This is a genomic window from Flavobacterium chryseum, assembly GCF_004362015.1.
Lineage (GTDB): Bacteria > Bacteroidota > Bacteroidia > Flavobacteriales > Flavobacteriaceae > Flavobacterium.
Genome location: NZ_SNWW01000002.1, coordinates 57,672 through 288,357, shown reverse-complemented (window position 1 = coordinate 288,357; position 230,686 = coordinate 57,672). Strand labels below are relative to the sequence as shown.

Below are 230,686 nucleotides of genomic sequence, written 5' to 3'. Positions count from 1 at the left end.
TACGCGGGCGACATTACAAAACAAGGAAGTAATGCAGAATATCAAATTATTGATGAACGAATTGTGGGCAAAAAACCAAAATCGTTAAGTATTGAAGAAGCAGCCGCAATTCCGTTGACTGCTTTAACAGCCTGGGAAACATTATTTGACCGTATTCGCATTAGTCCGGAAAAAGACAAAGGAAAAACTATTTTAATTATTGGCGGTGCGGGCGGAGTAGGTTCTATCGCAATTCAGTTGGCGAAAAAAATAGCAGGCTTGACGGTTATTGCAACGGCATCACGTCCAGAAACTATTGAATGGTGTAAAAAACAAGGAGCAGATTTTGTTGTAGATCATAAAAATCTGATTTCATCAGTACGTGAAGCAGGATTTGAACATGTAGATTTTATTTTAGACTTTGTAAATACCAATTTTTACTGGGATACAATGGTTGAACTCATCAAACCTCAAGGGAGTATTGCCTCCATTACCGGAAGCAGTGACCTGGTTGCACTCAACAAATTAAAAACTAAAAGTATCTCATTTTCATGGGAATCAATGTTTACTCGTTCGACATTTCAGACAGCTGATATGGAGGAACAAGGAATCATTTTAAACAAAGTAGCTGATTTGTTAGATGACGGAACACTGAAATCTACTTTAAAAGAAACCTTAATCGGACTTACAGCTGATAATCTTAAACACGCTCATCAGCTTTTAGAATCAGGAAAAACGATTGGAAAAATTGCTATAAAGTTTTAATTCAAAAAAAAATCAAACAAAAAAAGAGCTGATTCTAGAATCAGCTCTTTTTTTTGTCTTATCAAAATTTCTTATTTCAATGTATTTTTAATCACAACAGCAGCTTGCAAAATTGCAGTTTGCACGGCAGGAACATTTGAAATAGGATTTAAAAGTCCGTAATCGTGAATTAAACCATTGTATCTTGTTAATGTTACAGGAACTCCGGCTTCGTTTAGCTTTCTTGCATAAGCTTCACCTTCATCTCTTAAAACATCATTTTCAGCAGTTTGTACTAATGCAGGAGGTAAGTTTTTAAGTTGTTCTATACTTGCTTGTAACGGAGAAGCGTATATTTCTTTTCTTTTGTTAGTGTCTGGCAAATAATTATCCCAAAACCATTTCATCATATTTTTAGTTAAGAAATGTCCATTGGCAAATGCGTTATAAGATTCTGTTTCAAAATTAGCATCGGTTACCGGCCATAATAAAACTTGTAGTTTAATTTGCGGACCTTTTTTATCTTTTGCCATTAATGTAATTGCAGCAGTCATATTTCCACCAACGCTGTTTCCTACTACAGCAAGGTTTTTACCGTTTACACCAATTTCTTTTCCGTTTTCGGCTACCCATTGTGTGGCAGCATAAATTTCATTTATGGCTACAGGATATTGCGCTTCAGGAGAAGGTGTATAGTCAGGGAAAACGGCAACAGCACCACTTTCTACAACTAAATCACGAACCAGTCTTCTATGGGTTGGATAATCTCCTAAAACCCATCCACCGCCGTGAATAAAAATAAATACAGGTGCATTTGCTTTAGCGCCTTTTGGTTTTGTAATATGAATTTTTACTTTTAAACCGTTTTGAGAAATCACTTTTTCAGATTCTTCAATTCCTGAATAATCAACTTCAACCGATTTTTGAGCGCCAACCAAAACGCCACGTGCGTCTGCAACACTTAATTGTTCTAAAGGTTTTCCGTCACCTGAATTTAATGCTTTCAAAAAAGTACGGACTTCTGTAAAAACCTGAGGATCATTTTCTCCTTTAAATTGTCTTTCTTGTGCTATTGCAATTGTATTTGCGATTAACAATGCTGCAATAAATAAACCTTGTTGTAATACTTTACTAGTTTTCATATCTTTAATTTTTTATCAGTTATAATTTGATAGGACAAAGATATGGCGGTAGTAAAGCTCTAAAAATAGACAAAAGTCTATTCTAATTGTACATTTTTCCCTAGAAGGTACTTTTTCTTGAAATTAGACGGAGTGTCGCCAACTTTGTTCGTAAAAAGTCGGTTAAAATAAGCCGGATCTTCGTAACCAAGTTGGTAAGCTATTTCTTTTACGCTTAAAGTAGAATATCCCAAAAGCCTTTTTGCTTCGAGCATAATGCGGTCTTTGATGATATCGTTGGGCTGTGTAAGTTCTAACCGATTGAATTTGTTGGATAATGTTTTGGGAGCCACGCCAAGAATATCGGCATAATCGGCTACACTATGTTTGGTTCTGAAATGAATTTCAACCAATCGGCTAAAATCCCTGAAAAAATCCATTTCTTTAGAGGGTTCGTTATTTAAAACTCCTAATTGCTGTGTTTTCCAGATTCGGGTTGCTTTTATGATAAGCTGTTTCAAATAGGTTCTGATCATTTCTTCCTGAGAAGAATCGGGAGCATCAAACTCTCCCTGAATTTGTTCGTAAATGGCTTCTACAAATAAAACTTCCTTATTTGGCAGCGCCGTCATTGGCATTTCGAAAATATTATTAAACAATAATCCGTCGCAGGCAACCTCAGCATCGTGAATTTGTACGCAATAAAAATCGCGATTGTAATACATAAAATAACCTTGGCTTTTTCCTTCTTTATCTATTTGCAGGTATTGGTTGCTATTGATAAAAAACAGGGAAGGCGTTGTGGTTTTATATTGCTTAAAATCGATTGTAATCAAATAATCTTCGGGTAAATAAAGTACCTTGATATAAGGTTTGTAATATTCGCCATTAATTTCTTCAATAGAATCCTCATTCAACACCAGAAAGCCTAGTTTTTTATAGTTAGATTCAAAAAATTTATGAGTATTCATTATGCTGATTCCTGATCAATTATGTTTAGGATACTTTTCGGAATTTCCTCAAAAGCTTCAAAAGAATAAGGCTTTATAAGATAGGCTTTTACACCCATTAAATCGCACTTTTCTTTATAGGCAGGATTTATGCTGGTTGAATAAACAAAGCACGGAATTGACTTTAAATCATTAGTATTCAAAATTACTTGTAGTGCTTCAATGCCATCAATTATGGGCATATTGATATCGGTAAGTATTACGTCCGGGTTTTCATTAGATTCATCTTTTAAATAGCTCAAAAGTTCTTCAACATTTGCAACCAGACTTACTTTTCCAAAATTAGGATTGTTAGTAAACGTTTCGTAAATTACATCAGCGTCATCAGTATCATCTTCGGCAATAATAATATGTAAGTTTTGTAAGTGTGGCATTTAGATTGGGAAATAAAGATTAAATGTGGTACCTTCATTCGGATTACTTTCTACAGTTATATGTCCGGAATGATTTTCCATTATTTTTTTGCAGATAGCAAGTCCAATACCGTTTCCGGAATACTCACTTCTAGCATGTAAACGCTGAAATATGGTGAAAATTTTATTCAGATGGTTTTTCTCCATTCCAATACCATTGTCTTTTATCTGAATTTTTACAAACTGATTTATTTTATTGGCTATTTCAGATTCAAAATATTCTGTTTGAGAAATTTGAATTATTGGCGGAACATCTGTTCTGCTGTATTTAATTGCATTTGAAATAAGATTTGAAAAAAGCTGGCGCATTTGCACTCTCGAAGCTTGTATCAAAGGCAGTTGTCCTACCTGAATAGTGGCTTTTTTATCGGTAATTATAATTTCAAGGTCATCTATTACTTCTGAAATTATTTCCTCTAAATTAATTTCTGTACGTTCTTCCTGTGCAGTGTGCGACGAATATTGCACCAAATCATCAACAAGTGAATTTAATCGTAATGCAGCTGATTTCATAATACCTATTGATCGGGCATCTGTTTCATTAAGATAAGTACCGTCAATCTTGCCATTATGCATTACAATTTTTCTTAAGGGTTCTTTTAAATCATGCGATATGACATGAATGAATTCTTCAAGATTTTTGTTGGTTTTATTTAATTCGTGTATGTTTTCTTCGAGTTCTTTTTGATGGCGTATCAGTGCTTCCTCCTGTCTTTTCTTTTCTGTAAGATCTGTTACCACAATTCCAATCGCATCAACAGACGGTTCAAGATCTGTTAGTGCAATATGCGCGGGAAAAACTTTTATAAGACTGTTGGTTTCAAACTGTATTTCATGAGCCGTAATCCCAAATTTTAAAGCTTCAATAAGCGAAACAAAATTTTCGGGATTATGAAAATATTGATTTATATAAGTTCCGATTATTTTTTCGGAAGCTATACCTACCAATTTTGAAAAGTATTCATTGCAATATAATACTAGTCCGTTTCTTGAGATACTCAGCGCACCCTGTCCAAATTTCTCAATAAGCAATCTAAAAGTATAGTCGGCAGTTTCAAGCGAATAAAGTTGCGGAGTTCCTTTTGTTGTTACCACCAATGCATCAACATCTCCTTGCTTTATAGCATCAACAATACTATTAGATTCATAAAGTTGTTCTTTTAGTAAATCTATTTCGGCTTGTAGAGATTCGATATTTGTATTATTGTCCTTCAATTATTCGCGTATATTTAAGATTCTCAACACCTTTTCTTTATCTGACAAATCGCCCAATATTATTCTTCTTGGAGCAGGATTTGTTTTTATTAAAGTAGGTATTGCTACTATTTGATGTATAACTGCCTGATCTGTATCACGACTGATATCTATAATTTCTAGTTCGTAGTTATTTTCAAGATATTGATCACAAATACGACGCAGGTTTTCAATAGCATGCCCGGACTTAACAGACATACCAGAAACAAAAAGCATAAATTTATATCTATTTGCACTAGAGCCATCAGAGGAATCGTCCATTTTTCTATGAGTTTAATGGTTTAATATTAAGCCCCACAAGTACGCGTTCTTCATTCGAAAGATCACCAATGATCTTGCGAATGGGTTCCGGGAACTTTCTAACTAATGTTGGTACAGCGAAAATCTGGTCACCTTCGGCCAATTGAGGATTTTTAAGTAAATCTACTATCTCAATGCTGTAAATTCCTTTCAAATGCTCTTCGGCATATTTTTTAATATTTTCAAGTGCCGTAATCGATTTTGGCGTTTGCCCTGCGATATATAATCTTAATTGCCATTCGGCTACAACTTCTTCTTTCATCTTATTGTTGTTTTTTTTCAGAAGCCAGTTTTTCCTGCAATTCTTCTGTTGCTTTCAAAATACTTAATTCTTCCTCAGCAGATTCAAATTCATTTTTAAGAGCTTCTATATTAGCTTCAAGAACTTTGCGTTTACGCATAATTTCTCTGTCTTTTCTGCTAATTTCGTTTTGAAGCTTAATTTCCGTAATGGTTTTCTTAAAATGATTTGATTGTCTGGCGGTACCTGTAAGTATTCCTTCCGGACCTATTTCAACATCTAATAATTCTATTCCTTTTTGTGTAATTACAAACTCTCTAACCTGATTAGAATGTCCCATTCCACGTGCTTTTACAATGAATATTCCACGATTTCTTTCTCCTATTCCTTCCATATCGCGCACTGTAATCCAGGTGTCCACCAAAGAAGATACTGATTCTTCTGCAAGATCAGGTCTGACATTATCAGTTTGTTTGTTTAAAGAAGTAAAAAGAGCCGTAATATTATTTGCTTTTAGCATATCTATAAGCCTAACCAGCATAGAACGAACTTCATGTTCGCTTCCTACGGTTACCAAATTACTGATAGGATCAATAATTATGGTAGTAGGTTTAAATTCTCTGATTAGTTTTCTAAGGGTTAACAAATGCAGTTCAAGGCCATTAAGCGACGGACGTGAAGAATGGATTTGTAAATTGCCCTTTTTGATATGTTTATCAAGGTCAATACCTATCGATTTCATATTTCTAACCAATTGCTGCGGAGATTCTTCAAAAGCAAAATAAATGGTTTTTTCATTTTTTTCGCACTGTTCATTGGCAAAATAACAGGCAATAGTAGTTTTAGCTGTACCGGCAGTTCCTGATACTAGTATATTACTACCTCGATAAAAACCACCACCCTGAAACATGTCATTTAATCCGGGAACTCCGGTAGGAATAATGTCTGAAGAAACTTCATTATCTAGTCTTAGCGATGTAATAGGAAGAACCGAAATTCCTTCCTCATCAATAAGAAAAGGATATTCGTTTGTTCCGTGAGTTGACCCTCTATATTTTACAATTCTAAGCCTTCTGGTAGAAACCTGTTCCGTAACACGATGGTCTAAAACAATAACACAATCTGAAACGTATTCTTCTAATCCCTGACGCGTTAAAGTTGCTTCACCGCGTTCACCTGTTATAATCGCTGTTACGCCTTTGGTTTTAAGCCAATGAAATAATCTACGAAGCTCAGCTCTAAGAATAGCCTGATTATCAAGACCGGCGAATAAAGATTCGATAGTATCGAGAACAACACGCTTTGCATTTATCGAATCGATTGCATGTTCTAATCTAATAAATAATCCGTCGAGATCATATTCTCCAGCTTCTTCAATTTCGGATCTTTCAACCCTAACATGGTCAACTACGAGTTTTTTATCTGCTTTAAGTTGCTCAAGGTCAAAACCAAGAGACTTAACATTTAAAGTAAGGTCGAGGGAGGGTTCTTCAAAAGACATGAAAACTCCGGGCTCGTTATAGTCTGTAATTCCTTTAATAAGGAATTGCATCGATAACAATGTCTTTCCGCAGCCGGCGCCACCGCAGATTAGTGTAGGTCGTCCTTTCGGAAATCCACCATCAGTAATCTCATCTAGGCCGTCTACTCCTGTAGGAGTTTTGGGAAATATAAAACTATGTGATTTTTCTTTTTCTTGCACGCTAATAAATATTGTATTTACTCAAATATACGTTTTTCCAAAACATTTTCAAAAATTATTTATTAAGATTTAACAGATGTTTAATTAAAATAAATAGCATTTTAGAAATATTCGCGATAGAAAAATAAAAAAATTGAGAAAAATAAAAAAAATCTAAAAATGTCAACTTTATTAGCGAAGCTGCTGCATGTTTTTGCTTATAATATTTTTGTCAGAAGTTGTTTTGGCCAGGCCAATTGCGGTTTCAAAATGCTTTCTGGCTTTTTGGTTATCAAAATCCGTATATAAATTCCCTAGCAAAGAATAATAGAAATGATTGTCAGTTAGGTTCAGTTTTTCAGCTTCAACAATCGCTTCTTGCTTACTTGTTACTTTCGATAAAGCGTAAGTTCTGTTTAAGGCAACAATTGGAGAATATTCTAAAATGATCAGATTGTTGTATAATTCTAAAATATGCTGCCACTTTTCCGGCGTATCTTTTTTCTGTGTATGCCAATAGGCGATTCCAGCTTCAAGATGGTATTTTGAAAGCGTATTTCCAGATGAAGATTTACCCAGAAAATAAATTCCCTTATCAATTAATTCCTGGTTCCACAGCAATTCATCCTGATCCTGATATAAGATTATTTCGCCGCTTTCAGTAGTTCGGGCTTCAAATCGGGAAGAGTGAAAACACATTAACGCCATTAATGCATTGGTTGCAGGCAAATTGGTTGCTTTATTCTGAATTAGTAAAAAAGTAAGTCGCATCGCTTCAGAACAAAGGTCTTTACGTAAAGTCGTATTTTGCGAAGTAGAATAATAACCCTCAGAATAAAGTAGATAAATGGTTTTAAGAACCGTTTCTATTCGGTCGTTTACCTGTGTCTTGCTCGGATTTTGAATTTTGATGTTTTCTTCTTTGAGTTTTTCCTTCGCGCGATTGATTCTTTTATAAATCACTTCTTTATTAGAAAGAAAAGCATCTGCAATTTCACTTATTCCAAAACCGCACAATAAGTTTAAAGCAAGGGCAATCTGCGCTTCATCAGAATTACAAGGATTACAAACCGTAAATATCATAGCCAATTGACTATCAGCAATATTTTTTTCAGACAAATCAATTTCTGTTTCAGGATTGTTTAGCGGTGTGTTGTATTTTATTTCAGAAACAATTTTGTTTTCGAAAATAGCATTTCTCTTAAAGTAATTTTTGGTTTTGTTTTTAGCCACTGTATAAAGCCACGCTGTAGGATTTTCGGGAATTCCTTTTATTGCCCAGATTTCTGAAGCCGCCACAAAAGTATCGCTCACAATATCTTCCGCAATTTCAATATGATGAATTCCGAATAGATTACAAAGTACAGAAACGATTTTTTGATATTCGGTTCTGAATAAATTGGGTAGGAGTTCCTGGTTGTTCATGTAATGTTGTGTTGAAATCTTTGTCAAAGTATTGTGTCATCTCTACGGAGGAGACTCGAGCGATAGCGACAGACGAAGTAAATCACATCCTAATAATCCGCAATCAAACTCTTCAATCTTTATCGAGAATGGATTAAAATCCATCCCTATAATATGTTTTGTTCCTCCGGAACTTTCTTGATAGAATTGTTTTATAATCTTGCCGGAGGAGATATACTTCGTCTGTCGCTATCGCTCGAGTCTCATCCTTCGAAATGACACAACTTTGCGCAATTAAATCTAAATCTAAGAAGTCCAATATCGAATAATCTAAGAAGTCTAAAATCTAAACCGCCATTCGTATCTCAACATTCCCGCCTAAATTCAAAATCGGACAGTCTTGTGCAATTGCTGCCGCTTCGTCGTAATCTTTGGCTTTAATTATAATTAAACCGCCAATAGATTCTTTTATTTCAACAAAAGGCCCATCTGTAATGCCTTTGTTTTTATTTACGATTTTTCCTTCTCCATCCCAGCGTTGCAGCGGTCTTGCAAGTTTATCCTGCGCTGCCAAACCTCCAAACCAGTTTTGCCATTGCTGAAAGTGCTGTTGCATTTCTTCCGGAGAAGGCTGTATTTCTTTTGATAAAAAATCTCTTCTGAAAATTAATATGAACTCATTCATTGTTTTTGTTTTTTAATTTGTTTTGATTTTAAACACATAGAAATATCGATTTGATTAAAAATTGAGAATTAAAAATTAAAATTTTAGAATCTATGTTTCTATGTGTTTAATAATTGTACACAAAAGCTGCTTAGGAGACATAAATTTAATCTTTTACATCACATAAAAAACAGCCTCAGTTTATTTATCCAAATTGTCCCACTCTGTAAGTTCCCGGAGTATTAGGAAAAGCAAGGTTAAAACGGTTCCAGGTATTGATTGTCGTAATTACCAAAGTAAGATCAATCAATTCTTCATCAGAAAATTCACTTTTTGCAATTGCATATATTTCATCAGGAACGTGACAAGCCGTTACAGCTTCGGCGTAAGCCAATGCGGCTCTTTCTTTTGCAGTATAATACGGAGTTTCTCTCCAGGCACTTAAACCAAACAAACGTTGAGGCGTTTCTCCGGTTGCCAAAGCTTCTTTAGAGTGCATATCTAAACAATACGCACAGCTATTAATTTGAGATACTCTAAAATCTACTAAATCGATTAAAGATTTTTCAAGTCCTGATTTTTTTAAATAAGCGCTGATTCCAAATAAAGTACTTAACGCTTTTTGACCTTTTTCGAATGCATTAATTCTAGTTTCCATGTTGTATAATTTTTAAATGTTATACCCTAATGACAATCGAACTTTCAGGATTGGACAAATTTTTGAAAAAAAATATTTTATAACATGAATTTCAAATGAAAGCTTAAAAATTGAACGCGGATGACGCGGATTTACTTCGTAAAGACACGGATTGACAAGGATTTTTTTTAATCATAGAAGACAAAGTAGAAAATCAGTTTTATCCGTGTTTTCGCTTTAGCGAATCCGCGTCATCTGCGTTCTATTGCCTGCGTTTTATGTGTATACTGTATACCAAATGAGTAAAATTTATACACTTAAAAATTTATTGAAATCAGGTAAACCGCTCTATTACAGCGAAAAGTGATAATGGCATGTTGGTTGCTAACTGAGATAATGTGTTTCTGAAAAAGATTCACAACACAAAAATAATTTTTAAGTAAGAGCCATCAATAAAAAATAATAATAATACCCCAACATGGAAAGCGAAACAATCATCTCAAAACAATTTTACTCTTCAAGTGAAGCTATAAAAGCCGAAAATACATTAAACAATTCCATTTTCCGTATAGATAACGATAAACCAAACAATAATATTGCAAGAAAATCAAATCCGTTTGGTTCTTTTGTACTCGTTGGCACATTTGCATTAATGTTAATTGGTGCTTTTTTAGTGTATCAATTCCAACCCGATTTTGATCAATTTCAATTAGACAGAATAGATTCAACCTGGGGATATCCATTTCTTATTTTTACAATGGTGTTGTTCTTTTTTCAAACAGCATCATTTCTATATAATGCGTATTTATATCTTCGTTACAAACCAATCGAATCTGTTTCAGATGAATTATTGCCAACTTGTACCGTAATTGTTCCTGCATACAACGAAGGAAAATTAGTTTGGGATACTTTAATAAGTCTTGCGGCCAGTGACTTTCCGGAACAAAAAATGCAATTGCTTGCTATTGATGATGGAAGTAAAGATGATACATGGTATTGGATGCAACAGGCAAAAATAAGATTAGGCGATCGTTTAACCATTTTTCAACAACCGGAAAACAAAGGAAAACGTCACGCACTTCACCGTGGATTTGAACTTGGAACGGGAGATATTTTCGTTACTGTAGACAGTGATTCTATTGTAAAAAAAGATACTTTACGTAATTTAGTTAGTCCATTTGTAACGAACGAAAATTGTGGGGCAGTAGCAGGAAACGTTCAGGTTTTAAACAATAAAAAAGCAATACTTCCAAAAATGCTAAATGTAAGTTTCGTAATGAGTTTTGAATTCATGCGTTCTGCAGAAAGTATGTTAGGTTCTGTACTTTGTACTCCGGGCGCTGCGGCAGCTTATCGTAAAACAGCCGTTTTTGCATGTCTTGACGAATGGATCAACCAGACTTTTATGGGGCAGCCATCAGATATTGGTGAAGACCGCGCCATGACCAATATGATTTTAAAACAAGGACAGCATGTATTGTTTCAAAGAAACGCCTTGGTATTGACAAATGTTCCTGAAGAATATACAGGTTTGTATAAAATGTTTGTGAGATGGGCGAGAAGTAATGTTCGTGAAAACATAGCGATGTCTAAATTTGTTTTTACCAATTTTAGAGAAGGATCTAAATTTGGTTCAAGATTATTACTTATCAATCAATCGCTAAAAATGATAATGTCTTATCCGTTTTTGATATTCATGTTTATTTTTATAGCAACACACCCGTTATTGTTTTTTAGCTCAACGCTTGCAAGTATCTTAGTAATATCAACTTTCCCAGTTATATTTTATGCTAAAAGATATAATTTGAAAGACTCACTTTGGGCGTATTCGTATAGTGTTTTTTATACTTTCAGTTTATTCTGGATTACACCATACGCTATTGCAACAGCAAATAAAAGAGGTTGGTTAACCCGTGGTTTAGCCGAAACAAAATAAATAATTGTCATAAAATTTTTACTACTCTAAATTAGAATCTACTATTTGTTAGAAAGACTCCTGCCCATAAAGCAGGAGTTTTTTTTATGGTCCTGAATCATTGTGGCTAAACAAGTTATTAGTAAACTAAACAGGATTATGGTAAAAGCAACAACTAAATATCGATTAGAATATGTTCAATAAAAAATTTCGATGCAAAATTATAATAGATAGTTTGTAGTTATTATTAATAATTAAATTATTACATTTGATAGAAGGACCATATACTTTAGTGTTGATTTATAATTAATGTCGTATCGGCATCATAAAATTTTTACAGAGTGAGATCTAAAATTACAGCAAAAACAAAATAGGAGAAACTAAATTTGAAATCACATTTTTCAACTTTACATCCAAAAATATAATACCACAAATGACATATAAAAATTTTCTACAGATTGACGATGACTCGGACGATTGCGAATTATTTATGGAAGCCCTGAATGCAGTTTCTGCTTCACATTATACATCAATCAACGATCCTGTTGAAGCTTATCATAAGTTAATTAAACAAGAAGTAAAACCAGACGTTATTTTTCTGGATTTAAATATGCCAATCATGTCCGGTCTTGAACTTTTATCCGAAATAAAAAAGCAGGATATACTGCAACAAATCCCGGTTATTATTTTTTCGACTTCACGACTTGAAGATCTTATTAAAGAAGCCAAACTACTTGGGGCACACGATTATATTTCGAAACCCAATAACTTTAATGATTTGAAAAAAATATTAAGTCAATACGCTTATCAGGTTAATCATGTGTAATTTCCAGACAACTTTAAACCTTAGAGAATTTTGAGTTAGTTTTTTTTATATTTTTAGTAAAAAAATAAATGTGCGGTAATCTTATGTATGGTTAATTCTGGAAAATGAAGTTATCTACCCAAATTCTTTTAGCATTTACATTGATAATTTTGCTCTCTGTTGCAGACTCATATACCAATTATATGATGTCGAAAAAAGTGCAGCTCAACTCGCATTTTTTGGCCAGGTCAGAAGAAATAATCCGAAATTCAAACAAAACCCATAAAGCGATTATCGGTATGCAAAGCGCCTTTAGAGGTTATTTGCTTACCGATGATAAAGTTTTTTTAGATTCTTATTTTGAAGGTCTTAAAAATGTTCCGAATTTATTTCAAGTTCAAAAAAAACGAATTGGAGATCACAATACCCAGCGAACGATATTAGATTCTATCGAAATGCTTCACAACGATTGGCTTAAATATTCAGAACAACTGATTGAGTCCAGAAAAAAAGATGCAAATTCGTTACAGACAATTTTAATAAAACATGTTGGCAAAAAGATAAACGATGACATTTCTAAAAAGTTTACCAAGTTTGACCGAATAGAATATAAAAGAAGAAAACATCATAGCGTTATGCTGCTTACTTCGCTCAATTACACCCGAACATTCTCCCTTATCTTTCTTACGTTAACCATTATTGTTGGTGTAATCAGCACTTTTTACATCATGCGGATTACAACCAAACGAATTTCTTCGATGGTTCGTCTTGCCGAAAACATTTCAAAAGGAAAATTCACCAGTATAGAAGATACCAGAAATGACGAGTTAACAGCATTAGCCTCTTCATTAAATATCATGTCTAGTAAATTAGATAAAAATATCCGAGAGCTTAAAAACAGAAATGCTGAACTCAATAAATTTGCCTACGTGGTTTCTCACGATTTAAAAGCCCCTATACGCGGCATTCACAATGTGATTACCTGGATAGAAGAAGATCTTGACAATCAGCTTTCGCCGGAATTAAAAAGATACCTCAATATCATTCCTCAAAAAACCAAAAGAATGGAAGCTTTGATTAATGGTTTGCTGGACTACGCACGACTAAATATTAATGTTCCGCCAGAATTAATCAATACAAATACTTTAGTTAAGGAAATTGCAGATTCGATTGTTCCGAGAAATTTTACGCTTGAAATTTCAGATTTGCCCGAATTATTCACAGAAAGGATTAAATTAGAGCAAGTATTTGCAAATTTGATTAGTAATGCTGTGAAATATACACCACAAGAAAACGGAATTATTCAGATTAGCTGTAGAAAATTTTACAAGCATTATGAGTTTTCGGTAAAAGATAACGGAATTGGAATTGCAGGAGAATATCACAAGAAAATATTCGAAATATTTCAAACCCTTAGAGAACAAAATGAACAGGAAAGTACAGGAGTAGGACTCGCCATTGTAAAGAAAATTATCGATGACAAACAAGAAGATATTATTGTAATTTCGAAAGTGGGCGCGGGAGCCGAGTTTATTTTTACATGGAGAAATAGTTAAATTATGAAAAAACCAGCCATTTTACTAGTAGAAGATGATGAACTCGATATTATTAGTGTAGAGCGATCTTTAAAAAAATTAGAAATAGAATACGAACTTTATACGGCGTATAACGGAATCGAAGCCTTAAAAATGCTGAGAGATACAGAGATACAATTAAATCCAATGGTAATTCTGTTGGATATTAATATGCCCAGAATGAACGGAATTGAGTTTTTGAAAGTCCTTCGGGAAGATCCACAATTAAAAAATTTAAGGGTTTTTATAATGACAACATCTTCAGAAGGAAACGATAGGTTCGAGGCAGAAAAATTAGGGATTTCAGGGTATATAATTAAGCCTTTAAACTATAATGACAACACCAAAAGATCAGATTCTATGGATGCTTTTGTACAATTTCATTTAAGAAAAATTTTACTCGACGAGAACATATAAACGTAAAGATTAGTGTCATTTCATTTGAAAAATGACATAAAAAAAGATAAAATATTTTTAATTCACGCTATAAAGAATTATGAAAGCATCAAATGAAGTGTTAGAAGAATATGTTTTGACAGATGCGGAATTTTTGAAGATTTTAATAAAGGTCAAAAATGGGAATTTTACCCAGCGTTTTCCAACAGATCAAAGCGGAGTCAAACGCTCCATTTGCGATACTTTGAACGAAATTATTGATCTGAACGAGAGAATGGTTTTCGAATTTCAGAAGGTTGGAAAAAGCATTGGTAAACAAGGAAAACTAACCAATAGAGTTGCCTTAGATGGCGCAAGAGGTTCGTGGAGTTCCTGCGTTGATTCTGTAAATACATTGATTTCAGATCTGGTGCACCCAACAATTGAGATTGCACACGTAATTACATCCGTAGCAAAAGGAAATTTATCTCAGGAAATGCCGCTTTCTATTGAAGGAAACCCGCTTCAGGGAGAATTTCTTAGAATTGCAAAAGAGGTAAACGGAATGGTAAAACAGCTGAATTTATTCTCGATGGAGGTAACACGTGTGGCGCGTGAAGTTGGTACAGAAGGAAAACTGGGAGGTCAGGCAAAAGTAAGAGGTGTTGGTGGAGTTTGGAAAGATTTGACCGACTCTGTAAATAAAATGGCAAGTAACTTAACGGGTCAGGTACGTAATATCGCCGATGTAACAACCGCCGTAGCAAAAGGAGATTTATCTAAAAAGATTACCGTAGACGTAAAAGGAGAAATCCTGGAATTGAAAAACACCATTAATACGATGGTGGATCAGCTGAACTCATTTTCATCTGAGGTAACCCGTGTGGCGCGTGAGGTAGGAACCGAAGGAAAACTGGGCGGTCAGGCACAGGTAAAAGGAGTTGGAGGAACCTGGAAAGATTTAACAGACTCCGTTAACCAAATGGCATCGAACTTAACGGGTCAGGTACGTAATATCGCCGATGTAACAACCGCGGTAGCAAAGGGAGATTTATCTAAAAAAATTACCGTAGACGTAAAAGGAGAAATCCTGGAATTGAAAAACACCATTAATACGATGGTGGATCAGCTGAACTCGTTTTCATCTGAGGTAACCCGTGTGGCGGTAGAGGTGGGATCTGAAGGAAAACTGGGAGGTCAGGCAAAAGTACGAGGAGTTGGTGGAGTTTGGAAAGATTTGACCGATTCGGTAAACCAGATGGCGAGTAACTTAACGGGTCAGGTACGTAATATTGCAGAGGTAACAACAGCCGTAGCAAAAGGAGATTTATCTAAAAAGATTACAGTAAACGTTGCGGGAGAAATCCTGGAACTTAAAAATACAATTAACACGATGGTGGATCAGCTGAACTCCTTTGGTGCCGAGGTAACTCGTGTTGCACGTGAGGTAGGTTCAGAAGGAAAACTGGGAGGTCAGGCAAAAGTAAAAGGAGTTGGGGGAACCTGGAAAGATTTAACCGATTCGGTGAATCAGATGGCATCTAACTTAACCGGTCAGGTACGTAATATTGCAGAGGTAACGACCGCCGTAGCAAATGGCGATTTATCTAAAAAAATTACGGCTGTAGCCGAAGGAGAAATCCTGGAGTTGAAGAAAACCATTAATACGATGGTGGATCAGCTGAACTCATTCTCGTCTGAGGTAACCCGTGTGGCACTTGAGGTAGGAACCGAAGGAAAATTGGGAGGTCAGGCCAAAGTAAAAGGAGTTGGAGGAACCTGGAAAGATTTAACAGATTCCGTTAACCAAATGGCATCTAACTTAACGGGTCAGGTACGTAATATTGCTGAGGTAACTACAGCCGTAGCAAAAGGCGATTTATCACGTCAGATTACCGTAGATACAAAAGGAGAGATCCTTGAGCTTAAAAACACCATTAATACGATGGTGGGTCAGCTGAACTCATTTGCATCAGAGGTAACGCGCGTGGCGAGAGAGGTAGGAACCGAAGGAAAATTGGGAGGTCAAGCTCAGGTAGAAGGTGTAGGTGGAACCTGGAAAGATTTAACAGATTCGGTAAACCAAATGGCATCGAATCTTACCGGACAAGTACGTAACATTGCCGAGGTAACAACCGCCGTAGCAAAAGGAGATTTATCATTACAAATTACCGTAGACGTAAAAGGAGAAATCCTGGAACTTAAAAATACAATTAATACCATGGTGGATCAGCTTCGAGGCTTTGCTTCGGAGGTAACAAGGGTATCAAGAGAGGTAGGAACCGAAGGAAAACTGGGAGGACAAGCGAATGTACCGGGAGTTGCCGGAACCTGGAAAGATTTAACAGATTCCGTTAACCAAATGGCTGGTAACTTAACCGCTCAGGTACGTAATATTGCCGATGTGGCAATTGCCGTAGCAAACGGGGATATGTCCCGAAAAATTACCGTTGACGTTCGTGGTGAGATACTTCAGCTAAAAGAAACCCTGAATACGATGGTAGATCAGCTTCGTGAGTTTGCATCAGAGGTAACTCGTGTGGCGCGTGAGGTGGGTACCGAAGGAAAACTGGGAGGACAAGCGAATGTACCGGGAGTTGCGGGAACCTGGAAAGATTTAACAGATTCCGTTAACCAGATGGCGGGTAACTTAACCACGCAGGTACGTAATATTGCCGAGGTAACGATTGCCGTAGCAAACGGGGATATGTCCAAAAAAATTACAGCCGACGTTCGTGGAGAGATTCTTCAATTGAAAGAAACCGTAAATACGATGGTGGATCAGCTGCGTGCCTTCGCATCAGAGGTAACTCGTGTGGCGCGCGAGGTAGGTACCGACGGAAAACTGGGAGGACAAGCCTTCGTACCCGGAGTTGCAGGAACATGGAAGGATTTAACGGATTCCGTTAACCAAATGGCATCAAACTTAACCGGTCAGGTGCGTAACATTGCCGATGTAACAAAAGCGGTAGCAAATGGTGACCTTTCGAAACAAATTACCGTAGACGTAAAAGGAGAAATTCTGGACTTGAAAAACACCTTCAACACGATGGTAGAACAGCTGAATTCGTTTTCATCAGAGGTAACTCGTGTGGCGCGTGAAGTTGGTACCGAAGGAAAACTGGGAGGACAATCTGAAGTAAAAGGTGTTGCAGGAACCTGGAAAGATTTAACCGATTCGGTTAACTTGATGGCGTCGAATTTAACATCTCAGGTACGTGGAATTGCGAAGGTTGTAACATCTGTAGCAAAAGGAAATCTAAAACAAAAACTATCGATTGATGCCAAAGGAGAAGTTGCACAACTTACCGATACCATCAACGAAATGATTGATACACTGGCAACTTTCTCAGATCAGGTAACTACGGTTGCCCGTGAGGTTGGAGCAGAAGGAAAACTGGGAGGCCAGGCCAACGTACCGGGAGCTTCCGGAACCTGGAAAAACTTAACAGAAAACGTAAATCAGCTGGCAGCGAATCTTACTACGCAGGTACGTGCGATTTCTGAGGTGGCTTCTGCGGTAACACAAGGAGATTTAACACGAACGATTGGTGTTGAAGCTAAAGGTGAGGTTGAGGCATTAAAAGATACCATTAACCAGATGATTTCGAACCTGAAAGCGACAACATTACGTAATCAGGAACAAGACTGGCTGAAATCGAATTTAGCGAAATTTACCCAAATGCTTCAGGGGCAAAAAGAATTGAATTCGGTTACTAAAAAAATCCTTTCTGAGTTGGCGACGGTTGTAACCGCACAACACGGATTATTTTATATTCTGCATGAAGATGAAGAATTCATGGATTCTAAATTGAATCTGATTGCTTCATACGCTTACATCAAAAGAAAAAATTCGCCAACGCAATATGCAATGGGCGAAGGACTTATTGGTCAGGTTGCGGTAGAGAAAGAAAGAATTATTTTGAGTAATGTTCCAAAAGATTATATCAAAATAAATTCAGGATTGGGAGACGCCAAACCAAAAGACGTTATCATTTTACCGGTATTGTTTGAAGGACAATTGAAAGCCGTTATCGAATTGGCTTCGCTGGATACTTTTAGCGAAACACATCTCGATTTCTTGGAAGGATTAACAGAAAGTATTGGTATTGTATTAAATACGATCGAATCGAATTCAAGAACTGAAGAATTATTAGTGCAGTCACAATCGTTGGCCGGAGAGCTTAAAAGCCAACAGGAAGTATTGAAAAATACCAATGAGGAATTGGAAGAAAAAGCATTCTTATTAGCGAATCAAAAAGAAGAAGTAGAGCTTAAAAACCAAGAGGTTGAGGTTGCGAGAAAAGCATTAGAAGAAAAAGCCGATCAGTTAACGCTTACATCAAAATATAAATCAGAGTTTTTGGCGAATATGTCGCACGAGTTAAGAACGCCCCTAAACAGTTTGCAAATCTTAGCAAACGAATTAATTGCCAACCGTGACGGAAATTTATCTGAAAAACAAATTCAGTTTGCGAAAACCATTAACTCTTGTGGAGATGACCTTATTCAGCTGATTAATGACATTCTTGACTTGTCTAAAATTGAATCCGGATATATTTCTGTGGATTACAACCCGATTAGTTTTGATGAAATCAGCCGATTTGTAGCTTCTACTTTCAATCCGATTTCTGAAGCGAAACATCTTCGTTTTAATATCACAATGGATGAAAATCTTCCGGAATTAATGGAAACCGATTCACAACGATTAAATCAAATTTTGAAAAACTTACTTTCGAATTCGTTTAAATTTACCGAAAAAGGAGAAGTCAAACTTAAAATTTACAAAGCCAATAACAATTGGAAAACCAATAATATCAGTCTTGAAAATGCAGAAGCCGTTGTTGCTTTTGAGATTTCGGACACAGGAATTGGTATTTCTAAAGAAAAACAAAACATCATATTCGAAGCCTTTCAACAAGCCGAAGGTTCAACATCACGTAAATATGGCGGTACAGGTTTAGGATTATCGATCAGCCGTGGACTTTCTGATTTATTAGGCGGAAGTATCGAATTGGAGAGTGAAACGAATGTGGGAAGTAAATTTACTTTATTCCTTCCATTGAAATACGTTCATATTGCTGAAATAGAGAATGTAAATACAGAAGAAGAAACAGATCTAAAAGGCCGTATTAAATCATTGCCATCAGAAAAATTCAACAGATCTGATATTGATTTGTTCTTTGTTGATGAGGTTGGTGATGACAGAACAGACATTAAACCAAATGATAAAGTTTTATTAATTGCAGAAGACAATCTTACTTTTGCAAAAATAATGCTAGATCAGGCACATAATAATGGCATTAAAGCTATCGTTACTACAAAAGGAAATGATGTTATTGATTTCATTAATCAGTTTCATCCACACGCGATTACGATGGACCTTAACATGCCGGATACCAGCGGATGGAAGATTCTTGACCGACTAAAAACAGATTTCAATTTGCGTCATATTCCGGTTTATATCATTTCAGGTGAAGATGAACGAAACAAAGGTCTAAAACGTGGCGCAAGGAATTTCCTTCTTAAACCCGTAAAAAATGATTCGCTAACACATCTCTTTAATGACATTCATGATTTTAAAAACAAAAAAATCAAAAACCTGTTGGTCGTAGATGATAATGAAACAGATTTAAGCAGAATACTCGAAGCTGTAAGTGGGAAAGATATTGAGGTTTTAAGTGCAAAAACAGCTAAAGAAGCGGTAACTTTAATTCAGGAAAAATCATTTGATTGTATTATCTTAGATTTGGTTTTACCGGATGCAGATGGTTTAGATCTAATAAGTGATCTTGAAAATAATATTGCAGGACAGGAAACCGCCATTATTATACATTCGGCAGGAGATGTTACAAAACAACAAAGAGCAAAATTAAACCGATTTGCGCATAGTATTATTTTAAAAAGTTTTGATTCTCTGGATGAACTTGTAGACCAGACGGCCTTATTTATGCACCGTGTTCATAAAGAACTTCCGCAGGTAATGCGAGAAAGAATTGAATCTTTTTATTTGAAAGAAGATGTATTGCAAGGTAAAAAAGTGCTTTTAGTTGATGATGATGTTAGAAATTTATTTGCCCTGACAACTGCATTAGAGCGCTACGGACTTGATGTAATTAGTGCAGAAAGCGGACAGGAAGCGATAGATTTGCTAAATGAAGATAAAGCGATAGATATTGTCTTAATGGATATTATGATGCCGGAAATGGACGGTTACGAGACAATGAAAAGAATTAGAAAAGATCCTGAACACAAAGATCTTACTATTATTGCCGTAACGGCGAAAGCCATGAAAGGTGACAGACAGCGCTGTATAGAATCGGGCGCCTCAGATTATATGACAAAACCTGTAAATGTTGAACAATTATCCACGTTAATGCGTGTGTGGCTTAAATAATTAAAATACTCAATGAATAGTATAATTGCAGATCCAATCAAAATTTTGATTGTGGATGACAAGAAAGAAAATCTGCTTTCATTACAGGTTATTCTGGCCGACAGAGGATATAAATTTGTCGAGGCATCTTCCGGAAAAGATGCCTTGCGAATTCTCTTGAAGAATCAGGACTTTGCAATAATATTGATGGATGTACAAATGCCATTGATGGATGGTTTTGAAACGGCTGAGTTAATTCGTCAGAGCGAGAAACTCAAACATGTTCCGATCATCTTTCTGACTGCCAATATGAATACCACCGAATATATTTTTAAAGGATATCAGTCCGGAGCCGTAGATTATATGATTAAACCTTTGTCTCCTGAAATATTGCAGGCCAAAGTGATGGTATTTACCGAATTATTTAAGAAAAACCAGGAATTAAGAATAAGGGAAGAAGAAGCTACCAGATTAAATGAAATGATTTTAAAGGCTAACGCCAAGCTCGAAGCACAATATGCCGCTATAGAAAAACATGCCGAAGAACTGAAAAAGAAAAACATGGAACTTGATGCGTTTACCTACATTTCAAGTCATGATCTTCAGGAACCTTTACGAAAAATACAGACGTTTACCAATCTTATACTTTCGAACGAATCTGGGAATTTGTCTGAAGATGGAAAAGTAAAGTTTACCAGAATTCTTTATGCGACCAACAGAATGAGGGAACTTATTAATAGTTTACTTTCTTTTTCGCGCACCACCATTGTCGATCGCAGTTTCGAAAATGTCGACTTAAATACTATTATCGCAAATGTTCAGGAAGCATTGCATGAAAATATAGCAGAAAAAAATGCTGTAATTATTACGAATTTGCACGGTGTAGCCAATATTATTCCTTTTCAGTTTATACAATTGATGGAAAATTTGATTCATAATGCGATTAAATTTGCGAGAGAAGATGTTCCGTTACAAATCGAAATCACAAGCCGCATAGCTTTGGGATCAGAATTAGGAAATGATAAATTGTTACCAAACAACAATTATTGCCACATCTGTTTTGGCGATAACGGAATAGGATTTGATGCACAGCACAGTGAAAAAATCTTTGGTGTTTTCCAAAAGCTGCACAGCAAAGATGTTTATGAAGGAACCGGAATTGGACTTGCCATTGTAAAGAAAATTGTAGAAAACCATAACGGCTACATCTCAGCAACCGGCGAACCTAATAATGGAGCAAAATTCAATATTTACATTCCACATACTGCCGCATAAGTAATAATTACGATATAGTTGTATTTTAAAATCAGATACAATGATTAGTGTTTGATTAATAAAGGTTTTAATTGATGTAAGACCTTTTGACTTTATGACTTTTAAACTTTCGACTTACTTAAGTATTAAATTTTAGGATGAAATTTAGCGATATTAAAGTTTTTCGATTTAATAATTTTTCCGTTATCCTTAATCATAACGCAGCTGTATTCAGGATATTTGTTAATTAATTCCAGTCCGGCTTTTTTTCCTAAAACCATTATAGAAGTACTAAATCCGTTTGCCATTTCAGCATTCGGACCAAAAATACTAACACTGCAAAGTCCCGTTGAAGGATATCCTGTTGCAGGATTTATAATGTGAGAATAGCGTTTACCGTTTAAAACAACAAATTTTTCATAACTTCCTGATGTTGTTACAGCGCCGTTTTTTATCGGTACTATCGCAAAAAGTTTATTCGTATCAAAAGGATTTGTCATTCCTATATTCCAGTCTTTGCCATTAGGTTGCGTTCCCCAGGCCGTTAGGTCTCCCGAAGCATTTACAATTCCGGCTTTTATTCCTTTAGACAGCATTAAATCTTTGCATTTATTGGTGGCATAACCTTCGCCCAAAGCCCCAAAACCAATTTTCATTCCTTTTAATTTTAAAAAGATTGTAGATTGAACGCTATCAAGAATGATATTTTGATAACCCACTTTTGCAACCGATGCTTTGATAGCTTCAGGAGTTGGCATGGTTGTCATTGAACCATCAAATTTCCAGATTCTATCCATCGCGGCAAAGCTTACATCAAAACCGCCGTTGGTAATTTTCGAAAACTGAAGTGCTCTTTGCGTTAATTCAAAAACCTCACGATCTACTTTTACAGGACTAATTCCAGCGTTTCGATTTACTTCTGAAACCTGAGAACTTGGTTTCCAGTCTGATATCAGGTTTTCAATTCGTGTAATTTCGGCAATAACTTCATCAATAGAATTTTCTGCCTTTAAAGAATCATTTGCTACAATAGAAATATCAAAACGGCCACCCATCAGCATTGTCGTTCTTTTATGTAAAACTTGTGCATTCGACATAAAGCAACATCCCAATAAAAAAAGGGTTGTGAATGATTTTAAATATGTAGTGCATTTACTTTTCATAATTATTTGTTTTTCACGACACATATATAGAACGCGGATGATGCAGATTCGCTAAAGCGAAGACGCGGATTAAAGCGGGTTTTCTTATTTTAATATGAATAAAAAAACTAAAAAATCCGTTTTAATCCGTGTTTTTACGAAGTAAATCCGTGTCATCCGCGTTCATTTTAAACTATGTTAATACAACTATATGAAAAAAATAGGATCTATTAATAACAATCTGTAAGCAATTGTTTGTTTTTCTTATAATGAGAAAGTGTAGTATTATTTTCTAAACAAATCATTTCCAAAACTTTTTCTACATCTTGTTGCATCGCTAGCGAACCACAAATCATGATTTTTCCACCTTGTTGCAGCAAATTAGCAAAGAAATCAGCATCTTTTAGAATCAAATCCATCACATAACATTCATTTTGTTCTCTCGAAAAAGCAATATGAAAACTGTTTAGGTTTTTTTTATTGATTTGTTCTGTTGCAAATTGTTTGTATTTAATAATCGTCTCCGTTTCATTTCTGAAACCGCAATATAAATGACATTCAGTTCTGTTTTTGTTAGCTTCAATCATTCCTAAAAATGGAGCAATTCCCGTGCCGTTAGCAATCATCGCCACTAAAGGCGCTTTTTTAGGAAAATGAAATCCGGTATTCTCAATAGTTCTTGCTTTGATAACAGCTCCGGTTTCAAGTCGATTTAAATAACCTGAACCCAAACCGTTTTCGTGAAATTTCACCACCAATTGTATGTTTCCGTTGCTTTTGCTTATTGAATAAAAACGATCTCTTCCGTCGCCTGCGGGATAAATGGCCAACAAATCGCCAGAAGTGAATTTAGTTCGCATTCGCGGGCGTAAAGTCAGCATAAAAGTATGATCTGTTTCAGATAATTTTGTTTTTTCTAAAACCTTCATTTTTTGCAAACCTGTTGGTTTTTGCGCATAATAAGCGGGTGTAACATTCAGGTGAATTCCTGTTTTTGTACTCCAGTCTTTTACCCAATCTGTAAATTGTACAGGCGATTTATCATCGATAGTATGCAAATCTAAAAGCATATTACTCCAGGTTTGACTTGCTAAAACAGCATTAACTTCTTTTGCAAATCCACAAAAATCAGGATATGATTTCGAACCAAAACCAACTACAGATACATTGATCTTTTTATCTTGTTGAAATTGATTGAGAAGTGATAAAAATTTCCCTCCGTTTGAAGGTGCATCGCCCAAACCGTGTGTCGAAGAAAAAATGATAATATGTTCTGCTTCCGGAAATTGTTTGTAATGATTTAATCCTCCCAAATAAGAAGAAAATCCATTTTTAAGCAATTGTGTATGAATGGCATTAGCAAAACGAAATGTACTGCCGTTTTCTGATCCGGCCAATAAAATGAAACGGCTTTCCTTTGCTTTGTATTTGTTTTTGATTCGGGTTTCTTTACGTTTTAATGTCATCGTAAATCCCGAATAAATAAAGAACAGAATATTGGCAGATGCAATTGCTAAAAATATCGCCCAAAACATATTCGCACGCCCGGTATGAAGATCGAGACTTAAGTTTTCGAAAATTACCGTTGAAGGGTAGGGCATATCGCGTAAAATTTGTCCTGTAAACTGATTTACCTGCAATTCACGATCTGTAAGTTTTAGTATAAAAACCTCTTTCGGATCTTCAGTATCAAAGGGAAATTCTATTTTTTGTACGTCAGCAAGTTTGGTTTTTTTGAAAATTTCAAAATTGACAATATCTTGTTTTTTCGCTTTTGCATCAAATTTAATTTCCTTTGAATGGATTTTATCTTCGGTGAAAACCTTAAATCTTAAAAGCGAAAGATACGTTCCTGAAAGCGCAATTATGAAAATAGGAATAAACATAAGCCTTCCTAAAACAACATGGTAATATTGTGTAAAATTTTCTTTAACGATTTTAGAGAAGAATCGGCGAAAGCCTTTTTGTCTTTGTAACACCAATGCAATGCCGGAAATTGCTATTAAAAAAAGTAAAAAAGAGTTGACTCCAATAATAAAACGCCCCGTTTCATGCAAAAATAGCGAACGGTGAAGCGAAGTAACCCATTGTATAAACTCGCTTTTCTTTTCGGGTTTGCCCAAGACTTTTCCTGTTTCAGGATTTACATACGCATCAATATCGTTGCCATCTTCATCAAGGCCTTTAAGAGTTGTAAATTTATTGTGGTTGATGTTGATTTCACTGATTTCTAAGTAGTTCTTTTGCAATGCGGGAATTACTTGTGCAACCGTTAAATCATTAAAATTAGCAACGCTGTAAGGCTGTATTTTCTCCTGTGCAGCATCGATGGCAAGTACAATTCCTGTTACGGATGCCATGATAAGAAACAGAGAAGAAAATACAGCCAAAGTTAAATGCGCGTATCTCCAGACGGATAATGTCATGCGCCTTATATCTTGTTGATTTTTACATATCTGATGTAACCTTTTCCTTCTGCTTTTTCTGCCATTCCTTCTGTAGTCAAGAGTATTTCGGCATCAGTTACATGGTATTTCTGGTCTTCCACAGCAGTTTCAAAACGCAGTTTGTAACCTTTGTTAATTTTAGAAGATGCAATTTCAAATGTTGTTACACTGCGATCGCCTCCGGTTACAGAAGCGCCTGTTTTAGCGCTGATATCCGGTTTTTTAGAATAAAATTTATACCATTCTTTAATGCTTTTGTACCATTTTTTATCATCGCCCATAACAGACAATGTTTCTACATATTCTCCCTTAGCATCAATAAGCGAAACTACTATATAAGCACCTTCTCCCACGTAATTAGACATTTGCAAAAGGCATTTGTATTTGTCAGTTTGTGCTGATGCCTGAAACGAGAACAGACATGCAAATGCTGCCATTAAGCAGATTTTAGATAATGATTTCATGTATAATTATTTATTTTAAAAACTCAACCGATGTATTATTCTTTTTCAAAACTTCATTTTCTTTTGCAAGATCATAAGCGGTTTCATCAAATTCTGTTTTGATGTCTTTTTTAGCGCCCAATGCTATTAAATATTTTAAAATAGCATCATCTTTGGCTACCATTGCAGCTTTATGCAAGGCTGTTAATCCTTCTTTATTTTTAGCATTAACATCAACATTAAGCCCTTCCAGTTTTTTAAGCAGATTGATATTGTTCTTAATTACAGCAGTATGCAAAACGGTATTTCCATCTTTTTGAGGAGCTGCAAAATCAATTCCTTTGCTTTTTAAAACTGTCAATTTATCTGTAAAATCATCTTTTTGCGATGTTTCTCTCGCTCTAAAAGAATCTACAAGATAAAAAGCCAGATTATTTCCGTTATTATCTTTACTATTTATATCAGCTCCTTTAGTTAAAAGTAAGGATACAACTTCCGCAGAACCGCCTTTTACAGCTTGCGTTAATGCAGATTCTCCTTTAGTATTTACAGCATTTATGTTCTTAACTTTTGGCAATAAGGTTTGTAATAATTCAATGTCTTTTCCTTCTGATGCTAAAATGAAAGCTGTATTTCCTTCTTTATCAGCCTTATTTACGTCTACACCTTTATCGATAAAATATTTTACAATTTCAGTCTGTTTTTCCTTGCGTGCCAAAACATGAAGTACCGTTTGTCCGTTTGGAGAAGTTACCGTAGGTTTTAGTTTCAAATCCTCAATCAAATATTTATAAACTTCGATTGGGGCAGAGCTGCGGCGCATTCCCTGCGCAGCTATTAAAATAGCATTGTCCGTATATTTTACTCCTTTTGCTGCAAGTGATTTCAGTAAATCAATATTTCCTGATCTGGCTGCATAGTTAAAAGCCGTATTTCCATTGTTATCAACGTCTTTTAGCGATAAACCTTTTGACACAAGATAATTGGTAATAGTCAGGTCTTTATCATTAGGTATTGAAAGTAAAAGCAGGTTTGCTCCGTCGGCATACTTTTTTTTAGGATCGACTCCCGCTTTAAAAAGAGCGTCAAATGTTGCAGGATTAGCTACTCCTGAGCCGGCAGCAAATGCAATTGGAGTTGTTCCGTGACTGTCTTCTAAATTAATATCAGAACCTTTAGCAATAAAAAAATCAACTAGTTCAGTATTTCCTTTATAAGCTGCCCAATGCAAATAAATGCGGCCGTCATGTGTTGGTTTTTTAACGCCGTTGCCTGGAAGATCAGCTAAATACTTCACAACTTCGTTTGAAGCGCCATTATTGATCGCTAAAACTGTTGGATCGAACGCAAATGCGTTTGACTCTGCAGGATTATTTCCTTTAGCAATTTCAGATTTTACCGTCGTTAAATCTGGAGATGTTTTCCAGAAGTTTGCATCTAAAAGCTTGTTTTGTTGAGCGTTAACAAACACTGATGCCAAAAGTAATGCTGTAAAAAGTATTTTTTTCATAGTTTCGATTTAACGAATGGATATAGATTTAACGAAAATTTCCGCTACGGAATTTCGAAGCGGAAAGTTATTGCTTATTTAGAATATTTCCAAATAATAAATACCAGTTATGATTATTTTTTGCTTTTTAAGCTAGATATTACTTTAATGTGTTGATTGATAGATTTATAAATTGCCGTATAGCAATTGTATGGTATGAAAATCTAAACCTCCATCAAAATATTTATTGATTATTTCCTGAAAAACAGGTTCTGTATTTTGAATACTTGCGAACAACGTCATGCTTGATTTTAATTTTTCGGCATCACTTAATCCGAGAATTTCCAGAGCACTTCTTTCATTGGTATTATAGAGTTCCCTTGTAATTTCAATAAGATGTTTTCCCAGAATTGGATGTTCTAAATAAGCTATGGCCTCGTCAGCATTTTGAATTTCATAAAATTTAGAAGTATCGCTTGAACCCAATCCTTTTATTTGTGGAAATATGAACCACATCCAAGGCGATTCTTTTTTTCCTTTTTTAATTTCAGAAAGAGCAACTAAGTATAATTTATTTTGGGCGTCTAAAAAGCGAACCAAATTATTTGTATTGTAAGCCATTCTATTTTGGTATTTATCGGGGTAATTCGGTCGTAAAACTAATCAAAATATATTGTGATTTACATTACTAAACCGTTATAAATAGATTTTTTTTTGCTTATTTTAATGGTGTAAAAAAAATCCTATTTGTTTGCGTAATAGTGGTTAACTCTCAGATTCTTACAAAAACGTATATCGTTTTTGAAATAAAATCAGATTGGTATTAAATTTTAAGAATAACCTAATTTATACTTGTCGATTTTCTAAAAGCAGATGGAGTAGTGCCATGATGTTTTTTAAATATCTTATTGAGATGGCTTTCATCATTAAAACCCAATTCATTTGCGATTTCTCCAACACGCAAATCACTGTATAACAGTCTATTTTCGACCAATTTTATTCGGTATTTCGAAATATAATCCTGTAAAGTTTCATTAGCCTGTTTTTTAAAATAGCGACCAAGATATGTTTCAGAAATTCCAAATTTTTCGCTCATTATTGAAACGCTCAATTTTTCTGGTTCATAAATATTTGTTTGAATATATTCAAGAATCGTATGAGCCTTACCGTCAGATTGTTTGTTGATGTTTTCAGGAAGATATTCAGAAATATTTCTGGCAATAATAACAATCAAAGTATTAATTAATAATTGAATTAATTCTGTATTGTAAAGCGTAGGATTTTGATATTCATGTCGAATCGCTTCAATAACAGGATGAACCAGATTTTTATCTGTTACTCTTTTTAAGATACAACCCGGCTGATGATGCGCGTGCTGTAAGATATATTCTAATTTGTAAAGACTATTAGAAGTGAAAGGACCATTTTTAATATAAATATCCGTAAAACGCAACAGAAAAATAGTCGTAGGCGTTTTTATTTGTAACGAATGAGAATCGTGAGGTGTTACTAAAAAAAGATCTCCGGGCTTATAAACCAATCGATTATCATTGATCGTTTGTACGCCGGTTCCGGAAACAATATAAATCAATTCAAAGAAATTATTTCCCACTTCAGTGTGAAGTGATTCTTCGACTTCCTTAAAAATAATTTCATAAGGAAGATATAGATTATTCTTAGCCATAACAGAATATTACTAAATTAACGAATAATTTTACAATTTAAAAACAACTTAATCAGTATAATTTTGCTCAAAGTTAAATCAAATATTTTAATTATGGACAAAATTGTAAACAAAACAGCACAACAAGAATCTCAAATACAAAAGATTACGTTGCCAATTGCACCGGCATCTTTTTTTGCAATGACTTTGGGATTGGCAGAAACAGGAAACGCCTGGAGAAATGCAACTACTTTATGGAGTATGCCTTGGTATATTGGTGAAATTTTAGAGGCTTTAGCCGTACTTTCATTTGTTTGGTGGATTACACTTTACATCAACAAATGGATTCAGCACAGAAAATTGGCCGTAAATGAATTCAATGACCCGGTGCAATCTTCCTTTCTAGCTTTAATTCCTGAATCTATAATTTTGATGGCTTTGGCGTTGCATATTTACAGCGAATCAATTGCGATTTCTTTGTTTTGGATTGGTTCCATTTTAAATCTTATATATGGCGCGTACCGACTTTCAACATTGTGGACAAAAGAACGTTCGGCAGATCAAACAACGCCATCTTTATTTTTAACCTTTACTGCAAGTATTTTAGTGAATGCGCTGGTTGCCGGGATATTGACTTATAATCATTACGGATTTTTATTGCTCGGAATTGGAACTATTTCCTGGTTAATAATGGATTCTGTCATTACACAACAATTAACCGTTGGCGGACTGGGCGCTAAAACCAGAAACTTTATGGGAATTTATATGGCGCCGCCGGTAATTTTATTTGTAGCCTATCAAGTTTTGGCAGAAGATACTTTAAACATTCCAATTACTTATGGTTTAATGGGTTATGCGTTATTCATTTTCGTTGCTATAACCTTCGCGATAAAATGGCTAAAAGAACAGGCTTTTGCTCCGGGATATTGGGCGTATACTTTCGGGATTGCAACATTATCTCAAGGATTGTCAATATTTGCGTTAAAAACATCAGATGCAGCCGTTACCACAGTTGCTTTGATTGTATTTTGTCTTACCAATCTTTTGGTTTTAAGCGTTATAATTGGCTCTATAAAATTGATTCTAAAAGGAAATTATTTTCCAAAATAAATCTGTTTGTATATCGGTTGCTAAATCTTTGTCAAAGGTTTAAACTTTGACAAAGATTTGCCTAAGAATCATAATAACTTTAATTGAACTTTAGCCATTGACTTTAACCCATTTGAATGTACGCTACAGCTAGTTTTTAAAATAAAAGTTAAAATTCTTGTATAATTAGACCGATCGGTCTTATATTTGCGTCATAAAATTTGGAATCATGAATAAAGCAGAAAGAACCAGACAATTTATTATCGAAGCATCAGCTCCTATAATTAACAGAAAGGGAATGGCCGGGACTTCATTAACAGATATAATGCACGCTACTAAGTTGGCAAAAGGAGGTATTTACGGGAATTTTGAAAGTAAAGAAGAAATTTGCATAGCATCATTTTCTTATCTGAGATCTCAATTAGTAAACAAACTTGAAACAGCAGTTTCTCAAGGTAAAACGGCTAAAGAAAAGTTATATAACGTATTAGAAATTTACAGAAATGATAAAAATATGATAGATGGATGTCCTATTTTGAATTTTGGAGCAGAGGCTGACGATACAAATCCCGCGATTAAAGAACTTATAAAAAACGCAATTCAGTCAGCACAAAAAAGATTCTTCAATATAATAGCGTTTGGCATCACAAATAAAGAAGTATCGCCAGATATAAATCCGGAAGATTTTAGTATAAAAGTTTTTGCTATGATTGAAGGGTCCATTTTATGTAGAAAAGTATTAGAAAGTAATCACCAAATGGAAATTATTCTAAACAGCATCCAAAATGAATTTGAAAAATATGTCGTATAACATATTTTTTTTGAACAATTTAAGACCGATCGGTCTAATTATTTATTAATATTAATTTAAAAGAATGAGAAATTTAAAAGAAAATCATAAAGGCTTTAGTACTTTATTAGCGTTGTCCTTAATTCCGTTGTCCGGATTTGCAACAGATATTTATTTGCCATCGCTTCCGGCAATGGCAAAAGACCTCCACGTTTCGGCAGGAGCAATTCAGCTTTCGCTTGTGTTTTTTATGTTTAGTTTAGGCGTGAGCCAGATTTTTATAGGAAGTATATTAGACAGTTTCGGGCGTTTTAAAATCAACATTGCATCGCTTGCGGTGTTTTCAATTACCAGTTTTGTTATTGCTTTAGTTCCCGATATTTACGTTATATATGCTATGCGAATCATTCAGGGAATCGCCATTGCTTTTATTGTAATTGCAAAGCGAGCCTATTTTGTAGATTTATATTCCGGTGAAAAACTGAAAAGTTACATCAGTTTATTTTCCATTATTTGGGCTTGTGCACCAATTATGGCGCCATTTTTAGGAGGTTATTTAGAACATAGTTTTGGCTGGAGATCCAACTTTTATTTCCTTGGCGGATTATCATTGCTTTTCCTCATTCTGGAACTTTTATACAGTGGTGAATCTTTAAAATATTTTCATCCTTTTAAATTAAAAACCATTGTACAAACCTATTCAGGAATGCTAAAATCAGGAGATTTTACACTAGGCGTATTAATTTTGGGAATCTGTTTCGGTCTTGTTGTCGTTTATAGTTTATCAAGTCCGTTTATTGTAGAACGCGTATTGGGATATTCAGCGATCACAACAGGTTACAGTTCCTTATTATCTGGTTTATCCGTTATGGCGGGTGGGATTATTGCCAAATCGCTTATTCATGAACCTCTGGCTAAAAAAGTAACCATCGCAGTTTCTGTACAGGTTATTTTAGTATTGATTATGATTTCTACGGCTTCGATAACAAGTAATATTTACACTTTAGTTGGTTTCACAATGGGAATCAATGTTTGTGGAGGATTTATTTTTAATAATATTTATGGATATTGTTTAAGCCGTTTTTCTAAAAATGCCGGAGTAGCCAGCGGACTTACAGGCGGAGGAACATATATGGTAAGTTCAATTTTTAGCTACGGATTTGTAAATTTATACGCGGTAAAAAGCCAGTTATTATTAGGATTTGCAAACATTTCCCTAATTTTTATTATCGTTATTATTTTTATGGTTTTTAATAAATACAGAATAATGAATTTAAAACCTGAACCTATTAAATCATAAAGTTCAAATTTCAAATAAAAAATTCCAAATTTCAAAACTTATTGGAATTTGGAATTTTTTATGAATTGTTCTCATTTTATACGCTAAAAGGATTTACAAAAACTTAGCTTTTAATTCCGGTGTCGGTATCATGCAGCTTTCTTTTTTGCCATACCATTTGTATCGGTTTTTAGCAATATAATCGTAAATATAATTTCGAAGTTTTTCAGGAAGGATTTTAAAAACAGAAAGTAAACTGTAAATTCCACCCAATTCTTCTGCAATTTCAATAACTGCTGAAGATTTATAATAATAAGCAACACCAGGATTGTATAAAATAATGCTGTCAATTTTAGTTTGATCAACTCCAATATAATTGCAAATCTCAATTCCTATTTCCGATTGTAAAGCGACAAATCTGAATGTGTCTTTTTTATCATGTTTAATGATAAACTGAACCGCGCCATTACAAAGGTTGCAAATACCGTCGAAGAGGATTATTTTTTTATTCTCAACAGTCCTTGCGAGGAACGAAGCAATCTCACTATTTTTTTCCATTTGCGTTGTAATTATACTGTCATTATATCTTCAATTTCTTCAAATAAATCTTTCCAGGTTGGATTTATCGAACGAATCAAATCATTTTTTGCCTCTCTTGATCCTGCCTTTATTTGCTTTTCTCTTGTTATTGCATCTTCAATCCATTGAAATTGCTCATAATAGACTAAAATGTTTACATTATATCTGGCGGAAAATGATTTTGGATACTTCTTATCTTTATGCTCCAAAATTCTGTGACGAAGATTTGAAGTTACACCAGTGTAAACTACCGTTTGGTATTTATTGGTGATTATATAAACAAATCCGGGTTTCATTTTTAATTCTTATTTTTTTGTCTTTGCGAGGAACGAAGCAATCTCATTTTGCATATTTTTTAATTAGAAAACGTGCTTTTTGATAGTGTGGTTGCTTCGTTCCTCGCAATGACTTTGCGTACGTGAAAAGGTTCAGTAAAACTATAATCCTACTTCTTCCCAGCCTCAACAAACTCCAGTTCATCTAAACTTACTTTCGAAGTAAAAATTCCGTAATTTACAGTTGCTTTGTTTTTTTCTATAGAATCAATACTTCCCACAGATCTTCCGTCTTGCATTCTAACTCTGTCGCCAACTTTTAAAACGGGTTTTGGTTTTTCTATAACAGGTTTAAGTTTCTTCTCTTTTTTCTCTTGTCGGATTTCTTCAACCTGAACAGAAACTTCGGCAATAACTTCTTTTTTCTTTTCGATTATCGCTTTTGCTTCCTTTGGAGTCGCTTTTTTACGTTTTGAATTTTCAATTTCAATAATTTTCAAAAACTCTCCAATAAGATCCTTTTTATTTTTGTTGTTGAAATACTTTTCAGCAATATCTTCAATTTTCTGACCAATGTAAATCGTTTTCTGGTTGCTGTCGTATAATTCCTGATAGCTTTCCAGTTTCTGTTTGATTTTTACATTGATGTTTTCCATCTTTTTGCTTTCTTCACGCGCTCTCGTTTCTTCTTCTTTCAAATTGATAGAAGTTTTTTCAAGCTTAGAACGTTCTTTTTGAAGCGTTGCAATCGTTTTATCAAAACGAACTTTACCAACTTCAATTTTCTTTTTAGCACGATTTATCAATCCAAACGGAATACCATTTTTCAACGCCACTTCAAAAGTAAACGAACTTCCGGCCTGACCCAAAGCCAGTTTATACATAGGCTCTAATGATTTTTCATCAAACATCATATTTGCATTTGTAGCAAAAGGCAATTCGTTCGCTAAAATTTTCAAATTTGAATAGTGCGTTGTAATAATTCCGAAAGCTTCACGATGGTAAAATTCTTCCAGGAAAATTTCCGCCAAAGCACCACCCAATTCAGGATCAGAACCAGTTCCGAATTCGTCAATTAAAAACATGGTTTTCTTGTTGCATTTCTTCAGGAAATAATTCATGTTTTTTAATCGGTAACTATAAGTACTTAAATGATTTTCAATAGATTGATTATCTCCAATATCGGTTAGGATTCTATCAAACAAGAAAGTTTCACTGCGTTCGTGAACCGGAATCAACATACCAGATTGCAGCATCAATTGTAATAAACCAACGGTTTTAAGCGAAATTGTTTTTCCACCGGCATTTGGTCCGGAAATTACAATAATTCTATTATCTTGTTTTAATTCAATAGTTTGCGGATGCGTAATCTCGTTCTTTTGTTTGTTGTTCAAATACAAAATAGGATGATATGCTTCTCTAAAAAACAACCTTCTTTCATCTGTAATCGTTGGTAAAATTCCGTTGATTCTATTTGCGTATTTTGCTTTTCCGGCAACAACATCAATATCACTTAAAAACTCCTGATATTCAATTAATATGGGCAAAAACGGACGAATTGCGTTTGATAATTGCTTTAGAATTCTGGTGATTTCTTCTTTTTCCTCGTATTCTAAATTGCTTAGTTCACGAGAATATTGCAGCGTTGCTTCTGGTTCAATATAAGCGATGCTTCCTGTTTTAGAACTTCCTAAAATAGAGCCTTTTACCTTACGACGATACATAGCTAAAACGGCTAAAACACGACGATTTTGAACAAAACTTTCCTTAATATCATCTAAGTAACCCAGACTATTATTGTGAGTAAGAGCAACTCCAAAACTTTGGTTTACTTTACCTCGAACAATATTCATGTTCTGGCGAATACTTAAAAGGGCAGGCGAGGCGTTGTCTTTTATTTCTCCGTATTTGTCTACAATAGCGTCAATTAGCGTAACAATATCTTTAGTATATTCAACCCTTGAAGCTCTTGCATTTAGATTTGGATAATAATCATCGAATTTTTTAAGGAAATTCAATAAGAAATTAGCTGTTGATGAAAGTGTTGCAATTTTTCTAAAACTCCCCACTTCCAGGAAACTGTCTTCAATTGCCAGAAACTTTATTTCGTGCGTTATCGCGTCAAATCCGTGATTGGGAATGGCGTTATTATTTTCAAAAGATGAAACATATTCTGATGTCTGCATTAAAGCCTGCATCAAAGTTTCTTTATCTCTAAATGGAGTTATTTGTAAAGCTTTTTCTTTTCCAATATCTGTATTACAGCCAGCTGAAATGGTTTCGAGCACTGTTGGAAATTGTAAATCTTGTAATGTTTTTTCGGTAATACTGATCATTTAATCTCTTTAAGAAAGTACAAGCAAAAGTACGAAAATAGTAGCATTGAATTCCATAAAGTTAAAGCTAAATTTTATTGGCTGCTAAATATGATTTCAATAAAAAAATCCTGAAATTCGCATAAAAAAATTATGGACGTAAAAATGCATTCTTCGTGGAAACCGGTTTTGAATGATGAATTTGAGAAATCCTATTTCAAAGAATTAATCGAATTTGTAAAATCTGAATATACTACTAAAACCTGTTATCCTAAAGGAAGTCAAATTTTTTCAGCATTTGATCATTGCCATTTTGATCAGGTAAAGGTTGTAATAATAGGACAAGATCCATATCACGGGCCAAAGCAGGCAAATGGTTTGTGTTTTTCTGTAAATGATGGAATTCCGTTTCCTCCGTCGCTTCAAAATATTTTCAAAGAAATCGAAACTGATTTAAACAAGCCGTTGCCTAAAACAGGAAATTTAGAACGTTGGGCAGATCAGGGTGTTTTTCTTTTAAACGCAACTTTAACCGTTCGACAATCTGAAGCCGGAAGCCATCAGGGAAAAGGCTGGGAAAAATTTACAGATGCTGTAATTAAAAAAATTTCTGCTGAGAGTGAAAATGTTGTCTTTTTACTTTGGGGAGGTTTTGCCCAAAAAAAAGCAGCATTAATTGACGCTTCAAAACATCATATTTTAAAATCTGGTCATCCTTCTCCGTTAAGCGCCAATAGAGGATTTTGGTTTGGGAATAAACATTTTAGTCAGACTAATGCTTTTCTAAAATCTAAAGGGATGAAAGAGATTGAATGGTAGCGATTAATTTTGTCATTTCGAGGAACTAGAAATCACATCCAGAGAGCAACGAGCGTGAATCCTTTATGTGATTTCTGGTTCCTCGAAATGACACAAATGCTTTGACTATTTTTCGACAGGTTTTTTTACAATCTCGTCAAGAATAGCTTTGTTTTCGTAGTTCACTACTTTTAATATAATTTCTTGATCTTTAGAAGTTTTTCCTTCGATGATATATAATTTTCCTTTTTTGAACGGAACATTACTTTGGTCAAAATCTACATCTCCGTAAGTCAATGTTTTTCTAATGTCAGAAGTGTCAACCCATTTTTCGTTTAAAGTCTGAATTGCTTTATCAGAATATTGAAAAGGTTTAGTCCGTAAATTATTTAAAACTCGGGCATTAGGAAAATAGTTGCAACGGGTATCTTTTCCACTAAAAACAAGGGCTACAAAAAAGCATCCCATAATCAAACCAATCAAATAATAAGCAAAACGGTGTACGAACTTCATGAAGTAATTTTTTTGCAAAGGTACATTAAAGTTCCTTTAAAATACAAGTAAATTAATATCGTTGTCCGGCAAATCAAACCATTCGCCAATTGCCTTATTTGTTAGGATTCCGTGGTATAAATAAATTCCGTTTTTAAGTCCTTTGTTGCATCTTATAGAACTTTCTAAACCACCATCGTCGGCAATTTGAAGCAGGTAAGGAGTTAGTATGTTACTTATTGATAATGAGGCAGTTTTAGAATATCTTGATGGAATATTTGGCACACAATAATGCAAAACATTACTTTTTATGAAAGTTGGTTTTTCGTGCGTTGTAACTTCTGAAGTTTCAAAACAACCTCCGGTATCAATGCTTACATCTACGATTACAGCTCCTTTTTTCATGTGTTCCACCATCGTTTCTGTCACGATAATCGGGCAGCGTTCTTTACCGCGCATGGCTCCAATAGCAACATCACAACGACGCAGAGCTTTTAGTAATGCTTTTTGCTGTACTGTAGAAGTAAAAATTCGTTGGTTTAAATTATTTTGTAAACGACGTAATTTGGTAATCGAGTTGTCAAAAACTTTTACATTTGCGCCTAAACCAATGGCGGTTTTTGCTGCAAATTCGCCTACAGTTCCAGCACCTAAAATAACAACTTCGGTAGGAGGAACTCCGGTTATATTTCCAAATAAAAGTCCTTTTCCAAATTCATCCGTAATCATTAATTCTGAGGCAATAAGAATAGATGCAGTTCCTGCAATTTCACTAAGTGATTTTACCGCCGGATAAGATCCGTCTTCATCTTTAATATATTCAAATGCGAGTGCAGTGATCTTTTTTTGTGATAAAGCTTCAAAATAAGCTTTCTTTTTTGTTTTTAACTGAATGGCAGAAATGATTATAGTTTCAGGATTAATCATTTCAATTTCAGCCAATGTTGGTGGCTCAACCTTTAAAAGCATCGGGCAACCAAAAACCTTTTTAGTATCTTTTGTTACTTCTGCTCCGGCGTCACTATATTCTTTATCAGAATAACTTGAACTTTCTCCGGCACCCGATTCAATCATAACGCGATGTCCTTCGTAAGTCAAAGAATTTACGGCGTCAGGCGTCAGGCAAATACGACGTTCCTGATAACTTGTTTCTTTAGGAATTCCTATGAAAAGCTCTCTTTTGAATCGGCCAACTTCAAGTTTTTCTTCTTGTGGCAACAATTGTTGTTTCGTAAATGGAGTTAAGGTTATTGACATGGATTGTGCGAAAAATTAAGGGTACAAATTACGTAAAAAGTTTTAAAATTAGTGCAAAAATTCTGCTAATAGTATTTTAATAATCAAGTCATTATTTTTTCCATTTTAATATCGGCCCTTTCGTAAATTCCATCTTCTAATGGAACTTCAACAAAACCAAATTTTTCATATAAATGAATAGCAGGAAGTAATTTTCTGTTCGAATATAAAAACAGTTTTTCTATCTTGTTTTCTTTAGCTACAGCAAAACAATGTACCAGTAATTTATTTCCAATTCCCAAACCTTGTGCTTTATCTGAAACGGCCATTTTACTCAATTCGAAAGTTGTATCATCAAATTTTAATAAAGAAAACGTTCCGATAATTTCTCCGTTGTATTTAGCGTAAAAAATCATTCCGCCTTTATCAATAATTTCTTCCTGAGGATTTGAAAGCGTTAATTCATCTTTTTCTTCAATTCTAAAATACTTTTGAAGCCATTCTATGTTTAAAGTTTTGATTGGCTCTTTTAAATCTGGAGAAAATGGAATTATTTCTACTGTATTTTGAAGGTTCATTGTAAATGTATATTGTTTCACAGTGATTCACGAAGTTTCACCAGGGTTCTCTGTGAAATTAAATTAGTTCTAATTTTCTTTTCCCATCTGCCAGTAACTCAATATTGATTTTTGAAGTTTCTTCAGGAAGCAGATTTTCGATTTTTTCAGACCATTCAATAAAACACCAATTTCCGGAATACAAATAATCATCAACTCCCATGTCAAGCGCTTCAGTTTCTTTATTTAAGCGGTAAAAATCAAAATGATAAACGATTTCATTTTTATTGGTATAATATTCATTAACCAAAGAAAATGTTGGACTGCTTGTCGCATCTTCAACGCCTAAATTTTTGCATAATTGCTTGATTAAAGTAGTTTTTCCAACACCCATTTCTCCATTAAAAAGAATGATTTTTTTTGGATTGGATGCTATAATTTTTTCTGCTACTTCCTGAATTTGATCTAATGAAAAAACGATATTCATGTTCTATTTTTTTTGCCACGAATTTCGCTAATTTTCACGAATTAAATTTGTATTTCTAATAGATTATTAAAAATAAATTAGTGCAAATTCGTGAAATTCGTGGCGATATATTTTATTTTGGATTAAATACCAAAAACGGAATAATCATTTCTTCTAATGAAATACCACCGTGTTGATATGTATTTTTATAATAACTTACATAATGATTGTAGTTGTTTACATAGGCTAAAAACAAATCATTTTTAGCAAAAATAAACGAACTGCTCATGTTAATGGCAGGCAAACCGATTGTTTTAGGCTCTTTTACCACGTAAACATCTTTTTGCTCATAGGTTAAACTACGTCCTGTTTTGTAGCGTAAATTTAAACTTGTATTTTTATCTCCAACAACTTTAGACGGGTTTTTCACATTAATCGTTCCGTGATCTGTAGTCAGGATTAATTTGAAACCTAAAAGTTGGGCTTGTTGAATAATTTCCAGTAATGGCGAATTTTTAAACCAGCTTAATGTTAGCGAACGATATGCTTTATCGTCTGAGGCCAACTCTTTTACAACGTCCATTTCTGTTTTGGCGTGCGACAACATGTCTACAAAATTATATACAACGGTTACTAAATCATTGCCCTTTAAAGCTTTGAAGTTTTCAGCTAGTTTTTTACCTCCGGCATAGTTGGTAATTTTAAAATAATCTTCTTTAAGATTTAGACCTAAACGTTTTAATTGCGCTGATAGAAATTCAGCTTCATAAAGGTTTTTTCCCCCATCTTCAACATCGTTTTTCCAATATTGCGGAAATTGTTTTTCCATTTCAGTTGGCAATAAACCAGAGAAAATAGCATTTCTGGCGTATTGTGTAGCCGTTGGAAGAATCGAAAAGTAAGGAACTTCTTTTTCTAATTTATAATAATTGGCGACAACGGTTTCAAAAGATTTCCATTGATCGTAACGTAAATTATCAATCACAACAAATAAAACAGGTTTGTCTTTCTTTTTGATTTCCGGAACTACCAATTCCTTAAATAAATTGTGCGATTGAATAGGTTTATCTGCTTTTGGTGCAAACCAGTCTTCGTAATTTCTTTCGATATATTTTCCGAATTGCGAATTGGCTTCTACCTTTTGCGATTCGAGTATTTCAATCATTCCCTGATCATTGATATTTTCAAGTTCTAATTCCCAAAAAATCAATTTTTTATAGAGTTCCACCCAATCTTCATAGGAGTTGACCATTGCCATTTCCATCGAAATTTTGCGAAATTCCTTTTGGTAATCTAAAGTCGTTTTTTCAGAAATTAACCTCGAATGATCCAGATTTTTCTTTAAACTCAATAAAATCTGATTCGGATTTACCGGTTTTATCAAATAATCAGCGATTTTAGAACCAATGGCTTCTTCCATTATATATTCTTCCTCACTTTTGGTAATCATAATCATCGGAGTCGCTGATTTTTTCTCTTTCATGTCCGAAAGTGTTTCCAATCCGCTCATCCCGGGCATATTTTCATCCAGAAAAACAATATCAAAATTGTCTTCTTCAAATAATGTTATCGCATCTAAACCATTATTACAAGTCGTTACAGCGTAGTTTTTCTTTTCCAGAAATAATATATGGGGCTTTAAAAGGTCGATTTCATCATCAACCCAAAGTATTTTTATCTTATCCATAAAACAAATTTAATTTTAATGCAATTTAGAAGTATAGAACTTAAAAAGTATTAAAAATAGTATAAAATTCAGAATAAGAAATGGAGTTTTTATTTATAAAACAATTTTGACTGTATTATCTTTTAACATTTACTTCGTGTAAAATGCTAATATTAAAGTAAAAACTAAAATCTCTTTATAGTTATTTCCTTATATTTGTTGACCTAAAAAAGAACTCTATAGTGACCCATATAAATAAATTAAAAATATTTAACGATCCCATTTACGGGTTCATTTCCATCCCAAACGAGCTTATTTACGACTTAATTCAGCATCCGTATTTTCAGCGTTTGCGCCGTATTTCTCAAATGGGATTATCGTATTTGGTGTATCCGGGTGCGAATCATACGCGTTTTCATCATGCTTTAGGGTGTATGCATTTAATGCAAAAAGCTATCGAAACACTTCGTTTTAAGGGAGTTGCTATTTCGGCTAAAGAAGAAAATGCTTTATTAATAGCCATTTTACTGCATGATATTGGCCACGGACCTTTTTCGCATGCTATGGAAAAAAGTATTGTTGAAGATGTAAATCATGAAGCTATTTCATTGTTGTTTATGAACCAGTTAAATGATGAGTTTGATGGAAGACTGAGTTTGGCAATTCAGGTTTTTAAAGGTGATTATCATAGAAAATTCATGCTGCAATTGATTTCTAGTCAATTAGATATGGATAGAATGGATTACCTGAAACGAGATAGTTTTTATACCGGAGTTGCAGAAGGAAACGTCAATTCTGAACGATTAATTCAGATGATGAATGTGGTTGATGGTGTTTTGGTTATTGAAGAAAAAGGGATTTATTCTGTTGAAAAATTCCTGCTCTCAAGACGATTGATGTATTGGCAGGCCTATTTGCATAAAACCAGCTTGGTAGCCGAATTAATTTTGATGAAAGCTTTAAAAAGAGCCAAAGAATTAACCTTAAAAGGTGTGTCTTTGCCTTGCAGCGAACCTCTTTTGTTTTTTATGCAAAATAAAATAACATTAGAAAGTTTTGATGCCGAAAAACTCGATTTGTTTTCGCAATTAGATGATTTTGATATCATTAGCGCTTTAAAAGCATGGCAAAAACAAGATGATTTTATACTTTCTACATTGAGTAAAATGATCATTAACAGAGATTTATTGAAAATTAAGCTCAGTGCAGAAAAAATTCCGATGGAGGAATCGCAATTGTTAAAAGAACAATTTGCCAGCGAACACCATATCACGCAATTAGAAGCAGGATATTTTATTTTTAGAGGAAAAATTAAAAACCAGGCATACAGTAAAGAGGCTGAACCCATAAGAATTTTGAAAAAAGATAAAACAATTGAGGATGTTGTTGAAGCATCTGATCAACTGAATTTGAAATCGTTATCTAAATTGGTGACAAAATATTATATCTGTTTTCCAAAACAACTTATATAAAATTAACATTTAAAATCTATTTTTTATATTTTTGTCGCAATGAAATTTACAGCAGAACAAATAGCAGGGATTTTAGAAGGAGAAGTTGTTGGGAATCCCAATGCAGAAGTTTCTCGCTTATCTAAGATCGAAGAAGGTGAGGAAGGCTCACTTACTTTTTTGGCTAATCCGAAATATATCAACTACATATATAGCACAAAGGCAACAGTTACCATTGTTAATGACAGCTTTGTACCAGAAGCAGAAATCACTACAACTTTGATAAAAGTAGAAGATGCGTATGCATCTTTTTCTAAACTTTTACAGTTTTACAATCAGGTAAAATTAAATAAAAACGGAATAGAAGCACACTCTTTTATATCTGAAGGAACTAAATATGGAGAAAATTTATATTTGGGAAGCTTTAGTTATGTTGGACAAAATGTGATTTTAGGTAATAATGTAAAAATATATCCTAACACTTTTATTGGTGATAATGTTGTTATTGGCGATAATGTATATATTTTTGCAGGCGCTAAAATATATTCTGAAACCATAATAGGAAACAATTGCACTATTCATTCAGGAACTATTATAGGTGCAGATGGTTTTGGTTTTGTACCAAATGAAGAAGGAGTTTACAGTAAAGTACCACAAATAGGAAATGTAATCATTGAAGATAACGTCGATATTGGTGCAAATACGACAATAGACAGAGCAACTCTTGGTTCTACCATTATAAGAAAAGGAGTCAAATTAGACAATCAAATTCAGATAGCACATAATGTAGAAATTGGCAAAAACACTGTAATCGCTGCTCAATCAGGCGTTGCAGGTTCTACAAAAATTGGCGAAAACTGTATGATTGGCGGGCAGGTTGGTATCGCAGGCCATTTAGTTATAGGTAATAATGTTAGGCTTCAGGCACAGTCAGGAGTGGCAAGAAACATTAAAGATGATGAAATTTTACAAGGATCACCATCATTAGGATACAGTGATTTTAATAAATCATATGTTCATTTCAAAAACCTACCTAAAATTGTAGCCGAAGTGGAAGAATTAAAGAAACAAATAATAAACCCAAAAAATGGAAATAATGGTTAAACAGAAGACCATCAAAAATGAAATTTCACTAACAGGAGTTGGATTACACACTGGAAAAGAAGTTACAATGACTTTTAAACCTGCTCCAATAGATAATGGTTTCACTTTTGTTAGAGTTGATTTGCAAGGTCAGCCAGTGATTGAAGCTGATGCTAATTACGTCGTTAATACTCAGAGAGGAACTAATTTAGAAAAATTAGGTGTAAAAATACAAACTCCGGAACACGTTTTAGCTGCAGTTGTTGGTTGTGATTTGGATAATATTATTATTGAATTGAATGCCTCTGAACTTCCTATTATGGATGGTTCATCAAAATATTTTGTTGAAGCAATTGAAAAAGCCGGAATTGAAGAACAAGATGCAAACCGTAATGTTTATGTTGTAAAAGAAGTTATTTCGTTTACAGATGAAGCAACCGGAAGCGAAATTCTGGTAATGCCAAGCGATGATTATCAAGTAACTACAATGGTAGATTTTGGTACAAAAGTTTTAGGCACACAAAACGCTACCCTTAAAAGTATTTCTGATTTTAAAGCTGAAATTGCAAACTCGAGAACTTTTAGTTTTTTGCATGAACTGGAATCTTTACTAGAAAATGGATTAATTAAAGGTGGAGATTTAAATAATGCTATTGTTTATGTAGACAAAGAAATTTCTGAATCTACAATGGCTAATTTAAAGAAAGCTTTTGGTAAAGAAGAGATTTCTGTAAAACCAAATGGAGTTTTAGATAACCTTACTTTACATTACCCAAACGAAGCGGCAAGACACAAATTGCTTGATGTTATTGGAGATTTATCTCTCATTGGAGTTCGCATTCAAGGGAAAATCATTGCAAATAAACCAGGTCATTACGTAAATACTCAATTTGCAAAAAAACTGGCAAAAATCATTAAAATAGAACAAAGAAATCATGTTCCGGTTTACGATTTGAATCAGGAACCATTGATGGATATTCATAAAATCATGGCAATGCTGCCACACAGACCTCCATTTTTATTGATTGACAGAATCATTGAAATGTCTGATCGTCATGTTGTTGGTTTGAAAAATGTAACGATGAATGAGAATTTCTTCGTAGGACATTTTCCTGAAGCTCCTGTAATGCCGGGTGTTTTAATTGTTGAAGCAATGGCACAAACAGGTGGAATTTTGGTTTTAAGCACAGTTCCGGATCCTGAAAATTATTTAACTTACTTTATGAAAATAGATAATGTTAAATTTAAACATAAAGTATTGCCGGGTGACACATTAATTTTCAAATGCGAATTGATTTCTCCTATCAGACGAGGAATTTGTCATATGCAGGCAAATGCATACGCAAATGGTAAATTAGTTACCGAGGCAGAATTAATGGCTCAAATTGTTAGAAAACAATAATTTTAATCAAATTTATTGTTTACGTTTGTTGCCCAAATTAGACTATTTTAATTTAAAATATAAAACTTACAGATGAATCAACCATTAGCATATGTTCATCCTGGCGCCAAAATCGCTAAAAATGTTGTAATTGAACCTTTTACAACAATTCACAATAATGTTGTTATTGGTGATGGTACTTGGATTGGTTCAAATGTAACCATTATGGAAGGCGCCCGAATTGGCAAAAATTGCAATATTTTTCCGGGAGCTGTTATTTCAGCCGTTCCACAAGATTTAAAATTTGGAGGAGAAGATTCTCTTGCTATAATTGGAGACAATTGTACGATTAGAGAATGTGTTACTATAAATAGAGGTACAGTTGCTTCCGGGCAAACCATTTTAGGAAATAATTGTCTGGTTATGGCTTATGCACACATTGCACACGATTGCGAAATTGGAAATAATGCCATTATCGTAAACGGAGTTGCATTGGCAGGTCACGTAGTAGTTGGAAACCACGCCGTAATTGGAGGTTTAGCAGCAATTCACCAATTTATTCATATTGGAGATCATGCTATGATTTCTGGCGGATCTTTGGTTAGAAAAGATGTTCCGCCTTATACAAAAGCTGCAAAAGAGCCGTTATCATACGTAGGTATCAACTCTGTAGGTTTAAGAAGAAGAGGATTTAGTACTGAAAAAATTAGAGAAATTCAGGAAATTTATAGAATTCTGTACCAAAAAAATTACAATACAACGCAAGCTTTAAGTATTATTGAAGCTGAAATGGAAGCTACTCCTGAGAGAGATGAAATTTTAGATTTTATCAGAAATTCATCAAGAGGAATTATGAAAGGTTATTCAGGAAACTATTAATTTTAGAGTTTAGATTTCTGATTTTAGATTTCTGAACCAAAAATTAAAAACATATTAATAAAATAATGTAGAATTATTCTTGTCAAGAATCTAAAATCTACATTCTAAAATCTAAAATAAAAAAAATGGCATCTACATCAGATATTAGAAACGGATTGTGTATTAAATTTAATCACGATATTTATAAAATAGTCGAATTTCTTCACGTAAAACCTGGAAAAGGTCCAGCTTTCGTAAGAACCAAATTGAGAAGTTTAACTACAGGAAGAGTATTAGATAATACATTTTCTGCAGGACATAAAATTGACGATGTGCGTGTTGAGACGCATAATTACCAGTTTTTATATGCTGAAGGAGATGAATTTCATTTTATGAATACAGAATCTTTTGAGCAAATTTCTTTAAATAAAAATATCTTGGACGCTCCTGGATTATTGAAAGAAGGAACAAGTGTAATGGTTCAGGTAAATACTGAAACTGATTTGCCTTTATCTGTAGATATGCCATCTTCTGTAATTCTTGAAGTTACATATGCTGAGCCAGGAGTAAAAGGAAATACAGCTACAAATGCAACTAAATCTGCTACAGTAGAAACAGGTGCAACAGTAAACGTTCCGTTGTTCATCAACGAAGGTGATAAAATTAAAATTGATACAGCTTCAGGTTCTTACATGGAGCGTGTAAAAGAGTAGTTTTTATAAGTTTTCAGTTTTCAGTCGCAGTTAGCAGTTGTTGATAGATTGAAAACTGAGACTGAAAACTGAACTAAAAACTAAATATATATGAAATTTCCAAAAGTTCACTCTTTAGAAGAAATTGCAAGTTTGCTTAACTGCGAATTTATTGGCGACAAAAACTTTGAGGTTTTAGGCATGAACGAAATACATGTCGTTGAACCAGGAGATATAGTTTTTGTAGATCACCCAAAATATTATGACAAAGCTTTACAATCGGCCGCTACAATTGTTTTAATTAACAAAAAAGTAGATTGTCCTGAAGGTAAAGCACTTTTAATTTCTGATGATCCTTTCAGAGATTTCAATACTTTAACCAAACATTTTAAACCTTTTCAATTTGCAAATGTGGCAATTGCTTCTTCTGCAGAAATTGGGGAAGGAACTGTAATTCAGCCCAATAGTTTTATTGGAAATCATGTAAAAATTGGTAAAAACTGTTTGATACATTCTAATGTTTCTATTTATGACCACACTGTAATTGGCGATAATGTTATTATTCACGCTGGAACTATTTTAGGTGCCGATGCTTTTTATTATAAAAAACGTCCGGATGGTTTTGATCAGTTAATTTCTGGTGGAAGAGTTGTAATCGAAGATAATGTTGGAATTGGAGCGCTTTGTACTATTGATAAAGGCGTTACAGGCGATACAACAATTGGAGAAGGAACAAAAATTGATAATCAGGTACATGTTGGACATGATTCTGTAATAGGGAAAAAATGTTTAATTGCCTCACAAACCGGTATCGCCGGCTGTGTTATTATTGAAGATGAAGTTACGATTTGGGGACAAGTTGGAACAACAAGTGGCATTACCATAGGAGCAAAAGCTGTTATTATGGGACAAACAGGCGTTACAAAATCGGTTGAAGGCGGAAAATCTTATTTTGGAACTCCAATTGAAGAATCAAGAGAAAAGTTAAAGCAATTAGCCAATATCAAAAAGATTCCTGAAATTCTAAATAAATTGAAGTAATATGTCTATAAAAGAATTTGTTCAAAAATTTTATAAGTCGGATGCCTTAATTGATAGCGAAATCATGAAAACCTATTTGCATCCTGATGTAAAGTTAGACTGGCACAGTACCAAAGGATTAATCGTGATGGATTATAATTCGATGTTAGGTATGGCGAATGAATTGAGTCGTGCTTATGTACGCTCTAAAGTAAGAATTAGCCATATTATTGCCGAAGATGATTTAGTTTCAATACGTTATTCTCATTTTGTAAAAACGATTGAAAATCCAAGAGAAGAAATGTTGTTAGCCCATTTTGCTACAATTTGGCAAATTAAAGATGACAAATTATATCGAGGTTATCAGATGAGTCAATTTTCTTAATTTTTTTGGAGACAAAAACGTTAAAATAGATTACAAAACCTTATTTTTGCAACACAATTTTAAAAACTACATAAAATATATATCATGAGTGTTTTAGTTAATAAAGATTCCAAAATAATTGTTCAAGGATTTACAGGAAGCGAAGGAACTTTCCATGCTTCTCAAATGATTGAGTATGGTACTAATGTTGTTGGTGGTGTTACTCCGGGAAAAGGAGGGACTAGCCATTTAGATCGTCCGGTTTTTAATACAGTAAAAGATGCTGTAGATCAAGCTGGAGCTGATACATCTATCATTTTTGTTCCGCCTGCTTTTGCTGCTGATGCAATTATGGAAGCTGCTGATGCTGGAATCAAAGTAATTATTGCTATTACAGAAGGAATTCCTGTAGCAGATATGATTAAAGCAAATAATTATGTTAAAGAAAGAAATTCTAGATTAATCGGACCAAACTGTCCGGGAGTAATTACTCCGGGTGAAGCTAAAGTTGGTATTATGCCAGGTTTCGTTTTCAAAAAAGGAACAGTTGGTATCGTTTCTAAATCAGGAACTTTAACTTACGAAGCTGCTGACCAGGTTGTAAAACAAGGTTTAGGAATTACTACAGCTATTGGTATTGGTGGAGATCCAATTATTGGAACTACAACTAAAGAAGCTGTTGAATTATTAATGAACGACCCTGAAACTGAAATTATCATCATGATTGGTGAAATTGGAGGTCAATTAGAAGCTGATGCTGCTAAATGGGTAAGAGCTGATGGTAACCGTAAGCCAGTTGTTGGTTTTATCGCTGGAGAAACTGCTCCTGCTGGTAGAACAATGGGTCACGCAGGTGCTATTGTTGGAGGTTCTGATGATACTGCTGCTGCTAAAAAGCAAATTATGAGAGACAACGGAATTCACGTTGTTGATTCACCAGCTGAAATTGGTAAAAAAGTAAAAGAAATACTTGGATAATATCCAATATTGAAAATAAAAAATTCCAAAAAAAGTCTCAATATTTTGTTGAGACTTTTTTACATTAAAAAAATGTAAGGAATATAAACAAACACTTAGTTTCTTAGAATCTTAGAACCTTTGTGGAAAAACAAAAGAAATATGAGTAAAGAATTAAAAAAGTTTAAAGTAAGCAATAGTTTTACTTTTACTATTGAAGACAGTTTAGAACAAGTTTGCAATGCTCCGGAAGGAGGTGCAGGAGTTTTTATTGTTTATGCAGTTGAAGGTGATGCAAAAGAATTGATTATGGTTTCTTCTACAGGAACTGTTCAAAACGACGGAACATTGAAAAGTAAAAATGGTGGTTTATATGATAAAATCGTAAACGGACACCAATTCGCAAAAACAGGAAGAAAGTATTCCTGGCCGGCACAAATGAAATTAGAAAATATCACGGCTCTTGAAGTGGTTTGGTACGAGACTTTCAATGCTGATTCAAAAGCAATTCCAACTGCAGTTGAAGGACAAGTTTTGCAAAATTTCTTGGATGAAAATGCAAAATTACCAAGATGGAATGTAGCTTTCTAAGCAATCCTTCTTTCAAATACAAATTATTAAAAGTCTTGCTAACATTTAGTAAGGCTTTTTTTATTTAGCACTAGGTTTTGATTTTTTGACTTTATATATTTATAGCCTAAAAACAAAATTAAAATATGATAAAAAACTACTTGTTATTACTGGCTTTATGTCTTTTTTCTTCTGTTAATGCCCAAATAATAAATTTTCCAGATCCAAATTTTAAAATGTGGTTATTGACTGCAAGCGGTACTCCGACAAATGTTAGTCAAGCTTTTGATGTAAATGGCAATCAATTTTTTATTGACTCTAATCACGATGGAGAAATTCAAGTTGATGAAGCTAAAAAAATATACAAAATTAGTGTTCCCTGCAGCAGCTGTTATGATGATAGAAAGATATCATCTATAGAAGGAATACAGTATTTTATCAATCTTACAGAATTGAATTTAAGTAGTAATTTAATTGAAAATGTAGACTTGAAAAATTTAAAAAATCTGGTTCATTTATCATTTCTTTACAATAAACTTAAAGAATTTGATTTTACCGGATTAGAGAATTTAGAAACTTTTGAAGGTTCTGGTAATTTATTTGAAACGATTGATTTTTCAAAAGCTAAAAAAGTGAGATCAATAAGTTGTGGTCATAATAATTTGAATAGTATAAACGTATCCAATTTAAGTTACCTTCAAGTTTTTTACGTAGAAAATAACAATTTATCTAGTTTAAATATCAGCGATCAGTCAAATTTAGTTTTTTTCTACTGCAATAATAATAAAATTACAAATCTTGATACGAAAAGTCTTTATAATATAGTTGATTTTCGTTGTGAAAATAATCTGATAACCTCTTTGGATTTTTCAAATTCAAAAAAACTAGAGACTTTAAATTGTAATAAAAACAAATTAAGTTCTTTATTTCTTAAAAACGGACATTTTGAAAATAATTTGCAGTTTAATGATAATCCAGATTTAAAGTTTATCTGCGCTGATGAGAATTTTAGTAATAACCTTCCAGAAATGTCTAATGTCAATTATATGATCAATGAATATAAATTGAATGAATGCTCAGCTAACTCTTATTGCTCATTTAATCCCGGAGGAATATATTACACTATAAATGGAAATCAAAAGTATGACTCAGATAATAATGGCTGTGATATTTCTGACACTAAATTGCCAAATTTAAATTTTGATATTACTAATGGAGTTCTAAAAGGAAATATAATTTCTGACGAATCCGGTAATTATTCAATTCCCGTAGGTGAAGGAACTCATACCATAACACCAATTTTGGAAAATCCAAACTATTATGAAGTTTCCCCAGAATCTTTTGTGGCAACTTTCCCAACACAAACAAGTCAGTTTACTCAAAATTTTTGCGTTACGCCAAAAGGCGAACATCAGGATGTAGAAATTACTATTTTATCACTTCTTCCGGCAAGGCCAGGCTTTGATGCCAATTATAAAATTGTTTATAAAAATAAGGGCAACAAAACAGTATCAGGTTCTGTTACTCTTGATTTTAATGATGCTGTTTTAGATTATGTATCGGCTGTTCCAAATATTACAAGCCAGACGACCAATAAATTAGTTTGGGATTATACAAACTTAAAAGCTTTAGAAACACGCGAAATTAATGTAACCCTGAATGTTAATTCGCCAATGGAAACTCCTGCTGTAAATATAAATGATCGCTTGAGCTTTAACGCTTTAATTACTCCTGTAACAGGTGATGAAAAACCGGTTGATAACTCTTTTGCATTGCGCCAGACTGTCGTTGGTTCTTATGATCCAAATGATAAAACGTGTTTAGAAGGCGATGTAATAACGCCGGAATTAATTGGAGAATATGTGCATTATTTAATTCGTTTCGAAAATACCGGAACTTATCCTGCAGAAAATATTGTTGTAAAAGATATGATCGATTTATCAAAGTTTGATATTTCGACATTAGTTCCAACAAGCGCAAGTCATTCTTATACCACTAAAATTTCAGAAGGAAATAAGGTAGAATTTATCTTCGAAAAAATAAATCTTCCATTTAATGACGCAAACAATGACGGATATATCGCTTTTAAAATTAAAACTTTACCAACATTGTCAACAGGAGATTCTTTTACAAATGAAGCCAATATTTATTTCGATTATAATTTTCCAATTTTAACTAACAAAGCAACTTCAACTTTTAAAACGTTAGGAACACAGGATTTTGAGTTTTCGAAGTATTTCACTATTTATCCGAATCCGGTACAGAATGTTTTAAACATTTCTATAAAGAATGATATAACTATTAAATCAATTGCAATTTATGATGTATTAGGACAATTGGTTATTGTAGTTCCAAATTCTGAAAATGTTTATCAAGTTGATGTTTCAAAATTAAAAACGGGGAATTATTTCATAAAAATAAAATCTAATAAAGGAACTTCAAGTTCAAAATTTATTAAAGTTTAGAAGGAGTTTTAAATAAAAAAAGAGCCTGAAATTTTCAGGCTCTTTTTTTATGTGTAATAATTTTATCTTTTCAGGCTAAAATGAGATTTAAATTCTTTTTCAATTTTGTTTTCAGTAAAGAGTATTTTAAACCAATAATCAGTTGAAGGCATTTGGTGTCCGTTGTATGTGCCGTCCCATCCTAAAACTTTAGAATTTATTTGTTTTAACAATTTTCCATAACGATCAAATATAAAAATTCTATCGTTTTCTATTCCTTCAAAACCAATTATATTCCAGGTATCATTATGACCATCGCCATTTGGGGTAAAGAATTTAGGATATCCTATTACTGTGATTTCTTTATTTAATTTGGTGCATCCATTCGTACTTCTAACAGTTATAATATGTTTTCCTGAAGTTACATCAGTAAATTGATTTGAAAATTGAAAATCTGAATTATCTATTTGGTATTCAAAAGCTCCTGAAGCATTCGTGACTTTGACCGTTACAGTTGAGTTTTCAGCAAAGGATTCAGATTGTGTTATGGTTATCTCTCCAGAATCAGTTTTGGTGCTTGTAACTATTGCTTCCGAAATATCTGAAATACAATTGGTGTTTTTATCGATTGCAATTACAGCATAGTGGCCTGTTTCTTTTGCTTCTAATGTGTTACCATTTTGATTTGGCATTTTATTTCCTTCTAAAAACCATTCAAAATTGTATGATGAATTATTTAGCTGTGTATTTAAGATATACGATTGAATAAGATTATTTGTTACGTTTTCAATACAAATTTTTCCATCTTCGATTTTCGGTTCTGGTTTAGGATACACAGTAACCGTTAATTTAGTTGAACCCGCACATTGACCATTATTTGGAACAAACGTATATTCGGTAGTAGCAAGGTTATTTATTGCAGGAGTCCAAGTTCCTGTAATTCCATTATTTGATTGTAATAGAAGCGTAATATTTTCTCCTTCACAAATTGGTACAATAGGGGTAAATATAGGAATTGTTTTTTGATTTACATTCACGGTCAATTTAGCATTATTGCTGCATTGCCCGGAGTTTGGGATAAATGTGTATTCAGTTGTAATTAAATTATTAATTGCAGGAGTCCAGGTTCCTGTTATTCCATTATTTGATTGTAATGGAAGAACAATTGTTTCGCCTTCACAAATTGGAGCAATTCCCGTAAATATTGGGGTAATTTTAGGAATTATATTTACTGTTAATTTTGTTGTAGTTGCACATTGTCCTAAATTGGGAATAAAAGTATACTCTGTTGTTTTTAGATTATTTATTGCGGGAGTCCAAGTTCCTGCTATCCCATTATTTGATTGCAAGGGAAGAACAATATTTTCTCCTTCGCAAATTGGTGCAATAGCAGTAAATATTGGAATTATTGTTTGATTTACAATTACAGTTAATTTAGAAGTAGTTGCGCATTGTCCTGAAGTAGGTGTAAAAGTATACTCAGTGGTTGCTAAATTGTTTATTGCAGGAGTCCATGTTCCTGTTATACCATTTGTTGATTGTAATGGAAGCATAAAATTTCCACCTTCACAAATTGCATTAATAGGCGTAAAGTCCGGAATAGATCTTTCAAGTATATTTATAGAACCAATAGCTGTTGCATTTGCACCGCATCCTCCAGATGTAGTAATAATGAAATTATAATTTCCAGATGAAACTGCAGTTCCGCTAATTGTAAATACATTTCCAGTTAAAGTTCCTGTTACGCCACTTGGCAGACTTCCAGAAGTTATAGATGCACCAGTCGCTCCGCCGCCAATCGTATAACTCATATCAGAAATAATTGTATTTGCACAAGTTTGTTGGGACGTTGGAACTTGACTGTGAATTATTGTTGGATTAATTATACATGTATCGAGTGTGCAGGAAATCGAGTTTGGACCAAAACATTCCGCTGGTGTTCCTGTTGGAGTAACAGTAATTGTAACGGTTTCACCTGGAGGAACATTTTGAACAGTATAGGAATATACTTTTCCAAGAAATCCAATATTTACAATAGGATTAGTTCCAATTTTATATGCTACAGAAAACCCTGCGTTTCCTAAAGCTAACCAATCAAAAGTAATCGAGTTTGATGTTTTTGTTCCGCAGTAAATATAAGGTTGTGCAATAGTAGTAAATTGTATTTTTATTTCATCAGAAACGGGACAACCAATTCCTATTGGACTTGCTTTCACACCATAAGTTCCGGATCGATCTACTGTAATTTCAGGACCTGTTTGAAATGGAATTACTACTCCATTAAATGTCCACTCATGAGTTACCGAAGGATCTAATCCTGTTTTTAAAGTATAATTTGATGTGGAACAAATTTGCAAATCTTCTCCTAAATTAATCCCCGATGAACTAAAACTGGCACCTTCAATAAAAACAGCCGAATCATAATTGTTATCAGATACATTTGCAATTGCAAGTTTTATATGGTACGTTTTTCCACATTCTACAGCAGCGCTTGCTTGTATAACTTTTGTAAAACCATCATATTGAATTGTAGCTCCATTTTTATTATTTACATAATACTGACAATATTCGCATGGTCCAGCATTGGTTATACCATTATTTAGATTATTAATTGAGACAGGGAATGAAGTATTTGGAATTAAAGTTATATTTTTAGCATTTCCTGTATACGGTCCTGTTATTCCCGGTCCACTTATAAAGAAACCAAAATTGTCATTATATAAATCATTTACATATTCAGGATATTCATCAGACGCAAAAACAAAATTAAAAGTCAATTTATTTCCAACAGGAACAAAATCAAATTCAAGAATAGCTACATTCTTGATTGGCTGATTATTAGTTAAAATAGATAAATCTGCATCTCCTTGAAAAGGACTTGATGTTGGGAGTGTGGCTAGTGTACTATCATTTGGTCCTTTAGCTATAATTGCATTTCCGGTACTTAAAATCAAACCTTTATTTATACCAACATTTGTTGCTGCGCCGTTATCAAATACTGCAATTTGATCACTTATTGTATTTGAAGCTGAACCATTAAATTTAATATTTGAAATATTGATTCCTTGTCCAAGTAATACATTTTGAGCTAATTGCTGTGGAGTTAAGGTTGAATTGTCAATAACTAACTGCGCTTTAGCAAAGTTTGCAGTTAATACTATTAGAAGCACAAAAAGTGTTTTTTTCATTTATAATTTTATGGAAATCAGAATATAGAAGCAAATATAATTAACCAAATGAACACATTTGAGGTTTCTAATAAAATCTTGATAAAATATTTTGGTAAGAATTACGATGTTACTTAAAACCCTATATTTACTTCTTCAAAAACATATTATGAAGAAAAACTACTTTTTATTATTTACATTTTTTTTATTGATTACTGGAAATGCACAAGTTATTGAATTTAAATCTTCAAGATTTCTTGAGGTATTATTATATTCAGATACAAGTAGTAGCATTGCAAAAGATTCTAAGGGTAATTCAATTAAAATTGATGAAAATGGAGATAAAGAAATACAAATATCAGAAGCTCTTAAAGTAAGTGAGTTAAATATATCATCTTATTATTTGACTGATATTAGTGGAGTTGAAAACTTCACCAATTTAAAAACTTTTATTTGTTGGGGTAATTATTTAACTTCTTTTAATGTCAACTCTTTAAAGGAGTTAACATACTTAAATTGTAGCGGTATTTCTGTTAATTCTTTAGATTTTTCAGCTCTCAGAAATTTGGAAACTTTAGTTTGTACCCAAACTCAACTTGTTTCAGTAAATGTTGTAGGTCTATCTAAACTTCATCATCTGCATTTAGACCGAAATTTATTAGAAAATCTAGATTTATCGGGATTGGAAAGCTTAAAATATATTGATTGTGGTTATAATAATCTAAAAAAATTAGATGTGTCCGGACTAACAAAATTGGAAGATTTAATTTGTAATGATAGTAAAATTGAAAATATAATCAATTTAAAAGATTGTAATAACCTTACCAGATTATGGATACAAAATAACGAATTAAATAATCTTGATCTTTCAAATTGTCCTAAATTATCTGATTTATGGGCTGATGAAAACAATCTGACATTTATAGATTTAACAACTCCAAAAAATATACGTAATGCTAGTTTAGGGAAAAATAAATTAACATCTTTCAATGTAGATGATTTTAGTAATATTGAATTTATCCGTTTATCAGACAATAATCTGACTACAATCGATTTGTCGAAATTTATTAACATTAGCAGTGCTGAATGTAAGAATAATAAAAATTTGACGACTATTTTTTTAAAAAACGGAAAAAACGAAGGTATTGATATTGAAGGAGTTTAAAATATATTTGTAATGATGACATCAAAGATTCACAAATTGAAAAATATCTTAAATATTACAATTATACAAATATATCGTTAAATTCTTATTGCACATTTGGTCCTGGAGGAGTTTATTCTACCATTAAAGGAGCTACAAAAATTGATATTGATAAAGATGGTGTAGCGAAAATGATAAAGCTTTTACGAATTTAAAATTCAATATCACTGATGGAATTTCAAATAATAGTATAATTTCAGATAAGTCTGGTAATTACAGTTTACTTGTTGGCGATGGTGCTTATAAAATTGAACCATCTTTAGAGAATAATACCTATTTTAAAGTTTATCCAGAATCAATTTCAGTAACCTTTCCAGCAGAAGCAAGCCCTTTTATTCAAAATTTTTGTGTAACGCCAAACGGCTCTCATCAAGACTTAGAAGTTACTTTTTTTTCGGTTATTCCTGCTAGGCCAGGTTTTGATGCTACTTATAAAATAGTTTATAAAATAAAGGAAATCAGCTAAAATCTGGTTCAGTTTCGCTTGACTTTAATGATGCTGTTTTAGATTTTATATCTGCTGTACCTTATATTTCAAGTCAGGTAACGAATAAGTTGATTTGGAATTATGAGAACTTAGAACCTTTTGAAAGCAGAGAGATTTTAATTACTCTAAATGTCAATTCTCCAATGGAAACTCCTGCAGTTAATATTAATGACAGATTAAGTTTTAACGCTCTAATCCTTCCACTTGTTAATGATGAAAAACCAGTTGATAACTCTTTTGCTTTGCGTCAAACAGTTGTTGGCTCTTATGATCCAAATGACAAAACGTGTTTAGAAGGTGATGTTATTACACCAGAATTAATTGGGGAATATGTGCATTATTTAATTCGATTCGAAAATACAGGAACGTATAAGGCTGAAAATATTGTGGTAAAAGATATGATCGATTTATCAAAATTTGATATTTCAACTTTAGTGCCAACTAGTGCAAGCCATTCTTATACAACGAAAATTTCCCAGGGAAATAAAGTAGAATTTATCTTCGAAAAGATAAACCTTCCATTTGATGATGCTAATAATGATGGTTATATAGCTTTTAAAATCAAAACTTTACCAACCTTATCAATAGGTGATGCGTTTACGAATGAAGCTAATATTTATTTTGATTATAACTTTCCAATTTTAACGAATAAAGCAACTTCTACTTTTAAAACTTTAGGAACTCAGGATTTTGAATTTTCTAATTATTTTAATGTTTATCCAAATCCGGCAAAAAATGATTTAAATATTTCTTCTAATAATCAAATTGAGATCCGGTCAATGTCAATATATGATATTTTAGGACAATTGATAATTGCAGTTCCGAGTGCTGGAAAGGCTTCAAAGGTTGATGTTTCAAAATTACGAACTGGAAACTATATTTTGAAAATTAAAACTGACAAAGGAATTTCGGGAACAAAATTTATTAAAGAATAAACTTATATCCATGCTGTATGGTAAATTCTTACATTTTAATAATAGCTTAAAATAAATTATTTTTTAACATTTATTTAAGATCTCTGACAGAGTCAAACTTACGAGCGGTTTCCTCATTAAGAAACCGCTTCTTTTTTGTAAATAAATTGGTTTTATTTATTTGCTTTTATATATTTATCAAACATACTTAAAAGATAATGTTAAAATATTATTCTCTTAGTATTAAGTTAAGCCTGTTTTCTAAATATACTACGCCGCAAATAGATATGAATAGCCAAATATTAAACAACAAACTTTTAGATGATAATACTCTTTGGAGTAATTTAAAAGCAGGTGATGAGAAGTCTTTTTCATTACTTTTTGAAAGATATTACAAGGATTTAATTAGTTACGGAAATTCACTTTCTCCATTTCAGGAAAAGGTTCAAGATTGTGTACAGGATGTTTTCGCTGATGTTTGGGTATATAGAAATTCATTGCAGGAAAGTGTTATTGTAAAAGCATATTTGTTATCAAGTGTAAGAAAAAGAATTGCACGTTTATTTCAAAGAGATCATATATTTCGTAAAACCACTTCAACTGAAGCAATAGAGTTTCTTTTTGATTTTTCTATCGAAAATGAATTAGTAGAAGATGAAGTAACCGCAGAACGTGTTTTATATCTAAATAAATTGCTGAACGATTTGCCTCCGCGTCAAAAAGAAGCTTTGTATCTTAGATATCATCAAGGATTAGCTGTAGAACAAATTGCAGAGTTGCTTGATGTTAATTATCAGTCAGCCAATAATTTATTATACCGCGGATTATTAAGCCTTCGCAAAGAATGGAAAGGTAATTTATCCTATATTGTACTACTATCTTCAGGTGTTTTGCAATTTTCTTAAAAAAAACTTAAAAATAATCACAATTAGGTGAGTATGTAATAAGAAAGCTGTCCTCTATGTTTTTGTAACCCTTATCTCTAGATGCAAAAACGTAATAATTATACCGAAATCGAAGATTTTTTAGCTGATGAATCATTTCAATTATGGATTCTTTCAAAAATTGATGAACAAGGCTGGGAGGAATGGACTTTAGAAAACCGTCAACGAGCCAAATTAGTTGAGGATGCCAGACTTTTATTATTAGCAATGAAAGTTACTGATGTGAATTTGTCTCAAAACCAGATTCACGAAGCATTACAATCTACCTGGAATAAAATCGAAGAAAAAGAAAATTTTTATAACCAAACCAAAAAATCAAAGATTAGATTTTTGCAAAGGTATTGGTTAAGTGCAGCAGTAGCAGCAGTTTTGTTGATTTTTATATCACTTTATATTTTTAGAAATAATAGTATAACGACCAATACTGTGGTTACATACAATGAATTGATTGAAGAAAATGATGAAGGGTTGGTTGAGCAAACTAATAACTCGGATATCTCTCAAATCATAACATTATCAGATGGAAGTTCTGTTTTATTACAACCAAAAAGTAAATTAAGTTATCCTAAAATCTTTACCGGAAATGAAAGAAAGGTTTATTTATCCGGCGAAGGTTTCTTTGAAATTAGTAAAAATCCCAAAAAGCCCTTTTTTGTTTATGCAAACGAAATTGTAACAAGAGTAGTTGGTACTAGTTTTAGAATTAAAGCATATCAGGACCAGCAAAATGTTGAAGTTCTCGTTCGCACCGGTAAAGTAAGGGTAAAATCAAATAGTCTGGTTTCTAATGAAAATGATGACGAAGTAGTATTACTTCCAAATCAGGCACTTCGATTCATTCGTAAAGATTTGGTATTTAATAAAATAACCAATATTACTAAAGACGAAGTGTTGGTTCATAGTGTTGGAAATATTGAGCAGCTTAGTTTTGAATTTAATGATATTCCAATCACTCAAATTTTCGAGACAATAGAGCAGGCTTATTTAGTTGAGATTGATTATCCTAAAGATAAACTTAAAGATTGTCATTTAACAACATCGCTAAGTGATCAGCCGTTACCGGAAAAACTTAAAATCATTTGCAAAAGTATTGGAGGCGATAGTACATTCGAGATGAATGGAAATCAAATTACCATACATTCAGAAGGTTGTAATTAGCCCTATTTATTTTTCAAACAAATTTTATCTAAAAACCAAACTTAAACCAAATATCATTAAAAGCCTATGTAAGAATAAAATGCATTAAAAAAAGTGCCGAAATGCTGTAACATTATCGACACTTAATAAAATTGAATTTCTCTCTGTAAAGAGTCATTCATTACGTTTCTTAAAAATACACTCGAACAGTATTAATCAAAACACACCAAAATTATGAAAAAACCAGTTGTTAAACAACGATTACTCTACCGAATCATGAAAATAACGCTATTTCAGTTTGTCTTAGCACTTGTATTTTCAAGTGTTACAATGGCAAACAGTATAAACGGGCAGAAAAAACTAGATACCAAAGTTACAATTACAGTTGAAAATTTGACTTTGGACAATGCATTGTCTAAAATTGAAAAGTCTGCACATGTAAAATTTTCTTACAATTCAAGACTTCCTCAACTAAATTATAAAGTTAGTATAGATGCTAATAATGAAATGTTGTCTAGTATTCTTAGCCGAATTCTAGCACCATTTAACATTAGTTATTCAGAAATTAGTAATCAGATTATATTGCAAAAAAGTGCAGCTGCAGATCCTTTTGCAAAAGCAGATAATCGTGATTCATTGTTTGAAATTTTAACTGCAGGTCCAATTATTAAAGGAAAAGTTACTGATCCAAGTGGAGTTCCATTACCTGGAGCAACAGTTATGGCAAAAGGAACTAAAATTGCAGTATTAACAGATTTTGATGGTAATTTTTCTATCGAAATGCCTGCTAATAGTACTGGTCTTGTTATTTCTTATGTTGGTATGGAAACTAAAGAAATAGGAATAGAAAATACTTCACCAACGATTATTTTAAATGAAGCAGGACAAAATTTAAAAGAAGTTGTAGTAACTACAGGATACGAAAAAACATCTAAAAGAACTTTTACAGGAGCGATCAGTAAAATTTCAGGAGCTGAACTAAAAGTTGATGGTGTTGTAGATGTAAGTAGAATGATTGAGGGTAAAGCTGCCGGAGTTACAGTGCAAAACGTAACTGGAACATTTGGTACAGCTCCTAAAATTACCGTTCGTGGATCTTCTTCAATTTTTGGAGATACAAAACCTTTATGGGTAATTGATGGTGTTGTTCAGGAAGATATTATCAATTTATCATTTGCTGATTTAGCATCAGGAAATTCAGAAACATTGTTAAGTTCTTCTGTTGCAGGATTAAATGCAAATGATATTCAGAGCATTGAGATTCTTAAAGATGCCTCTGCAACTTCGATCTATGGTTCAAGATCATTAAATGGAGTTGTAGTTATTACAACAAAGCAAGGTCGTAGAGATTCGCCATTAAAAGTAAGTTATGGTTTAGAGCAAAGTGTTAGAGCAGTTCCAAATTATAGCCAATATGATATTTTGAATTCTCAGGAATCTATGAGTATTATGAAGGAAATGGAAGCTAAAGGTTATTTAGATTTACCTTCTACAGTAAACGGAAGATATGGTGGAGCTTATAATATTTTAGGTAGAGCTATTAATACTTATGTGCCTGAAACTGATAGTTATTTAGTTAATAATGATCCGGTTAGTCGTAATAACTTTTTAAAGAAATACGAATTGGCTAATACAGATTGGTTTAGTGTATTATTCAGACCATCTATTACTCAAAATCACTCTTTAAGTTTTTCAGGAGGTGGTAAAAACAATACATTTTATGCTTCTTTAGGATATTATACAGATCCGGGATGGACAATTGCTGATGATGTAAAACAAATTTCATCTAATATCAGAGGTACGTTTTATGTGAATGACAGATTAAATATTACTTTATCTACATTGGCTTCTATACGTGACCAAGGTGCGCCGGGAAGTTACGAAAGCGAAAAAGATGTTGTATTTGGTAAAGTAACACGTGATTTTGATATCAATCCATTTAATTATGTACTAAACACAAGCAGAACATTACGTCCTTACGATGATAATGGTAATCTTGAGTATTACAGAAACAACTGGGCTAAAATGAACATTATTAATGAATTGGCAAACAATTACATGGAGATCAAAGTAAAAGATATCCGTTTCCAATTAGATTTAGATTATAAACTTACGCCACACTTAAATTATAACTTAACAGGTTCAGCTCGTTACGCAAACACAAGTCGTGAGCATAAAATTTTAGAAGGTTCAAATGTTGTTGGAGCTTACAAAGCAGGTACACCAGATGGAGAAGATGGAGTAAATACTTTAGTAAGAGATCAAAATATCTTTTTATACCAAGATCCAAATAATTTAACATTACCAAAAGAATCAGTTTTACCAAACGGAGGTTTCTTAAGAAAATTTACTAACGACTTAACTTCTTATAACTTAAGAAATAGTGTAAACTATAGAAATACATTTAGTGATAAACACGAAGTAGAAGGTTTATTTGGTACTGAATTAAGAGTTGTTGACAGAAACAGTGATAATTTTACTGCAGCAGGTTTACAATATGACAAAGGGTTAACAGCATTTACAGATCCTAGAATTATCGAAAAAATCATCAACGGAGGAGATTCTTATTATGGTTTCAATCAAGAAAAAGAAAGAACAGTAGGTTTCTTTGGAAAAGTAGGTTACACATACGATCGTCGTTATACAGCTTCTGTTACAGGACGTTATGATGGATCAAACAGACAAGGAAACAGCGATTCATCAAGATGGTTGCCAACGTATACTTTTAGTGGTAAATGGAATGTTGCTGAAGAAAGCTTCATGAAAGACATTGAATCAGTAAATACTTTAGCAGTAAGAGCTTCCTATGGTTTAACTGCTACAGCCGGACCAGCAACAAATTCATTAGCAATCTATAAAAGTTATATTACAGATCGTTTTGGCCTTGATGACAGAGAATCTTCAATTAGAATTGATGAATTACAAAATGGAAGTTTAACTTGGGAAAAACAATTTGAAACTAATATTGGTGTTGATCTTGGAATGTTTAATAACAGAGTTCAGTTAACAACAGACATTTATCGTCGTAAAGCATTTGATTTGGTTGATTATGTAATCACATCCGGAATTGGAGGACAAAGAATCAGACAAGGAAATAATGCAGATATGGAAACTAAAGGTTTGGAGGTAGGATTTACAACTAAAAACATTGATGGTAAGGACTTCAAATGGTCAACAACGCTTAATTTTTCTGTTTACACACAAAAAATTACAAAACTGGAAAATACCCCAACAGCATTTGATTTAATTGATGCAAATGGAGGAAATACAGTTGGACACCCAAGAAATTCATTATATTCTTACCAATTTCAAGGTTTAAATAACGAAGGTTTACCAACTTTTATTTTGCAAGATGGGGCAGAAGACAACATAACAGATGCTAATTTCCAGGATAATTTAAATGTAACTAATTATTTAAAATATGAAGGGTCAATTGAACCTAATAAATCTATCGGTTTAGCCAATACATTTACTTATAAAAATTGGTCTTTATATGTGTTTTTTGTAGGATCTGGAGGAAACAAAGTTCGTTTAAACCCTGTGTACGACAGTACATATGATGATTTAACAGTATTTACTAAAGATTTTACAAATCGTTGGATCAATCCCGGAGACGAAAATTTTACAAATGTTCCTGTCATTGCAGACAAACGTCTAAATGCTAATTATGGTGGAGAACGTACTCTTGCGAGAGCTTACAATACCTACAATTATTCTGATGCTCGTATTGCAGATGGAGATTTTGTTAGATTAAAAAACATATCGCTAAGTTGGGAATTTCCAAGTGATTTCAAGAGAAAATTAGGGTTAAGCACTTTTACATTAAAAGGTTCAGCGGTCAACCCGTGGTTACTTTACTCTGATAAGAGATTAAATGGTCAGGATCCTGAGTTTCGTAACTCTGGAGGAGTTGCCTTACCAGTAACATCTCAATATACATTTACTTTAAACCTTTCATTATAATAGTAAAAAATCATGAAAAACTTAAAAATAACATTATCCCTATTGATACTTATAAGTATTACTAGTTGTGATGATTTCCTGTCGGAAAAGCCAGATAATAGAACTGAAATTGATACACCTGAAAAAATATCAGAATTATTAGTTGAAGCATATCCTCAAATGAGTTATTTTGAAATTGCTGAAACAATGTCTGATAACGTTTTTGATAGTGGACTTCCATCAACTTTAATAAGAAACGAACAAAACTACAATTGGGAAATTAATACAGATGCTACTGATATTGATACTCAAGCCTATTATTGGGATGCCTGTTACAAAGCAATAGCAAGTGCAAACAAAGCATTAGAAGCAATTGATGAATTAGGGAATCAGGCAAGTTTAAATCCGCAAAAAGGAGAAGCATTAATAGCAAGAGCATATTCGCATTTTATGTTGGTTTCACTTTGGTCAAAACGTTACAATCCTGCTACAGCTGCTACAGATTTGGGTATTCCTTATGTAACAAAACCAGAAACAGATTTGGTAGCTAAATACAAGAGAAATTCTGTTGCCGAAGTTTACGATTTTATAGCAAAAGATATCGAAGAAGGTTTAAAATATGTTACAAATGACTATAAACAACCAAGATTTCACTTTAATGTATCCGCTTCAAAAGCATTTGCAAGTAGGTTTTATTTAGTAAAAGGTGACTGGGACAGAGTTATAGCATTATCTGATGATTTAGGTTCAAAACCAGAAGGTAAACTAAGAGATTTTTCAACTTATGAATCTTTAGGTGTCGAAGATCAACAATTAAGATATGCAGCCAGTGATGTTGAAACCAATTTATTAATCGTTTCTGCAAACACAATTGTAAGCAGACTCTATTATTTAAACCGTTTTAATTTATCAGGTTTACGTCGTCCGGAGATTTTTGGAGCAAGTACAAATTTATTTGGCAAAGCATATTATTATAATTTCTATTCTTCAAATGGTAGTACCACTTTATTTCTTCCAAAGTTTTACGAATACTTTAAATATTCAAATGTAACTGCAGCAATTGGAGATCCGTATGTTGCCGAAGTTTTATTAAGTAATGATGAGTTTTTCTTAAACAGAATAGAAGCTCACGTTATGAAAGGTCAGATAGCTTTAGCAAATGACGAACTAGAATATTTTTTAGCAACGAGAACGCCAACGTATAATCCTGCTACAGATAAATTGACAGAAGCAAAAGTAGTAGCAATGTTTCCAGTTATTCAGGATGAATATACACCTTTTTATACAATGACGCCTGTGCAGACATCATATGTAAAAGCGATTGTAGAAACAAGAAGAAGAGATTTTATACATGAAGGTATTAGATGGTTTGATATTAAGCGTTTTAATATTGTAGTTAATCATGAAACATCAAATAAACCAGTAAATAAGCTGGTAAAGGACGATAACCGCAGAGCATTGCAAATTCCGCTTCATGCATCAAATACAGGCGTTGAACTAAATCCTAGATAATCCTAAAATCAAAATTATGAAATTATTAAAATATAATAAAGTGGCATTTTTAGCACTAGTTTCGATAGTTCTAATTTCATGTGCTGGCGATGAACAGCCGGGAGAAAGTCAATTAGACTACACGCAGCCAGTAAAAACCAGTTTAGATAACTGGATCACAACTACATATTTAAATCCATATAATATAAATGTGCAATACAAATGGAATCAAAATACAGTTGATAACAGTCGTTACTTATTTCCTCCTACAATCGAAAAAGTACAGCCTGCATTAGAAATTGTTCAAACCATCTGGCTTAAAAGTTATTCAGCAATTGGCGGTGCAGATTTCGTTAAGAAAATTGCTCCAAGGGAAATTGTTTTAGTTGGCGGAGTAAATTTAAACAGTGTAGGAACGAGAACCCTGGGTTTAGCCGAAGGTGGACAGCGTGTTACTTTGTTTGAAACAGATTACATAGATCAAACAGATCGTGCAAATGTGTCTGAGTTTATTCACACAATTCAGCACGAGTACATACACATATTAAATCAGAATAAACCATTTGATGAAAAAACATGGAAAACGCTGACTCCAAGTGGATATACAGCAGACTGGTATAATTATGAGATACCAGAATCAAATGAACTTGGATTTATTACCAGTTATGCAAGATCAAATATTAATGAAGACTTTGCAGAAACGGCTTCAATGATATTGATCTATTCTAAAGACGAATATGCAGCATTTTTAGATGGTATAGAAAGCCCTTTTGCTTACCAGGCTTTAAAAGCAAAAGAAGCAATTGTAGTAAAATATTTCAAAGAAGCTTTTAATATGGATTTTTATGCTTTAAGAGATGAGGCAGAAAAAAATACTACAGCTGTAATAAACAAATAAAACAAGTATCATGAAAATAAAAAACATATATAAGTACTTATTTGCAGCGTTTTTAGCATTGCAACTAAGCTCCTGCGATAACAACACAGACGCAGATCCAAAGTTTGATAAAACGCCAACTGAGCGTTTAAATGCGCAAATGGCAGAATTAAAAGAAGCATTACTTTCTTCTCCGGAAGGATGGAAAGCAATCTATTTTACAGACAATACTATTTTGGGTGGCTATACTCATTTTTTCAAGTTTGCGGCTGATGGTACAGTTGAAATGTCTTCTGATTTTGATGATGATTTAGATACAGATGTAACTCAAAAAAGTGAATATCAGATACAGTTAGGAAGCACCGTAAGTTTAACATTTACAACAAGAAACTGGATACATCTTTTGTCTGAGTCAGATAATTATCCAATCGAGGCATTGCGAGCAAAAGGATATTTAGGAGATTTCCAATTTCTGTATTATGGACAGGAAAATGGTCAAATTATTTTTAAAGCCAATAGAAACGGACAAGAAATACGTTTTGTAAAAGCAACAAAAGAAGAGCGAGATAATTTACCTAAGAATTTTGACATGATTTCTAATGTAATAGGATCTAATGCAAGACCTTTGTTTAGACTATTAGAAACAAATGACGGAACAACAAAACATCAGTTTGATTTTTCATTTTCTGATGTTACACGTTATGCAAATGCAAATTCTATAGAAGCAGGTTATTCTGTAAGTTTTAATTTTGGTGTTGGTTATACACCAACCGGAATTGTAGTGAATCCGGCAATTGAAGTTGGTGGTCAAAAATTAACAGATTTCGTTTATAATGATGCAGATGGAAGTTTTACGGCAACAGGAACAAACGGAGTTAGTGCTGTAATTAAATATAGTAACAAACCGTTAATCCTTACAGATGATTATAAATTATTGTTGCCACAAAGTGGCAATAATGTTTATGCTTATATATATAATATAACTAAACCAGAACCAGCTAATTCTGCTCTATTTCTATCTTTATTAGCAAATGCTGAGGCGGCCGCTGGTGCAGGATTAATGATCAGTAGAATACAACCATGGTTTAATAATCCTGATGGAACAAGTTATATCGAATATAGATTTGCAGCTGTAACAAACCCAGCCGTAACAATTGCCAGAAGATATCATTATTTTACTATAACTACTGATGCTGTTAATAAAACAGTTACTTTAGTTCCAGGTGTTTGGAAATCTACTGCAACTGCAGCTGCTCCAGCAATAGCAACGCCGTCTTTCTTAAAAGCGTTAGATGACGAGTTTATGAATCCTCAAGGACTCTATTTTGCTAAAACTCCAGTTTCTGGTTATACAGCTTATACATTTACAAGTACAACAACTCCTTTTAGAATGGTTGCGTATTCATTCCAGTAATAGTTTAGTTTTAATTTTTATTTTGAAAAAAAGCAGCTCAGTTTTGGGCTGCTTTTTTAAATACAAGCAAAAAATATTAATGAATATTATGCATCGCATTAAATGATTTTAAATTTAAAGAAACAATGATGAAAAATAGTAAAGAAATAAATGTTCTTCTTCTTTTGTGGGGGTTGTTACTTGTAGTTATATCAGCATTTTTTAGAGAATACGTAAGATATTATCTGTATCTCTCAATAATAATCTTCATTCCAATAATGATTTTAAATATGATAAAACAAAGGAAAGAAGATAAAAGCAACGGTACAAAAATAGTTCAGGCATCCATTTATAGAATACTCATTATGGCAGTTGTGCTAATCGTTTTCTTTTTTCTAACGAAGCAAAATTATATTTAATAGTTTTATTTTTATTTATTTTGAAGAAAAAGCAGTTCAGTTTTGAACTGCTTTCTTATTTTTATTTATAAAAAATAAAAACTTACATTTCGTTTTAAAACGATTATTTTTCTTATATTTATTCTGAAAACTAAATGGTTACATTTAATTTTCTGTCTGAAACTCAACAGATAAAAGTGATTGAGAGTACAAAAACAAACAACCTTACTATTATGTTAAAAACAATTTTAAATTTTAAAGGAGTTGAAGTATTAAGTATCGATGAACAAAAAAGCACAATTGGAGGTGATCCTTATCAAACAGTTTGCACAATACCATGGACACCATTTCCTTATACAGGCCCATGTTTTATGCTTCCGCAAGATTCACCCGGACCCGCTCCTTTATAATTAAGTAAATAATAGCTTAAAAGAAGTACCAGTAGAAAGTAACTACTGGTTTTTTTATGTTTTTTTTTAAGAGGATAAAATATTGATTCTTATATTCAAAAGGATTTTCAAAGCTTATTGCAGTTCTTATTTTTTTTAAAAAGGGAATTATCATATATTTGACCTATCATTCAAAGCCCCCCGAATGAACCAATTTCTGTAATTATTTAATCGCAGGAAAGAGGAATAACTAAAATAAAAATAAAATTAATTTTAAATATGAAATTACTAGAAGGAAAAGTTGCCATTATTACAGGCGCTAGTCGTGGAATTGGGAAAGGAATTGCTGAAGTTTTCGCTAAACACGGTGCAAATGTTGCATTTACATACAGTTCATCTGTAGAGTCAGCTCAGGCTCTGGAAGCAGAATTGAATAGTTTAGGAGTTAAAGCAAAAGGATACCAATCGAATGCAGCCGATTTTAATGAAGCACAAACTTTTGTAGAAGCAGTTTTAGCTGATTTTGGAACTGTTGATATTTTGATCAACAACGCCGGAATTACAAAAGATAACTTATTAATGCGTATGTCTGAAGCTGATTTTGACCAGGTTATTGATGTTAACCTGAAATCAGTTTTTAATATGACAAAAGCAATTCAAAAAACTTTTCTTAAGCAACGTGCTGGTTCTATTATTAATATTAGTTCTGTAGTAGGAGTTTCAGGAAATGCTGGTCAAACTAATTATGCAGCCTCAAAAGCGGGTGCAATTGGTTTTACAAAATCAGTAGCATTAGAATTAGGTTCACGTAATATTCGTTGCAACGCAATCGCTCCGGGATTTATTGAAACAGAAATGACTGCAAAATTATCTGAAGATGTAGTAAACGGCTGGAGAGAAGGAATTCCGTTAAAACGTGGAGGAACTACAGAAGATGTAGCCAATGCATGTCTTTTCTTAGCTTCAGACATGAGTGCTTACATTACAGGACAAGTACTTAATGTTTGCGGAGGAATGCTAACCTAATATTGTTAATTGTTAATGGTTTGTTGTTTATTGTTCTGCAGCCAAAAACTATAAACTCAAAACTATAAACTCAAAACTATAAACTAAAAATATATATGACTACAAACACGATTTTATTATTATTACTTTCATTAGTAATAGCGGGTGGTTTGTCGTTTTTTCAATATTTTTTCAAAGCCAAAAACAAATCCAATGTGATTTCGTTTTTGGCTTTTTTACGTTTTTTAGCCATATTCGGATTATTGCTTTTATTGATTAATCCTATAATGACTAAAAACGCACTTGAAGTCACCAAAACACCTTTGGCAATTGCGGTTGACAATTCAAGCTCGATTACAGCACTAAAATCAGATAAAAAAGTTACCGAATTATATCAAAAACTGATTTCAAATCCTGCATTAAAAGAAAAATTTGAAATTCAGTCTTATCAATTTGATGCCGATTTTAAACCTTCTGAACAATTTGATTTTAAAGGAAAACAAACCAATTTAGATGAAGTTGCGAAGAATTTAAAAAGCATCAACAAAAATCTGATTTTCCCAACCGTTATAATTACCGACGGAAATCAAACTACAGGAAACGATTATGTATATCGTTTTGATCCTGTTAATAAAGTTTATCCTTTGGTTGTGGGAGATACAACTACTTTTTTTGATCTAAAGATCAATCAGCTCAACGTAAATAAATACGCTTTTCATAAAAATAAATTCCCCGTTGAAGTTTTTCTGCAATATGCCGGAGATAAAAACACCACCGCTAATTTTACAATTTCGCAAGGAAATACTGTTGTTGCCAAAGAAAGCGTTTCATTTTCGCCATCTAAAAAAACAGCAACTTTAAATCTTCTTTTGCCAGCTGATAAAGTGGGTTTACAAATTTTTAAAGCCAGTATTTCATCCAACTTAAAAGAGAAAAACAGCTATAATAATATTAAGAATTTTGCGGTTGAAATTATAGATCAAAAATCTACAATTGCAATAGTTTCGGTTATAAATCATCCTGATATTGCGGCTCTAAAACGCTCAATAGAAGTTAATGCGCAACGTAAAGTAATTTTGGCTAAACCAAATGAATTGAATTTATTGCAAGACGCTTCCGTTTTAGTTTTATATCAGCCAAATTCAGCTTTCAAAGCTATTTTTGACAATAACAAACTTGCCGCAACAAACACTTTTATAATTACAGGAAACAGTACCGATTTTAATTTTCTGAACCAACAACAGAAAAATTTGGTATTTAATATGAGCAATCAAATAGAAGATTATTTAACTGAATTTCAACCTCAGTTTAATTTGTTTGCCATCGATAATATTGGTTTTGAAAATTTTCCTCCGTTGCAAAATTTGTTCGGAACTATTACAACAAACGGAAATGTCTCTGTTTTACTTTCATCAAAAATAAGAAACGTTTCTACAAATGCGCCGTTATTGGCTTTCGCCGAAAATCAAGGCAAGCGTACCGCTTACCTTTTAGGAGAAAATAGCTGGAAATGGCGTTTACAAAGCCACATCGATAATCAGTCATTTGATAAATATGATGTTTTTGTAGATAAAATAATTCAATATTTAGCAACAGCGACATCAAAAAAATCATTGGTTGTAACGCACGAAAGTTTTTATAATTCAGGAGAAGCAATTGTCATCAACGCACAATATTTCAATAAAAATTATGAGTTTGACGAAAAAGCCAGATTAACAATAACCGTTACTAACGCTGCAACTAAACAAAGTAAAAACTACGATTTATTAAAAGGAAACAATTCTTTCTCCGTAAATTTAGACGGATTAACTGCTGGAAAATATAATTTTTCAGTAAAAGAATTAAATTCAAATACATCCTATTCAAGTCATTTTGAAATTTTGGATTTCGATATCGAAAAACAATTTGTAAATCCTGATGTTTTAAAACTAAAACAATTAGCCTTACAAACCAACGGAAAAGCATTTTTTGAAAATCAGGCTGATGAATTAATTCAACAACTTTTAGAAAATAAAGAATACAAATCAATAGAAAAAAACATCTCAACAAAAACGCCATTAATTGATTGGGTTTGGTTATTGATTTTAATTGCTGCTTTATTGACGACGGAGTGGTTTGTTAGAAAATATAATGGATTGTTGTAAGTTAGGTCTAATATTTACTTTGGGTAGCTTTGTGTTATAATTTTCCGCAGAGATTCACAAAAAATTTCTCAAAGTTTCACAAAAGATAGAATTTAAAAAACAACACATGGATTTCAGGCTAAAAGTATTTTACACCGTTGCGCTCCGCCTTAACTTTACTAAAGCGGCAACAGAATTGTACATTACACAGCCAGCGGTTTCTAAACATATTCAGGAACTTGAAGAAACCTATAAAACAAAACTTTTCGAACGAAACGGTTCTAAAATTGTCTTAACTCCAGCCGGAGAAATTCTGCTTAAACACACCAAAAATATCTTCGAAATTTACCGTGAAATCGATTTTGATATGAGTTCTTTTATCAGCGAACGTCAGGGTTTATTGAGGTTAGGAACAAGTACAACAATTTCACAATATATTATTTCACCGGTCTTGGCGCGTTTTCATCAAAAGCAAAAAGAGATAAAAGTCAATTTGCTGAATGGAAATACAGAACAAATTGAAAACGCTTTAATCAATAAAGAAATTGAAATTGGAATTGTAGAAGGACAATCTAAAAATCAATCCATTAAATACCTACAGTTTTTAAAAGATGAATTGGTTTTGGTTTGCAGCAGTAAGAATCCTTTAGCAAAACAGAATGAAATTTCGCTTGACGATTTAAAATCGCTTCAGTTTATAACAAGAGAACGAGGTTCAGGAACACTTGAAGTTATAGAATATGCTTTAAAACAAGTTGGTGTAAAATTTTCAGATTTGCAAATCGAAATGCAGTTAGGAAGTACAGAAAGCATAAAATCGTATTTATTAAATTCAGATTGTTATGCTTTCATGTCAATACACGCAGTCGATAAAGAACTTAAAAATAACGAATTGATTGTTTTAGATGTAGAAAATTTATCCATAGAAAGATATTTCTATATTATAACATTACTCGGAAAATCAGATCCATTATCTGAGTTGTTTATCCAAAATATTTCAGCTTACTATAACCTGAAGTTATAGTCGATTGTAAATTACGATTGGCGATTTCAATATAAAGGGCAGACCTTTGTAAGGTAAAATATCAAGTACCTTATTTTGAAAACGCAACAACATTCAGCAGCACATTTAGTAGAAGTTAATCTTTACTTGCAACAAGCCATTTTTGTTTTGGTTATTGTTTTGTGTTTGTTTTCGATTATTTCTCCACCAATTGCTTTATTATTAGGAGTTGTGCTTGTGAATGTTTTCGGAAATCCGTTTGTGACATTCAATAGCAAAGCCATTACTTTTTTACTGCAGTTTTCGGTAGTAGGCTTAGGTTTCGGAATGAACGCCACATCAGCAATTTCAGCAGGAAAAGAAGGTTTTTTATTAACTATAGCATCTATTTTCAGCACTTTAATTTTCGGAACGCTTTTAGGAAAATGGCTCAAAACCGATAAAAAAACATCACATTTAATTTCATGCGGAACCGCCATTTGTGGAGGAAGTGCCATTGCAGCCATTTCTCCGGTAATAAAATCAAATGAAAACCAAACTTCGATTGCTTTGGGTATTATTTTTATATTGAATTCCATTGCATTATTTGGATTTCCGTTTATTGGTCATCAACTTGATTTGTCTCAAAAAGAATTTGGTTTATGGTGCGCCATTGCCATTCACGATACAAGTTCTGTAGTTGGTGCAGCAAATAAATACGGAGCCGAGGCTTTGCAAATTGCAACAACCGTAAAACTAGCCAGAGCTTTATGGATTATTCCGATCTCACTTTTAACGGCAGCAATTTTCAAAAAGCAACAAGGAAGTACGGGAACAAAAATAAAAATTCCATATTTTATAGGTCTGTTTATTTTGGCAATGCTTTTCAATACTTATTTACCTGCAACGGCTATTATTGCTCCGTCAATTGTTAGCATTGCTAAAATTGGTTTAACAATAACGTTGTTTTTAATTGGGGCAACATTGAATATAAATACTTTAAAATCAGTAGGAGTGAAGCCTTTATTACAAGGTATTTTTCTTTGGATATTTATTGCAGGTTTGAGTTTAATTTCGATTATTTACTTAAGCTAAGATTTATTTTATATTTGAAAATTTCACAACTGGTTTACCAACAACATTGTAACGTTTTCCTTTAAATGAAAACCGTCTTTCAATTACAAAATTAAATTGCTTTTTAGTTTTAGCCATTCCTGCAATTTCGCTTGGCAAATCGACTTCATAATCGTCTTCGGTACCTTTTGCTTTTTTATATGAGCCAGTAGTTGTTATGACAAAATCGCGAAAGAACTTTTTATTATTGTCATTAACAACAGTATAAGAACTTGACCAATCTGAGCTGGGACTATTAAAAAGACTATAATAACTCACTTCCATCAAAGGTTGGTATTTTCCATCAAAACCAACAAGAAGATAAAGATAACCGGAATAAGGAGCGCCTCCGCCGCCATTGGCATGCACTAAAGTTAAAGCATATTGATCTTCACCAATTTGCACCAGTTTTGGCGTGGGAGATTGAGCAAAAGAACCGAAAGCCTGAACAGCTGGCTGAAAAGATTTCATTTCCCAAGTATTATCATTTTTTGCAAATTTGGAAACGCCTAAAAGACCTCCGGTAAATCTGCTCGTTTGCAATCCGTCTGCATCGTAAACGGAATGATTAAAAAACAGAAACTTAAATTGATTTCCTTTAGAATCAGCGTAATCAATTGTAGTGAGTAATCTTGTGGCAACGCCTTCGGTGTAAGGAAATAATTGATCTCCTTCTTCACCATTTGCGTCAATATAAGCAACAGGTTTACAGCTTTTGCATTTCCAGCTCATAAAAGTATTATGATCTGACATGTTATATAATTTGCCCGGAAATAACTTTTGCATTGTTTTTACCGGATCTAATTCTCCTGCAATCGACAATGTTCTTTTGGTATTTATAATAGTATCGCTAACGTTTTTAAGTTGCACAATGTCATCATCTTGTGCTGAACAAATAGAAATAAAAAGGAAGAAAAAAATACTCGGTAGAATTAGGCGCATATATAAGATTTAAAATAAAATGAAACGAATTTACAAAGAAACTTTTAATAGGAACTAATGTCTCTTATATGGTTTTAAAAATAACAATAATTAAATTATCACAATATTAATCACTATTCCTTTGAATTATGCTTAAATAAAATAAATTTGCACCTTCAAACAAAAACAAATGAAAAACTTTAAAATGAAACCAAGATTAATCGCATTATTCGCATTAGCAATTGGTTTTTTGACATTATCCTGGGGAATCGTTGGCCACGAACGTATTAATAAAGCTGCAGTAATGGCTTTGCCTCATCCGCTTCAGGTTTTCTTTTACAATCATATTGATTTTATCACACAAGAAGCCTCTGTACCGGATATTCGTAAATATGCTTTGAATTATAAAGAGGAAAATCCGAGACATTATTTTGACATGGAAAATTTTGGCTCTGCTGACAGCTTGCCACAAACTATGGAAGAAGCAAAGAAAAAATACGATGCTAAATTCTTGAACGACAATGGAATTTTACCTTGGTATATTGAAGACATGATGGTTAAATTAACCAAAGCTTTTAAAGATAAAAACAGAGCAGAAATTTTATTTCTTGCGGCAGATTTAGGTCATTACATAGGTGATGCACATATGCCGTTGCATACTTCTGCAAATCATGACGGACAATTGAGTGATCAAAAAGGAATTCACTCACTTTGGGAAAGCAGACTTCCTGAATTATTTGCTAAAAATTACAAGTTAAATGTTCCGCAGGCACATTATTATGAAAATGTTCATAAAGCAATCTGGGATATGATTAATGATACGCACAGTTTAGCGCAGCCGTTACTTGATATTGATAAGAAACTAAGAACTTCGACTCCGGAAAATCAGGTTTATAAAATAGATGCTGATGGAAAAGTGTTGAAAAACAAATACAATTCGGCTGTTTTCTCTGATGAATATGCTAAAAAACTAAATCAAGAGTTAAATGGAATGGTTGAAAATCAAATGAAGAAAGCCATTACGGCAACTTCAAGTTATTGGTATACTGCCTGGGTAAATGCAGGAAAACCAGATTTAAGTAACTTAGATGCACCAGAAGTAACGCAAAGAAACAACCAGGCTTTGAAAGAAGATTGGAAATTGTTTCAAAATGGAGATTTATTCGGAATGAAAAATCAGAATGACTAGTTTTTAGTTTCAGATTGTAAGTTTCAGGTTAAAAAAAGGCTCAAATTCGATCGAATTTGAGCCTTTTTTGGTATAGTTGTGTCATTTCGACGGAGGAGAAATCACATAAAGTTGCTCACGCACTGTTGCCGAATACTGGATGTGATTTCTCCTCCGTCGAAATGACACAAATACTTAATTCAGCAAAAACCTGTCAGGTTTAATATTACGATGAATTTCGTAACCAACTTTGCAAAAATTCTACATTTGATATTTCTTTTCTTTCAACATAACCGAAGCCGTTTGATAAAATGAAATAGTTTCATTAACCAAATCAGTTCTTTCTTTTTTCATGCACTTTTCATCATAGTGAATTTGATATTCAGGAGCGATACCAGCTGTAGGAACTAATTTTAGTTTAAATTGTCTTACCTGTTGTTTTGGCGATAAAATGGTCAGTACGTTATCTTTTATGAATCCTAAATCCTGATACGTTGCGATAAAAGCTCTTGGTTTATAATCGGATTTTAAAACATCCTGGCCAAAAAATTTGCTGTGATAATCAAAATGCAGCAAACCAAAAAGTGTTGGCATAATATCAATTTGCGACATCAGTTTGTTGAATTTTTCAGGTTTTCCATCAGGAGTATAAATAAAAGCAGGAATTCTGTATTTATCCATTGGTAATTCTGTTTTTCCGGCACTCGACGCACAATGATCGGCCACAATTACAAAAACAGTATTCTTAAACCACGGCTGTCTGCTTGCCATTGCAAAGAATTTTCTCAAAGCATAATCAGTATATTTTACACCGCCGTCGCGGGATTTGATATCGCCGGGAATATCAATTTTATTGTTTGGATAGGTAAAAGGCCTGTGATTACTAACCGTCATAATATGATTAAAGAAAGGTCGGTTTTGTTTGGCCTCAACATTCATAACCTTAATAGCTTTATAGTACATATCTTCATCACAAACGCCCCAAACATTAGAAAACGAAATTTCACTGGGAGCAAAACTCGATTTATCAATAATTTGGTAACCGTTTCCGGAATAAAAGTCCTGCATATTATCAAAAAATGCATCACCACCGTACATAAATTTTACGTTGTATCCTTTTTGTTTAAAAATGGCACCCGTTGAAAATTTGTTTTTATTGTCTTCTCTTTTTAAAACACTTTCTCCTGCAGTTGGCGGCAAACATAAAGTAACAGCTTCAAGTCCGCGAACGGTGCGGTTTCCGGCAGCATATAAATTTGTAAATTGTAAACTTTTTTGAGCTAAATTATCTAAGAAAGGCGTTATATTTTGTTTGTTTCCATAAGCTTTCATAAATTCGGCACTATAACTTTCAATCGTAATCAAAACTACATTTTTATGGTTTTCCGCTGAATCACTCCCTATTTTACGAATTGTATTTTCACCTGAAATATTAGGAAATTGCTGTTTTAAAATCGCAAAAGCCTCTTTATTGGGAAGCGTTTTATAAAATTTGAAATAGTCTAATTTATTATTTTTAAAAGCCAAATAAAACTTATACAATCCGTTTGACTGTAATTCATTAACAAAAACATTTTTAGAGTTTTCGGTTTTAGCCAAAGCAGGAATTGCAACTAATGAAACTATAAATAAGGTTAAATAAAGTGCCGAAATTTTTAGTTTTTCTTTAAAAGTCGGAATAGCATCAATATAACTTTTAGCATTTTTCAGAATAAAATAAGTTACGATTCCAGTTATCAGAAATAAAGCTGAAAACAAGGGAATTACGGGATAAGACTGCATAATATTCCCAATTACCTCATTCGTATAAATCAGATAGTTTACCGCTATAAAATTATATTTTACACCAAATTCATTCCAAAAGAAATACTCGCTTAAGCCATTTTGCAAAATCAATAAAACGTACAAAAACACAACAAAAGCAAACAGCCAATATCTTATTTTGTCTCTTAATTTTGGAAGAAAAAGTAAAAGAGAAAATAAAACGCATTTGATTCCGATAAAAATTAAAACAATTCTTGGTAAAGCTCCGCCATATTCGTCCAGAATACTTTTCCCTGAAGCCACATAAGCAAACAAAGCGATAAGAATTCCTAAAATAATATAACCCGAAGGTTTATTGTATTTAGAATTGGAAATAAAAATTAAATAGAACCACAAAAATACTGTAGCAATTATAAACACAAAAAAGTCGGATAGAAGCCCTAAAAGGAAGATTTTCAAACTCTCCATAAAAGTAAAAGAACTTTGAGTGATAGGATGAAAAAACAAAACAACTCTTAATATAAAACTGATAGTAAAGTAAAATATACCAAGATTGTAAAAAGGAGAAAATTTCTTGTAAAATGTCATGGAATTATTTTTTTACAAAATTAATTCTGCACGATTAATTGGAGATTAAGATAAACCTTTACCTTACTTAACGGTAACTTAATTTTTACTTAAGAAAACATGCTTTTATTACTTTGAACATAAATTTTTCTGACCACAAATTATTTATCTTTGGTACTTGTAATGTAATTGAGAAATCTAAAATTTTAATTAAATAGTCGAAATGCATATTTTAATAGTTGAAGATGAGTTAGGAATCGTTCAGTTTTTGCAACAGGGTTTGCAGGAAGAAGGATATCAGGTTACCACAGCCAATGATGGTTCAAAAGGATTTGAATTAACTCAAAATCAACAGTTTGATTTGATTTTACTAGATTGGATGCTGCCTAAAATAAATGGTTTAGAATTATGTAAAGCCATTAGAATCAAAGATCAGTTAACTCCAATTATATTTCTGACAGCAAAAGATACAGTTCAGGAAACCATTGATGGTTTAAAAGCCGGAGCTAATGATTACATCAAAAAACCTTTTAGTTTTGAGGAATTGGCAGAACGCATTAAAATTCATTTTAGAAAACAAAAAGGATCCGAAACTCTAACTTTAGGATCTATTAAAATTGATTTGTCGAAGTATATTGTTTTAAAAAATGGGGAAGAAGTTTCGTTTACGCATCGTGAGTTCGAATTATTAGCCTATTTAATTCGTAATAAAGGTAAAGTATGTACCCGAAATCAGATTTTAAGAGATGTTTGGGACATTAATTTTGAATACGATACTGGCGTAATTGATGTTTTTATGAATGCAATCAGAAAAAAACTGAATTTAAAAATTGAAGAAGATTATATTAAAACAATTCGCGGTGTGGGATACATTGCTAACGACTGATAAATGTCACAACTTTCTTTTAAAAACAGAATAGCAGTAAACTATATTATTACAACTGGTTTGCTGATTTTAGTAGTTTTCTTTGCTATTTATACCATCGTAAAGCACACTGTATACAGCCGAATTGACGAGGATATCAAGGTCGAAGTTCAAAATCATTTTAAGGAAATTAAAATTGTAAATGGTGTTGTAATTTTGGTAGATAAAGAAGAATGGGAAGAACGTGAACATAATACAGTTAGCGTAAACCCTGTTTTTGTTCAGTTTTTAGATACGAATAAAAAAATTGTTGAAAAATCGCCAAACCTTAAAACACAAACACTTGTTTTTCATGACAGTGTAGAGAATTTCGAATTGTTTGACACCAAAATAGGAAGTAACACAATTCGACAAATTCAGGTTCCGCTTTCTATAAAATCAAAGAAAATAGGCTATTTGATTATCGGAATGTCCTTAACGAACTCACGATTAGTATTGAATAATTTATTTGACATTATGTGTCTGGCGTTTCCTGCAATTTTAGTTTTGTTATTTTTAATCGCCCGATTTTTTGCAGGCCGAAGCATAAAACCCATAAATGCTATTACAAATACATCTAAAACCATTACGAAAGACAACCTAAAAACAAGAATTTCGTTGCCAAAAACACGCGATGAATTGTACACACTTTCTAAAACCATCAATGATTTATTAAACCGAATTCAGGAGGCTATTGAACGCGAAAAACAATTTACATCTGATGCGTCGCATGAGTTAAGAACGCCACTTACAGTTATAAAAGGAACACTCGAAGTATTAATTCGCAAACCCCGCGAAACTTGGGAATACGAAGAAAAAATTAATTTTTGTATTGAAGAAGTAGATCATTTAAATATGCTCGTAGACCAGCTTCTTTTGTTAGCGCGTTTTGAAAATGAAAAACAACATATTGTCCCTGAATCAGTCTATTTAAATGCACTTATTTTGGATGTTTTGACTTTATATTCAGATAAAATAAACAACAAAAAACTTCATATCAAATTTGATGCTGAAGGTGATTATTATATTCAGTCAGACACTTATTTAATACTGACAATTTTGAGGAATATTATTTCAAATGCCATCAATTATACTAACACTGAAGGAAAAGTTTCTATTTTGCTTTCAAAAGAAAATAACAAAACAATCTGCACCATTAAAGACAACGGAATTGGAATCGATAAAGAGGACCTGGAAACTGTTTTTAATCCTTTTTACAGATCAAAATCGTCAGATCATCCCGAAATTAAAGGAACCGGTTTAGGGCTTTCTATTGTAAAAAGAATTTCAGAATTACTGCATGTTAAATTTAAAATTGCCAGTAAAATTGGGGAAGGAACCACCGTAATTTTAAATTTTGATGAAGATGAGAAATAGTTATCGTAAATTCAATTTTTGTATAAAAAACAGCCGGCTTTCATTTTTTTAACAATAAACTATCGTTAAGTTAAATTAAAAAGTTCCTTTTTCTAAAATTAACTACTATATTTGCAACCGAATCAAAGAATAAAAAAATAATCAAATCATGATTTCAAATCAATTACATCACCATCATTTTCATTATTGCTCTCAGGCGATGTGTTAATGGTATGTGTGTAAATCATCATATTTTAAAACCCGTTTGAGTACATCAAACGGGTTTTTTTATTTCCAACTCTTTGTACTCAGACTATTAATTTAACAAAAACTAAAAAATGAGTACTTTAAAAATTGCAATTCAAAAATCAGGTCGTTTAAACGAAGACAGCATTCAAATTCTAAGAGATTGCGGAATTTCGATCAATAATGGAAACGATCAGTTAAAAGCCGAAGCTTCAAATTTTCCTTTAGAAGTTTTATATTTAAGAAATTCAGATATTCCTCAATATCTAATCGATGGAGTAGTTGACCTTGCCATTGTTGGCGATAATCTTCTTGCAGAAAAAGGAAAAAACATCGAGGTTGTTCAAAAACTAGGATTTTCAAAATGCAAAGTTTCTGTAGCCGTTCCTAAAACTTTCGAATACAATTCGATTCAGGATTTAGCCGGTTTACGAATTGCCACTTCTTACCCAAACACAGTCAACGAATATTTTGATTCATTTGGATTAAAAGTTGATATTCACCAAATTTCAGGTTCAGTAGAAATTGCTCCAAATATAGGTCTTGCCGACGCAATTGTCGATATTGTTTCAAGCGGAAGCACTTTATTCAAAAACAATTTAAGAGAAGTTGAAGTGATCTTGAAAAGTGAAGCCGTTTTAGCCGTTTCACCAAAAGTTTCTCCTGAAATTCAAAAACACATTGATACTTTAAAATTTAGAATTCAGGCCGTTTTAAGAGCCAGAAATTCGAAATACATATTAATGAACGTACCAAACGATAAAATTGAAACAATCGGTAAAATTTTACCAGTTTTAAGAAGTTTAACCGTTTTACCTTTAGCAGAACCAGGCTGGAGCAGCGTACACTCTGTAATTGATAAAGATACTTTTTGGGATGTAATCGATCAGCTAAAAGAAGCAGGCGCCGAAGGAATTTTAGTTTGCCCAATTGAGAAAATGGTTCTTTAAAGAAAAATTCCAATTTAAAAAATTCCAAATTCCAAACCTCGACAACAGCTTTGCGAACTTTGTGTTTTTAAGGATAAAGAAAAGAAAAAACCTTGCGCACTTTGCGGTAAAAAACACATAAAGTTTGCGGTTAAAAAAAATATAATATGAATAAAATAGACAATCCAAAACCAGAAATCTGGTCAGAAATATTAAAACGACCAACCAAAACAATCGATGATATCGAAGTTACGGTTAAAGAAATTTTTAAAGAAGTTCAGAAAAAAGGAGATGAAGCAGTTGCAAAATACACTTCAATTTTTGACGGTATTACTTTAGAAAATTATGAAGTTACTCCTGCGGAAATTCAGGAAGCAATTAGTTTAATTTCTGATGAATTAAAAGAAGCAATTCAGTTAGCGAAATCAAATATTTATAAATTTCACAGCGCTCAAAAAACAGAAAGAATTTCAGTTGAAACTATCGAAGGCGTAAACTGCTGGCAGGAAAAAAGACCGATTCAAAAAATTGGATTATACATTCCGGGCGGAACAGCACCTTTGTTTTCAACTGTTTTGATGTTGGCAGTTCCTGCTCAAATTGCAGGTTCTAAAGAAATTGTATTGTGTTCACCTCCAGATAAAAAAGGAAAAATAAATCCGGCAATTTTATATGCTGCCAATTTATGCGGTGTAACCAAAATATTAAAAGTGGGTGGAATTCAGGCAATTGCAGGAATGACATTCGGAACAAAATCAATTCCGAAAGTATATAAAATTTTCGGACCAGGAAATCAATTCGTGACGGTAGCGAAACAATTGGCAACACAATTTGGTGTAGCAATCGATATGCCGGCAGGTCCTTCAGAGTTGTTAATTGTGGCTGATGATACCGCTGTTCCCTCATTTGTAGCATCCGATTTATTGTCGCAGGCAGAGCACGGAACAGATAGTCAGGTTATTTTAGTTTCGACTTCAAAAAAATTAATTGATGCTGTAGAAAAAGAAATTCAAACTCAAATAGAAGAACTTCCGCGAAAGGAAATTGCGAAAAAAGCCATTAAAAATTCGAAATTAATTTATGTCGAAAATGATCAAATCGCTTTAGATTTAATCAACGAATACGGACCGGAACACTTTATAATCTGTTCAGAATTTGATGATTTTTACTGCAACGGAATTGTAAATGCAGGTTCTGTTTTTATCGGAAATTACACTCCGGAAAGTGCTGGTGATTATGCCTCAGGAACGAATCATACGTTGCCAACAAACGGCTACGCAAAAAATTACAGCGGAGTTAATCTGGATAGTTTTATGAAATCGATGACATTTCAAAAGATTTCAGAAAAAGGAATTCAAAATATCGGTGGCGCCATCGAAATTATGGCTGAAGCCGAAGGTTTGCAGGCGCATAAAAACGCAGTAACCTTAAGATTGAAGAGTTTAGAATAAAGAATATAGAAAATAGAAAAAAGAATATAGAGTAAAGAAAATAGAACAAAGAATATAGAATTTTACAGATCAGATGAGAAGTCTATTCTCTTTATTCTATTTTCTATATTCCAAAAAATAACATGATGAAATTCGATATAAACACAATAACACGTGAAAACGTAAAAATATTAAAACCGTATTCGTCTGCAAGAGATGAGTTTGAAGATTTTGATACGGCCGAAATGATTTTTTTGGATGCCAATGAAAATCCATTTCAAAATGGCGTAAATCGTTATCCAGATCCACAGCAGAATTCGGTTAAAGCGATTTTAGCTAAAAAGAATCAGGTGAAATCAAGCCAGATTTTATTAGGAAACGGAAGCGATGAAGTGCTTGATTTGCTTTTTAGAGCTTTCTGCGAACCAAAAATCGACAATATTATTTCGTTGCCGCCAACGTACGGAATGTACAGTGTTTTGGCCAATATTAATGCTGTAGAAAATAGAGAAGTTCTGCTTTCAAACGATTTTCAGCCACAAGTAGAAAAGATTTTAGATGCTGTTGATGAAAATACAAAAATCATCTTTTTATGCTCGCCAAATAATCCAACCGGAAATTCGTTTTTTGATGAAAGTGTTGTAACCTTACTTCAGAATTTTAAAGGTTTGGTGGTAATTGACGAAGCTTATATTGATTTTTCCGCCAAAGAAAGCTGGTTGACAGAAATGGATGAGTATCCAAATTTGGTCATCACACAAACACTTTCTAAAGCCTATGGTTTGGCGGGAATTCGTTTAGGAATTTGTTATGCTTCAGAAGCTGTAATTTCAGTTTTAAATAAAATCAAACCTCCGTATAATGTAAACGAATTAACGCAACAAAGAGCCATTGAACGTTTAAAGGATTCGGATAAAATAAAACAGGAAATAACTTCGATTATTGAGCAAAGAGAGGAATTACTTAAAGTTTTAACTGAAATTAATTTTGTCGAAAAAGTATACCCGACAGAAGCTAATTTTGTATTAGTAAAAGTTGACGACGCTAATAAAAGATACGATGAATTAATTGCAAAAGGAATTGTAATTCGTAACAGAACAACGCAGCCTTTATGCGAAAACTGTCTTCGTTTTACGATTGGAATTCCAGAAGAAAACGCAGTTTTAATTAAAGAATTGAAGTTGTTAAAGTAAAAAAATATAAGTGCACAGTTTGCAAATGATTATGCGAAGAGCTTTAAGATCTTTTGAAAGATTAAAACATAATTTTTTCACGCAGATTTGGCAGATTAAAGCAGATTTAATTTTGATTATAAATAAATCTGCGTGCATCTGCTCAGATCTTTTAAAATCTGCGTGAAAAAAATTACTGTAAATTAGTGAAATTCGTGGCAAAAGAAAATCATTAGAATGTGTTGCAAAACAAAATAATATATGAAAAAAGTACTTTTTATTGATCGTGACGGAACGATTGTTTTAGAACCAGAAAATTTACAATTAGACAGTTTGGATAAACTGGAATTTTATCCAAAAGCGTTTCAATATTTGGCTAAAATTGCTAATGAATTAGATTACGAATTAGCAATGGTAACCAATCAGGATGGCTTAGGAACGGATAGTTTTCCGGAAGAAACGTTTTGGCCAACGCAGAATTTTATTTTAAGAGCGTTTGAAAATGAAGGCGTTCTGTTTGATGAGATTTTTGTAGACCGATCATTTCCAGAAGATAATGCGCCAACACGCAAGCCAAGAACAGGAATGCTGACGAAATATTTAGATAATCCTCAATATGATTTGGCAAATTCTTTTGTTTTAGGAGATCGTTTGACGGATGTTGAATTGGCGAAAAATCTTGGTGCAAAAGCCATTTTCATGAATATGACGGATGGAGCCGGAAGCAATGAAATTTCATCGAAACGTGAGGAATTGAACGATACAATCATTTTACAAACAACCGACTGGAAAAGAATTTATGAGTTTTTGAAACTGGAAGCACGTTCGGCATCGATTACACGTAAAACCAATGAAACGGATATTTTTATCGATTTAAATCTGGACGGAACAGGAAAAAGTAAAATCGAAACCGGAATCGCTTTTTTCGATCATATGTTAGATCAAATTGCACGTCACGGTCAAATGGATTTGGAAATTCTGGTAAAAGGTGATCTTGAAGTTGATGAACACCACACTATTGAAGATACTGCAATTGCTTTAGGTGAAGTTTTCGCAAAAGCTCTGGGAAACAAATTAGGAATCGAACGTTACGGATTCTGCCTGCCAATGGATGATTGTTTAGCGCAGGTTGCCATTGATTTCGGAGGAAGAAACTGGCTGGTTTGGGAAACCGAATTTAAACGCGAAATGGTAGGTAAAATGCCAACAGAAATGTTTTTTCATTTCTTTAAATCGTTCTCTGACGGAGCCAAAGCCAACATCAACATAAAAGCCGAAGGCACCAACGAACACCACAAAATTGAAGCGATTTTTAAAGCCTTCGCAAAAGCGATAAAAGTTGCAGTAAAACGAGATACAGAAAAAATGATTTTGCCTTCGACGAAAGGAATGCTTTAATTAAGTCAAAAGTTGAAAGTCATAAAGTCGAAATATTCCTATATTATGGATATTAAGAAGCGACTTTAAGACTTTGGACTTTGGACTTTAAGACTAAATAAATGAAAATAGTAATTATAAATTACGGAGCAGGAAATATTCAGAGCATTATGTTTGCTATTGAAAGACTTGGTTTTAAAGCTGTTTTGAGTAATAATCCGGAAGAAATTCAGGCGGCAGATAAAGTGATTTTTCCTGGTGTTGGCGAAGCGAGTTCAGCCATGAAAAAACTGAAAGAAAGCGGTTTGGATAATTTAATTCCGAATTTGAAACAGCCTGTTTTGGGTATTTGTCTAGGAATGCAGTTGATGTGTAAATCATCTGAAGAAGGAAATACAAAAGGTTTAGGTATTTTTGATGTTGATGTAATTAAATTTACTACCAAAGTAAAAGTCCCGCAAATGGGATGGAACCAGATTTATGATTTAAAATCAGATTTATTTAAAGGAATTGCTGAAAATGAATTTATGTATTTGGTGCATAGTTTCTACGCCCCAAATTGCGATGAAGCCATTGCCACAACAGATTACGAACTTGAATATGCATCGGCTTTACAAAAGAATAATTTTTACGGAACACAATTTCACCCTGAAAAAAGTGGGGCAGCTGGGGAGAAAATATTGGAGAACTTTTTAAAATTAAATTCCAATTCATAAAATCCCAAATTCCAATTTCAACATTAAAAAATCAATTTCAATTTTTAGAATCTAAAAACTAAAATCAGAAATCTAAAATAATAAAAATGAGAATAATACCAGCCATAGACATCATTGACGGAAAATGCGTTCGCTTATCAAAAGGTGATTACGATACTAAAATAATTTACAATGAAAACCCGCTTGAAGTCGCAAAATCATTTGAAGCACACGGAATCGAATATTTACATTTAGTAGATTTAGACGGTGCAAAATCGAGCAAAATCGTTAATTATAAAATATTAGAACAAATTGCCAGTCAAACCAGTTTAAAAATTGATTTTGGCGGCGGTTTAAAATCAGATGACGATTTAAGAATTGCTTTTGAAAGCGGTGCCAACCAAATAACCGGAGGAAGTATTGCGGTAAAAAACAGAGCGATTTTTGAAAAATGGATTTCGGAATACGGTTCAGATAAAATAATTCTTGGTGCCGATGCTAAAGATGAAAAAATTGCCGTTTCTGGATGGTTAGAAGATTCAGATGAACAGTTGATTCCGTTTATTCAGGATTATCAAAGTAAAGGAATTCAGTATGTTATTTGCACTGATATTGCAAAAGACGGAATGTTAGAAGGTCCAAGTTTTGATTTGTATGAGAAAATATTAGGAGAAGCAATTGGAGTAAAACTAATCGCCTCGGGAGGAATTTCAACGTTTGATGAATTGCCTAAATTAGCTGAGCTAGGTTGTGAAGGAACAATCATCGGAAAAGCGATTTACGAAGGTAGAATTTCTCTTAAGCAACTTGAAAATTATATCATTAAAAAATAAATTATGATAACTTGTCACTTAAAATACATCATAGATCCGTATCAATTAGCAGCTTTTGAAGATTACAGCAAGAGATGGATTAAAATTGTCAATCGTTTGGGAGGTCAGCATCACGGCTATTTTATGCCTTCAGAAGGAGCAAATAATATTGCTTATGCTTTATTTTCATTTCCGAGTTTTGCAGATTATGAAAACTACAGAAAGAAAATGTTTTCAAAAGACGATAAAGAGTGTGTGGAAGCTTTTAAGATTGCAGAAGATACAAGATGTATTATAAGTTACGAAAGGAATTTTTTACGTCCGGTGTTCGAATAAATAGATATAAACAAGTAAGATAATTTCGCAAAGCTACACAAAGCAAAAACACAAAGATTACAAAAATAATCTTTGTCAATCTCTGTGAAATCTTCGTGAATCTCTGTGAAACAACTAAAAAAATGTTAGCAAAAAGAATCATTCCCTGTCTGGATATAAAAAACGGAAGAACTGTAAAAGGCGTTAATTTTGTAGATTTACGTGATGCAGGCGATCCGGTTGAACTGGCTAAAATCTACTCTGACGAAGGAGCGGACGAACTGGTTTTTCTGGATATTTCGGCAACGGAAGAACGCAGAAAAACACTGGTGAATATGGTGCGAAGCGTAGCTGAGAAAATCAATATTCCGTTTACGGTTGGCGGCGGAATTTCATCTGTTGAAGATGTTGAGATTCTCCTGAATAATGGCGCTGATAAAGTATCTATTAATTCATCGGCAGTTAAAAATCCGCAATTGATTAACGATTTAGCGCAAAAATTTGGAAGCCAGTGCGTTGTTGTTGCAATCGACGCCAAACAAATTGACGGACAATGGATTGTGCATTTAATGGGTGGAAAAGTACCAACAGAACTAAATCTTTTTGATTGGGCTGTAGAAGTTGCAGAACGCGGAGCAGGTGAAATTTTATTCACTTCGATGGACAATGACGGGACTAAAAATGGTTTTGCAAACGAAGCGCTGGCTAAATTATCAACTTTAATAAATATTCCGATTATTGCTTCGGGAGGTGCCGGAAATATACAGCATTTTGTCGATTCTTTTAAAGAAGGAAAAGCTGATGCAGCTTTGGCGGCAAGCGTTTTTCACTTTAAAGAAATTGAAATCAAAGCTCTAAAAGAAGAATTAAGAAAGAATGATATAGAAGTTAGACTTTAGGAAATAGAAGCAAGAAGAAAGAAGTAAGATTTAATCTAAAAAATAAAAAGAGTTCAGAAATCTAAAATCTAAAATAAAAATGAACATAGATATAAAAAGCGCACACGGTTTAATTCCTGCCATTATTCAGGATTCAGAAACAAAAAATGTTTTGATGTTGGGTTATATGAACGAAGAATCGCTTCAAAAAACAATTGAAACTCAAAAGGTTACTTTTTTCAGCCGTTCAAAACAAAGGCTTTGGACAAAAGGCGAGGAAAGTGGTAATTTCCTGAATCTTGTAGATATAAAAAATGACTGCGATGGCGATACACTTTTAATTCAGGCAAAACCAGTAGGACCAACATGTCATACGGGAGCAGATACATGCTGGCAAGAAGAAAATAAAGAAAATTACGGTTTTATTTCTGAGTTAGAAAAAACCATTGCAACTCGCAGAGAAAATGCCGATTCTGAGAAAAGCTATGTAGCTTCTCTATTCGAAAAAGGAATCAATAAAATTGCACAAAAAGTTGGCGAAGAAGCTGTAGAAGTCGTTATTGAAGCCAAAGATGATAATGATGATTTGTTCCTTAGCGAAAGCGCTGATTTGTTATTTCATTACTTGATTTTATTGCAGGCAAAAGGTTTTCAACTAAATGATGTTGTGGATGTTTTGAAGAAGCGCCAGAAATAATATTTGAATTAATGAATTGTTTCACTTCAAGTCGAAATGAGACAATTCATTAATTTAATTTTCAAGAATTATTAAATTAATTCTTCAACATGTTTTTTGATGTTTTCTGATATTTTTTTCGTTGGTAAATCATTTTCATCATCGCCAAACGGATCTTCAATTTCTTCGGCAATAAGTTCTAAACTCGCCAAAACATAAAAAATAAAAACAACTACTGGCGCTACAAAATAGCCCAAACTTACAGAATATCCAAATGGTAAAGTCATCGTATAGAAGAAAATAAATTTCTTGATGAAAGCACTATAAGAGTAGGGAATGGGCGTGTTTTTTATTCTCTCACACGCACCGCAAATATCAGTAAACGATTGTAATTCTTCATTTAAAATTCGGAGTTGGTCTCCGGTAATTTTTTTTGTTTCGTACAAGTTATTAATCTTATGAAACATCATTCTTTTAACCTGATTTGGTTTGTGTTTATGATGGTCAATTTCCAGATCTACATCTTCAAAAAGTTGTTTACTGGTTTCATTATCATTAAGATGCTTGTATAAAATGGAGGCATAGGTAGGAATAAATTTCCTGAAAAACTTTCTGTCGTTTTCATCCTTCAGCATAGCCGAAAGTTTTATGGCAAGATTACGGCTGTTATTTACGAGAGCTCCCCATAATTTACGGCCTTCCCACCAGCGATCGTAGGCTGTATTGGTTCTAAAAACAAGTAATAATGAAATTACAAAACCCAACATTCCGTGCATAATCGGAATATTATGAATGTAGTCGTTTTTCCCAATTTTAAAATATTCTACTTCCAGATAACCTACTGCTGCGGCATAAATTCCGATAGCCAGCATAATTGGAAATAATTTTCTAACGGTGTCAGATTTGTGAAAATGGAAGATAAAGGAAAACCACTCTTTGGTATTGTATGAGATCATTTAAAATTGTTTTGGAAACAAATTTAAATTAAAAATTAATATTTCCCGCTAATTCTTTCAATGCAATTTCAGATAATTTTGCCTCATATTGCGCATTGCTGTAACGCACTTTTGCGTTTACATAATTTAGCTGAGCCGTTCTAAAATCAATAGTTGTGATGGTTCCAATTCTGAATTTATCTAATGTAATCTGAAGATTTTGTTTTGCTATTGCTTCGTTATCTTGTTCCAAATCAATTAATTCCAGATTGGTCAAATACGTTTGAAAAGCAGTACTTAATTGTGTGTTCAAAATCATGTTTTGCTGTTCGATTGCAATTTGAGAATTTTCGATTTGAATTTTAGCGACTTTCTCATTTCGATGTTGATTAAAACCATCAAATACATTTACAGATGCAGTAAAACCATAATTTAAACCTCTTGCAGAGGATTGGCTTGTAAATCCTAAACTTGATTGACTATCGGCAAAATTATAACCTGAATTTAAAGTTACAACAGGATATCGATTTGCTTTAACTTGTTTGAGTTGTAATTCTGCAATACGTTTATTGATGATTTGCGATTCTAATCCCGGATTTTGTTTTTGTGCTAAATCCATTAAATTAGCTAAAACTAAAGTATTGTCAACAGTTACTAAATCAGTTACTTTGAAATCTATTTTCGGGTCGCGCGCCAAATATTGATTCAGTAAAATTTTAGCATTAGCATAAGATTCCTTTTGTCTTAATAAAGCAACCTGATCTGAATTTAAATCAACCTGAGCGTTTAAAACTTCTAATTTTGAAGCTTTTCCAATCGTAAAACGATTTTGGGCTAACTCTAATCTTTGTTTAGAAATTACGATTGTGGTATCTAACGCAGCCAATTGTTGCTGTTGCTGTACTAAATCATAATAAGAAGAATTAACCTGACCAATTTTCACCAAAACAATTCTCTTAAATTCAGAATCGCCTAATTTTTGAAGTTCTTTTAACTGATCTAATCTGGCAAACATTTTCATTCCGTCAAAAACTGTCCAGCCAAGACTAATGCCGTAGTTTAAACTGTTGTTTTTGGCGTTGTCTAATGATGTCGAAGTACCGTCCTGACGGGTTTGCGATGAATTCTGAATGCTATTATTATCTGTTACCGAAGCTGTGGCAATTGGCAGCATTCCGGCGTTACCAATAGTTACATTGGTTTCGCTGATTTTCGTGTTATTTTTTGCAATTCTAATTTCGAAATTATTTTCCAACGCTATTTTCATAGCCTCTTCAATAGTCAGGACTTCCTGCGCATTAATTTTTGTAATGCAAAGGAAGAATATTAGCAAACTGCGGAACAAAATTGTAGTATTCATATTTGGTTTCTTTTGCCCTGAATTCACAAATAACTTTAAATGAAATTTGTGAATTCAGAACTAATAAATTATTTACTTTCTTTCTCGTATTCTTCGATGTGATCGAATTCCGGATAATGTTTTCTGGCTTTAGACCACATTAAATAAATCGCCGGAATTACAAATAGAGTTAATGCCAGTGACAAAATAGTTCCTCCAACAATTACAACTCCCATCCCGATTCTACTGGTAGAAGCGGCTCCAAGCGACATTGAAATTGGTAAAGCTCCTAAGGCAATCGCTAGACTCGTCATCAAAATTGGACGTAAACGCGCTTCTGAAGCTTCTAAAATAGCTTCTAATTTTGGTTTGCCTTGTTCCCTCAACTGATTCGCAAATTCAACAATCAAAATTCCGTTTTTGGTTACCAAACCAATAAGCATTACGGTTCCAATCTGGCTAAAAATATTCCAGGTTTGATTGAATAACCATAAGGAGAATAAAGCTCCTGCGACTGCCATTGGCACCGTTAAAATGATAATAAACGGATCGATAAAACTTTCAAATTGCGCTGCCAGAATCAAAAAGATTAATAATAAAGCCAATCCAAAAGCGAAGGAAGTATTAGAACTACTTTCAACGAAATCTCGCGATTCTCCACTTAAATCTGTTGTAAAACTTTGGTCTAAAACTTTAGATTTAATTCTGTCCATTTCCTCAATTCCGTCGCTGATACTTTTTCCCGGTGCTAAACCTGCAGCAACGGTTGCCGACATATATCTATTATTATGATATAGCTGTGGCGGATTACTTTGTTCTTCGACTTTTACAACATTATCCATTTGAATAAGTTGCCCGCTTTTACTTTTTACAAAGATAGAAGTCAGATCTAAAGGTTTTGAACGGTCTTCTTGATCAAATTGACCAATAACCTGATATTGTTTTCCGTTTTTAATGAAATATCCAAAACGTTGTCCGCTTAACGAAAGCTGCAGTGTTTGCGCAATATCCATAATCGAAATTCCTAAACTTTCTGCTTTTGCGCGATCAATAGTTACGTTGATTTCGGGTTTATTAAATTTCAGATTCACATCACTTGTTGAGAATACATCACTTTTTCCCACTTCATCCATGAAAACCGGAATTTTTTCTCTTAGTTTTTCAAAATTTGGCGCCTGAATAATATACTGAATAGGTAAACCTCCACGTCGGTTTACGGCAATTGTAGGCTGCTGAATTACAGATGTTTTAGCATCCGGATATTTTTTAGTCCATTTGGTTAATTTATCAGCAATATCTTTTTGAGATTTCTCTCTTTCATCTGGTTCTTTCAACGAAAGCCTGATGAATCCGGAATTGGTCGCAGAACCTCCCGAGCCTCCCGCAGTAATTACTAAACTTACTTTTTTCTCCGGAATAGAATCATCAACCAATTTTGACATTTCCTGCATAAATCGATTAGTATATTCGTAAGAAGAACCTTCAGGAGTTGTCATACGCATCGTTACAGAACTACGGTCATCATACGGTGCAGTTTCTTTTGGGAGTATGGTAAAAAACAGATAAATCAATCCAAAACAAACAATCAAAATAGGGAAACTAATCCATTTTTTATTCATGAAACGCCCCAAAGAATCTGCATAACCGCTATTTAATTTTTCAAAAAACGGTTCTGTTTTTATGTAGAATTTAGACTTTTTCTGTTCTCCGCCTTTCATCAAATACGCATTCAACATTGGCGTTAATGTCAATGATACAAAGGCAGAAATTAAAACTGCTGCGCCAATTACCACACCAAATTCCCGAAAGAGTCGACCAACGAAACCTTCTAAGAAAATTACAGGTAAAAATACCGCTGCAAGAGTTACCGAAATCGAAATTACAGCATAGAAAATTTCATTAGAACCTTTTATCGCCGCTTCAATTGGTGACATTCCTTCCTCAACCTTTTTGAAGATATTCTCTGTTACCACAATTCCGTCATCTACAACCAAACCAGTTGCTAAAACGATAGCCAATAAGGTTAATACATTAATAGAGAATCCGAAAAGCCACATAATAAAGAAAGTAGCAATTAACGAAACCGGAATATCAATTAAAGGCCTGAAAGCAATTGCCCAGTCTCTAAAAAATAAATAGATAATAATAATTACCAGAATAATAGAAATCCCTAAAGTTTCAGCCACTTCAAGTACTGATTTTTTTACGAACAGCGTATTATCAAGTGCAATATTTAGTTTGATATCCTTTGGGAGATCTTTCTTTAAAGCATCGTATTTTTTATAAAACTCTTTCGAAATATCTAAGTAATTAGCACCAGGCATTGGCACAATTGCCAATCCAATCATTGGAAGTCCTGAAGACGTTAAGGAAGTTTCGATATTTTCAGGTCCTAATTCAGCACTTCCAATATCACTTAAACGAACAATTTTATCGCCATCAGTACGAATTATAATATTATTAAATTCTTCCGGTTTAGATAAATTTCCGATTGTTTTTACGGTTAATTCGGTATTATTTCCGGTTAGTTTTCCAGAAGGTAATTCGACATTTTGTGCGTTTAAAGCATCGCGAACTTCGGCAACGGTACAACCGTAAGCTGTTAATTTTACAGGATCAATCCATAAACGCATGGCGTAACGTTTTTGCCCCCAGATTTGTACACCACTAACTCCGGGAATTGTTTCTAAACGTTGTGAAATAACATTTTCGGCATAATCACTTAATTCTAAAGAACTTCTGCTATCACTCTGAACCGTCATCGAAATAATAGATTCACTATCAGCATCTGCTTTAGAAACTACCGGCGGCGCATCGATATCTTGCGGTAAGCTTCGAACGGCTTGCGAAACTTTATCACGAACATCATTTGCAGCTTCTTCAAGATTTTTGTCTAAGTTAAATTCTATGGTAATATTACTGCTTCCCTGATTACTGGATGATGTAATATTTCTGATTCCGTCAATAGCATTTACGGCTTTTTCAAGCGGTTCTGTAATTTGTGATTCTATAATATCAGAATTGGCTCCGGTGTAATTGGTTCTGATCGAAACCTGTGCGGGATCAATTGAAGGGAATTCTCGAACACCCAAAAAAGTGTAACCAATAAAACCGAATAAAATAATCAAAAGATTCAGTACAATGGTTAAAACGGGTCTTCTTATACTTGTAGTTGATAAACTCATAGGTGATTTATGATTTTAGATTTTTAGATAAAACGTTTAAGATTTATTCAACCTTAAACGTTTTATCTAAAAATCTATAATTATATTATTTAAATGGATTTAGATTCCTGATAATTTAATCTGAAATCTAAAATCTAAAATTATTTTACTTTAACTTTTATCGGAGCTTCATTTTTTAAGGACATTACGCCACTTGTAATCAAGGTGTCTCCGGCCTTTAGTCCTGATAAAATCAAAATAGAAGAATCTGTTCTTGTTGTGGCATCGACCATAATTTCTTTGGCTTTGCCCATATTCGAGATATATACTTTTTTACCGTCTTGTACAGGAACAATTGCTTCTGTGGGAACGACAATAGCATCTTTAATAATATTTAAAGGTAATTTTACATCTGCAAATGTTCCAGGGAAAAGTTTTCCGTCGATATTATCTGCAATGGCACGAATTTTTAAGGTACGGGTTGCTACTTCAATTTCCGGTTCGATGGCGTAGATTTTTGCAGTGTATACTTTATCAGATCCTGAAACAGAAAAATCAATGGTTGAACCCGATTTTACTTGTGCAGCATATTTTTCAGGAATTGAAAATGTGATTTTTAATTTTCCTGTATTAACCAATTTTGCTACCAAAACGGTTGGTGTAATATAAGTTCCCGGTGAAATAGAACGTAATCCGATTTTTCCTGAAAATGGCGCTTTTACAGCTGTTTTTGCAATTTGAGCTCTAATTAACTGACTTTGCGCTTTCATCGAAGCATAATCTGCATTCGCCACATCAAATTCTTCCTGACTAATGGCTTCTTTTTGCAATAGCAATTTGGCTCTTCTTTCGTTTTCGCCAGCAAGACCTTCTTTCGTAACGGCCTGTCTTAATTGTGCTTTTAATTCAATATCATTTACTTTAAAAAGTACCTGACCTTTATTTACATACGTTCCCTCTGTAAAATAAATACCTTCTACAATTCCCGAAACTTCGCTATGAATTTCTATTTGTTCATTGGCTTCAATAGATCCAGACAAAGATAAATTATTATCGAAAGTAGAAGTTTTAACCACTATTCCGGTAACACTTGTAGGTTTGTCTTTGTCACCAGATTTTTTAGATTCGTCGTTTTTACTTTTGTTAGATATAACTCTGTAAGCGATAAATCCTCCGAGAACAATAATTATAAGGGCATAAATAAGGTTTTTTACTTTCATAAAATTGAGGTAAATGTATTTTTTGGATCTGTTTAGTAGTTCGCAAATTTAACTTTTTGTATCGGAATCAAAAGGCGTTACTGGTAATTTAACACTTGGATTACGATAATTTTAAACAAATGTTTAGTAATTATTTCTGCAGACTTTTTAGAGTTAGACACGGTTTTTAAAGAAAGGTTTAATCTGATTTCATGATTTTTCTAAAATAAATTTTAGCTCTTGCTTTTATTTCAGTTATTAATATTAAAATCAGTTTGTTAATCATTAAAATTTGATAAACAAAATTTAGAAATATTTCGTCTTAAACACCAACAAACACAAGATATGAGAAAAAACTGATTATTTTTTTTGGTTTTTTGTCCGATTTTTTTGCACTTTATCGATTTTATTTGTAACATTGATAAGCTTAAACAAAATGGTAGTTTTTTGTGAGTATAATAATGTTTTCGAGGATTAAGCGCTAATCTATGTAGGTTTTTTATTTTATTTTAAGTTAAATATGTACCTTATAATAATTATTACATTAACAAGTGTTTAATGTTGAGTCATTTTTATATTAAAAACTACCCCATATATGAGAAAAAAAATACACGTTGGTTTATGGATTATCTTATTGTTTTGTGCTATTTCTTTTTTGTTTTGGCAAAATGAATTAAAATACGCTTTGCCTACGCCAGTTCCAACTAATTATCACAATGTTGCCATGGGCAGCAGAATTGATTTAGGAAAATGCTGGGCGACACACAACAAGCCCGTTTTTATACATTTTTTCAATCCGGATTGTCCGTGTTCACGCTTCAATATTCCTCACGTAAGCGCGTTAATTAAGAAATACGGCGATAAAATCAATTTTAAAATTGTTGTGCTCAACAAACACAAAGATTTTACCATAGCACAAATCCAGAAAAAATTTGACACCGATATTCCTGTCTATTTTGATGATGCTATGGCCAAAAAATGCGGCGTTTTTTCTACTCCGCAAGCGGTACTTATAGATGCTTCTCAAAAATTATATTACCGCGAAAACTACAATAAAACAAGATATTGCACCAATGCAGATAGTAATTATGCACAAATGGCAATAGACTCTTTGCTTAAACAAAATCAGCCCCCATTATTTGATGCTTTAGCTCTTAGAGCGTATGGATGTTCTTTACCAAAATGTACTAAATAAAATCTAACACTTAACCTAAATTACAACTAGTTATGAAAACAAAAGCCAGTTTAAATGAGCAGGACTATCTGCACAGTTTTATGTCGACGATGACACAAAAATCGGATACTATTATTAACTACGTTCTTGCCGTTTATTTCCTTCTCGGGATCGGTCTTTCTTTTAAATACGATACTTTTGAGATAGGAGTGGGAGTTGGTACCTTAAATTTATTAATGTATTATTCAGCTAAAATTTTACTCAAAAAATGAAATTTCTATCAGTACGTTTTGTCGGTTGTATTGGCTATTTTTATGGCGCAGTATATTTATCAGATGCACGGTTTGTTCGAGATGCATTTTACGGTATTTATCGCAAGTACAATCCTGATTATTTATCAAAACTGGAAATTACAAATTCCGTTAACGCTTTTGGTTGTCGTACATCACGCAGGTTTGGCTTACATGCAAAACTTTGTTTATCAGGATCCAAAAGGATTACAAGTTTATTTTTCGCAAGTAAATTTTGATATCGAAACCTTAATAATTCACGTAATATTAGCCGCAGTTGTTTTTTTTATGAACGGTTATTGGGCGTATTATTTTAAAGAACATAGCCAGAATCATATTTCTAAAATATCTGATGAATATGAATTAGAAAACATCAAATTAGCTTCTGCCAAATACAGTTCACAATCTGCTACCAAAGAATATAATGACTTCATTCACAGAACAACTTTAGATCTTAAATCGCCTGTGAGTTCTGTTTTAAAATTAATTGATGTTTCTAAAGGGCATACCGATAATGACAAGTTATTGAGTTATCTGGAAATGATGAGAGAAAGTGCCAAAAAAATTGATGATTTAGTGAATGATATTCACATAAAATCTACGAATAGCAGAGGTTAAGACTTTTGTTATTCCAAAATCAATTATAAACTTAATCTCAATTTATGTCTAAACATGATTTTGAATCAGCCAATACCAAGCTGATTATTTTAAAAAGGTCTTTTGATGTTTTTCTTAAAAATAATGCAGCACTGGATTCATTTGAAAGAATAGAATCGCAAACCGAATTTGGAAAAATGGTTGCAGAAATTTTTAATGAAAATAAAAACAATCCTAATGCTAAAAATTTAGATTTTCAATACAAAAAACTTATTCAGATTGCCAACGATATTCATCATTTAAAATCAGTGAATGATAGCACTTTGCCAGATTGGTTAGAAGATGAATCAGAAGCTGTTTTTACGAAAATAAAAGATTTACTAGCGACTTTAGAACAGGAACTTCATTAGAATACTTTAAGAAAACCACATTTTGCCATCAGAAATGTAATTACAAATTAATTTAAATACAAGATTTATGGATACCAGAATTACCCGCCCGAACCCATCTGACAGAGAAGTTGATTGGAATAAAACGAAGGTATTACTTAGTAAAACAGATACAAAAGGAACGATATTATATGCCAATGAAGCTTTTATTGATGTTTCCGGATACGATGAATTTGAGTTGATCGGACAGCCGCACAACGTTATTCGTCATCCGGATATGCCAAAAGTAATTTTTAAGTTTTTATGGGACAGTATTAAATCGAATGAAAATATTCATGCAATTATCAAAAACATGTCTAAAACAGGCCGATATTATTGGGTTATCACCGATTTTAAAATCATAGCCGATACAGATGGGGAAATTGTAGGGTATTTTGGAACCAGAAAATCGGTTCCAGAAGATATTATTGTCAAATTTATTGAACCTCTTTATAAAAAGCTGCTTCACATTGAAGAAGTTAGCGGAGTAGGAGCGTCAGAAGATTATTTGATTGGTTTCTTAGAAGAGCGCAAGAAAACATATATGGAATATGTAGATCATCTTGTAGCAACCGGAAAAGATGATAAAAACAAAGTAAGTAAAGGTTTTTTTAATGGCTTTTTCGAAAAGAAAAACGGTACTAAAAAGTAAAAAGTAAAAAGTAAAAAGTAAAAAGTAAAAAGTAAAAAGTAAAAAGTAAAAAGTAAACTATAACTATATGCTTCATTGAAAAACTAAAATATTCACTTAAATTTGCTCCCCAACAAATCTAAATCAACTTTACCTAACGGTAAATGAATATTTTAAACCTTGAAGTATATAGTTTTTTTTAAATTAAAAATCTGGAATTAAAAATTAAAAATTCAATTCAAAAACCTCAGAACCTTAACTACTAAAAAACCTTTCCACCTTTGTCTCTTTGATCCTCTGTACCTAAAAACCTTAGAACCTAAGCAACTTAGTACCTCAGGACCTTTTCTTAACTAATATAATTCCAAATATTCTTTTTCTTGGTTAATTCAATAAAAACAGCTTTTAAAACTGCATGTTCCGGTTTTTGAAGTGGAGCATCTTCTTTCAGGATTTTCATTGCATAATTTCTGGCCAACATCAAAATATCACGATCGCGGACAATATCAGCAATTTGAAGATTTAGTACGCCGCTTTGTTGCGTTCCCATTAAATCTCCGGGGCCACGAAGTTTAAGATCGACTTCTGCAATTTCAAAACCATCATTCGTGTGAACCATAGTATCCATGCGGGTTTTACTGTCAGAGCTTAGTTTATGACTCGTCATCAAAATGCAATAACTTTGCTCGGCACCACGACCCACGCGCCCGCGTAATTGGTGTAACTGAGATAGTCCAAAACGTTCTGCGCTTTCAATAATCATAACACTTGCGTTGGGTACATTTACACCAACCTCAATAACGGTAGTTGCAACCATTATGTTTGTTTTTCCTTCAGAAAAACGTTTCATTTCAGCATCTTTATCTGCAGGTTTCATTTTTCCGTGCAAAATAGAAATCGAATAGTGTGGCAACGGAAAATCACGCGAAATACTTTCGTAACCGTCCATTAAATCTTTAAAATCCATTTTTTCAGATTCCTGAATTAGCGGATAAACAATATATATTTGTCTCCCTTTAGCAATTTCATCGCGAAGGAATTTCCAGACTTTCAAACGATTACTGTCAAATCGATGTACCGTCTGAATTGGTTTTCTTCCGGGCGGTAATTCATCAATTACAGAAATATCCAGATCGCCATACAAACTCATCGCCAAAGTTCTCGGAATAGGAGTGGCAGTCATAACTAAAACGTGTGGCGGAATCTCATTTTTCTTCCACAATTTAGAGCGCTGTTCTACTCCAAAACGATGTTGTTCATCAATTACAGCCAAACCTAAATTTTTAAACTTTACTTTGTCTTCTAGCAAAGCATGCGTTCCTATTAGAATATGCAAAGTTCCGTTTTCAAGTTCTTCATGAAGAATTCTTCGGGCTGCCGTTTTGGTAGAACCGGTTAGTATTTTAATATTGAGGTTTAATGTACTCGCCAATTCTGATAAACCAATAAAATGCTGATTGGCCAAAATTTCAGTCGGAGCCATCAAACAAGCCTGAAAACCGTTATCAATAGCCAAAAGCATACTCAAAAAGGCCACAATTGTTTTTCCAGAACCAACGTCTCCCTGCAGTAAACGGTTCATTTGGGCATTGCTTCCCATATCTGAACGGATTTCTTTTACCACTCTTTTTTGAGCGTTTGTCAGTTCAAAAGGCAAATGATTTTGATAAAATTCATTGAAAAATTCACCCACTTTAGTAAACGGATGTCCTTTTATTTTGTGTTTCCGAATCAGGTTTTTGGTAATTAATTGCAACTGTATAAAAAACAATTCTTCAAATTTTAATCGGAATTGTGCTTTCGCCAAAGCATCGGTACTTTTAGGAAAATGTATGTTGAATAAAGCTGCTTTTTTCGAAATTAACTTTAATTCTTCAACTAAATAAGGAGGAAAAGTTTCGGAAAATAGAGCCTGAGTTTCAATAAACAATTGCTGCATTAATTTGTTTATCGTTCGATTAGAAATTCCACGATTTGTCAAAGTTTCAGTTGAAGGATAAACAGGCTGCATCGCTGAACGAAGACTTTTTTCATGTTCTGTCAGCAATTCAATTTCCGGATGCGCCATACTAAACTGACTTCCATAAAGTGAACATTTCCCGAAGATTACACAAACTTCATTAAGTTTCAAACTCTCTCGAATCCATTTATGTCCCTGAAACCAATTAAGATCTATTTGTCCTGTATCATCCACAAAAGTGGCAACCAAACGCTTTTTGTTTTTAGCAAATTCTACTGTTTTTATGTTGATTATTTTTCCAATAATCTGCACTTCTGATCCTGTATTTTGCAGTTCGTTTATTTTGTAATAACGCGTTCTGTCAATATACCGATTGGGAAAAAAATTAATCAAATCTCCGTATTTATGAATTCCCAATTCCTTACGAAGCAACTGGCCACGACTGGGACCAACGCCTTTTAGGTATTCGATTGGGGTTTCGAGGAGATTATTAGACATTAATGATTTTAGAGTTTAGATTGTTGATTTTAGATTTCAGAATTGGAATTTGGATTTTTTGATTTGGAATTTATTCAAAAAGCGAAGATAGATTTTAATTAGGAAATTTGAAAATGTGAGAATTTAAAGTATAGAAAATAATATCTTTGATGGAATAAATTTTTTAAAATGAAAACTCACTTAGCACTTTTACGCGGCATCAACGTTTCAGGACATAACATGATGAAAATGGACGCTTTGAAAACAATGTTAGAAAATATTGGTTTTCAAAACGTTAGGACATATCTCCAATCAGGAAATGTTTTTGTAGATAGTGAGGAAGAAGCTACGAAAGTGGGTTTTATGATTAAAAAGGAAATTTTTAAGGTTTTTGGACATGAAGTTCCTACGATTGTTATTGACAAAAAAGATCTTGAATTGTGTTTTGCAAACAATCCATATCTAAAAGAAAAAGATGTAGACACAAAAAAATTATATGTGGCTTTTGTGTCAACCCTATTGAAAAAAGAAAATATAAATGATTTAAAAATCAGTCAGTTTAAGCCAGATGAAGCAAGTATTGACGGTAACAGAATTTTTATCAAATACGCGGTAGGAGCAGGAAAAACCAGATTAGAAGGCAAGTATATCGAGAAAAAACTGAATGTTATAGTAACAATGCGAAACTGGAATACAGTTACAAATTTGTTAGCGATGTATTCTGAGTAATTTTTTTTGCCATGAATTGCATTAATTCAACTTGTTTGCAGTTGTCACCCTGAGCGAAGTCGAAGGGCGCTACAATTGGAACCTGGGCTTCGACTTCGCTCAGCCTGACAGACGGCTATTTAGCTATCAAATCACAATACCAAAATCCAAAATCAAAGGCATCGCTGGTATTGGTATCGCAAGCGGTATTTGAAGAATCTTCAGTTTTTGGTTTTTCGTATTTTCGATAAACGATTTCTCCAATTTCAAAATTAATTGGTTCAGAAAAAATGGGTCCGTCAAAAGTAAAAGTATGAAATTCGCCGTTTTCTCCACATACATCTACATTTTCGGGTAAATCATTTATAAAATCCTGATCTATAATTCGTCCCACAAAACTTTTATCTAAATAACGTTCGTTTACGCAAACTACAATAGTTTTAAATCCTAACGAAATAAACTCCTGAATTAAATCTTTTGTTGGGATTTTCCATATTGGAAAAACGGCTTTAAAATCTAATTTTGCCAACTGATCTTCACGGTATTTTCGCAAATCTTCTAAAAAAATATCACCAAAAACAGAATGCGTAATACCTTGTTTTTTTAATTCAATTAAAGTTTCGGTTACAACATTTTCGTACACTTCCATTGTGGGCATTTCCGGAATCTGCATGATTTTTAAAGGGATTCCAATGCTTTTGGCCTGAGCCTCCAATAATTCCACACGAACGCCGTGCATTGAAATTCGTTGAAATTGTTGATTAACGCTGGTTAATAAACATTCAATCTTAAAATTCGGATTTTGTAAAATTTTGTATAAGGCCAGAGCAGAATCTTTTCCGCTGCTCCAGTTAAATAAGGCTTTTGTAGGTGTTGACACAATGTTTTAATTTTCTGTTGTAAACATACAAATTTCATTCGATTTGTTGCTGAAACCTTTGTAACTTTGGGATTTCGCCTTCAAATCTATTCAATGAAATACATTTTATTATTATTTACCAGTTTCGTTTTTGCGCAACAAACCCAATCTGTCGATTTTAAATCGGTTTCAGGACAATTAACTTTAAATGCCAAAGAGAAATCAATTTCCGGTTTGGTTGATTATCAATTTGAGGTTTTAAACCCTATTGATACCATAAAATTAGATGCAAAAAACATGGAGTTTTCTCATGTTCAAATCGATAATAGAGAAGCCATTTTTGTAAACACAGGTAAAGAATTACAAATAATTTCTAATTTTCAGAAAGGCCAGAATCATTTAACTTTTCAATATTCGGCTAAACCAAAACAAGCCTTATATTTTGTAGATGTAGAAAATTCAGAAACACAAATCTGGACACAAGGCCAGGGAAGATATACCAGCAATTGGTTTCCGAGTTTTGATGATGTAAATGAAAAAGTAATTTTTAGTTTGGGAATCTCTTATGATAAAGAATATCAGGTAGTTTCAAACGGAATTTTGAAAGACAAAACGATTAGTGGAAATTTATTTCATTGGCAATATCAAATGGAAAATCCAATGAGTTCTTATTTATTAATTCTTTCTATTGGGAAATATGATAAAAAAGAATTCAAATCAAAATCTAAAATTCCGTTAGAATATTATTTAGAAACTAATAATGCGAATCGCTTTGAACCAACATATCGTTATTCTAAACGCATATTTGATTTTCTGGAGAAAGAAATAGGCGTGAAATATCCGTGGAAAGTTTACAGACAGATTCCTGTTCGGGATTTTTTATACGCAGGAATGGAAAATACAACCACAACACTTTTTACAACACGTTATGTGGTTGATTCAGTTGGTTTTGAAGACAGAAAGTACTCAAATGTTGATGCTCACGAATTAGCACATCATTGGTTTGGCGATTTAATTACGGCAAAAAGCAGTACACATCATTGGCTTCAGGAAGGTTTTGCAACATACTTTGCCTCACTAGCAGAAAAAGATATTTATGGCGAAGATTATTTTTATTCTAAATTATACGATACCGCCCAACAAATAAAATTTGCTTCAAGAACCGACACTATTCCGGTTTTAAATGCAAAAGCAAGCTCATTGACTTTTTACGAAAAAGGAGCTTGGGCATTGTTTGTTTTGCATGAATCAATTGGAGATAAAGCTTTTAAAAAAGCAATCAAAAGCTACTTAAATAAATACGCTTATCAAACAGTAGAAACTCAAAATTTCTTTGATGAAATTAAAAAAGTATCCAATTTTGATTTGGTTCAGTTTCAAAAAACCTGGTTAGAATCAACTGTTTTTGATACGCAAACAGCAAATATGCTATTAAGCAAAAATAAAGCAATTCAGGTTCGATTAGAATTAGATAAACTGAAGAAAACTCCTTTAGCAGAAAAACAAGATTTTCTAAAAAAAACATTAGAATCTGATGTTTATTTTGCTGTAAAAGAAGCGGTTGTAGATCAGTTAGAAAATGAGAAATACGAAGACAAGAAAGCACTTTTAATACTTGCTTTGCAAACCAATAATTTGCAGATTCGTCAGGCTGTTGCCAGTTCGTTACCTAAAATTCCGGAAGATTTTAGAGTAAACTATGAAACTTTACTTGATGATAAATCGTATCAGACCCAGGAAATTGCCTTGTATTGGTTGTGGAAAAATTTTCCGGATCATCGAACAGAATATTTGGACAAATCTAAAAACTGGATTGGTTTTAACGATTATAATATTCGTACCATGTGGCTTTCATTGGCTTTATCAACACCAAATTATACTGATAATAAAGAAGCTTTAATTTCTGAATTAATTTCTTTTTCATCAAAAAAATACGAAGCTACTACACGACAAAATGCACTCGAGAAATTAATTGCTTTTAAAATAATTAACGATCAGGTTTTGACCAACTTAGTCGGTTCAACAACGCACCATATGTGGCAATTTTCAAAATTTGGAAGAGATACAATTCGATTTCTTTTAAAAAATCCTGAAATGCGTGCTTCGTTTGAAAGAATTTTGATTAATTTGACCCCCGATGAACAGTTTCAATTGAATCGTTTGTTGAAAGAGTAAAACAGAATAGAATCAAGAAGTAAGAGTAAAGATTTCTAAGTTGAGAAAGCCTTTGTTCTTTAATCTATTCTCTTTTTTCTCTTTAAAAGCCCAAAAACAAAACCTACATTAATATTATATGAGAGCATTGGTTATTTCCGGTGGTGGCAGTAAAGGCGCGTTTGCCGGAGGTGTTGCACAGTATTTAATAGAAGAAAAAAAACACGAATACGATTTGTTTTTAGGAACTTCTACAGGAAGCTTGCTAATTCCGCATTTAGCACTTGGCCACATCAAGAAAATTCATTGGGTTTATACCAATGTAACCATGAGTAAAATTTTTAATATTTGTCCGTTTGTTGTTAAGGTAAAAGACGGAATTGATATTGTAACTATTAACCACTTCAATGTATTACGTCAGTTTTTTAAAGGAAAAAGGACTTTTGGAGAAAGTAAAGGCTTGCAGAAATACATCAAAGGAAATTTTTCTTTGGCAGATTTTAATAAACTAAAAAAACTTAAATGCGACGTAATTGTTACGGTTACTAATTTAACCAAAAACGAAGCTGAATATAAATCGGTTAAAGATTGCACTTACGAAGAGTTTTGCGACTGGACCTGGATTTCAAGTAATTATATTCCGTTTATGAGTCTGGTCGAAAAAGATAATTTTGAATATGGTGATGGTGGATTTTCAAGCTTAGTTCCAATTCGTGAAGCAATTAATCGCGGAGCAACTGAAATAGACGTAATTATTCTGGAAACGGAAGTTAATATGACCAAAACCGTTATTGGTAAAAACCCTTTTTCGTTAATGATTGATTTGTTCCGAATTGCTTTAGATCAGGTAGAAAAACATGATATTGCTATAGGAAAACTTATGGCAAACAATAAGAATGTAAAACTTAATTTATATTATACACCAACCAAACTTACCGATAATGCGCTTATTTTTAATAAAGAAGTCATGAAAGAATGGTGGGAGCAAGGTTATGAATACGCTCAGAATAAGTCTGAAGTTATGAGTGACAATAAATAATTTTAGATTGTTGATTTTAGATTTTAGATTAATCTTAAAAGGAAGTAAAATCTAAGGTTGAATGAAGAATTCAGGGGATATAAATAATAAAAAATGAGGGAATTTAGATATAGCATCTGTGAACCAACAAATCCAAAAATTATTGAAAAGGGAAAAATTGATTCTTCAGAGATAATGCAAATATTTCAAAATTTCCCGTGGAAAACATTTTTAGAAGAAACGGAGAATATTTATTATTCACCTTCGCTTGAGTTTGAAAATTTAAGCAATAAAAATGGTTTGTCAATTTCTGCTGTTGGCAACCCTGAGAAATTTGAGTTTTATGTTTTTTTTAAAAGATCAAAAATGCAAAAAAACTGGTTTGGTTTAATTGAAAAATTAAACAATAATTACACTTCTGAATTGCTTGATCAAAGCAAAGAAAAAACAATTGAATTATTAAAAGCTTTTGTTGATAATAATTTAAGTCTTTTGGAACGTAAATTTGAATAATCAATAAGTAGTTTAGATTTAGATTGTGAAGCTCTCCGACAATCTAAAATCTAAAATCTGAATTCTAAAATTGCGTTTCTACCAAAGTTCTGAAACTTCATTTTTAATATATCCCAAAGCAGCATTACTTGGTGATTGTTTTTCCAATAAATCGTTTAGAATAACTTCGCGTAATTTATCAGCACTGTCAACACGATCGCTCATGGCAGCTTTACGAATCATTTGTATCGTTGAGTTTTTAGCGGTTGTAATAATGGTCCAACATTCGTCAGACATATAGATTTGTTGCGTTAGATTATGTTCAAATTCCTGTTCGATTTGATCAATTACAAAATTCTCGTAATCGTGTTTGTCGTTAGAAATTGGAGTAATTCTAATTAACACTTTAGTCAAATTAATACGTTCCAAAAACAATGTCATACGTTCGTATGCTTGCAAACGTATTGGTAAAGATTGTTTTTGATATTCTCTGTTTAATAAAAAATTACGCTTTTTGTCATTGTTTTTAATGTGCAATTCAAAAAAACTGTGCGCCACAAATCCGGTAACGATGGCTGGTAAAGTATAACTGGCTAATTCTATAATTCTTGTAAAATCCATTTGGTTCAATTTTTCAACAAAAATATACTTTTTGATGAGAAATCCACTTTAAATTTTATTGTAATAAATAAAATGTAAACCTACTTTTGTCAGCAATTATCAAAACCAACTGAAACTCATCATAAATGGAATCATATATTATAATTTTACTCTGTTTGGCAGCTTTTGCTGCAGGATTTATTGATGCAATTGTTGGCGGCGGCGGATTGATTCAAACGCCAATGGGATTAATTTTATTACCGAATTTACCAGTTTCAACCGTTATTGGAACTTTAAAATTACCTGCCTTTACCGGAACTGCATTTGCGGCTTTTCAATATCTTAAAAAAGTGGTTATTCAATGGCGATTGCTTTTGATAATGATGTGTTTAGCTGTTCCTTCGGCATTCTTAGGTTCTACGATTTTGACGATGGTGAGCAATAATTTTATGAAACCGCTTTTGCTTGTGGTTTTGTCTTTATTATTTATTTATACTTATGCGAAGAAAAATTTCGGACAACACGTTGCTAAAGATCATTCTCCTGCAACTCAAATAATATATGCAGTTGTTATTAGTATAATTGTTGGTTTCTACGACGGATTTATTGGCCCGGGAACAGGTAGTTTTTTTGTTGTTGCTTTCATTGCACTTTTGGGTTTTGATTTTTTACATGCTTCAGCCAATGCGAAAATGGTAAATCTGGCAACCAATTTTGGTTCGATTTGTTTGTTTATGATAAAAGGAAAAATAATTTGGTCAATCGCACTTCCGATGGCAGCAAGCAATGGCCTTGGCGGATGGTTGGGTGCGAAACTAGCCATTAACAAAGGAAATGGTTTTATTAGAATCTTCTTTTTAGTTGTCGTTATAGGAACTTTGATTCGCTTTGCATACGATGTATTTTTTAAGTAAGGTGCTGTGCTGCTAAGGTTCTAAGTTTTTTTATAACTAAAAATCTTATTATCAAAATTTAAACTATCTTTGTACAATATTTTGAAATAAAAAGTATCATAAAATGATAGAAATAGTTGTAAATTACGAGAACTACATTAATGATTTGCCTGAATTAATAGGGAAGTCATATTATAAAGCTGAGTTTTTTATGCAAAAACTCGGTTTAAAGCATGCAACATATTATAGAAAGCTGAAATTGAAAAATTTCACTCATCAAGAAGTAAAACTGATTACAGCTTTATTATTTCCTGAAGAAATATTGATGCAGGAGTTTCAAAAAAGTGAATATGATATAAAGGCAGGAAGAATTATCGATTTTTCAGATTTTAAAGAAAAACTACGAGCTAAGTATAATGTCTAAATTCAAGGGATTCATTTTATTATCCCAAAATAAAACTATATAAATTACATCTTCCTCTATTTTGTAAAAGAGATAAACTTGATTTGATATCAAAAATTTTCTGTAGTGAGTTTTTTTATATCTTGAACCAATGTAGTTATTCTGTTCAATTATTAATAAAATTGAAATCGTATTAATAGAAAACATCGTTGCTTTACTTTCAGAGTAATTATTTGTGATTTCAAAATACGTTTTTTCTGCATTTTCAGTAAGTATAATTTTCATATTTATTCAAAATGCTGCAAATATATAATTAATTTAAATTTAAAGATTTTTCTTTCAAAAAAAATAAACAAACCTATTGTTTGTTTCTAGCCCCGATAGAGGCGGTATCCTCGCAGTGAAACGGAGAGATAAAGCCGAAAGCGGGAACCATGCTTAATAAAATGCCTATTGCCGTGCTTCTAATTTTAACTACAATCTTAGCTCAGTGACTTAGAATCTTAGCATCTCACGAACTTCAAAAAAAATAAAAATTTAGCGGCTCAGAACCTCAGAAACTTAGTAGCTAATTAGATGATTAATTCTTATTTTTGCATAAAAGGAGAAGAATTTCATGCGCAAATATATAGACCAGCTCAACGAAGCACAAAGAGAACCCGTTTTACAAAAAGATGGGCCAATGATTATTATTGCTGGTGCGGGATCTGGAAAAACTCGTGTTTTAACGATTAGAATTGCTTATTTGATGAGTCAGGGCGTTGATGCTTTTAGCATTTTATCGCTTACGTTTACGAATAAAGCGGCTCGTGAAATGAAGCACAGGATTTCTGATATTGTGGGAGCAACAGAGGCAAAAAACCTTTGGATGGGAACTTTTCACTCGGTTTTTGCTCGTATTTTGCGTTCAGAATCAGAGCATTTAGGATATCCGTCTAATTTTACCATTTATGATTCGCAAGATTCACAACGATTAATTTCTTCGATTATAAAGGAAATGCAATTGGATCGTGATATTTATAAACCGAAACAGGTTTTAGGGCGAATTTCAAGTTATAAAAACAGTTTAATTACCGTAAAAGCCTATTTTAATAATCCCGAATTGCAAGAGGCTGATGCGATGGCTAAAAAACCTCGTTTGGGCGATATTTATCAGCAATATGTAGAACGCTGTTTTAAAGCGGGAGCGATGGATTTTGATGATTTATTATTGAAAACCAATGAATTACTTACACGATTTCCGGAAGTTTTGGCGAAATACCAAAATCGTTTCCGTTATATTCTGGTCGATGAGTACCAGGATACAAATCACTCTCAATATTTGATTGTTAGGGCTTTATCAGATAAATTTCAGAATATTTGTGTCGTTGGTGATGACGCGCAGAGTATTTATGCTTTCCGTGGAGCGAATATCAATAATATTTTGAATTTTCAGAAGGATTATGAAGGTGTAAAAACTTTTAGATTAGAACAAAATTACCGTTCAACGCGAAATATTGTTGAAGCTGCAAATACGATTATTGACCACAATAAAACGAAACTGGATAAAATTGTTTGGACAGCAAATGATTTTGGTCCGAAAATAAAAATTCACCGCAGTTTAACGGATGCCGAGGAAGGACGTTTTGTTGCGAGTACGATTTTTGAACAAAAAATGCAAAATCAATTGCATAATGGTGCTTTTGCTATATTGTATCGTACGAATGCACAATCGCGTGCTATGGAGGATGCGTTGAGAAAACGTGATATTCCGTACAGAATTTATGGTGGATTATCTTTTTATCAACGTAAAGAAATCAAAGATGTTTTGTGTTATTTACGTTTGATAATCAATCCAAAGGATGAAGAAGCTTTAATTCGTGTTATCAATTATCCGGCTCGTGGAATTGGAGATACAACGGTAGAAAAACTTACGATTGCTGCCAATCATTATAAACGTTCGATTTGGGAAGTAATGGTTAATATTGATAAAATCGATTTGAAACTAAATTCCGGAACGAAACAAAAACTGAACGATTTTGTGACGATGATTCAGAGTTTTCAGGTTATTGATCAAAATCAGGATGCTTTTTATATTACGGATTATGTAGCCAAAAAAACAGGTTTGGTTCAGGAATTGAAAAAAGATGCTACTCCTGAAGGAATGGCGAAAATTCAGAATATCGAAGAGCTTTTAAATGGTATAAAAGATTTTACTGAAGGTCAAAAAGAAATTGACGGAGCAAGAGGCGCTTTATCTGAATTTATGGAAGATGTAGCACTGGCAACGGATTTGGATAAAGATACTTCTGATGAAGATCGTGTGGCGCTGATGACGATTCACTTAGCAAAAGGACTTGAATTTCCGCATGTTTTTGTGGTGGGTATGGAAGAAGATTTGTTTCCGAGTGCTATGAGTATGAGTACGAGAAGCGAATTGGAAGAAGAACGCCGTTTATTCTACGTAGCTTTGACCCGAGCTGAACATCAGGCTTATTTAACATATGCACAATCGCGTTATCGTTGGGGAAAACTCACCGATAGCGACCCGTCTCGTTTTATTGAAGAAATCGACGGGCAGTATTTAGAATATTTAACACCTGCTGAAAGTAATTATCGTTATAAACCAATGATTGACAGTGATATTTTTGGAGATATTGATAAATCGAAATTACGATTAGCAAAACCCGTTGGAGGAACTCCGCCAAAATATATAACGGATAATGAACCTAAACCGGATTTAAATATTAGAAAGTTAAAACCAGTTTCGGGAAATAACCCAAATAACAGTGCTCCGAATCTATTTGACAGTAAATTAACTGTCGGAAATATTGTAATGCACGAGCGTTTTGGAAAAGGCGAAGTTGTAAATCTTGAAGGTGTTGGGGCTGATAAAAAAGCTGAAATAAAATTTGAGGTTGGTGGAATTAAAAAGCTTTTGCTTCGATTTGCAAAACTTGATGTTATTGGTTAAAATATTGGTTTCAAGTTTCAGGTTTTCAAGTTATATAAAATTTGCAACCTGAAACAAAATAAAACTTTAAACTAAAAATAAAAATGGCTGAGTTCATAAAAATATATCCTGATAAACCAAATGAAGCGGCTATTGCTAAAGTAGTGAAGTTGCTAAAAAATGGAGGTTTGGTAATTTATCCAACAGATACCGTTTACGGATTGGGTTGTGATATTACCAATTCTCGCGCTTTAGAAAAAATTGCAAAAATTAAAGGTGTAAAATTAGAGAAAGCTAATTTCTCTTTCATTTGTCATGATTTGAGCAACTTGTCAGATTATGTGCGTCAGATTGATACGGCAACTTTTAAAATTTTGAAAAGAGCTTTGCCTGGGCCTTATACCTTTATTTTACCTGGTAATAATAATTTGCCAAAAGAGTTTAAAAAGAAAACCACTGTCGGGATTCGTGTGCCGGATAATAATATTGCTTTAGAAATTGTTCGTCAGTTAGGAAATCCTATTGTTTCAACTTCTATTCGTGACGAAGATGACGTTATTGAGTATACAACTGATCCGGAATTGATTTTTGAGAAGTGGCAAAACCTTGTTGATATGGTTATAGATGGTGGATATGGTGAAAATATTGGCTCGACTGTAATAGATTTATCTGAGCATGAGCCAGTAATTGTAAGGGAAGGAAAGGGAGATATTGGTATTTTGTAAAAAAATACTGAAATAGTATAATTATTTAAAATATTTAATTAACTTTATTATAGTTAAAATTTAGTTAGTTAATTTAAAAATAATGCTATTCTTGATTTATATTTAATTGGTTATTAAAAAAGTTAAGAATACATAAAAGCAGGTCAATTGACCTGCTTTTTCTGTTTTATAGCATTATGAAAAACTAAGATTTATTTTGCTTGTTTTTTCATTTCTTTTTCAATCATATCATAGAATTGATCGATTTTTGGCATAACAACGATACGAGTTCTTCTGTTACGTGCTTTGTTGTCAGGAGTATCATTTGCAACTAAAGGTATATATGAACTTCTACCAGCAGCAATTAATTTTGCAGGGTTAACTCCAAGATCATTTGTTAATACACGAACGATAGAAGTAGAACGTTTAACACTCAAATCCCAGTTGTCTAACAAAACTCCGTTGCTTTTGTAAGGAACGTTATCTGTGTGACCTTCAACCATACATTCAAAATCAGGTTTGTCGTTTACAACTTTTGCAACTTTAGCTAAAACACCTTTTGCTGCATCCGTTACGTCATAACTACCACTTTTAAATAATAGTTTATCAGCGATAGAAATAAATACAACTCCTTTTTCAACATTGATTTCGATATCCGGATCGTTGATTCCAACTGCTCCTTTTAAACTTGTAACTAAAGCTAGCGTTACACTGTCTTTTTTAGTTAAAGCATCCTGAAGTCTTGATATTTTTAAATCTTTTTCTTTTAAGCTTTCTAATGATTTCTCAAGATTTTCAGCACCTTTAGTAGTTAAAACTGTTAAGTCTTTAGAACTATTTATAAGGTCTTGATTGTGTGCTTTATAACTTTCAGCTGTAGCTGCTAATCCTGCTTTTTCTTCTAAACAAGAATTTAATTTCACTGTACAAGAGTTTAATAAATCTTGAATTTCTTTGTTCTTAGCTTCTAATGCTGCATATTCTTTTTTCGAAACGCAAGAAGTTAAGGCCATTAATACTGATAGTGCTAAAACTATTTTTCTCATAGGTATTATATTTAATTAAACGTTGATTACAAATTTAGTTTTTAATATTTTGAATAGTGTTAAAGATTTCCTTAAAAACCCGAATTTTCTTTACGTAATACAAGTAAACGATACTTTTTACGGTATAGTATTGCTTAATTTGAAAATCTTTACGCTTCTTTAAATAAATTAAAGATATGCAATAAAAGGAGAAATGCGCCTTTAAAACGGCAAAAGTATGACCAAATTTTCCTTGGGTAAGAAAACGGATACCTGCAATTCCATCTAAGACCATTCTTGAAAAAATTATAGTAAACAAACCTTTTTTTGGTACGTTTTTGACCAGCATTAGTAATGAATTTCTAAAATTCAAGTAGGTTTTTTGAGGGTTTGATTGGTTTAAAGTTGCACCTCCAACATGATAAACAACTGATTTTGAATTGTACTTAATAATATATCCTTCATTTAGAGCTCTCCAGCATAAATCAATCTCTTCCTGATGTGCAAAAAAAGTTTCATCAAAACCTCCTAATTCATCGTAAACTTCTTTTCTGATAAAAAAACAAGCTCCTGATGCCCAGGATAATTCGCAGGAATCGTCATATTGTCCATTGTCTTTTTCAACCGTTTCAAAAATACGGCCACGACAATATGGGTAACCATATTTATCGATAAATCCGCCGGCAGCACCAGCGTATTCAAAATATTCTTTGTTTTTAAAATCCAGAATTTTAGGCTGAATAATGGCAGTATGTTTTTCAGTTTCAAATGTTTCGAGAATGGGTTTTAGCCAATTTTCGGTTACTTCAATATCTGAATTTACTAAGGCATAAATTTCAGCATTAACATCTTTTAGAGCAAGATTATAACCTTTTGCAAAACCATAATTACCATCGTTTTTGATAATTTTGATTGTAGGGAAATTTTGTTTGACAAAATTTATAGAGTCATCCGTTGAAGCATTATCTGCTACATATATTGTGGCTTGTTCAGAAAATTGAATTACTGATGGTAAAAATTGTTCTAATAATTTTATTCCGTTCCAATTTAAAATGACAACTGATATTTTATCCAAAAGTATTCTTTTTATAATTTATTAAATTTCTTTGTATTCCGGTAATGACTTTAAAAACTCATATTTTTCGTTTTCAAAATCCATCTGACAATAATAATGACTCAGACCGTTTGTGACTTTCAAAAACCGTGCCTTCATTGTCATATTATAACGTGCAATCTGATCAAAAGTTGCCTGTGAAATTTTCACTTCGGGCGCTTTACATTCTACTAATATATGTATAGAACCATCTGAATTAAAAACCACCACATCGTAACGTTTTCGTAATCCGTTGACTGTTAAAACTTTCTCGACGTTTATGAGTGATTTGGGATATTTTTTTTCGTTCATTAAGTAATGAACAACATGCTGACGAACCCATTCTTCCGGAGTAAGAATGATAAATTTTTTCCTGATTTCATCAAAAATAGACACTTTATTTTCGCTATTTTTGAATCGGAAAGTATAGGAAGGAAAATTTAGTTTAAGCATAAAGCAAAAATATAAAATAGTTTTTAGGTTTCGGGCCAACTTGAAACTTTAAACTTGAAACAAAATTTTAAATGGACGAAGTTGTAAAAATTGTTAATGATATAAAAGCGGGAAATATAAAACCAATTTATTTTTTAATGGGCGAGGAGCCTTATTATATTGATAAATTATCTGAATATATTGAGCAGAATATACTTTCTGAAGAAGAGAAAGGATTTAACCAGACTGTTTTATACGGAAGAGATGTGTCTGTCGAAGATATTGTTTCAACAGCAAAAAGATATCCAATGATGGCTGATCGACAGGTTGTTATTGTAAAAGAAGCGCAGGATTTATCAAGAAATATTGATAAATTAGAATCCTATGTAAATAATCCGATGGATACGACAGTTTTAGTCTTTTGTTATAAATACAAAACACTCGATAAACGTAAAAAAGTTACTAAATTATTAGCACAAAAAGGAATCGTTTACGAAAGTAAAAAGCTTTATGAAAACCAGGTTGGTGACTGGATCAAACGTGTATTGGCTGGAAAAAAATATACAATTGATCCCAAAGCAAATGCAATGTTGGTAGAATTTTTAGGTACAGATTTGAGTAAAATTAATAATGAACTTGAAAAACTTCAGATTATTTTACCGCAGGGAACCATGATTACACCACAACATATTGAGGAAAATATTGGTTTCAGTAAAGACTACAATGTTTTCGAACTTAGAAAAGCTATTGGAGAACGCGATCAGCTTAAAGCTTATAAAATTGCAGAAAATTTTGCTCACAATCCTAAAGAATATCCTTTGGTTATGACAACCGGACTAGTTTTCGGATTTTTTGTTCAGCTTTTAAAATACCACGGATTGAAGGATAAAAATCCGAAAAACGTTGCTGCAGCGATTGGTGTAAATCCTTATTTTTTAAAGGAATATGATTTGGCAGTCAAAAATTATCCCATGCGAAAAGTGAGTCAGATTGTCGGAGCTTTGCGAGATGTAGATGTTAAAAGTAAAGGAGTGGGAGCAAATGCGTTGCCACAATCAGATTTGTTAAAAGAAATGCTTTACAAAATATTTAATTAAGCCATGAAAATTCACGATATTTGCCTTTCGAAAATTTTTACTACTTAAAAATAATAATGACACAATTATGGGAATGAATAAAAATACCATTTTAGGATGGGCTACTTTTATAATGGTACTTATGGGATTGTTACTTATAGGTCTTGGCGCTTTTAGATATAGTGAAGTATCAGGATGGGGATTTGCAGCAACAGGAGTTGGGTTTTTAGCAAATGCCTGGGTTTTTAATGCTTTGAAAGGAAGGGTTTAATCTGTTTCAATATCAATTGCAATAATAATATCAATAAAAAATAATAATAAATAAACAATAAACATAATGTCAGACGATAAGAAAGTAATTTTCTCAATGCAGAAATTGAGTAAAACCTATCAGGGAGCAGACAAGCCGGTACTTAAAAATATTTACCTGAGCTTCTTTTACGGTGCTAAAATTGGTATTCTTGGACTTAATGGTTCAGGAAAATCTTCTCTTTTAAAAATTATTGCAGGAGTTGATAAAAACTATCAGGGAGATGTTGTTTTTCAACCGGGTTATACTGTTGGTTATTTAGAGCAAGAGCCAATTCTTGATGATTCTAAAACCGTTATCGAAATTGTTCGTGAAGGAGCTGCTGAAACTATGGCAGTTTTAGAAGAGTACAATCAAATTAATGATTTATTTGGTCTTCCTGAAAATTATGAAGATCAGGATAAAATGGATAAGTTGATGGATCGTCAGGCTGCTTTACAAGATAAAATTGATGCTCTTGGCGCTTGGGAAATCGATACTAAACTAGAAATTGCAATGGATGCATTGCGTACGCCGGAGGGTGATACGCCAATTAAAAACCTTTCAGGAGGAGAGCGCCGCCGTGTAGCTTTATGTCGTTTGTTATTACAACAGCCTGATGTATTGTTACTTGATGAGCCTACCAACCACCTTGATGCTGAATCTGTACTTTGGTTAGAGCAGCATTTAGCACAATATGCAGGAACTGTTATTGCGGTAACGCACGATAGATATTTCCTTGATAATGTAGCAGGTTGGATTTTAGAGTTGGATAGAGGAGAAGGTATTCCGTGGAAAGGAAATTATTCTTCCTGGTTAGACCAAAAATCGACCAGAATGGCACAAGAAGAAAAAGTAGCTTCAAAACGCAGAAAAACGTTAGAGCGTGAGTTAGACTGGGTTCGTCAAGGTGCGAAAGGACGTCAGACAAAACAAAAAGCGCGTTTGCAGAATTACGATAAATTATTAAATGAAGACCAAAAACAATTGGATGAAAACCTGGAAATCTATATTCCAAATGGTCCGCGTTTAGGTACGAATGTTATCGAAGCGAAAAATGTTGCCAAAGCTTTTGGAGAAAAATTACTATATGATAATTTAAATTTCACTTTGCCACAAGCGGGAATTGTTGGAATTATTGGACCAAACGGTGCTGGTAAATCTACAATTTTCAAAATGATTATGGGTGAGCAAAAAACCGATAGCGGAGAATTTTCGGTTGGTGAAACGGTGAAAATTGCTTATGTAGATCAGTCACACTCTAATATTGACCCGAATAAATCGATTTGGGAGAATTTTTCTGATGGTCAGGAATTAATTATGATGGGCGGAAAACAAGTAAATTCAAGAGCTTATTTGTCACGTTTCAATTTTGGTGGAGGCGAGCAAAATAAAAAAGTATCAATGTTGTCTGGTGGTGAACGTAACCGTTTGCACTTAGCCATGACATTGAAAGAAGAAGGAAATGTACTTTTACTGGATGAGCCAACGAATGATTTGGACGTAAATACGCTTCGTGCACTTGAAGAAGGTTTAGAGAATTTCGCTGGTTGTGCTGTAATTATTTCTCACGACAGATGGTTCTTAGACAGAATTTGTACGCACATTTTAGCGTTTGAAGGAGATTCTGAAGTGTATTATTTCGAAGGAGGTTTCTCTGAATACGAAGAAAACAAAAAGAAACGTTTAGGTGGTGATTTAACTCCAAAACGATTGAAATACAGAAAATTAATTAGATAATAATTAATCTCTAAAAATTTAAAAAGCCTCAAATTCAAAATTGAAATTTGAGGCTTTTTTAGTTTTTATAAACCTCACAAGAATTTTGTATCTTAGTGTAATTACAATTAAATAATTTGCAAATGCCTTGGAATCCAGAAATCTATAATAAATTCAAGAATATTCGTTATCAGCCTTTTTATGATTTGATCGATTTTATCAAACCGATGTCAAACATGAAAGCAATTGATTTGGGTTGTGGTACTGGCGAACAAACGGCAATTTTAGCACATAAATTTAAAGAAGCAAATTTTTTGGGCGTGGATTCTTCAAATGAAATGCTTGAAAAATCAAAGTCTTTGGAAACGGATAATTTACATTTCCGCAAAGCAACAACTGAAGAAACAATTGCTTCAGGAGAAAAATGGGATTTAATTTTTAGTAATGCTGCTTTGCAATGGTCAAATAATCATGAAAAATTATTTCCGCAATTGATTGATCTGCTTAATTCAAAAGGACAATTTGCGGTACAAATGCCTGTTCAGCCAGAAAATAAACTCAATAAAATACTTTCGGATTTGGTTGATGAAGAACCTTTTAAATCTTATTTGAAAGATTACAAAAGAGATTCACCCGTTTTGAGTATTGATAATTATGCAGAAATACTTTTTGATGGTGGTCTAGAAGATATTCAAGTTTCACAAAAGGTATATCCAATCATTGCGAATGATCACGAAACACTTTATAATTTTATTTTAGGTTCAGCTCTAATTCCGTATATCGAACGTTTGGAAGGAGAACAGCAAGAACTTTTTATTAAGACGTATAAAGAAAGAATTGCAGAAAATTTTCCGAAGCTTCCGGCGATTTATTCTTTTAAAAGGATTTTACTTTATGGAAGAAAAAAATAATTTACTACTGTGCATTAGTTAGATATGTTGGAGAATAACCAAATTGCTTTTTAAAGGCATAAGAGAAATGGGATAAATTTTCAAAACCAACTTCGTAATAAATCTCGGTTGGTTTTTTCTTATTTTTTGCTAATTGATAATGCGCCAGTTCAAGTCTTTTTTTGGTTAGCCATTTTTGGGGAGTTGTATTAAAGTACTTTTTGAAATCTCTATTAAAAGTAGATAAACTACGTCCTGTCAAATAGCCTAATTTTTCCATTGGCATATTAAACATAAAATTACGTTGCATAAAATCAATCAAATCAATTTTGCCCGGTTCATCAAAGTTGGCTAAGATGTTATCAATGCTTTTATCAATTTCTCTTAAAATACTTATTGCTTCAGTAATTTTTAATGTTGCGATGTTTTCCGGAAAATCACCTTCAATATCAAAATATGGAATCAGAGATGCCAGACAACTTTCTAATAAAGGATGATTATTATAACTAATAATTTTTTGTTCAGAAGTTTTTTTAGAATCTAAAACTATATTTTGGTAAAATTGTTTGAGTCGTTTAGTCGAAAGGTGCATAACGACTGTTTTATGAGGCTGACCATTTTTTGGATAATTGATAATTGTGGCGAGTAAATTTCGTGGAATAAGAAAAATATCGCCTGACTTGAAGGTAAAACTAGCATTAGCCTGAATAATCTTTGTTTCACCGGAAATAAACCAAATTAGCATATGATCGTCAAAAACTAAATCAGACTTAAAGAATTTATCCTCGTAACAAGAGAGTTTAATATCTTTCGTTAAATATTTTGATACATGTTCCATTTTGGAAAATTATAAGTTTTAACCACCAAATTTGCTCTTTTCAAACAATCAAAGATAGCATTCTCTGGTGGTATATTTTATTTTTACTTAAAGCGGATTAAGAAATAGTAAATGTAATTCCAGTCATTCTTTCGCTTAAATCCCACAATCTTTTGGCATTATCAAAATCTAGTGAATAAGGTTGTACACCACGAATGGTTGAAGGATCATCATATAGGTGTTCAATATTTCCAAGATCTAATTCGGCGATATCTGCATTTTCACAATAAACGCCTCCAATATTGTCTAACATTGAACTTGTTGCACACCAAATGGTAGTTGCCGCTACTTGTGGAATTGTTTTTAATAAGGCTGCGACTTCTGGTTTCAAGTTACCATCCTGATCATGAGTTCCTATTTGTTTGAACAATTCTATTGGTTCTTCTCTTCCCAAATCAGTTCCAAGAACACTTCCCGGATGTAAGGAATAGGCTCTAACGTTGAATTCTTTTGCGCGATTGTCTAACTCAAGTGCAAATAAATTACAGGCTGTTTTTGATTGTCCATAACCTTGCAAAGTATCATATTCTCTGTGAAGAAAATTAGGATCATCAAAATTAAAAGGCGCCATTTGATGTCCATAAGAGGATACATTTAATACTCTGGCTCCATTGGCTTTTTTAAGTGCGGGAAATAATTTAGCAGTCAATTGAAATTGCCCTAAATAATTAGTAACCAATTGCGATTCGTAACCACGATGATCTCTTCGCAAAGGCACCCACATTATTCCGGCATTGTTGATCAGTAAATGCAAAGGCCTGCCAGATGCTAAAAAATTTGAGGTAAAAGCATCGATGGAATCCGGATCCATGAAATCTAAAGATTCTAATTCGACATTAGCAATTCCGTTCAGATTTTTTTCGGCTTTAGCCAAATCTCTTGCGGCAACAATTACAGTTGCTCCGGCGTTAGATAGTTGTTTGGTAGTTTCCAGACCAATTCCAGTATGACCGCCTGTTACAATGGCAATTTTTCCTGTAAGGTCAATTCCTTTAATGATTTCGTCTGATGTTGATTTTGCGTTGAATCCTGAATGTAAAGGCTTTTGTAGTGCTCCCTGATAATTATTTGTTTCCATTTTTCAAATGTTATTTGTTATGGGAGCAAAGTTATGGTGGCATTATTTTTTCAGTTTTGTTTAAAACGTCAATTTGTTTTGTTTAAAACGTCATCTACGTGCTTTAGATTTTTTCTTTCCTTTTCGAAGCCAAATCATAAACCCTGTAACAGGCAAACTTGCTGCAATTAAGCTTGCAAGAAAAGCAATAATTTTTCCGAAATAACCAAAAAGTCGACCCGTATGAAGATCATAATTTGTCGCTTCGATAACATCGGCACTATTAAAATCTTTGTACAATTTATAACGAAGCAATTGTCCTGTTGACGGGCTATAGAAAAAAGTATTTTGTTTTCTTGACCAATTGTACGGATATAACAATCTCAATCTGAGATCTCCATCTTTTTTTATAGACAGAGTAGAAGTGGTGGCGCCGGGATATTGCTGCATTGCCATTTTGTAAATTCTGTCGTAGCGAACCGCCAAAAATTCTTTTAATTCGGTAGGTTTTTCGTCAGCTTTTTTGCCGTCTGTAAGTTCAGAACCGGTTAGAAATGCTGCCGTATTTTTAACTTCCTTAAAAGCGAAAAATAAGCCCGTAAGTGCAATGATAATCAATATAAAAGAAGCATAAAATCCTAAAACATTGTGCAAATCGTAGTTAATTCTTTTTGCAGTTCCGCTCCATTTAATAGTTAATGCTTGTTTTAGCGATTTCATCTGCTTTGGAAACCATATAATAATTCCCGTAATAAGCATCAATACAAATATAACAACTGACCAACGTTGAATGAAACTTCCCGTTTCACCAAGAAGCAAACTTGTATGAAGTTTTCGCACGGTAACCAACCAATCCTGTTTTTCCTGATTGATTAATGTACCGTCGTATGGATTAAAATAATAAATTTTCTTTTTTGTAGATAACTCAACCGAAGCATTTGGTACTTGTTCATTGATGCGTATCGAATTAATTTTTTGTTTGGGAACTTCTGCATTGAAATTAGTGATAATTTTTTCAAGTCCGACAAAAGGTTTTTGCTGAATTGGTGTAGATAATTCCTGCTCATTTGTCGCGTCTCTGATTTCTTCTTCAAAAACATAAATACAACCTGTTATACTTATAATAAAAACGATAATTCCTGTCGATAAACCTAGCCATAAATGAATTTGACGAGCTGCATTTTTCAATTTTTTCCGATTCAGTTTCAAATTCATTGCGTTAATATCGATTATAATTCTTTAAAGCTACGGGCAAATATAGTTGTATTTTAGAAACAGTCCAAATAATAAATTTTGTATGACTTCCTTTATTTACAAGGTTTGTAAGGTAATTTACATCATAAATAACTAAAAAATATTTAAATTTTTCATTTGATAGATTAAAAAAATATTGTTCATTTGCGCTTTAATTTAGAATTAGTTTAAATAACAATAACATGAAAACAACAATACTATTAATTTCCTCTTATTTAGGATTTTCAGATAGAAAAGCAATAATTAAAAAATATAATTTGACTTATTTGCTACTGTGTATGTTCGCTGTGAGTAGCTTCGCTCAGGCACAAACAGGACAAATAAGCGGTGTAGTTATTACTAATGACGGAACTGCAGGGCAGGGAGTGGTAGTAAAATTAAGTGTAGCGAACAAAAGCGCTATTACAAATTCTGAAGGGCGTTATGAATTTAAAAAACTTCCGTTTGGAAATTACACTGTTGAAGTTTTTATGGTTGGTTATGAGCCAACTGTCGAAAGTGTAACAATTACAGAAGAAACACCATCAGCAACAGCTGATATTAAACTAAATTCCTCTTCTCAAAATCTTGAAGATGTCGTTATTCGTTCCGGAGGAAATCGTTTTGCAAAGAAAGAGAGTATTGATGTTGCTAAAATGCCATTAAAAAATATTGAAAATTCACAGGTTTACATTATTGTAAGCAAAGAATTAATGAAAGAACAAGTAATAACGGATTATAATAGTGCTTTTAAAAACGTTCCTGGTGCCGGTATTGCCGAAGTAAGAAATCAAGGGCGAACAACTTCAATATCAAGAGGTTTTCCAACTCCGCAAGTAGTGAGAAACGGAGTAGGAAGTTTTACGTATACAACTGTTGATCCTTCAAATCTAGATCGAATTGAAGTTATCAAAGGACCATCTGCTACACTTTTCGGTAGTACTTTATCTTCTTTTGGCGGATTATTCAATCGTGTTACTAAAAAACCTTTCGATACTTTTAAAGGAGAAGTTTCCTATTCAGGAGCAAGCTGGGATCTTAACCGTTTAACTTTTGATGTAAATACGCCAATAAACGAAGACAAAACGGCTTTGTTTAGAATAAACACGGCATTGCATAGCGAAAGAAGTTTTCAGGATGCCGGATTTAATAAAAATTTCTCGATTGCGCCTAGTTTTTCATACGAAATCAACGATCGATTAAGCCTTTTAATTGATATAGAATTTAGTATGTACAAAGCAACTTCGCCAACAAGACTTGCGCCCTTTGCTGTAACAGGAACAGAAAGCAGTGTTGAAGCGCTAGAAATTCCGTATAAATTATCTTTTGCCAATAATACAATTGCTTATACAAGTCAGCAGTATAATGTTTTTGCACAATTAAAATATAAAATGTCAGAGAATTGGACTTCGCAAACTGTTTTATCCAGAACAAGATCTTCTTCTGACGGATATACAGTGGCTTTGACTATGAGGTCACCAACTACTTTGAGACAGCAGGTAACGTATCAGGAATCTCCGTTTTACGGAACTGATATTCAGCAGAATTTTAATGGTAAGTTTAACATTGGCCCGCTTAAAAACAGGGTAGTAGCTGGTGTTGATTTTTATAGTCTTCGTTCTACCCGAAATGATGCAACGGTAAATATGCCGGCAATGGATTATAAAAAACCGGGTGATGCATACAATAATTTTACGCTTGAAAAAGTAGCTCCAATGTTTGCCAATGCCACTTTTACCAATTATGTATCGGGTGATGAAGAAACGTATAGTGCTTATGTTTCTGATGTTTTAAACATAACTGACAGATTAATAGCTATGGCGGGTATTCGTGTTGACAAATATGAAAATAAGGGAGTGTATTATCCTAGTAAAGATTCGATTGCTGGAAATTACAACCAAACTGCATTTTCTCCAAAATTTGGAGTGGTCTATCAAATTATGAAAGATAAAATTTCCATATTTGGTAATTACATGAACGGTTTTAGCAATGTTTCAGGTTCTGATTTTAATGGAAATACATTCAAGCCTAATCAGGCCAATCAGGCTGAAGGAGGTTTTAAATTTGATTTAGATAAAATATCGGCGACACTTAGTTATTATGACATACAAGTAACTGATATTACACGTGATGATCCTGATCCTGACCACGCAGGCTATTCAATTCAGGATGGTACTCAGGTCAGTAAAGGTTTTGAGGCAGAGTTAATTGCAAACCCAATTTCGGGACTTAATATCATTGCAGGATATACTTATAATGACAGTAAATACGAAAAAAGTAATGCCAGCGTTCAGGGCTTACGACCAACAACTGCGGGATCGCCAAGAACAGCCAATTTATGGGCAAGTTACAGAATTGTAAAAGGTTCTGCGCAAGGTTTAGGAATTGGTTTTGGAGGAATTTATGGCAGCGAATATTATCAAACGAATACAACTGCTTTTAAATTTTCTATTCCGTCGTATACCGTTTTAGATGCCTCTCTTTTTTACGATCAGCCAAAATATAGACTTGGTCTTAAAGTTGACAATTTAACGAACGAAAAATACTGGTCGTACAGACTTGCTGCTCAAAACCCAATGCGTGTTACAGCAAATATTACTTTTAAATTTTAAACAATTTTACAACTAATAAAAAAGGGAATATTTCATCAAGAAATATTCCCTTTTTTCTATTTATTCAGCCATGCTTTAAATTCGGCAGCTTTGTTTTTACTTATAATAACATCAATTTCAGATTTTGGATTTACTTCAATCTTCAGCTGATTATTGCCGTATTTGAGTATTTTATCAATCGATTTTATCGACAAAATAAATTGTCTGTTGGCCCTAAAAAAAGCCATATTATCCAGCTCATTACAAATTTCATCTAAACTACTGTTACTTGTAGATATTTTTCCGTTTAAATCCTTAACATAGGTTATGCTGTTCTCCATATAGATGTAAGCAATCTGATGAATTTCTAAAGCAACAAGTTCACTTTTCAAATGCGTTAAAATCCTTTTTTTAGCAGGCGGAGGAATGGAAACATTTTGGCTTTTTAATTTTTCGGCAGAATCAATTTTCGATTTATAATTGGTAAGGTCATAATTAAGTTTAGACAAACTCAAAACCTCATTAAACAGCGTTTCATTTTTTTCTTCGAGTTTTCTTTCATAACGGCTTCCAAAAAGACGTATCATAAAAAAAGACATCAAAACAATTAAAGCTCCGGTCGCAATATATACTATAATAAAGTAGAATTTCAAATTCTGGACTTGTTCATTAATGCTTTTTAAGTTGGCATGCGAGGCAATAATCCATTCTGTGTTTTTAACCGGATAAAGGTAAATAATTTCAGATGCTTTTTTCGGATTATTAAAATTGCGAACGCCGCCGCCTTCTGTTTTATTTTTAAGATAAGTATAGAAATCTTCAGAGTTTACATCATTATGAGTTTTAGAAATATAAGACTCGTCCGGTCCTGTCATTGCACCAATTTTTTCCGGATTAGGATGACAAACTTCTTTTCCGGTTTGATCGAACATGCAAATAAAGCCCGTTTGCATATCCGTTTTTTCAATGCTTTTCTGAACATTATTAATGATTACCTGTTTATCATTAATTTGCTGTGCCTGAAGAGAAATTAGGTTTGCCATTTCTTTGGCTTCTCTTTTACTCGATTCAATCTGGATTTTTAAAAACTGTTCCGTACTCAAACCAACTAAATAATTCATACTAAAATATCCGCAGATATAAACGACAACGAGCAATGATAAAAAGGTAAAAAGATAAAGTTTGTCTTTCCTCATAAAGATGTTTATTGAATGATCAAATTTACTCAATATTTATAAGCTTTGAACATGTTAATCATAACCAGCAGTTATTTTTTATAGCAAAGGAGAATAACGAATGGCAATAATTTTCAGGAATATTTCCTTTAATGAAAAGCTGAATTTCGTTCGATCCGATTTATTCCCTTTTAAGTTCATTTTTTCCCCTTCGTGTATTTTTCTTTGTTTTGTAGCACGAAAGAGCCTTTCATTTGCAGTATAAAATTTGAAATAGCAGAATTACAATTTTAAAAACAAACAGAAATTAATCAAAAACCATTAATATGAATAAGCTAAAAATATTTAAAAGAAAGCGAATCATGATACCGTTAGCAATCATGTTTGTACTTTTTGCAGGATTGCAATTTTTGAGTCCTGAAATTACAAATCCTCCGGTTACAAGCGATTTAAAAGTACCTCATGAAGTTCAGACAATTTTAAAAAACTCTTGTTACGATTGTCATTCTAATCAAACTAATTTAAGTTGGTATGACAAAGTAGCACCGGTATCCTGGTTAGTTGCACAGCATATTAAAGACGGTAGGAGCGGACTTAATTTTTCTAATTGGGATGCATTATCTCCGGCAGATCAAAAAGCAAAACTTTGGGAATCAGTCAATCAGGTTTATTTGGGAGCAATGCCTTTGGGTAGTTATACTTTGGCACATCCAAAAGCAAAATTATCTCAAAAAGATATCAAAGTATTAAAAGATTATATCTGGAGCCTTAGAATAAATAATATTCCTCAGGATACTGCAAAAATTAAAGAGCTGCACAAACAATCAGCATTGGTAATAAAGCAGGAAACTGCCGCTAAACATCCAATAACTTCTAACGGAATTGAATATATAGCCGATTATAAAAACTGGGCTGTAGTAAGTACAACGCAGCGTCTTTATAATGGAACTATGAGAATTATTTATGGAAATAATATTGCAATAAAAGCAATCAAAGAAAAAAACATTGATTTCTGGCCAGACGGTTCTATTTTGGCTAAAGCGGCGTATGATGAAATCGAAGATGCTGATGGAAACATTTCTCATGGTGCTTTTAAGCAAGTTGAATTCATGATTAAAGACCATAAGAAATATAAGAAAACAAATGGCTGGGGTTTTGCCCGATTTAAAACAACAGAATTGGTTCCGTTTGGCAAAAATGCTGATTTTGTAATTGATTGTATGAATTGCCATCAGCCCATGAAAAATAACGATTATGTATTCACGCTTCCAATACGACAATAAATATGAAAACAATATTCAATTTCACCGTAATTTTTTCTTTGTTTTTTCTTTTTTCCTGTTCAGATCATTCAAAAGAAAGTATAAATAATGAAGCATCACTTCCAGACATTTTGTTAGATAAAGTTTCAGGTTTGCAAGTGCTCAATTCTTCTATCAATAACAAAAAACATACGACAGCATTGTTATATGGAAATCAAAAAACAATTCAACGTATAAAATCAAATGGTACTCAGATAGAAAAAGGCGAGAAAATGGTCTGGATAACCTGGAATCAAAAATCAGATCCAAACTGGTTTGGAGCAATTATTCCCGGAAAATTAGTTTCTCTCGAAATTATTGAGTTTCCAGCTGAAAAAGCAACTCTACAGTATCAAAAATTTGAAGGAAATCCAATTCATATTCAAAAAGATACGATTGGAAACCAACATCGGATTAAAATAATACTTCAACAGAAAATGGCAATTTTACCGTAATGCTTTCACATTCAAAAAAGTTCTATGCATTCAGGCATCTTAAAAAAAGGAAACAAAATTAATTCAACAAAAAACTCCAAAATCATCTGACTTTGGAGTTTTTTATTGAATTAATATAAGATTATCTTAAGATATATATTTGTGTGAGTAATGTTTAAGCCACAGCCGCAACCGGTATTTGTTTTCTTGAATTCGCAATAGACACTGTAAGCGGATCTAAATTACCGGCAAAAAACGTATCTAATAATTCCTGAAATATAGGATTAGCATTTTCAACCTGACTAAAAAGACTCATAGACGAACGTAATTTACGAGCATCCAAATCTCCAAGAATAGCCTCAGGTGATTTTCTTTTTTTAGTTAACAATAGTTCGCAAATTTCGATAAGATGTTTTCTTAAAATAGGATGCTGAAGAAATTCAGTTGCTTCATCAAGATCAGCAATTCCGTAATAATCAGCAAGACTACTTGTTCCTAATCCTTTAATTTGAGGGAAGATAAACCACATCCAGTGACTTTCTTTTTTTCCTTTTTTAATTTCTGAAACTGCAGTAAGATAAAGTTTGTTTTGGGCATCCAAAAAGCGGGTTAAATCATTATTTGCGTAAGCCATCTGTAAATTATTTATAAAAAGGTTAAAGTGGTTTTGGTACTCTAATGTTTTGGTTTAAATCAATGAATTTTTCTCCATTTATTTCTATCCAAAACTACCGTATGAACCCAATTTTCGATTTATATAATTTTATTCCATTGTTATATAATTTAAATATAGCTTGTAATGTGCCTATAACAGAGAGATTTAAGGTGTTGAATGACTCAAATTTTATTTAATTATTAATAATGTTCTTCTTTAATGAGAATTAATCAATTTCTGCTTTATTTCGAAGCCTTAATTGCATAAAATTCTATTTATAAGAAATTCTGTGCTGCTAAAAACGTACATTCTTTTAATGAATCAGCGGAATAATTTTCATTTTTAAACTTTTAATGTATGTTTTAATTTTTTCTTTTAAGATAGAGAGCAGCGGATTCGCTCATTGTGATTATTGAAGCACCCAGAATTATAACATCTTTGAGAACCAAACGGCCTCGACCGGATAAGTACGGAAATCCATATTGATGATCTGTTAAATGAGGCACCCAGCTTTCGGGCGTTGTAATTAAAAAAGAAAGTGTACCTATTGTAAGTATAAAAACCAAAATACTGCCAATCATACTGGCGAAAGGTGCCCAACGATGAATGGCTACCAAAAATGCAATACCAATCAATAAAATTCCTAAGCCATTTGCAAAACCATACGTATTGTTTTGAATGTTCCATTGATGGTTTTTGGCAATTAGTTCACCTTCTTTATTGGCGTATTTTTTATATTCTGTTGGATTGTCGTAAAAGAATGACATAAACGGACTGTTTGCTACAAAAGGAACAATTCCGTCTGCTTCATACGTAAAGAATTTTAATCCGCCAATCCAAAGGAAAACGATTACAATTCCGGCTCGAATGGCGTTTTTGCCTACTAAATCAAGATTTGCGATTGTGTTTACAATAGTATTTTTCATTGCTTTGTTTTTTAAGTTATTTGTTACTACAAAGCTAGGTTGAGAAATACGCTCAGAAAATGGATGAATGGGGATATTACATAGACAAATCTGCCACGATAGATATTCCGGTTGTTTTCCTGAAAGTTTGAGGAGAAACTTTGGTCATTTTTTTAAAGAATCTGCTAAAGTAAAATTCATCCTGAAATTGTAAAGCAAAGGCAATTTCTTTAATGCTTAACCGCGTGAGATGCAGATGTTTCTTTGCTTCAAGAATTAATCTTTCCTGAATCATTTGAGAAGGCGTTTTATTGAAACGTCTGCTGCATTGTTTGGTAAAATTATTTGGAGTCATGGCAAGCAAAGACGCATAATCACTTGGTTTATGGAGTGTCAGAAAATTTTCTTCGAGTAATTCCCTAAAGTGATCCATTTTTTCATCTTTAAGAATCTCCTGCTTTTTAATGCTTTTCGTTTTTATACTGCTGGACTTCGCCAGAAAAAGTTGAAGATAAGCCCGTAAAACAATTTCCGAAGGTGGATTTTGCTTCAATTCAGTTATAATCTGCTCGATTAACTCAGCATATGACTGATGTTCTGCAGGTATTAATTGTATCGATGGCTCAAGATAAATATTATTAAAAAGCAAACCGTTGCAGGCCACTTCATTTCTGTGATATTCAATGCAATAAAAATCACCGTGAAATTGTAATGTTTTAAAAGTTAATGGTTTAGTTGCTTTTATATGAATGGATTGTTGTGGTGTCGAAAACAGTAGGACAGGGGCAGTAAACGGAAACGAGGCGAAATCTGCATGATAAATTCCTTCGCCTTCACTAATAAACAAAACGGTATACTCGCTAAACTGAAGTGGTTTATCGAAAGCATTATTTTCAGATGTTTCAATTCCCAACAATAATGTTCCATTTTCAGAGAATACCTTATTCATATTTAGAATTTATTTTAAGACTATTAGATTCAATTATGGTGTAATTAATTTTCTATTTAGTAATCGAATCAATTATTTTTTCCCGGTGACTTAATCCCCAGTTTACAAGAGTTTCTGTTACAGGCAAAACCGATTTTCCGTATTCTGTAATCGCGTAAACAACCGTAACAGGTTTTGTTTCCTGAATGGTTCGGCTAACAAGTAAATTGATTTCCAGTTCCTTCAATTCTTTGCTTAACATCTTGGCCGAAATACCATCGATTTCGCGCTGCATTTTCTTAAAATGAATTACCTGATTGGTTCTGTTGGTTAAGAAACGCAAAATCATCAGTTTCCATTTGCCTCCCAAAACATCAAGACTATCGCGCATTGCCATAAGTTCTTCAGAACAATTGGCTTCGCGAAATACTCCGTTATCATTAATTTTTGCCATACTAGTTTCTCTTAGGTAACCGGTTACCATGTGTTAACCTATAGCAAAAATAAAGTATTGCCGTTATACATTTGTATAATAATGACATAAATATGAGAGCAATTGTATTACAAAATAGCGGTGAATTTCTATTGGAAGATTTAGCTATTCCGCAACCAAAGGATTCTCAGATTCAGGTAAAAATTATGGCTTCAGGTTTTAATCCTGTAGATTATCAAATGACAGATCATGATGCTTCTGAAAAAAAGCTGTTGCATTCTCCAATTCTAGGCCGTGAATTCTCCGGAATTGTAACCGCTTTGGGAGAAAATGTAACGCAGTTTAAAATAGGCGACGAAGTTTTCTCAGGCTCCGGAAGTATGGGATCTAACGGAACTTACGCAGAATATATTTGTATTCCCGAAGCAATTGCAATGCTCAAGCCTGATACTATTTCTTTTGAAGAAGCCGCAGCACTTCCATCGGCGGGACTTACAGCTTTACAAAGTATTAATCGTATGCAGGCAAAAGTTACAGATTCTATTTTTATTAGCGGCGCTGCGGGTGGAGTAGGAAATATGCTCGTTAAGTTATTACTCGCCAAAGGATATAAAAATCTGATTGTTACAGCCGGAAATGAAAATAGTATTGCATCATTATTATCCCTCGGAATAAAACCTGAAAAGATCATTAATTACAAAAAACAGGATGTATACGAAACAGCTTTGGCTTTAAACAATTATAAAACGTTTCCTTTAATAATTGATTTGGTTGGAAATGAAATCGCAATTGTTGCAACCAGTCTTTTGCAAACGAACGGAATTTATGTTGATGTAACAAGTTTTTCTACATCAGATTCTCGTGAAGCATTATTTAGCAAAGGCGCAACAATTTTGAATATCTCTAATTATGCATACGGAATTGAAAAAAACTACGCCTATTATAAACAAGGTTTACAGGAATTAGCAATCTTATTGCAACAAAAGTTAATTACACCTCCAACCATAGAAATTATGGGAAAACTTGAAACTGCTACAGTTCTAAAAGCGCATACTAAACTTCGTGAGAATAAAACCGAAGGAAAGAAATTAATAATGCAGATAGCTTAGTTATTACTTCTTGTTTACCAAAATTTCTCTGTGCCTAAATTCGTATGCCAGAAACTGTCAGGAAATTTTAATCCGGCTCCAATGGCTCTGTCCATGCAGGCATGTGCAAGTAATATAATGCCAACCAGCATAAGAGTGCGGTTTTCTTTGGCTAGACCAATAAGTCCGATGATAACTGCAGTTCCTTTAAAATGAACGATGTTATACGAAACTGATCCAACCGCCGGATTTATAAGATAACCAATCATACCAAAATCTGGAAGCAAAAGCAAAACGGGAAACCACCACCATTTTAGATTAAAACGTGAGAATAAATAGATACAGCCCAGAAACATAATTAGTTCTTCGATTTGAATTAGAATTTCCATACAATTTGTTTTTTAGTTTAATAAATTATTTCAAAACAAATGTATGTTGGTGTTTGCTGCTAGAATTGTATCAAAACGAAATCACGTTACAGGATTGCAAATGTCCTGCTGAAATTTGAGGTATTTAGTGGGAGTAAGATTGATGTAATGTTTAAAATCATGTATCAGCTGACTTTGATCATAATAACCGCATTCGGCTACAACATCAAACCAATCTATTTTTGAATTTGTTGTAGCCAGTTTTTGTAACAGATCAATCGTTTTCAAAAATCGTTCATATCTGCTGACTTCTTTGGCAGAATAACCAAAATGTTTTTTATGATTGAGTTGCATATTGCGCTCCGTCTGGCTGTTTTGGCTTGCAACAGATTTTATCGAATTTAAAGTTGGCTCCTTAAAATTGGCTAATTGTTCGGCGATTTTATTCCGATGCTTTAAATACGGCTCACAAAAATTCAGAATGTGCTTTACTCTTAGATCAACATCATTTATTTTGCTGAGCTCATGCCACAAAAGAGGAAAACAATCTTCATTTAATAAATCATCAGGATTCATTGGTACATGTTCTGCCATACAAACATTGCCGAAAAACCGATAAAAAGCATCATCTTTAAAATTGACCGTCAATATTTCTGCATTGGGAGGCAGGGAGTACTCAAATGCTTGCTTTATTGGCCCAAGCATTAGGTATTTATCGATTTCTATTTGCGTATTTTGTTTGGTATGAAAAGAAGGTTTTGCGCCAAAATTGAAAATCATTATTGTTTGAAAAGAAGGTAATAATGTTTTGGTAATAGTTTCATTCGACTTATTTTCGGCAAAATAAAAATGAGAAAAAACCTGTTCAAAAACTTCGGGAACGGCTATTCTAAAGGTATTGTATCCGGGATTATTTTCTTCTGTTTTCATTCTATAAAATATTACCTGTAAATTTGTTTTCGGTTATAAATCTACAAATAAATAAGTCTTTATCTAACAATGAATAATTGCTAAATAAAGACTTACTTAAATTTGCAAATCTTTTCGGATTTACAAAGTGATATATTGAAATATTTTTATTTTTCCTTATATAAAATAATAGTGGCTTTATACCCTTTACCAACATTCCATTGGCTATTTTCTATGACTTTACCTTCATCATCAAAAACCTGAAATTCAGCTGTATTTGGCGAAGCAGAACCTTCGTTTAAAGCTTCAAAATCAATTTTATTCATTCCTTTTACCAAAGTAATTTTGAATCCTTTAAACTCTCCAACCAAACTCACTTCCGGTTCAATAACTTTGTCATTCAGGTAAACTCTAATTTTATCACCATCTACAAAAGCCGCATCACGATAACGAACTGTAGAAATAGTTGAATTGGTTACAAAACCGCCTAAATATTCATTTCGTCTGTAAAAAATACCTTCAACGTTGGCTTCCTTTTTATATAAATTACTATTATTAAAAAGTTCTTCCGGATTAATTTTTAAAACCGTTGGCTCTTTTACAGGCGGTGCATCCGGTGGAGTTTCTTTGGGTGGTATAACTTCTTTATTTTCAGGAGTTATAGGCTTTATTGGAGTGAATTTACTATTACCTTCTTGTGCAAATCCTTGTAAGGATGCAGCGGTCATAATAATTAAGAACACTATTTTTTTCATACTTTTTGTATTAGTAAATGCAAATTAATTTTAAACTAAACGTATTAACGTTTATTAATAAACATCTAATTATTGTATTTATTGCATTTTAGACACTTGATTGTTAATTTTTAAATTCTCCTTCAAATACAGTAACAGCCTCTCCGTAAATCAAAACCTTGTCTTATTAATATTTCTTTATTGCTTTTCAGAATTAAATTCAAATTAATCTATTTTGTATCCGTCTTCAGCAAAAGTTTCTGGCTCAGTATCATTTTCATCATAATCTTCTGTAAGATCATCGTCAAGATCATTTGCTTCTAAATCATCATCTTCTTCCAAATCATTTTCATCATCAAGATCTTCCTGATCATCTCTTTCTATTGCATTAGAAAATTCAGTATCCAGATTCTCACCTTCATTTAAAAGTTGTTCTTCTTCAAATTCATTTTCTTCAGTAATATGTTCTTTTTGATACTGATCTACATAGCTTTGATTATCCTGTGTGAAATTATTTTCATCCTGATCGTAATTTCTGTTGTTATCTGTTGTCATACTATTTTTTCTTTAGATTAATTTATCACTTCTTCGAAATTTATTCATTTTATAAATTCTACTTATTCAAATTTAGACAGATGTGCAGCAAAATCTATTATACTATTATGGCTGCCATTTATTTAATTTTAATGTTATTATTGAATTAAAGCAATTGATTTTAGGCTGAAGTCTTATAATAATTTAAATAACAAAGGTCTTTGAATTTTTCAGCTTAACAAATGGCAGTTTCAAGTCTAATTTTGCACGCTTCGGATAAATAGTAATTTTTAAGCCTGTATAGTGACCTTACCTTTGGCAAAGAAATTAGAAATGATTTTATTAACTAAATTTTTATACATCAAATGGAAAATTCAATTCAACAAGGAAAAGTAATTTATAGTGGATCAACACTTACTACAGGTGGTCGTGAAGGTGCTTCAAAAAGCTCAGACGGTCGTTTAGATATCAAGCTTACATCTCCGGGAGCAAAAGGCGAAGGTACTAATCCGGAACAATTGCTAGCCGCAGGATGGTCAGCCTGTTTTTTAGGCGCTATGGGAAAATCTGCAGCAGCAATTAATGTAAAACTTCCTCAGGATTCAAGCATTAATACTATAATAGATTTGGTATTATCTGAAACAGAAGGGTATAGTTTACAGGCACACCTTAATATTAGCCTGCCGGGCATAGATCGTGAAACTGCAAACGCTATTGCCGAAGCTGCACATCTTATATGTCCTTATTCTAAAGCTTTACATGGAAATATAAAAGTGGAGACCAATATTTTATAATTCAATAAAGTAAAAAGTAAAAAAAGCAACCATCAACTGTCTTAATAAATAACCTATTAAGATAGTTGATGGTTGTATTTTAGCTATGATGCTATTATTAAAATAAACACCAATTATTTGGGCAGTTTAGAAAGAAATGCAGCTATATCTGCACCAATTTCTTTATAATGTGTTTCAAGAGCAAAATGTCCGGTTTTATAAAATTTAACCGTAGCATTTGGGTTATCGCGTTTATAGGCTTCGGCTCCTGCAGGAAGAAAATATGGATCCTGATTACCCCAAACGGCTAATAGCATTGGTTTTTTATCTCTAAAATAAGCCTGGAATTTCGGATAAAGAGCAACATTTGTTCTGTAATCTTTTAAAAGGTCAAGCTGAATTTCTGCATTTCCCGGACGATCTAAAAAATGCTGATCTAAAGTATACGTTTCAGGTGCAATAAGTGAAGGATCAGAAACGCCTTCGTGGTACTGAAACCAGGTTGATTCTTTAGTTACAAAAGTTTTAAGTACATCTCTGTTTTCTTGTGATGGATCTTTCCAATATTTCTGAATAGAATTCCAACCCGTACTCAATCCTTCTTCATAGGCATTCCCATTTTGGGATATTATACCCGTAATTTTTTCCGGATTGGCAAGAGCCAGTCTGAAACCTGTTGGTGCGCCATAATCAAACACATAAAGAGCAAAACGTTTTAAACCAAGTTGATCGATAAAGCCTTGCATTGTATTAGCCAGATTATCAAAAGTATATTCGAATTTAAGATGATCCGGAGCGTCTGAAAAACCAAAACCAGGTAAGTCAGGTGCTATAACGTGATATTTTTTGCTCAGAATTGGTATAAGGTTTCGGAACATGTGGGATGAAGTCGGATATCCGTGAAGTAATAATAGTGTAGGGGCATCTTTAGGACCCGCTTCACGATAAAAAATAGTAAGATCGTTGACCTTTATGGTCTTATAATGAATTGCCTCAGCTTCAGTTGCTGGTGAAGCTTTTTTTGCTTGCGCATTTACCAAAATTCCGGGTAGAATTACAATAAGTAATGTTGCTACCGATTTAATTATATTTTTCATATTATCAATTGTTTAATACAAATTTACATCCTATATTTGATACTCAAAAACGATTTATTGTGATGCGATTAATCACTAATTATGATGATATGAATAGTAATGATCTTAAAATATTTGAAGCTGCAGCAACACTCGGAAGCTTCACGAAAGCCGCAGAGGCAACTTTTACCGTGCAATCTAATGTTACGGCCAGAATTAAAAATCTTGAAGAGGAATTTGGAGCGGAACTTTTTAGAAGAGTTTCCAGAAAAGTTGTACTTACTGAGGCAGGGGAGACACTCTTGCTGTATTCTAAAAAAATAGGACGTTTATTGGATGATGCAAAAAGTGATATCCATAGTGTTGAACATATTAACGGAACGATACGAATTGGATGTATTGAGACGACAATGGCGCTTAAAGTTCCGGAAATTATAAGCAGTTTTGGAGAACTTTATCCTGGGGTTGAGCTTGAGTTTCATTCTGAAATGTTACCAAAACTGATTCGGGATGTTCTTGACTATAAACTTGACGCAGCTTTTGTTGTAGCGCCAATGAATATTCCCGGTTTAGAACAAATTACTGTTCGGGACGAGCAACTTGTTATAATTGCTGCCAAAGATGCCACTAAGCTAACTGATATATTAAAACAAGATCCTTTAAAAATTGTTGTTTTTGATCAAGGCTGTTTTTTCCGGGCACGACTCGAAACCTGGCTGGGCTCAAAAGGAATACTGCGTTATAAAAGTACAGTCCTAAATTCAATAGAAGGAATTATCAATTTTGTTGAAGCAGGTTTGGGAATCAGCATACTTCCGGCAGAAGTTATAAACCTGTATTATAGCAATCGAAATATAAAGACCTTTCCTGTAAGCAAAGAATTATCTACGATGACTACATTGCTAATTTACAGAAACGATGAACAGCCTTCTAAAGCTTTAAATGCTTTTTTAGATCAGTATCGATTGGATGGTGTTAAAGAATGATGTAACGCCAAAAAAAATCCACATCAAATTACGATGTGGATTTAATATTTTTATAGAAATAAATATTTTTTAATTATCACAGAAATCACCAATTTGCTTCAAATGTCTTTCTGTTTGATATTTATTAAAGTTATCCCATTTTGGAGGAAAATTTGTTTTTTGTCCGCACATAGAATCCAGACAAACATTGTTGTCTTTATATAAATCATGTAAGACAGCCAGAATTTTAAAGAAAAATTCATCTAACATTACAATCGCTTCAAACTCTGGTTTTAAAGTGTTGTAATTAGAGTTTGATGGATTTAATAATTGTAATAAATCTAAAACTTCTTTCTTTTCTTCTTCATTAATTTCAGTTGCATAACCCATTTTTAAAGTTTTAAAAACCAGGTTATTCCAAGCTTTGCTGTCATGTCCCCATTTTACATCAGGAAGATTTAACGAATGCTCGCAAATAAGGATTATAGAAAAAAGAACATCATTTAAGTATTCTGCTGGAAATTCATCAAAGCTTCTGAATTCAAAACCACTTTGGTACATTTTTTCCTGATTAAAATCAAGACCAACCTCTGATAGCATTTCGTATTCCATGTCAGCTTCAATCTGGTCGCGCCACCAAATGTTTTCTTCTTTTTCAAACTTTAGCAGTTTTCTAAAATCATCAACATTATAGGTTAAAATTTTACCTTTTGGCATTGCTTTATTATACGTTCCTACGCCAATGTATCGAGACATCGCATTTCGCATAGAACCTAAAGTGAATTTTTTATCTAAACTGTATTTATCGCTTATCACGCCCATAATGTCCGGGCTTCCAAGCGTTGCGATGAAAAACGGCTCAAACCATTGCAATAAATAAATGGCGTTGGCGTGTGTTTTTTCAAACTCATTATAATCTACAATTCTGCTGTCTTCTGTTAGCGACGGTAAAGTAATGTGAAAATGATACGTTCCGTTATTAAACAAAACCAGGTTTTCTTGATTGGTCATAAACATATTAAGACCATTATTGTAATCAGGAAAATTTAATTTTCCATTCAATACAGATGATTCATTGATTTTATCAAGAAATAACTTTTTGGTAGCTTTTAGTTCATTGCAGGAATCTTCTATCGTTCGGTTTTCAAAATATTTAGTTACGAATTCAATAGAATCTCCATCAAAATGTACAGAACCCATCGTTTTATTTCTTTGGGTAATCATACTCTGAATATTATACGGCTGATCTTCAAGGAAAAGTTCCATGATTGATTTTCCAAGATATTCAGGGTTTTCAAGTGGTTGCGCGATTACCTCACCATTTTCTGTATCAACCAATGGTTTTATCGGCGATAATGTTTTGTGTTGGTAATTAATGTCCAGTTTTTCCAGTGAATGACTGTTCATCATTCGGCTCACTTTGTAGTTTTCATTCAAACCAAAAGCTTTCTTTAAAATAGGAGCAAGGCTTTCCGGTTTATAGCATTTTCTGTAGTCAATACTATATTTTTCAAAACCAATTTTTTCTTGTATAAACTCACCAGAAACTATTAGGGATTCTTCAAATTGCATATAGGTTTCGTTTTCTAATCCAATTCCCCAATAATATTTTTTTGTCTGATTGTCTTTCATTTATACTTACTTTCTTTTTTTAAGGTTATTATAGTCTTGTAAAGGCATTATTTTTTAATCGAAATAGGAATCTAATTAGTTAAAATTAGAGTCAAAAAACCTTATAACGGATTAAGCATAATTGTTGCCTCCACTATAAAAGTTTCTTATTTACTTTTAAAAATATAGGAATTTATATTTTAGAAATTTTGTACTTGTATCGACTTAAAAATGAATTAAAAAGTAAAGTTTATATTGGGGTAATAAAATTTACTATTGTTATTAATCACTTTTATATCAATAATTTAAGCAGGAGAGTGGCTAAAGCACAACTTTTGCAACCCTTATTTTTTCTAAGTTGCAAAAGTAGTGTATTATTATGTTATTTGCAAGTGCTTAACAAGTTGATAATCAATATTTATTTTTGAATGTTAGCCCGATTTAGTCAATTGTCTTTTATTCGTGATAATAAAAGACATGAGAGGAATATAACTCATCATTCCACCAATCTTTTCTAACTTCTGAAAAATAATTATAATTCAGCTTTCCAGCTTGAGACTGCAGCGGATACACCACTTTGCCATTTTCGCGATACGCTTTATGCAAATCGGTTTCGGGAACAACCGGAACAATATGTCCGGAGAGTCCTCTTATTTTTCTTTTGGCACAAATTATTCCAATTCCGCCGTTTTCATTTACTTTATTTTGCATTTCATCAAGATCAAAAAATCTTTTCCAGCCAAAACTGGCTCCCCATTGCAAAAACCAATCGTGTATTGCGCTAGAGTAAATGCGATCTACCATTTGCTCAAAAACAGGTTCTACTTCCTGTCCATTTAATACTTTTTCAAGAGATTCATCTGTCCACCAAACCGTTGGAAGATATACTTTAGAGAAATAACAATAATCGTAAGAGTACACGTTGCAATAAGTATCTTCTACGGTTTTTTGATATCTAAGATTGTTTTCAACATCTAATTTATCAATAAGTCGGTGAATGCTTTCTTTTTTACTCGCAACATTGGTCAAATCTCTAAACGGAATGCTGGAATCCGCGATAGGTTTTTCTTTCATTTCCATAGAATCTAATCGAGATTCCGGATCTGGTAATAGATCGGCTTTCTTAATTTGACTATTCGGTATCGGATTATCATCCAAAGGTACCGATGCTACTGATACGGTAAATTGTTCCATCTTAACTACTTAAAATTATTCGGTCATACGTTATAAAAACTGTCCATTGGCACAACGTAATCTTATCAACCAAAAAGTAAATATAGTTATTTAACTTTCTAAAGGCTTACGAATAAAGACAAATTATAGAAAAAATATGTTACAAATAAATTTAACTGTTTATTGCAATTTTTTATCTTTTTGTCTTTTTGCAACTGAAGGCTGTTCAAAATAAGAAGTAAGTTCTAACGAATAAATGACGCTTGTAATCTTCCATTTTCCATCTCTTTTAATTAAAGTCAGGTATTTGCTGCCCCAATTTGTCATTTTGTTATTGGCCCAAAAACTATAATCCATTGTTACTGATGCGACAGTTCCATCTTCAATAATATGAATGTTATCAAATTTATCTTCAGTAGATTGATATCGGAACAAACTTCTTAAAAAACCTTTATAACTTCCTGAAAAGTAATTGCTTCCTGCTTTTTCAATCCCTTTTGTTTCAATTTCTTTATTTTGAGATTTTTCCATAAGCGCTGCACACCAGGTAACAGTTCCATCATTAAATAAATCATAGAATTTTATTGAATCTCTTTTTATAACGCTTTCGCTATATTGCTCAATAATGGCATGTATTTCTTTTTTATTATTTGTATTTTTTTGTGCCTGAGTTTGTTGAAAAGCAACAAAAAAGAGGAAAGCCAGAAGTTTTAGATATTTCATTTTCTTGCACTATTAAAGTTTTGCACGATTATTAATCCATTTATACTCAATCGTTAGTCCGTCATAACCGTAAGCATCTGCTCGTGTTTCTTCAATGGCAGTATAACTTACTGGATGAATTGTTCCGAGACGTGCCGCCAATGCGTGATGAACCGCATCAATATATTGGGCTTTGTCTTCTTTTAGATTGGTAGAATCAGAAATTTTAATCGTAAGATGAAAACTTTTTGCGTTTAATTCAGTCAGTGATTCTGAATTTATAAACCACAAATCGTCAGGAATAAACGAAACGGTTACCACTGTAACTTCTGGTTTTTTGTTTAAGACCTTTTTGGTAAGGTCACTAATGATTACTGCTAATTCTTTTGCTAAGGCAGTATCTTCTTTACCGCTTACTTTTAAACTGATTATTGGCATACTTCAAATATTTAAATTAATGAAGTACAAAGCTCAGTATAACAACAAACTTATTTATTGATGTATGTTAAGAGTTTGATCCTGCTTAAAGATTCAGGTTTAATGCCCAAATAAGAGGCAATATGATATTGCGGTACTTTTTGCTCAATATTCGGATAAAGTTTTCTAATCATTTCTAATCGTTCTGCTGCAGAATTTTTCAGGAAAGAAGTTTCTCTTTTGCATTTTCTAATAAAATAATCATCAGATATATACTTGGCAACTTTTAGAAAATTAGCATCTTTTTCGATTAAAGCATGAAACTGTTTATGAGAAATAGAATAAATTTCAACATCCGTCAAAGCTTCTATATTACAGTTGGTTGGCATTTGAGTTAAAAAGCTCGTGTAGGCACTTGCAAAACTATTTTCAAGATAAAAATCATTATTAAATTCACCTTCATTATTCTGAACAAAAGATCGTAATGTTCCTGAAATCACTATGGCAATAAAATCGCAAACAGCACCTTCCTGAATTAAAAATTCTTTTTTCTTTACGTTTTTTATGCGCAGTTCATTCTGAAATTCTTCAAAATGAGCAGCCTTTAGTCCTAAAGTTTCGGTGAATAAAGTTTGTAATGCTTCCATTTATATTTTTATAAAATCTTGAATGTAAAGATACTTCAATAGCCGACTCATTTTATGATTTTTTAAATCAACAGATAATAAAAAAAGGCAAACCCAAGAGTTTGCCTTTTTTATTTAAAAACTTTAGAAGTTCAATAACTATCTGTTTTCATTGTCATCGTTTTCTTCTTCGTCATTTGTAATCTCGAATCCTGCTTATTTGTAATTTGCTCAGGATTTGAATTGTTTTCTGACTCCACATTTTTATTGACTTCAGGATTTTTAAAATCTTCGATAAATTCTTCCTGATATTGAAATGGATCTTCGTCTTTCGCATAATTATCATTATCGATAAGCGTATTTTGCTCAATAGAATCAGGATCACTTTCACCAAATTCTAATGGATCCTCAGAAGTAGGTTTCTGTTGAAACTGTTCCTCGTTTCTAATATAACTTCCGTCAATAAGTGTATTTTGATCAATATAATCAGGATCTGTCTGACCATATTCGTGGTTGTTTTGCTTTTCCATAATATTGTTTTTTTAGCGTATTTATTATTTTTAAAGTAATTCAATTTTGTTCTTATTTTGAATTACGTAATTTTATTGTATTACAAATTTAGTTTAGACGGCTGTAAAACTTCTTACAGAAAAATAAAGTATAATTGCATAATTAATAGCTGGTTCATCAAACAACTTAAAAATTGATAGACAAATGATAAAATTTAACTATGCTGATTTTGAAGTAGTAAAGAGTATTGCTTTAACGTTTCCGAATACTGAAGAAGGAATTTCACACGAAGGAACACCATCTGTAAAAGTTCGCGGAAAATTAATGTGCCGACTTCATGACAGCGGTGAGTTTATTCCCATTCGGCTTGATTTTGAAATACGGGACAAATACTTAGACAGTCATCCGGAAATTTTCCATTTACCCGATCATTTTAAGGCGTATCCGTACATTTGTATGTGGCTGCATAATTATGACCGAAAATTATTAACTGAAATTCTTGAACTAAGCTGGAAAGGACTTTCAACTAAAAAACAAGTGATTGAATATGATGAAAGAAAAGCTGCAAACCAGTAAAGTTGATTGTATTGAAAAACGAATCATTTGACAATTATCAGAAATTTAAAAACAGTATTTTTACGTACAATATTCTACTATTCAGGTAATTTTTTAAACATAAAAGAATGGAAAACCAAGGCGCATCGGTTGTAATTAATCATCATATTGTAAATGGAAAACAACAGCAATATGAAGACTGGCTTAATGAAATTGGTCCAATTTGCAGAAGTTTTACAGGTTTTATCGATTGGCAGATTATCCGTCCAATTCCTAACCTAACTTTTAATTACACTATAATTATACGATTTGATACCATCGAAAACCTAAGAAACTGGATGGAATCGAACGAAAGAAAAATTCTTATTGAAAAAGCCAGACCTATTTTTTCCGGAGATGATAAATATCTCATTAGGTCAGGATTAGAATTTCTATTTGATTCTGAAAATGAAAACAAAAAGATCCCGCCCCGATGGAAACAGTACTTGGTTACGTGGTCTGCCATTTATCCGTTATCACTTTTAATTCCGTTAATTGTACTGCCCGTTTTAAAAATATTACACTTTCCTGAAAACAGGTTTATTAGTTCATTTTTTGTTTCCGGCTGTGTGGTTTTTATAATGGTTTTCCTGTTGATGCCCAATTATACAAAATTGATTAAAAAATGGCTTTACAAATAATAGATAAAGCGCCAGAATCAGCATAAAGGTTTTGTGTAAGGCTAAAAAATAAATGTCATACATTTGTTATACTTCCTAATTCAAAAAAAGTAAAGCACGAGATATGTACGATATAATTTTCAAACATCTTGAAGAAAAAGTCACCTTAACACAAACGGAAAAGGAAATTATAAAGACTTTTTTTAAACCTAAAAAACTAAAGAAAAAACAATTTCTTTTAGTTGAAGGACATGTTTGTAAATATATGGCTTTTGTTAGTAAAGGTCTCTTGAAAGCTTATAATATCGACGACAAAGGCAATGAACATATCAATCAGTTTACACCAGAAGGTTGGTGGACATCAGACATGAGCAGCTTTTTTAGAGGAGAAAATGCCTTTTATAGTATTGATGCCATGGAAGATACAGAAGTGCTGTTAATCACCAGTGAGGATTTTGATAAGCTAACCGTTCAGGTTCCTGTAATGGATCGGTATTTTCGCTTGCTTTTTCAAAACAGCTTAATCACAAAAGAAAGAAGATTAATCAGTTCATATACTCATACAGCAGAAGAAAAATACAGGTACATTTTAGAAAATAATCCTGATCTCATCAAACGTATACCGCAAAATCTGCTCGCTTCTTATCTTGGACTTTCGCCTGAAACTCTTAGCCGACTTAAAAAAAATGTAATTGCTGCGCAGAAATAATTGATTTAGATCAATCGAATTTCTTGTTTTACGTCATCGCTAAAGATTAACATTAAAGGTAATTTTGATAAAAAATAATATATCATGGATTCTCAAAAATTATCTGCAACACAATCAACAGAAAATATAGCCTTAGTAGTTGGAGCAACCGGTATTTCCGGAAGCAATCTTGCCTCAAAATTAATAGAAAACGGATGGAAAGTTTTCGGACTTTCCCGCAGTCCCAAGAACGATATTGAAGGACTACAATCCATTGCTGCTGATTTGCTTAATGAAGAATCGTTAACCATTGCTTTAAGTAACATATCGCCAACTCATGTATTTTTTACAACATGGATGCGAAACGATACAGAAGATGAAAACATTAGAGTTAACAGTTTGATGATTCGAAATTTACTGAACGTAGTAGCAGTTAAAAAATCCGTACAACATGTTTCGCTTGTTACCGGTCTAAAGCATTATTTAGGACCTTTTGATGCCTATGCTACAACCGGTACTTTACCGGAAACTCCATTAAGAGAAGAACAGCCAAGATTAGATTTAAAGAATTTTTATTATGCACAGGAAGATGAAGTTTATGAAGCTGCGGCCAGAGATGGCTTTACCTGGAACATACACAGACCACATACTTTAATTGGCAAAACGATTGGAAATGCCATGAATATGGGAACCACTTTAGCAGTTTATGCCAGTATTTGCAAGCAAGAAGGAAGTCCGTTTATCTGGCCGGGTTCTGATGCACAATGGAATGGTTTATCTGATGTTACCGATGCAAAAGTGCTGGCAGATCAGATAATTTGGGCAGCAAATAATCCCCAAGCTCATAATTTAGCTTTTAACATTACAAACGGAGATGTTTTTAGATGGAAATGGCTATGGACGAAAATTGCAGAATGGTTTCAAATTGAATTTGAAGGATACAACGGCACTGTAAAGCCACTTGAAACGGTACTAAATGATAAGAATGCTATTTGGAAACAAATTGCAAAAGAAAATCAATTAATTGAAGATGATTTAGGTCAATTAGCATCGGCATGGCATACAGATCTTGACCTGGGACGACCTTTAGAAGTCATGACCGATATGTCTCGAAGCAGAAAATTGGGTTTTTCAGTTTATAAGAACACAAAAGATTCTTTTTTTGAATTATTTGAGCAACTTCGAAATGATAAAATAATTCCTTGATTTAAATCTCACGATTTCTCGAAGAACGAAATAAGCTTCTCAACTAATTTTATTTTAAATATCAATACTAGTTTAACAAAATAGCGAAATAAAATAAAAATGAAAACGACATAATTCTTAATTATTTGATTTAAAGTATTTTATAGTTATGGTATATTCATTGTTTATTACTAAATTTAATAGTTGTTTTTTTGGGTCTTTTATAAACTCAAAAAAAATCAATTTGTTAATAACCGATTAAAATATAAACATGGAAAATTTTAAAGCTATTGATAGTTTGTTTGTAGAGGAAAGTCAGATTCCCCAAGAATATCAAATTTCAGAAATTCATCAAAGAGAATATTTACTAAATGGTAAATTAGTGCCGTGGAATGGCGACGTAACAGAAGTTTTTTCTCCCGTTTTTATTAATGGTGCAGACGGACTTAAACGCAAACTGGTTGGAACAATACCGCACACTACTGCCAAAGAAGCAATGGAATCATTAGATGCAGCAGTTGCAGCTTACGACGAAGGACAAGGAGTTTGGCCAACAATGAGCGTTGAAGACAGAATCAAGTGCATGCAGAAATTTGTGTACTTAATGATTCAGCAACGTGAACTTGTTATCAAACTGTTGATGTGGGAAATTGGAAAAAGTCTTCCTGATTCAACCAAAGAATTTGATAGAACTGTAGAATATATTAATGCTACGATCGATGCCTTAAAAGATTTAGACAGACAGTCTTCTCGTTTTGAAGAAGCGGAAGGGGTTTTGGCTCAAATTAGAAGATCTTCACTTGGAGTTGTTCTTAGTATGGGACCATTTAATTATCCTTTAAATGAAATCTTTACGACTTTGATTCCGGCACTTATAATGGGAAATACCATTTTATTCAAACTGCCTAAACACGGAGTTCTTGCACATTATCCATTATTGAATGCTTTTAAAGAAGCATTTCCTCCGGGAACAGTAAATACACTATATGGAAGAGGAGCAGAGATTATTTCTCCGTTAATGGAAAGTGGAAAAGTGAATGTATTGGCTTTTATTGGCTCAAGTAAAGTAGCAAATGGCTTAAAGAAATTGCACCCAAAAGCAAACAGACTGCGTTCGATATTAAGTCTTGATGCAAAAAATGCTGCCATTGTAACCAAACACGCAGATATAGATGTTGCTGTAAGCGAATGTTTACTGGGTTCATTGTCTTTTAACGGACAACGCTGTACTGCATTAAAATTAATTTTTGTGCAGAAAGAAATTGCAGATGAATTTGTTCAAAAACTTAGTGATGCCGTTGCCGCGCTTAAACCGGGACTTCCTTGGGATAAAGATGTAAAAATTACGCCACTTCCGGAATTTGATAAACCGGCATATCTTAAAAGCTGTCTTGATGATGCTTTGGCAAATGGTGCAAAAATCATAAATGAAAACGGAGGATATACCAATAATTCATTTGTTTTTCCGTCTGTAGTTTATCCCGTAAACGATAAAATGAAATTATATCATGAAGAGCAATTCGGACCAATTATTCCGGTTGTTCCTTTTGATTCTATCGATGAACCTATCGATTATCAAATCAATGCTTCGCACGGAATGCAGGTAAGTATTTTTAGTGAAGATCCTAAAGAAGTAGCAAGCTTAATTGATCCGTTTGTGAATTTGGTAAGCCGTGTAAATATTAATTGCCAGTCACAACGCGGACCAGACGTTTTTCCGTTTACCGGAAGAAAAGACAGCGCAGAAGGAACATTATCAATATCAGATGCATTGCGTTCATTTTCAATTCGTTCGTTGGTTGCAACTAAAGCTACAGATGCCAATAAAAAATTATTCAATTCAATAGTTAGAGACCACGATTCTAACTTTTTAAGTACAGATTATATATTTTAAACTAAAACAAGCAATTGTAGACAAATTGCCTTAAATAGTAAAAGGGTAGAAGACAAATGTTTTCTACCCTTTTTCATTGTAACTAAATTGAATTGGTAAGTTACTTCAAAAAAATGATAATTCAGTTGAAAGCAATCACTAAATACTTTAATTAAAATAAAATTGTTATTATAGTATCATATCACTGATATTTCATATGAAATATATTGACATTTATTAAGTTTTTGTTCAATTTAAAAACAGGAAATAAAAACTTTTTGATGGCAACAACATAGATTTTAGTTGCAATTTTTACTTCAATTTTTTATTATTTCTATTGCATATTCGAGTTTTATTTATTTACTTAGATATAGGTTTTTTTAAAGAAAGAGGAAATTTACCTGATTTTTCCAAGACAAATGCCTGGAATTTCACAGCTTAATTCTTTATTTAAGCATTTAAAAAGCAGTATTAAATTAATGAAGTCTGCTTGAAATAAAGCTGTTAAAAAGAAAGACCTTTAAACTGATATTTAAAAATAAAAAAAAGCAGTTATGCTTTTTTTAAAGATATACGCCCCAATGAAGTTAATAGAAAATAGTAACCTTTTTCAAACCATTCTTGACTCTTGTTCAGATAGTATTGCTGTACTACAGTCTGTAATTAATGACAAAGGCAGAGTAGAAGATTTTTCGATACTTTTACTTAACACCTGCGCAATTAATACAATTGGAGATAGAGAATATAATGGAAAACTTTACAGTGAAGTTTTTCCAATGGTGAAGGAAAGTGGTATTCTTGAAAAAATTATCGAGGTTGCTGAGACTGGTGTTACTACAAATTTTGAATGCTCATACTCAGCTGAAAACTTAAAAAACTGGTTCCAATTTACTGCTATAAAGCAAGATGAACTACTTGTCGTAAACACAACAGACATTACAGATAAAAAGCAATCAGAACTCAACCTTAACACTACACTTGCTGATGCCGAGAAACAAAAACGCCGTCACGATGCTATTATAAACAACACACCCGATTTAGTTTATGCTTTTGACCTGGACTACAAATTTACATATGCGAATAAAGCATTGCTAACAATGTGGGGTAAATCAGAAAGTGATGCTGTTGGAAAAGGCCTAAGAGAAAACGGCTACGAAGAATGGCATGCCCAAATGCACGAAAGGGAAATTGATGAAGTGGTTGCAACCAAAAAAACGGTCAGAGGAACTGTATCTTTTCCGCATGCTGAATTAGGAAGCCGCGTTTACGATTACATTTTTGCGCCGGTTTTTAATGAGAAGGGAGAAGTAGAGGCTGTTACCGGAACAACCCGTGATATCACTGAAATAAAAAGAGCTGAGGAAAAACTTCAGCAAAGCGAAACCCGTTTTCGAAACATGATTGAGCAGGCACCAGTTGCCATGTTGCTTTCCAGAGGCGAAGATGTGGTTATCGAAAGCATCAATAAACCGATGCTGCAGTTTATGAACAAAAAATCTGCAGATGAAGTTTTGGGCAAAAAAATGATTGAAACGCTGCCTGAGCTCGTCGATCAGCAGGCAATACAAATTGTTATCGATGTTCAAAAAACAGGCATACCTTTTAGAGGTGATGAACAGCCGGTTGATTTATTAATTAACGGAAAGCTGGAACGCAGATACTTTAATTTTTCGTATGACTGCATTAAAGAAGCCGAAGGAAGTTCTGCCGTGCTGCACATGGCTGTAGATGTAACAGAACAGTGGTTGGTAAGAAGAAAGATCGAAGAAAGTGAAAAACGTTTCCGTTCCTTAATCGAAGAAGCGCCCGTAGGAACTTGTTTGTATGTTGGACCGGATATGAGAATTGAAATCGCCAACAAAATTATTATGGACCACTGGGGAAGAGGTCCTGAAATAATTGGCAAAAACATGCTTGACGTTTTTCCGGAAGCCATAAATCAGCCATTTCCTGAAATTCTAAAAGAGGTTTACAGAACCGGTAAATTATACGAACAAAAAGGCGCCCGAGCAGATATAATTATTAATGGCGAACTAACTACATTATATTTTGATTTTACCTACAAACCTTTGTTTGATATAAATGGAAATGTCTATGCCATTTTAGATGTTGCTACAGATGTTACCGAACAGGTAAAAGCCAATCGATTACTGCAGGAAAATCAGGATTTTATTCGTAAAATATTTTACACTTCTCCTGTGGCAAAATTGGTATATGTTGGAAAAGACATGATCTTACGCGAAGCAAATGAAAAGATGCTGAGTATATTCGGACGTGACACTTCGATTATAGGAAAACCAATAGGAGAAACGATGCCTGAATTGAAAAATACTGAGTTATTTGAAAAATATAATTATGTGTTAGAAACAGGAGAAATTTATGAAGTATTTGCCGAACGCATTGAATTTGTAAAAGACGGAATATCCTATTTGGGTTATTATGACTACACTTATAAACCGCTTTTTGATGACAATAATAAACCTTACGGGGTAATTTGCATTGCTATTGATGTTACAGATCAGGTTTATGCCAGACAAAAGCAGGAAGAAGCCGAAGCAGGATTAAGAGGTGCGGTCGAATTAGCACAATTAGGAACATGGAGTATAGATGTGGCGACCAACGGACTTACCTATTCAGATCGTCTTATTGAGTGGTTTGGATTCGATCCTGCTGATAACGATTATAACGAAGTTATACCTGTCCTGATGGAGGAAGATAGGGAAAGAGTTTCCAATGCAGTAGCATGGGCGCTTAACCCCGAATCTGGTGGGGTTTATGATGAAGTATATACAGTAGTTCATCCCAAAACAGGACATAAAAGAATCCTGCATGCACAAGGAAAAACCGTTTTTGATTTGGCCGGAAATCCAGTCCGAATGAACGGTACGGCACAGGATGTAACGATACAGCAGGAATTACAAATAGCACTGGAACAGGAGGTACGCATTCGTACAGAAGAGCTTGCTACAGCAATTGAAGAACTGGAAACAACAAATGAAGATCTTGAAAAATCAAACGGCCGATTGCTTCAGTCTAATGAGGAGCTGGCTCAATTTGCCTATATAGCTTCACACGATCTTCAGGAACCACTTCGAAAAATAAGTACTTTTTCTCAAATGCTCGAATCAAGCTTGGGAGAAAACAAAACAGCAGGTGCACAGAATTATATAGACAAAATTGTACATTCTGCAACACGAATGCGAAGTCTGATAAACGATGTCCTGAATTATTCACAATTAGCCAAATCTGAAGAACAATATATTGAAGTTGATCTAAATGAGGTCGTTACAAATTTAATTTCAGATTATGACTTGCTAATTGAACAAAAGAAAGCCAAAATTCATATTGACAAATTGCCTTTTGTAAATGCAAATCCAATGCAGATGACGCAGTTGTTTAGAAATTTGATTGGAAATGCTTTAAAATTCTCTAAAAAAGACCGTGACCCAATAATTTCAATACTTGCTGAACCGGCAGAACTATCTGACATTAATAAAATTCATGCTGGAAATCTAAATGCTGTTTTTTATAAAATTCAGATTAAGGATAACGGAATTGGTTTTCAACCAGAATACTTCGAACGTATTTTTAATATTTTCCAACGTCTGCATAGTAAATCAGATTATGAAGGAACTGGTATAGGATTAGCAATGTGTAAAAAAATTATGCAAAATCACGGAGGAGATATTTTTGCAGAAAGTAATTTTGGAGAAGGTTCCGTTTTTTCAATCATAATCCCCATAAACTTAACAAAACTACTTTAGAATTTACGGAGAAGATTACAAACATAATTATCATAATTATAAAACTTAAAAGTCCACTTTTAAGTTTGTAACTCTTACTGAATTAGAAGAGTTGTATATTTTAATTATTTAATAAAAGCTAAAATATCTTTATTGATTGTTTCTGCCTCTGTCGTTGGCATCCCATGAGGAAATCCTGGATAAGCAATTAATTTTCCGTTTTTCAAAAGTGCAGCAGCCTTCGGTGCCTGATTAAAAGGGACTATCTGGTCATCTTCTCCATGCAAAACAAGAACTGGTATCTCTAAACTCTTAAGATCTTCTGTAAAATCTGATTCAGAGAAAGCTTTTATTCCCTCATAATGTGCTAAAACGGAACCCATCATTCCCTGACGCCACCAATTATGTTTAATACCTTCCTGAACTGTTTTTCCTTCGCGGTTCCATCCGTAGAAGGGTATAGGGAAATCATAAAAATATTGTGCTCTGTTAAATCCGGTACCTTGTCTAATTTCATCAAAAATAGATAAAGGCACACCTTCAGGATTTGTTTCAGATTGAATCATTATTGGCGTTACGGCACTAATAATTACAGCTTTTGCAACACGTCCTTTTCCGTATTTTGCAGCATAACGTATAACTTCGCCACCACCAGTAGAATGCCCGATATGTATGGCATCTTTTAAGTCAAGAGCAGCTGTCAGTTCTGCTACGTCCGCAGCATATGTTTCCATATTGTTTCCTTCAGAGCTTTGACCTGAGCGTCCATGTCCACGGCGATCGTGTGCAATAACTCTGTAACCTTGTTTAAGGAAAAACATCATTTGTGCATCCCAATCGTCACTTGACAAAGGCCATCCATGATGAAAAACTATTGGTTGTCCTGTTCCCCAATCTTTGTAATAAATTTCTGTTCCGTCTTTTACTGTAATTGTGCTCATCTTATTTTGGTTTTAGATTAATAAATTTTTAGTAGAAAAGTTCAAACTTCGTAAGTAATTAAATGTAAGTTTTTAATGTACCGGATGTTTCTAATTTCTTTTACAAATTTAGAGCTATAGACAAGAGCTGTCGATTAATCTAGATTAAGAAATAAAAAGCTGTATGATAATTTTATTGAATTGATACACAACTCAAAATAATTCCAGTTGATTATTGGGGCTGTCAGGTCTTTTTTTCGGAGGCTTTGCATCTCCAAAAATAGTTCTTCCGCCATATTGGTGTGATTCATCCCGTTCTCTTTGAATCAGCGCATCAAAGTTAGTATTGGGCGTAAAACTTTCTTCGGCTTTTCTTGAGATTTCAGATAATTTCTGAATAGCATTTATTTTATCACTATTACCAATTTTCGCACGATTAATGGCTCTTTGTAAAGTATCAATAGTTTCATCATAAATTTTTACCGGAACAGGAAACGGATGCCCGTCTTTTCCTCCGTGAGCAAATGAAAAACGTGCTGGATCTTCAAATCGGGTAGGAGTACCGTAAATTATTTCGCTAACCAGTGCTAATGACTGCAAAGCTCTTGGTCCCATTCCTTTTAAAAGCAAAAGTTCTTCAAAATCTTCCGGTTTATTTTCATGCGTTGCCCAGAGCATTGCGCCCAGTCTTTTCATGTTAACATCTTCCATTCTAATATCATGATGTGCTGGCATAGAAAGATACTGCATTTCTTTCATGATTTTTGTTGGAGATTCTTTCGATAATTCTAAAATACCTTCTCTTGATTTTGTAGCTGCCTCAGCAGTAAGGTTTAAAATAGTACCTTGATTTTCGCCGTAAATAAACGTATGAGGTTCATTTATAAAAGACTTTAAATCTGCTGAATGCCAATGGTATCGTCGCGCAGTTTTAGAGTTAGGGTTCATTCCTTGCTGAATAACAGCCCATTGCCCTTTATTATCAACAATAAAATTATGCTGGTACAACTGAAATCCGTCCTGAATGGCGGTGTTATCTACTTTAGCCGTAAGTCTGCTGCAATTGGCGAGATTATTACCGTCAAGTCCTGTTTTTTCACCTACAAACAGAAGTTCTTGTGGCGTAAGCATCGAATGTTTGCCTTTACCTCCGCAGATATATATTCCGAGTTCTTTTGAATGCGGGTTTACAGACTTTTTTAAGGCGCCAAGAACAGAAGTTGTAATTCCGGATGAATGCCAGTCCATTCCCATTACAGCGCCAAAACTTTGAAACCAAAAAGGATTGCTTAGTTTGCTGATTACTTCAGAAGTAGAAAATTCCATTGCAATCGTTTCTACAATTGCAAAACCAAGTTTAGACATTCGTTCGGCTAGCCATAACGGAACATGTCCGTAATGTAATGGGAGATCTGCTGTGCCGGAACGTTTCATCTGAGTTTGTATTTATACAAAAATAGGCAAAAATATTTTTAATAATTTATTGAAATTCAAGCTTTTTAGAAAAGGATTTACTATGAGATTTATACAATCATTTATAAATATCTTAGTGGTATTTTATAACTTTTACAAAAGATTCTATAAGCGTTCATTTTTATAATTCCATTAATTTTATTAGAAATTTAAAACTTATAATTATGAACACAAATAATCAAAATCAGAATAGCACTAAGAAAAGTGGTTCTGATAATCGAAGTGACATGAGAAAACATCAATATAAAGATCATGATGAAGTTTTAACAAACGATGAAAATTATGATGTTGACACGCACAAATTTAAAGGTAAAGAACCTGATTTGGATGACAAGCTAAATAATGAAGAAAAAAAATAACAAATAAAAACGTCTCAAATTTAGAATTTGAGACGTTTTCATTTATACTCTCAACTCTTTTTAATAAGTTTTTTATCCTGTGATAATGTATTAAACTTTTGCTTATAAAAAGAGAATATGGAATAATTGATATCAAATTTTTTAATATTCTTATTATATCTGCCTTAGATTACTAATTTCTTATCTATATTTATTCTTGATTTTTTATTTATTGTAAAAATTTAAAACATTGATTGTCAAATATTTAAAACAACGAAATCGTTGTATAAATCTTGATTTTTAACACATCTTTTCTTTAGTTTATTTTTTAAGTCTAGTTTCGTTATCTCCTTTTTGTAGGAACAAACTAATTAAAAACTAAAATTATGAACAATCAATTACATTTTACTTTTTTAAAAAGAGACAGGTATTGCTATATAATTTGGCTCTTTTTCGCTCTTTTTACTTCCAATTTATATGCACAGCGCGGTTATTATGATGCGCCGTATAAAAGGTATGAAGCAAACTTAGGCCAATTATCAAATGGCGCTACAGTTACTTCCAAATCATATATTCAGGCTGATCTTCAATCAGAAGCATCAAATCAGCAATGTGTAAATATGTCTGCAACCAATGCTACAGTTCAATGGACGCTTACAGAAGCTGCAGACGGACTTGTAATTCGTTATAGCGTTCCTGACGGACAAAGTGCAACTTTGGGCGTGTATAATGGAAGCACAAAAATTACAACGCTAACAGTAACTTCAACTTGGTCTTGGGAATATTTGTGGAGTAACGGAAATCCAAATAATAACGGAATTACCAATCAAAACCCAAGAATGCGATTTGACGAAGTTCGTTATAAACTTCCCAGTAAAATAGCGGCATCCGGAACATTAAGATTAGTAAGAGAATCAGGAAATGTTCATTTGGATTTTGCAGAGATGGAACCCATTCCAACAAGTGTTAGTGCTCCGGCCGGTTCAGTAACGTATACAGGAAACGGAAGCGATCTTCAGATCTTTATTGATGCGAACGGCGGTAAAAAAATATTTATTCCGGTTGGAGTTTACAATGTTAACCGTGAATTGTATTTTGGTGTTGCCAATACTTCATTAATTGGTGCCGGAATGTGGTATACTCAAATTAATTTCACCAATACTACCAGCTTAAATGGAGGATTGCGTGCCAATGCAAGTAACATTTCATTCAGCGATCTTTACTTAACAACCAATTCGGCTTCAAGAAGCAATTCTTATAAAGCTATCAATGGAGTTTTCACAGCTGGTTCGACAGTAAAAAATATTTGGGCTGAACACTTTGAATGTGGAGCCTGGATTGCACAATACAATACTGGAGGACCTGCAATTGCTGATGGATTTACAGTATCGCATTGTCGTTTTAGAAATAATTATGCCGATGGAATTAACCTGTGCAAAGGAACAGCAAATTCGATTGTAGAGCACTGCAGTTTTAGAAATAATGGCGATGATGATCAGGCAATTTGGTCTGCAGACGGATTGGAATGTATCAATAATACCTTTAGATATAATACCTCAGAAAACTGCTGGCGTGCCTGTGGTCTTGCTATTTACGGCGGAAAAAACAACAAAGCTTACAATTTAATTATAAAAGATAATCTGGAAGCGGGTATCAGAGTTAGTAATAATTTTCCCGGAGCGCCATTTAACAATGATGGTATGCACGAAATTCACGATATCACGGTAACAACATGCGGAACTTTTAATGATACTTATAATAATCCTGTAGCGGCGGTAGATATTTTCAGTGCTACTAATGCCGGATCTCAGGTTAAAAATGTTCAGCTTTATAATATCGATATTATAGATTCAAGAAATGATGCGATTTCGATAAGCAAAAGATCAGGAGATGGTATTTATAATCTTAGTTTTAAAGACATAACGGTTAATGGAACAGGGAAGGAATTTCCAAACAATAATGCATTGAACAGAAATTGGGGCAGAGGTTTTTTTGTACTTATAGCAGGCTCTCCCAGCGGAAATGGAACGTATTGTAACATGAATTATTCCAACAGAGGCGGTAATGCTACAGTAAATGAAGAAATCAGTGCAATTGGTTCATTTTCATGGACACAAAGTTCTAACTGTTCAACTACATCAGTTGCCGTTACAGGAGTAACACTTTCACCAACAACAGCTACTTTAAGTGTTGGTGCAACGCAACAATTAACGCCAACAGTTGCTCCGGCCAATGCTACCAACAAAACGGTAAGTTATAGTTCTAACAATACTGGGGTCGCAACCGTCAATTCTTCGGGTTTAGTTACTGCCATTGCTTCGGGAACGGCAACAATTACAGTAACAACTCAGGACGGCAATAAAACAGCAACTGCTGCAATTACGGTAAATTCATCAAATGTTCCAGTAACAAGTGTGAGTTTAAATCCAACCTCAGCATCATTAGCAGTAGGTGCAACACAACAATTAACACCCACTGTTCTACCGTCTAATGCCACTAATAAAGCTGTTAGTTATAGTTCAAACAATACTGCCGTAGCAACGGTTAATGCTTCAGGTTTAGTAACAGCCATTTCAAACGGAACTGCAACAATTACAGTAACAACTGCAGATGGAAATAAAACAAGTACGGCTGCAATTACGGTAACTACGGCAACCGGAAACTATTTTACGATTAAAAATAAATGGACAAATAATTATTTGTATGATGCCGGTGCGAATGTAGGATATGGTGCAACTGTTGTAAACAATAATTACAAATGGGAAAAAGTAGCCGTTGATGCGACCTATTTTATATTAAAAAATGTAGGCACGGGAGATATAATGCATATTGAAAACTTAACAGGAGCGGTACAATGTACTGCAGGATCATCTGGTTGGTGGAGTGCACAATGGTCGAACGAAAATGTTGATGGTACTTGGGTAAGAATTAAAAACAGATGGCAAACGGGCAGTATGATTCATATTGAAAACCTCAACGGTTCTGCTCAATATGCCGGAGGACAAAACAACTGGGAAAGTGCACAATGGCAATTTCAAACTACTTCTACAGCAAAAAAAGTTACTGTTAATGAAGCAGACGTAACAGAGAATAGCATTGCAGTTAGTATTTATCCGAACCCATCAATCAATAATGAATTCAATATTGATTTACCGGAACTAAAAGCAGGTGAGGAGGCAACAATAACTGTTACTGATATTAATGGAAGAAAGGTTTTGGTGAAAAAATTAAATGCATCTGCAAAAATCAATCATAATTTAGCTTCAGGAATATATGTTGTTACCATTAATTCTAATGTTTTAAATGTTTCTAAAAAACTGATTGTTAAGTAATCAATTACAATAATAAAACAACAAAAAAATGCCAGATCAAACGATCTGGCATTTTTATTTAGTTCCCTTTCAGTAAGTTGATGCTGACCGTAGCGATATCAGCATCTGGAAATCGTTTAAAAATTGATTTATCCGGAAATAATCCTGCTTCTGAAGCGACATGATTAAAAACATCTATCTCAATAATATACTGGTCAGAAAAACCGTGAGTGGCATCATAAGCTGTTGCTGGGGTTTTTCCTAAATTACTGGCTGCAAGTTTGGGGTTTATGGTATGCAATTCAATCAGAAGCAAACCAAATTTACGGACATAAGGCGACCATTTTTGTAAATGTTCCAGGAGATTATCTTCTACCAGATTGTTACTGATTCTTTTTCCTCTGTAAGCAAATGCGCCGGTAGAAGTACTAATTCTGTCTTTGTCGATGTTTTTCGGATCTGTCCAAATTCGGTTGTGATCTAAAAAAGTCCTTACATTAAGCAAATCTTTCAGGTCAATATTATAATTTTCCCGCAAGTCATCCGAAAGTACATTTGGGCGTCCAATATCTCCCCAAATTACTTTTGCCCAAATATCTGCTTTTATAAGATTTGCTCTGGTTACTTTTAGCGCCGCCTGATTATAATCTGCCCCGACCAAAAACAACGGATATTCCTCTAGCATTTCTCCGCGTAAAGTTTGCCTGTCGATTACCTCAAAAATGTGCTGTAAAAAAGCCCCATTACCGCAACCCATATCCAGGATTCCTTTGGGTTGTTGCTCAATTGGCAGGTTAAAAAGTTTGATGATAATTTCGTCTACAACTTTAAAATACGTGTCGTGCGCACCGCCGCTTCCCCATACATTTATTTCACGATCAACATGAATTTCGTTTTCGCCATCGGCAATCATTCTTAAAACCGCCGGATCGCCAAAAATTAATTCTTCAATTTTGGCAAATGTTGGTAAATACGAAACTGTAACACCATAAGCACTGGCTCTTTTTGCAAAAAACAATCCCACTTCGGTAAATTGATAATTGCCGTTTTTTTCCAGAAACCATCCAAGATGCACAAAAAAGTCTAATATTTTTTTAAATTTTTCAGGCGATTTATGAAACTCTTCGGGTTTAAAAGAAGTCTCCATAAAATATTTGTGAAACATTCCGTTCATTGCCAAACGCACTATAGTCGGGCCAATTAAATACCCTTCTACGTGTTTTAAAATCTGGTCCTGAATACTATTTGTCAGAGCATCATCTGAGCGTTCAATTCCGTAATTCTTTTTATATTTTTCGAAAATAATGTTGAGTTTTTCAAACGGTGCATCTTCAAAAATACGTGGATGAAATTGGGTAGAAAAGTGAAGTAAATCAACTACATCTTCATAAAGATGAAAAAGTGAAAAGGCAATTTCTGTCTTTTTATTTACCGAGATTGTAATTTCCTGGGTTTTGTTATCGACTTCGTAATCTAAAAAGCCCTGAGAAGCCAAAATTCTCAAACCAACATTCAGATAACCTTCGTTTGCCTTAAAAACAGTGACAAGCTCTGTTAATTGTATTTGCTTTTTGTTCAGGATAAACTCTAAAACTGCATTGTTTTGAAGTGCTATTGCAACTGGGGCAACGGCTAAGCCGTCGAGATGTCTGAAAATGGAACTTCGAAGTTCTGATTTATTGGTCATAGTATAAAATGAATATGTACTAAAATTAGTAATTTTTTTTAACTGATGGCTATTTCTAATTTAATCTTATTGATTTAGAAAAATTCTTACACAGTAAAACAGGACTCATAATTATTAAGTCTCTTGTTTTTAATAATTTAAAAATTGGAATTAATTTAATTAACATTTTTTTTGCAAAAATTACGAATAAACTTTTGAGGTTCGTATTTTTAATATACTTTTGTTCTATCAAATTAGTAGAATATATTGTGAATTAAGGGAAAATAACAAATTAAGACTAAAAATTACATATAAATTTGAACAAAACAGAATCATTTCAAATGTATGTTTTATAAGTTTTTTGAGTCGAAATCCTTCAATACTTAATTCAAATTTTTACTAAAAATGCAATCCAAATTCAGGATTGAATTTAAAGAGCAATTCAAAATAATAATAATTCAAAATAGAAAAAATGAAAAAACGAATGTGTAGATAAAAAAATACCATTTCTGTTGCAGCAGAAATGGTGAAGCTTAAAGAAATTGTTCATCTCTGTAAGGAAAGCGAGAGTGGAGTAAATCCGTTTCGGCTAACCTTATTTATTAAACCAAAACAAAGTAATGAAAAAAAAATTAAATAGATATATCTGGTTATGTATTTTATTGATTTCCATAGGAGTTAAAGCTCAAGAGACTACACCGTTAATTCAGTCGAAACTCGAGGGAACAGTAATCGATGCTGTTACGAAGGATGCTATTATTGGCGCTTCAATAAATATTAAAGGAACTACACACGGGGTTCAAACCGATTTTGACGGGAAGTTTTATTTCCAAACAGGGCAAAAATTTCCTTATACGCTAGTGGTAAGTTATCTCGGGTATAAAAAAACAGAAACTGTAGTTAGTGCAAATTCTGTCGTTATTAGCCTTTCTCAAGAGCAAAATGCGTTGTCAGAAGTAGTAGTAACGGCGTTGGGTATTACAAAAGAAAAGAAATCTTTAGGATATACCACTCAATCAATTAAAGGCAAGGATTTGTCAGATACAAAAGAAACGAATCTTTTGAATGGCCTTACGGGAAAATTGGCCGGAGTACGTATCACCAATTCGCAGGGAGATATGGGATCTTCGCGTATTATTATTCGTGGTGAAACGTCTATATCCGGAAATAACCAGCCATTATTTGTGGTCGATGGAGTTCCGGTAGACAATTCGCAGCTTGGAAGCGTTGGCGGCGCTACCCGCGATTTTAAAAATGCAATTGCCGATTTAAATCCACAGGACATTGAGACGATAACAGTTTTGAAAGGACCAAATGCTGCTGCCCTTTACGGATCACGTGCTGCGCATGGTGTGGTTCTTATTACTACAAAATCTGGAAAAACTCAAAACGGACTAGGGATAAGCTTTAGTTCTGGTATAACGATCTCTCAAGTGGCTACTTTGCCTAAGTATCAAAATTCATTTGGACAAGGATCTAACGGACAATTTAGCTATGTAGACGGTAAAGGAGGCGGTATTAATGATGGAGTTGATGAAAGCTGGGGACCTAAAATGGACGGACGTCTTATTCCTCAATTTTATTCAAATGGTGTGGCAGTGCCTTTTGTGGCTCATCCTAATAATGTTAAAGACTTCTTTAATACAGGTATCACGCTTGATAATAGTATTTCTGTGGCACAATCGAATGATAAAGCAGATTTTCGTTTAGGAGTAAATAATCAAAAACAAACCGGAGTAGTGCCTAATAGTGAGGTAAACAAAACAAACTTTACAGTTAACTCCAATTATAAAATATCCAAAAATATAAAAGTAGGGGTAACAGCGAATTATATCGTTACTGATGCTCCAGCATTGCCGGGTGGTCCATCGGGCGGTCGTGCTGCCGGTGTAATGCTGCAGTTTCTTTGGTTTGGACGTCAGGTAGATATCAATCAGCTTGAAAATAATAGAAATGTCAACTGGAACAACAGTTATTACAGCAATCCGTATTGGAATGCTTATTATAACACTACAAGTCAACAACGTAACCGTTTAATTGGAGATATTCATTTGGATGTTAAACTTGCTGAAGGTCTTAATTTTAAATTCCGCACGGGAGTTGACTATTATAATGATCGTAGAAAATATACGATTAAGTATGGTACAAACGGAACTCCATTCGGATCGTATGCTGAAGATGCTTACACCGTAAATGAAAGAAACACGGAAGGTATTTTTACTTATACCAAAAAACTCAATGATGATTTTAGTTTGGATGCTTTGGCCGGATTCAATATTCGTAACCATAGCGATGCAAACAATTATCAAAAAGCACCACGTTTAGCTGTGCCTGATTTATATACGCTGACTAATTCACGAGATCCGTTGACTTCATCGAATTCATTATCAAGATTGAGAGTTTACAGTGCATACGCTTCGGCACAATTGGGTTATAAAAATTATGCTTTTTTAAACTTAACGGCGCGTAATGACTGGTCATCGACATTGCCAAGCAGTAACCGCTCTTATTTCTATCCTTCTGTTAGTGGTAGTTTAGTGGTTTCAGATGCCTTAAATCTAAAAAGCAATACATTAGATTTCTTGAAAGTGCGTGCTGGCTGGTCTGAAGTGGGTAATGATGCAGATCCGTATCAATTGGCAACGGTTTATAATTTTCAAACTGCATTTGACGGAAATCCAATTCAAACTTCTTCGCAGAAAAAACTTAATGAAAATTTGAAACCAGAAACCACCCGATCTACGGAATTTGGTTTAGAGGCTTCTTTCTGGAAAAACAGACTGCATTTTGATGTTGCTTATTATAACACCAATAGTTTTGACCAGATTCTGGAGATAAAAACAACTACTGCAAGCGGTTATAATTCACAGTTAATCAATGCTGGAAAAATCAATAACCATGGTATAGAAATACAGTTGGACGGAAGCCCTGTTCAGACTCAAAATTTCAAATGGAATGTAGCGGTAAATTATTCAAAGAATATAAGCGAAGTAAAGATTCTTGATTATGAAAAACAGATTCAAAACTACACAATTGGTACTTCAGGAGGTGTTGATGTATTGGCATCAGTAGGAGAGGCTTATGGTGCATTATACGGTACAGCTTACCTGCGCGACGGCAACGGAAATATAGTGGTTGGTGCAAATGGATTACCAAAAGCTGATCCGCAAAAGAAAGTATTGGGACATTATACTCCGGATTATTTAGCTGGTGTTACCAATACATTGACCTACAAAAATCTTGAATTGTCATTTCTTGTAGATGCTAGTGTAGGAGGAGAACTTTTTTCAGGGACCAACAGAACAGGTAATTACACTGGTGTACTTGCACAGACACTTGAAGGCCGTGATGCTGCTAATGGTGGATTAAATTACTATCTTAACGGAACTACAAAAACCTTACTGCCAAGTGGAGGCGCACCAGGTGGCGCAGCAGTATATGATGATGGTATGATCTTTAAAGGCGTCTATGCTGATGGAACTCCAAACACTTCAGTTCTTAGTGCGCAGGAATATTACAAAGCGTCATACAATATTAGTGAAGCCTATATTTATAGTTCAACTTTTGTAAAACTAAGAGAAATAAAATTGGCGTATAATTTCAATAAGTCATTTGTGAAGAAGTTAGGATTGGCGGGAGCCAGTATTACTGCAGTGGGCCGTAACCTTTTATTTATCTACAAAGATGCACCAAATATTGATCCTGAAACCGCTTTCAATACCGGAAATGCGCAAGGGTTGGAGAGTTTAGCTTTGCCAACTACCAGAAATTTCAGTCTGAATGTTAATCTTAAATTTTAAAAACACAAAATCATGCTAAAAAAAATAGCCTATATAACGCTCTTTGCATTGTCACTGACTTCTTGCAGCGATACGCTGGATGATATTAATAAAAATCCAAATGCAACTGAAACACCATTGGCACCTTACCTTTTAACAGGAACCTTAAAACAGGGCTCTGACTTATATTGGGGGGCAACCAATAATTTTGACTCATCTTTGCTATTTGTTCAGCATTGGGCTAAAATTCAATATACAGAACCGGACAGATACGATGTGTCTAATACGTCTTTCACTACTTTATGGAATACAGGATATGCAACTTTGATTACAGATTTGAATACAATTCTAAATTTTCCGGCAGACCAGGCAAATTCAAATTACAAAGGAATTGCATTAACCTTACGTTCATGGACATTTTTATTGCTGACAGATGCTTATGGAAGTATTCCTTACAAAGAAGCAGGTCTAAAAGTAACACCGGCATACAATACTCAAAAAGAAGTGTATACAGGATTACTTGAAGATTTGAAACAAGCGCAGTCTTTGCTAAACACAGCAAACGGCACTGTAACCGGTGATTTGGTTTATAAAGGTGACATTACAAAATGGAAAAAACTGGTAAATTCACTTCGTTTGCGTATTGCTTTAAGAATTTCAGACAGAGAACCTGCTTTGGCCAAACAAACTGCGATTGATGCAACAACAGATGCTGCAGGAGTATTAAGCAGCAATAACGATACTTTTAAGTTTACTTATATTAGTTCGCCTCAGCAAAATCCGGCCTCAGCATGGTTTGAAACTCGTGATGATTATCGTATTTCTAAAACATTGGTTGATAAATTAAAAGAATTCTCAGATCCGCGTTTGCCGGTTTATGCGCAGTTGCCATCAGATGCAAGCGTTGGTACATACGTTGGAGCAGCTAATGGATTATCTAACAGTGATGCCAACAGTCAGGGATTTGCTAAAACATCAAAACCGGGTACTTATTTTCTGACTTCGGCTTCGCCGGCTGTAATTGCTTCCTATTCTGAAACGTTGTTTAATCTTTCTGAAGCAGTAGCGCGTGGATATATTGCCGGAGATGCAGAACAACTATATAAAAATGCAATTACGGCATCATTCAATCAATTTGGTATTACTGATGCAACAGTTATTTCTAATTACCTGAATCAGGCAATTGTAAAGTACGATGCAACAAATTATGCTAAATCAATAGGTACACAAAAGTGGATTGCATTTTACGGACAAGGACTTGATGCCTTTGCAGAGTGGAGAAGACTTGACTATCCGGTATTAACAGCTGGTCCGGCTACGGTTTTGGACGGAAAAATACCTTCACGTTTCTTTTATCCAGGCACAGAGCAATCTTTAAACGGAACTAGTTACCAGGCAGCAATTTCTGCTCAGGGAAAAGACTTACTTACCACAAAATTATGGTTTGATATAAATTAAGCAGAATTCCGGAGATAATTAATATTAAATCTCCTGTTTACATCTATTAAAATAAAAAAAGCTAGATCGAAAGATTTAGCTTTTTTTATTTTAAATACTTTTTTTGGTATCAAACTTAGAACAATTCGTATATAGTTATGGCACTTATGGTAAAAACATTGTGTACAAATACAAGCTGAAGGTAATATCCTTTAAAATTACTAAGCCGCGATGATGGTATAATTTCAAGCAGAAAAACCCAGCCTATAATGTGTAATAAGCCGTTGATGAGTCCTATAATAAGGCTGATCTTCCAGGATATTTCTTTGAATTCATAGTACCAAATCAGGTAATAGATGGAAGCAAAACAGACTCCTATGCAATGGTGCAGTATCTTTCCGGTTATAAATTTTGCTTTTAGCGGAAAATTTATATCAATTGCGGTTAGAAGAAATGTAAGAAGTGCAGGTTCGCGGTAAACTTCGATGTCTTTTACCGATACTGTCTTGTAAAATAATCTTAGAATGCAAGAGGCAACAAACCAGGAAATAAAAATTTGAAAGAGCAGGTAAAAGATCATAAAATAAAAATAGAGGCATGTAAATTTATACACGGTCAAATATAGAAGATTAATTTTTAAAACGATCAAAAAAAGAAACCCCGAAAGTATTTTCAGGGTTTGTTCTTTTTGTAATTGATGTTCATAAACTTCTTGGACTACGCTTTTGGTTGAATGATTTATTATGTAAGTATGCATCACTTTTATAAAGCCAATCAATTTGTGATAATTTGAGCGGAGTCTACTTTGTGTAAAGCTTCTTCTTTTTGATTTAGATTACGATCTTCATCATCGCAATGATCGCAACTGAAGTTAAACAATGAGATTAATATAATTACGGCAACTTTTAGACATAAAGTTTTCATATGTATGAATTTTTTAGAGATTATTGAACGCAAAGTAAAATTACGGTCAAAAATTTTCTTTCATAATTATAAACTCTAATTACATATTCCCCATGTCAAACTATAAAAGAAAACCCCGAAGTGTCTGACTTCGGGGTTCTCTTATTTTAGTTATACTGTAATCATTATTTTTTAGTCTCAACCTCAACCCTGAATTTACCCAAAAAAGGATTGTCAGCCATTTGCGAATGTCCAATTACTAAAATATGATTTCCTTTTTGCTTGAGTTTGATTTTTAAATCCATTCCAAACGGTCCGTCTGAAGTGTTATCGGGAAAAATAATTTGGTTAAAACGGATGTTTCCTTCGCCAGTAGTGGGAATAATGTTTGCGCTTAATTCGCCTAATTCTTCAATTTTAAATTTGACATACGTTCTCGGATGAAGAGAATCTAAGGAACCTTCAGCTATATACGATCCTCTTTCATTTTTAGAGCTCATAAGTATAGTGTCGCCAACTTGTTTGTTTTCTTCGAATTCTACTGGTTTGTCTTCGTCTTTACTTTTCTCTGTAGAAATTTGCTCCGAATCGTTAACAGGAGCGGTTTTATTTTCTTTTTGTTGACAAGAAAAAAATAAAATTGGTAGTAATAGCATTAAGAAATTTTTCATAAATATGTTTTTTAGTTAGATCTGAAATGTAGTTCTTTTTTGAAGATTTCTTGTTACATAATTTCATTCTTATTTCTAGATTAGTATATAAGTCTGTTTTTCTTCCTATTTGTTTTCTCAAAAATAAGCTTGTTATTAATCAATACAATTGAAATAAAAAAGACAGTTTTTAATTACATGTTAATTGATTTCATAGATTTGTAATACCACGCACCATAAAACTTTTAATCATGCCAATCATTGAACACTCAGAATATAAATTTCCTTCTATTATGCATCGTAACAGGCACGTTTCTACTATTTATGCTGCTTTGATTAAAAGGTTTGATGCTCCCGGATACACAAGAGAAAAACATGAGTTAGTCGACGGAGATTTTATCAACATTGATTTTATCATAAATAATTCTAAAAAAGCAGTTATTCTATGTCATGGTTTAGAAGGAGATTCCCGCAGAACGTACAATAATAGCTGTGCAGTTTATTTTCAGCAGAAAGATTTTTCAGTTTTTGCATGGAATAACCGAACCTGTGGAGGTGAAATGAACCGTTTACCCAGACTTTATCATCACGGTGCAGTAGATGATCTGGACGAAGTTGTTCAGTATGTTTTGAAAAAGGGATTTGAAGAGGTTTATTTGATTGGATATTCAATGGGAGGTGTTCAGCTTTTGAATTATTTTGGATGGAAAAAAATCGATAAGCGCATAAAAGCCGGAGTATGCATTTCAGTACCCACACATATTGCCACAAGTGCGGCTGTACTCAAACAAGGCTTTAACAGAGTTTATTTAAAGAATTTTACAATTGATATTAAAAGAAAACTGAAACATAAAGCAGCGCAGTTTCCTGATTTTATAAACAGTGATCAAATTGACAGCATTACTTCTTTTGATGAAGTTGATCATTATTTTACAGCACCGCTGCATGGCTTTGCCAGCCGTGATGATTATTATCAGCGCGTTTCTCCTGAATTTTCCCTTAAAAATATTACCACTCCGGTCTTAATTATTAATTCTCTGGATGATCCTTTTTTAGGTGAAAGATGTTACCCAAGAGCTATAGCGAAAGACAGTGCATACGTTTATCTTGAAACTCCAAAGTATGGAGGACATTGTGCTTTTCCGCTGCGTAATTCAACGTATTCCTATGCAGAGCAAAGAGCCTATGAGTTTTTTAAATCTTATAAATAGTCCCGAATCGTAAAATACAGGTGTAAAAGAGTTTGTAACTGACACTTAATCTGGTGTAAAGAAGATATAAATAAAAAAGGTTTATGATAAACGACTATAAAAAACACGATTTGTATGGCAAAACACTGATTCAAAAAATTGAAATAACACCGCCGTTTAAATTTGATTTTCCGGTTACGGAGCAGGCTTGTTTTTTATATGTGAAGGAAGGTGACATCGAATATCAGATTGATAATGAAAAGATAGAGATCCCCACCAATTATGCATTATTACTGAATTGTATACATTCCGGAAAGCAAATACAGAATTCAAAATCAAAAAGTAATTGTGAAATTGTGATCGTTACTTTTTATCCGGAGATATTAAAAAAAATATATGACAAGGAACTTCCATCTTTGCTTCAGAAACCAAGAAACGTAACATCGAATAAATCAAGTGAAAAAATAAACAACGATTTCCTAATCCAAAAGTATATTGAGGGATTATTGTTTTATTTTGAAAACCCTTCTCTGATCAATGAAGATATACTGATACTAAAGGTAAAAGAAATTATACTTTTACTTTCTCAGACACAAAATTCAGAATCGGTACAGCTGATATTATCGCAGCTTTTTTCTCCCACGACTTATACTTTCAAACAAATAATTGAAGCCAATTTGTTTTCACAGCTCACCATCGAAGAACTGGCGCAGCAAAACAATTTGAGTGTCTCATCTTTCAAGCGTGAATTTGCAAAAATATACCACGATACGCCCGCCAATTATATTAAAGCCAAAAAGCTTGAAAAAGCTGCAGAACTTTTGCAGGTTTCTAATCAGCGTATTACTGAAATAGCATTTGACTGCGGTTTTAATGACCTGGCAAATTTTACCAAAAGTTTTACCAGTAAATACAGCGTAAGTCCAACAAATTATCGTCAGAAATCAGATAACGATTAATAGTAGTAAGTTTTATTGTATATATTTTTTTGTGAACTAAATTGCCAAATAATTGGACCAATTAACAAAACCATTCCCTTTAATGTGTCGGAAGTTTGTATTGTATTTTCAAACAACCTTAAATCAATATAAAATGGGATTATCAAGTTTAGGAATTTTTCACACAATTATAGGCGTAGGAGCAATTATAGCGGCAGTAACAGATTTTATCAAGTACGGTAAAATCAATTTGAACAAAGTATCCGGTAAAATATATTTTTACGGAACAATCATTACATCCTTAACGGCATTGGGTATTTCAAAACATGGCGGGTTTAATCCGGGACATGTTTTTTCTGTTTTTATACTTATTCTAGTATTAGCAGGTTATTTTCTGAATTCAAAAAGAAAAAATAGCGCAAGGGCGCGTTATTTTGAAAACTTCTGGCTGTCTTTTAGCTTTTTGCTGTCTCTTGTTCCAACTGTTAACGAAACTTTTACCAGAGTTCCGTTAGGGCATCCATTGGCTAAAAATATAGCAGATCCGGTGATTGGTAATACGCTCGTTTTTATATTGTTATTCTTTATTGCCGGATCAATTTATCAATTTAAAAAACAGAAGTTTATTAATAAAACTGTGGCGCTTTAACCTTGCAAAAAGGTTATAGACAGGTTTCTTTGACGACCATAAATTATAAACCTCCAAAAGTCAAATAACTTTGGAGGTTTACTATTTAAACATTAAATTAATGTTTATTCATCATCTTCATCTTCGTCAGCTTCTGACTCGTCTAAAGTTCTTCTGTCTGCATCATCATGATCCAGTTCGGTTGGTTGATGATCTGCAGATCTTTTATCGTCAAAATGTTGCGTATCTGGTGTATCATTCTCTTCCTTAATTTCAGAATTAAGAGATTCTTCATTCATGTCGTAACTTCTATCATATTTTTCTTGTGCTATCATAATCTTTAAATTTAATTGTTTTTAATTTTCTGCTTAAGAAGCAGATCGTATTAATTTTTTTGAATAATGATAAATTTAAAAAGTATAAGTATCAGGAAATTACAGCTTAAGCTGATTTGATTATATTATTTTCAGATAATTAAAGGTGTATTTACTTGGAAGTTTACAGAATCAACTTAAAAAACTGCAATTTTCCCTGTTTGAACTTCGCCTAAACTTGTAATTATTTTATAGATATAAATTCCTGAAGCAGTATTTTTTAGATTGATAGTATTGGTTTTAGAAAGTAAAGGAGAAGTGATCGTATTTTGTCCGATAATATTGTACAAATAGAAAATGGCGCTTTCCTCTTTTTTAGCTTCAATATTTAATTCTTCATTATTGCTTAACAGCGTGGGGTGTATAAAAAACAAATCGTCGCCTAAATAATGAGTGTCAAGAATTAGCGAACTTATTACATTATTGTTTTCTAAAATTATATTTATCTTGTACTTATTGCTGCCCTTTATTGGGGCGTCATCTAAAAATGAGAATGCTTTTGAATTAACGTCATTTATTGTGCTGATGACAACTTCCGTATCATTACTTATTTTTACTAACTCAATTCTTTTGATATTGTACAGGCTAAAAAGACTGGCATTAATTTTTATTTTGTTTTCCTCATAAACTTCTGCCAAAGCCAGCTCGAAATAACAATTTGAATTTTGGGCATACTGCAATGTTGACTCACTTTTTATTCCTTCACTATTATCAAACACAGGAACAACAGTGTAAATTTTTCCATCAGTATAGGTATAAGTAGTGTTTATTATTTGTTCTTTAAATTCTAAATTATCTCCTGTAAGTTGATAAATATTAAAGGAAGCAACATCGGCAGGTTTGTCCCAATTAATTTCTGTTGTGCCATCACAAACTAAGCTGGTACTAATATTTAAATCATAAGAAATCGTAAAGCTATCAGAAATATAATCAGAATTATCAATGGTCATTTTCAATTTTGCCTTTGAAAATTTTTGTTCTGTTGGCGTATACGAAAATTGTTCAGTATCCAGATTTATACCATTTGCGATAATTTCCCAAGTCTGCCCATCATTATAACTAATAGACAATTGTCCGGAGCTACCGGAAAATGTAGCATCCCATTTGAAAGGCGAGATAGTCTTGCCATCATAAGGGAAATTATCATTTGTAACAGGATAATTCCATTCAAAATGATCTTGCAATTCATATTCGTAAGCAATGCTGTATTCCTGTGATGTATTTGAGACATATGAACCAATAACATTAATAGCATATGATCCCGATGCCGGACTTTCAATTGTCACTTGCTCGATAGTATTAATTTTATCTTTTCCTCTTACAGCTTGCTGCTGAGGAATATCAGGATTAAGAACCCACGGTAAAAAAGAGGTGTTATCTGCCGAAATAACTTCCAGATCTAAATCGTTCACCAAACTTATATTACTGTTGATTGCAGCGGGCAAATCGTTCCAGACTAATGTAATTTTTAAGTTTTTCGCATTTGCCGGCAGCGTAATCGTATGTGAATTTGTCTGACCTGATGTCAAATTGCCAGCGATAATTCTGTTTTCGCTGATCGTTTTTAAGCATTTATCAGCATTGATAGTACCATAACCGTAGGTAAAATCCGGACCTATAATACCTAAATCTTTTGCACTATTAATTAAAATTGCTTTTGTCTGGGCATTAGTCAGAGCGATATTGTTTATCGTTTTATAATGTTGTTTCATCAGGGTAATAATTCCTGTAGCTAATGCCGTAGAATTTGAAGTTCCTTGTGTGCTAAAGGCTACCAGCTCAGGTTTTATTCGGCCGTCATAGGCGGGACCTTTTGAAGAAAAGGGCATAATTACTTCGTTTTGGTCAATGCAGCCTACTACAATACTATTTTTGGATTGCTTGAAATTACCGGTAATAGATTTATAACCTTGAAGTCCGGTATTTCCGGAGGAAAAACAATGAGTCAAATCAGGATTTAAAAATAATTGAGAGTCGTAAGCATTAGCTAGTGATCCATAAAAATTCTCAATTTCTGTACCGTACGAATGATTTTGAGTAACAGCACCTTGTAAACTGGCTATTTCATCAGGATAAAGATTCAAAAAGTCAGACGATAGTATCTTTGCCTTTTGAGCGACTCCTTTTCCTAATACAGAACTATTTCCTAATCCGGAAACTATAGTTGCCATAGCCGTGGCATGGCCCGATACGATAGCCGATTGTGTAGGAGAAGGAATGTGCTTATTTAATAAATCAACATCAGTTGCATCAAAAAGATCATCTTTGATAGCCACAATTTGATTTTCGCCTGTTAAAAGTGGAAAATTTGTAGAGGCTTTGTTTATATAATTTATAGTAAAATTTTGATCTGTTATTTTAGATTCTGCTTTTGGTTGCAGCGATTCCTGCGAAACAGAAGTTACGCTACTCAAATCTATAATAGTGTCCATAATTGTCTTGGAATCACTTTTTATGATTACAAGATGCTTATCTACTATTTTGATATCAGAAATGTACAGTGATTTTAAGTCCGTAATTAATGCTTTAATAGAATCAGTTGCTATTATATAATTTTTGTTTTCCGTATGATTTGAAAAATTTGAAGGTAATTTCCATAAATTATTAACCGGGAGAATTTCTTTTAAAACCCGTTTAGATGTTGCGCTTTCATTTTCAACAATACAAAAAGTACTATCGAGTTTTTTTACAATCTTATATTTGTTATGATGTGCATTCTCTAAAGATGTAAGATAATATTTTTCAAATTTTCTTTCGTTTTCTTTTTTTATGTATTGCTTCCATTTTTCAGCACTTTGCGAGAAACTGATTGTTGTTAGCATAAAAAGGAGGAAAGTAATTTGTGTCTTCATTTATTGTAGCTATTAGGGCAATTATAAGTATTTCTCATCAATCGTACAAAAAACGGACTGTTGCAGCTGTTCATCACTTCTTATTTTAGATAAAGAAAAGAATGAAATATTGTACTAATGATTTCTATTTGAAATATTTATCCGTTGTAGGTAAATCAAAGTTATTAAATTATTTGTAATAATTTTATGATTTTTTATTTCATTCAGAATCTTCAAAATATGTAGGACAAATTCTCGTTTTATTGCCCTTTTTCAATTTTAATTGCTATCCAAAATTGTAAAATCATTTTTTTAACAAAGTATAAATAAAAAAAATATTCAAGGAGTATTATTATCCATAACACTCTCATTTAGATTTATTTATTGATTTTACTGGGCTTGCGTGAATAATCAGATAATTATTATTAAAAAAACTGAATAAAAAAATTTAACAAAAAATGTTAAATTTGTTAAATTGTTATTTTATAAGTATTTTAAGATTAAAATTTATATAAATTTGATAACAAATATTACAATATTTTGTAAGGACCCCTTTTATCCAACTTATTTAACAACCCAAAAAAACTTATTTATGAAAAAAATTAAATCAATTTTAGCGGTATCATTCGTAGCGCTAACGCTGTTTTCTTGTAACAAAGATGAAGATACAACAGCTCAAACAAACCAAGAATCTCTTAAAGTAACACCAGAAGTGTTAAATAAAATTAGTTCACTTTCATTGAATAATTCAGATGTTCAAGTGATTAAAAATACTAAGTTAGATGGTACCACTGAGGATGCCTTTTTAGTAGAAGGAGATATCATCATAACACAAGATCAATTAAACAAAATGGATCTTCACGGAGGTATTACCACAGAACAATATCGTACTACTAATTTAGTATCTGCTCCAAGAACTATTAGAATTGTTGGATTATCAGGAACTGGTACATCAGCTCTGAGTACCAATATGCGGGCAGGATTGCAAGCAGCAGTTAATAGGTACAATAATTTAGGATTGTCTATTAACTTTACACTAACCTTTAGTTCAAGTACTTCGGGTGCAAACATTGTCGTAAGAAGACAAACCGGATCTGCCGGTGGAGTAGCAGGTTTCCCTTCAGGTGGAGCACCTTTCAATTCAGTTACATTGTATTCTGGATTAGATAGTTATTCAACAGGTGTAAACGCACACGTAGCTGCACACGAAATAGGCCACTGTATTGGTTTACGCCATACAGACTGGTTTAGCCGTCAAAGTTGTGGACAAAATTCAAACGAAGGAACAGCTGGCGTTGGAGCAATTCACATCCCGGGAACACCTACAGGATATGATTCTAGTTCTTATATGAGAGCATGTTTCAGTTCAAGCGAAACAGGAGCTTTTAATGGTAATGATGTTACAGCTCTGAATTATTTATATTAGAAGTTGAATTAATTAGAGTCCTCTTTACAAAATATAAGAGGCTGTTTCATAATTTATGAAGCAGCCTCTATTTTTGTTGAATGTTTATTTATTGAACACTAATCTTTATAGAACTAGCTTTATCATTAAAATTTCCTAAACAGCTGTTATTTCCTGTTATAACAACAGATTCTCCTCCAAAATTGTCGTTCTGATACATGGTAATTTTATACCCATTTTCTAAACGTACAGAAGACAAATCATCATTTACAATACCATACGATTTTAGCTGAGCCAATGTATAATTACCTGTAGGCAAAGCAATTGCATAACCAGTATAATTGCAATTTTGATAAACCGTTACAATACCTCCGGCTGCTGCATTGTATTTATTATCAGTATAAGTACGTGAAAAATTACCCACACCATCAAAATAATTATCCGCTAATTTGGCAGGATCTGTTGCAAATTCTCCACCTTGCACTATCGCATCATTTCCATCATTCCATGCCCACGGAGCATTCGCACCACCAGTTTTAAAATCATTTCCTGTAAAACCTCCGCCCGGACTAGAAAACAATTGAGTGTTAAATCTTTGATCCCATAAACCTCCACTTTCAAAAATATCAACAAGTTTGTACTCCACATAATTATCATAATTATCAGATGGTATTTGTGCCACTCCGCTAGCAGAAGGGTAGTAGATAATTCCATCTCCGTCTATATCGTGCTGCGGCCAGGCTTTAAGGCTGTGTCCTTTGGCGTCTTGTGCTGTAACAGGATGCAATTCTCCGTTGTAATCTCTCATTTGTAATGTTCCATCAATACTTTCTAATCCGCTTACAAAAGAACTTCCGGATGGTACATACGAAAAGAAATCAGAATGACTTACCGTAACAGCTCCTTTTAAAGTACCATAAGATGAACCATTTTTTTCTACAATCATTAATACACCTTCTAAATCATTTTCATGTTGGTCTAATGAATATAAAAGCGGATTATCTGTCCAGTCACGTGGAGAGAAAAAAGCATACGTAATAAACCAGTGTGTATTTGATTCTACTACAGAATAGTAACAATGCGCCGCTAAAGAATTACTATAAGCAGGAAGATTGTTCCAGTTGTTATTGCCATCCCAGTCATTATCATAATTAATTGCTGTAATGTAATCTGATTTTCCTCCTTCGGCATAAGTTCCTGTGGCGTCTACATCTCTGTAGTGAATAGGAGCCCATCTTCTGGCTAAATCAGAACTTGCTGCCAAACTCATTTTTTTGAAATTTTGTTGTTCTTTCGCCACAGCTGTGGTCGTTTCTACTTCCTCCATAGTAGTGTCCTGACATGAGAAGGTAATTGCAGATAACATAATAATTAACACTTTGCTTACTACTTTCTTTCGATTTTGTTTTTTCATAATTTTAGTTTTAAGGTTTATAATATTTAAATTCTTTAATTAGCAATAACCAGTTGAGAAAAAGAATAATCAGAATTAGAAATTTTGTTTTTTGAAAATTTCGCCGACAGATTATCTTGTTTTTTGAATTATAATTCTTACTGGTTATAAGTACCTTAAAAGAGAAATCGTACTATCTTGGCGATATTATAATACCGTTAACAAAAAGTTAATAGGATTAGGATTATTTGTTGCCTGTAAACCCAATAAAAACAATGCTGTCTTTTCTGCAAATATTGAAGTGATAATAGCCTGTATGCATAAGTTATGGGAATGCTATTGTGACGGTTAAGCTATGTTACCAATAAATTAAATTATCGTTAACTGCCTGTCTGTATTGTATTTTAAGATATTTAATTCTCAAATTTACCGATGGATTAGTAAAATAAACCAATTTATTACCTTATAAAATAGTATCTTTTTAAACGTGCAAGACTACCTTATACCTTCAGAAATCTCATGGCTTTCATTTAATAACTGTATTTTAGATGAAGCTGATGACTCCAATAATTCTTTATACGAAAGAATTAAGTTTTTAGCTATTCACTCGTCTAATTTAGATGAGTTTTTCAGGGTTAAAATCAGAAAACTGCTGATCAAAAATTCCAAAAAAAATAAAGATTTATTAGATAAGATTCTAACGGAAGTAAATCTTCAGCAAAACAGATTCGGAGCCATCTGGAACAGGTCGATATTACCAGAATTAGCCGCTAATGATATTGTTTATTATGAAAATCAGGAACTTTTAGAAGAGCATCTGCAAGAGATTGAATATTATTTTAAAAGCATTATTCTGTGTTATATTCAGGTAATTTACATTTCAGTAAACCATCCTAAAACTTATTTCTTAAACAACCGTAGTTTATATTTTTTAGTAAAGTTAAAAGATACCGCAGGCAATTATAATTATGCTTACCTGAATATTCCATCAGATAAACTGGAGCGATACAAACAATTGCAAAGTCAGGGAGATACACATTATATAATTTCGATTGATACGATAATAAAGAATTGTTTATCGTATATATTTCCTACCGGAAAAGTTGTTTCCTGTAATGCTATAAAATTAAACCGTGACGAAAATTATCTGATCGAAGATGAAAATTCAGGAGATTTGATAGCGAAAATTGAAGCAAAAATTGAAGAACGCAAACGAGGTTCATCGACAAGATTTTTGTATGATTCTAATATGGATTCAGAAACAATTTCCGTTTGCAAAAAAGCTTTCCACCTGCACAATAATGAAATGATAAAAGGAGGAAGCCATCATAATTTTTATGATTTATTCAAGTTTCCAAATCCACTTAAACCAAATCTTCAGGGAGAAAATTATCCTGGACTTAAACACCTGCCTTTTGAAAGCAACAAGTCAATTTTTCAGATTATTGACAAACAAAATCAATTGCTTCATTTTCCGTATCAATCGTACTATTATGTACTTCAGTTTTTTAATCAGGCGGCAATTAATAGAAACGTTCTTGAGATAAAAATTACGTTATACCGCATTTCATCACAATCTTTAATTGCAAATGCCTTGATAAGTGCTGCAAAAAACGGCAAAAAAGTAACTGTTTTTGTAGAAGTTAAAGCACGCTTTGATGAATACAATAATTTATTCTGGTCCAGAGAGATGAAAAATGCCGGCATAAAAATCATTCAAAGTATGCCAAATTTAAAGGTTCATGCTAAAGTTGCGATGGTGATAATGAAAGATAAGTATGGAAATAAAAAACACTATAGTTATTTATCGACGGGAAATTTTAATGAAAGCACCGCAAATGTTTATTCTGATTTTGGTTTTTTTACTTCAGAAAAAAAATACACAGATGATTTAAAAACAGTCTTTAACTTTTTAAAATCTAAGAAAAAAGCAGCAGAACCAAAACATATTTTAGCTGCAGGCTTTAATATGAAAGAGAAATTAATAGAATTGATAGATCAGGAAATAGAAAATAAGAAAGAAGGCAAACAAGCTTATATTTTTTTAAAAGTAAATGGAGTTGATGAAAAGGATATTATCGATAAACTTATTGAAGCAAGCAGGGCAGGTGTTGATGTGATCATGATAGTACGTGGAATTTGCACATTATTGCCCGGAATTAAAGATGTATCAGAAAACATTGAAATCTATCGCATTGTAGATATGTTTTTAGAACATTCCAGAATATACAAATTTGCCAATAATGGCGATGAAAAAATATTTCTGTCATCTGCAGATATGTTGAGTAGAAATTTAAACAGAAGAATAGAAGTGGCTTTTCCGTTATATGACGAAAAACACATTTCAGAAATTAATACCATTATTCAGTTACAGTTAAAAGACAATACAAAAAGAAGAATCATCAATAGTGAAGGAAATAATGAAAAGGATATTCTAAATAGTGAAGATTTGCCAAGACGTGCGCAAACCGAAATTTATAACTCGATAGTTGAAAGTAATATGGAATAAAAGCATAAAAAAGGCAAAACGTTTATAGTTTTGCCTTTTTGTAAAGTGACTTTTTATAATATTCACAGTATAATTTTGCTATTGAGCATCCCAGGATGCACTAGCATAATAAATAGAACTTGTAACCGGAGCTTTCCAGTATTCCTGACTTCCACCACGGAAAGTGTGAAGACTTACTGCATTGACATTTCGTTTAGAATCGTTAGTAACCCAACGAATGGTTTGATTCAATATCTCCGTACCATTTACATAATATTTGACATATCCGTTAGTATTTGATCCAGTATTTAACTTAACAGATATCTGACAGTTATACGTAACGCCTTCTTGTATATAGTACTTTTTTCCAAAATCATTACCAAATTGTCCGGGCTGATCTTTATAATAAACGTAAGGCTGCAGATAAGCGCCGCTTCCTTTAGCAGTGTTTGATCCATTAGGGCAATACCACATAAATCTGGCACTACCGCCATTGCCATCCCATCCCGGGTCACCACCGGTATTTTGGTCACCAATTAGTATACCATATCCGCATTTACCGCCTCTGCTCCAATAAAATCCGGAATTGAATTTCATAGTAAACCAAACGGTGTAAACGCCCTCTGACCAAACGCCATACGATGTACACAAACCGCCAGGACACGTTAGTGTATTGGTTTTCAATGTGATCGTTCTGGCTCCGGCTCCGCCACCTGCTAAAGCTGCAGCTGACCCGGCATCTTTGTTCGTGCTTTGTGACTCGTTGTTAACGATTTGCAGCTCGTCTTTCTCAGTGCTTTGCTGTACATTTAAATCTTGTTCTTTTTCACAGGAATTAAAGACTAAAGCTGTAATAAATAGTAAACTGGTTAATTTTAAGATTTTTTTCATTTTTAAAACTTTTAAGGTTAGTAAATAATTAATGGTTAGTAAATAATAGATAGTAATTACATCATTGATGCTGAAACAGAAGATTGTAAATCGTTATCAATGTTGATTTGTAATTGATAGTACAAAGTTGATTAATAACAATTTAGATGGAGAGTAAAAAAGTACGATTTTAGGTACACATAAATCCTGTTTATGTGTTTTATGTATATTTTTTAGATTAAAAAAATAGTATTATTAAAAAATTACACAAAATTTAGATAATTAAGAATTTAATATATTGAATAATATGTGATTTTACTTGGCGATAAATTGAATCAACAGGTAGCATTTTTAAAATGACCAATAAATTTTGAACATTATCCTTAACCGCCTAATTTTGTAATGTATGAAGTAACTAGCTTCTTACTATTATACTATGAGCAACACATTTTCTGACAGCAGCCAAATTGGAATAGTATCTACTTTCTCTGAGCTTATACATACCGATTTCAAGGGAGAAATGAATGCATTATGCTGGTACAGAAATTTGGATGGGGATTTTAATGAGATTGTAGCCCATTTATCTTTAAAAGAAAATATAACAGAAGTTTATACTGAAGATCTAATCGCACTCCAACTATCAGAAAACGGAAATAGAGCAAGGGAAATAATCTTAAATGATTTACAATTATTAACTGATTTTGGCGCTTCGCCTTCTCTTAATTTACTGAAGTGTTACGAACGCGATGATGAATTTGATTTCATATCGACTGATGTGTATTCGTTTCATGTTGATCGTTCGCCCATTGCGACAGATACTTTTTTATGTACCTATCACGGAGCGGCAAGTGATATTATTGCTAATTCGCAAGCAGAGCAAAAAATCCTAATTCCGGAAATTCGAGCAAAGCTAAAAGAACTGCATGATGGACCAAAGGAAGAATTTGAAAACTTTTTGACGGAAAATTATTTTGATTTGCATTATCAGGTACATAAGGATGTAGAACCTATTAATTTAGGATTAGGACATCTTTGGAGGCTGGCTGTAGATCATCCAAAACAGCAAGTGCTGCCTTGTATTCATAGAGCACCAATAGAAAATGAAGGAGAATATAGGTTGTTGTTGATTTGTTAAGGATATCCCATTTGGTGTAATTACTTCGTCTGTTCGCTTCGCCCGAGTGATAAAATTCTATTTAAACACATAGAAACATAGATTTTATACCTAGAAAAGAATACAAAAAGAAACACATTTCTTTAACATAGTCAAACTCTGTGCATTTTAACTAAGTGAAACGCCTTCTTTACCAGGCTAGAGTCTATGTTTCTATGTGTTAAAATAATTGCACACAACAGGTTAAGGATATTCTATTGATACTTACTCAAGTCCAGATTAAGAATAGTGCCAACTCTGCTAAACTCTTCATTAATCTTTGCATTCAGGATTAGTTGTTCGTTGTGTATTGGATGATTAAAAATTAACTGATGTGCATGAAGCATCATTCCTTTTAGGTCAAAATTCTCTAACCATAATTTATTTTGTTTGTTACAACCATGTGGACGACTTCCTAAAATGGGATGAAAAATATGTTTGAAGTGTTTTCGTAATTGATGCATGCGTCCAGTTTCAGGAATTGCTTCTACCAAACAATATCGGGAAGTTGGTTTATTATTAAATTCTAGCTCAACTTCGGCATTTTGCAAACGATGAAAGTAGGTTATGGCATTTTGTGTAATGTCATCATCATTCGTTAAATCATAATCAATCGTTAGTTCTTCGGGTGACCAGCCACGTAAAATGGCTAAATATTTTTTTTCGACTTCGCGTGTGGCAAAACGATCATTCATAATTTTCAAAACGGCTGTATCCAAGGCAAATAACAAAACACCCGATGTTTTGCGGTCTAGCCGATGAATAGGATAGACGTGTTGCCCTATTTGATTTCTCAATTCCTGAATAGCATACACTTTTGCATCGCGCGCATAAAATGATTTGTGAACCAACAATCCGCTTGGTTTATTAATTGCGATAATATATTCGTCCTGGTAAAGAATTTCTAACATTTGGCAAAAGTAAAAGAGATTTTGATTGAAATGTCTTTTAATGACTTTTTTATTTTCTATTAGAAAAACTGGTTATACTCACTATGTTTTTTAGTTATATTTACTTTAAATTTCCAATTGAATATTAATTAAATAAAAAATGAAACAAAAAAAAATATTTCTTATTGTATGTATAGTTGCGCTTTTTAATTTTAGCTATTCGCAAAAAAAAATGGGCGTAATTTTTAATATAAATGGTCCGTACAGAATAACCAGACAAGCAATGTCTAATACGATTGAAAAATCAAACGTAGACAAAAAAGATATGTTTTATGGCGCTTATAAGTTTTTAGAAACAGGAAAAGGAAACCCAACTGAAAGAATAATTAATGCATATTTAAAAAATTTAGATTCATTAAATGTTGAAATTATTCAAATAAAAGATACAATTAGTAAGGCAAATGACCCAATTATGGTTTGGACAAAACCAGAATATGTAAATGACGATTTAAAAAAAATAAAAACGAAATATAATTTGGACTATTTGCTTATTGTTGATGGTCAATTTGGAATAGAATTTGAAAAAGTAGGATATATTAATGGAGACAAAAGAACAAATATATTTTTAAGTAATGCTTTTATAAATCTAGAAACAAACGAAGTAGTTTCAAATTTTAATGTTGGGAATATTAGCAATGTTAAAAAGAAAAATATACTTAGTCCTCCAAATTTTCCAAATTTTGAAGAAAGTATGAATAACCTTTTAAATGATAAAGTATTACCTGAAATTGAACGTAAAATTAAACGTAAAATAGTTATCCCTTAGAGAATATAGCTTAGGTTTAGAATTTGTTTACAACAATTTTACTTTCAATATCGTAACCCGATCGCTCCCCGCGCTGGTGCTAGCGTCCCGCACGTGAGCACAATATTTTTAAAAAGATTAAATATTCACGAGCGGGATGCTCTCGGTAGCGGGGGATTTAGGTTTTTAATTAATTTTCAATTATTTGTTTTAACAAATTATAATCTAAAAGTAATTGTTGATATTCGACGTCGTTAATTATTAATATAGCTGGCATCAGTATATACATTCCGTATCCTGCTTCTCTCTTTGCGAAACCTTCCAAATCAAATATTGCAGTATTTTTGATATTTAAAGCTTGATCAACTAGTCTTTCTCGTAAAAAGGCATTTTTTTCTGTATAAGACATGTTTTTTATATCATCTTTATGCTTAATATCGAGACTGTTATATGTAGATTCTATATCATATTTATGTATTGTAATATTTCTAAATTCTAAAAATTCTTCTACACTACCACTTTTTAGTAACGCCACAAACATTGCTGCATTAGTTTTAAAAGCATACTTAAATATTTGTAAAGTATATTTATGTGCATTTACTATATAATAATCAAAAAGCTTTATTGGTGCGTAGGGAAACGAAGATGATTTCCATTTATGAAATGAATCTGGAAAATATCGACGGAATATGTTTTCAAACGTATCAATTCCAATGATTTGTTTTTCGATTTTTTCTCTATCAAATATTTGGAATTGTATATTTTTTAAATTTTTGACCAAACCTTCAGATGCTATGGTAGAATAAAAACCAATGAAGCCTGCACAGCTATTTGCTATGATACGATCATTTATATTTTGTTCGATTGTAGGTGTTATTGACTTTCCAGAGTGTGAGTAATGTTTACAGCTAACAAGCCAGTCAATAGTGGTCTGACCACTTAAACCTTTTCTTGTTTCTCGGATAATAAGATCCTTACCACCATCTGCGCCTCTAGTTGGATCTGAAATAATTTCATATCCTAATTCTTGAAGAAAGTCACGTGCAAACAATTCAAATGTATCTTGATCTCCAACACCGCTGTTAGCCAGAGGTATTTCACAAAAATTTATAATCATTTATTAGTTGTAAAAATTTGGTTCGTCGTTCATCATTTAAGTATTCTAAGTATAATTTCGTTATAACGAAAATACACAAAAAATTTCTATCGCTCGGATATGCGCAACGATAGCACGGAAATTCTTTCCGTGCCCGTTCCCATATTAATAAAAACTGGATTTTCTTTTTTTAAATATGTTAAGATATACTTTGCGATCAAGGATTACAAATCCGCGCGATCGGGTCTTATTTAATTAATGATATTGTTTAATAAATTGTATTTCATTGAACTAACAATTTTGTCAATTATAAATTATTTAACCAATTGGAGAAATCACCTTGAAGGTCATTCATACTTGTTTTTTCACATACAGTTAGAATTACAAATTCTAAAGTTTGGTAATGTCCAATGTTTATAACTGATCTATCTCTCTGAATAAGAGCTTGATACATTTTTTTAAGTTTTCCTTTATCTTGTAGATAAAGAAGAAAGTAGCGCGACAAAGCATCTTTATAAAGAGCAACTCTATTGGAAAGAAATATATTTAAAACTTCATCTAATTCTTGATAATGATCTTTATATATCCAACTCAAGTTTTGATCTCTATAGCTCATTTGCTTAATTTCTTTTTTATATTCGTCCTTTAATGATTTTAGTTCTTTTGTATCAAAATTGACATCTTTGTTTGCAAAAAGATCGCTCAATTTATAATTTAAGGGTGTTTCCTTTAATAAAATCCCCCTCCAATTTTCTTTGCCAAGAAGATTATCAGAGGCATCAAATCTTGATTCTTCATACAAAGAAGCAAGACCTTCTTCAAACCATTCTGGAATAAAATTAAACCTTGACCTTATTAAAAGATGTATTAGTTCATGTTTTAATGTACCAACCATCGCATCATCATATAACCATCCTACCATACTATTGTCATAAAAATTTGAAAAACCTAAAGGATTAAAAGATAATTTAGTGGAATATAATCTTTGAATATTGTTTCTCACATTTTTGTAATCTTGAACAAGATAAATCGTGATATAATCTTCTGTAATCGAAAGGTCGTATGTATTTCTAAAAAAACTAAGCACATTTTCCATGTTTAAACAAACTACTTTAGGGTTTATTTTGTTGTTTTTAGAAGTTATAACCAAAAAGTTTTCACTGGTCCAATACTTCGAATTTGGTCCAAATGTAGATACAGCTTTTTTGATCTTACTGGCATCATTTTTGGCAATTCGTCTTTTAATGTAAGTATCAATCAGTTTATCATTTAATCTTTGAAGAGAGTCTTTTTCGACTGCTAATGTTTCAACAATGTTTCTGACTTCGTTGTAATTAATTTTTTGAAAGACACCATTTTTTTTAAGGCCTTCACTAATAAGAAAGTAAGTTTTAAATTTGCTGGTTGTTGTAGATATACGTTGTGGATGAGCATATTGTCTTAAAGGAAGTTTGTCAGAAATAGCAAAATTTGGTTCACTATTTTGTTGGCAAATCTGCTCAAAGCCACTCTCCATTAGCTTATAATCACTATTAGACAAACCAATATAATAGTCCTTTAAAATGCCTTGGATTTCAGTACACGGTACTGAGCGGGGAGTTGATGTAACACAAATGCTAGATAAAATCATGTAATCTAATGCAGGGATCGCCTTTCCTTGAAGTGTCTCTCTGAACGGGGTTCCTAAGCTAATAACCTCATCGTATTTTTTTTGTTTCCATTTTAATTTTATTACATCCAATTTATTTTGACTATTAGCAATTTGGGATATAAAAATAGTGGAAATTATAAAAAGTAGTAATCTCATAATTATTTTATTTTTTGTATTTAAGAATAATATCATCTATTTCTTTCTTTTTTGTAGTATCAATTTGATATGACATCGTATCGAGTATTTCTCTATCAATATTAATTGTTGTTTCAGGTATGAATAAGGGTGAATCTGAAACATTAAGTTCAACTTTTGACAATATAGATGTGATTATTATTATTATGCCCAGAAAAGAAAGAATAATACCTGGCGAACTCGAAACTATTTTTAAATTAATTTTTTCTTGGCTTCCTTCAATAGTCGTAGGGTCTTCTGAAATTTTACCTAAAATAAATATCGATCCCACGAAACACAATACTACGCCAGTTAAAAATGAAAGAGAAATCATAAGAAATCGACTTCTTATAATCAGTCGAGCATTATAATACCTATTTGAAATGCTAAAACGTTCTAAATCTTTTAGATCATTCCATCGATTGATAGTTTGGTTTTTATTAATTGATGATGATTGAAATTCGGGAACATTCTCTAATGCTTTTTCAATATCGTTTATTTGAATAAAGTAGAAAATGATGAAAATAATACCAAGAGTAGAAATTGAAATTACTAAAAATGGTAATAGTTTTTTTTGCCAATTTGATAAGTCCATAACAATATATTTATTAAGAAAAATATTTTAGAAGAATATGAGTATGCTAAAAGAAATAATAACATTTAATTATTTGTACTATTCTAAAAGTCAGTTGACTCCTTAGGTTATAATTGCTTGCTGATAAGAATCTATTGGATCATCTGGTAATCTTTATTTATTTTTATAACTATGCGAGTTGTTACTCTATTAAATTCGTCCCCTTTTTAGAGCTATAACCAAACTTTATTTTTTAATAATAGTTAATTCTGTTTTTTTAGTATGGTTCTAACTCTATAGTATATGTTGGTTCGTCTGAATCTATTTTATCCGATTTTTTATAAAGTTGTAAGTTGACATGAAATTAATTCTAAATGTAGAGATGAAAATCGTATTGGTCGTACGTATAAATACCTGTTTTTGAATTAGATGAAATACCCAGCTCTCCGAAGTGTTCAATTGAAAAGCTGTGCGAATGTCTCCTGACTTCGCACTTATTAATATTCCAAAACAAAAAAAGAGACTTCGAAAGTCTCTTTTTTAAATCATATACTTCATAAACAATTATTTATTAATCAATTTTTCAAGCCTTACCAGCATTTCATCTTTCTTTTCAACATACGCTCGTATAACGCAATTTTTTCTTCGTGAAGCGAAATCAATTTTTCAATTGGATGAATATTAATTGTTCCGTAATTAAATGAATTACTGAAAGCGTGTTATCCAAAAGTATTAGAAATAATATTCACCGCTTACTCTTCATCAAAATTATGAAAAGCTTCCACAGGAATTTTTAATGAGTTTGAGATTTGTTTAAGCAAATTATCTTTAATTACATCTTTTTGCTCCAGCATAGAAATTTTGTTTTGGTTCCAGTCATTTCCCAGATCAAAAACCTTCTCTTGTTGCGGATTGGTTTAAAAATGTTGTTACTTTTCTTATACATTAATTTGTCAATGTGACGTATTGATACAATCTTGCTGGGTTTTCTGCTTCTGTAATTAAGTACTGGGCTACATTGGCTCTTGAAATCTTTCCAACTTTCATTCCTTTTTTAAGTTCGGATATTATTTTATAATTGGAGCCTGCAGCTGCGTCTGTAAGCATTCCAGGTCTTATAATTTCCCAATTCATGTTACTTTTAGTTATAATTTCCTCCATTACGGTTTTATTGATGTATTGGTCTTTCAGGAATAATGAAATCACAGTTTTCATAAAAAAGCTCAAATAGTTTTTACTCTCTCCTGCACCAAAACCTGTAATTACTAAAATTGGCGCAGAAAAACTTAGCTCATCTATTACTTTTGTTAGTGTGTTAGCTATATCAGAAAATAGGGTAGTGGCTTTTTTATTTTTTGTTCCAACCGTTATAAGTACAGCATCAGCACCGTTTATGGCATGTTTTAAATCTATTGGAGATGTTGCGCTGCCATTTATTTTAATGAGGTTGGGATGATTTGGAATATGATCTGTATTTGTTGATAATGCCGTTACGGTATGTCCTTTTTTGAGAGCCTGTTTTACAGCTTCTAATCCTATTCCTGCTCCGGCTCCTATAATTGCTATATTCATGTTAGTTTGTTGATTTAATTTGTAGATATTTTTCTGTAATACTTTTTGATCCGGCCAGTAAACTTTCGCTTCCCCATTTCCATGAAGTTCCTGCTGTTGTCAGGATTTCGGCTCCTGCTTCTTTGGCAATAAGTAATCCGGCAATCCAATTATAAGTATCGAGATCTTCCTGAACAAACAAATCGATTCTTCCTGCACCTACATAAGCCAACTGCAATCCGTGTGGACCGTAATTTCTAACAATTCCAAAATTCTGAAGTAGTTTCGTTACAGTAAAGCCAATTTCTTCATTTAAATTATTATTTGATTTGTCCTGATGTCCATATTCAAAAACGGCAAGCATAACCGCCAAATCTGTTTTACGGCTTATTTGAAGTAACTTTCCATTCATAAAAGCACCTTCGCCGTCTTTTGCCCAAAACATTTCGTTGGCCAAAGGATCATAAATTACAGAAAAGAAAGGTTTTCCATCACGAATAAGCGCGAGATTTATTGTCCATCCTGCAATATGCTGAAGGTACTGAATAGCGCCATCCATGGCATCACAAAGCCAGTATTCTTGCTGTTCAGCCGGATTTCTTTGTGAATGACTATCAAACTCGTCGCCAATATGCCAGGGAATATTTGGGAATTCCAGAGATAAATCTTCCTTTAATGAAGTCAGGCACAAGATATCGATATCTTCTAATTGTTTTAAAAGCTCGTCCATACTTTGCGGAATTTCATTTTGCTTATAGCCCTTTAAAAAGACATCGCCTACTTTTCGTACTGCATCGAGTATGATGGGAATATTGATTTCGTTTTGCATTTTATTATAGTATTAATTACAATGCAAAGCTAGTTGTAGTATGGTTTTTAATGTAGTTTCAATAAAGGGAATGATAGTCCTAATCACGGAATTTTTTCCGAAATTCAAGAGGAGTAAGGTTTGTTACTTTTTTAAAAAGTTTTCCAAAATAAACCGGTTCGTCATAACCAACTTCATAAGCTATTTCCCTGACGTTTTTATCTGTAAAATAAAGCAATCTTTTGGCTTCCATAATCGATGCTTCCTGAATATGAATAGATACAGAGCTTCCGGTTAATGATTTTACGGTATCATTTAAATGCGCCACCGAAATAGAAAGTGCCGAAGCGTATTGAGAAGGTTGTTTCCAGGTTTTAAAATGCTCTTTTGTTAGTTTTATGAAAGTTTCCTTAATTATAATACTTCGGTTTTCTTTCTCTTTATCAACAGATGCATTAGAAAAGAGTTCTCCGGCAATCAGGCTCAAAAGACCATTTAATAAGGAATGAATACTTTTTTGAATGTAGTTATTGGTATTTTCTAACTGCACTTTCTCTATTAAATTCATTAGAATAACAAGCTGCTGGCAAAAATTAGATTCTTGTTGAAGTAAAAATGGATTTTCGATTTTGCTTTCTAAAAGCTGTACTATTTCTTTACTAAACAGCGACGGATCAAAACTAATCATCCATCCTTTAGGATCTTTTACATCTATAATATGATGTACTTGTTCAGGAAATACACAAAGTAGGGCAGGTCCGGAAAATTCGACATTTTCAAAATCAATATTTAATTTGAATGTTCCGTTTGAAGCGAACATCAATTGACAATGATTATCGCGATGTGGTTTCGAAATATCGTGCTCTTCAACTTCTCGATCTTCCATATTAACAATAATAATCCCTGCCTTGGCAAGAGGCGAAAGCTCAAATTGTGTAATAGTTTGGTTTTGATTTTTCAAGATTACAATAGCATCATTATACTAATTGCAAAAATAGAGATTAAAATGTTCAATATTTCAAACTTCATTCTTAAACGAAATAAAAAAGAGGGACTAACAGCTCTAATACCATTATGTCTCCGCTTGATTTTGTTTTTGTGTAGTGATACCCGTTTCTGTAGCAGTTTTAAATAATCCAGATCCTTAAGTGGTTATTTGTTAGTTGATTATGAAATTAAAAAAATGTTAAAATTTAAATTTGTTTAATCTTTTTGCTATTTTGTTAAACAAAAATTAATTAACTTAGCTAGTAAATAATAAAAAATATCCTATGAAAACAATCAAATTTAAATTAATCGCTTTTTTAGCCTTAATTGCTTTAGTCAGTATTTCATGTAACAATGATGATGATGATAACTCATCACAACCACCTCAAACCATCGTATCTATTGCTAAATCAAATCCAAATCTTAGCTCTTTGGTTGCTGCTTTGGATAAAGCAGGTCTCACCACCACATTGAACTCCTCGGGTTCTTATACCGTTTTTGCACCCACCAATACTGCTTTTAGTGCTTTTTTATCTGCTAATGGTTATGCCAATCTAGAGGCAGTACCTGTAGCAGCTTTAAAGGAAATATTACTTAATCATGTTTTAAGCACAAAAGTCAAATCAACTGAAATTACAACTGGTTATGTAAAAACTTTAGCAAAGGGAGGTGCATCAACCTCAAATACGATCAGTATGTATATCGAAAAAGGTGCAGGTGTTGACATCAATGGAGGGAAAACAAATGGAGGCGGTACAGTAACAACAGCAGACATTGAAGCTTCAAATGGAGTCATTCATGTAGTTGACGGGGTTATTGGACTTCCTACTATTGTGAATCATGCTATTGCCAATAAGAATTTTACAACTCTGGTAGCAGCTTTGACGTACAATCCTGCATCGGGTTTTGCCGGAATATTATCAGGAACGGCCAGCTCACCTTTTACTGTTTTCGCTCCTACAAATGCAGCTTTTACCAGTTTTTTAACTGAAACCGGATTTTCAGGACTTCCTGCAATTCCGGCGAATGTTCTTGAAACAACTTTAAAATATCATGTTGTTGCCGGAGCAAATGTTCAATCCTCAGCTTTAACAAACGGGCAGGTTGTAAGTACTTTTGCTGGACAAAACTTTACAATTGGCTTAACTGGCGGAGCAAAAATTACAGATGCCAGCAGTAGAACAAGTAATATAGTTGCGACAGATGTGCAATGTTCAAATGGAATAATTCATGTAATAGACAAAGTTTTATTGCCTAAGTTTTAATTACAATAGGACTTATTTCGAGATGGCACCAAAAAATATAGTCTGAATCTTTTTCATAAAGCGATTAAGTCAAATAATTTTTACTTAATCGCTTTTTAATACCAGATTTTTTTCGATTTAAATTTATCTGGCATTCATCGTACATATCATACTTAACCAGAACTAATCTCGAACGGGGATTTAAGGTTCTAAGGTGAGTTTCAGACTTAGTGAGAATTTCTAAGAAATAGAATAAATATTAGCAAAATATAAATTAAAGATGGGCAGTAATGCTCATCTTTCTTGTTTTAATATTGTTTTTAAAAGAATTAAAGTTCCTAACTACTTGACGAATTGTTTTAAATAAAATCCTTAAAAAATTGATTTATAAGTTTGTTTTTGTACCTGGAAAATAAATCGAACCTTTAAAAAATAGACAACTATAAAAAAAGGTTATAAAGTTTAGAGCTTAATTAATCTTATAGCGTGCTTTGCTAAGTTTCTGGTTTTCGAAAACACCATGAGCCAAGATCTGGCCACAAAATTCAAAGGATAGTTTTTTTTCTAATAACAGTATAGTTTTTATCTTTTTTGTTAATTCTGTCAATACTATTATTTCTTTGTAAAGCCTTTTCTTGTCATTTCACCCCAGCCTTTGGTTCCCATAATTTTTTCTTTGTAACCAATAATTGCAGCATAAACGGCCAATGGATGAAAATATACTGGCTCTATGAAAGCAGCCAGCAACAGCTTAAAAAAATCAGCTTGTTTAGGATATTTATGATAAGTTCGCTCTTCACTATACAGTGCAATAACTGAAAACAACACAGCAAAAAAGTAAACAAATATTAAGAGTAAAAAGAAAAAATGCCAGTGAATCAGTCCACATACAAAAAATAGAATTGTAATTACAATACCAATAAATTCTATTGCAGGAGCCAGAAATTCAAAGAGTGTCCAATAAGGTACACTAAGCATCCCCAGTATTTTATATTTAGGATTAAGAAACATTTTCTTGTGAAGGCTAAGGGTTTCAATAGTTCCTCTCATCCAGCGACTGCGCTGCTTTTTGAATATTTTAAAATCTTCAGGTGCTTCGGTCCAGCAAAGCGGGTCCGGTATATAACTAATGGAATATGGTATTTTGTTTTCTAACATATATCGGCGCATTCTTACTACCAACTCCATGTCCTCACCGACTGTTTTTGTGCTGTAGCCACCTGCTAATATTGCAATTTCTTTATCAAAAGCACCAAAGGCACCGCTTATTAACAATAATCCGTCGAGTCTTCCCCAAGCCATTCTTCCCAGTAGAAAAGCTCTAAGGTATTCTAAAACCTGTATTCTTGGCAGCAGTAAATCCGGAATGTTAATTTCAACCAATCTGCCATTTTTAATGACGCACTGATTTGCTATCCTTACCACGCCACCAGTAGCAATAATGCGCTTTCCATGAGATTCCAGAAATGGTTTTGCCAGCTTAAGCAAAGAATCTTTATCCAAGATGCAATCAACATCAATGCATACGACATAAGGATGCTGTGCGAAGTTTAGGCCCACATTAAGAGCATCGGCCTTACCGCCATTTTCTTTGTCAACAACAATTAGTTTTTTAAAAGCAGCATTTTTAGAGGTATAAACGCCTTTTATCTTTTTTGTTTTAATCTTTGGATGAATGTTAATGTCCGTTAAAAATAGGTCATAGGTCTTAATAAGGATCTCCATCGAGTTATCTTTACTTCCATCATTTACCACAATTACATCATAATTATTGTAATTTAAAGAAAGTAACGATTTTATATTTTCTTCGATAGTAAAACCTTCATTATAAGCAGGAGCAATTAAAGATAGCTTTGGTGCAAATTCACTGGTGAGAAGTACATTATAATCTACAAAGCTATTTTTTTTAAGATATTCCCTTAGCTCTTTTGTAGAAAGGTAGGCTAATACAAGATAAGAAGACATAATCAATATCGCATAACCAAGTATAAGAAATAGATAAATATGAATAAAGAATGTTATTTCACTATTAAAAAAAGTCATTTGCTTGCTATGATTTAAACTGTTAGTATCTGCAATACATTTTGCGCTTCATATTTTATTAATGTATTAGGATCTCTTGCAACTAATTGCATGATATGAGGAATTTTTTGAGTTAGTTTAAGTTCCTGAATAATCTTTAGTCCAAGCACTACAACAGTCGAATTTTGAGATTCCAATAAGAGTTCAACACCTTCAGTATCTCCTATATCATGTTTTTTAAAAGCACTTATAATATTGATCTGTGCCCAGTCATCAATAGGATGAGTGTGTTCCGTAAGATGTACAATTCCTTTTGTACCGGCAAGTTTAATCCCGGCATTGAGCGCAGTAATTTTTAAAGTTTTATTTCTCTTTTTAGAGACTTTTATAATACTGTCGAAAGCCTCTGTGATATTGAGTTCGGCAAGTTCGGTAATTCCTTTACATTTTAATTCCCATTTCTGGCTTTTAAGCTTTTTAAACGAATCATTTATTAATCCTGATTCCTTGTAAAATTGTTCAAGTTTCTTAGCATAAGTACCTTCGTAATTTTTATGGAGATTTATTATAGACTCTATCATTACTTCTCTAAAAAAAGTTGTTTTAGAAAGCTTTTTATATTCCGGATCTTCTACAATTGCTGATGAAGTAACATCCTGAAAAATAATAGAGAAAATTAGTTTTTCAATAACCAAATCGTAATCTATACGAAGTCTTTCTTTTTTTATATTACGGCTTCGGCTTCTGATAATCAATAGATACAAAATAAATGATGCAATTATAAAGAAGATTATAGAAAACGTAAGAAATGGTTCTATCCATACATCACTTTTATAAAATTCCCAAAGCTTTTTCATATTAGAAGCGTTTAGTCAAAATTATTTGAACATTAAACCTGTTTCTGTACTGCTCAGGTAAATATTCTTCATACTCATATAAGAAAACAGGTCGTATAAAAAATGAATTACTAATGCGTTGCTGGTATTGTATACCAACTCTGTATGCCTTCAAAGGTTCAACAAAATTATTATATAAATACAGGTAAGGTACATTACCATATTGCAGTTCCAGTCTTAGTAAACTTTCTTTTTCATCATTGGTAGTCTGTACGCTTAAAACATGAGAAAACAGTTTGTTTCCGGTATCATAAAAAGGTCGGTAGGCGAGGGCATAGCTGCCCATTCTATACGATAATTGCCCTGTAAGCAATGTTACATCTTCGGTTTCAAAATGCATAAATTTTACTCCAAGAGAGAAATCAAACTTACGATATGGAGTAAAGTAATATTCGGCACCTGCTTTTGCAACGGGAAATATGGTCTCGCCAGTCGAAAAACCGGCATTTACATATAGATAATTTCGTTTAGAAAAAGTTTGGTAGTAATCTGCTTCAAATAGCATTTGTGTATCGTTATTGGCGTGTCCCACATTAACACGTCCTACCAATGCTGAACTGGTGAATTTATGAGAATATTCCACATAACCATAATGCAGGGGCGACTGTCCCGGACTGGATGTTGACACGTTTAGATAAGAAGCGGCGACTGCATTTTTTGCCTTACGGCCAATAAGTGTTCGCAGACCTGTAATGGCCTGAGTGTTATTCTCGTTTATGGATATTTTTTCAATTTCGACTAATGCTTCGTTATTTCGACCCAGTTTTTCAAGGCAATTTGCTTTAATAAGCAGTACATCATAAGAATTAGGATCAATAGCCAGATAAGTATCACAATAATTAATGCATTTTTCGAACTTTTCAGACCAATAAAATACATTTATAATAGCTAATAAAGCATCTGGCGACGGATTAGTCCTGTCTGCCATTGGCGAAAGTATATTTATGGCAGTTTTGTAATCTTTTTTCCAAGTGTAAATGCGCCCTGTGTAAATCTTTATTTCTTCATTTTCGGGAAACTTTGCAATCAAAGGCTCAAGCATCGAGAGTGCTTTGTCGTAGTTGCCTTTTTCTACTTCACTTTTTACGTCAGACATAACAACATCAATGTTAATTTCCTGACCGAGTATGGTGTTAGAAATAAGCAATAAAAAAATGGTATAATATAGGAACTTCATTAGCCACGTTGATTTAATAATTTATTAATTCTCACCAAAAGTATAGCTAGACTGACTGGTTTAGCAATGAATTCGTTTGCACCTATATCAAAAGAATCCAGTTCAGTTTGTTCTATGCCTGAAGAAGTAAGTATAATGATTGGAATATCAGAACCAATGCTCTGTCTTACATATTGCGTAATTTCCATTCCGCTTATACCTGGCATATTTATATCTGTTAGTATCAGGTCATAATTATTTGTTTCAATGGCCTGGAGTGCTTCTTTACCATCAGAAAATTGGTCAACAGTAAATCCTTTCGATTCTAGAAAAAAAGATAATGATTTGCGTAGTATTTCGTTATCTTCGGCTAAAACTATTTTCATCAGCTTAAATTTATGTCTTAAAGCAATTATAAAAATTAAGTAAATAACGTAAAGCTATAGTTTATTTCTCTTTTATCATAGTTCCTTTAAAATTTTAACTACTTCAGCGATTCCACAATGTATTATATTTATTTTATCGACACTCTCAGTAGTAAATTTTCCAATATAAGCCTCCTCTTCTATAACAGACAAGGAGTTACATAAATCCTGGAGCATGAACATATCTAAACTGGATTTCATATGATGTGACAGTTTTTTAACAGCCTCGATGTTATTAACATTAAAAGCCGCTTCTAGTTGAGCTGCCTGATTTGGAATTTTTTCTATAAAAATATTGATCATATCCTGCTTGAATTTCGTGTCACCGCAAGACATTTCTTCTAAATAAGACAGATCTAATTTTCTCTTCTGCGGAAGGTCAATATCTTTACTTAATACTGTTTTTATTGCTTCTAAAAGTGCTGCTTGCTTAAAAGGTTTAGGTACATATGCATCCATTCCTACATTAAAACAACGCTCTTGTTCTCCTGCAAGGGAGTGTGCAGTCATTGCTATAATAGGAATGGCTAATTTCATTTCATTACGGATATAATCTGTTGTTTGATAACCATCTTTAACAGGCATTTGAAGATCCATCAGTACCAGGTCATATTTGTTTTTGGATAAAAAAGCGATTCCTTGCTCACCATTTTCTGCAATGTCTAATTCAAAACCAAAATTTTGAATAACACTCTTTACGAGTTTTTGGTTTAAAATGTTGTCTTCACAAAGCAGTATTTTAATCTGCCCTAAATTTTCTTCCGATAATTTTTCTGTTTCGGTTTCAGTCTCATTTACTTTTTTATAAGTAAGCACGAAAAAAAATTCTGACCCATATCCTTCCTGACTTTTCACGTGAATTTCGGCGTTTTGCAATTCCACTAGCTGCTTTACAATATTAAGCCCAAGGCCAGTACCGCCAAATCTTCGTGTAGTACTTTCTTCTGCCTGTGTAAAGCGTTCAAAAATAGTTTTAAGTTTGGTTTTAGGGATACCTATGCCGGTATCTTTAACAGTGAATTTAAGGGAATATTGATTTTCAGTCTCGTCGACTTTTTTTACAGAAACAGTTACTTCACCTTCTTCGGTAAATTTAAGCGCATTACCTGTAAGGTTAACTAATATTTGGTTTAGTCTTCCCTGATCACCAATGACCATTTCAGGCATATCTGCATCCAGGAAAAGATTAAATTCTACACCTGTTGGAACTTTTACCTTTAGTAAATTATAAATATGTTTGAGTGTTTTCTTTAAGTTGAAGGGCTGCGCATCAATGTTCAGATTACCGGATTCTATTTTTGAAAGATCCAGAATGTCATTTATAATCAGAAGTAAATTTTCTCCTGCAATTTGTACACTATCAATATAATCACGTTGAACATTATCTAATTTTGTCTGGGCAAGAAGATCTGTAAAACCAATTATGGCATTGAGAGGCGTCCTGATTTCATGGCTCATATTAGCCAGAAAACTATCTTTAGCTTGTACTGCACGCTCGGCAATTTTTTTCTGAACGTTTAGTTCAATGTTTTTTGTGCTTAATTCTAATTGATTTATCACATGCTTTGCAATAATTGAAAGTGCATTTCTCTGGTTTTCGTTAAGTTCTTTAGTTACATGGTCTATAGCGCAAAGCGTTCCTATATTATAGCCATCCGGCGTAGTAAGTGGAACACCGGCATAGAACCTTACCTTAAAACCACCAGTAACATTTGGGTCATCTTTAAATTGTTCGCTTAGATGGGTATCAGGAATTTCAATCATTTTAGAGTCCAAAATTGTATACTGGCAAAAAGAAATTTCGCGCGGTACTTCGGTCACTCCAATTCCAATTTCAGATTTAAACCATTGTCTGTTTTCATCAATAAATGAAATATGAGCTATTGGTACACCACATATGTAGGAAACAAGTTTCGTTGCATCATCAAAAGCATGTTCTGGAAGTGTGTCAAGAATATTATAACGTTTTAACGCTGCCAGGCGGTCTAGCTCATTATTTGGTATTGGTAGTTTCTTATTATCCATACTCTCAAAATAAGATACAAAAATAGAGATAATTTTAGTTATAACCTTACAAAATATGTAGGTGTTGAACCATTATGGCTTACAGGTAATAGTTCTGGTTCTGTAGCGTATAAAATTCAGCTTTACCTTATATTGATATTTTTATGTGCACATTGCCATTCCTTTGCGATAATTACTTATTTTACTAAATGGGCAAAAGTTAATTTATGGAAGTGAAATTCGCAATCTATCTTACAAATATTCTCTGAATTTAATACCTTATATGAGAAGCATCTTGAATCTTGCGCAGACTGATATTGATTTTCAAACAGGAGCTCATTCTTTAGATTTAAATCAAGCATTTTTAAAATTATCAAAAAAAAGTAACCGAAAAACCAATAGAAGAATGTTTCAGTAGAAAAGCCGTTATTATTCTTTCTAGCAACGGCATTCAGGTAGATGAGAAGGCTACTAAAATTATTTTGGAATTACTATATTTAGTATCAAAAAATTATGATAAACCGAGAGAGAGAAAAAAATACTATATCCTTAACAGGACTTCGAACCGTTTTCAATTATTAACTAATATTATCAATTAAAAAACATAATACGGAAATTTTAAATCCGCTGAATTTCTAATGGATATAACTATCTAAGTTTAGAATGTTTTTTTTAATTTTAATAGTTACAGCTTATTTTTACTTTGTATTTTTAATTTTTAGGGCATAAGTTGTTACTTCAGTGAAACTGATTTTGGACTTATTCAAATAATATTTTTTTGTGATGTTTAATTCAAACATTGCTAAAAACGTTGTAATTATTAAAGTCAAAATTATCACTGTTTTTATTTCTTTGTATTCCATTTTTAGGAAGTTTTAATTTATTCAATTGGAATACAAAAATCTACGATGCTCATTTTTTCCGGATGCTCATTAAAATCATTATAATAAATTTCATAAGGATTTCGATCAGCTTTTTTATATCCGTTTTCGCTCATCCAAATAAAAAGACCGCTCCATGATTTTTCAAATTCGTTTATTTGAATTTCAAAATGTCCTACAATAAATCTACCTCTTTCAATTGTAGTTAATCCAATTTCTCCATCAACTTCCACTTTTTCTTTCAACGAAATGCAGGCACTCATTCTAACTTTTTCAGGTTCAGTTATTTTAAAACTATCGTGGTAAATGGTAACTATTTTTAAGTTTTCATTTTCCAGAAGCCTTCTTGAAGTTGCCCACTTAATTAATTTTGAATAAGCATTCTGCATTCCATTATGTCCAATTTGTGAAATATAAGCAAGATCTAATTTTGGCATTTCTTTAATTTCAATTTTTGCTTTCATTTTTATCCAATTTTTATGGTTATTAATGTTGCAAATATATTGGTCAAATATTCCATTTTCTTGTCTATTCTTGCTATCCATTTTACCAATCTTGCTAAATTTATCTGGATATGTTTGTCGGAATTCTTTAGGGCTTATCCCGTAAAATTTCTTAAAAGTTCTTGTAAAGGACGAGTTACTGTTGAACCCATATTGTAATGAAAGTTCTGATATTGTTATTTCTCTTTTGTGTAAAAGTATTGACGCCGCTTTTTCAATTCTTTTGCGAGTAATGTATTCATTTATAGTTTCATTTGTAATTGCTTTAAAAATTCTGTGCAAATGAAATGGCGAGTAATTTCCAATTTTAGCTATAGTTTCCAAATTCAGTTCCTGATCTAAATTTTGGTCAATAAATAGTAGTACATTATTAATTCGTTTTATGTAATCTTCTTTCATACTTAGGTTTTCGTCGTTCTAAATTAATCTTTTAATGAAATATTAATCAACAGCTGAATCAAAATTATTAATTAAAAAACATTTTAAGTTATTTACAAGTAGAATGAAGATAGAAAATATAATTTTAGCGATAAATTCTTGAACATAAAATCTAATTCAAGAAATAAATCTGAATCATAATTCTAATGTTATTGATGTCAAAATTTAGTGGTGATAAATAATAAATAATACATACTTAACTTTTACTGCACATTTTTGATTTTTTCTAATCTCAGTAGGATTAGAAACACTAGATAACTTAAAATAAACTATCGGATAATTTGAATTTTTTTTACTAAATTAGTCTTGTTAACTTTTTAAAGATTAACTTAAAAAGCCGGTAACCAACTCAATAATTTTTTTAGGATTTTCCTCGATCATATAATGTCCACTATCCATAATCCCCTCTACTTTGCAGTTAATTGCGACATAAGGCAATCCCATTTTTATGTAGTTGTAACTTGAATTACTGCCTATACCCAATACCGGAATGGTTAACGGTTTATAGTTTTTCGAATCCTCTATGTCCTCTGTAAAGCTTTGATACCATGCATTAGAGGCACGTATATTTTCCGGATTATTGTATACTGATGCATAAACTTCTCGTTCAAAATCAGTCATTTTTGTATCATCCAGCATTACATAGGAAAAAAGGTAATCAAGCAGGTACCTGAACCTGCCTTCTAATAATTTTTCAGGGAGATGTCTAACCTGATTAAAGGCCATCCACCACACGTAGGGCATATTAACATCCATTTTATCACTAAATGTTCCTTTTGCCGGTATCAACGGCATTTGCAACATACCTTCAGTAGGATGCGCACCATCCATTACAATCAATTTATCAATTGCTTCAGTGTAATTAAAGGCAAAGCTCATTGCTACCATGCCCCCAATATCATGTCCTAAAAGATTCACTTTTTCAAATCCTAGATGCTTTATAAGTTCATAAATATCTTTAGCCATTGTTTTTTTATCGTAACCATCTTTCGGTTTTCCAGAAGTTCCCATGCCTCTTATATCAACAACAATTACTCTATAATTTTCTGCAAGATGCGGTGCAATTTTATGAAAAGAGTACCACGTTTGCGGCCATCCCGGCAGACATAATAGTGGGGAGCCGCTGCCACCTTGTACATAATGCAATTGTACACCATTTACTATGGCAAATTTATTTTCAAATCCGAGCCAGTTTTTAATAAGCTCTTCATCAGAGTACTGGTCAATGCCGTTCTTTTTATTTTCAATATTCATAATTCCAAGTATTTAAATATTATCTTCGACTTTAGACCATACCAAAGTTGGATATCTATCATTATCAAGTTTTTGGTGATGTACTAAAAACATACTGTATAGGTACTGTGCCTGTTGCCATTTTGGATATAGCTCATCTTCTCCGGCAGGGTCTTTTGCCCTTTGTATTTTATTGTAGGCAGAAAATCGTTCCATAGAACCCATATCAACAAGTTCAAATCTTTTGCCTTTATACTGCTCACTTAAAGCAATAAGATCGTTAGGGCTGACCCTAAAACTTGCAATTCGTAAAAACCTCGGTGCGTTAGTATCCAGTGCAGCTTTGGCTGTAAAGGCCGCCGTATCGTCCATCGTTGTAAAATCAATTTTCCAGTCGGCTTTATCATCATAAAAAGCAACAGTTTGAGTTGTTGCATTAAATAGCGGAGTATTGTACCTTAGAATATCAGCAAAGCAACCGTTAAAAATAGTTGTAGATTTTATAGAACTTTGTTCAAGGTGCTGCTCAAACTCTTTTCTTAAATCAAAATTCCTATTTTCACCCTTAGGGATGGCGGTAAAATCAGAGGAAAAATCTGATGGTATAAAACGTGGTACGCCGGCTGCAATTGTTGCATGCAATAATTCCAGTTGTGCATCAACAATTACATCATGTAGTCCTGTAACAGCAGATACCACACATGTTGCACCTTGGCACGCAGCAGTAAGTTCTTCTTTATTGAATAGTTCAACCGGAAAAATTTCAACTCCCATTTTTTTGAGCGAATCAACTTTTTTGGGATCGCTGCTGTTACGCACAATTGCTCTAACCGTAACCTCCATTTTAATTAGTTCTTTACAAATACGATGGCCTAAATTTCCTGTAGCGCCAGCTACCACAATAGTATTTTTCATTGTCATTATTTTAATGCAAATCTAAAACGCTATTGTCATTTAATAAGCTACCATTTGGTAGGTAATTACTACTTGATGTTTTTTCGTATCCTGCTTAGTGCATTAGGAGTAATGCCAAGGTAAGAGGCAATCTGTTTTACAGGTACTCTTTTCATCAATTCGGCATCCTGCATAAACTCCAGATAACGTTGCTCGGCTGATAAGGTCTGAAAACTAATAATTTGGTTAATCATACGGATAGCCATATTTTCCCAGGTGATTCTGCCAAATTCCTGCCAGGCTGGAATTTGTTTATACAATATTTCCATATCATTTTTATGGATGTAAAGTAATTCCGTTTTTTCGATAGCTTCAATATTAAAACGTGTAGGGAGTTGAGGATTAAGGCTTGATATTTCGGTAAAAAATTCATCTTTAACAATTACCCATGCCGTTAATTGTTCTTCGAAGTCTCCGTAATAAAAACGTAACGCACCTGACTTGATAAAATAGTAGTGGTTAGCAATTTGCCCTGTTTTTAAAATAAACTGTCTTCTTTCAAGTGTCATTTCTTGAAAATTAGACAAAATGATCTCCAGCTCATCCGCCTTAATTATTACTTTAGATCTAATAAAATCAGATAATTGTTTCATTGCCTATTTAAAATTATGCTAAGATACAATTCAAATAATAGAAACTGATTACAAAAAGATTATCCGGCGATATTCTTTGTTACTATGAGCCAAAATCATTTGAAGTTTTATTTATTTAATGTTATAAAAGTTGTCCTGTATCATTTCCGCTTAAAGACTGCAATAACTGGCTCCTTTTGAAAATTCATCTGGTGCCAGTGTAAAAGGAAAGATGAAAGTTATAATCGGACTATAAAGTTTCGAATCAAAGCTAAGTAGGCCCTGATTTTGCTTCGATTGTGATTTTTAACACCAGCCAGAAAAAGATTTAAATAATTTTTATTATTGTTTTTTGAAAAGTTCAACATCCTTAACGGAAAGTCTTTGATTCAGCCAGTTCCTTAGTTTTTCCTGATCAGATTGGCTAAGTCTGCGTGGGCTTTCATATATGACAGCAGTTAAGGGAATTAGACTATCTTTTTGGGTTATTATAGTGGTTTTTGTGATGGATAATGAGACGATATTAGGAAACAGTGCTCTGCTTTCCTTTAAGAGTTGCTTGTTGTCAAATTTATTTAAAGCCAGTTGCTTTTCGAGCTGCATAATTTTTACATCTTTAGAGTTCATCTCATTCTCGCTTCCTTTTATCTGATTTAAGATGTCGCCTTTAAGAGCGTTGAACCTGTCAGTTGTATCCTGCCGAATTAAAAGATGAGCACCTTTGAGATACTGATTTTTATTAATTTTATTTTTTAAGGCTTTCATTTCCAGCGAATCAAATCTTTTAGAAAGAAAAGCCAATTCAATTTTTTTCTTTTTTGGATTAAAATCCGTTTTTTTATATACTACCGTATAGCCTTTGCTGCTGAACTCTTTTTCTATGAACAGCTCCACATTTTTCTTAAACTGCTGCTCGCGGTATAAAGAAAATGCAAGATATCCGCTGGGTAAAAGCATGGCAGTAATAAGAAAGGCAATAATAAATTTTACCCTTTTCTGCTGTTTTTCGTTTACTTGCTTAACTGCCGGGTAATTAAGGTATTTTATAATTAAAAAAGTAGCAATTCCGATAAAAACACAGTTAATGCAGTACAAGTAGAAGGCACCAAAGAAAAACGACCATTGTGCAGTGGCGATTCCGTATCCCGCTGTGCATAATGGAGGCATCAGGGCAGTTGCAATGGCTACCCCAGGAATTGGATTTCCTTTTTCAGACCTGGTAATGGCAATGACCCCGACAATTCCTCCAAAAAAAGCAATCAGAATGTCATAAATGTTAGGAGAGGTCCTGGCCAATAATTCTGATTGTACATCCTTAAAAGGACTCAAATAGAAATATAATGTTGAAACCGTCAGGCTGACAAGTGTTGCATTTAGAAGGTTTTTTAGAGATTTTTTCAAAAGTTTAAAATCATAAATTCCCAAGGCAAATCCTGCACCCAGAATAGGCCCCATTAAAGGTGATATTAACATCGCGCCTATAATGACGGCTGTTGAATTTACATTTAGTCCAACGGAAGCTACAATTATTGCACAGGCGAGTATCCAAAGATTTGCCCCCTTAAATTCAATGTTCTTTTTAACATTTTCAAGCGTTCTTGCCCTGTCATCTTCTCCTTCTTTGAGATTTAGTATGTCATTGAATTGTTTCATAATCTTTTTTGTTACAATAGTACTACAGGTTAGCTTACTTATTAAAGATAAAATTTAATACTAGAATCTTTTAAATTAAGGTTTAAAAATGTTATTTCGTCCTTAATATTTCACTCTCAATCAAGCTTCTTTTGTAATGTGGATGCGGATAAACCATGGATAAAAACCGAGAGTACAATGATTACAGCGGACAACTGAATCAGTTCATGAGCATTTGGAAATTCAGTTTGCTCGAAGGCGTACATGAGATAAAAAATAGAACCAACACCGCGAATTCCGTAGAAGGATAACGTAAATTTTTGAAATGCTGATAAGTCTGTTTTATACAATGCGACCCATCCGCTGAGCGGTCTGACAAAAATAAGTACAATAACAGCAGTTATTATTATCCTAAAATCAAGAAGTTTCTCCATTGAAGCACTGAGATAGATGCCGAAAAATATAAATATGAAGGCAACAAAAATTTGTTCTGCTTCTTCGGTAAAATCGTGAAGTGTGTCCATATACTTTGCTTTTTCTTCACTGCTGCTAAAGGTACATGCTGCAATAAATACAGCTATGAATCCATACCCTCCCAGAAGTTCGGTAATCCCATAAGGTAAAAGTGTCAAAGCCAATGATAGAATACCTCGGCTGATATGGGAGTGATGACTTTTGGATGTAATTTTAAATATAAGTTTGTACAATAACCAGCCTGCTGTAAATCCTATTATTACCCCAACAATAATTTTATATATCACATCAATATAAAACCATTCGCCAATCCACTTCGTGTAATCATTGCCTTGTGCAGCCATAAAGATAGCAAAGTAAGTAAAAGGAAATGCTAACCCATCATTTAATCCAGCTTCCGATGTTAGAACCAGACGTATTTTTGACAAATCTTTTTTGCTCGGGCGGCTAGTCTGTAGATCTGATGCCAGGACAGGGTCGGTAGGTGAGATAAGTGCACCAAAAAGTAATGCTGCAGCCGGTGCAAGATTAAGCAGCCACCATCCTGTCAATGCAGCCCCAATAATAGTAAGAGGCATGGTGATAATTAGTAATCTAAAGGAGTATTTCCAGGTTTCCCATGCAAATGGTTTTTTAATTTTTAATCCTGCATTTGTCAGGGCAATAATTACTACAAATTCAGACACCCGCCTAATAATATCAGTATGCTGCATTACGTCAAAGTCTGTATACTGCCTGCCTGCAAAGGCAATGGCAATACCTATAAAAATATAGATAATAGGCGGTGTCAGCTGTTTTTTATCAAAAACGTTGGGAATCACCGCAGCAAGAAGGGTAATAGTTCCTCCCGCTAATAGATAAAAGTTATAGGATTCAAAATTAAATAAATTCATAATGCTCTCCATATTGGTATTATCAAGTTAAGCAATTCAATTTACATATAGATGTAAAAATGAACTTAATCTTAATTATTTCAATTGAAGAATTATATGATAATGGTTAATCAGTTAGTCTGAGATGTTGCCTAAATTAATGTATAGTAACTGATGTCAAAACAATGCATATAGTGTCGTTTTGGATATCAAAAAGGTAGCAGCTTCAGTTCTTTTTTGTGTCAGTAATACCAGTTTCTGTATCAGTTTTAATATATCTGGCGTCTTAGATTTGCGGTATTAAATTTTAATATAATGAGAAAAACAATTTTAATTACAGGAGCATCCAGAGGATTTGGAAAACTTTGGGCTAAGACCTTTTTAGAACGCGGAGACAAAGTGGCTGCAACAGCCAGAAGACTATCGGATCTCGATGACCTGATTAAGGAATTTGGCGATTTAATAACTCCAATACAATTGGACGTAACGGACAGAACCAAAACTTTTGAAGCAGTACAATATGCAGAAACTGCTTTGGGCGGAATTGATGTATTGATCAACAATGCCGGCTTTGGACTATTTGGCACCATTGAAGAAACCAGTGAAGAAGAAGCAAGGCAGCAGATTGAAACTAATGTATTTGGCCTGCTGTGGGTCACTCAGGCTGTCCTGCCAATTATGAGAAAACAGGGACAGGGACATATTATTCAATTGTCAAGTGCTCTTGGGCTTACATCACTTCCTACATTGGGCATTTACAGCGCTTCTAAATTCGCAGTAGAGGGATTAAGCGAAGCGCTTGCAGCAGAAGTTGCAGATTTCGGAATTAAGGTAACTATACTTGAGCCAAACGGATTTGCAACTGACTGGCCTGGAGCATCAGCTTCTAAAAGTAAACCAATGCAGGAGTATGAAGCTGTCCACCAAGCTTTTCAAAACAATGGAAAACCGAGCGATTACGGAGATCCAGCTGCAACCCCTCCAGCTTTGCTTGCCTTAGTTGACAGCGCAAACCCTCCTTCAAGATTATTTCTGGGTAATATGGCCTACCCATGGATTAAATACGTCTATGAACAAAAGCTAGCTGTATGGGAAGAATGGAAAGATGTTTCGGCAGCAGCGCACGGAAAATAAATTAGTTGTACTTTTTGGATAAACATAAATCTACGCCAAATTTGGCGTAGATTTAGTTAAATTTGTAATATGAAACATTTTAAGACCTTAGCTGAACTGCACAGGGATAATAACTTTGCGCCTCCTGAAAATCCATTAATTAGTGTGGTAAAATGCGGTGGTCTCTGCGCTATGGGGCATGACGAATTCACAACAGACTTTTTTATGATAGCTTTTAAAAAACTGGAGTCAGGAATATTCAGTTACGGGAAAACCAAATACGATCACCAGAACGGTTCAATGTCATTCATAAGACCCAGACAGGTAATTGCTTTTCAGCAGTTGAAATTTGAGCTCGATGATTTTCTTATAATTTTTCACGAAAATTTTTTAAACGGCACCCCGCTTTATCAGAACATTAAAAAATATAATTTCTTTAATTATGAAGTAAATGAAGCATTGCATTTGTCTCCCTTAGAAGAAAAGAGCATATGGGACCTTCATGATAAAATTAAAGCGGAATATTTAAATAATCAGGATGAGTACAGCAGGGATATTATTATCGGACACATTGATTCGGTATTGAAATATTCCCAGCGTTATTATAAAAGGCAATTCATTAATCGGAAAGAATCAACCGGAAAAACAAGCACCAAATTCAATGAGCTTTTGGAAAATTATTCGCAGAGCGGTTTATTGAATGAAAATGGTGCGCCATCAGTTAAATACATGGCTGATAAACTTAATTTATCAACAAATTATCTTACAGATCTGCTAAAACAGGAAACAGGAAAAACCGCATTGGAACTCATTCATATTTATCTTATCTCTGAAGCAAAAAACTTATTAATGAATTCCGATCATAATGTAACTGAGACAGCTTATGCATTAGGATTTGAAAATTTGCCTTATTTTTCACGTCTCTTTAAGAAAGAGTCTGGTTTAACACCAAAGCAGTTTCAGAATCAGTTTATCAATTAAAACTATAAGCATAGTGAAGCGAAACATTCGCAAACAGGTATTTTAATGTCCTCAAGTTTTAATTCGTTTTTAAATAATGTTAATCAATGAGTCAGATTTTCCCCCCGCTGCCGGGAGCTTCTAGCGGGAACGCTTACGTTGAAGTGATTATACATTAAATATTCTAAAAGCTTAAAATAATATACTAAACAGTAAAAAAGCATAAAAAAATCCCATTTCGTTAGAAATGGGATTTTAATTTTGTGACAGGAACAGGATAAATTTTTATAAATTTTATGGACGATTTGAAGAGATTGTTATATTACATCTTGTGTCTGTCTTTATGTGTCTTCAGAATTTTGGTTTAGATGTACTGTTAGGGATTGATATATTTTTTCTGAGAATTACCCTAATTGATTGTTTGCCTTCTATATTTAAACATGAATTGTTTTAGGACTAAAAGAGCAAAATATTTGGACTAAAAAGAAAAGTACGTTTTTCTTAATACCTGTATCTTTGTATCTTAAGTTTGAAATATTTCAGTATTAATTCCAAAATAATTTCTAAAACAAAATTAAAACTGCTTTATAACTTTAATAGTTGTAGTATGAAAAAAATGATTAAAGTTCCAACTTCTTTAATTGGCTGTGATGCGCCGCAAAACTTTTTGATGTTAGATGGTTGTTCTGTAATTGAGCAGTGTATACACAGTACTGAAGCTAAAGGAATCATGTACTTAGAACAGCATTTACTACTAATAGTATTGGAAGGGTCCGTTGATCTTACTTATGGAAAACAAGAATATAAGCTTGGCAAGAATGATATGATTTTGCTAAAAAAAGCAACTGCTGTAAAGTATCATAAATTCGGAAATGCTGAAAATGATAATATTTACGATAGTTTCATGTTCAGTATCAAAGATGATGTTCTAAAATCATTTTTATCAACCTCAGAAATTAAAGTATCAAAACCTGAAGGAGAAATTAAGACAGGAGTTTACCCAATGAATGAATGTTTGGTTGCCTTTGCCCATTCTCTAAAACCTTACTTTTTTGATCATTCGGTGGTTCATCCCGGGCAGCTTCGCCTGAAAATTATGGAATTACTTTATGATGTTGCAGAATGTAACCGAAATATGTTTTTACAAATTCTCCAGTTGCACGAGCCTGTAAAGACTGATATCCGTAATGTGGTGGAACAGCATTATGCTTCACCAGTTTCTGTTTCCGAACTGGCTTATCTTTCCGGAAGAAGTCTGTCGAGTTTTAAAAGAGATTTTCAAAATATATACAATGTTGCACCAGCAACCTGGATCAGAGAAAAGAGATTGGAAAAGGCAAAAGATATGCTGGAAACTACTGCTTTGTCTGTTTCAGACATCTGTTATTCATTAGGATTTGAAAATGTCTCTCACTTTTCAAGAATTTACAAAGAATTTTACGGGCAGGCACCAAGTATCTCCCGTTAGGAGATAATTTAGGGTTAAATTCTTTTGCAGTATTAGAAAATAATTCAACTTCGATAAAATTCCCGTATTCAATTATTTGAATCACAATCTTCCATCTTATTCTCCATTCTTATTAGAAAAGTTTTTATAGCAATTTTATTAATGGAGAAACTTCTACATTGAAAATTTTCAATTCTTAAAAAGGACTAATTAGTAAAAATCTTTGAGCTAATTAGAAAAAACGCCACGCTGTAGTCAGATTACCTTTGTTTTAGAAATAGAGCTTAACTATTCTGTAAAATAACAGACAAAATTATGCTCAAAAATTAACAATCTTCAACTAAAACAAAACGATTTATGAAAAACATTTATGAACAAAAAAATGCAATAGCAAGTTGCTCAATTTGTTATACTGGGCAGGGCATTGGGAAAATTTCGAAAAAAATATTTTCCTTAAGCATTATCTCAGTATTAACAATTGGCGGTTTATTAGTTTCCTGTCAAGATAAAAATAATAAAAACAATAAAATAGAAGTTATGCAAAACAATCAAGAACAAAAAGAAGGTATCCTGAAAGCAATAGATTTATATGTAGAAGCAGGAAAAAAAGGAGATGGAAATATTGCAAAACCAGCCTTTGCGCCTACCGCAACAATGTCGTGGTCTGAAAATGGAGCATTAAAAAGTGTTCCTATCCAGGTACTATTTGATGGATTTTCTGCAGCGAAGCCAATGGAAGCGAATTACAAATTGACTACTCTGGATGTGGAAGGTGATGTTGCAATAGTGAGAATCGAATCTCAGTTTGGATCTGACAAATATGCCGATATGTTTACATTGGTTAAGGACGGCAGTGATTGGAAAATCATCAGCAAAATTTATCAAATTAAAAAATAAGAATAATGGCAGCAAATCAAAATATAAACGCTGTTCAGGATTATGAAGATGTTCTGCTGGCAATGAAAGGCTATGTTCACGGATTAAAAACAGGGAACGTAGCAGAATTGAAAAAGACTTTTCATCAGAATGCGATTATGTACGGTCATTTAGGTGATGACCTCTCACAAGGTAGTATAGATAATCTGTACACTTACGTTGAGAAATTTGGCGCAGCGCCCAATATCAAAACCAATCTTACGGTTTTACACAAAACACCTACCACAGCAATTGTTCGCATTGAAATGGAACATGATGCAGCAAATGAAGATTTCACCGATTACCATTCATTAATCAAAATTAATGGTGAATGGAAAGTTGTTTCAAAGCTTTTTCATCTGTATACTAAATAACTAAAGATCATTTCGTTAAAGTTTTTACTGGGAGCATTGCATTGCTTTCAGGGGAACTTTGCGTTTAAAAATAAAAGAAGTAATGAATAAATATAATAAGTTGTTTGCTCCCTTGTTATTTGGGAACGGAATTAATCTCAGAAATAGAATTGTGATGTCGCCTATGACTACTTGGTCATCTAATGAAGACTTCACTATTTCTGATGAAGAAGTTGAATATTACAAGAAAAGAGTAAAAGGTGTTGGTTTGGTAATCACAGGATGTACCCACGTTATGGCAAATGGTATTGGTTTTACTCACGAATTTGCAGGATATGACGATACTTTCCTTCCAAGTCTTAAGAAGTTAGCAGATGCCGCAAAAAGTGGTGGAGCACCGGCAATTTTACAAATGTTCCACGCAGGCAATAAAGCAATCCCCGGACTTATTCCGGATGGTGAAGTGGTAAGTGCAAGCGCCGTTTCAAGTGGATCTATAGTGCTTTTTGAAAAAGAAAATCTTCCAAAAGAATTGAGTGAAAATGAAATTTTAGAAATTATCAAGGCATTTGGAGAAACCACCAGAAGAGCAATCGAAGCAGGTTTTGACGGTGTAGAAATTCATGGGGCACACGGATTTTTGCTTCAAAATTTTATATCGCCTTTTTTCAATAATAGAAATGATCAATGGGGAGGTTCTCTGGAAAATCGTTTGCGTCTTAGCCTTGAAATTTTAAGAGAGGTAAAAAATATAGTTTCAAAATATGCTGATCGTCCTTTTCTGATAGGGTACAGAATCTCTCCGGAAGAATTTCCACAACAATCGTATGGACTTCCAGATACGTTCGTTCTAATTGATAAGCTGATTGAAGAAAAGATTGATTATTTACATTTCTCTCTGCTGGATGCCGTTAATCAAATACCAATTGAGTCAGAATTTTCTAAAGAACCTATATCAGTTGTGCTAAACAATTATGTTAACAACAAAGTTCCTGTTCTTGTTGCTGGAGGCATTACAACACCAGCAATGGCTGATAAAGTTGTAGACTATGGTGTTTCTATGGTAGCAATTGGAAGAACTTTAATTGTTAATCCTGATTGGGTAGAATTAACTCAAAATGGAGAAGAAGATAAAATCACTTCAATTCTTAAACTTGCAACTGTACAAGAGAAAAAAATTCCATTAAAATTAATGACAATATTTGAAAAAATAGAAGGTTGGGTACAAGTAGAAGCTTAATGTAATCAATAGCGAAAATAAAGATTTATAAAATAAAAATCAGTTCGTATATAGTTTTGGGATACTATTACTGTTTAAATTATCATTAATGATAAAAAAAAGGCGTCAATTGTCTTCAATTGGCGCCTTTTGGCTTTTGGCTTTTGGTGACCTCGACTGGACAAATTTCTATACATTTTATGGAAGATTTGAGGAAATTGGCTTACTATATGTAGTGGCTGTATTTGACTGCCTTAAAGAATTTGGTTTGAATGTCTTGTTGGGGATTGATAGAAAAAATTATTTGATTTCTAAAAATGATTATATGAATATGAGCATTTTCATTATTTTACATCAGATATATCATTTGCTCATTTGTGTACATGAAATAAAAGTTTAATTTTACTTTTTAAACTATACACCTTTCTTGCTTGTCATTTTAAAATAATCCTTCCTAATTATTTAGACAACGCGATTAAAGAATGCATTTTAAATGCTTATTTTTTATTTACATAACTCAAAATTTCCATGTATCAATTTGTAAAATATATTTTGATGCTATTTTTGGCATCCTTAAGTTTAGTATCCTGTAAACAAAAACAGGGCGATAAAATAAAAGTAGGATTTTCTCAGGCTATGACGACTGACGACTGGCGTAAGCAAATGAACAGTTCTATAAAGATTGAAGCTTCTTTACGACCTGAAGTTGATTTAAAAATTAGTGACGCCAATAATAATATCAACAAACAGATTGAAGATATTGAACGATTCATTTCGAATAAAGTAGATGTTATTATTGTATCTCCAATTCAATCTAAACCTTTAACGGCAGTGGTTGAAAAATCAATAAAAGCGGGAATACCAGTACTTGTTGTAGATCGAAAAATTGATGGCGAAAATTATACTGCATATCTTGGGGCTGATAATATTGAAATTGGCAGAATTGCCGCACGATATATCATTTCACACAGCAAAGGTTCAGGCAAAATTATTGAAATTACAGGAGCAAAAGGCTCATCACCCGCGTATGAGCGCAGTCTGGGATTTAGTCAGATAATAAGTGAAAACAAACGCTTCAAAATAGAAAACACAATTCAGGGTGATTGGGAAGGGCAGTCGGTTAAAGCACCATTAAAAACAATTCTTTTACAAAACCCTAACGTTGAATATATTTTTTCGCATAATGACCGCATGGCTTTAAGCGCTTGGGAAACAGCTAAAACAGTAGGATTAGAAAATAGAATAAAATTTATTGGTGTTGACGGATTAAACACACTAAATGGCGGAATAGACCTGATAAAGAGTGATGTTTTAGCTGGAACTATTTTATATCCGACGGGGGGAAATGAAGCGTTGAAATTAGCCTTGAAAATATACAATAAAGAACCTGTCGCTAAAAATAATATACTGAATACAATTGTAATTGATCAGAATAATGCTGAGATTATCGAGAATCAAATGGATAAAGTCGATCAGCAACAAGCTGTTATCGAATCACAACAGGGAGCAATAAATGTACAGGAAAGAGAATATGCTTCGCAGAACAATCTGGTTCGCTTATTGAGTTTTTTCTTGGTGATTATTTTGAGTTTGAGCATTTACAGTATTTATTCGACTATCTCTATTTCAAGAAAGAAAAAACAGCTTGAAAGAATTAATCAAACTGTAATTGAGCAGAATAATGAGATTCAGGAAATGTCTAAAATTGCCCAAAGAAGCAATGAAGCAAAATTGAATTTCTTTACCGGACTTTCACATGAATTTAAAACACCCATAACTTTGATTATGAGTTATGTAGAATCATTAATTGAAAATGAAAAAATTAAAGGAAGTACGCTTATTGATGAAGTAAAACTAATTCATAAAAATTCAAATCGATTACTCCGATTGATAAATCAATTATTGGATTTTAGAAAAATTGAAGAGCAAAAATTTACCTTAAGAGCTTCAAAAACTAAAATCTACGATTTTACAAACGAAGTAATGACCAACTTTAAAGGCGAAGCTACAAGAAGGAATATTGATTTTCAGCTTACTTGTAAAAACAAAAATTTAGAATTATTTGTTGATAGAGGTTTGATGGATAAAGTGTATTTTAATTTGCTTTCTAATGCCTTTAAATTCACACCTGATAACGGAAAAATTGGCATTTCGATTGTAGAAAACCAGGATAATAAAGTTAAAATTAGTTTTAGGGATTCCGGAATTGGAATACCTGAAAATGAATTGTCGAACGTTTTTAATCCTTTTTTCAGGGCTTCAAATAATAATAAAAATAGTTCAGGAATCGGGCTTCATCTTTCCAAAGAATTTGTACTTCTGCATCACGGAACAATTGAACTTAAATCAAAACAAGGCAGTGAAATTATAATTACGTTATTAAAAGGGAACAGTCATTTACAACCTTCAGAAATGATTACTAAAGCTGAAAATCTAAATGTAACTCCAAATTTAATATCAGATAATTTAGACATAGAAACCGATTTAAATGAAAGAAATATAGCTTCTGAATCGGAAAAACACACACTTTTAATTATAGAAGATAATATAGATTTAGTGACATTTTTAAAAGCCAAATTATCGAAGGAATATCTGGTTCATACTTCTGACGGAAGCGATGCTATTGAAAAAACCATGGAAATCGTTCCAGACATTATCATTTGTGACATAAATCTGGTAGACAAAGACGGTTATGAAATTAGTACAGAATTGAAAAAGGATTTACGTTCGTCACATATTCCAATCATTATTTTAACAGCTCAAAGCAATAAGGAATCTGTTTTGAAAGGCTTGCAAAGCGGAGTAGACCAATATCTTACAAAGCCTTTTAGCCTTTCTATTTTAAAACAATCAATTTCGGGTTTGCTTTTCAACAGAGAAAAACTACGATATTATTATACCAATAATATTTATCGCATTGAGCCTGAGTCTAAATTTGGTAATCAGGAACAGTCTTTTATTACTAAAATGAATGATATTATTAAAAGAAATGTTGAAAATCCCAAATTCTCGGTTGAAGATTTAGCCGATAAACTTGGAGTTTCCAGAGTTCAGTTGTATCGAAAGGTAAAGGCGATTATCGGAATCAATATCAGCGATCATATTAATAATGTAAAATTGGAGAAAGCTGCTGAGCTTTTAAAGTCAAATACTTTAAATATTTCTGAAATTGCGTACTCACTTGGATTCTCCTCACCAAACTATTTTTCTACAGCTTTTAAGAATAAATTTGGAATTTCACCAAAGGAATACAAATCTGCCAATTGATATTGGTTTAAAATTGATACAAATTAGGTATCAATTTTAAACCTAATGTAACAAAATCGAAACTACATGGTTTTCGTAAATAAATTTTAAATTGCGTAAAGCCTTGTAAATAAGGCTTTTTTTGTTTAAATATCAATCTGTCAGTAATTATAGAATTAAATTGTAACATCATTAAAAATAAGTTGTTTTTTTTGCGGATATCTTAGCGATAAGTTTTTAATACATCTACAATGAACAAGATATTGATTTGGTCTGTTACTGCTGCACTGGCAGGTTTTCTATTCGGTTTTGATACCGTAGTTATTTCTGGAGCTGATAAACAATTACAGCTTTTATGGCATTCATCTGATGCTTTTCATGGATCTGTTGTTATGGCAATGGCACTTTGGGGAACTGTTGTGGGGGCCATTTTTGGAGGAATTCCAACCAATAAAATAGGTCGTAAAAAGACATTATTCTGGATTGGGATTTTATATTTCATTTCAGCTGTAGGTGCTGCCTTTGCAAATGATCCATTTGTATTTGCCGCTTTCAGATTTATTGGAGGTTTAGGAGTTGGTGCTTCTACTATTGCCGCTCCGGCATATGTTTCTGAAATTGCTCCGGCAGACAAACGCGGACGCTTAGTAGCTCTTTATCAATTTAATATTGTATTAGGAATTTTAATTGCTTTTATATCCAATTACTTTTTAAAAGATATTGGAGAAAATGCCTGGCGTTGGATGGTTGGGGTTCAGGCAATTCCATCTGTTATATATATTCTGTTTATACTTACTATTCCGGAAAGTCCAAGATGGCTGTTATCTAAAAACCGAGATGAGGAAGCGCGCAAAGTATTGTATAAAATTGATCCGACAGCAGATCTTAAAGATATTATGGACGATTCCAGAGAAAATGGTGTTACCAAACACGAAAATATCTTTATGAAGAAATACCGTTTTCCGTTAATACTTGCTTTTTTAATTGCATTTTTTAACCAGTTTTCCGGAATCAATGCTTTTTTATATTATGCGCCAAGAATTTTTGAAGAAGCAGGTTTAGGACAAAATACAGCTTTATTGAGCAGCATCGGAATCGGAATTACGAATCTTATCTTTACATTAATCGGAGTAGCATTAATTGACAAATTAGGAAGAAAGTTGTTAATGTACATTGGTTCTGTGGGATATATTATTTCGCTAGGATTGGTTTCTGCTGCATTTTATTTTAATTGGGGAGGATTATCAGTACCCATTTTCCTTTTCTTATTTATTGCTTCTCACGCCATTGGACAGGGAGCTGTGATCTGGGTTTTTATCTCAGAAATTTTTCCAAATCACATTCGTGCCTCAGGTCAGGCTTTTGGAAGTTCAGTACACTGGGTTTTGGCAGCGATTATTCCATCTTTAATTCCAATGTTATTTTCAGAAATAGGCCCTGAAGTCGTATTCTTAATTTTTACGCTTATGATGGTCCTGCAATTACTGTTTGTAATTTTTATGATGCCCGAAACCAAAGGAATTTCTTTGGAAGTATTAAGTGAAAATCTAACTAAAAAAAAATCAAAAACCATGAAATCAAAGAAACATCTACCACTGGCATTTTATAGTGCACTGGTAATATCGATAGGAGGTTGTAAACCATATTCGGCTGTTGCACAAACGACTACTGTTTCTGTTTCGACTTCTACAGAAGAACAAATGTACCGTCCTAATTTTCATTTTACACCAAAAAAAGGCTGGATGAATGATCCTAACGGAATGTTTTATGCTAACGGATATTATCATTTGTTCTATCAGTATTATCCTGACGGAAATAAATGGGGACCAATGCATTGGGGACATGCAATTAGTAAAGACTTGGTTAAATGGGAAGAACAGCCTATTGCGATTTATCCCGACAACGATAAATATATTTTTTCAGGAAGCGCAGTTGTAGATACAGACAACACTTCAGGTTTAGGTAATGGTAAAACGGCTCCAATTGTAGCGATTTATACGCTGCACGATATGACAAAAGAAAAAGAAGGTAAAATTGATGTTGAGCAGCAGGATATTGCGTATTCGAATGACAATGGTTTTACATGGCAGAAATTTAAGGAAGGAAATCCTGTCGTTAAAAATCCTGGAATTCGTGATTTTCGTGATCCAAAAGCTACCTGGGATGAAACACACAAACAATGGATAATGGTTTTGGCTGCTCAGGATCGATCTCAGTTTTACAAATCAAAAGATCTTAAAAACTGGGAATATTTGTCTGATTTTGGAAAAAATATAGGAGCTCACGGAGGTGTTTGGGAATGTCCAGATTTCTTTGAGATAAAAGTGCAAGGCACCAGTGAGACCAAATGGGTTTTAATTCAGAGTTTAAATCCAGGCGGAGCCAACGGAGGTTCTGGAACGCAATATTTTATTGGAGATTTTGACGGCACAACTTTTACGTTAGATTCCAATTTTGCAAAAAGAGTAGAAAAAGAAAAAGCCGTTTGGATCGATTACGGAAAAGATAATTATGCCGGCGTAACCTGGAATAATATTCCGAGTGCTGACGGACGACGATTGTTCATTGGATGGATGTCTAATTGGGAGTACGCACAGCAAGTTCCAACTAATGCCTGGAGAAGCGCTACTACAATTGCTAGAGAAATTCAGTTAATCAAAAAAGGAGAGAACTATAGTTTGGTTAGCAATCCGGTGAAAGAAATCAATAAATATGTTTCTAAAACCATCAAAGGGAAAAATCTAAATGGAAAAGGAAAGCTTTCTATTGTAGCACCAGGAAAAATTGATTTAACCCAAGCCATTGTCAATTTTAGTTTAAAAAACATAAAACAGGATACTTATACTATTACGCTTTCAAACGAAGCGGGAGAAGCTTTGACTTTCGGATTAAATAATTCAGATCATTATTTATTTCTGGATCGTTCGAAGGCAGGAAAAAACGATTTCTCAGACAAATTCGCTTCCACAATTACCAAAGCGGCTTTAGAGGGAAGTCAAAAAGAAGGTGCTTTTAAAATCATTTTAGACAAAACCTCTATCGAACTATTTTACAACAATGGCGAAAAAGTAATCACGGAAATCTTTTTCACAAACCAGCCATTTACAGCACTTTCAGTGTCTTCAAAAGAAGGAGTTGAATTGAGCAACCTCGTAATTAACCAATTAAATATAAACTAACTAAAACCACTAACCTCATGAAAAGTAAAATTATTTATTTTCTATTTTTCTTCTTTCCAATGCTGATGATGACAGCACAAGAAAGCGGAATTAAAGGAACGGTCATATCGTCCGACGACGGAATGCCGCTACCAGGAGCGACTATACTTATTTCAGGTACAAACACCAGTACAGTAACAGATTTTGATGGAAATTTTTCTTTCGGAAATATTAATTCAGATGCTGTAATTGTTGTTTCTTTTATCGGATACGCGCCACAATCGATTCCCGTTAAAGGGCAAAAATCATTCAGTATAACTTTAAAAGTAGACAACAATCAACTAAATGAAGTTGTCGTAACAGGATACTCCAAACAAAAGAAAACGGATATTACCGGAGCCGTTGCTGTTGTGAACATGAAGGAAGTCATGAAACAACCAGAACCAAACCCAATTAAAGCGTTACAGGGAAGGGTAGCGGGGGTGAAAGTTACTTCTGATGGATCTCCTAGTGGAGGAAATACAAAAGTGGTAATTCGTGGTGTAGGAACTTTAAACAATACTGATCCTCTTTATGTAATTGACGGAATGCCGACTAAATCAGGAATGCATGAATTAAATCCGAATGATATTGAAACCATTCAGGTTTTAAAAGATGCTTCTTCGGCAAGTATTTATGGTTCCCGTGCTTCAAATGGTGTAATTATCATCACTACCAAAAAAGGAAAAGAAGGCAAAATGAGGATCAATTTCAGCACGTATACTTCTATTTCTGATTATTCAAGAAAGCAAGAAGTGCTAAATGCCAATCAATTTGGTCAGGCTTTATGGCAGGCGAATATCAACGACGGATTAAATCCGAATAATAATAACCTGCGTTATCAATTTGACTGGTCGGTTAACAATAATAAACCAGAGTTAAACAAAGTTTTGGTTCCTGAATATTTAGATGCTAATCAAACGCTGAAAGCATCGAATACCGACTGGTACAATGAAATTTCGCAAACCGGAATTGCTGAATCTTATGATTTATCAGTTTCAAATGCATCAGACAAAGGAAGCTATGTTTTTTCATTAGGCTATTACGGAAGTGAAGGTGTTGTAAAAACGACTGATTTTGAGAGAGTCTCAGCCAGAATGAATGGCTCTTATAAATATTTTCATGGTAAATTGGTTATCGGAGAAAATTTTAGTTTCAATCGTACCAATGAAGTTACAGATCCGGGAGTTTTAGATCCTGCGCTTCGTGCTTTACCAATTATTCCGGTACGAACTGTTGATGGAAAAGGCTGGGGCGGGCCTGTTGGAGGAATGAATGACAGACAAAACCCGGTTCGGCTTTTAGAATATAACAAAGATAATAAGTACGATTATTTACGCCTTTTCGGAAATATGTATGCCGATTTAGAAATTATTAAAAACCTTCACATCAAAAGTAGTTTCGGTATCGATTACGGGTTTTATAAAAAACGTACGCTGCAAAGAAGTTACCAATCCGGTTATTTACAAAACGATCAGACATCGGTTACCATGGATCAGTCAGTAAGTGATAAATGGACCTGGACCAATACGGCTATTTACAGTTTAAATTTCGGAAAAAGCAATTTGAATTTAATGGCCGGAACTGAGATGTATAAAGATACTTTTGAGACCACAACTTTACGTAAAAACGACTTTTTGATTGAAACGCCTGACTATATGTATCCTGATGCAGGAACAGGAGAATCGTTTACAAGCGGAACTTCAACCGTATATTCATTGCTTTCTTATTTTGGAAAAGTAGATTATGAATTCGATAATCGTTACTTGCTTTCAGCTACAATTCGTCGTGATGGTTCGTCTCGTTTTGGAAAAAACAATCAATTTGGAACCTTTCCGGCAGTTTCAGCAGGATGGAGAATCAGTAATGAAAGTTTCATAAAAAATAATGCGCCCGTCTTTTCTGATTTAAAATTAAGAGCAGGATGGGGGCAAACCGGAAATCAGGAAATCAGCAATACTGCCGTTTACAGTTTGTATTTGGCCAGTTATGCAGGAGGAAGTCCAACCTGGGCAACTTCTTACGGAACAGCTTACGACATTGCAGGAAACGGAAACGGATTACTTCCTTCTGGTTTTATTGCAACACAATCCGGAAATGATGATTTAAAATGGGAAACGACCACGCAAACCAACATTGGTTTAGATTTCGGATTATTCAAACAAAAATTAAGCGGTTCTGTTGATTACTATATCAAGAAAACAGAAGACATCCTGGTTTTACCGCCTTATTTAGGAGTAATTGGTGAAGGTGGAAATCGCTGGGTAAACGGTGCTTCGATGGAAAATGAAGGATGGGAAGTTTCGTTGGGATACCATGACGAAACCTCATTTGGATTGAAATATGACATTTCGGCTAATATTTCTGCAAACAAAAACAAGATTACAGAATTGCCGGATGAAGTGAAAAATAATTACGGAGGAGACGGATTAAATGATAATATTTTAGGCCGCCCGATTAACTCGATGTACGGTTATGTTACTGACGGATTATTTAAAAGTCAGGGCGAAGTAGATAACTCGGCTATTCAGGAAGGAAAAGGTCTTGGTCGAATTCGTTACAAAGATTTAAATGGCGACGGAACCATTACAGATAAAGATCGTACCTGGATTGGTAATCCAAATCCGGGACTGACGTACGGATTTAATTTAGGATTAGGATATAAAAATTGGGATTTTACCACTTTCTGGGAAGGAGCAAGTGATGTTGATGTAATTAACAATACGAAATACCAAACAGATTTCTGGAGTGTTGACGACGTAGGGTCAAATAAAGGAACTCGTTTATTAAATGCTTGGTCTTTAGACAATCCAAATTCTACTATTCCCGCTTTAACCACAGTGGATCGAAATGCAGAGTCAAGATTTTCAACTTATTATGTAGAAAACGGAAACTATTTGAAACTGCGTGTTTTACAATTTGGATACAGTCTGCCAAAAGATTTATTGAAAAAAATGAATTTCGACAGCTTTAGATTGTACATCAGCGGACAAAATTTATTAATCATTGATGCTAAAAGCTTTACTGGTGTAGATCCTGAAAATGCGGGATTTGGATATCCACAGCCAACCACTTTCACAGCGGGTCTTAATTTTACTTTATAATAAAGATTAAATCAAAAAACATGAAAAAGATACTATATATAGCAGGGTTTTTAGTGATGGGAATATTTACTTCCTGTTCTGATTTTCTGGAAAATGATCCGCGTGGTGTGTTGTCTGAAGAAGATATTGTAACACCACAATCGGTAGAAGGATTTATGAATGCGGCTTACGCACAATTAGGAAACGACCATTATGATTCACCATATAGTTTATGGCCATTTGGAAATGTACGTTCTGACGATGCCTACAAAGGCGGAAGCGGAACAAATGATATTCAGGATTTTCACTTTTTTGAAGTCTCCAATAATATCAGACCGGATTTTGGTGAATTAGATAATTTCTGGTACATCAGTTATGTGGGGGTTTCAAGAGCGAATAAAGCCTTAAAAGCATTAGAACAAATTTCGGAAGCCGATTATCCGTTAAAGAAAACACGTATGGCTGAAATGCGTTTTTTAAGAGGACATTTTTACTTTATGCTGAAAATTATGTTCAGGAACGTTCCTTACATCACAGAAGACATTCCGATAGAAGAGTATAAAACGATCTCAAATAAGGCACTGTCAAACGAAGAACTTTGGAATAAAATTGCTGGAGATTTTCAGGCTGCCGCCGATGCTTTACCGGAAAATCAGCCGCAGGTTGGACGTGCTACTCAAAAAGCAGCTTATGCTTATCTGGCAAAAACCCGTTTGTATCAGGCTTATACGCAAGATGATAGTTATAAAGTAACAGGAATCAACCAACAGCATTTACAGGAAGTAATTGCTGCGACAGACAAAGTAATCGGAAAAGCAAGCTTGGAACCTGATTTTGCGAATAACTTTTTGCCGGGAACTTTTGAAAACGGAGCTGAATCGATTTTCTCAATTCAATTTTCAGATAATGATGGAACTTTATACGGAAGATTAAATTTTTCGGATGTCCTGTCAACTCCTCAGGGTTTGGGATGCTGCGATTTTCATAAGCCAAGCCAAAATTTAGTAAATGCTTTTAAAACGGGTTCAAATGGTCTGCCAGAATTTGACACCTATAACAATCAGGATTTTGACTATAAAAATATTGACGCCAATACGGTTGATCCAAGATTGTATCACACTGTTGCCATGCCGGGTTTGCCTTATAAATATGATCCGGAATTTTTATATGTGGAAGCCTGGGTAAGATCTCCGGGGACATACGGCTATTTTGCTTCATTAAAAGAAAACGTGGCGCCAAACTGTAGCTGTGTGGTAAATATTGATCCGTTTTACGGGAATTCAAAAAATAGAATCCAGATTCGTTATGCTGATGTGATTTTAATGCGTGCCGAAGCTTTGATTGAACTGGGAAGACAATCAGAAGCTTTACCATTAATCAATCAGATTAGAGAACGTGCGGCTCAGAGTACAGGACGACTTACGTATGTAAATAATTTTAAAATTAATACTTATGTTGACGGGGTTAATTGCAACTGGACACAGGATTTTGCCCGTAAAGCGATGCGTTTTGAGCGCCGTTTAGAATTGGCTATGGAAGGAAATCGTTTCTTTGATTTAGTTCGTTGGGGTGTTACAGATCAGGTATTGAATGATTTTTATGCAGGTGAAAAAACAAAACGCACCTATTATCAGGACGCCTTTTTTGATGCGCATAAGGAAGAGTATTGCCCGATTCCTTTGAAACAAATTAATTTCAGTCAGGGATTATACAAACAAAATCCGGGTTATTAATCTATTTAAGAACAGCAACATGAGAAAATTTATATATAAAAATTGGACCAGAGTGTCTTTGATACTGTCAATGTTTTTTATGGTTACCGCCTGCGAAAACAGTTTTGAGAGTAGTGGTTTTGATGTCAATTCACCGTCTAATGTAAATTCATTTAAAATAAATGGAGTTGCAGGCGAAATTGACCAGAAAACCGGAAAAATAAATGTCACGATGCCTTATGGATCAGACATCACAGCTGTAAAACCCGAAATAGTACTACAAGAAGGGTCAACATCAAATTTAGATCTAACAGTACCGACTAATTATTCAAATCCGGTAAAGTTTAGAGTGATTAATGGCAATTTGTACAAAGATTATACAGTCACCACTATGGTTTTAAGTCCTATTAAAAGTTTTACCATTAATGGAGTTGCAGCAACGGTAAACGATTTAAACAGGACCATTACCCTGACATTGCCAGAGGGTTCAAATTTAACAGCTTTAAAACCAATTATTGAATTGACAGAAGGAGTTTCCATTTCACCTGCATCCGGAGCTACGATTGATTTTACAAATGCTGTAACTTTCGTAATAACTTCTAAAGGAAAAAGCGTAAACTATACCGCTAACGTCGGTTTGCCGATAACTGGATTAGTAGTTGCCTTTTTAGGAACAGCTGCTACAAGAGCTGAAATTACTAATATGGACGAAGTTACTGCTGTTAATTGGTTCTTTTCAACTTTTAGCGGAGCGAAATATATTTCATTTAGCAGTGTTGAAAATGGTGCCGATTTAAGCGATGTTGATCTAATCTGGTGGCATTTTGATTCTGCTGCCAATTTACCGGCAGTTACATACAAACCTGCTGTCACTGCAGCTTTAAAGAATTTCAGAGCTAACGGTGGGAATTTACTTCTGACGTCTTTTGCCTCTCAATATGTAGATGCTTTGGGAATTGTTCCTTCAGGAAAAGGACCGAATAATGTTTTTGGGGATTTTCCTCCAAACGGATTTGTAGATGCAAACTCTTGGGGAATGTCGTTTAAAGGGCATGAAAATCATCCAATCTTTGAAGGTTTAACAACTTATGAAGCTGGAAAAGCGAATCTGTTACAAGGCGGAACTTTCAGATTAAACCATACCGCATGGTGGTTTGTACCGGAATGGGGAGGTTATGGTAATGGCGAAGGCTGGAGAAACCAAACAGGTGGAAACAACTTAGCCAGCGAGGCCTGGGATAATAATCTTGACGGAAGAGTTACCATTGCAGAGTTTCCAAATACATCAGCTAATAAAAATGTGATCGTGATTTCGATGGGAGCTTACGATTGGTATAATGAAACCAATAGCAGTGGAGTACCAAGTCAGGCCAATGAATTTATTACCAATATTAGGCTCTTGACACAAAACAGTATCAATTATTTAGCTAAAGATTAATCACTCTGAAACCAGCAAAATGAAATATAAAAATATAATAACAATAACTCTCCTGTTTTTTTCGCTTCTTTCCTGTAGTCAGGATGAAAATTATTCCGGAGGTTCAATTTCGGGTGGGGAGTCTGAGATAGCAAGTGTTTTTCCTGCGCCGCCGGCACAATGGATGGGAGCAAACGATCCGTATTTTAGTGCAGGATTTACAGGAGATATAATGCCATTCTTTGATAACGGAAAATTTCACATTTACTTTCTTCACGATGCACAGAATAAACCAGCCGGAAAAGGCTTTCATGATATTCATGAATTTTTAAGTACAGATTTAGCTCATTTTACCTACGAAGGGCAAACTATTCCATACGGCGAAAATACTGATCCTGATTTTGCCGTTGGCACGGGATCAGTTGTAAAAATCGGTAATCTTTATTATTTTTATTACACCGGACATAATGGTTTACCTGCTTTTTTGCAATCTAATGCCAGAGAGAGTGTATTGTGCGCGACAAGTACGGATTTAAAAAACTGGACAAAAATCCCTTTGTTTAAAATTACGGCGCCGGCAGGTTATTATAATTATGACTTCAGAGATCCTCATGTGTTTTATAATGAAGAATTGAAAAAGTATTCAATGATTGTCAGTACACAGACCGAACCGGGAAGAAAAGCAGTTTTATTGCATTTTACAAGTGCTGATCTGGCTTCAGGAATATGGGACGTTCAAAACCCGATATATACGACAACATCTCAGGAAAATTATTTGATGATGGAATGTGCCGACATATTTAAAATGGGTAATTATTGGTATCTGATTTTTTCTGAAAACTGGAGTAGTAATAAAGGAACACATTACAAAATGGCATCATCAATTAATGGCCCGTGGACCACACCACAAAATGACAGGATTGACGGGGAATATTTTTATGCCGGAAAAACAGCTTCTGATGGAAATAAAAGATATGTTTTTGGATGGAATGCCAGAAAAACTCCCGAGAACGATCTTGGAAATAAAGATTGGGCAGGTAATATGGTCATTCATGAATTGATACAAAATACTGATGGTACTTTAGGAATGCAATCGCCAAAAGCCGTTGTGGATTTATTTTCCAAGAAAAACAGCAGTGCAGAAGTAGATGCTACTTTAGGAAGTGTGACAACAAATAATGGAAATTATACTTTGTCAGGTACTGCAGATAAAGCAATGGTAACTTTTAAAGCTATCGGTAAAAAAGCCAAAATAAAAACAGAAGTTACCTTAGCAAATAATTCGGGTACTGCAGGAATTGTTTTTCATACCAATGATTCGGGCAGTTATTATAAAATAGCTTTTGATATTGCTAAAGGCAAAGTAATAGGGTACAATTCGGCTTCACAGGAAACTACCGGAATACCCTTTCAATTTCAGGCCAATGTTAAATATAATATTGAAATAATTGCAGAAGGAAGTGTTGTAGTGATTTACATTAACGGCAAAACAGCACTTACAAACCGTATTTACGGAAGAGACAAAAATAAATGGGGATTAATTGCAGAAGGACAGAATACTGTGATTTCAAATCTTCAGCTTACGCAACCAGAATAACATTAATAATAAATAATTTCAGAATGAATAACGGAAAAAACCTTAAGGCAGTGGCCTACGGAGAGGTGCTTTGGGATGTTTTTGCCAATGAAAAAAAGATTGGAGGGGCACCATTAAACGTGGCTTTGCGAATGAAAACAATAGGCTGCGAGGTGGCCATGATTAGTTGCGTGGGAAATGATGAAAATGGAAAAGCAATAGTTGATCACGTAAAAAGTTTAGGACTTGAGACAAATACAATTGTCACTTCAGAAGATTTTCCAACTGGTTTGGTCAATGTTACTTTAAATGATCGTGGATCAGCAACTTATGAAATTGCATATCCTGCGGCCTGGGATAAAATTGTTTTAAATGATCAGGCTAAAAAAAAGGTTGTGGAAGCTGATGTCTTAATTTATGGCAGTTTAGTCTGTAGGGATGAGGTGTCAAGGCTGGCTTTAGAATGGTTGTTAAATGTCAATATATATAAGGTTTTTGATGTTAATTTAAGGAAACCACATTATTCTTATGAAATGCTGGAGCAATTAATGAATGCTGCCAATTTTATTAAATTCAATGATGAGGAATTGTTAGAAATCACTGTAGCTATGAAGTCTCCCTTTAAAAGTTTGGAAGATAATATGAACTTAATTGCAGAGAGAACCGGAGTCAATGCTATGTGCGTCACAAGAGGCAAGCATGGAGCTTTGTTAATGTGGGAAGGTCAACTTTATGAAAACGGTGGCTATCCTATTCAGGTTGCCGATACAGTAGGAGCAGGAGATTCGTTTGTGGCAGCTTTGATTACATCACTGCTTACCGGAAAAGAACCTCAATACGCTATCGATTTTGCCTGTGCAATGGGGGCGTTAGTAGCTGAAGCACCTGGAGCCAATCCAGAGATTTCGTATTCTCAAATTGAAAAATTAATGTCTGGAATTAAAAATTAATTTTTGTTCTAAAAAGGTAACAATAGTATTCAATTGAATGAGTGGTTATGTTTTTAAAAGTTAAGCCTGATATCTTTTGATATCGGGCTTTTTTATGTAAATACACCATTTGTCGCACATAATGCTTCAAATGTTCTACCCTAATGAATTCAGGAAAATTACATTTACAACCTCGGAATTTACTGATTTCATGTAAATGAACTGGTAAAATTATAGTATGCAAAATAAATTATAATAAAAAAAATATAATCTACTATCACCTACATAATTTAACAACGCTGCAAAAACTTAAAAAACTATGATGAAAAAACAAATTAAAAAATATGCCTTTTTACTGCTAATTGTGTTTGGAAATGGATACGCGCAATCAAAAAAATACCTGGATACCAGTAAACCAATTGAAGACCGGATTTCAATTTTAATGAAAGAAATGACATTAGAAGAAAAAGTAGGGCAAATGAATCAATACAATGGTTCATGGGATGTTACAGGTCCAAAACCCGAATCAGGTTCTAATGAAGAAAAATACAATAATATAAAGAAAGGATTGGTAGGTTCTATGCTAAGTGTACGAGGCGTTAAAGAAGTAAGGGCCGTACAAAAAATTGCTGTTGAAGAAACCCGTCTTGGCATTCCGTTACTTTTTGGTTTTGATGTGATACATGGTTATAAAACTCTCAGCCCTATCCCGTTGGCAGAAGCTGCAAGTTGGGATTTAGAAGCCATTAAAAATTCGGCGCATGTTGCTGCTATAGAAGCTTCTGCTTCAGGATTAAACTGGACTTTTGCACCTAATGTAGATATCTCGAATGATGCAAGATGGGGACGCGTAATGGAAGGTGCCGGAGAAGATCCTTATCTGGGCAGCAAAATTGCTACTGCTCGTGTTAAAGGGTTTCAGGGAGAGAGCTTAAGTGCTAACACCTCTATTATTGCTTGCGCCAAACATTTTGCAGGTTATGGTTTTGTAGAAGCAGGCAGGGAATACAATAGTGTCGACATGAGTAATTCTAAATTGTACAATAGTGTATTACCACCTTTTAAAGCGACTGTCGATGCCGGAATTCGTACTTTCATGAATTCATTTAATACATTAAATGGAGTTCCGGCAACCGGAAATAGTTTTTTGCAAAGAGACATTTTAAAAGGAGCCTGGAAATTTGATGGTTTTGTCGTTTCTGACTGGGCTTCTATAGCCGAAATGATTACCCACGGTTACGCAGTCGATGCAGCCGATGCCGCTCAAAAAGCCGCTGTTGCAGGCTCTGATATGGATATGGAATCAAATGTTTATGTAACAGAATTGGCCAATTTGGTAAAAAAAGGATTGGTAAAAGAAAATGTGATCGACGATGCTGTTCGCAGAATTCTTAGAGTAAAATTTGAATTAGGTTTGTTTGATAATCCATACAAATATTGTGATGAATCCCGTGAAAAATCAAGTATTGGAAACAAGGCCAATAATGAAGCTGTTCTGGATATGGCTAAAAAATCAATAGTTTTATTGAAGAATGATAAAAAACTGTTGCCATTAAAAAAAGAAGGAGTGAAAATCGCTTTAATTGGTGCTTTGGCAAATGATAAAACCAGTCCGCTCGGAAGTTGGAGAATTGCGGCTGATGATAATACAGCTATATCGGTTCTTGAAGGAATGCAGCAATATAAAAACAACACTTTGGTTTATGAAAAAGGAACTGATGTGGCATTAAATAAACAAGTATTTGTTGATGAAGTAAAAATTAATACAACTGATTTTTCCGGATTTGAAGCTGCGAAAAATGCAGCCAAACAAGCAGAAGTTGTGGTAATGGTTTTAGGAGAAATTGGTTTTCAAAGTGGTGAAGGACGCAGTAGAACTGAATTAGGTCTGCCTGGGAATCAGCAGCAATTATTAGAGGAAGTTTACAAAGTAAATCCTAATATTATTTTGGTTTTAAATAACGGGCGTCCGCTGGCATTACCGTGGGCAGCAGAAAATATTCCTGCTATTGTTGAAGCATGGCAGTTAGGTACCCAATCCGGAAATGCAATTGCACAGGTTTTGTACGGAGATTACAACCCAAGTGGTAAGCTGACAATGTCATTCCCAAGAAACGTAGGACAGTGTCCAATTTATTACAATTTGTACAATACAGGACGACCAGCCAATAAAGATCAAAACGCTTTTTGGTCTCATTATATTGATGTCGAAAAAACACCATTATATCCATTTGGTTATGGATTAAGCTATACTTCCTTTGAATATAAAAATCTGAAATTAGCAAAAACTTCCTTCCAGAAAGGAGAAAAAATTGAACTAAGTGTTGATGTTACCAATACCGGAAATGTTGATGGAAAAGAAATAGTTCAATTATATGTAAATGATGCTGTTGCCAGTGTGGTTAGACCTGTTAAGGAATTAAAAGGTTTTGAGCTTATTGCATTAAAAAAAGGAGAAACAAAAACCGTTCAGTTTACTTTAACAGATAAGGAACTTGGATTTTATGACAACAATGGTAATTTTTTAACCGAAGCCGGTTTGTTTAATATTATGGTAGGCTGGAATTCTAATGAAGGTCTTACCACTAAATTCGAACTAAAATAAATGCTAATGAACTTAAAAACAAAAAAATAACTTCGGGATTTAATTTATTTTTAAGCAATCTACAGCCTGAGTACGATTAATCCTTTTGAGGCCATTAATCTACTCAGGTTTTTAGCAATATGGTAAATCTGGATAAAAAAAGTAAGTGTTCTGTTTAGTTTTATTAATATTGTTTTAGATATGATTAAATAAAAATCAATTATAAATTTTATTTCAAATAGAATTGATAAATATTAAAATGTAAATGAAAAATATCAAATATATTCTTCTGTGTTGCTTTGGGCTTATAAATTGTCTGTTTTCTCAGGATAAATTTGAAAACTACCAATTTAGAAGCATACAGGAAACTACTTCAAAAAGAGCTATTTCGTCTATAATTCAGGATCAAAATGGTTTTATTTGGATAGGTACAAACGGCGCAGGATTATATCGATATGACGGGGTAAATTATTTTGGATATAAACATGATAAAAAATCAGGTTCAGTAAACAGTAACTTTATCTATGCCACTTTTATTGATTCTAAAAATAACTTATGGATTGGTACAGATGAAGGTTTATGTTTATACAATAGGGATCTGGATAATTTTACTAAAATCAATATTCAGGATGCAATTGTAAAAGGCTATAAACAGCCAATTACTATAAAAACAATTATTGAAGATAACAATGGCGACATAATTTTAGGTGCTTATGGTTTTGGATTATTTAAACTAAATGTAAAAACTTTAAAAGCATCCTTAGTTCACTCAAAAGTTTTAGAAAAACCAAATTTTTTAATCAAATGTTCTGTAAAAAATAAGCAGGGAATTATTTATTTAGGAACCAGTTATGGACTTTTAGAGATAGATGTAAACGGAAAAGTAAAACATGTTTATAAAGACAAGTTTAAAAGAGAACCTTTGTTAGATGATACAGAAAGTGTAGTTATAGACAAATTTGGATATTTATGGTTGGGAACGACTGAAAATGGCCTGATAAAAATTAAACCTGAAACGGATAACTATCAATTTGAGAATTTTTTTATTACTAAAAATAAAATCTTATCTATTATACAAAGTAGTCAGGATTATATACTTTGCGGTACAGAAAATGATGGATTATTAGTTGTAAATTATAAAGGAGAAGTACTTCAAAAATACCTGCACAGTAAATACAATAATTTTAGTTTAAAGTCGAATTCCGTATGGTCCTTATACGAAGACAAGGAAAAAAGACTTTGGCTAGGTTATTTCAATAAAGGGCTTGGAGTATTTGATAAGCCTAATAATAAATTTAATTCACTTGAGTCACTTGTTAATAATGATAATTCCTTGCAAACAAGCTATGTAACATCAGTTATAAAAGATAAAAAGGGTAATCTGATAATAAGTAATGAAGGCGGCGGACTTGATATTTATAATCTTTCGGCTAAAACCTATATCCATGTTAACAAAAACAATCAAAGTTACTATTCCGGTCTTGATGCTGTTGATATTCAGACTATATTCATAGATAGTAAACAAAATATCTGGGTAGGAAGCTGGGATCGCGGTATCTATTTTTTGAAAAATGGAACTACCAGATTCATAAACTATAATACGACAAATACTTCCGGATTAAAATCAAATAGGATTTTTAGTTTTTCTGAAGATTCCGGAGGCCGAATCTGGATTGGAACTTTCATAAAAGGACTTCATTATTTTGACAATAAGAACAATACATTCGTTCATTGTGATACTAAACCCTTTGCAGATAACGCTTTAGACGAAGCCTTTATTCGTAAAGTTTTTGTTGACTCTGATAATATTTTATGGGTGGGAACAATTTTAGGGCTATATCAGGTACACTTAAATGCCGATTACGGTTTTAGAGTGATAAACATGCGAGATGAAATGTTCAGGGATAAAACGAAATATAAAGGTATTCAGACCATTTTATCAATTTATGAGTCAAACGATAAAAAAATATGGATAGGTACAGATGGTGAAGGACTTTTTAGTTATAATAAAAAAAATAAGATCTTTTCTGATTATGATGATTTTCCAGGTTTTGAAGAAAAATCAGTCCGCGCCATCATTTCTGATAATAATGGATCTTTATGGATAAGCGGTGGATCCGGGCTGACAAAACTCGATTTTAAAAACAAACAAAGTACAAATTTCAATAAAGATGATGGTCTTGTTGATAACGATTTTAATAATAATGCAGTCTTTAAAGATGGAAATGGAGAACTGTATTTTGGTGGTTATGAAGGAGTAAACTATTTTAATCCCAATGAAATTAAAAAAACAGAAAAAGCACCAAGGCTGTATTTTAGTGATTTCAAATTATTTAATAAATCTGTAAAGCCAAATGAAGAGGGTTCGCCATTAACCAAAGTAATTTCTCAGACAAAAGAAATTACTCTCAATCATGCGCAATCGGTTTTTACGATCGAATATGTGGGGATAAATTATAATTATTCTAAAAAAAACCAATACGCCTATTATCTTGAAGGTTTTGAGAAAGACTGGAATTATGTAGGCAATAACAGAACAGCTACATACACCAATTTGGAACCTGGTAATTATGTTTTTAAAGTAAAATCGGCCAATGCAGATGGTTCCTGGAGTAATGTTCAGCTAGAGCTAAAAATTAAAATCCTTCCTCCGTGGTGGAAAACCATTTGGGCTTATTTAATATACGCCTCTATTTTAATTTTCCTGATTATATATTTCAACAAAATTTATCAAAATCGTTTTAAAGCCAGACAATCCATAATATTAGAAAGAGAAAAAACAATTCAGTTAGAGAAATTAAATAATAAAAAATTACAGTTTTTCACTAATATTTCGCATGAATTCAGAACACCATTAACCTTAATTATTAACCCTCTCGAAGATATTTTAAGAAGTAAAAACGTATCGCGCGAAATACATAACAAATTAAAAACTGTACACAAAAGCTCAGACAGGCTTTCAAGGCTTATCAATGAGCTTATGGATTTTAATAAATTAGAGTTCAACAAAATTTTCCTTCAGGTTAAAAAAATTGAAGTGATCGCATTTGTAAAAGAAATTATAGGTTATTTTGATGAGGAAGCAGCTGCGAGAAACATAACTATTGATTTCGAATCAGAACTTGAAGAGCTTGAAGATTGGTTAGATCCTAAAATGCTGGAAAAAATAATATTCAATATTATCTCAAACGCTTTTAAATTTACTCCCGATGATGGTTTTATTGCTATTTCTATAGAAAAATTAGATGAGGATAGTTCCTTAATAATTAATGGAAGTAAAATTCCATCCTTTTCAATAACAATTACAGATACAGGTTCAGGAATCTACAAAGAGGATTTGAAAAGAATTTTTGATCGATTTTATCAGGTTAATAACCTAAATAAAGATTACTACGGCAGCACCGGAATTGGCTTAGAGGTTGTAAAAGAATTTGTTGAGCTTCATAAAGGAAAAATTGATGTTGAAAGTACACCGGGAGAAGGAACAAAATTCATGGTAACATTTCCTTTAGGCAACTCTTTTTATAAGGAAAATGAAGTAGTCAATGAAGTTTTTGAAATAGAAAAAAATAAAAATAAGTTCTTGTTTGAATCGAATAAATATCAGGCAGATGATGAAGACATTCCTGACGAGCCAATGAAAGAAATTGCGGCAGATACTGCAAAAGCATATACCGTTTTGATTGTTGAAGACAATCTTGAATTACGGAATTATCTGAAAACAGAATTGAGTAAATCATATAAAGTTATTACCGCCGAAAACGGAAAAAAAGGTTACGAACTGGCCGTTCAGAAATTACCGGATATCATAATTACAGATGTTATTATGCCAGTAATGGACGGATTGCAGTTGTGTAAAAATATAAAAGGAGATTTAAAAACAAGTCATATTCCGTTATTGATGCTCTCTGCAAAAGCAATGGTACAAGACAGGATTGAAGGAATAGACTCTGGTGCAGATATGTATTTGAGCAAACCATTTGAATTGGATATTTTAAAATCCAGTCTGGCACAGCTTATTACAAGCAGACAAATAATGTTTAAGAAGTTTTATACCGGTATCACAAAAGATGGAAAAGAAAAAACCACTTCTTTAGACAATGATTTCATTCAGAAAATCCTTCATTTTATTAATGAAAACCTGAGCGAATCTGACTTAAGTGTGGAGTTGCTTTCTTCTAAAGTTTTCCTGAGCAGGAGTCAATTGTATCGAAAAATAAAAACGCTAACAGGTGTTTCAGTAAATGAGTTTATTAGAAATGTACGATTAGAAAAAGCAAAACAATTGCTCGAGCAAGGCAATAATACTATTAATATTAATGAAATTAGTTATAAAGTAGGATTCACTTCCCCTTCTTATTTTGCCAAATGTTATAAAATTAAATACGGGCATCTCCCTACACAGGAAATTGGATCTAAGGAATAAAGAAAAAAGATTAAAGAAGAAAGAATATAGAATAAAGATAAAAAAGCTTCATTAAAGCTCATATAATTTTACAAGCCTCGATTTAAAATCGGGGCTTTTTTTTGTTTAGCGTGTTTCGAAAAAAGTACTTTTTTGAATTTTTCTCAAACTTGTTATTTTAATAAAAATACTACAATATAATTTCGCATAATATATTTTAAAGTATGATTTTTTACCAATACTTCATTAGTCGTTTAACGGTTTTTATCTGTTATTCATTAAATCCAGAGGGTTCAAATGCTGTTTTGCATCAAATGATGCATGATTTGCTTCATCTGTTCTACACTTGGACTGCTGTAGATTTTACTTTCGTTAAGAAATATTTAAGAAATAGTTTTTTATCAAAACTTATACAATGAGCTAGACAAAAACAACCCATTAAATATTTTATACAAACTAAAACAACTAATTATTTAACTCAACTCAAAACCAAATTTTATGCAGAAAAGAACATTAAAAAAACTATTGTGTTTAATAGTGTGTATGTGGGGAAATTTTTTCTTTGCTCAAACTGTTAAAGGTAAAGTAACATCTGGCGGAATCAGTCTGCCGGGTGTTAGTGTAGTAGTACAAGGAACAAAAAACGCAACAGTTACCGATTTCGACGGTAGTTTTGCCTTAAACAACGTCGAACCAACGGCTTCATTGCTTTTTAGTTATGTAGGATATAAAAATTTAATACTGCCCGCAAAATCAGTCATGCAGGTTGTTATGGTTAATGACCTGGAAAAATTAAATGAGGTTGTTGTGATAGGATACGGAACTTCAAAAAGAAAAGATATAAACGGTGCTGTTTCTTCTATTAAAGCTTCTGAAATTCAGGACAAACCGTTTACTTCTATCGATCAGGCACTAGTGGGTAAGGCCGCAGGTGTAAACGTTACTCAAAATTCAGGTACTCCCGGAGGCGGAATCTCTGTTCAAATTAGAGGAATAACTTCCATTAACGGTAACGAACCTTTATATGTTATTGACGGAACACCCGTTTTTGCTGATAAAAACAACGACTCTTTTTCATTCAGCGCATTAGGCGGAGGAAGCGGACAAACTAAAAATTCTGCTTTATCAGGTTTGAATATTTCTGATATCGAAACCATTGATATTTTAAAAGATGCATCAGCAACGGCTATTTATGGTGCCAATGGTGCCAATGGTGTCGTTTTGATTACAACCAAAAAAGGAAAAAAAGGAAAATCAAAGTTTACCTATGAAACCTATTTAGGAACTCAGCAGGTAACAAATACAGTTGATGTTTTAAACTTGCCAAAATATGCTGCTTATCAGGCAAAAATTTTCAAATTAAACGGTGAGCCTGTTCCGTATCAATATCAAAAGCCTAATTTATTAGGTAATGGAACAAACTGGCAGGATGAACTTTTTAGAACCGCTACAATGTACAATCATCAGCTGTCATTTTCCGGTGAAAAAGAAGGAACACGTTTTTATACCTCTTTAAATTATTTTGATCAGGAAGGAATTGTTCTAAACTCAGATTTCAACAGATTATCAATGCGATTAAATGTAGATTCTAATGTTAAATCCTGGCTAAAGAT

Annotated in this window: 187 protein-coding genes and 3 pseudogenes (2 of these 190 only partly in view); 105 read left to right on the top strand and 85 right to left on the bottom strand. The window is 33.3% G+C overall.

The annotated features are described in order from the left end of the window. Positions 1 to 744, top strand: the 3' portion of a protein-coding gene (locus tag EV143_RS04935; RefSeq protein ID WP_133506861.1) for a zinc-binding alcohol dehydrogenase family protein. It extends 270 nt beyond the left edge of the window; only the last 744 of its 1,014 coding nucleotides appear in the window; its start codon lies off the left edge, out of view; it ends in the stop codon at positions 742 to 744. A gap of 71 nt (positions 745 to 815) precedes the next feature. Here the strand turns inward: EV143_RS04935 and EV143_RS04930 are convergent, their stop codons facing one another. The 10 genes from EV143_RS04930 to EV143_RS04885 all read right to left on the bottom strand — a co-directional run bounded on the left by EV143_RS04930 (position 816) and on the right by EV143_RS04885 (position 9,469). Then, entirely contained in the window at positions 816 to 1,865 is a 1,050-nt protein-coding gene (locus EV143_RS04930) for an alpha/beta hydrolase (RefSeq protein ID WP_208111252.1), read from the bottom strand. Positions 1,866 to 1,942: 77 nt separating this feature from the next. Further along, positions 1,943 to 2,815: a helix-turn-helix domain-containing protein gene (locus EV143_RS04925; protein WP_133506860.1), complete on the bottom strand. Its 873-nt coding sequence runs from the start codon at positions 2,813 to 2,815 to the stop codon at positions 1,943 to 1,945. Continuing rightward, on the bottom strand, positions 2,815 to 3,228 hold the full coding sequence (locus tag EV143_RS04920) for a response regulator (RefSeq protein WP_133506859.1): 414 nt from the start codon (positions 3,226 to 3,228) through the stop codon (positions 2,815 to 2,817). The genes EV143_RS04925 and EV143_RS04920 overlap by 1 nt, the downstream gene beginning before the upstream one ends. Continuing rightward, positions 3,229 to 4,482, bottom strand: a complete 1,254-nt coding sequence (locus EV143_RS04915) for a sensor histidine kinase (protein WP_133506858.1) — start codon at positions 4,480 to 4,482, stop codon at positions 3,229 to 3,231. Beyond that, positions 4,483 to 4,782 (bottom strand): circadian clock KaiB family protein, encoded by a 300-nt coding sequence (locus tag EV143_RS04910; RefSeq protein WP_133506857.1) that lies wholly within the window; start codon positions 4,780 to 4,782, stop codon positions 4,483 to 4,485. 4 nt (positions 4,783 to 4,786) lie between these two features. Beyond that, on the bottom strand, positions 4,787 to 5,083 hold the full coding sequence (locus EV143_RS04905; RefSeq protein ID WP_059118753.1) for a circadian clock KaiB family protein: 297 nt from the start codon (positions 5,081 to 5,083) through the stop codon (positions 4,787 to 4,789). Between the two features lies 1 nt (position 5,084). Continuing rightward, on the bottom strand, positions 5,085 to 6,764 hold the full coding sequence (kaiC, locus tag EV143_RS04900) for a circadian clock protein KaiC (protein ID WP_133506856.1): 1,680 nt from the start codon (positions 6,762 to 6,764) through the stop codon (positions 5,085 to 5,087). Positions 6,765 to 6,935: 171 nt separating this feature from the next. Beyond that, complete coding sequence (locus tag EV143_RS04895; RefSeq protein WP_133506855.1) at positions 6,936 to 8,168, bottom strand: RNA polymerase sigma factor; 1,233 nt, start codon at positions 8,166 to 8,168, stop codon at positions 6,936 to 6,938. A gap of 325 nt (positions 8,169 to 8,493) precedes the next feature. Next, on the bottom strand, positions 8,494 to 8,832 hold the full coding sequence (locus EV143_RS04890) for a YciI family protein (RefSeq protein WP_133506854.1): 339 nt from the start codon (positions 8,830 to 8,832) through the stop codon (positions 8,494 to 8,496). Positions 8,833 to 9,016: 184 nt separating this feature from the next. Continuing rightward, positions 9,017 to 9,469, bottom strand: a complete 453-nt coding sequence (locus EV143_RS04885) for a carboxymuconolactone decarboxylase family protein (RefSeq protein ID WP_133506853.1) — start codon at positions 9,467 to 9,469, stop codon at positions 9,017 to 9,019. A 457-nt stretch (positions 9,470 to 9,926) separates the two neighbouring features. Between EV143_RS04885 and EV143_RS04880 the strand changes: the two genes are divergently transcribed. From EV143_RS04880 to EV143_RS04855, 6 genes are all read left to right on the top strand, one after another. Beyond that, positions 9,927 to 11,384, top strand: coding sequence for a glycosyltransferase family 2 protein (locus EV143_RS04880; protein ID WP_133506852.1), 1,458 nt, complete (start codon positions 9,927 to 9,929; stop codon positions 11,382 to 11,384). A 412-nt stretch (positions 11,385 to 11,796) separates the two neighbouring features. Beyond that, positions 11,797 to 12,189 carry a response regulator gene (locus tag EV143_RS04875; RefSeq protein ID WP_133506851.1) on the top strand — a complete coding sequence of 131 codons (393 nt, stop codon included), beginning with the start codon at positions 11,797 to 11,799 and terminating at the stop codon, positions 12,187 to 12,189. Positions 12,190 to 12,293: 104 nt separating this feature from the next. After that, positions 12,294 to 13,724 (top strand): ATP-binding protein, encoded by a 1,431-nt coding sequence (locus EV143_RS04870; protein WP_133506850.1) that lies wholly within the window; start codon positions 12,294 to 12,296, stop codon positions 13,722 to 13,724. A 3-nt stretch (positions 13,725 to 13,727) separates the two neighbouring features. After that, positions 13,728 to 14,159, top strand: a complete 432-nt coding sequence (locus EV143_RS04865; RefSeq protein ID WP_133506849.1) for a response regulator — start codon at positions 13,728 to 13,730, stop codon at positions 14,157 to 14,159. Between the two features lie 79 nt (positions 14,160 to 14,238). Continuing rightward, a complete protein-coding gene (locus tag EV143_RS04860) occupies positions 14,239 to 20,514 on the top strand; it encodes a HAMP domain-containing protein (RefSeq protein ID WP_133506848.1) in 6,276 nt (2,091 codons plus the stop codon). 12 nt (positions 20,515 to 20,526) lie between these two features. Next, entirely contained in the window at positions 20,527 to 21,768 is a 1,242-nt protein-coding gene (locus EV143_RS04855) for a sensor histidine kinase (protein ID WP_133506847.1), read from the top strand. Positions 21,769 to 21,893: 125 nt separating this feature from the next. On the opposite strand, the gene EV143_RS04850 is transcribed toward EV143_RS04855, so the two are convergent. The 6 genes from EV143_RS04850 to EV143_RS04825 form a co-directional block, all read right to left on the bottom strand. Beyond that, positions 21,894 to 22,910 carry an FAD:protein FMN transferase gene (locus EV143_RS04850; protein WP_133506846.1) on the bottom strand — a complete coding sequence of 339 codons (1,017 nt, stop codon included), beginning with the start codon at positions 22,908 to 22,910 and terminating at the stop codon, positions 21,894 to 21,896. A gap of 209 nt (positions 22,911 to 23,119) precedes the next feature. Continuing rightward, the gene (locus EV143_RS04845; RefSeq protein ID WP_133506845.1) at positions 23,120 to 25,315 is read right to left on the bottom strand and encodes a PepSY domain-containing protein; all 2,196 of its coding nucleotides are present in this window, start codon (positions 25,313 to 25,315) and stop codon (positions 23,120 to 23,122) included. 5 nt (positions 25,316 to 25,320) lie between these two features. Beyond that, the gene (locus tag EV143_RS04840; RefSeq protein ID WP_133506844.1) at positions 25,321 to 25,800 is read right to left on the bottom strand and encodes a DUF2271 domain-containing protein; all 480 of its coding nucleotides are present in this window, start codon (positions 25,798 to 25,800) and stop codon (positions 25,321 to 25,323) included. A gap of 10 nt (positions 25,801 to 25,810) precedes the next feature. Continuing rightward, on the bottom strand, positions 25,811 to 27,289 hold the full coding sequence (locus EV143_RS04835) for an ankyrin repeat domain-containing protein (RefSeq protein WP_133506843.1): 1,479 nt from the start codon (positions 27,287 to 27,289) through the stop codon (positions 25,811 to 25,813). Positions 27,290 to 27,454: 165 nt separating this feature from the next. Then, positions 27,455 to 27,889 carry a DUF1810 domain-containing protein gene (locus tag EV143_RS04830; protein ID WP_133506842.1) on the bottom strand — a complete coding sequence of 145 codons (435 nt, stop codon included), beginning with the start codon at positions 27,887 to 27,889 and terminating at the stop codon, positions 27,455 to 27,457. A gap of 220 nt (positions 27,890 to 28,109) precedes the next feature. Beyond that, positions 28,110 to 28,952 carry an AraC family transcriptional regulator gene (locus tag EV143_RS04825; protein ID WP_133506841.1) on the bottom strand — a complete coding sequence of 281 codons (843 nt, stop codon included), beginning with the start codon at positions 28,950 to 28,952 and terminating at the stop codon, positions 28,110 to 28,112. Positions 28,953 to 29,045: 93 nt separating this feature from the next. Here EV143_RS04825 and EV143_RS04820 point away from each other — a divergent pair, with 93 nt between their 5' ends. The 3 genes from EV143_RS04820 (at position 29,046) to EV143_RS04810 (ending at position 32,110) form a co-directional block, all read left to right on the top strand. Continuing rightward, a complete protein-coding gene (locus EV143_RS04820; protein WP_133506840.1) occupies positions 29,046 to 30,041 on the top strand; it encodes an SLAC1 family transporter in 996 nt (331 codons plus the stop codon). Between the two features lie 208 nt (positions 30,042 to 30,249). Next, positions 30,250 to 30,831: a TetR/AcrR family transcriptional regulator gene (locus EV143_RS04815; protein WP_133506839.1), complete on the top strand. Its 582-nt coding sequence runs from the start codon at positions 30,250 to 30,252 to the stop codon at positions 30,829 to 30,831. A gap of 64 nt (positions 30,832 to 30,895) precedes the next feature. Then, positions 30,896 to 32,110 (top strand): MFS transporter, encoded by a 1,215-nt coding sequence (locus EV143_RS04810; RefSeq protein WP_133506838.1) that lies wholly within the window; start codon positions 30,896 to 30,898, stop codon positions 32,108 to 32,110. A gap of 93 nt (positions 32,111 to 32,203) precedes the next feature. Here EV143_RS04810 and EV143_RS04805 read toward each other — a convergent pair whose 3' ends face one another. From EV143_RS04805 to EV143_RS04795, 3 genes are all read right to left on the bottom strand, one after another. Further along, positions 32,204 to 32,647, bottom strand: coding sequence for a thiol-disulfide oxidoreductase DCC family protein (locus EV143_RS04805; protein ID WP_133506837.1), 444 nt, complete (start codon positions 32,645 to 32,647; stop codon positions 32,204 to 32,206). Positions 32,648 to 32,658: 11 nt separating this feature from the next. Beyond that, positions 32,659 to 32,964 (bottom strand): GIY-YIG nuclease family protein, encoded by a 306-nt coding sequence (locus EV143_RS04800; RefSeq protein WP_133506836.1) that lies wholly within the window; start codon positions 32,962 to 32,964, stop codon positions 32,659 to 32,661. Between the two features lie 149 nt (positions 32,965 to 33,113). Further along, positions 33,114 to 35,279, bottom strand: a complete 2,166-nt coding sequence (locus tag EV143_RS04795; protein WP_133506835.1) for an endonuclease MutS2 — start codon at positions 35,277 to 35,279, stop codon at positions 33,114 to 33,116. A gap of 132 nt (positions 35,280 to 35,411) precedes the next feature. Here EV143_RS04795 and EV143_RS04790 point away from each other — a divergent pair, with 132 nt between their 5' ends. Then, on the top strand, positions 35,412 to 36,077 hold the full coding sequence (locus tag EV143_RS04790) for a uracil-DNA glycosylase (RefSeq protein ID WP_133506834.1): 666 nt from the start codon (positions 35,412 to 35,414) through the stop codon (positions 36,075 to 36,077). Positions 36,078 to 36,182: 105 nt separating this feature from the next. Here EV143_RS04790 and EV143_RS04785 read toward each other — a convergent pair whose 3' ends face one another. From EV143_RS04785 to porX, 5 genes are all read right to left on the bottom strand, one after another. Further along, positions 36,183 to 36,569: a DUF4258 domain-containing protein gene (locus EV143_RS04785; RefSeq protein WP_133506833.1), complete on the bottom strand. Its 387-nt coding sequence runs from the start codon at positions 36,567 to 36,569 to the stop codon at positions 36,183 to 36,185. Between the two features lie 36 nt (positions 36,570 to 36,605). Next, entirely contained in the window at positions 36,606 to 37,805 is a 1,200-nt protein-coding gene (locus EV143_RS04780) for an alanine dehydrogenase (RefSeq protein WP_133506832.1), read from the bottom strand. A gap of 83 nt (positions 37,806 to 37,888) precedes the next feature. Further along, positions 37,889 to 38,362: a GNAT family N-acetyltransferase gene (locus EV143_RS04775; protein ID WP_133506831.1), complete on the bottom strand. Its 474-nt coding sequence runs from the start codon at positions 38,360 to 38,362 to the stop codon at positions 37,889 to 37,891. 58 nt (positions 38,363 to 38,420) lie between these two features. Further along, positions 38,421 to 38,828, bottom strand: coding sequence for a tRNA (adenosine(37)-N6)-threonylcarbamoyltransferase complex ATPase subunit type 1 TsaE (tsaE, locus tag EV143_RS04770; protein WP_133506830.1), 408 nt, complete (start codon positions 38,826 to 38,828; stop codon positions 38,421 to 38,423). A 112-nt stretch (positions 38,829 to 38,940) separates the two neighbouring features. Further along, a complete protein-coding gene (porX, locus tag EV143_RS04765) occupies positions 38,941 to 40,494 on the bottom strand; it encodes a T9SS response regulator signal transducer PorX (protein WP_133506829.1) in 1,554 nt (517 codons plus the stop codon). 221 nt (positions 40,495 to 40,715) lie between these two features. Here porX and EV143_RS04760 point away from each other — a divergent pair, with 221 nt between their 5' ends. The 10 genes from EV143_RS04760 to EV143_RS04715 all read left to right on the top strand — a co-directional run bounded on the left by EV143_RS04760 (position 40,716) and on the right by EV143_RS04715 (position 51,314). Beyond that, positions 40,716 to 41,945, top strand: a complete 1,230-nt coding sequence (locus EV143_RS04760) for an HD domain-containing protein (RefSeq protein ID WP_133506828.1) — start codon at positions 40,716 to 40,718, stop codon at positions 41,943 to 41,945. Between the two features lie 39 nt (positions 41,946 to 41,984). Beyond that, a complete protein-coding gene (gene lpxD / locus EV143_RS04755) occupies positions 41,985 to 43,028 on the top strand; it encodes a UDP-3-O-(3-hydroxymyristoyl)glucosamine N-acyltransferase (RefSeq protein WP_133506827.1) in 1,044 nt (347 codons plus the stop codon). Continuing rightward, positions 43,021 to 44,409 (top strand): bifunctional UDP-3-O-[3-hydroxymyristoyl] N-acetylglucosamine deacetylase/3-hydroxyacyl-ACP dehydratase, encoded by a 1,389-nt coding sequence (locus EV143_RS04750; RefSeq protein WP_133506826.1) that lies wholly within the window; start codon positions 43,021 to 43,023, stop codon positions 44,407 to 44,409. Before lpxD ends, EV143_RS04750 begins: the two co-directional genes overlap by 8 nt. 72 nt (positions 44,410 to 44,481) lie before the next feature. Next, positions 44,482 to 45,267 carry an acyl-ACP--UDP-N-acetylglucosamine O-acyltransferase gene (gene lpxA / locus EV143_RS04745; protein WP_029270176.1) on the top strand — a complete coding sequence of 262 codons (786 nt, stop codon included), beginning with the start codon at positions 44,482 to 44,484 and terminating at the stop codon, positions 45,265 to 45,267. A 125-nt stretch (positions 45,268 to 45,392) separates the two neighbouring features. Further along, positions 45,393 to 45,959 carry an elongation factor P gene (efp, locus tag EV143_RS04740; RefSeq protein ID WP_035624093.1) on the top strand — a complete coding sequence of 189 codons (567 nt, stop codon included), beginning with the start codon at positions 45,393 to 45,395 and terminating at the stop codon, positions 45,957 to 45,959. A 90-nt stretch (positions 45,960 to 46,049) separates the two neighbouring features. Next, positions 46,050 to 46,979, top strand: coding sequence for a UDP-3-O-(3-hydroxymyristoyl)glucosamine N-acyltransferase (locus tag EV143_RS04735; protein WP_133506825.1), 930 nt, complete (start codon positions 46,050 to 46,052; stop codon positions 46,977 to 46,979). A gap of 1 nt (position 46,980) precedes the next feature. Next, positions 46,981 to 47,343, top strand: coding sequence for a nuclear transport factor 2 family protein (locus tag EV143_RS04730; RefSeq protein ID WP_133506824.1), 363 nt, complete (start codon positions 46,981 to 46,983; stop codon positions 47,341 to 47,343). 84 nt (positions 47,344 to 47,427) lie between these two features. Next, complete coding sequence (gene sucD, locus EV143_RS04725) at positions 47,428 to 48,300, top strand: succinate--CoA ligase subunit alpha (RefSeq protein WP_056253252.1); 873 nt, start codon at positions 47,428 to 47,430, stop codon at positions 48,298 to 48,300. A 141-nt stretch (positions 48,301 to 48,441) separates the two neighbouring features. Next, complete coding sequence (locus tag EV143_RS04720) at positions 48,442 to 48,870, top strand: hypothetical protein (RefSeq protein WP_133506823.1); 429 nt, start codon at positions 48,442 to 48,444, stop codon at positions 48,868 to 48,870. Positions 48,871 to 48,995: 125 nt separating this feature from the next. Beyond that, on the top strand, positions 48,996 to 51,314 hold the full coding sequence (locus EV143_RS04715; RefSeq protein ID WP_133506822.1) for a T9SS type A sorting domain-containing protein: 2,319 nt from the start codon (positions 48,996 to 48,998) through the stop codon (positions 51,312 to 51,314). A gap of 62 nt (positions 51,315 to 51,376) precedes the next feature. Here EV143_RS04715 and EV143_RS04710 read toward each other — a convergent pair whose 3' ends face one another. Next, positions 51,377 to 54,481: a T9SS type B sorting domain-containing protein gene (locus tag EV143_RS04710; RefSeq protein ID WP_133506821.1), complete on the bottom strand. Its 3,105-nt coding sequence runs from the start codon at positions 54,479 to 54,481 to the stop codon at positions 51,377 to 51,379. A 148-nt stretch (positions 54,482 to 54,629) separates the two neighbouring features. Between EV143_RS04710 and EV143_RS21745 the strand changes: the two genes are divergently transcribed. From EV143_RS21745 to EV143_RS04650, 13 genes are all read left to right on the top strand, one after another. Then, positions 54,630 to 55,625 (top strand): leucine-rich repeat domain-containing protein, encoded by a 996-nt coding sequence (locus EV143_RS21745; RefSeq protein WP_133506820.1) that lies wholly within the window; start codon positions 54,630 to 54,632, stop codon positions 55,623 to 55,625. A gap of 669 nt (positions 55,626 to 56,294) precedes the next feature. Then, entirely contained in the window at positions 56,295 to 57,086 is a 792-nt protein-coding gene (locus EV143_RS21740; protein WP_243739794.1) for a T9SS type A sorting domain-containing protein, read from the top strand. A 266-nt stretch (positions 57,087 to 57,352) separates the two neighbouring features. Next, positions 57,353 to 57,970 (top strand): RNA polymerase sigma factor, encoded by a 618-nt coding sequence (locus EV143_RS04695; RefSeq protein ID WP_133506819.1) that lies wholly within the window; start codon positions 57,353 to 57,355, stop codon positions 57,968 to 57,970. A gap of 81 nt (positions 57,971 to 58,051) precedes the next feature. Continuing rightward, positions 58,052 to 59,167: a FecR family protein gene (locus EV143_RS04690; protein ID WP_133506818.1), complete on the top strand. Its 1,116-nt coding sequence runs from the start codon at positions 58,052 to 58,054 to the stop codon at positions 59,165 to 59,167. Positions 59,168 to 59,380: 213 nt separating this feature from the next. Beyond that, positions 59,381 to 63,109 carry a SusC/RagA family TonB-linked outer membrane protein gene (locus EV143_RS04685; RefSeq protein ID WP_133506817.1) on the top strand — a complete coding sequence of 1,243 codons (3,729 nt, stop codon included), beginning with the start codon at positions 59,381 to 59,383 and terminating at the stop codon, positions 63,107 to 63,109. A 12-nt stretch (positions 63,110 to 63,121) separates the two neighbouring features. Next, positions 63,122 to 64,600 carry a RagB/SusD family nutrient uptake outer membrane protein gene (locus EV143_RS04680; RefSeq protein ID WP_133506816.1) on the top strand — a complete coding sequence of 493 codons (1,479 nt, stop codon included), beginning with the start codon at positions 63,122 to 63,124 and terminating at the stop codon, positions 64,598 to 64,600. A 16-nt stretch (positions 64,601 to 64,616) separates the two neighbouring features. Then, positions 64,617 to 65,477 carry a substrate import-associated zinc metallohydrolase lipoprotein gene (locus tag EV143_RS04675; protein ID WP_133506815.1) on the top strand — a complete coding sequence of 287 codons (861 nt, stop codon included), beginning with the start codon at positions 64,617 to 64,619 and terminating at the stop codon, positions 65,475 to 65,477. 10 nt (positions 65,478 to 65,487) lie between these two features. After that, a complete protein-coding gene (locus EV143_RS04670) occupies positions 65,488 to 66,870 on the top strand; it encodes a DUF4302 domain-containing protein (RefSeq protein WP_133506814.1) in 1,383 nt (460 codons plus the stop codon). Positions 66,871 to 67,480: 610 nt separating this feature from the next. Continuing rightward, positions 67,481 to 67,657: a hypothetical protein gene (locus EV143_RS21435; protein ID WP_166638117.1), complete on the top strand. Its 177-nt coding sequence runs from the start codon at positions 67,481 to 67,483 to the stop codon at positions 67,655 to 67,657. Positions 67,658 to 67,915: 258 nt separating this feature from the next. Next, positions 67,916 to 68,662 carry a 3-oxoacyl-[acyl-carrier-protein] reductase gene (gene fabG / locus EV143_RS04665; protein ID WP_133506813.1) on the top strand — a complete coding sequence of 249 codons (747 nt, stop codon included), beginning with the start codon at positions 67,916 to 67,918 and terminating at the stop codon, positions 68,660 to 68,662. Between the two features lie 95 nt (positions 68,663 to 68,757). Continuing rightward, on the top strand, positions 68,758 to 70,785 hold the full coding sequence (locus EV143_RS04660) for a hypothetical protein (RefSeq protein WP_133506812.1): 2,028 nt from the start codon (positions 68,758 to 68,760) through the stop codon (positions 70,783 to 70,785). Positions 70,786 to 70,891: 106 nt separating this feature from the next. Next, entirely contained in the window at positions 70,892 to 71,788 is an 897-nt protein-coding gene (locus EV143_RS04655) for a LysR family transcriptional regulator (RefSeq protein ID WP_133506811.1), read from the top strand. 75 nt (positions 71,789 to 71,863) lie between these two features. Continuing rightward, positions 71,864 to 72,841, top strand: a complete 978-nt coding sequence (locus tag EV143_RS04650) for a YeiH family protein (RefSeq protein ID WP_133506810.1) — start codon at positions 71,864 to 71,866, stop codon at positions 72,839 to 72,841. A 3-nt stretch (positions 72,842 to 72,844) separates the two neighbouring features. Here EV143_RS04650 and EV143_RS04645 read toward each other — a convergent pair whose 3' ends face one another. Continuing rightward, entirely contained in the window at positions 72,845 to 73,801 is a 957-nt protein-coding gene (locus EV143_RS04645) for a hypothetical protein (protein WP_133506809.1), read from the bottom strand. A gap of 169 nt (positions 73,802 to 73,970) precedes the next feature. Here EV143_RS04645 and EV143_RS04640 point away from each other — a divergent pair, with 169 nt between their 5' ends. After that, positions 73,971 to 74,969, top strand: coding sequence for a zinc dependent phospholipase C family protein (locus EV143_RS04640; protein WP_133506808.1), 999 nt, complete (start codon positions 73,971 to 73,973; stop codon positions 74,967 to 74,969). Between the two features lie 240 nt (positions 74,970 to 75,209). Here the strand turns inward: EV143_RS04640 and EV143_RS04635 are convergent, their stop codons facing one another. Beyond that, entirely contained in the window at positions 75,210 to 77,300 is a 2,091-nt protein-coding gene (locus tag EV143_RS04635) for an LTA synthase family protein (RefSeq protein ID WP_133506807.1), read from the bottom strand. A gap of 202 nt (positions 77,301 to 77,502) precedes the next feature. Between EV143_RS04635 and EV143_RS04630 the strand changes: the two genes are divergently transcribed. The 11 genes and pseudogenes from EV143_RS04630 to hisIE form a co-directional block, all read left to right on the top strand. Beyond that, the gene (locus EV143_RS04630; protein WP_133506806.1) at positions 77,503 to 78,165 is read left to right on the top strand and encodes a response regulator transcription factor; all 663 of its coding nucleotides are present in this window, start codon (positions 77,503 to 77,505) and stop codon (positions 78,163 to 78,165) included. Between the two features lie 3 nt (positions 78,166 to 78,168). Continuing rightward, positions 78,169 to 79,560, top strand: a complete 1,392-nt coding sequence (locus EV143_RS04625) for a HAMP domain-containing sensor histidine kinase (RefSeq protein ID WP_133506805.1) — start codon at positions 78,169 to 78,171, stop codon at positions 79,558 to 79,560. A 317-nt stretch (positions 79,561 to 79,877) separates the two neighbouring features. Beyond that, on the top strand, positions 79,878 to 80,735 hold the full coding sequence (hisG, locus tag EV143_RS04620) for an ATP phosphoribosyltransferase (protein ID WP_133506804.1): 858 nt from the start codon (positions 79,878 to 79,880) through the stop codon (positions 80,733 to 80,735). A 146-nt stretch (positions 80,736 to 80,881) separates the two neighbouring features. Next, entirely contained in the window at positions 80,882 to 82,165 is a 1,284-nt protein-coding gene (gene hisD / locus EV143_RS04615) for a histidinol dehydrogenase (protein WP_133506803.1), read from the top strand. Positions 82,166 to 82,287: 122 nt separating this feature from the next. Continuing rightward, on the top strand, positions 82,288 to 83,337 hold the full coding sequence (hisC, locus tag EV143_RS04610; protein WP_133506802.1) for a histidinol-phosphate transaminase: 1,050 nt from the start codon (positions 82,288 to 82,290) through the stop codon (positions 83,335 to 83,337). Positions 83,338 to 83,577: 240 nt separating this feature from the next. After that, positions 83,578 to 84,714, top strand: a complete 1,137-nt coding sequence (hisB, locus tag EV143_RS04605) for a bifunctional histidinol-phosphatase/imidazoleglycerol-phosphate dehydratase HisB (protein ID WP_133506801.1) — start codon at positions 83,578 to 83,580, stop codon at positions 84,712 to 84,714. A 101-nt stretch (positions 84,715 to 84,815) separates the two neighbouring features. Then, a complete protein-coding gene (hisH, locus tag EV143_RS04600; protein ID WP_133506800.1) occupies positions 84,816 to 85,409 on the top strand; it encodes an imidazole glycerol phosphate synthase subunit HisH in 594 nt (197 codons plus the stop codon). A gap of 86 nt (positions 85,410 to 85,495) precedes the next feature. Then, the gene (gene hisA, locus EV143_RS04595; protein ID WP_133506799.1) at positions 85,496 to 86,221 is read left to right on the top strand and encodes a 1-(5-phosphoribosyl)-5-[(5-phosphoribosylamino)methylideneamino]imidazole-4-carboxamide isomerase; all 726 of its coding nucleotides are present in this window, start codon (positions 85,496 to 85,498) and stop codon (positions 86,219 to 86,221) included. Positions 86,222 to 86,224: 3 nt separating this feature from the next. Beyond that, the gene (locus EV143_RS04590; protein ID WP_133506798.1) at positions 86,225 to 86,536 is read left to right on the top strand and encodes an NIPSNAP family protein; all 312 of its coding nucleotides are present in this window, start codon (positions 86,225 to 86,227) and stop codon (positions 86,534 to 86,536) included. A gap of 122 nt (positions 86,537 to 86,658) precedes the next feature. After that, on the top strand, positions 86,659 to 87,414 hold the full coding sequence (hisF, locus tag EV143_RS04585; RefSeq protein ID WP_133506797.1) for an imidazole glycerol phosphate synthase subunit HisF: 756 nt from the start codon (positions 86,659 to 86,661) through the stop codon (positions 87,412 to 87,414). A gap of 70 nt (positions 87,415 to 87,484) precedes the next feature. Then, a pseudogene (gene hisIE, locus EV143_RS04580) lies at positions 87,485 to 88,090 on the top strand (bifunctional phosphoribosyl-AMP cyclohydrolase/phosphoribosyl-ATP diphosphatase HisIE); the annotation flags it as partial. A 71-nt stretch (positions 88,091 to 88,161) separates the two neighbouring features. Here hisIE and EV143_RS04575 read toward each other — a convergent pair. The 4 genes from EV143_RS04575 to EV143_RS04560 form a co-directional block, all read right to left on the bottom strand. Further along, on the bottom strand, positions 88,162 to 89,025 hold the full coding sequence (locus EV143_RS04575; protein ID WP_133506795.1) for a bestrophin family protein: 864 nt from the start codon (positions 89,023 to 89,025) through the stop codon (positions 88,162 to 88,164). A gap of 28 nt (positions 89,026 to 89,053) precedes the next feature. Then, entirely contained in the window at positions 89,054 to 90,364 is a 1,311-nt protein-coding gene (locus EV143_RS04570; protein WP_133506794.1) for a TolC family protein, read from the bottom strand. A 68-nt stretch (positions 90,365 to 90,432) separates the two neighbouring features. Beyond that, positions 90,433 to 93,528 carry an efflux RND transporter permease subunit gene (locus EV143_RS04565; protein ID WP_133506793.1) on the bottom strand — a complete coding sequence of 1,032 codons (3,096 nt, stop codon included), beginning with the start codon at positions 93,526 to 93,528 and terminating at the stop codon, positions 90,433 to 90,435. Between the two features lie 140 nt (positions 93,529 to 93,668). Beyond that, positions 93,669 to 94,727, bottom strand: coding sequence for an efflux RND transporter periplasmic adaptor subunit (locus EV143_RS04560; RefSeq protein ID WP_133506792.1), 1,059 nt, complete (start codon positions 94,725 to 94,727; stop codon positions 93,669 to 93,671). Positions 94,728 to 95,301: 574 nt separating this feature from the next. Between EV143_RS04560 and EV143_RS04555 the strand changes: the two genes are divergently transcribed. The 5 genes from EV143_RS04555 (at position 95,302) to EV143_RS04540 (ending at position 97,847) form a co-directional block, all read left to right on the top strand. Further along, on the top strand, positions 95,302 to 95,901 hold the full coding sequence (locus tag EV143_RS04555; RefSeq protein WP_133506791.1) for a peroxiredoxin family protein: 600 nt from the start codon (positions 95,302 to 95,304) through the stop codon (positions 95,899 to 95,901). Positions 95,902 to 95,933: 32 nt separating this feature from the next. Continuing rightward, entirely contained in the window at positions 95,934 to 96,152 is a 219-nt protein-coding gene (locus EV143_RS21735; protein WP_243739793.1) for a hypothetical protein, read from the top strand. A 42-nt stretch (positions 96,153 to 96,194) separates the two neighbouring features. Further along, entirely contained in the window at positions 96,195 to 96,788 is a 594-nt protein-coding gene (locus EV143_RS04550) for a hypothetical protein (protein WP_243739792.1), read from the top strand. A 44-nt stretch (positions 96,789 to 96,832) separates the two neighbouring features. After that, entirely contained in the window at positions 96,833 to 97,177 is a 345-nt protein-coding gene (locus tag EV143_RS04545) for a hypothetical protein (protein WP_133506790.1), read from the top strand. Positions 97,178 to 97,244: 67 nt separating this feature from the next. Continuing rightward, positions 97,245 to 97,847: a PAS domain-containing protein gene (locus EV143_RS04540; protein ID WP_133506789.1), complete on the top strand. Its 603-nt coding sequence runs from the start codon at positions 97,245 to 97,247 to the stop codon at positions 97,845 to 97,847. Positions 97,848 to 98,175: 328 nt separating this feature from the next. Here the strand turns inward: EV143_RS04540 and recG are convergent, their stop codons facing one another. Further along, positions 98,176 to 100,284, bottom strand: coding sequence for an ATP-dependent DNA helicase RecG (gene recG / locus EV143_RS04535; RefSeq protein WP_133506788.1), 2,109 nt, complete (start codon positions 100,282 to 100,284; stop codon positions 98,176 to 98,178). A 168-nt stretch (positions 100,285 to 100,452) separates the two neighbouring features. On the opposite strand from recG, the gene EV143_RS04530 reads away from it, so the two are divergent. Further along, on the top strand, positions 100,453 to 100,992 hold the full coding sequence (locus EV143_RS04530) for a DUF1697 domain-containing protein (RefSeq protein ID WP_133506787.1): 540 nt from the start codon (positions 100,453 to 100,455) through the stop codon (positions 100,990 to 100,992). A gap of 115 nt (positions 100,993 to 101,107) precedes the next feature. Here EV143_RS04530 and EV143_RS04525 read toward each other — a convergent pair whose 3' ends face one another. Next, the gene (locus tag EV143_RS04525) at positions 101,108 to 101,851 is read right to left on the bottom strand and encodes a Dph6-related ATP pyrophosphatase (RefSeq protein WP_243739791.1); all 744 of its coding nucleotides are present in this window, start codon (positions 101,849 to 101,851) and stop codon (positions 101,108 to 101,110) included. Between the two features lie 93 nt (positions 101,852 to 101,944). On the opposite strand from EV143_RS04525, the gene EV143_RS04520 reads away from it, so the two are divergent. From EV143_RS04520 to EV143_RS04510, 3 genes are all read left to right on the top strand, one after another. Continuing rightward, the gene (locus tag EV143_RS04520; protein ID WP_133506785.1) at positions 101,945 to 104,005 is read left to right on the top strand and encodes a M1 family metallopeptidase; all 2,061 of its coding nucleotides are present in this window, start codon (positions 101,945 to 101,947) and stop codon (positions 104,003 to 104,005) included. A 118-nt stretch (positions 104,006 to 104,123) separates the two neighbouring features. Further along, on the top strand, positions 104,124 to 105,023 hold the full coding sequence (locus tag EV143_RS04515) for a patatin-like phospholipase family protein (RefSeq protein WP_133506784.1): 900 nt from the start codon (positions 104,124 to 104,126) through the stop codon (positions 105,021 to 105,023). Positions 105,024 to 105,116: 93 nt separating this feature from the next. Beyond that, positions 105,117 to 105,515 carry a hypothetical protein gene (locus EV143_RS04510; protein WP_166638116.1) on the top strand — a complete coding sequence of 133 codons (399 nt, stop codon included), beginning with the start codon at positions 105,117 to 105,119 and terminating at the stop codon, positions 105,513 to 105,515. A gap of 78 nt (positions 105,516 to 105,593) precedes the next feature. Here EV143_RS04510 and EV143_RS04505 read toward each other — a convergent pair whose 3' ends face one another. After that, on the bottom strand, positions 105,594 to 106,115 hold the full coding sequence (locus tag EV143_RS04505) for a DUF7935 family protein (protein ID WP_133506783.1): 522 nt from the start codon (positions 106,113 to 106,115) through the stop codon (positions 105,594 to 105,596). Between the two features lie 125 nt (positions 106,116 to 106,240). Between EV143_RS04505 and EV143_RS04500 the strand changes: the two genes are divergently transcribed. The 4 genes from EV143_RS04500 to EV143_RS04480 all read left to right on the top strand — a co-directional run bounded on the left by EV143_RS04500 (position 106,241) and on the right by EV143_RS04480 (position 111,047). Then, complete coding sequence (locus tag EV143_RS04500) at positions 106,241 to 107,008, top strand: sulfite exporter TauE/SafE family protein (RefSeq protein WP_133506782.1); 768 nt, start codon at positions 106,241 to 106,243, stop codon at positions 107,006 to 107,008. Positions 107,009 to 107,111: 103 nt separating this feature from the next. Then, positions 107,112 to 107,411 (top strand): hypothetical protein, encoded by a 300-nt coding sequence (locus EV143_RS04495; protein WP_133506781.1) that lies wholly within the window; start codon positions 107,112 to 107,114, stop codon positions 107,409 to 107,411. A gap of 595 nt (positions 107,412 to 108,006) precedes the next feature. Further along, positions 108,007 to 110,343 (top strand): ATP-dependent helicase, encoded by a 2,337-nt coding sequence (locus EV143_RS04485; protein ID WP_133506779.1) that lies wholly within the window; start codon positions 108,007 to 108,009, stop codon positions 110,341 to 110,343. An 83-nt stretch (positions 110,344 to 110,426) separates the two neighbouring features. Beyond that, positions 110,427 to 111,047 (top strand): L-threonylcarbamoyladenylate synthase, encoded by a 621-nt coding sequence (locus EV143_RS04480; RefSeq protein ID WP_133506778.1) that lies wholly within the window; start codon positions 110,427 to 110,429, stop codon positions 111,045 to 111,047. 191 nt (positions 111,048 to 111,238) lie between these two features. On the opposite strand, the gene EV143_RS04475 is transcribed toward EV143_RS04480, so the two are convergent. Genes EV143_RS04475 through EV143_RS04465 form a run of 3 tightly spaced genes read right to left on the bottom strand, consistent with a single transcriptional unit; the run spans position 111,239 to position 113,597 of the window. After that, complete coding sequence (locus tag EV143_RS04475) at positions 111,239 to 112,072, bottom strand: OmpA/MotB family protein (RefSeq protein WP_133506777.1); 834 nt, start codon at positions 112,070 to 112,072, stop codon at positions 111,239 to 111,241. A 34-nt stretch (positions 112,073 to 112,106) separates the two neighbouring features. Further along, entirely contained in the window at positions 112,107 to 113,126 is a 1,020-nt protein-coding gene (locus EV143_RS04470; protein WP_133506776.1) for a glycosyltransferase family 2 protein, read from the bottom strand. Positions 113,127 to 113,147: 21 nt separating this feature from the next. Beyond that, positions 113,148 to 113,597: a type I restriction enzyme HsdR N-terminal domain-containing protein gene (locus EV143_RS04465; protein ID WP_133506775.1), complete on the bottom strand. Its 450-nt coding sequence runs from the start codon at positions 113,595 to 113,597 to the stop codon at positions 113,148 to 113,150. Between the two features lie 71 nt (positions 113,598 to 113,668). On the opposite strand from EV143_RS04465, the gene holA reads away from it, so the two are divergent. The 4 genes from holA to EV143_RS04445 all read left to right on the top strand — a co-directional run bounded on the left by holA (position 113,669) and on the right by EV143_RS04445 (position 117,571). Continuing rightward, positions 113,669 to 114,673 (top strand): DNA polymerase III subunit delta, encoded by a 1,005-nt coding sequence (gene holA, locus EV143_RS04460; RefSeq protein WP_133506774.1) that lies wholly within the window; start codon positions 113,669 to 113,671, stop codon positions 114,671 to 114,673. A gap of 73 nt (positions 114,674 to 114,746) precedes the next feature. Next, a complete protein-coding gene (locus EV143_RS04455; RefSeq protein ID WP_243739807.1) occupies positions 114,747 to 114,923 on the top strand; it encodes a CAL67264 family membrane protein in 177 nt (58 codons plus the stop codon). Positions 114,924 to 114,989: 66 nt separating this feature from the next. After that, on the top strand, positions 114,990 to 116,681 hold the full coding sequence (gene ettA / locus EV143_RS04450) for an energy-dependent translational throttle protein EttA (RefSeq protein WP_133506772.1): 1,692 nt from the start codon (positions 114,990 to 114,992) through the stop codon (positions 116,679 to 116,681). 122 nt (positions 116,682 to 116,803) lie between these two features. Next, complete coding sequence (locus EV143_RS04445; RefSeq protein WP_133506771.1) at positions 116,804 to 117,571, top strand: methyltransferase domain-containing protein; 768 nt, start codon at positions 116,804 to 116,806, stop codon at positions 117,569 to 117,571. A gap of 4 nt (positions 117,572 to 117,575) precedes the next feature. Here EV143_RS04445 and EV143_RS04440 read toward each other — a convergent pair whose 3' ends face one another. From EV143_RS04440 to EV143_RS04430, 3 genes are all read right to left on the bottom strand, one after another. Further along, complete coding sequence (locus EV143_RS04440; protein ID WP_133506770.1) at positions 117,576 to 118,388, bottom strand: helix-turn-helix domain-containing protein; 813 nt, start codon at positions 118,386 to 118,388, stop codon at positions 117,576 to 117,578. Positions 118,389 to 118,485: 97 nt separating this feature from the next. Beyond that, positions 118,486 to 119,505 carry an SDR family NAD(P)-dependent oxidoreductase gene (locus EV143_RS04435; protein WP_133506769.1) on the bottom strand — a complete coding sequence of 340 codons (1,020 nt, stop codon included), beginning with the start codon at positions 119,503 to 119,505 and terminating at the stop codon, positions 118,486 to 118,488. A gap of 90 nt (positions 119,506 to 119,595) precedes the next feature. After that, positions 119,596 to 120,672, bottom strand: coding sequence for a PepSY-associated TM helix domain-containing protein (locus tag EV143_RS04430; protein ID WP_243739790.1), 1,077 nt, complete (start codon positions 120,670 to 120,672; stop codon positions 119,596 to 119,598). 248 nt (positions 120,673 to 120,920) lie between these two features. Here EV143_RS04430 and EV143_RS04425 point away from each other — a divergent pair, with 248 nt between their 5' ends. Then, positions 120,921 to 123,329, top strand: a complete 2,409-nt coding sequence (locus tag EV143_RS04425; protein ID WP_133506767.1) for a TonB-dependent receptor — start codon at positions 120,921 to 120,923, stop codon at positions 123,327 to 123,329. A 56-nt stretch (positions 123,330 to 123,385) separates the two neighbouring features. On the opposite strand, the gene EV143_RS04420 is transcribed toward EV143_RS04425, so the two are convergent. Continuing rightward, complete coding sequence (locus tag EV143_RS04420) at positions 123,386 to 124,504, bottom strand: LytTR family transcriptional regulator (RefSeq protein ID WP_133506766.1); 1,119 nt, start codon at positions 124,502 to 124,504, stop codon at positions 123,386 to 123,388. A gap of 341 nt (positions 124,505 to 124,845) precedes the next feature. Here EV143_RS04420 and EV143_RS04415 point away from each other — a divergent pair, with 341 nt between their 5' ends. Both EV143_RS04415 and EV143_RS04410 read left to right on the top strand, forming a co-directional pair. Continuing rightward, positions 124,846 to 125,766: a heme-binding domain-containing protein gene (locus tag EV143_RS04415; RefSeq protein ID WP_243739789.1), complete on the top strand. Its 921-nt coding sequence runs from the start codon at positions 124,846 to 124,848 to the stop codon at positions 125,764 to 125,766. A gap of 2 nt (positions 125,767 to 125,768) precedes the next feature. Beyond that, positions 125,769 to 126,239: a hypothetical protein gene (locus EV143_RS04410; protein WP_133506764.1), complete on the top strand. Its 471-nt coding sequence runs from the start codon at positions 125,769 to 125,771 to the stop codon at positions 126,237 to 126,239. A 154-nt stretch (positions 126,240 to 126,393) separates the two neighbouring features. On the opposite strand, the gene EV143_RS04405 is transcribed toward EV143_RS04410, so the two are convergent. The 4 genes from EV143_RS04405 to EV143_RS04390 form a co-directional block, all read right to left on the bottom strand. Next, positions 126,394 to 126,852: a DUF1810 domain-containing protein gene (locus EV143_RS04405; protein ID WP_133506763.1), complete on the bottom strand. Its 459-nt coding sequence runs from the start codon at positions 126,850 to 126,852 to the stop codon at positions 126,394 to 126,396. A gap of 383 nt (positions 126,853 to 127,235) precedes the next feature. Next, positions 127,236 to 127,799 (bottom strand): DUF417 family protein, encoded by a 564-nt coding sequence (locus tag EV143_RS04400; protein WP_133506762.1) that lies wholly within the window; start codon positions 127,797 to 127,799, stop codon positions 127,236 to 127,238. 76 nt (positions 127,800 to 127,875) lie between these two features. Further along, the gene (locus EV143_RS04395; protein ID WP_133506761.1) at positions 127,876 to 128,727 is read right to left on the bottom strand and encodes a helix-turn-helix domain-containing protein; all 852 of its coding nucleotides are present in this window, start codon (positions 128,725 to 128,727) and stop codon (positions 127,876 to 127,878) included. Positions 128,728 to 128,779: 52 nt separating this feature from the next. Continuing rightward, positions 128,780 to 129,160 carry a winged helix-turn-helix transcriptional regulator gene (locus EV143_RS04390; protein ID WP_133506760.1) on the bottom strand — a complete coding sequence of 127 codons (381 nt, stop codon included), beginning with the start codon at positions 129,158 to 129,160 and terminating at the stop codon, positions 128,780 to 128,782. Positions 129,161 to 129,252: 92 nt separating this feature from the next. Between EV143_RS04390 and EV143_RS04385 the strand changes: the two genes are divergently transcribed. Then, on the top strand, positions 129,253 to 130,248 hold the full coding sequence (locus EV143_RS04385; protein WP_133506759.1) for an NADP-dependent oxidoreductase: 996 nt from the start codon (positions 129,253 to 129,255) through the stop codon (positions 130,246 to 130,248). 14 nt (positions 130,249 to 130,262) lie between these two features. Here the strand turns inward: EV143_RS04385 and EV143_RS04380 are convergent, their stop codons facing one another. The 4 genes from EV143_RS04380 to EV143_RS04365 form a co-directional block, all read right to left on the bottom strand. Then, positions 130,263 to 130,616 (bottom strand): DUF4260 domain-containing protein, encoded by a 354-nt coding sequence (locus EV143_RS04380; RefSeq protein WP_133506758.1) that lies wholly within the window; start codon positions 130,614 to 130,616, stop codon positions 130,263 to 130,265. Between the two features lie 81 nt (positions 130,617 to 130,697). Further along, positions 130,698 to 131,525 (bottom strand): helix-turn-helix domain-containing protein, encoded by an 828-nt coding sequence (locus EV143_RS04375; RefSeq protein ID WP_133506757.1) that lies wholly within the window; start codon positions 131,523 to 131,525, stop codon positions 130,698 to 130,700. 146 nt (positions 131,526 to 131,671) lie between these two features. Next, the gene (locus EV143_RS04370) at positions 131,672 to 132,259 is read right to left on the bottom strand and encodes a hypothetical protein (RefSeq protein ID WP_133506756.1); all 588 of its coding nucleotides are present in this window, start codon (positions 132,257 to 132,259) and stop codon (positions 131,672 to 131,674) included. A 204-nt stretch (positions 132,260 to 132,463) separates the two neighbouring features. Next, a complete protein-coding gene (locus EV143_RS04365; RefSeq protein WP_133506755.1) occupies positions 132,464 to 132,793 on the bottom strand; it encodes a hypothetical protein in 330 nt (109 codons plus the stop codon). A gap of 344 nt (positions 132,794 to 133,137) precedes the next feature. On the opposite strand from EV143_RS04365, the gene EV143_RS04360 reads away from it, so the two are divergent. Further along, on the top strand, positions 133,138 to 133,566 hold the full coding sequence (locus EV143_RS04360; RefSeq protein WP_133506754.1) for an organic hydroperoxide resistance protein: 429 nt from the start codon (positions 133,138 to 133,140) through the stop codon (positions 133,564 to 133,566). A gap of 113 nt (positions 133,567 to 133,679) precedes the next feature. Here EV143_RS04360 and EV143_RS04355 read toward each other — a convergent pair whose 3' ends face one another. Beyond that, positions 133,680 to 134,642, bottom strand: a complete 963-nt coding sequence (locus tag EV143_RS04355) for an alpha/beta fold hydrolase (protein WP_133506753.1) — start codon at positions 134,640 to 134,642, stop codon at positions 133,680 to 133,682. Between the two features lie 62 nt (positions 134,643 to 134,704). On the opposite strand from EV143_RS04355, the gene EV143_RS04350 reads away from it, so the two are divergent. After that, positions 134,705 to 135,607, top strand: a complete 903-nt coding sequence (locus tag EV143_RS04350) for a LysR family transcriptional regulator (protein ID WP_243739788.1) — start codon at positions 134,705 to 134,707, stop codon at positions 135,605 to 135,607. A 69-nt stretch (positions 135,608 to 135,676) separates the two neighbouring features. Here the strand turns inward: EV143_RS04350 and EV143_RS04345 are convergent, their stop codons facing one another. The 6 genes from EV143_RS04345 to EV143_RS04320 all read right to left on the bottom strand — a co-directional run bounded on the left by EV143_RS04345 (position 135,677) and on the right by EV143_RS04320 (position 140,645). Continuing rightward, entirely contained in the window at positions 135,677 to 137,218 is a 1,542-nt protein-coding gene (locus EV143_RS04345) for a hypothetical protein (RefSeq protein WP_133506752.1), read from the bottom strand. Between the two features lie 435 nt (positions 137,219 to 137,653). After that, positions 137,654 to 138,391: a hypothetical protein gene (locus EV143_RS04340; protein WP_133506751.1), complete on the bottom strand. Its 738-nt coding sequence runs from the start codon at positions 138,389 to 138,391 to the stop codon at positions 137,654 to 137,656. A gap of 159 nt (positions 138,392 to 138,550) precedes the next feature. Beyond that, positions 138,551 to 139,093, bottom strand: a complete 543-nt coding sequence (locus EV143_RS04335) for a nuclear transport factor 2 family protein (RefSeq protein WP_133506750.1) — start codon at positions 139,091 to 139,093, stop codon at positions 138,551 to 138,553. Positions 139,094 to 139,105: 12 nt separating this feature from the next. Further along, complete coding sequence (locus tag EV143_RS04330; RefSeq protein WP_133506749.1) at positions 139,106 to 139,510, bottom strand: tautomerase family protein; 405 nt, start codon at positions 139,508 to 139,510, stop codon at positions 139,106 to 139,108. 50 nt (positions 139,511 to 139,560) lie between these two features. Continuing rightward, positions 139,561 to 140,136, bottom strand: coding sequence for a Crp/Fnr family transcriptional regulator (locus tag EV143_RS04325; protein ID WP_133506748.1), 576 nt, complete (start codon positions 140,134 to 140,136; stop codon positions 139,561 to 139,563). A 131-nt stretch (positions 140,137 to 140,267) separates the two neighbouring features. Then, positions 140,268 to 140,645 carry a hypothetical protein gene (locus EV143_RS04320; RefSeq protein WP_133506747.1) on the bottom strand — a complete coding sequence of 126 codons (378 nt, stop codon included), beginning with the start codon at positions 140,643 to 140,645 and terminating at the stop codon, positions 140,268 to 140,270. Positions 140,646 to 140,829: 184 nt separating this feature from the next. On the opposite strand from EV143_RS04320, the gene EV143_RS04315 reads away from it, so the two are divergent. The 6 genes from EV143_RS04315 to EV143_RS04290 all read left to right on the top strand — a co-directional run bounded on the left by EV143_RS04315 (position 140,830) and on the right by EV143_RS04290 (position 149,349). After that, positions 140,830 to 141,201, top strand: coding sequence for a hypothetical protein (locus EV143_RS04315; RefSeq protein ID WP_133506746.1), 372 nt, complete (start codon positions 140,830 to 140,832; stop codon positions 141,199 to 141,201). Positions 141,202 to 141,308: 107 nt separating this feature from the next. Further along, positions 141,309 to 141,860, top strand: a complete 552-nt coding sequence (locus tag EV143_RS04310) for an antibiotic biosynthesis monooxygenase (protein ID WP_133506745.1) — start codon at positions 141,309 to 141,311, stop codon at positions 141,858 to 141,860. A 103-nt stretch (positions 141,861 to 141,963) separates the two neighbouring features. Next, the gene (locus EV143_RS04305; RefSeq protein WP_133506744.1) at positions 141,964 to 142,548 is read left to right on the top strand and encodes a Crp/Fnr family transcriptional regulator; all 585 of its coding nucleotides are present in this window, start codon (positions 141,964 to 141,966) and stop codon (positions 142,546 to 142,548) included. An 84-nt stretch (positions 142,549 to 142,632) separates the two neighbouring features. Then, positions 142,633 to 143,733, top strand: coding sequence for an SDR family oxidoreductase (locus EV143_RS04300; protein ID WP_133506743.1), 1,101 nt, complete (start codon positions 142,633 to 142,635; stop codon positions 143,731 to 143,733). 250 nt (positions 143,734 to 143,983) lie between these two features. Next, a complete protein-coding gene (locus EV143_RS04295) occupies positions 143,984 to 145,606 on the top strand; it encodes an NADP-dependent glyceraldehyde-3-phosphate dehydrogenase (RefSeq protein ID WP_133506742.1) in 1,623 nt (540 codons plus the stop codon). 560 nt (positions 145,607 to 146,166) lie between these two features. Next, positions 146,167 to 149,349 (top strand): PAS domain-containing sensor histidine kinase, encoded by a 3,183-nt coding sequence (locus EV143_RS04290; protein WP_208111251.1) that lies wholly within the window; start codon positions 146,167 to 146,169, stop codon positions 149,347 to 149,349. Positions 149,350 to 149,453: 104 nt separating this feature from the next. Here EV143_RS04290 and EV143_RS04285 read toward each other — a convergent pair whose 3' ends face one another. Then, positions 149,454 to 150,269: an alpha/beta fold hydrolase gene (locus EV143_RS04285; RefSeq protein WP_133506740.1), complete on the bottom strand. Its 816-nt coding sequence runs from the start codon at positions 150,267 to 150,269 to the stop codon at positions 149,454 to 149,456. A 192-nt stretch (positions 150,270 to 150,461) separates the two neighbouring features. Then, positions 150,462 to 151,682, bottom strand: a complete 1,221-nt coding sequence (locus EV143_RS04280; protein ID WP_133506739.1) for a DUF763 domain-containing protein — start codon at positions 151,680 to 151,682, stop codon at positions 150,462 to 150,464. A 203-nt stretch (positions 151,683 to 151,885) separates the two neighbouring features. On the opposite strand from EV143_RS04280, the gene EV143_RS04275 reads away from it, so the two are divergent. Both EV143_RS04275 and EV143_RS04270 read left to right on the top strand, forming a co-directional pair. Further along, on the top strand, positions 151,886 to 152,080 hold the full coding sequence (locus EV143_RS04275) for a hypothetical protein (RefSeq protein WP_133506738.1): 195 nt from the start codon (positions 151,886 to 151,888) through the stop codon (positions 152,078 to 152,080). A gap of 365 nt (positions 152,081 to 152,445) precedes the next feature. Next, the gene (locus tag EV143_RS04270; RefSeq protein WP_133506737.1) at positions 152,446 to 155,391 is read left to right on the top strand and encodes an Ig-like domain-containing protein; all 2,946 of its coding nucleotides are present in this window, start codon (positions 152,446 to 152,448) and stop codon (positions 155,389 to 155,391) included. Positions 155,392 to 155,449: 58 nt separating this feature from the next. Here EV143_RS04270 and EV143_RS04265 read toward each other — a convergent pair whose 3' ends face one another. Then, on the bottom strand, positions 155,450 to 157,057 hold the full coding sequence (locus tag EV143_RS04265; RefSeq protein WP_133506736.1) for a class I SAM-dependent methyltransferase: 1,608 nt from the start codon (positions 157,055 to 157,057) through the stop codon (positions 155,450 to 155,452). 599 nt (positions 157,058 to 157,656) lie between these two features. Between EV143_RS04265 and EV143_RS04260 the strand changes: the two genes are divergently transcribed. Together EV143_RS04260 and EV143_RS04255 are read left to right on the top strand one after the other, a co-directional pair. Next, the gene (locus EV143_RS04260; RefSeq protein WP_133506735.1) at positions 157,657 to 160,836 is read left to right on the top strand and encodes a SusC/RagA family TonB-linked outer membrane protein; all 3,180 of its coding nucleotides are present in this window, start codon (positions 157,657 to 157,659) and stop codon (positions 160,834 to 160,836) included. A gap of 12 nt (positions 160,837 to 160,848) precedes the next feature. Next, entirely contained in the window at positions 160,849 to 162,273 is a 1,425-nt protein-coding gene (locus tag EV143_RS04255; protein ID WP_133506734.1) for a SusD/RagB family nutrient-binding outer membrane lipoprotein, read from the top strand. A gap of 753 nt (positions 162,274 to 163,026) precedes the next feature. Here EV143_RS04255 and EV143_RS21430 read toward each other — a convergent pair. Both EV143_RS21430 and EV143_RS04250 read right to left on the bottom strand, forming a co-directional pair. Further along, positions 163,027 to 163,176, bottom strand: a complete 150-nt coding sequence (locus EV143_RS21430; protein WP_166638115.1) for a hypothetical protein — start codon at positions 163,174 to 163,176, stop codon at positions 163,027 to 163,029. Positions 163,177 to 163,340: 164 nt separating this feature from the next. Then, the gene (locus EV143_RS04250) at positions 163,341 to 163,826 is read right to left on the bottom strand and encodes a hypothetical protein (RefSeq protein WP_133506733.1); all 486 of its coding nucleotides are present in this window, start codon (positions 163,824 to 163,826) and stop codon (positions 163,341 to 163,343) included. A gap of 230 nt (positions 163,827 to 164,056) precedes the next feature. Between EV143_RS04250 and EV143_RS04245 the strand changes: the two genes are divergently transcribed. From EV143_RS04245 to EV143_RS04235, 3 genes are all read left to right on the top strand, one after another. Then, entirely contained in the window at positions 164,057 to 165,016 is a 960-nt protein-coding gene (locus EV143_RS04245) for a YheT family hydrolase (protein WP_133506732.1), read from the top strand. Between the two features lie 83 nt (positions 165,017 to 165,099). Continuing rightward, positions 165,100 to 165,954, top strand: coding sequence for an AraC family transcriptional regulator (locus tag EV143_RS04240; RefSeq protein ID WP_133506731.1), 855 nt, complete (start codon positions 165,100 to 165,102; stop codon positions 165,952 to 165,954). Positions 165,955 to 166,087: 133 nt separating this feature from the next. Beyond that, positions 166,088 to 166,582: a hypothetical protein gene (locus EV143_RS04235; protein ID WP_133506730.1), complete on the top strand. Its 495-nt coding sequence runs from the start codon at positions 166,088 to 166,090 to the stop codon at positions 166,580 to 166,582. A gap of 104 nt (positions 166,583 to 166,686) precedes the next feature. On the opposite strand, the gene EV143_RS04230 is transcribed toward EV143_RS04235, so the two are convergent. Further along, on the bottom strand, positions 166,687 to 166,896 hold the full coding sequence (locus EV143_RS04230) for a hypothetical protein (RefSeq protein WP_133506729.1): 210 nt from the start codon (positions 166,894 to 166,896) through the stop codon (positions 166,687 to 166,689). 176 nt (positions 166,897 to 167,072) lie between these two features. Next, positions 167,073 to 169,787 (bottom strand): S8 family serine peptidase, encoded by a 2,715-nt coding sequence (locus EV143_RS04225; RefSeq protein WP_133506728.1) that lies wholly within the window; start codon positions 169,785 to 169,787, stop codon positions 167,073 to 167,075. A 571-nt stretch (positions 169,788 to 170,358) separates the two neighbouring features. Here EV143_RS04225 and EV143_RS04220 point away from each other — a divergent pair. Beyond that, positions 170,359 to 171,192 (top strand): M57 family metalloprotease, encoded by an 834-nt coding sequence (locus tag EV143_RS04220; RefSeq protein WP_133506727.1) that lies wholly within the window; start codon positions 170,359 to 170,361, stop codon positions 171,190 to 171,192. Positions 171,193 to 171,280: 88 nt separating this feature from the next. On the opposite strand, the gene EV143_RS04215 is transcribed toward EV143_RS04220, so the two are convergent. Beyond that, the gene (locus EV143_RS04215; RefSeq protein ID WP_133506726.1) at positions 171,281 to 172,585 is read right to left on the bottom strand and encodes a hypothetical protein; all 1,305 of its coding nucleotides are present in this window, start codon (positions 172,583 to 172,585) and stop codon (positions 171,281 to 171,283) included. A 466-nt stretch (positions 172,586 to 173,051) separates the two neighbouring features. On the opposite strand from EV143_RS04215, the gene ppk1 reads away from it, so the two are divergent. After that, positions 173,052 to 175,073 carry a polyphosphate kinase 1 gene (gene ppk1 / locus EV143_RS04210; RefSeq protein ID WP_166638114.1) on the top strand — a complete coding sequence of 674 codons (2,022 nt, stop codon included), beginning with the start codon at positions 173,052 to 173,054 and terminating at the stop codon, positions 175,071 to 175,073. 78 nt (positions 175,074 to 175,151) lie between these two features. Here ppk1 and EV143_RS04205 read toward each other — a convergent pair whose 3' ends face one another. After that, positions 175,152 to 175,943, bottom strand: coding sequence for a polysaccharide lyase (locus EV143_RS04205; protein ID WP_133506724.1), 792 nt, complete (start codon positions 175,941 to 175,943; stop codon positions 175,152 to 175,154). Positions 175,944 to 176,358: 415 nt separating this feature from the next. Between EV143_RS04205 and EV143_RS04200 the strand changes: the two genes are divergently transcribed. Further along, on the top strand, positions 176,359 to 177,057 hold the full coding sequence (locus EV143_RS04200; protein ID WP_133506723.1) for a DUF1826 domain-containing protein: 699 nt from the start codon (positions 176,359 to 176,361) through the stop codon (positions 177,055 to 177,057). A 233-nt stretch (positions 177,058 to 177,290) separates the two neighbouring features. On the opposite strand, the gene EV143_RS04195 is transcribed toward EV143_RS04200, so the two are convergent. Continuing rightward, a complete protein-coding gene (locus tag EV143_RS04195) occupies positions 177,291 to 177,986 on the bottom strand; it encodes a pseudouridine synthase (RefSeq protein WP_133506722.1) in 696 nt (231 codons plus the stop codon). A 139-nt stretch (positions 177,987 to 178,125) separates the two neighbouring features. On the opposite strand from EV143_RS04195, the gene EV143_RS04190 reads away from it, so the two are divergent. Continuing rightward, positions 178,126 to 178,791 (top strand): hypothetical protein, encoded by a 666-nt coding sequence (locus tag EV143_RS04190; protein WP_133506721.1) that lies wholly within the window; start codon positions 178,126 to 178,128, stop codon positions 178,789 to 178,791. Positions 178,792 to 178,960: 169 nt separating this feature from the next. Here the strand turns inward: EV143_RS04190 and EV143_RS04185 are convergent, their stop codons facing one another. The 7 genes and pseudogenes from EV143_RS04185 to EV143_RS04155 all read right to left on the bottom strand — a co-directional run bounded on the left by EV143_RS04185 (position 178,961) and on the right by EV143_RS04155 (position 185,585). Then, entirely contained in the window at positions 178,961 to 179,887 is a 927-nt protein-coding gene (locus tag EV143_RS04185) for a restriction endonuclease (RefSeq protein ID WP_133506720.1), read from the bottom strand. 286 nt (positions 179,888 to 180,173) lie between these two features. Continuing rightward, positions 180,174 to 181,673, bottom strand: coding sequence for a hypothetical protein (locus EV143_RS04180; protein WP_133506719.1), 1,500 nt, complete (start codon positions 181,671 to 181,673; stop codon positions 180,174 to 180,176). 7 nt (positions 181,674 to 181,680) lie between these two features. After that, positions 181,681 to 182,286: a hypothetical protein gene (locus EV143_RS04175; protein WP_133506718.1), complete on the bottom strand. Its 606-nt coding sequence runs from the start codon at positions 182,284 to 182,286 to the stop codon at positions 181,681 to 181,683. 543 nt (positions 182,287 to 182,829) lie between these two features. After that, positions 182,830 to 183,173, bottom strand: a pseudogene (locus EV143_RS04170) (XRE family transcriptional regulator); the annotation flags it as partial. Positions 183,174 to 183,210: 37 nt separating this feature from the next. Beyond that, complete coding sequence (locus EV143_RS04165; RefSeq protein ID WP_133506717.1) at positions 183,211 to 183,837, bottom strand: NAD(P)-dependent oxidoreductase; 627 nt, start codon at positions 183,835 to 183,837, stop codon at positions 183,211 to 183,213. A 1-nt stretch (position 183,838) separates the two neighbouring features. Further along, entirely contained in the window at positions 183,839 to 184,645 is an 807-nt protein-coding gene (locus EV143_RS04160) for an inositol monophosphatase family protein (RefSeq protein ID WP_133506716.1), read from the bottom strand. A gap of 79 nt (positions 184,646 to 184,724) precedes the next feature. Continuing rightward, positions 184,725 to 185,585 carry an AraC family transcriptional regulator gene (locus tag EV143_RS04155; protein ID WP_133506715.1) on the bottom strand — a complete coding sequence of 287 codons (861 nt, stop codon included), beginning with the start codon at positions 185,583 to 185,585 and terminating at the stop codon, positions 184,725 to 184,727. Between the two features lie 310 nt (positions 185,586 to 185,895). Here EV143_RS04155 and EV143_RS04150 point away from each other — a divergent pair, with 310 nt between their 5' ends. After that, complete coding sequence (locus EV143_RS04150) at positions 185,896 to 186,876, top strand: fasciclin domain-containing protein (protein ID WP_133506714.1); 981 nt, start codon at positions 185,896 to 185,898, stop codon at positions 186,874 to 186,876. A gap of 591 nt (positions 186,877 to 187,467) precedes the next feature. On the opposite strand, the gene EV143_RS04145 is transcribed toward EV143_RS04150, so the two are convergent. From EV143_RS04145 to EV143_RS04095, 12 genes are all read right to left on the bottom strand, one after another. After that, a complete protein-coding gene (locus EV143_RS04145; protein ID WP_133506713.1) occupies positions 187,468 to 188,898 on the bottom strand; it encodes a glycosyltransferase family 2 protein in 1,431 nt (476 codons plus the stop codon). 14 nt (positions 188,899 to 188,912) lie between these two features. After that, positions 188,913 to 189,734, bottom strand: a complete 822-nt coding sequence (locus tag EV143_RS04140) for a hypothetical protein (protein WP_133506712.1) — start codon at positions 189,732 to 189,734, stop codon at positions 188,913 to 188,915. Position 189,735: 1 nt separating this feature from the next. Then, complete coding sequence (locus tag EV143_RS04135; RefSeq protein WP_133506711.1) at positions 189,736 to 190,950, bottom strand: YaiO family outer membrane beta-barrel protein; 1,215 nt, start codon at positions 190,948 to 190,950, stop codon at positions 189,736 to 189,738. Further along, entirely contained in the window at positions 190,950 to 191,315 is a 366-nt protein-coding gene (locus EV143_RS04130) for a response regulator transcription factor (RefSeq protein ID WP_133506710.1), read from the bottom strand. The genes EV143_RS04135 and EV143_RS04130 overlap by 1 nt, the downstream gene beginning before the upstream one ends. Positions 191,316 to 191,390: 75 nt before the next feature. Continuing rightward, on the bottom strand, positions 191,391 to 193,379 hold the full coding sequence (locus EV143_RS04125) for a GAF domain-containing hybrid sensor histidine kinase/response regulator (protein ID WP_133506709.1): 1,989 nt from the start codon (positions 193,377 to 193,379) through the stop codon (positions 191,391 to 191,393). Between the two features lie 677 nt (positions 193,380 to 194,056). Further along, positions 194,057 to 194,221 (bottom strand): hypothetical protein, encoded by a 165-nt coding sequence (locus EV143_RS21425; RefSeq protein ID WP_166638113.1) that lies wholly within the window; start codon positions 194,219 to 194,221, stop codon positions 194,057 to 194,059. 17 nt (positions 194,222 to 194,238) lie between these two features. Next, a complete protein-coding gene (locus EV143_RS04120; protein WP_133506708.1) occupies positions 194,239 to 195,141 on the bottom strand; it encodes an AraC family transcriptional regulator in 903 nt (300 codons plus the stop codon). Between the two features lie 363 nt (positions 195,142 to 195,504). Next, positions 195,505 to 196,434 (bottom strand): alpha/beta fold hydrolase, encoded by a 930-nt coding sequence (locus tag EV143_RS04115; protein ID WP_133506707.1) that lies wholly within the window; start codon positions 196,432 to 196,434, stop codon positions 195,505 to 195,507. Between the two features lie 12 nt (positions 196,435 to 196,446). After that, positions 196,447 to 197,328 carry an NmrA family NAD(P)-binding protein gene (locus tag EV143_RS04110; RefSeq protein WP_133506706.1) on the bottom strand — a complete coding sequence of 294 codons (882 nt, stop codon included), beginning with the start codon at positions 197,326 to 197,328 and terminating at the stop codon, positions 196,447 to 196,449. A gap of 68 nt (positions 197,329 to 197,396) precedes the next feature. Further along, positions 197,397 to 197,960, bottom strand: a complete 564-nt coding sequence (locus tag EV143_RS04105; RefSeq protein ID WP_133506705.1) for a Crp/Fnr family transcriptional regulator — start codon at positions 197,958 to 197,960, stop codon at positions 197,397 to 197,399. A gap of 321 nt (positions 197,961 to 198,281) precedes the next feature. Then, positions 198,282 to 199,592: a TIGR00341 family protein gene (locus tag EV143_RS04100; RefSeq protein WP_133506704.1), complete on the bottom strand. Its 1,311-nt coding sequence runs from the start codon at positions 199,590 to 199,592 to the stop codon at positions 198,282 to 198,284. 116 nt (positions 199,593 to 199,708) lie between these two features. Continuing rightward, positions 199,709 to 200,938, bottom strand: a complete 1,230-nt coding sequence (locus tag EV143_RS04095) for a cation:proton antiporter (protein WP_166638112.1) — start codon at positions 200,936 to 200,938, stop codon at positions 199,709 to 199,711. Positions 200,939 to 201,232: 294 nt separating this feature from the next. Here EV143_RS04095 and EV143_RS04090 point away from each other — a divergent pair, with 294 nt between their 5' ends. From EV143_RS04090 to EV143_RS04005, 18 genes and pseudogenes are all read left to right on the top strand, one after another. Next, positions 201,233 to 202,051, top strand: a complete 819-nt coding sequence (locus EV143_RS04090) for an SDR family NAD(P)-dependent oxidoreductase (protein WP_133506702.1) — start codon at positions 201,233 to 201,235, stop codon at positions 202,049 to 202,051. 69 nt (positions 202,052 to 202,120) lie between these two features. After that, the gene (locus EV143_RS04085; RefSeq protein ID WP_133506701.1) at positions 202,121 to 203,011 is read left to right on the top strand and encodes a helix-turn-helix domain-containing protein; all 891 of its coding nucleotides are present in this window, start codon (positions 202,121 to 202,123) and stop codon (positions 203,009 to 203,011) included. A 586-nt stretch (positions 203,012 to 203,597) separates the two neighbouring features. Next, positions 203,598 to 204,458 carry an AraC family transcriptional regulator gene (locus tag EV143_RS04080; protein WP_133506700.1) on the top strand — a complete coding sequence of 287 codons (861 nt, stop codon included), beginning with the start codon at positions 203,598 to 203,600 and terminating at the stop codon, positions 204,456 to 204,458. 336 nt (positions 204,459 to 204,794) lie between these two features. Next, the gene (locus EV143_RS04075; protein ID WP_133506699.1) at positions 204,795 to 205,334 is read left to right on the top strand and encodes a nuclear transport factor 2 family protein; all 540 of its coding nucleotides are present in this window, start codon (positions 204,795 to 204,797) and stop codon (positions 205,332 to 205,334) included. 5 nt (positions 205,335 to 205,339) lie between these two features. Beyond that, the gene (locus EV143_RS04070; protein ID WP_133506698.1) at positions 205,340 to 205,726 is read left to right on the top strand and encodes a nuclear transport factor 2 family protein; all 387 of its coding nucleotides are present in this window, start codon (positions 205,340 to 205,342) and stop codon (positions 205,724 to 205,726) included. Positions 205,727 to 205,808: 82 nt separating this feature from the next. Further along, complete coding sequence (locus EV143_RS04065; protein ID WP_133506697.1) at positions 205,809 to 206,945, top strand: NADH-dependent flavin oxidoreductase; 1,137 nt, start codon at positions 205,809 to 205,811, stop codon at positions 206,943 to 206,945. An 88-nt stretch (positions 206,946 to 207,033) separates the two neighbouring features. After that, positions 207,034 to 207,324 carry a hypothetical protein gene (locus EV143_RS04060; RefSeq protein WP_133506696.1) on the top strand — a complete coding sequence of 97 codons (291 nt, stop codon included), beginning with the start codon at positions 207,034 to 207,036 and terminating at the stop codon, positions 207,322 to 207,324. Between the two features lie 128 nt (positions 207,325 to 207,452). Further along, entirely contained in the window at positions 207,453 to 210,191 is a 2,739-nt protein-coding gene (locus EV143_RS04055) for a substrate-binding domain-containing protein (protein WP_133506695.1), read from the top strand. A gap of 230 nt (positions 210,192 to 210,421) precedes the next feature. Next, a pseudogene (locus EV143_RS04050) lies at positions 210,422 to 211,768 on the top strand (sugar porter family MFS transporter); the annotation flags it as partial. After that, positions 211,742 to 213,349, top strand: coding sequence for a glycoside hydrolase family 32 protein (locus tag EV143_RS04045; RefSeq protein WP_133507162.1), 1,608 nt, complete (start codon positions 211,742 to 211,744; stop codon positions 213,347 to 213,349). The pseudogene EV143_RS04050 and the gene EV143_RS04045, both read left to right, overlap by 27 nt. A 17-nt stretch (positions 213,350 to 213,366) precedes the next feature. Continuing rightward, the gene (locus tag EV143_RS04040; protein ID WP_133506694.1) at positions 213,367 to 216,471 is read left to right on the top strand and encodes a SusC/RagA family TonB-linked outer membrane protein; all 3,105 of its coding nucleotides are present in this window, start codon (positions 213,367 to 213,369) and stop codon (positions 216,469 to 216,471) included. A 20-nt stretch (positions 216,472 to 216,491) separates the two neighbouring features. Then, positions 216,492 to 218,183, top strand: a complete 1,692-nt coding sequence (locus tag EV143_RS04035; protein WP_133506693.1) for a RagB/SusD family nutrient uptake outer membrane protein — start codon at positions 216,492 to 216,494, stop codon at positions 218,181 to 218,183. A 19-nt stretch (positions 218,184 to 218,202) separates the two neighbouring features. Continuing rightward, positions 218,203 to 219,600 (top strand): DUF4960 domain-containing protein, encoded by a 1,398-nt coding sequence (locus EV143_RS04030; protein WP_133506692.1) that lies wholly within the window; start codon positions 218,203 to 218,205, stop codon positions 219,598 to 219,600. Positions 219,601 to 219,619: 19 nt separating this feature from the next. After that, positions 219,620 to 221,176: a glycoside hydrolase family 32 protein gene (locus EV143_RS04025; RefSeq protein ID WP_133506691.1), complete on the top strand. Its 1,557-nt coding sequence runs from the start codon at positions 219,620 to 219,622 to the stop codon at positions 221,174 to 221,176. 23 nt (positions 221,177 to 221,199) lie between these two features. Then, entirely contained in the window at positions 221,200 to 222,105 is a 906-nt protein-coding gene (locus tag EV143_RS04020) for a carbohydrate kinase family protein (protein ID WP_133507161.1), read from the top strand. A gap of 301 nt (positions 222,106 to 222,406) precedes the next feature. Continuing rightward, entirely contained in the window at positions 222,407 to 224,689 is a 2,283-nt protein-coding gene (bglX, locus tag EV143_RS04015) for a beta-glucosidase BglX (RefSeq protein ID WP_133507160.1), read from the top strand. 244 nt (positions 224,690 to 224,933) lie between these two features. Next, entirely contained in the window at positions 224,934 to 229,094 is a 4,161-nt protein-coding gene (locus EV143_RS04010; protein WP_133506690.1) for a hybrid sensor histidine kinase/response regulator transcription factor, read from the top strand. Positions 229,095 to 229,571: 477 nt separating this feature from the next. Continuing rightward, positions 229,572 to 230,686, top strand: the beginning of a protein-coding gene (locus tag EV143_RS04005; RefSeq protein WP_133506689.1) for a SusC/RagA family TonB-linked outer membrane protein. It continues 1,984 nt past the right edge of the window; the window shows 1,115 of its 3,099 coding nt (coding positions 1–1,115); the start codon lies at positions 229,572 to 229,574; the stop codon falls past the right edge of the window.

Coding starts and splice junctions, on each gene's coding strand:
- EV143_RS04145 (WP_133506713.1), bottom strand. CDS start 188,898: ATGACTTTTTTTAATAGTGAAATAACATTCTTTATTCATATTTATCTA.
- EV143_RS04890 (WP_133506854.1), bottom strand. CDS start 8,832: ATGAATGAGTTCATATTAATTTTCAGAAGAGATTTTTTATCAAAAGAA.
- EV143_RS04220 (WP_133506727.1), top strand. CDS start 170,359: ATGAAAAAAATTAAATCAATTTTAGCGGTATCATTCGTAGCGCTAACG.
- EV143_RS04055 (WP_133506695.1), top strand. CDS start 207,453: ATGTATCAATTTGTAAAATATATTTTGATGCTATTTTTGGCATCCTTA.
- EV143_RS21430 (WP_166638115.1), bottom strand. CDS start 163,176: ATGAAAACTTTATGTCTAAAAGTTGCCGTAATTATATTAATCTCATTG.
- EV143_RS04735 (WP_133506825.1), top strand. CDS start 46,050: ATGAAATTTCCAAAAGTTCACTCTTTAGAAGAAATTGCAAGTTTGCTT.
- EV143_RS04195 (WP_133506722.1), bottom strand. CDS start 177,986: ATGTTAGAAATTCTTTACCAGGACGAATATATTATCGCAATTAATAAA.
- EV143_RS04315 (WP_133506746.1), top strand. CDS start 140,830: ATGATAAAATTTAACTATGCTGATTTTGAAGTAGTAAAGAGTATTGCT.
- EV143_RS21735 (WP_243739793.1), top strand. CDS start 95,934: ATGAAAACAAAAGCCAGTTTAAATGAGCAGGACTATCTGCACAGTTTT.
- EV143_RS04480 (WP_133506778.1), top strand. CDS start 110,427: ATGGCTGAGTTCATAAAAATATATCCTGATAAACCAAATGAAGCGGCT.
- EV143_RS04825 (WP_133506841.1), bottom strand. CDS start 28,952: ATGGCTAAGAATAATCTATATCTTCCTTATGAAATTATTTTTAAGGAA.
- EV143_RS04840 (WP_133506844.1), bottom strand. CDS start 25,800: ATGAAATCATTATCTAAAATCTGCTTAATGGCAGCATTTGCATGTCTG.
- EV143_RS04540 (WP_133506789.1), top strand. CDS start 97,245: ATGGATACCAGAATTACCCGCCCGAACCCATCTGACAGAGAAGTTGAT.
- EV143_RS04560 (WP_133506792.1), bottom strand. CDS start 94,727: ATGAAAGTAAAAAACCTTATTTATGCCCTTATAATTATTGTTCTCGGA.
- EV143_RS04630 (WP_133506806.1), top strand. CDS start 77,503: ATGCATATTTTAATAGTTGAAGATGAGTTAGGAATCGTTCAGTTTTTG.
- EV143_RS04175 (WP_133506718.1), bottom strand. CDS start 182,286: ATGGACTTATCAAATTGGCAAAAAAAACTATTACCATTTTTAGTAATT.
- hisA (WP_133506799.1), top strand. CDS start 85,496: ATGAGAATAATACCAGCCATAGACATCATTGACGGAAAATGCGTTCGC.
- EV143_RS04295 (WP_133506742.1), top strand. CDS start 143,984: ATGGAAAATTTTAAAGCTATTGATAGTTTGTTTGTAGAGGAAAGTCAG.
- EV143_RS04270 (WP_133506737.1), top strand. CDS start 152,446: ATGAACAATCAATTACATTTTACTTTTTTAAAAAGAGACAGGTATTGC.
- EV143_RS04455 (WP_243739807.1), top strand. CDS start 114,747: ATGAATAAAAATACCATTTTAGGATGGGCTACTTTTATAATGGTACTT.
- fabG (WP_133506813.1), top strand. CDS start 67,916: ATGAAATTACTAGAAGGAAAAGTTGCCATTATTACAGGCGCTAGTCGT.
- EV143_RS04660 (WP_133506812.1), top strand. CDS start 68,758: ATGACTACAAACACGATTTTATTATTATTACTTTCATTAGTAATAGCG.
- EV143_RS04645 (WP_133506809.1), bottom strand. CDS start 73,801: ATGCGCCTAATTCTACCGAGTATTTTTTTCTTCCTTTTTATTTCTATT.
- EV143_RS04445 (WP_133506771.1), top strand. CDS start 116,804: ATGCCTTGGAATCCAGAAATCTATAATAAATTCAAGAATATTCGTTAT.
- EV143_RS04080 (WP_133506700.1), top strand. CDS start 203,598: ATGAAAAAAATGATTAAAGTTCCAACTTCTTTAATTGGCTGTGATGCG.
- EV143_RS04690 (WP_133506818.1), top strand. CDS start 58,052: ATGCAAAAACGTAATAATTATACCGAAATCGAAGATTTTTTAGCTGAT.
- EV143_RS04835 (WP_133506843.1), bottom strand. CDS start 27,289: ATGAAAAAAATACTTTTTACAGCATTACTTTTGGCATCAGTGTTTGTT.
- EV143_RS04780 (WP_133506832.1), bottom strand. CDS start 37,805: ATGTCAATAACCTTAACTCCATTTACGAAACAACAATTGTTGCCACAA.
- EV143_RS04355 (WP_133506753.1), bottom strand. CDS start 134,642: ATGAAAAATATAATTAAATCGGTAGCAACATTACTTATTGTAATTCTA.
- EV143_RS04140 (WP_133506712.1), bottom strand. CDS start 189,734: ATGAAAAAGCTTTGGGAATTTTATAAAAGTGATGTATGGATAGAACCA.
- EV143_RS04720 (WP_133506823.1), top strand. CDS start 48,442: ATGAGTAAAGAATTAAAAAAGTTTAAAGTAAGCAATAGTTTTACTTTT.
- EV143_RS04275 (WP_133506738.1), top strand. CDS start 151,886: ATGAACACAAATAATCAAAATCAGAATAGCACTAAGAAAAGTGGTTCT.
- EV143_RS04160 (WP_133506716.1), bottom strand. CDS start 184,645: ATGCAAAACGAAATCAATATTCCCATCATACTCGATGCAGTACGAAAA.
- EV143_RS04035 (WP_133506693.1), top strand. CDS start 216,492: ATGAAAAAGATACTATATATAGCAGGGTTTTTAGTGATGGGAATATTT.
- hisB (WP_133506801.1), top strand. CDS start 83,578: ATGAAAAAAGTACTTTTTATTGATCGTGACGGAACGATTGTTTTAGAA.
- EV143_RS04810 (WP_133506838.1), top strand. CDS start 30,896: ATGAGAAATTTAAAAGAAAATCATAAAGGCTTTAGTACTTTATTAGCG.
- EV143_RS04130 (WP_133506710.1), bottom strand. CDS start 191,315: ATGAAAATAGTTTTAGCCGAAGATAACGAAATACTACGCAAATCATTA.
- EV143_RS04340 (WP_133506751.1), bottom strand. CDS start 138,391: ATGGAACAATTTACCGTATCAGTAGCATCGGTACCTTTGGATGATAAT.
- EV143_RS04190 (WP_133506721.1), top strand. CDS start 178,126: ATGAAACAAAAAAAAATATTTCTTATTGTATGTATAGTTGCGCTTTTT.
- EV143_RS04710 (WP_133506821.1), bottom strand. CDS start 54,481: ATGAAAAAAACACTTTTTGTGCTTCTAATAGTATTAACTGCAAACTTT.
- EV143_RS04805 (WP_133506837.1), bottom strand. CDS start 32,647: ATGGAAAAAAATAGTGAGATTGCTTCGTTCCTCGCAAGGACTGTTGAG.
- EV143_RS04310 (WP_133506745.1), top strand. CDS start 141,309: ATGGAAAACCAAGGCGCATCGGTTGTAATTAATCATCATATTGTAAAT.
- EV143_RS04635 (WP_133506807.1), bottom strand. CDS start 77,300: ATGACATTTTACAAGAAATTTTCTCCTTTTTACAATCTTGGTATATTT.
- EV143_RS04685 (WP_133506817.1), top strand. CDS start 59,381: ATGAAAAAACCAGTTGTTAAACAACGATTACTCTACCGAATCATGAAA.
- EV143_RS04090 (WP_133506702.1), top strand. CDS start 201,233: ATGAGAAAAACAATTTTAATTACAGGAGCATCCAGAGGATTTGGAAAA.
- EV143_RS04380 (WP_133506758.1), bottom strand. CDS start 130,616: ATGGAAATTCTAATTCAAATCGAAGAACTAATTATGTTTCTGGGCTGT.
- EV143_RS04385 (WP_133506759.1), top strand. CDS start 129,253: ATGAGAGCAATTGTATTACAAAATAGCGGTGAATTTCTATTGGAAGAT.
- EV143_RS04265 (WP_133506736.1), bottom strand. CDS start 157,057: ATGACCAATAAATCAGAACTTCGAAGTTCCATTTTCAGACATCTCGAC.
- EV143_RS21425 (WP_166638113.1), bottom strand. CDS start 194,221: ATGGAATACAAAGAAATAAAAACAGTGATAATTTTGACTTTAATAATT.
- EV143_RS04065 (WP_133506697.1), top strand. CDS start 205,809: ATGAATAAATATAATAAGTTGTTTGCTCCCTTGTTATTTGGGAACGGA.
- EV143_RS04845 (WP_133506845.1), bottom strand. CDS start 25,315: ATGACATTATCCGTCTGGAGATACGCGCATTTAACTTTGGCTGTATTT.
- EV143_RS04800 (WP_133506836.1), bottom strand. CDS start 32,964: ATGAAACCCGGATTTGTTTATATAATCACCAATAAATACCAAACGGTA.
- bglX (WP_133507160.1), top strand. CDS start 222,407: ATGAAAAAACAAATTAAAAAATATGCCTTTTTACTGCTAATTGTGTTT.
- EV143_RS04215 (WP_133506726.1), bottom strand. CDS start 172,585: ATGAAAAAACAAAATCGAAAGAAAGTAGTAAGCAAAGTGTTAATTATT.
- EV143_RS04030 (WP_133506692.1), top strand. CDS start 218,203: ATGAGAAAATTTATATATAAAAATTGGACCAGAGTGTCTTTGATACTG.
- EV143_RS04260 (WP_133506735.1), top strand. CDS start 157,657: ATGAAAAAAAAATTAAATAGATATATCTGGTTATGTATTTTATTGATT.
- EV143_RS04120 (WP_133506708.1), bottom strand. CDS start 195,141: ATGAAAGAAGATTACATAAAACGAATTAATAATGTACTACTATTTATT.
- EV143_RS21435 (WP_166638117.1), top strand. CDS start 67,481: ATGTTAAAAACAATTTTAAATTTTAAAGGAGTTGAAGTATTAAGTATC.
- EV143_RS04860 (WP_133506848.1), top strand. CDS start 14,239: ATGAAAGCATCAAATGAAGTGTTAGAAGAATATGTTTTGACAGATGCG.
- EV143_RS04885 (WP_133506853.1), bottom strand. CDS start 9,469: ATGGAAACTAGAATTAATGCATTCGAAAAAGGTCAAAAAGCGTTAAGT.
- EV143_RS04850 (WP_133506846.1), bottom strand. CDS start 22,910: ATGAAAAGTAAATGCACTACATATTTAAAATCATTCACAACCCTTTTT.
- EV143_RS04575 (WP_133506795.1), bottom strand. CDS start 89,025: ATGATCTCATACAATACCAAAGAGTGGTTTTCCTTTATCTTCCATTTT.
- EV143_RS04865 (WP_133506849.1), top strand. CDS start 13,728: ATGAAAAAACCAGCCATTTTACTAGTAGAAGATGATGAACTCGATATT.
- EV143_RS04105 (WP_133506705.1), bottom strand. CDS start 197,960: ATGAAACAATTATCTGATTTTATTAGATCTAAAGTAATAATTAAGGCG.
- holA (WP_133506774.1), top strand. CDS start 113,669: ATGGACGAAGTTGTAAAAATTGTTAATGATATAAAAGCGGGAAATATA.
- EV143_RS04360 (WP_133506754.1), top strand. CDS start 133,138: ATGGAAAATTCAATTCAACAAGGAAAAGTAATTTATAGTGGATCAACA.
- EV143_RS04235 (WP_133506730.1), top strand. CDS start 166,088: ATGGGATTATCAAGTTTAGGAATTTTTCACACAATTATAGGCGTAGGA.
- EV143_RS04715 (WP_133506822.1), top strand. CDS start 48,996: ATGATAAAAAACTACTTGTTATTACTGGCTTTATGTCTTTTTTCTTCT.
- EV143_RS04485 (WP_133506779.1), top strand. CDS start 108,007: ATGCGCAAATATATAGACCAGCTCAACGAAGCACAAAGAGAACCCGTT.
- EV143_RS04750 (WP_133506826.1), top strand. CDS start 43,021: ATGGTTAAACAGAAGACCATCAAAAATGAAATTTCACTAACAGGAGTT.
- EV143_RS04910 (WP_133506857.1), bottom strand. CDS start 4,782: ATGGACGATTCCTCTGATGGCTCTAGTGCAAATAGATATAAATTTATG.
- EV143_RS04870 (WP_133506850.1), top strand. CDS start 12,294: ATGAAGTTATCTACCCAAATTCTTTTAGCATTTACATTGATAATTTTG.
- EV143_RS04375 (WP_133506757.1), bottom strand. CDS start 131,525: ATGAAAACAGAAGAAAATAATCCCGGATACAATACCTTTAGAATAGCC.
- EV143_RS04680 (WP_133506816.1), top strand. CDS start 63,122: ATGAAAAACTTAAAAATAACATTATCCCTATTGATACTTATAAGTATT.
- EV143_RS04625 (WP_133506805.1), top strand. CDS start 78,169: ATGTCACAACTTTCTTTTAAAAACAGAATAGCAGTAAACTATATTATT.
- EV143_RS04390 (WP_133506760.1), bottom strand. CDS start 129,160: ATGGCAAAAATTAATGATAACGGAGTATTTCGCGAAGCCAATTGTTCT.
- EV143_RS04040 (WP_133506694.1), top strand. CDS start 213,367: ATGAAAAGTAAAATTATTTATTTTCTATTTTTCTTCTTTCCAATGCTG.
- EV143_RS04520 (WP_133506785.1), top strand. CDS start 101,945: ATGAAATACATTTTATTATTATTTACCAGTTTCGTTTTTGCGCAACAA.
- EV143_RS04060 (WP_133506696.1), top strand. CDS start 207,034: ATGATAAAAAAAAGGCGTCAATTGTCTTCAATTGGCGCCTTTTGGCTT.
- EV143_RS04255 (WP_133506734.1), top strand. CDS start 160,849: ATGCTAAAAAAAATAGCCTATATAACGCTCTTTGCATTGTCACTGACT.
- EV143_RS04555 (WP_133506791.1), top strand. CDS start 95,302: ATGAGAAAAAAAATACACGTTGGTTTATGGATTATCTTATTGTTTTGT.
- efp (WP_035624093.1), top strand. CDS start 45,393: ATGGCATCTACATCAGATATTAGAAACGGATTGTGTATTAAATTTAAT.
- EV143_RS04465 (WP_133506775.1), bottom strand. CDS start 113,597: ATGCTTAAACTAAATTTTCCTTCCTATACTTTCCGATTCAAAAATAGC.
- hisG (WP_133506804.1), top strand. CDS start 79,878: ATGAGTACTTTAAAAATTGCAATTCAAAAATCAGGTCGTTTAAACGAA.
- EV143_RS04125 (WP_133506709.1), bottom strand. CDS start 193,379: ATGGATAATAAGAAACTACCAATACCAAATAATGAGCTAGACCGCCTG.
- EV143_RS04530 (WP_133506787.1), top strand. CDS start 100,453: ATGAAAACTCACTTAGCACTTTTACGCGGCATCAACGTTTCAGGACAT.
- EV143_RS04775 (WP_133506831.1), bottom strand. CDS start 38,362: ATGAACCTTCAAAATACAGTAGAAATAATTCCATTTTCTCCAGATTTA.
- EV143_RS04395 (WP_133506761.1), bottom strand. CDS start 128,727: ATGAATAAGGTATTCTCTGAAAATGGAACATTATTGTTGGGAATTGAA.
- EV143_RS04920 (WP_133506859.1), bottom strand. CDS start 3,228: ATGCCACACTTACAAAACTTACATATTATTATTGCCGAAGATGATACT.
- EV143_RS04420 (WP_133506766.1), bottom strand. CDS start 124,504: ATGAGGAAAGACAAACTTTATCTTTTTACCTTTTTATCATTGCTCGTT.
- EV143_RS04350 (WP_243739788.1), top strand. CDS start 134,705: ATGCGATTAATCACTAATTATGATGATATGAATAGTAATGATCTTAAA.
- EV143_RS04045 (WP_133507162.1), top strand. CDS start 211,742: ATGAAATCAAAGAAACATCTACCACTGGCATTTTATAGTGCACTGGTA.
- EV143_RS04510 (WP_166638116.1), top strand. CDS start 105,117: ATGAGGGAATTTAGATATAGCATCTGTGAACCAACAAATCCAAAAATT.
- EV143_RS04545 (WP_133506790.1), top strand. CDS start 96,833: ATGTCTAAACATGATTTTGAATCAGCCAATACCAAGCTGATTATTTTA.
- EV143_RS04790 (WP_133506834.1), top strand. CDS start 35,412: ATGGACGTAAAAATGCATTCTTCGTGGAAACCGGTTTTGAATGATGAA.
- EV143_RS04100 (WP_133506704.1), bottom strand. CDS start 199,592: ATGAAACAATTCAATGACATACTAAATCTCAAAGAAGGAGAAGATGAC.
- EV143_RS04515 (WP_133506784.1), top strand. CDS start 104,124: ATGAGAGCATTGGTTATTTCCGGTGGTGGCAGTAAAGGCGCGTTTGCC.
- EV143_RS04405 (WP_133506763.1), bottom strand. CDS start 126,852: ATGGCTTACGCAAATAATGATTTAACCCGCTTTTTGGATGCCCAAAAC.
- EV143_RS04695 (WP_133506819.1), top strand. CDS start 57,353: ATGAATAGCCAAATATTAAACAACAAACTTTTAGATGATAATACTCTT.
- EV143_RS04415 (WP_243739789.1), top strand. CDS start 124,846: ATGATACCGTTAGCAATCATGTTTGTACTTTTTGCAGGATTGCAATTT.
- EV143_RS04330 (WP_133506749.1), bottom strand. CDS start 139,510: ATGCCAATAATCAGTTTAAAAGTAAGCGGTAAAGAAGATACTGCCTTA.
- EV143_RS04345 (WP_133506752.1), bottom strand. CDS start 137,218: ATGAAAGACAATCAGACAAAAAAATATTATTGGGGAATTGGATTAGAA.
- EV143_RS04280 (WP_133506739.1), bottom strand. CDS start 151,682: ATGAAACGTTCCGGCACAGCAGATCTCCCATTACATTACGGACATGTT.
- EV143_RS04505 (WP_133506783.1), bottom strand. CDS start 106,115: ATGGATTTTACAAGAATTATAGAATTAGCCAGTTATACTTTACCAGCC.
- EV143_RS04300 (WP_133506743.1), top strand. CDS start 142,633: ATGGATTCTCAAAAATTATCTGCAACACAATCAACAGAAAATATAGCC.
- EV143_RS04880 (WP_133506852.1), top strand. CDS start 9,927: ATGGAAAGCGAAACAATCATCTCAAAACAATTTTACTCTTCAAGTGAA.
- EV143_RS04435 (WP_133506769.1), bottom strand. CDS start 119,505: ATGGAAACAAATAATTATCAGGGAGCACTACAAAAGCCTTTACATTCA.
- porX (WP_133506829.1), bottom strand. CDS start 40,494: ATGGATAAGATAAAAATACTTTGGGTTGATGATGAAATCGACCTTTTA.
- EV143_RS04425 (WP_133506767.1), top strand. CDS start 120,921: ATGAAAACAACAATACTATTAATTTCCTCTTATTTAGGATTTTCAGAT.
- EV143_RS04640 (WP_133506808.1), top strand. CDS start 73,971: ATGAAAAACTTTAAAATGAAACCAAGATTAATCGCATTATTCGCATTA.
- EV143_RS04135 (WP_133506711.1), bottom strand. CDS start 190,950: ATGAAGTTCCTATATTATACCATTTTTTTATTGCTTATTTCTAACACC.
- EV143_RS04250 (WP_133506733.1), bottom strand. CDS start 163,826: ATGAAAAATTTCTTAATGCTATTACTACCAATTTTATTTTTTTCTTGT.
- EV143_RS04875 (WP_133506851.1), top strand. CDS start 11,797: ATGACATATAAAAATTTTCTACAGATTGACGATGACTCGGACGATTGC.
- EV143_RS04675 (WP_133506815.1), top strand. CDS start 64,617: ATGAAATTATTAAAATATAATAAAGTGGCATTTTTAGCACTAGTTTCG.
- EV143_RS04410 (WP_133506764.1), top strand. CDS start 125,769: ATGAAAACAATATTCAATTTCACCGTAATTTTTTCTTTGTTTTTTCTT.
- EV143_RS04905 (WP_059118753.1), bottom strand. CDS start 5,083: ATGAAAGAAGAAGTTGTAGCCGAATGGCAATTAAGATTATATATCGCA.
- EV143_RS04180 (WP_133506719.1), bottom strand. CDS start 181,673: ATGAGATTACTACTTTTTATAATTTCCACTATTTTTATATCCCAAATT.
- EV143_RS04010 (WP_133506690.1), top strand. CDS start 224,934: ATGAAAAATATCAAATATATTCTTCTGTGTTGCTTTGGGCTTATAAAT.
- EV143_RS04225 (WP_133506728.1), bottom strand. CDS start 169,787: ATGAAGACACAAATTACTTTCCTCCTTTTTATGCTAACAACAATCAGT.
- EV143_RS04115 (WP_133506707.1), bottom strand. CDS start 196,434: ATGAATATTGAAAATAAAAAGAACGGCATTGACCAGTACTCTGATGAA.
- lpxD (WP_133506827.1), top strand. CDS start 41,985: ATGAAATTTACAGCAGAACAAATAGCAGGGATTTTAGAAGGAGAAGTT.
- EV143_RS21745 (WP_133506820.1), top strand. CDS start 54,630: ATGAAGAAAAACTACTTTTTATTATTTACATTTTTTTTATTGATTACT.
- EV143_RS04590 (WP_133506798.1), top strand. CDS start 86,225: ATGATAACTTGTCACTTAAAATACATCATAGATCCGTATCAATTAGCA.
- EV143_RS04230 (WP_133506729.1), bottom strand. CDS start 166,896: ATGATAGCACAAGAAAAATATGATAGAAGTTACGACATGAATGAAGAA.
- EV143_RS04795 (WP_133506835.1), bottom strand. CDS start 35,279: ATGATCAGTATTACCGAAAAAACATTACAAGATTTACAATTTCCAACA.
- EV143_RS04370 (WP_133506756.1), bottom strand. CDS start 132,259: ATGAAAAAAATAGTGTTCTTAATTATTATGACCGCTGCATCCTTACAA.
- EV143_RS04925 (WP_133506860.1), bottom strand. CDS start 2,815: ATGAATACTCATAAATTTTTTGAATCTAACTATAAAAAACTAGGCTTT.
- EV143_RS04830 (WP_133506842.1), bottom strand. CDS start 27,889: ATGGCTTACAATACAAATAATTTGGTTCGCTTTTTAGACGCCCAAAAT.
- EV143_RS04165 (WP_133506717.1), bottom strand. CDS start 183,837: ATGAATATAGCAATTATAGGAGCCGGAGCAGGAATAGGATTAGAAGCT.
- hisD (WP_133506803.1), top strand. CDS start 80,882: ATGAATAAAATAGACAATCCAAAACCAGAAATCTGGTCAGAAATATTA.
- EV143_RS04305 (WP_133506744.1), top strand. CDS start 141,964: ATGTACGATATAATTTTCAAACATCTTGAAGAAAAAGTCACCTTAACA.
- EV143_RS04290 (WP_208111251.1), top strand. CDS start 146,167: ATGAAGTTAATAGAAAATAGTAACCTTTTTCAAACCATTCTTGACTCT.
- EV143_RS04550 (WP_243739792.1), top strand. CDS start 96,195: ATGGCGCAGTATATTTATCAGATGCACGGTTTGTTCGAGATGCATTTT.
- EV143_RS04110 (WP_133506706.1), bottom strand. CDS start 197,328: ATGAAAAATACTATTGTGGTAGCTGGCGCTACAGGAAATTTAGGCCAT.
- EV143_RS04095 (WP_166638112.1), bottom strand. CDS start 200,938: ATGAATTTATTTAATTTTGAATCCTATAACTTTTATCTATTAGCGGGA.
- EV143_RS04075 (WP_133506699.1), top strand. CDS start 204,795: ATGAAAAACATTTATGAACAAAAAAATGCAATAGCAAGTTGCTCAATT.
- EV143_RS04855 (WP_133506847.1), top strand. CDS start 20,527: ATGAATAGTATAATTGCAGATCCAATCAAAATTTTGATTGTGGATGAC.
- EV143_RS04785 (WP_133506833.1), bottom strand. CDS start 36,569: ATGAAGTTCGTACACCGTTTTGCTTATTATTTGATTGGTTTGATTATG.
- EV143_RS04815 (WP_133506839.1), top strand. CDS start 30,250: ATGAATAAAGCAGAAAGAACCAGACAATTTATTATCGAAGCATCAGCT.
- EV143_RS04285 (WP_133506740.1), bottom strand. CDS start 150,269: ATGAGCACAATTACAGTAAAAGACGGAACAGAAATTTATTACAAAGAT.
- EV143_RS21740 (WP_243739794.1), top strand. CDS start 56,295: ATGGAAACTCCTGCAGTTAATATTAATGACAGATTAAGTTTTAACGCT.
- EV143_RS04655 (WP_133506811.1), top strand. CDS start 70,892: ATGGATTTCAGGCTAAAAGTATTTTACACCGTTGCGCTCCGCCTTAAC.
- EV143_RS04495 (WP_133506781.1), top strand. CDS start 107,112: ATGATAGAAATAGTTGTAAATTACGAGAACTACATTAATGATTTGCCT.
- EV143_RS04820 (WP_133506840.1), top strand. CDS start 29,046: ATGGACAAAATTGTAAACAAAACAGCACAACAAGAATCTCAAATACAA.
- EV143_RS04070 (WP_133506698.1), top strand. CDS start 205,340: ATGGCAGCAAATCAAAATATAAACGCTGTTCAGGATTATGAAGATGTT.
- EV143_RS04185 (WP_133506720.1), bottom strand. CDS start 179,887: ATGATTATAAATTTTTGTGAAATACCTCTGGCTAACAGCGGTGTTGGA.
- EV143_RS04475 (WP_133506777.1), bottom strand. CDS start 112,072: ATGAGAAAAATAGTTTTAGCACTATCAGTATTAATGGCCTTAACTTCT.
- tsaE (WP_133506830.1), bottom strand. CDS start 38,828: ATGAATATCGTTTTTTCATTAGATCAAATTCAGGAAGTAGCAGAAAAA.
- lpxA (WP_029270176.1), top strand. CDS start 44,482: ATGAATCAACCATTAGCATATGTTCATCCTGGCGCCAAAATCGCTAAA.
- EV143_RS04730 (WP_133506824.1), top strand. CDS start 46,981: ATGTCTATAAAAGAATTTGTTCAAAAATTTTATAAGTCGGATGCCTTA.
- ettA (WP_133506772.1), top strand. CDS start 114,990: ATGTCAGACGATAAGAAAGTAATTTTCTCAATGCAGAAATTGAGTAAA.
- EV143_RS04895 (WP_133506855.1), bottom strand. CDS start 8,168: ATGAACAACCAGGAACTCCTACCCAATTTATTCAGAACCGAATATCAA.
- hisC (WP_133506802.1), top strand. CDS start 82,288: ATGATGAAATTCGATATAAACACAATAACACGTGAAAACGTAAAAATA.
- EV143_RS04240 (WP_133506731.1), top strand. CDS start 165,100: ATGATAAACGACTATAAAAAACACGATTTGTATGGCAAAACACTGATT.
- EV143_RS04325 (WP_133506748.1), bottom strand. CDS start 140,136: ATGGAAGCATTACAAACTTTATTCACCGAAACTTTAGGACTAAAGGCT.
- EV143_RS04570 (WP_133506794.1), bottom strand. CDS start 90,364: ATGAATACTACAATTTTGTTCCGCAGTTTGCTAATATTCTTCCTTTGC.
- EV143_RS04085 (WP_133506701.1), top strand. CDS start 202,121: ATGAAACATTTTAAGACCTTAGCTGAACTGCACAGGGATAATAACTTT.
- EV143_RS04930 (WP_208111252.1), bottom strand. CDS start 1,865: ATGAAAACTAGTAAAGTATTACAACAAGGTTTATTTATTGCAGCATTG.
- EV143_RS04245 (WP_133506732.1), top strand. CDS start 164,057: ATGCCAATCATTGAACACTCAGAATATAAATTTCCTTCTATTATGCAT.
- EV143_RS04670 (WP_133506814.1), top strand. CDS start 65,488: ATGAAAATAAAAAACATATATAAGTACTTATTTGCAGCGTTTTTAGCA.
- EV143_RS04440 (WP_133506770.1), bottom strand. CDS start 118,388: ATGGAACATGTATCAAAATATTTAACGAAAGATATTAAACTCTCTTGT.
- hisH (WP_133506800.1), top strand. CDS start 84,816: ATGAAAATAGTAATTATAAATTACGGAGCAGGAAATATTCAGAGCATT.
- sucD (WP_056253252.1), top strand. CDS start 47,428: ATGAGTGTTTTAGTTAATAAAGATTCCAAAATAATTGTTCAAGGATTT.
- EV143_RS04335 (WP_133506750.1), bottom strand. CDS start 139,093: ATGAAATATCTAAAACTTCTGGCTTTCCTCTTTTTTGTTGCTTTTCAA.
- EV143_RS04200 (WP_133506723.1), top strand. CDS start 176,359: ATGAGCAACACATTTTCTGACAGCAGCCAAATTGGAATAGTATCTACT.
- EV143_RS04400 (WP_133506762.1), bottom strand. CDS start 127,799: ATGAAAAATACTATTGTAAACACAATCGCAAATCTTGATTTAGTAGGC.
- EV143_RS04205 (WP_133506724.1), bottom strand. CDS start 175,943: ATGAAAAAAATCTTAAAATTAACCAGTTTACTATTTATTACAGCTTTA.
- EV143_RS04500 (WP_133506782.1), top strand. CDS start 106,241: ATGGAATCATATATTATAATTTTACTCTGTTTGGCAGCTTTTGCTGCA.
- EV143_RS04020 (WP_133507161.1), top strand. CDS start 221,200: ATGAATAACGGAAAAAACCTTAAGGCAGTGGCCTACGGAGAGGTGCTT.
- EV143_RS04025 (WP_133506691.1), top strand. CDS start 219,620: ATGAAATATAAAAATATAATAACAATAACTCTCCTGTTTTTTTCGCTT.
- hisF (WP_133506797.1), top strand. CDS start 86,659: ATGTTAGCAAAAAGAATCATTCCCTGTCTGGATATAAAAAACGGAAGA.
- EV143_RS04365 (WP_133506755.1), bottom strand. CDS start 132,793: ATGACAACAGATAACAACAGAAATTACGATCAGGATGAAAATAATTTC.
- recG (WP_133506788.1), bottom strand. CDS start 100,284: ATGTCTAATAATCTCCTCGAAACCCCAATCGAATACCTAAAAGGCGTT.
- EV143_RS04150 (WP_133506714.1), top strand. CDS start 185,896: ATGAAAACAATCAAATTTAAATTAATCGCTTTTTTAGCCTTAATTGCT.
- EV143_RS04565 (WP_133506793.1), bottom strand. CDS start 93,528: ATGAGTTTATCAACTACAAGTATAAGAAGACCCGTTTTAACCATTGTA.
- EV143_RS04320 (WP_133506747.1), bottom strand. CDS start 140,645: ATGGAAAAGCAAAACAACCACGAATATGGTCAGACAGATCCTGATTAT.